The following is a 224,575-nucleotide window of genomic DNA, read 5'->3' on the forward strand; positions in this document are numbered from 1 at the left end:
AGCTTGAAAACCGGCGAGAACGCCTGTGGCAGCGAGCTTTATCGCGCAGGCGGTGGGCGAGTATGCATCAATTCATCTGATCCGGGTTGCGCAAGCAATCGCCCATATTATTGATCCGGGATCTGCAGAAACCAGGCACCCGCCAGTTTTGTCGTCTAACGTTAAATCCTCATCGGATTGAGCCCCTGTCCGCAACACCGGGCTCTTGATCAAGGAGAGACTGATGCGATCGCACCGCAACATCGAACAGACCTACCGCACCTGGTCCAGCCCCATCCTGCTGGAGTTGAAAAAGCGCGAGCACCAGATGGCGCTGGTGGAACGCCAGGCGCTTGAGCGTGTTTTGCTGGAAAGACGATTGCTGGACATGGGCAAACCGGAGGGGATGGAAAGTCGCCGCAGCGGCGGAGGCTGACCCACCGCTTTCGCGAGCAGGCTCGCTCCCACAGGGATTGGGGATGAGCACAGGTTTTCGTGCGCAACTGCAAGCCCTGTGGGAGCGACCGAACGCATTACTCAAGGTGTGGGCTGCGTACCCCGAGCATTCTTATCGCTGCCCGTCGATGGACGTGGCATCAGATGCGTGTGCCCGGTCGGGTCTGGCAGTTGCAGCACATTGCCCTGTTGCCAGGCATCGGCGCCCTGCTCGATAGGCGCCGGTTTGATCGCCGCGCGGGCGGTTTTGTTTTTCGCGGTGTCGACGCCCAGGCGTTGGTCACGTTGCTGCACCATCTGCGGATCGGCCTGGCCGTCGGTGGTGAAGCCCATCATCAATTGCGGTACGCCAAGCGGCAGTTGCTTGTCCTGATCGGTGTGCCAGGTGTGCCAGGTCTTGCCGTAGGTGTTGGCGAGTTTTTCCATCAGCCGGGTTTCAGCGACTTGCGCGATGCCCGGGGCGACCAGTTGGCCGGAGGTGACTTCGTGTGCATGGCTGTGCCAAAGCGCTTTTTCCTTGGCGGGCAGTTGGGCGAACAGGCGTTTGCTGATGATGTACTCGACGCCCATCAATTTCGCCTCGGCGCTGTTGCCGTCATAGATCACGCATTGAAAGACTTCTTCGTTGAGCACCGAACAATAGTGGTGCGCCTCCATTTGCACATCGGGGTGCCCGTTGTAGAAGTGAAAGCCGTCGAGGTAGAGGTTCAAGGCGCGAATCGGCGGTTTGTCTTGCAGCCATTGCGCGCCGGTCTCAAGCAGCTCGGTGTCGGAGGCCTTGGCTTTGCCGGGCGTCTGTACCGGCGACTCGGTGTTGCTCATCGCGCAGCCGCTCAGCGCCGTCAGCAGCACGCCCATCGATAGCCATCGTCCGTGCGGGGTTGTGCAACGCATGTCTCGCTCCTTCTTTCAGTCCGTGGGGCCGCTGGCATGGCCCTGTACTGCAACTGAAAGCGCGAACATGGCGGAGTTCGAAAAAACTGCGGGGGCTTCAGACCGGAGAAATCGTCGCGAGCAAACCGATCAGAATGGTCAGTGTCAGGAAGCCACCCAGGAAAATCGCCATCTTGTTCATCTTGCTCTCCTCAATGCCGGGTTTGCGGTGCACTAGACGCTTCAGGATGAAGGAAAATCGCGAGTGCCCGCACTGCCGGGGCATTGTGAGCGCTTGGCTGAACCGGTTACAGCGTCAGTTAAAGCGAAAAAATACGGATCAAATGCGCATCTGATCCGCATGGGCGATGGTTTGGCATTCAGCTCGGCACTGCATGATGTCCTTTCAACGAGGTTGGTCTACAGTCAGCGCGATCGACAGAACAACAACAAAAAACGGAGCCCCCATGACCGAGCTGAACCTGCAAGCCGCCGTCGCCCAATCCCTGCAGCGCTGGCACGAGATGATCCGCACCGGCAACCTGCGCGCCCTGCCCGAGCTGCTTGATGCCCGAGCCGTGTTTCGCTCACCGATGGCCCACACGCCCTACCCCGGCGCGCCGGTGGTGTCGATGATCCTCAATACCGTGTTCGAGGTCTTCGAGGATTTTCAATATCACCGCGAGCTGGCCAGTGCCGATGGGCTCAACGTGATCCTCGAATTCAGTGCCAGGGTCGGTACGAAAGAGCTCAAAGGCATCGACATGATTCGCTTCGATGAGCACGGCAAGATTGTCGAGTTTGAAGTGATGGTGCGGCCGTTGAGCGGCTTGCAGGCGCTGGGTGAAGAGATGGGCCGGCGGCTGGGGGCTTACCTGGCCAAAGCCAAGGCTTGAAGCGCAGGCACAAAAAAGCCCACTGACCGTCACCGGTGCAGTGGGCTTTGTGCGTCAGGCGTCTGTTTTAGAGGGCCATGTCGCGTGCAGCGTTGTCCTTCAGCGCCGGGGCTTTTTCAGCCGCAGCGCCGGCTGCCGGAGCAGCGGCCTGACCGATCACCGGAGGCGTCGGCAGTTCGAGGATCTTGGCGGTGTAAGCCCATTCTGCGGCCACTTTGGCCGGATCGCTGTTCAGCTGAGTGCCGTAGCTTGGGACGATCTGGTGCAGCTTGGCTTGCCATTCAGGGGAGGCGACTTTGTCTTTGAAGACTTTCTGCAGCACGCTCAGCATGATCGGTGCAGCGGTCGACGCGCCTGGCGATGCGCCCAGCAGGCCGGCAATGGAGCCGTCCTGAGCAGCAACGATTTCGGTACCCAGTTTCAGCACGCCGCCTGCAGCCTCATCACGCTTGATGATCTGCACGCGCTGGCCGGCTTGCCACAGACGCCAGTCTTCGGCTTTGGCGTTCGGGAAGTATTCCTTCAGCGCGTTCATGCGGTCTTCATCCGACAGCATCAGTTGGCCGGCAAGGTACTCGACCAGCGGATATTCCTTGATGCCGACCTTGGTCATCGGCCAGATGTTGTGCGTGGTGGTGCTGGTCAGCAGGTCCAGGTACGAACCTTCCTTGAGGAACTTGGTGCTGAAGGTCGCGAATGGGCCAAACAGGATAACGCGCTTGCCGTCCAGGACACGGGTGTCCAGGTGCGGAACCGACATCGGTGGCGAACCCACCGAGGCTTTACCGTAAGCCTTGGCCAGGTGCTGTTCAGCAATGGTCGGGTTTTCGGTCACGAGGAACGAACCACCCACCGGGAAGCCACCGTACTCCTTGGCTTCAGGAATGCCCGACTTCTGCAGCAGGTGCAGGGCACCGCCGCCAGCGCCGATGAAGACGAACTTGGCGTCGGTTTCGGTTTTAGTGCCGTCTTTGAGGTTTTTGTAGCTGACGCGCCAGGTGCCATCGGCGTTCTTGGTGATGTCCTCGACTTCGCTCGACAGTTTCAGATCGAAGTTAGGCTTGGTCTGCAGGTGCGCGGCGAACTGGCGGGTGATTTCGCCGAAGTTCATGTCGGTACCCAGCGGGCTCCAGGTGGCCGCGATTTTCTGGTTCGGGTCACGCCCTTCCATCATCAGCGGAACCCACTTCTTGATCACAGCCGGATCTTCGGAGTACTGCATACCGGCGAACAGCGGGCTCGCCTGCAGGGCTTCGTAGCGCTTTTTGAGGAACTTGATGTTGTCATCGCCCCACACGAAGCTCATGTGCGGTGTGGTGTTGATGAACGAGCGAGGGTTCTTCAGAACGCCCTGCTGAACCTGCCAGGCCCAGAACTGACGGGACACCTGGAACGCTTCGTTGATCTCGACGGCTTTCGGGATCGTTACGTTGCCTTTGTCGTCTTCCGGGGTGTAGTTCAGCTCAGCGAGTGCCGAGTGACCGGTACCGGCGTTGTTCCAGCCGTTGGAGCTTTCTTGGGCGACGCCATCGAGGCGCTCGACCATTTCCATCGACCAGCTCGGCTCCAGCTCATTGATCCACACACCCAGGGTGGTGCTCATGATGCCGCCGCCGATCAGCAGGACGTCGACTTTCTTTGCTTCGTCAGCATTGGCGGATGTCATCCCCATTGCCAAAGCCAGACCCAGCAAGGCTGTGTTCACTTTCTTAAACATCTGTTGCACCTATGATAAAACGCCTTCCGCCCGCCTCTGTTATCAGCATGCGATCCGCTTTGATGACGCTCAGGCTGGCGTCGCAGATTCCGGCACACTTCAATTTTGACGGGTGGGCACACAAGGCCGACATGCCGCATCGACCTCAGTTGATGTCCCTTCTGAACTGACTTCTTATCATTATTGGCTTCAGCTACTTGAGCGACAGGGATCCTGCCAGCGCGCCTGCGGGCACGCTGACTGAATAAGGTCAAACCAAGTTGGCGCGCAGAATATCACGTCAGGGCAAACCCGCGCGTCTGTTCCCGACTTGAAAGTCGTTTTGCACCACTAGCGCTTTATCGGCTGACAGCGGCCGAACATGACTCTGCGCCTCACGGCTTTTTCCAGCGACGACGAAGCGCCGCAAAGTGCTGACTGATCGCTGGGTACTCTGCTACGTTGTACGATGACTGATGAATACATGCCAAGTCAGTCATCAACCCATAACAACAAGGAACTACCGCAATGACCAAGACCCGACTGCTGATCGGCTTTCTCTGCGCCTTCAACGGTTACGCCATGGCCGCGCCTGCTGCGGCGGAAAAGGACGTCGCCCAGGCCGTGGACCATCTGACGCAGGCAATGCTGCACAAGGACATCGCCAAACTGAACGCCATCACCGCGCCCAACCTGACCTACGGCCATTCCAGCGGCAAGGTCCAGGACAAGCAGGAATTCATCGCCGACATCGAAACTGGCCGAAGCGCTTTCAAGACCCTGGAAATGCAGAAGCAGACCATTACCCTGTCCGGCGATACCGCGCTGGTGCGCAATCATTTTTCGGCGCAGGCATTGAAGGGGACCGAGGTGGTGCCGACCGAGATCGAGAACTTTCAGATCTGGCAAAAGCAGCAGGGCAAGTGGTTGCTGATTGGGCGACAGGCGTTCAAGTTCTGATCGTGATTATCCAGCCTGAATCAATTTCGTTCGGGCTGGCCTCATCGCGGGCAAGCCCGCTCCCACAGGGTTCTATGTTGTGAATGCAAGGGTGTTTACACCATTACTCACTGTGGGAGCGGGCTTGCCCGCGATGGGGCTTTATCAGACGCCACAATTGCAATTGATCCAACCGTTATCACAACCGAAACCGATCCACCGACTGCGCCAACTGCCCCGCCAGGCTCGACAACTCGTCCGTGGTCGTCGCGGTCTGGCCGATTACCCGGCTGTTGCCTTCCGACATCCCGGCAATCATTTCCACCTGATGGGCAATTTCGTTACTGGCCTGGCTCTGCTCGCCAATCGTGCGGGTGATGTCGTTGACCAGTTGCGTGGTGCTCAAGGTCGCGTCAAGAATTTCGCGAATCGCCCGTTCGACCTCGGCGGTTACCGCCATTCCTTTATCAACCTGCGCCACCCCAGCCTCCATGCTGCTGACCGCCTCACGCGTGCTGTTTTGAATCCGCGCGACCATCGCGGCGATTTCCTGGGTCGAGGCGCTGGTGCGCGCCGCCAGACTGCGCACCTCGTCAGCGACCACAGCGAAGCCACGCCCCTGCTCGCCGGCCCGCGCGGCTTCGATCGCGGCGTTGAGCGCCAGCAGATTGGTCTGATCGGCGATGCTTTTGATCACTTGAATGATGTTGAAGATGGCTTCCGATTCCTGGTCCAGCGTGCGAATGACCTGTGCCGACTGTTGTGCAGAGCGGGCGATATCGTCCATATCGCTGACCACCTGATGGATCACCCCGCCGCCCTCTTTCGCCAGGGTTTCGGCCTGATTGGCCATGCTCAAGGCGCGCTCGGCGTGGCGGGTGATTTCTTCGATGCTGGCGGTCATCTGGCTCGCGGCTGCGGCCATGGTGCCGGCGGCGACGCTTTGCTGCTGACTGCTGTCGGCAACCTGATGGCAGCCGTGACTGAGCTGTTCGCTCATGCCGCTGACGCCGTGGGCGTTGCGTCGAACCACCTCGATCATGTTGCGCAGGTCGCGTTGCATGGTCGCCAGCGTGCGGATCAGCACGCTGGCCTCGTCCTTGCCGGATGGTTCGGCGATCGGCTCGCTGAGGTTGCCGTGAGCGATGCTTTCGGCGATGCGACTGGCGGTTTGCAACGGCCCGGTGATGCTGCGAATCACCCAGCGACCTTGCGCCAGCAGCAACAGCAGGCTGGCTAGCAGCACCACGCCGAGGGTGATATTGGCGCTGCGGATCGCTGCTTCCGTGACCTCGGCGGTGTGCTGGGTGTTGGACTCGATCAGTTCGCTCAGCGCTGCCATCTGTTCTTCGAGCTGGCTGAACGCCGCGTTGAAGGTGCCGAGTTGCTGCTGGGCGGCTTCGGGGTTGTCCAGCGCCAGCTCGACAATCCGTTCGCCGGTGTCGATGTAGGTGTCGAGGCTCGGCTTGATCTGCTCCAGCGCCGTGCGCAATGTCGGGTTGATCGGCAGCTTCAGATTGTCGTTGAGCACCTGGTGAAAATGCCCGGCGTGCTCGGTGAGCGAATCACGTACCTGCGCCGCCGTGCTGCTGCTTTTGCCCAATCCGACCAACATCGCCGAATAGACATCGGCGCGCAGGGCGTCGTGCATCATGTCGGCTTCCATGTGATTGCGCAGCGCGCTCATGCTCACCGTGTTATCGCCGACCGCCGTGGCCATCCGCAGATTGCCGACATAACTGACCAGACTCACGATCAGCGCCGTCAGCAGGCTGGTCGCAATCAGCAACACCAAACGCAGTTTGATCGACACCGTGGAATCTCCCGTGGGCACGCTGGATTGCGCTTGTCGGATTTCAGTTAAGCCTATTTGCATGGAACTGCCGACACAGAGCGTATCGGCTGATGTCAGCGGCGACTTGAATCCGGCAAAACTTTTCGGTCGAGCGGCCAGTCACACGCTGCAGCGCCGATGGATTGCACCTTCATCGCCGGTTAACGCTGGCAGGCTATTAATCCATCGCTTCGAACATTCATGCAGCTGAAGGAAACGCTTATGAAACGCGCACTGTGGTTTGGCCTGCTCGGCACCCTGGCGATGGGCACCGCACAGGCAGCAACGGAAAAAGTCGCGATCAATCTGGTCAGCGCCGACGGCGCGCCGCAGGCGATCGGCTCGGTCAGCGTCAGCGAGACGCCTTATGGCCTGCTGTTTACGCCCGACCTGAAATCGCTGCCGGCCGGCATTCACGGGTTTCACGTGCATGAAAACGGCAGCTGCGAAGCGGGCGTGAAGGATGGGGTGAAAGGCGCGGCACTGGCAGCTGGCGGTCACTTCGATCCGGCGAAAACCGGCAAGCACCTTGGCCCCTACGCCGAGGGCCATCCGGGTGATCTGCCAGCGGTGTATGTGACGGCTGACGGTGTCGCCAATTATCCGGTGCTGGCCCCGCGCCTGAAGAAAATTTCCGAGATCAAGGGCCATGCCCTAATGATTCATGCCGGCGGCGACAACCACTCCGACATGCCCAAACCACTGGGCGGTGGCGGCGATCGCATGGCCTGCGGAGTGATCTGACCGCTTAGCGCTGCGCTCCACGACGCCAGCCTGCCAACATCAGCAAGGACAGCCCGGCGCCGAACAGCGCCAGGGCCATGTCCTTCTGCGAATCCCAGGGATCCTTCTGCGCGCCGACGAAGGCCTGTCCGGTGTCATCGCCCAGATAAGCGCCGCCGATCCACTCGATCAATTCGTACAACGCCGAAGTCGCCAGCACCACGTTCAAGGTCATCAGCACCAGCCAGGCGCCGCGCAACGGGGTCAGGCGCAGCAGCACTTCGCGAATCGGCCAGACCATCAGCAATCCGTAGCTCAAGTGCACCAGCCGATCATAGTGATTGCGCTCAAGGCCCAGAACCTTGTTGACGCTGACGCCGGTCAGCAGCGTGCTCCATTGATCGTAGGGCACCCGCGAGTAGGTGTAATGCGAGCCGACTTCATGGATGCACAGAAAGGCGAAGATCATCACCAGCGACCAGGACGACAAGCGAAACCGCCGATATGCCAGCACCAGGGCCAACACCAGCGTCACGGCCAGCACATTTTCCAGCAGCCAATCGACGCGACTTCGCGGGGAGATGCCGAGGGCGATGGCCAGCAGGACAAACCCGCCGAACAAGGCGGCTTCGATTCGCGTATCTGCGGGGCGGGCAACGTTGTCGCTGACTCTGACGAGCATTGGGTCATTCTCAACAATACAGGCAAGCGGTAGACCCTTCGCCGTTTTGCCCGGTTCCTTGCCGCTGCGTTTTCGCCGCTCACGGAACTCCCGCGCGCCGAACATCTCTGACGTTATGTAGTCCCTTCCCTTTCGCTTCGCGCCTTCGGAGGAACACCGTCATGCGCAAGTTAGTGCTCGTCTCATCTCTACTCCTTTGCCTGCCGGTCGGTTCGGCGCTGGCCCGTGTCGATGCGGGCGATGTTGCCACCTCGGCCGGTGTATCGGCTTCGCTGTACTCAACCTTCAAGGACGACAAAATGGTCATTCCGGCCCGTGACGACGTGTCTGCGTTCGTCGCCAGTGGCGGGGCCATTCGTGGGGTTTATCTTGAATCGGTGCTGCAGCAGGTGCGCCAGGACAACCCGGGGCTCAACGCCAGCGATGAAGACCTCGCCAATGCGATTCTGGTGCATTACGAAGGCCTGAAACCTTAGTTTTCAGGGAGACGGCGGCCGATGGATGGCTGCCTCACGCACATAGGCAAAACGGTCCGACGGCCTCTATGATGGAGGCCATGACGACCACCGCGCCTTTGCGCTCCCCTTGCCCACCCGGCGCCTGCGTTTGCGGGCGCGATCCGTTGCTGGACACGCCCGGCGCGGATCTACGCATCCTGCGCCTGACCCGCAACGAAGAAAAAGTCCTGCTGGCGCGTCTGGAACAACTCAAAGACCTCGACGATCTGCGTCATTTGCAAAAACGCATGTATGACCAGTTAGGTATTCGCGTTGAAGTCTCCCCAGGCTTCCACGAAGTCCGGACGATGCTCGGTATCGATATCGAGATCGACGACCTACCGGGGCTGTGCCGCAAAACCCGCAAAGCGATCCCGACGGCGATTCGCCGAGGCTTGAACAACAACCCGGCGATCGCCTTCGAACTGCTCAACGCCCACGACTTGCTGCGCGACGCCTGATCATTTTTTCATGCCGACGCGTTTGCGCATTTGCGCGGTGATGGTCTGGCGGGTTTTCTTCATGTCCGCCCACGGCTCTTCACCGACCTCGGCCAGGCGCTCATGGACGTTATGAATATTCCAGTGATTGCCGCCCTTGATCTCCGCTACTTCCTCACGAAAAACCGGTACGGACACCGGCATGCCTTCGCGCGCGCGCGCCGCGTAAGTACAAATGGTGGTCGCGCCCAGACCGTTGCGCAGGTAATCGATGAAGATCTTGCCGACGCGGTTTTTCGGCCCGGACACCGCTGAAAAACGGTCCGGCAACAGCTTGGCCATATGGCTGACGATGGCGTGACTGAAATCCTTGACCTCATCCCAGCCGTGCTTGCGGGTCAACGGAACGACCAAGTGAATACCCTTGCCGCCACTGGTTTTGAGAAACGCCTTGAGCCCCAGTTCATCAAGCACGGTCAGGGTCAGCGCCGTGGCTTCGACCATGCTTTTCCACGGCAACGCCGGGTCCGGATCGAGGTCGAGGACAAAGCGGTCGGGCTTGTCCAGGTCGCTCTGGGTAGCATTCCAGGTGTGCAGCTCGACGGTGCTCATCTGCACCGCGCCAATCAGCGCTTCGGCACTGTTGATCATCATCACCGGCTGCCCGGTGACGTCTTTGTCGAGCGTGCTGATGCCGGGAATCGCCAGGCGCTCGGCGTTCTTCTGGAAGAACAGTTCGCCAGCGATCCCGTCCGGGGCGCGGACCAGCGCCACCGGGCGATCCTTGAGGTGCGGCAGAATATATTCGGCGACGCTGGCGTAATACTCGGCAAGCTGCATTTTCGTGGTGCCGCTGACCGCGTCGATCACCCGGTCCGGGTGGGTGATACGCACTTTGCCGTTGGCCAGGTTGGCTTGCGACGGTGCGCTTTCGGTTTTGCTTGGCGCGGTTTTTTTGCTCGCAGCCTTGCTCGGAGCCTTGCTGGCAGCGGCTTTTTTCGTCGGTTTTTTCTCGGCAGTTTCACTCTCGACAGTCTTCACGGGCTTCGCTCGCTCCTCGGTGATGGCCTTGGCCGGTTTGTCGTTGCGCAGGCCATGGAACACGGCGTGGCGCACCGAGCCGTCCTTGGTCATCTCGGCAAATGCCACTTCCGCCAGCAGTTTCGGCTTGAGCCAGTGCACGCCTTTGGCCTCGAAGCCGCTGGGCGGGTTGACCACCGCCGCGCTCTTGGCCTGCAAGGGTTTGAGTTGCGCCAGAATGCTTTTCAAGGTGGTTTCGTTGAACCCGGTGCCGACCTTGCCGGCATAGCGCAATTCACCGCTGTCACTATCATGCAGGCCGAGCAACAAGGCGCCGAAGGCACTGCGCGCGCCTTTCGGATCGGTGTAGCCGACGATGACGAATTCCTGCCGGTGTTTGCATTTGAGCTTGATCCAGTCGCTGCTGCGCCGAGATACGTAAGGCGAGCCGAGGCGCTTGCCGATCAAGCCTTCCATTTGCATCTGGCAGGCACTGTTGAGCAGCGCGTCCGGGGTCTCTTCGAAGGCTTCGGAAAAGCGCAGCAACTCGCTTTTCTGCGTGCCGAGAATGGTCGCCAACGCGGCACGCCGTTCCTCGACCGCGACTTCGCGCAGATCGACACCATTGAGATAGGGCAAATCGAACAGGTAATAAACGATGTTGCCGCTGCGCCCGACTTCGAAGGCGTTCTGCAGCGCCTGAAAATCCGGCACGCCCTGCTCGTTGGCGACGATCATTTCACCGTCCAGCCAGGCCGACTCCAGACCTAATGCCGCCAAGGCTTCAGCCTGTTGCGGCAGTTTGTGCGTCCAGTCGTGGCCGTTACGCGTAAACAGTTGCACCTGATCGCCGTCGATGCGCGCCATGATCCGGTAACCATCGAACTTGATTTCGTAACTCCACTGCCCTTCCGGTGCACTGTCGACCAGTGTCGCCAGCTCGGGTTTGAGTTGCGCTGGCAACTTGGCCTTGTGTGCGCCGGTGAGTTTGCCAGTCGCCTGTTTGCGGGGCTTCGCCGGAGCTTTTTTCAGCGGCTTGGCCGGTTCGGCGGATTTTTTCGGGCTGGCGACGATCGTGCGTTCACTCAACACACTGTCCGGTTCCGCGACCAGTACGTCGTAGTCGTCCTGCGGGCGGGCGGCGTTGTCCTGATGCTTGATCAGGAACCACTGCTCCTTTTTGCCCGGCATGTGCGTGCGCACCAGATTCCACACACCGCCAAGCTTCTCGCCTTGCAACTCGAACTTGAGCCGGCCTTTGGCGTAAGCCTTTTGCGGATCGTCGAGGGGAATCCACACCCCGCGATCCCAGACGATCACATCGCCGGCGCCGTAATGTCCTTCGGGAATGCTGCCCTCGAAGGTCGCGTAATCCAGCGGGTGATCTTCGACGTGCACCGCCAGACGCTTGACCTTGGGGTCGAGCGACGGCCCTTTCGGCACCGCCCAGCTCTTGAGCGCGCCGTCGAGTTCGAGGCGAAAGTCGTAATGCAGGTGCGAAGCGTCGTGCTTCTGGATGCAGAACTGCAAGGCATGATCCTTCGCAGCCTTACGGCCGGAACGCTTGACCGCGGCCGGTTCCGAAGTCGCGGAAAAATCGCGCATGCGATTGTAGTCGTCGAGATTCCTGTTCATGGGCGCACCGATTGCAGACTGGCTCTGTTATGCAGAAGAGCGATGCGCCGTGAGAAAAATTCAATCGAGCTGAAAAAGCCCCTGACGGATGGAACGCCAAGGGCTTTGATTGTCGGGCGGTTTTGGCTTTTAGATCAGGCCTGAGCTTTGGCCTGCGCTTCGAGGTGCACCTGCAAATCGGGATTGATGTTCAGGGCGGCGGCGAGTTCGTCGAGGTAGCGGCGCTCGGCGTCCTGCTGGTCGTCTACCAGCAGGACGCTGGCCAGATACATTTCTGCCGCCACCGCTGGCTCGCCCTGCGCAGATTGCGCCACTTCGGCAGGATCCAGCGGCTTGGCGACTTCGGCGTCGAGCCATTGCTGCAGCTGCGGATCGCTGGTGTGTTTGCCGATTTCGCTGCTGATCAGGTGTTTCTCGGTTTTATCGATACGACCGTCAGCCTTGGCCGCCGCGATCAACGCGCGCAGTACCGCGTGGCTATGCTCTTCGATTTGCGGGCCGGCGAGCAGATCGGCGGTTTGCGGAATCTGTGGCGGCGCCGCACTGGCCTGGCTGCGTTGCCAGGCCTGATAAGCCTGATACGCCATCATCCCCAGCGATGCCAGTGCGGCGTAATTGGTACCGCCAGAACGAGTGCGACTGCCGCCGCCCAGCGCCCCGCCCAAAGCACCGCCCAATCCGCCACTGCCTCCGCCGAGCAAGCCACCAAGCAACCCGCCGAGCCCGCCGGATGCAGCCGCGCCAGCGCCACCGGCCTGACCGCCGCCCAAAAGTCCGCCGAGCAAACCACCGAGCCCACCCAGACCATCCCCGGCGGACGCGCCTGTGGAGGGTCGCCCCGAGGCTTGGCCCCGCAACAACTGTTCAAGCAAATCACTGGTGTTCATGACGTCATCCTCAGGCGTTAGCCGTGACTGCGTCAGGCAACGATAGACCCCGCCAGCCATAGCGCCAGCACCGTTTGGCTGACACTTGAGCGCTGGCGGCCCCGGTCGAGGAATTTTTTCACCGCCCGGCTAAGATTGATGGTGCGTGAACCTTATCCCGGCCAAACCGGTCGATAGCTGCAACCCGACCCGGTTTGCCGGCGCCCTGCTACCTGCGGGCGACCCCCGGCCAGCTGCATTTTCTGGAGAACGCTCCCGTGATATCGACCATACACATCGCCAGGCTCAAAGCATGGGGCGCCCATGGTTTTACCGCGACTGGCGTGGTCACCGCATTCCTGGCGACCCTCGCCCTGCTGGAAAACCAGCCGACCCACTGCCTGATGTGGCTGGGCGTGGCACTGATCGTCGACGGCCTCGACGGCGCGCTGGCGCGCAAGGTCAATGTTCAATCGGTGCTACCGAGCTTCGACGGCTCGATCCTCGACCTGGTGATCGATTACCTGACGTACGTATTCATCCCGGCGCTGTTCATCTATCGCTACATCCCCTTGCCCGACTACACCTTGCTGCTGACGGTATCGCTGATTCTGGTGTCGTCGCTGTTCTGCTTCTGCAACGTCAACATGAAAAGCAAAGACAACTACTTCGTCGGCTTCCCGGCCGCCTGGAACGTGGTTGCGCTGTGCCTGTACATCATCGGCCCGGGACCGTGGATCACCTTCCTCACCGTGATCGGCCTGGCATTGCTGACCGTGACCCGGATGAAATTCCTGCATCCGTTCCGCGTCCGCCGGTTCATGCCGATCAACATTGCCGTCACTGCGATATGGCTGCTGTGCAGCCTGTCGCTGGTACTCAACCACCCGCAGATCAACCCGATGGTCATGGGTGTCTGGTTGCTGATGTCGGCTTATTTCCTGGGCATCTGCATCTGGCGCACGGCGCTGGAATGGTTTGATCGGGGGCAGGTGAAGTAAGGGGCATCGCAGAAGAGATTGGCCGGCCGTTGCGCCGCCATCGCTTGCAGGCAAGCTCCCACATTTTGATCGTATGTTTTCAGTTGGAATGCCGCCAGCCTGTGGGAGCTAGCCTGCTGGCGATGGCGGCGATCGGGTAGATGCTTGAACTGAGCCTGAAAATCAAAAGCCCCTCACCCTAGCCCTCTCCCGGAGGGAGAGGGGACTGACCGGGGTGGATGCGAGAGCTGCGCCAACCTGAAATACCGAGTCGTACACGATTTCAAAGCCAACACAGATCAGCTCCCTCTCCAGGGGGAGAGGGCTGGGGTGAGGGGCGAATCCACCGCAAATCTCAAGCCAAGCGCCGCTTCTAACCACTCAACAATGAGCGCAAGCTCGAGTGCTCTTGATCTTGATCTTGCCTAACCAGCGACATCGGAAGGCTGAGCGGAGGGATTGATCCGGGCGTGGGAGCGCAGCGACCGTACGACGAAGTCGTACACAGCGGAAGTAGGTGCAGCGAAGCAAACCGTAGCCGCTGCGCCCGGATCGATCCCGCAGCGAAGGGACCCGAGCCTGCGAGGGCCGAACGTAGGAGCAAGCCTTTTTGGGTACTTTTTCGGCGTCTGGAAAAAGTGCCTCGCCGTAAGGGCGAAACCGCCAGCCGCAGCACCCGAAGCAACGGATATGCCCCCACTCAAACCAGAAAAAATCAACGCTTGCCAATCACCACCTCAAGATACTCACTCGGCACCACCAACGATCCCTCCCCCGCCCGATTCAACCGCTCAAGCAACTCCGTCAGATCCGCCTCCAGCGCCTCCCCGCCCTCCGGCGGCAACACCGCAAAAGCCTTGTGCACCGGCCCATACCAATGGCGAAAAATATCAATGAAATGCGCCGCCGAACGATAACGAAAATTGAAATGCCGGCGCGTCACCTCAACCACAAAATCCTGATCAACAAAATGCGTATGCAGCCACGCCTCCGTGCCCCAGTTCGACGGCGGTTGCGCCCCGGCCGGCGGAGGCAGATGCCGGCCAAGCACCTTGAACATCTGCCCCACGAAACCGCCCGGCGTCCAGTTGGCCAGACCAATCCGCCCGCCACGCCGACAAACCCTGCCCAACTCCGCCGCTGCCTGAGCCTGATCCGGCGCAAACATCACCCCGAACGTCGACAACACCGCGTCGTAACTCTCGTCAGCGAACGGCAACGCCTCGGCATCAGCCACTTGAAACGTCACATCCAGATGCTCGGCCCGCGCCCGATCCTGCCCGCGTTCCAACAATGCCGGAACATAGTCGGTTGAAGTCACCAGACACCCACGCCGCGCCGCCGCCAGCGTGGCATTGCCATTGCCAGCAGCGACGTCCAGCACCTGCTCATCGCACCGCAGATCGCAGGCCTCGGCGAGGTTCTCACCGACGATCTGCAGCGTGGTGCCGATCAAGGCGTAATCGCCACTGGCCCACGCCACCTTCTGGCGTTCTTTCAGGGCGGTGAGATCAATCGGGGTACTCATGCTTTGGTGCTCCGCTACACAGTGACTGAGGCATCAAACAGGGGGCGGATCCTTGGCAACGCCCTGCCAGTTTCACTATCGCGCTACTGCTGATCGGCGTCCCTGCCGATCGTCTGCCCACCCTTGAAAACCGGGGCTTTGCCGATGAATGGTGGCAATCTGTCAAGCGCCTGAAACACCTCGTTGATTGCCTGCAACGCAAGATTGGTTTTTGATGCACGTTCAATTCAGGAAAGGACTCGACCGATGTCTCTGCACCTCGTCTGGCTAGCCGATCACCTGCACCACAGCGACCGTTATGCCGAATGGATTCACAGCCATTTTTCTTACGAATACGCTCAGCAGCCGCTCGCCGAATGGCAACGCGAATTTGCCGCAGGGCAAAGCAATGGTGACTGGCCTTGCCTCGTTGCCCTCGACGATGAGCAGTTGATCGGTGGCGCCGCACTGGCTCGCGCCGATCTTGCCCTGCGGCCCGACCTCGGACCTTGGCTGGCCTGCGTGTTCGTCAGCCCTGACGCCCGGGGGCACGGGTTGGCGGAATGCTTGATTGACGGGGTTTGCCAGGAGGCAAAAAATCGCGGTTGGTCACGTCTGTACCTCCATACGCAAACCAAGCGGGACTACTACGCCAAACGCGGCTGGCAAGCACTGGAAAACTTTCAAGCCTGGGGAAACGAACAATGGCTCATGGTCCGCGACCTCTGAGCCATTGATTTCGCTGATCAGGCTGCCGGCGCTTTCGCCTCCTCCAGCAGTTGCCTGATCATCTGCTCCTGCGCCTCGTAGCGACCTTCACCGAAGTGGGTGTAACGCACCTGCCCCTTGGCGTCGATCAGGTAATGCGCCGGCCAGTACTGGTTGTCGAAGTTGCGCCAGATCGCGTAGTTGTTGTCGATTGCCACCGGGTAGGTAATGCCTAGTTTCTTTACCTGATCCTTGACGTTATCGATGATCCGCTCGTAGCCGTACTCCGGCGTATGAACTCCGATCACCACGAGGCCGTCCTTTTCGTATTTTTTCGCCCAGTCCTTCACGTAAGGCAGGGTGTGCTGGCAATTGATGCAGTCGTAGGTCCAGAAGTCCACCAGCACCACTTTGCCGCGCAGGGATTCGCTGGTCAGCTCGGGCGAGTTCAGCCATTGCACCGCGCCCGTCAATGGCGGCATCACGCCTTTGCCCTCCTCCATCGGCGAGTCAGCGCGGACCTTGGTGACGAGGTAGTCGACAACTTTCGGCACGTTCTCCAGCACGCTTTTTTCCACGCTGGCCACGCCCTCGGAGGAGGTGTTCGCCAGCAGGGTTTTATCGAAACCCGTGGCAATGACCGCCGCCGCACCCAGCACCGCGACACCGGCACCGCGACGCAACCAACCGGTAAACGGGATCGATGGTTTCAAACGGTTGACCAAGCCACGACCGGCGAAGATCAGCAGGCCCAGCGACAAGGCACTGCCGGCGCCATAAGCGAGCAACAGCAGGCTGGTCTGCGCATTCGCCCCTTGCAGCATGGCGCCAGTGAGAATCACGCCGAGGATTGGCCCGGCGCACGGCGCCCACAGCAGCCCGGTGGCGACACCAAGCATGATCGAGCCCAGCGGCCCGGCCTTGTTTTGTGCCTGCGGGTCGAGACGGTTGCCGAGTATCACAAAGGGACGCGTCAGCCAGTCGCCGATGCGCGCCGAGATCAGCGACAGGGCAAATACGCTCATCACGATCAGCGCGACGTGGCGTCCGGTGTTGCTGGCCTGAATCACCCATTCGCTGCTGACCACCGCCAGGCTGGAGATCAGCGCGAACGTCAGGGCCATGCCGCCGAGGGTGAGCAGGATCGAAGTGCGGCTACGCTGCGCACCGGCAAACAGAAACGGCACCACCGGCAGGATGCAGGGGCTGAGCACGGTCAGCAGACCGCCGAGAAACGCGATGAGGTACATGGTGAGTTACCTTTTCCATATGACGGTGATGAGCAATCAGGCGCTCTGGCTTTGCAGCCATTGACCCTGTGGCGTGCGGCTGGCGCCGTTCTCGGCAAACATCTGGCCTTGCGGTGTGCGACTGGAACCGTCCGCGGCGAACATCTGGCCCAGCGGTGTGCGACTGGAACCGTCCGCGGCGAACATCTGGCCCAGCGGTGTGCGACTGGAACCGTCCGCGGCAAACATCTGGCCCAGCGGCGTGCGACTGGAACCGTCCGCGGCGAACATCTGGCCCAGCGGTGTGCGAGCGGAGCCGTCCGCGGCGAGCAAGCCGTCGGTGCCTTGCCTGGCCACCGGGGTCAGTTGGAAACAGGTACTGCTGTGGCAGCCAGGCTGTTCAACCGCAGCGTTGGCATGGGCGGCTACGCCGGCCAGGGAGAAAGCGATGGCAGTCAGAAAGCGCGATACGTTGTTCATGATGTTTACCTTCCAGAAAGAGTGATGGATCAGTTGTCGTTGTTGCAGCCGTCAGCGAATTTGCTGTAATCGAGCACGCGGGTGGTGCCGGCCGAATCGAGGTAGGTCATACGCGCTTCGACGATGCCGCAGGCCACCGAGTTGTCCTGTTCCAGCGAGATCACTTGGTGGATATCCAGGTGGGTGCCGTAGGTGTAGGTTTGCGGGGCGGCAGCGGCTTCGGCACGGGCCGACAGAGTGCAGATGTTCAAAGCGGCAAACAGGCAGGCGGCGACTACGGATTTGTTGTTCATGGTGATATTCCTCAGGACTTTATTGGGTTTGGGCCGAGGCGTTTTGCGTCTGCCTCGATGGAACCTATTTAAAGCCCGCGAGGTATCGCGTCTGTGTCAGGAACAGGCGCGTTTCAATCGCTGTGTATCCCCGTCACCGGGCGATACACAGCGATACAAAACCGCGGAAAAATCCTGTTTTTGCGTTTCCGTGTATCTGTCGACACGGTAGATACACTGCAATACAAAGGCTGGCAGGCACGCCGATGCAGGCGCTATAGACTGCAGGGCATTCCCGTTCTGACAGAGGCTCGAACCGATGGAACATGTCGATCACATTCTCATCGTCGACGACGACCGCGAGATCCGTGAGCTGGTGGGCAACTACCTGAAGAAAAACGGTCTACGCACGACAGTCGTCGCCGATGGCCGGCAGATGCGCAGCTTCCTCGAAGCCAACACTGTCGACTTGATCGTGCTCGACATCATGATGCCCGGCGACGATGGCCTGCAGCTGTGCCGGGAATTGCGCGTGGGCAAACACAAGGCCACGCCGGTGTTGATGCTGACCGCGCGCAACGATGAAACCGACCGCATCATCGGCCTGGAAATGGGTGCCGATGACTACCTGACCAAACCCTTCGCCGCACGCGAACTGCTGGCGCGGATCAACGCGGTGCTGCGCCGCACGCGGATGCTGCCGCCAAATCTGGTGGTTACCGAAGCTGGCCGCCTGCTCGCCTTTGGCCGTTGGCAACTGGACACCTCGGCCCGGCATCTGCTCGACACCGACGGCACCATGGTCGCCCTCAGCGGCGCCGAGTATCGTTTGCTGCGGGTGTTCCTCGATCATCCGCAACGGGTGCTCAGCCGCGATCAATTGCTCAACCTGACCCAGGGCCGCGATGCCGACTTGTTCGACCGTTCCATTGATTTGCTGGTCAGCCGTTTGCGCCAGCGTCTGCTCGATGACGCGCGCGAACCGGCTTATATCAAGACCGTGCGCAGCGAGGGCTACGTGTTTTCATTGCCGGTGGAGATTCTCGGGGCACCGGCGTGACCCTCAACGTGCACTGGCCACGCACCCTCGCGTCGCGCCTGTCGCTGATTTTCCTGATCGGCCTGATCCTCGCCCAGGCGCTGTCGTTCGGCGCGCAGTATTACGAGCGCTACGAAAGCGCGAAGAACACCATGCTGGGCAATCTGCAAACCGACGTTTCCACTTCTGTTGCGATCCTCGATCGCCTGCCTGCCGAAGAACGTCCGGCGTGGCTCACCCGTCTGGCGCGCCAGAATTACGGTTACCTGCTGAGCGAGGGCGATCCGGGCACGCCGATCGATGCCCGTGATGTGCCAGTGGCGGTGACTTCGATCACCGAAGCCATCGGTGAGCGCTATCCGCTGACCTTCACCGACATACCCGGGCCACGCCAACACTTTCAGGGCCACCTGCGTCTGAGCGACGGCAGCCCGCTGACCATCGACGTGCGCCCGGCCATGGCCCCGCTGTCGCCGTGGTTGCCGGGGGTGCTGCTCGGCCAGTTGGCGTTGATGATCGCCTGCACCTGGCTGGCGGTGCGCATCGCGATCCGCCCGCTGACCCGCCTGGCCAACGCCGTGGAAACCCTCGACCCCAACGCTCAGCCGATCAAACTTGACGAATCAGGTCCGAACGAAGTGGTTTACGCGGCGCGTGCCTTCAACACCATGCAGGCGCGCATCGCCGCCTACCTGAAAGAACGCATGCAATTGCTGGCAGCGATTTCCCACGACCTGCAAACGCCGATCACCCGAATGAAATTGCGCGCCGAGTTCATGGACGACTGCGCCGAGAAAGACAAACTGTGCAACGACCTCAGCGAGATGGAGCATCTGGTGCGCGAAGGCGTGGCCTATGCGCGCAGCGTCCACGGGTCGACCGAAGAGAGCCGGCGCACCAACATGGATTCCTTCCTCGAAAGCCTGGTGTTCGACTATCAGGACATGGACAAGCAGGTGCAACTGGTCGGCCACAGCGCAGCGGTCATCGACACCCGCCCGCATGCCTTGCGCCGGGTGCTGGTGAACCTCACCGACAATGCCCTGAAGTTCGCTGGCGCTGCTGAAGTCCACGTTGCGGCGGACGGCGCCAGTCTGTCGATCAGCGTACTCGACCGCGGCCCAGGCATCGCCGAAGCCGAACTGGCGCAGGTGCTGCAGCCGTTTTACCGGGTGGAGAACTCGCGTAATCGCGATACCGGCGGTACTGGTCTGGGTTTGGCCATTGCTCAGCAACTGGCGATGGCGCTGGGCGGCACGCTGACCTTGAGCAACCGTGAGGGCGGCGGGCTGTGTGCGGAACTGGAGTTGCCCATCAACCAATAAGCGCACACATGATTGTAGGAGTGAGCCTGCTCGCGATAGCGGTGTGTCAGCCAATGCAATATGTCTGACCGACCGCTATCGCGAGCAGGCTCACTCCTACAATGACTTGTGTTTCATTCAGGTGATGCCAACCACCCGATCCGCATGCAGCTGTTGCAGCAACGCCAGGCCTTCGTCGACGAACGCATCACTGGTCGCTTGCTCCGCCTCCTCTGCAAGCTCCTGCAACTGCTCACGCCCCGTCAACTCTGCAAACTCGCCAACACGCTGCAACAAACGCAAAGCCAACGGGCTCAGCAGGGAAAACTTCACGCTGAAATCTGCCGTGCGCCGCACCAGTAGCAGGGTCGATTGCGCCGGTGGCGAATCGGGCTGGTTGTTTGGGTCGAGTTCATGCACCGGCCATACATACGCCAACGGCCAGGCTAGCGCCGAAACCTGCAACGGGCGATGCAGCAACAGGGCCGGATCCGTCAGCGGCAACGCGGGCGCATCGGACTGCTGCAGAACCATCTCGACCCATTCGTAATGCGCCAGCTCCAACAGAAACGCCGGCGACTGCCCGTCCTGCAACACCTGCGGTTGCGCCGCCAGATAGTCGATAAATTCCCCGGCGATCTCGCCGAACTTTGGTGTCTGCGCACGCCAGTCGCGCAGAAAGCCACGCACCAGCAAGCGCCAGCGTGGTTCGCCGATGATCCGGATCAATACCGGAAAGGTTCCGCTCAACAATACCGAGACGTTGTTGAACACCAGATCACGATAAACCTCGACGCGCGCCGCGTTCATGTCGGCGGGTGGTGTCTGCTGTTCGGGGTCACGCAGGTAGCGGGTCAGCGCCTGTTGTTGCTGTTGCAGGTTATCCATGAGGGCCTCCTCCTGCTTGCAGGTGGCGAATGGTCTGCAATTCGGCCACCAGTTCGGCAAAGGCTGGAAAATTGAAATCCCGCTCCAGCAAAGTCGGCTGCGCACCGAATCGCGCATAGGCCTGCGCCAACAATGCCCATACCACAGGTTTGACCGAGGCACCGTGGGTGTCGATTTTCAGGCTGTCGGACTCATCGAAATGCCCGGCGACATGCATGCCCACCACCCGCCCCGGCTCGATACCCGCAAGAAACGCCTGCGGATCGAAGCCGTGATTGACCGAATTGACGTAAACGTTATTCACGTCCAGCAGCAGCTCGCAATCGGCCTCGCGCAGCACAGCGTTGGTGAACGTCACTTCGTCCATTTCCTGGTGCGGGGCGGCGTAATAGGAGACGTTTTCTATCGCCAGACGCCGGCCGAGGATGTCCTGCGCCTGACGGATGCGCGCGGCGACGTGATACACGGCTTCTTCGGTAAAGGGCAGCGGCAGCAGGTCGTAAAGGTGACCGTCATCGCTGCAGTAGCTCAGGTGTTCGCTGTACAGCGGCACGTTGTAATGGTCGAGAAACACCCGCACTTCCTGCAGGAAACCGACATCCAGCGGCGCCGGGCCACCGAGCGACAGCGATAAGCCGTGGCAGGACAACGGATAGCGCTCGGCCAATTGCCCCAGCGCCGCGCCGTGCGCCCCGCCAACGCCAATCCAGTTTTCCGGCGCGACTTCAAGAAAGTCGAAACTGCCAGGGCGGGCGTTTCGCAGATCGTTGAGCAGGCCACGGCGCAGGCCGAGGCCGACGCTGGGTGGCAGGGATGAAAGCGGCATGTGCACGGCCTCTGTTGTGGATTTTCTCCAGTTGACGCGCTGGCTGTATCACAGCTGTGTGCAACTGAGCGCAGGTTTGCAAGCGTGTGTATCGCTCGGTGGCCGGAATACACAAAGATACAGCTCGATTGCGAATCCATTGTGGGAGCGAGCCTGCTCGCGAATGCGGTTTATCATTCAACATCTTCATTGTCTGATTCACCGCTTTCGCGAGCAGGCTCGCTCCCACAGGTTTTTTCATTGTTCACAAAGTCGGCATTACGCCCGAACGGCGGCTAGACTGTTTCATTACCCAGTCGAGGGGGACGCAGGACTTCTGTCGTGCCCTGCCCGTTTCCGCGACCACCGCCCGGTGGCGCACGCCTCGACCTTCGACGCCGCCGGACTGTGATCCTGTTTTCAGGAGCACACATGATGGACGAGGCGAAGCTCAACCAATTCATGGGCAAACTGGTCAACGACATGGGTGGCGCGGCGATGTTGGCCAATGTCATCGTCGGCGAAGAACTCGGGCTGTACCGGGCGATGGCCGACAGTCAGCCGATCAGTGCCGATGCCCTTGCCGCAAAAACCACCTGCAATCCACGGCTGGTCCGCGAATGGCTCAGCGCCCACGCGGCGTCCGGCTACATGGAGCATCAGGACGGGCAGTTCCGTCTGCCGGAAGAACAGGCGCTGGCCCTGGCTGTCGAGGACTCGCCGGTCTACGTGGCTGGCGGCCTCGGCGTCGTGGCGTCGTTTTTCCACGACAAGGACAAATTGGTCAAAGCCATGCGCGGCAATGGCGCCCTGCCCTGGGGCGACCACCATCCGTGCATGTTCAGCGGCACCGAACGTTTCTTTCGCCCGGGCTACAAGGGCCATCTGATCGCCGAATGGTTGCCGGCGCTGGACGGCGTGGTGGCCAAGCTGGAAGAAGGCGCGAAAGTCGCCGACATCGGCTGCGGTCACGGCGCCTCGACGGTGATCATGGCGCAAGCGTTTCCCAACTCGCGTTTCGTCGGCTACGACTATCACGCGCCATCCATCAGCGTCGCCACCCAGCGCGCCGAGGAAGGCGGCGTCAGCAGCCGGGCGAAGTTCTTTCAGGGTTCGGCCAAAGGCTACCCCGGCGTTGACTACGACCTGATCTGCTATTTCGATTGCCTGCACGATATGGGCGACCCGGTCGGCGCCGCGCGTCACGCCTATGCAGCGCTGAAGGATGACGGCACGGTGTTGCTGGTCGAGCCGTTCGCCAACGACACGCTGGACGATAATATCAATCCGGTCGGACGATTGTTTTATGCGGCGTCGACCTTTATCTGCACGCCGAACTCGCTGTCCCAGGAAGTCGGCCTGGGCCTCGGTGCTCAAGCAGGCGAAATGCGCCTGCGCAGGGTCTTCAATGAAGCCGGGTTCAAGCAGTTCCGCCGGGCCAGTCAGACACCGTTCAACCTGATTCTGGAGGCGCGCAAGTAACCCGCGCGGGTCGTGCTAACCTGCTGGCAACGTCTTTTCGGAGCGCTGACCATGCTCGACAGCCCGACCCGCGAACACCTCGACACCTTGCGACAACTGATGGCCGATGGCGATTTTATGGTGCTGACCGGCGCCGGCATCAGCACGCCGTCGGGCATTCCCGACTACCGCGACAGCGACGGCGTACGCCGTGGCCGGCAGCCGATGATGTATCAGGAGTTTCTTGCCGCCCCGCAATCACGCCGGCGTTATTGGGCGCGGGCGATGCTGGGCTGGCCGCGAGTGCGCCAGGCGCGGCCGAATGCGGCGCACGAGGCCTTGGCCGGTTTGCAGCGCCAAGGGTTGATCAGCAACTTGATCACGCAGAACGTCGACACCCTGCACGATCAGGCCGGCAGTCCTGATGTGATCGAACTGCACGGCAGCCTGCATCGAGTGCTGTGCCTGGACTGCGGCCAGCGCAGTGAGCGCGATGCGATTCAGCAGTTGATGGAGCAGCAAAATCCCTATCTGGCCGGCGTCGATGCGGTGCAGGCGCCTGATGGCGACACCTTGCTTGACCCCGCCTTCGAAGCACGCTTTCAGGTGCCGCACTGCCCGCATTGCGCGGGCGAACGGATGAAGCCGGACGTGGTGTTTTTCGGTGAAAACGTCGCACAACACACGGCGGCACGGGCGATGAAAGCGGCGGAAACTGCCGGGGGCATGCTGGTGGTCGGGTCTTCGTTGATGGCTTATTCGGCGTTTCGTTTGTGCCGGGTGATGGCCGATCGTGGCCGGCCGCTGATTGCGATCAACCTGGGCAAGACCCGGGCGGATGAGTTGCTGGATGTGAAGATCGAGGCTTCGTGTGAGCGGTTGTTGCCTTTGTTGGCGTTGACGCTGGGGCGATGAGCGTTGGGGACTTTCGTTCGGCTTGAAATCGGCCCCCTCACCCTAGCCCTCTCCCGAGGGAGAGGGGACCGATTGGGGGATATTCGAGTGCTTTAGCGGTATGAACGTCCCGCTGGGAATCCGCAATTGGAAAACGTACAACATGGATCCCTGATCGCGGTTTTGCAGGTCGATGTATGACGCAAGACAACTCGATCGGCCCCCTCTCCCTCCGGGAGAGGGCTGGGGTGAGGGTCAGCATCGCCTGTCATCGCAAATCTTCAGCCTTGAAAATATCAAACAACGCCTGCGCCGCCGCCGACAGCTCATTGCCCGGTTCAGTCAGCACGCCGATTGCGCGCTCCACCGAATCATTCAGCGTCAGGCACTGGGCGCCGAGCTCCTGCATCTGTTCGGCGCACAACGCCGGCACTGCGCTGACGCCCAGCCCGCTCGCCACCATCCGCCCGACCGTCGCCAACTGATGACTCTCGAATTCCACCGGCAACTTCTTGCCCCGCGCCTGCAAGTGTTCCTCCAGCATCACCCGCACCGTCGATGGCCGCTGCAAGGTGATGAACGGTTCCTGCAACAACGTTTGCCAGTCGATCTCGGTGCGCTGCGCCAAAGGTGAATCCTTCGGCACCACGGCAACGAAGCGATCCATGTACAACGGGGTAAACGTCAGCGAGGTGCTCTGCATCGGCTCGAACGCCACGCCCAGTTCAACCTGGCGGTCACGGACCATTTCCAGCACTTGCTCGTTGATCACGTCGTTTACCGTGACGTTGACGTTCGGATAACGCGCGCGAAAGGTTTTCAGGATCGGCGGCAACAGGTTGCCGGCAAACGACGGCATCGCCGCCAGCGTCACCCGCCCGCGTTGCAGGCTGAAGCGCTGGCGCATTTCGTCTTCGGCGTTGTCCCAATCGGCGATCAGACGCCGGGCCAGTGGCAGCAGCGACTCGCCTTCTGCGGTCAGTGCCACATTACGCGTATTGCGGCTGAACAGACGTCCACCCAGGCCCTCCTCCAGCGCCTTGATGGTCAGGCTCAACGCTGATTGCGACAGGTGCAAGCGCTCGCAGGCCACGGCGAAACTCAGGCTCTGGGCCACGGCGAGAAATGCACGGATCTGTTTGATGGTCATGGTCGCTGCGCTCCAGTTGTAAGCTACAAGCGTTAAGCGGCAAGCCATAACGCGACTATTGAGTTTTATCTATCAATCAACCTTAAAAATCAACTTAACAAATATATCCTGCGGCGCGACACTCCAGTCATTCGGCTAGCCAGCCGCCCGCAAATAATAAAAGAGGTGCATATGGCAGGTTTCGACAAGCGCGTGAGTTCCTATGAGGAAGCCCTGGCCGGGCTTGAGGACGGCATGACCGTCATCGCCGGCGGCTTTGGCCTGTGCGGCATTCCGGAAAACCTGATCGCCGAGATCAAGCGCAAAGGCACCCGCGACCTCACCGTGGTTTCCAACAACTGCGGCGTCGACGGCTTTGGCCTCGGCGTGCTGCTCTCCGACCGCCAGATCAGCAAAGTCATCGCCTCCTACGTTGGCGAAAACAAGCTGTTCGAAGAGCAACTGCTTAAAGGCGAAATCGAAGTCATCCTGACCCCGCAAGGCACCCTCGCCGAGAAGATGCGCGCCGGCGGTGCTGGCATTCCGGCGTTCTTCACCGCGACCGGCGTCGGCACCCCGGTCGCCGAAGGCAAGGAAGTGCGCGAGTTCAACGGGCGCAAGTACCTGATGGAAGAATCCATCACCGGCGACTTCGCCATCGTCAAAGGCTGGAAAGCCGACCACTTCGGTAACGTCGTCTACCGTCACACCGCGCAGAACTTCAACCCGCTGGCGGCGACTGCCGGCAAGATCACCGTGGTCGAAGTCGAAGAGATCGTCGAACCCGGCGAACTCGACCCCACCCAGATCCACACCCCGGGCATCTACGTCGATCGGGTCATTTGCGGCACGTTCGAAAAACGCATCGAACAGCGCACCATCCGCAAATAATTCAGGCTGACGGAGAATAAAACCATGGCACTTACCCGCGAACAAATGGCTCAGCGCGTCGCCCGCGAAATGCAGGACGGCTACTACGTGAACCTCGGTATCGGCATTCCGACCCTGGTCGCCAACTACATTCCTGAAGGCATGGAAGTCATGCTGCAGTCGGAAAACGGCCTGCTCGGCATGGGCCCTTTTCCTACCGAAGACACCATCGATGCCGACATGATCAACGCCGGCAAACAGACCGTCACCGCGCGCATCGGCGCGTCGATCTTCAACTCTGCCGAATCCTTTGCGATGATCCGCGGCGGCCACGTCGACCTGACCGTGCTCGGCGCGTTCGAAGTCGACGTCGAAGGCAACATCGCCTCCTGGATGATCCCCGGCAAACTGGTCAAGGGCATGGGCGGCGCAATGGACCTGGTGGCCGGCGCCGACAACATCATTGTGATCATGACCCACGCATCGAAGGACGGTGAGTCGAAGCTGTTGGCCAAATGCAGCCTGCCGCTGACTGGCGCCGGTTGCATCAAGCGCGTGCTGACCGACCTCGCCTACCTGGAAATCGAAAATGGCGCTTTTGTCCTCAAGGAACGCGCACCTGGCGTCAGCGTCGAGGAAATCGTCGCCAAAACCGCTGGTAAACTGATCGTCCCGGATCACGTACCGGAAATGCAGTTCGCTGCCGAGTGAGGAATTCGAAAATGCAAGACGTTGTCATTGTTGCCGCCACGCGTACTGCGATCGGCAGTTTTCAAGGCTCGCTGGCCAGCGTGTCCGCAGTCGATCTGGGCGCGGCGGTAATCCGTCAGTTGCTCGAGCAGACCGGTCTGGACGGTGCCCAGGTCGATGAAGTGATCATGGGTCAGGTGCTCACCGCCGGCGCCGGCCAGAACCCGGCGCGTCAGGCCGCGATTAAGGCCGGCCTGCCCCACGCGGTGCCGGCAATGACCCTGAACAAGGTCTGCGGCTCGGGCCTGAAAGCCTTGCACCTCGGCGCGCAGGCAATCCGTTGCGGCGACGCTGACGTGATCATCGCCGGAGGTCAGGAAAACATGAGCCTGTCCAACTATGTGATGCCGGGCGCACGCACCGGTCTGCGCATGGGCCACGCGCAAATCGTCGACACCATGATCAGCGACGGCCTGTGGGATGCGTTCAACGACTACCACATGGGCATCACCGCCGAGAACCTGGTCGATAAATACCAGATCAGCCGCGAACAGCAGGACGCTTTTGCCGCTGCGTCGCAGCAAAAAGCCGCCGCCGCCATTGAGGCCGGTCGTTTTGTTGATGAGATCACCCCGATCCTGATTCCGCAGCGCAAAGGCGATCCGCTCGCGTTCAAGGTCGACGAACAGCCACGCGGCGATACCACCGCCGAATCCCTGGCCAAACTGCGTCCGGCGTTCAAAAAGGACGGCAGCGTCACCGCCGGCAACGCTTCGTCGTTGAACGACGGCGCGGCGGCAGTGATCCTGATGAGTGCCGAAAAAGCCAAGGCCCTCGGCCTGCCGGTGCTGGCAAAAATCGCCGCTTACGCCAATGCTGGCGTTGATCCGGCAATCATGGGCATCGGCCCGGTATCGGCGACCCGCCGCTGCCTGGACAAGGCGGGCTGGAGCATCGAGCAGCTTGAGCTGATCGAGGCCAACGAAGCCTTTGCCGCACAATCGCTGGCGGTGGCCAAGGATCTGCAATGGGATCTGGACAAGGTCAACGTCAACGGCGGCGCCATCGCGCTGGGTCACCCGATCGGTGCGTCGGGCTGCCGGGTGCTGGTGACCCTGCTCCACGAAATGCTCAAGCGTGATGCGAAAAAAGGTCTGGCGACCTTGTGCATCGGCGGCGGCCAAGGCGTGGCATTGGCGCTGGAACGCGGCTGACCACGAGTTCGCGGCAGGCGGCGGATCCACGACATCCGCTGTTTGCCGGCAACAAAAAACCCGGTGCGACTTGCGTTGCACCGGGTGTTTTTTGCCTGTCCGAAACGTGTTTGGATGTTCTGGCCCCTATCGCGAGCAGGCTCACTCCTACATTGGAATTGCGAACCCGATCAAGTGTAGGAGTGAGCCTGCTCGCGATGAGGCCAGCCCAGACATTACCCATCTAAGGCTTGCGCAACAAATACGTATCCATGATCCACCCATGCTCCGCCCGCGCCGCCTTGCGCACCCTTTCGATCTCATCCGCCACGTCTGCCAGCCGGCCGCTGATCAGGAGTTCGTCCGACGTACCCAGATAGGCTCCCCAAAAAATCTCGGTCTGCGCATCGGCCATCCGCTGATACGCGTCCTCGGCATCGAGCATCACCACCAGACTGTCCGTGTCACTCACCTGCCCCGCGGCCAGACGCCGTCCGGTGGTGATTTCAATGGAGCGGCCAATCGTGTTCAGCGGCACCTTGTGCTGCGCCGCCAGCGCCTGAACGCTGGTGATGCCAGGGATCACCAGAAATTCGAAGGCGCACGCACCCGACGCCAATATCGCCTGAAGAATGCGCACCGTGCTGTCGTATAACGCCGGGTCGCCCCAGACCAGAAAACCGCCGCACTGGCCATCAGACAATTCGTCATTGATCAGCCGTTCAAACGTTCGCTGTTTGGCCCTGTTCAGCTCATCGACACTGGCCGTGTAGTCGCCAGCACCGCGCTCGCGTTCCGGGCTGTGGGCTTCGACGAACCGATAATCGCGGTCGTTGATGTATTGCGCGCAGAGTTCCCGGCGCAAATCGATCAGCTTGTCTTTGCGCGGACCTTTGTCCAGCAGAAAGAACACGTCCACCCGATTCAGCGCTTTGACCGCCTGCATCGTGATGTAGTCGGGATTTCCGGCACCAATGCCGATCACCAGCAATTGTTTCATCAGCAGGCTCCTCTCAAATCCAGGCCGGGTAGAAGCAGACGCCAGCGGCCGCTGAAGCGCAATTCGACGGTCGACAACGGTTCGACATCGATGTCATGAAACGCCGACCCGCGCATGACTTCGGTCAGGGCTGCGCGAATGACAAATGGATGAGTCACCGCCAACACATGACCCGCAGTCGCTTGCACACTGCCCAGCCATCCCGCCACCCGCTCACAGAGTTGTGCTACCGATTCCCCGCCATGCGGCGTGGCATGGGTGTCGCGCAGCCAGCTGTTCAGGGCTGCCTCTTCGCTGCGTTGCAGGTCCTTGATCGACACGCCGCTCCAGCGCCCCCAATCACAGTCGCGCAGCGCTTCATCGATTTGCGCATTGGCGCCAAACCATGCCGCCGTCTGGCGCGTGCGCAGCTCCGGCGCGCAGAGCAAACGCGGCGCATTATTGAAACGCGCGATCAGTGCAGTCGGCGCCAGCCCGTTGTTTTCAACAGGCTCGTTCGTAGGAAAACGCGCCAGTTTCTGTGCGACGGTTCGTGCATGGCACATCAATGTCAAACGCGTGGTCTGCACGGGAAGCGCTCCGGTCGGTCAACTGCTGCAATCAAGGGCGTGGTTCTGAATTGGCAGCAATTGTGCCGTAAACCGCGGGCTGCCGGGTGAACGCAAGAGCCTCTGTGGTCGCTTGAATGACTACCCATACGGCAAGTTCTGACGCTGGTATGGGCAATGGACTACAAGACCAGTCGACATTCGTGAAGCCCTTGTTACACGGGCGTCTCGCCCTGTTTTGGTGCCGTTTCAACACGCCGAAAAATTCGCTAGACATGTAGCGTCACTTACATAAATACTGTTTTAACGAAATATGAAGCAGATTCAACACCCCTCATCCAGCAGGAGCCCGGATGCCCCCTCTAAGAGACCTGATCACCGAGCCCGGCCTGGATCTTACGCCGTCGGAGCGTAAAGTCGTTCGCGCCTTGCTCGATCAGTACCCGCGTAATGGCCTGGGGCCGATGGCGCGGCTGGCCGAACACGCGGGTGTCAGTGATCCGACCATCGTGCGTCTGGTAAAAAAACTCGGTTTCGGCGGTTATGCCGAATTTCAGGACGCTCTGCTCAGTGACATGGACCATCGCCTGCGCTCGCCGCGCACCCTGTTGCAACCACGCGCCCAGCAACACAAGGACGACGCCTGGAGCCACTACCTGGGCGACAGCCATCGTCTGCTGGTGGAAACCCAATCGCTGACGCAACCGGAAGACGTGCGCATCCTTACCGACTGGCTGCTCGATGCGCGGCATCAGGTGTACTGCTTCGGCGGACGCTTCAGCAGCCTGATGGCCACCTATCTGCTCAATCACTTGCGGCTGTTGCGCCCCGGCTGCTTTGCGCTGGAGGACAACGCGCAACTGCCCGATCGGCTGTTCGATCTGCAACGTCAGGACGTGGTGCTGCTGTTCGACTATCGCCGCTACCAGACCCAGGCGTTGCGCGTCGCCAGTGCGGCGAAAAACAACAACGCCCGGGTGGTGCTGTTCACCGACATCTATGCCTCGCCGCTGCGCGAGCTGGCTGACCTGATCATCAGCGCTCCGGTCGAATCGGCCTCGCCGTTCGACACCATGGTCCCGGCGCTGGCGCAGGTCGAGGCGCTGATCGCCTGCCTGACGTTACGCACTGAAAATCTGGCCGATCGCCTGGAAGGCATCGATGCCCTGCGCAACGACTTCAACACCCACTTGCTGGAGGATAAATAAGGATGTTCAGCCTTCCCCACCGCTCGCCGCGGGACTTGCCGTTTGCCAGCGACCACACCGCACTGCTGCTGGTGGACATGCAGCGTGCCTGGCTCGAACCACAGTTCGATGCTCACCTGACGGGGCCTGACGCCGAGTATTTCCTCAGCCGCGCACGCACCCAGGTGGTGCCCAACCAACAACGCTTGCTCGCGGGGTTTCGGCAGGCCCGGCAGAACGTCCTGCACACGATCATCGAAAGCCTGACCGCCGACGGCCGCGACCGCTCGCTCGATCACAAACTCTCGGACATGCACCTGCCCAAAGGCAGCGCGCAGGCGCAGATCATTGCTGAACTGACCCCGGCGGAAAACGAAATCGTCCTGCCGAAGACCTCTTCCGGCGTGTTCAACTCGACCAACATCGACTACGTCCTGCGCAACCTCGAAACCCGCCATTTGATCATCGCCGGCATCGTCACCGACCAATGCGTCGACATGGCCGTGCGCGACGCTGCTGACCGCGGTTATCTGGTCACGCTGGTGGAAGATGCCTGCGCCACCTACAGCGCCGAACGCCATCACGCCTGCCTCAACGCGATCAAGGGTTACTGCTGGATCACCGACACCGACACCGTGCTCGGCCGCTTGCAGGAAATGCAGGCATGAGCGCGCGCCTGACACCGCTGCCGCTGACCACGCTGGTCACCACGGACCTGATCGGCATCACCCGTGGCCGCTCGTTTCCTACCGATGAACTGGAGCATTACCAAGCCACCGGATGCGGCTGGGTGCCGGCCAACAGCGCGTTGACGCCACAGGACATCATCGCCTCGACCAATCCATGGGGTGCGTACGGTGACTTGCGGCTGATTGCCGATTTGAGCAGCCGCGTCACCGTCAGCAATGGCCCGGACGCCAATGCCCCGGCCCTGGATTTCCTCCACGGCGATATTCGCGAGACCGACGGCCGCCCGTGGGGCGCCTGCCCGCGCACGTTGCTGCGCGACGAAATCGAGCGTTATCGCGACGAGCTGGGCCTGCAGGTCAACGCGGCGTTCGAACACGAATTCAACCTGCACGCCGGGGTTGCCGAGCATCTGGCTTTCTCGCTCCAGGCCCAGCGTCAGGGCGCCGAGTTTGGCGGCTGGCTGCTCAGCGCGTTGCGCGCCGGTGGCGTCGAGCCGGAGATGTTTCTGCCTGAATACGGCAAGCACCAATACGAAATCACCTGTCGCCCGGCCCTCGGCGTGGCGGCAGCCGATCGTGCAGTGAACGTGCGCGAGATCAGCCGCGAGATCGCCCGGCAAATGGGTCTGGACCTGAGCTTCGCGCCGAAAACCAAAGCTGACGCGGTGTGCAACGGCGTGCACCTGCATGTCAGCCTGCTCGATCTGGCAGGCCAGCCGATGCTGTACGACGCCGGCACCAGTAACGGCCTGTCGAGCATTGGCCAACACTGGGCGGCGGGGATCCTGCATTATTTGCCGGCGCTGTGTGCGTTTACCGCGCCGACGCCGGTGTCTTACCAGCGCTTGCAGCCGCATCACTGGAGCGCGTCCTATGCGTGTCTGGGTCAGCAAAACCGCGAAGCAGCGCTGCGCATCTGCCCGACCGTCAGCCTTGGCGGCAAGTCCGTCGCCCAGCAGTTCAATGTGGAATTCCGCGCGATGGACGCCACCGCTTCGCCGCATCTGGCCATGGCCGCATTGCTGATTGCCGGACGGCTGGGCATCGAACAGCGTCTGGCGCTGAACGCGATCACCGATGAAATTCCCGATTCACTCAACGACGAGCAACGCAAGGCCCGGGGCATTGTCGCCCTGCCCGCCTCGCTGGCGCAGGCGCTGGAATGCCTGCGCAACAGCCCCGCGTTCACCGAGTGGCTGCCCAAGCCATTGCTCGACACCTATTACGCCCTGAAAACCGAGGAACTGGCGCTGACGGAACAGCTCTCGCCCGCTGACTTGTGTGAGCACTATGCACGCCTGTACTGAATCCACCGAGCACGGGTTGTACACCCGCCCGGCTTACAACCTGATCCGCGAGGATTCGCCACACCCGTTGATTCTGGTGTGCGAACACGCCAGCCGCTACATTCCCGCTGCCCTGAACAATCTGGGCCTGGACGAGGCCGCGGCGCAGGAACATATCGCCTGGGACATCGGCGCCCTGCAACTGGCCGAACAGCTTTCCGAACAACTTGGCGCGACCTTGCTGAGCGCCAACTATTCGCGGCTGCTGATCGACCTGAACCGGCCCCGGCATGCCGCGGACAGCATTCCGGCGCAAAGCGAGATCTATCAGGTGCCGGGCAATCGCGAACTTGATGAAGTCACTCGTGAGTACCGTCGGCAGATGCTGTTCAAGCCCTTTCACGCGCGTTTGCAAACGTTGATCGACGAACGCATCGCCCACGGGCAACCTGTACGCGTGGTCGGGATTCACAGTTTCACCCCGGTGTATTACGGCCAGCCACGAACGCTGGAAGCCGGCGTGCTGTTCGGCCAGGCCAAAGCCTATGCCCAACGCCTGCTCGACGGTCTCGAAGCGCATCCGCTGAAAGTGGCCGGCAATCAGCCATACCGCATCGACCCGCTGGGCGACATGACCGTACCGGTGCATGGCGACGCTCGTGGTCTCGACTCGGTGCTGATCGAGGTGCGCAACGACCTGCTGCGCAGCCCCGCAGCCGTGTCGCGCTGGGCCGGTTACCTCGCGCCCTTGCTGTAATCGATATGGCAGTAACGAAACACCGCTGACGCTGTAAACGACGGACCGAAAACGACTACAACGACCGATTGGCTGACAAGGAGGTAGGCTTCATGGAAATTGAACAATTCGGCTACAAACAAGAGTTGAAACGTAGCCTGACGCTGACCGACCTGGTGGTGTACGGGATGATCTTCATGATCCCCATCGCCCCGTTCGGTGTGTATGGCTACGTCAACGCCGAGGCGCCGGGCATGGTGCCGCTGGCCTACATCATCGGCATGGTGGCGATGCTGTTCACCGCGCTGAGCTACGGCAGCATGGCCAAGGCCTTTCCGATCGCCGGCTCGGTGTATTCCTATGCGCAACGCGGGCTGAATCAACACGTCGGTTTCATCGCCGGCTGGCTGATGCTGCTCGACTACCTGCTGATTCCGCCGCTGCTCTACGTGTACGCGGCCATGGCGTTAAACCATTTGTATCCGGACATTCCGAAAGTCGGCTTCATTCTGGCATTCCTGGTCAGCGCGACGTTCGTCAACCTGCGCGGAATCACCTTTACCGCACGGATGAACATCGTCTTCCTGCTAGCACAACTGGTGGTGCTGGGGATTTTCCTGATCTACGCCTGGAATGCCCTGCACAACGGCGGCGGCAACGGCGAGCTGACGCTGGCGCCGCTGTATCACCCGGAAACCTTCAATTTCGCCCTGCTGATGCAAGCGGTATCGATTGCCGTGCTGTCGTTCCTCGGCTTTGACGCAATCTCTACCCTCGCCGAAGAAATCAAGGGCGATCCGGGCAAGAGCGTCGGCAAAGCGGCGCTGCTGACCCTGCTGGTGATGGGGGTGATTTTCGTCGTGCAAACCTGGATTGCCACCGATCTGGCGGCGGGCATGGGTTTCAAATCCGCCGACACCGCGTTCTATGAAATTGCCGAAATCGCCGCCGGCAGCTGGCTGGCGACCCTGACCGCAGTCGCCACGGCGCTGGCCTGGGGCGTGGCGGTGGCAATCACCTCGCAAGCCGCCGTATCGCGTCTGCTGTTCGGCATGGCCCGCGATGGCAAGTTGCCTAAAGTGCTGGCCAAGGTGCACCCGAAACACAACACGCCGTACCTGAGCATTTACCTGGTGGCCGTGCTGTCGCTGGTGATCTGCTACCTGTTCATCAATTCGGTCGACACCCTGACCTCGCTGGTCAACTTCGGCGCACTGAGCGGTTTCATGCTGCTGCACCTGACCGTGATCAACTACTACTGGCGTCGGCGGAAATCCGGTCAGATCGTGCGACATCTGCTCTGCCCGGTGGTCGGTTTCATCATCGTCGCGGCCATCATGTACAACATGGGCGTCGATGCGCAGAAACTCGGCCTGATCTGGATTGCCCTGGGTCTGGTGTACCTGTTCTTCCTAAACAAATTCGGGGCCAGCACCGCGCTGCCGGACCCGAGCAACGGCTGACAAGAAAAAGAGCAGCGTCTGACAACGAATCAGGCGACTGCCGATTTATTGCGTGGAAACCGACAGTGATAGTCAGGTTCGGCGCCATCGCCGAACCTTTTGATACAGGAGTACATCCATGCTGGTCTTACGCCCGGTCGAGCAGACTGACCTGCCCCAGCTTCAACAATTGGCCCGCGACAGCCTGCTGGGCGTAACCTCGTTGCCGGACGACAGCGAACGCCTGCACGAGAAAATCGCCGCGTCCATCACCTCGTTTGCCAGCCCTGCGGCAGCGCATGGCCCGGAGAGTTATTGCTTCGTGCTCGAAGACCTCGACAGCCAGCGCTTGCGCGGCTGCTCGGAAATTCTCGCTACCGCCGGCTATGACGAGCCGTTTTACAGCCTGCGCAACCGCCATTTCACCAGCGCGTCGCGGGAGCTGAACATCGAACACGGCGTGCCGGCGCTGTCGCTGTGCCACGATCTCAACGACCATACGCTGCTGCGCGGCTTCCACATCGACGCGGCGCTGGTGCGTACGCCGTTTTCCGAGTTGCTGTCACGGGCGCGTCTGCTGTTCATCGCCGCCCACGCGCCGCGCTTTGCCGAAGCGGTGATCACCGAAATCGTCGGTTACAGCGACGAGGACGGGCATTCGCCGTTCTGGGACGCGCTGGGCAAGCACTTCTTCGACCTGCCCTACGCCGAGGCCGAACGCTTGTGTGGCCTGCAGAGCCGAAGGTTTCTCGCCGAACTGATGCCGCAATACCCGATCTACGTGCCCATGCTGCCGCCCGCGGCGCAGGACTGCATCGGTCGCGTCCATCCGGATGGTCAGGAGGCGTTCGATATTCTTGAACGCGAAGGCTTCGAGACCAACAGCTACATCGATCTGTTCGATGCCGGCCCGACCCTTTACGCGCGCACGGCCAACATTCGATCGGTCACCCATAGCCAGATCGCCCGCGTGCGGCAAGAGGCGCACATCGATGCGCGTGGCCGTTTTCTACTGAGCAACGACGCGCTGCACGGTTTCCGCGCCATCGTCGCCGAGCTGGATTACCACCCCGATCAACCGCTGGCTGTCACCGCCGCCATGTGCGCGGCGCTGAACGTGACCGATGGCAGCCCGATTCGGCTGATTGCCCTGTGAACCCCACCCGGATCCACCACCAACGACAACGCCCGAACAGGCGCGCAGAAGGAGTGACAGGATGATTGTCCGCCCGGTGAAAGTCAGCGATCTGCCCGCCCTGATGGCCTTGGTGCAACAGGCTGGCCCGGGGTTCACCACCCTGCCGGCCAATGAAGAGCGCCTGACTCATCGCGTGCGCTGGGCGCAACGGGCGTTTGCCGAACAGGTGGAACGCGCCGATGCCGACTATCTGTTTGTCCTAGAAGACGACGAGATGCGCGTGGTCGGCGTCAGTGCGATGGCCGGGGCGGTCGGCCTGCGCGAGCCCTGGTACAACTATCGGGTCGGTATAACGGTGAGTTCGGCGCCGGACCTCGGTATCCAGCGGCAGATCCCGACACTGTTCCTCAACAACGAACTGACTGGCCAGTCCGAGCTGTGCTCGCTGTTTCTGAGCCATGACCAGCGCCACGGTAGCAACGGTCGCCTGCTCTCGCTCGGGCGTTTGCTGTTTGCTGCGGAATTCCCCCATCTGTTCGGTGAAAAGATGATTGCCGAACTGCGCGGCAGCGCCGATGAACAAGGCTGTTCGCCGTTCTGGGACAGTCTCGGTCGGCATTTCTTCCAGATGGACTTCAGCCATGCCGACCACTTGTCCGGGCTTGGCAACAAAGCCTTCATCGCTGAACTGATGCCGCGCCAGCCGCTGTACACCTGCATGCTCACTGAAGCAGCCCAGGCCGCCATCGGTCAGGCGCACCCGAACACCGAGCCGGCGCTGAAAATCCTCCAGGCTGAGGGTTTCGCCCACAAGGGCTACATCGACATCTTCGACGGTGGCCCGGTGATCGAAGCACCGCTGCGCAATATCCGCACCGTGCGCGACAGTGCGGAGCTGACCTTGAGCCTCGGTAGCCCGGACGAACAGGCACCGTTGTGGCTGATTCACAACCGTCGGCTGGAGAACTGCCGCATCACCGTGGCCCGTGCGCGCCGGGTCGGCAGCAGCCTGGTGATCGACCGACTCACGGCCAAACGACTGCAACTGCAACCGGGCAATTCGGTACGGGCGGTCACGCTGCCAAATCAACAGCAACAGGCGGTGGCAGCCTGACCGTCGCCACCGTCAGGGTAAATCCTTTCAGCAAACAGCAGGTCAACGCTGCGGCTGGTGCAAATTCGTCATGATCATTGACCCATTCGCGTGATAGCCTTTTCATTCTTCGGCGTTGACACATTTGTTCAAGCCGTTCCATTCCTTGGTATTGGTGGAACTCGAATGACCAGGCTTTCTCATCAAGATTTGCGCCGTAACTTCCGTCAGTTGCTGGCCTCCGACACCTGCTACCACACGGCCTCGGTGTTTGATCCGATGTCCGCGCGCATTGCTGCCGATCTCGGTTTTGAAGTGGGGATTCTCGGCGGTTCCGTGGCCTCGTTGCAGGTCCTCGGCGCCCCGGACTTTGCCCTGATCACCCTCAGCGAGTTCGCCGAACAAGCCACCCGCATCGGCCGCGTTGCCCAATTGCCAGTGATCGCCGATGCCGACCACGGCTACGGCAACGCCCTGAATGTGATGCGCACCATCGTTGAACTGGAACGAGCCGGCGTCGCTGCGCTGACCATCGAAGACACCTTGTTGCCGGCGCAATTCGGCCGTAAATCCACCGACCTGATCACCGTCGCCGAAGGCGTCGGCAAGATCCGCGCGGCGCTGGAAGCCCGGGTCGACACGGAAATGGCCATTATCGCCCGCACCAATGCCGGCATTCTGCCGAACCAGGAAATCATCAGCCGCACCCGCCAATACCAAGCGGCTGGCGCCGATGGCATCTGCATGGTCGGTGTACAAGACTTCGATCAGCTCGAGCAGATTGCCGAGCACCTCACCGTACCGCTGATGCTGGTGACCTACGGCAACCCGGCGCTGCGCGACGACAAACGCCTGGCCGAACTCGGCGTGCGCGTGACCATCGACGGGCATGGCGCTTACTTTGCGGCGATCAAAGCGACTTACGACAGCCTGCGCGAGCAACGGCAGATCTTCACTCAGGCCGCCGATCTCAGCGCGACAGAATTGACCCACACCTATACCCAACCGGAGGAATACATCCTCTGGGCCAAGGAGTACATGAGCGTCAAGGAGTGATGTCCGAAACAAAAGCCCCTCACCGCATCAATGATCGTTCCCACGCTCTGCGTGGGAATGCAGCCCGGGACGCTCTGCGTCCCAGCCCAAAGCCGAACGCGGAGCGTCCGTAGAGGCATTCCCACGCAGAGCGTGGGAACGATCACCTTTATCGTGGCTTCGACAGCTCCATGATCATCCGCGACAACAAATAAATCCGCGGCGCCACGCTCGCCACTTCGGCGTATTCCTCCGGCGTATGGATATTGCCGCCAACAATGCCAAAACCATCCAGCGTCGGCGTGCCGACCCCGGCAGACAAACTCGCATCCGCCGCGCCACCACTGCCCTCCTCGGTCAGTTTGCGGCCGATCTCGCCGTAGATGCCTTGGGCCATGGCCATCAGGCGATCCGACTCCGCCGTTTGCGGCATCGGCGGCAAGCCACGTTGCAAGGAAGTCTTCACTTCAGTCTCAGGAATCAACTTGTCCTGAGAGACCCGTGCCAGGTCCTTTTCGATCCGGTCGAACTCTTCAGGTACCGCCGCGCGTACGTCAGCCTTGGCCGTGGCTTGATCGGGAATCACGTTGGTGCGGTCACCGGCCTTGAGCACGGTGAAGTTGATGGTGGTCTTCTTCGCCTCATCGCCAAGCTTGCCCAGTTGCAGAATCTGGTGCGCTGCTTCCATGGCGGCGTTGCGCCCCAGTTCCGGCGCGACACCGGCATGCGCGGCTTTGCCCTTGACCTCCACCAGCGCCGTTGCGCTGCCCTTGCGCCACACCACCAGGCCATCGGCCGGGCGGCCCGGCTCGAGGTTGAGGGTCACGTCGTGCTGTCTGGCGGTTTTCTTGATCAGGTCGGTGGCGACGTCCGAACCGGTTTCTTCGCTGGCGTCGAGCAGGAAGGTGATTTGCGCGTAGTCCTTGAAATCAAGGTTCTTCAGCACTTTCAGCGCATAAATCCCGGCGACGATACCGCCCTTGTCGTCCATCACTCCCGGCCCGTAGGCGCGGCCGTCCTTGATGTGAAATGGCCGCTCGGCCGCCGAGCCTTCCTTGAAAACGGTGTCCATGTGCGCCATCAGCAGGATTTTTGCCTTGCCGGTGCCTTTCAGCGTCGCCAGTACATGGCTGGACTTATCTGGCGTGTTCGGCACCAGCTCGATCGTCGCGCCGAGCTTTTTCAGCTCATCGATAGCAATCTCGCTGACTTGCTTGAGGCCAGGTTCGTAACCGGAACCGGAGTCGATATTGACCAGCCGCTCAAGCAGCTTCAGCGCTTCGGGCTGGTACTGCTCGGCATCGGCGAGCACTTGTTTATGCGGTTCGGCGAAGGCGCCGGTGGCAGCGAGGGTCAGAGACAGGCCGAGGCTGGCGGCCAGCAGGGAGCGAGGAAATGAGAACGTCATGAAGCGGTCCTTGTTTCGCGTACGGGGGCCTTTAACCGTACCCGACATCGGCGCGAGGCTCTACACCGGATGCGACACTGACCTAACCAACAACACAACACCCTGTAGGAGTGAGCCTGCTCGCGATAACGGTGGGTCAGCCGACTACGATGTCACCTGACACGACGCCATCGCGAGCAGGCTCACTCCTACAAAGGTTTTGTGGAGGGCAATCAGACCGAATCGAGCACCGGCTGGCGAGGCTGCTCGTCGCAATTGCAGATCACCCGATTACGCCCGCTCGCCTTGGCTTCGTATAACGCCTGATCGGCCTCATTGAGCCAGCGGGTGGCGTCGGCATGCGCCGGATCGTAAGCCGCCAGGCCAATGCTCAAACTGACCTTCAGCGCCGGATTCTGCTCATAGCCAAGAATTGCGAAACGCTCGCGCAACGCTTCCATGGCCTGGGCGGCGTTGAACAGCGGCAACTCGGGCAGGATCACGCAGAACTCGTCGCCGCCATAGCGTCCGGCCACATCCGTCGCGCGCAGGTTGTGCTTGAGCAATTTGCTCAACTGGCGCAACACGATATCGCCGGCGACATGGCCGTAGGTGTCGTTGATCGTCTTGAAATGATCGATGTCGATCAACGCAATCGCCGCGCCCTGCTGCTGCCGTCTGCAGCGCTGAAAGGCAATTTCCAGTTGATCTTTCCAGGCGCCGTGGTTAAGCAGCCCGGTCAGGCTGTCGGTGCGGCTCAGGGCGAGCAGTTCGCGTTTATGCCGGCCGAGATTGTAGGCCTGACGAAAGCAGATCCAGCCCAGTGCCAACGGGTACAACAGCAGTAACGGGAAACACGCGTACATCTGCGCAGGCGAGGTTTGCGGGATGAATGCCGGGGCAAATACCGCCAGGCCGACGAACACCCCAAGCAATTGCGCAGCAGAACCTGCCAACAGAAAGCGTGCACCGCCGATCGCGACGTTGTTCATCGCCATCATCGAAATGGTCACCGCCGTGGGCAATGGATTGAAATGCATCGCGGCGACCCAGAAACCACCGAGAAACGCATCGATCAACAGATTTCGGTGTTCAGCATGATAGGGAACACGCGAGCGGCGCGCCCATTGAAACGCCAGATGTGGCCAGACCAGGCCGTTGAAGAACATCAGTGCCCAGACCCACAGCGGCGGATCGAGCGCATACATCGTCACGGACACACACAGCAGCCCAAGCAATAGCCCGAGGATTCGCGACGTATAGAGCCTCCTGGCGACTGAAAGTCCCTTTCCTCCCGCATTTCCCATAAGGACCTCGATCACGCACTCCGCTGTGCGGATGTGATGGGAGTCTATCAGGGCGACGTTAATTCGCCATCACCGGTCAGCGGGCTGAATGGCGCGACATCAGGGGCGCGCACACGGCAAATATTTGGCTATACATGAAAGGAGCAAAATGGAAAAAAGACTATAAGAAGGAGGCCCATGCGCACCTACCAAGTGTTGATCATCGGCAGCGGTTTTGGCGGCCAGTGTGCGGCGGTCAACCTGCTCAAGGCCGGCATCGACGATTTTCGCCTGCTGGAGCGCAGGGACTTCTTCGGCGGCACCTGGTGCCAGAACACCTACCCCGGCGCAGCGGTGGACGTGCCGTCGCCGCTGTATTCGCTGTCGTTCGCGCCCTACCGCTGGTCACAGATGTTCGCCGGGCAGGCCGAACTGCGACGCTACACCGAGCATGTCATTGACGCGTTCCATTTGCGTGACCGCGTTGAGCTGCAGACCAATGTCGAGCGCGTCGAATGGGACGAGTCGGCAAAACGCTGGTCCGTCCACACCAGCCGCCAAGGCACCTGGTACGCACAATTCCTGATCAATGCCAGCGGACCGCTAAGCCAGCCGGTAATCCCACATTTCCCGGGCCGGGATCGCTTCAAGGGCAAGACTTTTCATACAAACAACTGGGACCACAGCTACGACTATCGCGGCAAACGTGTGGCCATCGTCGGCAGCGGTGCCAGCGCGGTCCAGGTGATTCCAGCGATTGCGCCGCAAGTGGAACATTTGCACGTATTCCAGCGCACACCACATTGGGTTCTGCCCCGCGCCGATCGCCGCTTCGGACCGATTCAACGCTGGCTGCTCGGTCGTAAACCCGCCTACAAACTGCTGCGCTGGCTGATCTACTGGCAGTTCGAAACCCGCGTGATCGCCTTCAAGTATTCGAAACCGGCGATCCACATGGTGCAGCAGCACGCCCTGCGCTTTCTCATACGACAGGTGCCGGACCCGCAGTTACGGGAAAAACTCATTCCGGACTTCACCATCGGCTGCAAACGCGTGCTGGTCTCCAGTACTTACTACCCGACGCTGAGCCGCGCGAACGTCACCTTGCACAGCCGCGAACAAGGCATCGCTTCCATCGACGAAACCGGGATCAACACCACAGACGGCCAGCATGTCGACGCGGATCTGATTGTCTGGTCGACCGGTTACGACGCCACCGACGGGGTGATTTCCTACCCGGTCAGCGGAAAAAACGCCGTGCAGCTCAGCGATGTCTGGGCCGAATATCCGCGCGCCTATCTGGGCACAAGCCTGCCGGACTTTCCCAACCTGTTTATCGTCACCGGACCGAACACCGGCATCGGCCATACCTCGGCGCTGTTCATCATCGAATCGCAGATGAACTACATCATTGACTGCATCCGCACCGTGCGCGATCAAGGGTTGCGCAGCATCGAAGTGCGCCGCGACGCAGAACGTACCTACACTGCAATGATCCATCGGGAAATGCAGCGCACGGTGTGGAAGTCCGGTGGTTGCCACAGTTGGTATCAAAGCAAGAGCGGTCATGTGATCGCCATGTTTCCCGGCTTCAGTTTCAGCTACTACCGTTTGACCCGGGCGCTGAAACCCGCCGACCACATTCTGTCCTGAACACGTAAAAGGAAGACGTCGATGCTTTTGCTGTTTGTCGCCCTCGCGGTTTTCGTGGCCTGGAGCTGGTTGAGTTACCCGGCGGTCGGGCACTGGCTGTATGACCTCAGCATGGCCATCGAGGCCAGGTTGTATAAATTGCACAAGATCGAAGTGCCGATCGCCGAAATGACGGTGTCGACCTGGCAGGGCGGGCCGTACGAAGCGGCCAGTGCGATCCTGATGCTGCACGGTTTCAGTGCCGACAAGAATCTGTGGCTGCGTTTCTCCCGGCACTTTGTGCGGCAGTATCGAGTGATCATTCCGGACTTGCCCGGCCACGGTGAAACCGGCTTCAAGGCCGGTGGCGGTTTTGATATTCCGCTGCAGGCCAAGCGCATGATCCAGTTGCTCGACGTCTGTGGCGTGGAAAAGGTGCATGTGATCGGCAACTCGATGGGCGGCTATCTGGCAGCGTGGCTGGCGGCAACCTGTCCCGAGCGAATCGCCTCGCTGGCGCTGATCGATCCGGCGGGCGTCACCGCGCCGCAGGCCAGCGACATGGAGCGGCATCTGGCGCGCGGGTACAACCCGTTTCTGGTCAATTCCCGCGAAGAGTTTCGCTATCTATACGCAATGACCATGGCCTCGCCGCCCTGGGTGCCGAAGGTTGTGCTCGACGCCATCGCTCAGCGTTACGTGCAGCAACGCGACGAATTGGAAGAAATCTTCCGTGACTTCCACGCCAGTCCGCCGATGGAACCGAAACTGGCAGAAATTCGCTGCCCGGCGCTGTTGCTGTGGGGACGCAAGGATCGCTTGATCGACGTCAGCAGCGTGCCGGTCTGGAGCAAGGGCATCGCGAATTTGCGTGTGGAGGTCTGGGACCACGTCGGGCACATGCCGATGGTCGAGCAGCCGACGCATAGCGCACGCCTGTATCAGGAGTTTCTTGGAAGCCAGCGATGACAACTTCCCCTGATCGTCCTGATCCTGATCGTTCCCAGAGACATCCCCACGCGCGAGCGTGGGAACCATCAGCGGCGGGGCCTGGAGCTGAGATGAACATCCTTTACGACGAGCGCCTCGACGGCCCGCTGCCGCAGGTGAACAAGGCCGAACTGCTCACGGCGCTGCAACGGGCCGTGCCTGACCTCGATCTGCTGTGGCGCGAGGAGGAACTGAAACCTTACGAATGCGACGGCCTCTCCGCCTATCGCACCACGCCGATGCTGGTCGCCCTGCCCCGGCGTCTCGATCAGGTGCAGAGCCTGCTCAAACTTTGCCACGCACAGAACGTCCCGGTGGTCGCGCGCGGTGCCGGCACCGGTTTGTCTGGCGGCGCCTTGCCGCTGGCACAGGGCGTGCTATTGGTGATGGCGCGGTTCAACAATATTCTGCATATCGACCCCGCCGCCCGCACCGCGCGGGTCCAGCCGGGGGTGCGCAATCTGGCGATCTCTCAGGCCGCCGCGCCGTTTGGCCTGTACTACGCGCCGGATCCATCCTCGCAGATCGCCTGTTCGATTGGCGGTAACGTCGCCGAAAACGCTGGCGGCGTGCATTGCCTCAAGTACGGTCTGACCGTGCACAACCTGCTGAAAATCGAAGTGCTGACCATCGAAGGCGAACGCCTGACCCTGGGCTCCGACGCGCTGGATTCGGCAGGTTTCGATTTGCTCGCGCTGTTCACCGGCTCCGAAGGCCTGCTGGGGATCATCACCGAAGTCACGGTCAGGTTGCTGCCCAGACCGCAAGTGGCGAAAGTCCTGCTGGCGAGTTTCGATTCGGTGGAAAAGGCTGGCCGCGCGGTAGCCGAAATCATCGCGGCGGGGATCATTCCCGGTGGCCTGGAAATGATGGACAACCTGGCCATCCGCGCCGCCGAAGACTTCATCCACGCCGGTTACCCGGTCGATGCCGAGGCCATTCTGCTGTGCGAACTCGATGGCGTCGAAGCCGATGTGCATGACGATTGCCAGCGTGTGCTCGAGGTCATGCTCGCCGCGGGGGCGACTGAGGTTCGTCAGGCGCAGGACGAAGCCGAGCGCGTGCGTTTCTGGGCCGGGCGCAAGAATGCCTTCCCGGCGATTGGCCGTTTGTCGCCGGACTATTACTGCATGGACGGCACCATTCCGCGCCGTGAATTGCCCGGTGTCCTGCAAGGCATCGCAACGCTTGCCGAAGAGTACGGTTTGCGCGTTGCCAACGTGTTTCATGCCGGCGACGGCAACATGCACCCGCTGATCCTGTTCGACGCCAACCAAGCGGGCGAACTGCAGCGCGCGGAAGCCTTGGGCGGCAAGATCCTCGAACTGTGCGTGCAGGTCGGCGGCAGCATCACCGGCGAACACGGGGTTGGCCGGGAGAAAATCAATCAAATGTGCGCGCAATTCAACAGTGACGAACTGAGCCTGTTCCATGCAGTAAAAGCGGCGTTCGACCCGCAAGGCCTGCTCAATCCCGGCAAGAACATCCCGACGCTGCACCGCTGCGCCGAATTTGGTGCCATGCACATTCACGCCGGGCAACTGCCATTCCCCGAGCTGGAGCGTTTCTGATGGCCGATTTCGACGGCGCCAGCGCCCTGCTCGATCAGGTCAACGCCGCGCGCGCCAATCGCACACCGTTGAAAATCCAGGGTGGCAACAGCAAGGCGTTTCTCGGCCGCGAGGTGGCGGGCGAAATACTCGACACACGCGCCCACCGCGGCATCGTGCGCTACGAACCGACCGAACTGGTGATCACCGCGCGCGCGGGGACGCCGTTATCAGAGCTGCTTTCAGCATTGGACAGCGCCGGGCAGATGCTGCCGTGCGAACCGCCGGCATTCGCCGACAGCGCCACCGTCGGCGGCATGATCGCTACCGGTTTATCGGGCCCGCGTCGGCCGTGGTCAGGCTCGGTGCGCGACTTCGTGCTCGGCACGCGGGTCATCACCGGCCTCGGTCAGCACTTGCGTTTTGGCGGCGAAGTGATGAAAAACGTCGCCGGCTACGACCTGTCGCGGCTGATGGCCGGCAGTTTTGGTTGCCTTGGCGTGCTCACTGAAGTTTCGCTGAAGGTCCTGCCCAAACCGCGCCAGTGCCTGAGCATTCGCCTGGATATCGACTGCGCTCGCGCGTTGAGCAAACTCGCCGAGTGGGGTCAGCAACCGCTGCCGATCAGTGCCGCGTGTCACGATGGCGAAAATCTGTACCTGCGCCTCGAGGGCGGCGAGGGTTCGGTGACCGCGGCGCATCAACGCCTGGGTGGCGAGCCGTTGGACTCGATTTTATGGCGTGATCTGAATGAGCATCGCCTGGCCTTTTTCGATGAAGGCCTGCCGCTATGGCGTCTGTCGCTGCCGAACAATCTCGGCCCGCTGGAACTGCCCGGCGAGCAATTGATCGACTGGGCCGGCGCGCAACGCTGGTTGAAGTCCGCCAGCGCCGACATTCATGCGCTCGCCCAGTCGCTGGGCGGCCATGCCACCTGTTTCCGCCACGGTGCCAGTGACACACCGTTCCAGCCGTTGCCGCCGACGCTGCTGCGCTATCACCGCCAGCTCAAGGCGCAACTCGATCCGCAAGGGCTGTTCAATCCCGGGCGGATGTACGCGGAGTTCTAGCCATGCAAACCACCCTCAGCGAACAAGCGCGACAGCTGCCCCGGGCCGCCGAGGCGGAAAAGATTCTGCGCACCTGCGTGCATTGCGGTTTTTGCAACGCGACCTGCCCGACCTATCAACTGCTCGGCGATGAACTCGACGGCCCGCGTGGGCGCATCTATCTGATCAAGCAAGTGCTCGAAGGCGCACCTGCGACCGCGCAGACGCAACTGCATCTGGATCGTTGCCTGTCCTGCCGCAATTGCGAAACCACCTGCCCGTCCGGCGTCGACTATCACAACCTGCTCGACATTGGCCGTGCGGTGGTCGATCAGGCCGTGCCGCGTACACCGGCTCAGCGGCTGTTGCGTAAGGGCCTGCGGGCGTTGGCGCCGAATCCACGCGTGTTCAAAAGCTTGTTGCGGGTAGGCGCGACGTTTCGCCCGCTGTTGCCGCGCTTGCTGGAAAGCAAACTGCCGCACGCGGTGTCAGGCAACGATTCGCGCCCTGCTCCTCGACATGCACGCCGCGTGTTGCTGCTTGAAGGTTGCGTGCAACCGGGGTTGTCGCCGAATACCAACGATGCGACGGCGCGAGTGCTGGATCGACTCGGCATCAGTGTCACCCCGGTTGCGGAGGCCGGTTGTTGCGGCGCGCTGGATTATCACCTCGACGCCCAAGCCAAAGGCCTCGATCGCGCCCGGCACAATATCGATGCGTGGTGGCCGCATTTGCAGAGCGGCGCCGAAGCGATCGTGCAAACGGCCAGCGGCTGCGGCGCCTTCATCAAGGACTACGGGCATTTGCTGGAAAACGATCCGGCTTACGCGGCCAAGGCTCGATACATCAGCGAGCGGACGCTGGATCTGGTGCAGATCCTTGCGCAGGAACCGCTGGAACAGGTGTGCGCTGCCAGCGAACAACGAATCGCCGTGCATTGCCCGTGCACCTTGCAGCACGCGCTGAAACTCGGCGGCGCGGTGGAGTCAGTGTTGACCCGTCTCGGATTCAATCTCACTGCCGTACCGGACGGCCATTTGTGTTGCGGCTCGGCGGGCACCTATTCACTGACGCAGCCGCTGCTGGCCCGGCAACTGCGCGACAACCGCCTCAACGCGCTGGAGAGCGGCCGGCCACAGTTGATCGTCACCTCCAACGTCGGTTGCCAAAGCCATCTGGCCAGCGCTGGGCGTACCCGCGTGTTGCACTGGATCGAGCTGGTGGATCAGTCGTTGGCAGAATGAAGTTCGTAGGATTCTTCGTTTGCCCGCGTGGGCGAAGGCTGCGATCTTTTCCGCCATCCATTCCGTGACCGTGGCAGGAATTTTTTTCATGACCGTGCAGCCGTTTGTCAGCCCCGACCTGATCCGCCAGCGCTTCTCCAAAGCGATGTCCGACATGTACCGCGCAGAAGTGCCGCTGTACGGCACGCTGATGGAATTGGTGGAACAGACCAACCGTGACGTGCTGGCTCGCCAACCGGACATCGCCCGGCAACTGCACAGCAGCGGTGAAATCGAACGCCTGGACATGGAGCGCCACGGCGCCATCCGCGTCGGCACCGCTACCGAACTGGCCACCCTCGCCCGCCTGTTTGCGGTGATGGGCATGCAGCCGGTGGGCTATTACGACCTGACGCCGGCGGGTGTGCCGGTGCATTCCACGGCGTTTCGCGCAGTGCATGAAGACGCTTTGCAGGTCAGCCCGTTTCGCGTGTTCACCTCGCTGCTGCGCCTGGAGCTGATTGAGGATCCCGGCGTGCGCGCCTTTGCCGAATCGGTGCTGGCTCGGCGATCTATTTTTACCCCGCAAGCATTGCGCCTGATCGCCCACGCTGAAACCGCGGGCGGGCTCAACGAAAGCGAGGCCGAGGCATTCGTCTTACAGGCACTGGAAACCTTTCGCTGGCATCACAGCGCCACCGTCAGCGCCGCGCAATACCAGACGCTGAGCGCGCAGCACCGTTTGATCGCCGATGTCGTCGCCTTCAAAGGTCCGCACATTAACCACCTGACCCCGCGTACGCTGGACATCGACCGCGTGCAGGAACAGATGCCGGCCCATGGCATCACCCCCAAAGCGGTGATCGAGGGCCCACCGCGCCGGCAATGTCCGATCCTGCTGCGCCAGACCAGTTTCAAAGCACTGGACGAGCCAATCGCCTTCACCGACCAGCAGCAGACCCGCGGCAGCCACAGCGCGCGCTTCGGCGAAATCGAACAACGCGGCGCCGCACTGACGCCCACAGGCCGCGCGCTGTACGACCGTTTGCTGAATGCAGCGCGGGATGAACTGGGCGAGTTTCCCAATGAAGGCAACGCCGCACGCTACAACGCGCTGATGACTCAACACTTTGGCGAATTCCCTGACAGCGCCGAGGGCATGCGCGAACAAGGGCTGGCGTACTTTCGCTATTTCGCTACGGAAAAAGGCATGGCGGCGAGTGGTCTCGGTGAGTCGTCGCTGGAAGATTTGTTGCGTGAGGGCCATGTGAAAGCCGAGCCACTGGTGTACGAAGATTTCCTGCCGGTCAGTGCCGCGGGGATTTTTCAGTCAAACCTCGGCGACGCGGCGCAGACGCACTATGGCGAACACTCCAATCGCCAAGCTTTCGAGCAGGCGCTCGGGCGCCCGACCATTGACGAACTGGGCTTGTATGCCGCGACGCAACAGCGCTCGATCGAGGAATGCGCCGCGGTGTTGCGGATCAAATTGCGCTGAGCTCTGGATTCACACAAATCACTCCTACAGGTCTCGCGGCGAACACAGACTTTGCGGCAAACCACAAATCCACTGTGGGAGCCAGCCTGCTGGCGATGGCGGTGTGTCAGCCACTGATGATTCGGAACCCGATGATTTGTCGGAACCGACGCCATCGCGAGCAGGCTCGCTCCCACAGGTTTTTGCGGTGAACTCAGACTTTGCGGCAAACCACAAAACCATTGTGGGAGCCAGCCTGCTGGCGATGGCGGTGTGTCAGCCACTGATGATTTATCGGAACCGACGCCATCGCGAGCAAGCTCGCTCCCACAGGTTTTTGCGGCGAACACAGACTTTGCGGCAAACCACAAATCCATTGTGGGAGCCAGCCTGCTGGCGATGGCGGTGTGTCAGTCGCCAATGATTTGCCTGGGCTGATGCCTTCGCGAGCAGGCTCACTCCTACAGGTCTCGCGGCGAACACAGACTCTGCGGTAGGCCACAATTCCACTGTGAGCGAGCCTGCTCGTGATCGCGGTGTGTCAGTCATCAATTATTTGCCTGAACTGACGCCTTCGCGAGCAGGCTCGCTCCTACACGTTTCCGCAGTGAACGCGAGCTCTGGGGCATCTCACAAACTGACGGGCACCGCCCCACCCGCAAATTAAGCTTCACCTAAGCTTCCCTCGCTAGCATCGCGCCTCATGAATCCTGTCGTCATGAGCCGTGAATGAATCCTACCGACATGCAAGCCTTTGATTTACCCAGCCAGCCGCCAGCGAATTACAGCCTCGTTCTGGTCAATTACAAAACCCCGGATATCACCCGGATGTGCCTTGAGCTGCTGCGCGAGCACGTTCAAGCGCAGCGTATTGCGGTGTGGGTGGTGGATAACGATTCGGCGGATGCCAGCCTCGATTATTTGCGCTCGCTGGACTGGATCAATTTGATCGAGCGCCCATCGCCGGGCAAGGAAGCGGGGCATATTGCGCATGGCAAGGCGCTGGATCTGGCTTTGGAGAAAGTTGAAACCGACTATTTGTTTCTGCTGCATACCGACACTTTCGTCTACGACAAGGAAATATTTGCGATGATGATGCGCGAGTGCGCCAAGTCGCCGGATATGGCGGCAGTGGGTTGTGTCGAACAACTCAATCGCGGGTGGCTGCGCGATACGTGGCGTTTAACTTCGCGATTCTGCAAGCACCATGTTCGTCGGGTAAAACTGCATCTGGGCATTCGCTCAAAACAGCCGCGACCTTATAAAGAAACGCATTTGAAAAGCTTCTGCACACTGTGGAATGCGCGTCTAATGAAATCGTTGGGACTGCACTTCTGCATGGACGAGCAAGTTCCGGGTTATGCCGTGCAAGATCGAATGAGTGGTTTGGGCTATGGCATCAAATTCCTCTCGCCGCGCAAGATCTTCAGCTATCTGGATCACATTCAGGCCGGCACCGTCGCTGCGGCAGGTATCTACGGGGAAAACCACCGGCGGACAAAGATGTATCAGGCCACGCTGAAGCGCTTCCAGGGACAGCAAGGCAAAACGGATATTCGAGCCTCGGCGTAATTCGAAGCAACAAAAAAAGGGCGACTTGTCAGTCGCCCTTTTTTGTTGCGTAAAATTGTATACAGCTCCCCAAAGAGGTGTCCGCCCAGTGTAATGGCCTGGCAATCCATGCACCGGTAAAGAGCCCTGACACTGGGCGAACCGAGAGGATTTTAATTGAAGATGGCGGATATGTCGTCAGGCTTAAACATGAAATTTTTGTACTGGTAAGTTAAAAAGTGTGTCTCGTCGATATTTACCGGGAAACTTCCTACAGCCGGTTTTTTATATGACTGTTCTCATACATAAAGCTGTACAAGAACAATCACCTTGTAGAGTTAATACTCAACTATCGTGTTGACTGGTCACTTTCAGGATATCGGTGTAGGTGACAATAACGCTCTGCCCTACTTTCAAATCCTTGAGTTTCGCTTGAATTTCCGGCTTTTTCACATCAAGCGTCTTCGATTGTCCGGACGGGTTCTGGAGGGTGACCTGATTGGACTTCAAATCAATTTTGCTGATTTTCAGCTGCACCTGTACCTGCCGGTAAGCTTCGCCACCGGGGTTATCGCTGCCCGGCGCCTTGCGCAGTTCGCCGGTGCGCTCGGTGGTGCCGGGCAGACCTTTATCCACATCGGTGTCGAGATAAGCGGCGACCGAGCGCTGCACCTCGATCTTCACCAGATCGCCGACCTTGAGATTGGCAAGGTTCTTCGCCTTGTCGGTGAGCTGTACGTGGACCTTCGCGCCTTCGGGCCCTTCAAGCACAACCTGGTGATTGGCAGCGTCAACTGCGAGCACTTTGGTGGTAACGGTATCGGCCTCAACGACGGCGGATAACGGAATATTGGCAGCCCAGGCGCCGAAACTGGTGGCAGACAGGAGCGTTGCGAGAGTGATGGCCTTGGCCAGTGCGTCGAGCTTCATATGCATGACTTTCCCTGTGATGAAATGGCGACGCCCGCCGCCAAATCGACTTCAGCGGCGGGCGTGCCAGTGAGCATAGACGCTGTTCAGGGCTTGACTTGCGTTTGTGGCCCACGCGTGTGCGGCTTCGCGGTCTCCTGAGCAGTGGATTCGCCGCTCGGTGTACCTTTGCTGCTCGGCCGCTGCTTGGGATCGGTCGGCCGCAGGGCATCATTGTCACGCTCGGTTTCACCGGCCGGGCGCGGCTCATCGGGATTGTCGTTCTGGCTGACGGTAGTGTTCATGGGGCGAGTCCTCAAGCTTCGGGGTCGTCGAGTTCGCGGGCGACATTCACCGCGGGTGAGTCCTTGTGCAGATCATCGGCCTTGGCACGCAGGAGCTGCCACTGTTCCAGGTCGATGGCACCCTGACCGAGCAAATCATCGGCGATGCGCTGCAGATCGAGATAGTGAGCGTCGGGAGAGTCCTGCCAATAGGCGCGGTCGTCGAACAGGCGTTGCCAAGTGTCCAGGTCTGGGAGTTGCAAGTCGTCGCTCATGGGAGAGTCCGGAAAATTTGCGGGTTTCTGGGTAGAGCGGCGGGTGGCGGGGAGAGTTCCGGGCGGTTCGTCTGGGCGCGGATCGGGATTGCTGGATGAGACTTGAAACAGCCTGAAAATCAAAAGCCCCTCATCGGAACGCCGCCCGCCTATCCCTCTCCCGGAGGGAGAGGGGACTGACCGTGGTGATTGGGCGAGGTGCGCCGGCCTGAAATACCGAGTTGTGCACGATTTTCAAAGCCAAAGCAGATCGGCTCCCTCTCCAGGGGGAGAGGGCTGGGCGGGCGGCGTTCCGATGAGGGGCAAATCCACCGCAAATCCCAAGCCATGCGACGCTTCTAACCACTCAACAATGAGCGTTAGCTCGCGTGCCCTTGATCTTGATCTTGCCTAACCGGCGACATCGGAAGGCTGAGTGGAGGGATCGATCCGGGCGTGGGAGCGCAGCGACCGTCTGGCGCAGCCAGACACAGCGGAAGGAGGTGCAGCGAAGCAAACCGTAGCCGCTGCGCCCGGATCGATCCCGCAGCGAAGGGACCCGAGCTTGCGAGGGCCGAACGCAGGAGCAAGCGTTTTGGGTTACCTTTTTGGCGTTTGAAAAAGGTGACCCGCCGTCAGGGCGGAACCCTAAGTAGCCGTTACCGCAGCAACGAATATGTACCCAAAACTCAGCGCCTGAAAGAAAGCCATCGCGAGCAGGCTCACTCCTACAGGGGTATCGGGCTGCCCGCAAGAAAATCGCACCCGCTCAATACCCGGTCATCTCCAGATACCCCCGACCAGCATGACTCCCGCCAATCCCCACCGGTCCCTCCCAATAAGGGATACGCAAATCCATCCACGCGTCACGATTAAGCGCATCGACGCTGATATCGAGGTGCTTGTCCGGAATGCGCACCAACCACTTCACCGGCATCGACCGCCCGGCGACCTCGGCCGTGTCCTGCGGCACAAGGCTGATCTGCTCACGACGCAACGTCTGAATCTGCCCATCCGCAGCAATCCACGTACCGGTCAGATAAGCCGCCCCCTCCTTCTGCCGCATCCGGTAAAGCATCACATGCTCACCGCTGTCCAGATGCAGGGAAAACCAGTCCCAACCGGTCTGATTCGCGGTCAGCGGCTGGCTGCTCCATTCCCGGTCCAGCCACGCCGGCCCGCTGACCGTATAAGTCTGACCATCGATCTGCAACGTTCCGCTGGCCTGAAAAAACGGCTGACTGTAGTAATACGACGCCTGACCCTGCTCGGACTTCTGGCTGAAACCCTTGTCACCCTGCAACACCAGCGACCGACTGGACGTCAGCCGCAGGTCATAAGCGAAATTTTTATCGCGAGCGCGAAGCAGCATGTCGCTCAACGGATCGGCAGCCTTGCTGGCAAACATCCAGTCATCAATCCACGCCTCGAACGGCGCCAGGCGCACACCGGCCTGCCCTACGCCACCGCGCGCATAGCGCTCGGCGGCGTGGTGCACCGTACTCGACGTCACCGCCGCATGCCCCAGCCACACCGTCTGGTTGCCCCACCCTGCCTGCTCTGCCTCAGGTTTCAAGGCGCTGCGAAACAAGGTCCACTGCACGCCGAAATCGTTGCCGTGCTGATCCTTGAGGTTCGCCGTGACATACCACCATTCGATGCGAAAGCCATCGTGGGCGCCGTGATCCGCCGGAAAACTGAACACCCGCCCCGGCACCACCGGAGTAAACGCCTGCGCCTGCGCGCCCATGCCGGCAAAGCCCTTCTGTTCCGGCGCGGACTGATCGCAAGCGGTGAGCAACAGCGCGGCCAGCACCGCGACGAGCTTAATCTTCATGAGCAAAGGTCCTCAGCAGATCCGCCGGTTGCGTGCGGTACAGCGAATACAGCGGCCACGCGGAAGCAAGCAAGGTCGCCAGCAGCGCCAACCCCATCAGTTGCAGCAGTTGCCATGGAAACACGCGCAACGGCAGGCGCCAGCCGAACGCCTGCACGTTGATCACCGCGTCGAGGCACCACGCCAGCGCAATGCCCAGCGGCAACGCCAGGATCAGCGTCAACACCGCCAGCAGCCAGGTCTGGCCGAGATTGAGCAGCATCAACTGCCGCCGCGTGACGCCCAGCGCCCACAACGGCGCGAGCTGGCCGAGACGGCTTTGGCTCTGCGTCAGCAGGCTGATGAACAACGCGACGCCCGCGACCGCCAGGGTCAGGCTGTTCAACGCCGCCGTCGCAGCGAAGGTGCGTTCGAAAACCTGCACCGACCAGCCCTTGAGTCGGGCCTGATCAATAATGCGGCTGTCGTCCAGTTGAAAGCGCGCCTGCAAGGCACTCAGGAACGCAGGAATGTGCGGCGGGTCAATGCGCAAATTGAAACGGTTCGGCGTCAGTTGCGGCCAGCCGCGCAGCAGATGATTGCTGTTGACCAGCAAGTGGCCCTTGGGATTGCCGTAATCGGCGTAGATGCCGACGATACGCGGCGACCATGTGCCATTCGGCGCGGCAATCGTCAGTTGATCGCCCGCGCGCACCTTGAGCCGGCGCGCCAGTTGCTCGCTGAGCATCACCGCATCGTCCGTCGCCAGATGCGCCCACGGGTCGCTGCCACTGCTGTCGAGCAGCGGCCAGTGCTGGCGATAATGCGGATGATCGACGATGCCGAACAGCTCCGCCGGCCAGCCTTGCAGCGTCACCGTGACCTCCCAGTTGGGCAGCACCGCGCGAACATTCGGCTGCTGCTTGAGCCAACTGTACATTTCCAGTGACTGGGCCGGATTGCTCGGATTGATGTACAGCTCGGCGCTCAGGCGTTGTTCGAGCCAGTCATTGAAGGTCTGGCGAAACCCGGCGGTCATGCTCCCCGCGCCGATGTTGGCGGCGAGCGCCAGCAGCAGCGCCATCAGCGCCAGACTCAATGCTGGCAATTGCTGCCGGCAATCAGCGAGAAACCACTGCCCCAGCACCGAACGACTGCGCCCCAGCAACGGCGTCAACAGCGCACTGAGCAATACCGGCAAGGCCAGCGCCGCGCCGAGCAACAGCCCGGCCATCAAGACGAAGCCACTGCTCAGGCTGTCGCCCCAGATCAGCGCCGCCAGCGCAATCGCCAGCAAGCCCGCCGCCAACCACCCCTGCCGACGCAACCAGCGGGAGTATTGTTCGTGCCAGGCCTGCGGATCGGCGACCGCCAGCAATGGCAGACGCGCTGCCCGCAACAGGCTGCTGGCGCCAGCGAGCAAAGCGCCGAGCAGGCTCAAACCGATGCCGCTGAACCACCACCACGGGCTCAGACGCAACTGCCCCGCCACCTCCGCGCCGTATAGACCGCGCAGGCTGGCGGCGACATCCGGCAGCAACACGCTGGCCAACCAGTAGCCGCTGATCACGCCAAATACGCCGCCGAGCAATGCCAGCACACCAAGCTCGACGATCAGACAGGTGATCAGCATTCGCGCACTGACCCCGCAAGCGCGCAACGTGCGCAGCAGGCCACGACGCTGTTCAAGCGCCAGACCGATGGCCGCGTGCACGATGAACAAACCGACCACGAACGACAGAAAGCCCAAGGCATCGAGATTAAGGTGAAAGCTCTCGGTCAGCCGCGCGAGATTGTTTTCTTCGCCACTGCTTTTGAGTTGCAACTGGCCCTTGAACGACGCCGGCAACTCAGCATGAAAATCCTTCGGCAACAGCAGTCGTGACAGCTGCCCCGGTTGTTCCAGCACGGTTTGCGCCACACCGATGTCGACCAGCAACACACCGGGCGCCATGTCGTTCTGCACCACCAGCGGCGGCAGAACCTGCCCGTTGACTGCCTGAGGCGTAGCGCCTTCGCGCAGTTTCAGCGCTTGCAAGGTATCGGCGGAAATCCACGTGCTGCCCGGTGGCGTGAAGAATTCGACAACCCGTTCAATCGGCATGGCCTGCCCGGCCACAGCTGAGTCAGACGGCAATGACACCGGTTCGATGCCCATCAATTGCAGACGCTGGCCTTCGTGACCTTTGAGCACCAAGCGACCCTGCAACAGCGGCGACACCGGCCAGCCCTGGCGGCGCAAATCCACGAACCATTGTTGGGTAAACGTCGCCCCGCCGGGTGTACTCAGGCTGGCCTGCGGTTCGCCGCCGATCAATTGACTGGCCCGCGCGTAGCTGTCGCGCGCCTGACTGTTCAGCGCTTCGACACCAGTCAGCAGACTGGTCGCCAGCCACAACCCGGTCAGCACACTGAAAAACTGCACCGGATGACGCCGCCAATGACTGAGCAGCGCGCGCAACGTCTGCCGGAAAACCATCACGTCAGGCGCCCGCTGGACAGCACCACTTGCTGCGCCAGACGCGCCGCGACCCGTGGGCTGTGAGTGACCATCAACAAGGTTGTCGGCGTGTCATCGAGCAGTTCCAGCAACAGCCGCAGCACCTCATCGCTGGTGGCTTCATCGAGGCTGCCGGTGGGTTCGTCGGCCAGCAGTAATTTCGGCTGCGACGCCAGCGCCCGGCCCAGCGCGACCCGCTGCTGTTGACCACCGGAAAGTTGTTCGGGATAACGCTTGAGCAAATCACCCAGGCCCAGACGCTGGACCAGATGCGCCTGCCAGCGCGGCTCATGGCGCCCAGCCAGCCGCGCCTGAAACGCCAGATTGTCCTCGACGCGCAAACTGCCGATCAGGTTGAACTGCTGGAACACCAGACCGATTTCCGTACGTCGCCAGTTAGCCAGTTGCGCCTCGCTCATCGACTCCAGCCGATGCTCACCGCTGTGAATACTGCCACGGTCGACCTTGTCGAGGCCGGCGACCAGATGCAGCAATGTGCTCTTGCCGCTGCCCGATTCGCCCATCAGCGCCAGACTGCTGCCAGCCGCCAGCGTCAGGTCGACGCCCTGCAACACCGGCAGCGAACCTTGTGGCGTGGGGTAACTTTTGTGGACGTTGCGAACCTCGAGCATGGCGGAACCTGATCAATGAGCCTGGGCCAAGGATAGCGGCATGGACCGGTTTTGTGCGCATTGATAAACCTGGAGAGGGTTGCCCCGCTTGTTATTGGCGTCGCTCGGGATGGCCTCATCGCTTGCAGGCAAGCTCCCACATTTTGATTGTATTGTTTCAGTTGGAATGCGGTGGACCGGTGGCAGCCAGCCTGCTGGCGATGGTGGCGGTACAGGCAAATGCTTGACTCAGTCCTGAAAATCAAAAGCCCCTCACCCTAGCCCTCTCCCGGGGGGAGAGGGAACTGATCGTGGTGGATGTGAGAGAGACGCCGACCTGCAATACCGAGTCGTACGCAAAATTTGAAACGCTCACAAATCGGCTCCCTCTCCAGGGGGAGAGGGCTGGGCGGGCGGCGTTCCGATGAGGGGCAAATCCACCGCAAATCCAAATCCATGCGACGCTTCTCACCACTCAATAGGCCGAGTGTCAGCTCGCCTGCTTTTGATCTTGCTTTTGATCCACCGGCGACGTCGGAAGGCTGAGCGGATCGATCCCGCAGCGAAGGAACCCGAGCCTGCGAGGGCCGTACGTAGGAGCAAGCCTTTTGGGTTACCTTTTTGGCGTTTGAAAAAGGTGACCCGCCGTAAGAGCGGAACCCTAAGCCGCCGTTACCGCAGCAACGGATATGTACCCAATAAAACCCTCATAACCGCAAACAATAAAGCCACCCCAGCCAACCCAAAACTCACTGCCCAACCGCCACACTGGCAGGCGCCTGCGCCGGGGTGACGATGCTGCCCAGATCAATATGTTTCCACTCAGGCTTGGCCCCCAACCGCGCATTGAACCGATAGTTGAAAGTGAAGTCATCGGCGGTCGGCACACTCAGCGGTTTGCCATACACCGCCTCGACGCCCGCGAGGTCATACCCCATCAACTGCAGCAGGGTCGGGAAGATGTTGTAGTGGCTGGAGCGATCCTTGTTCGCCGCCAGTTGCGCCGACCAGTCCAGGGTCTTCAGCGCCCTGCCGGAAATCACCACCAGCGGCACCAGGCCCTCCTCCTCCACCGGATCGCCGCCGCAATGGGTGTTCAAGCCAGGATTGCCACGTTCGTGCAGATCCTGGCCATGATCGGAGGTATAGATCAGCAGCGCATTGTCGAGCTTCGCCTGGGCAAACACTCGGGCAAAGAACTCACCGACATTCCACAGCACCGTGTTCTTGTAGGCGTTGCGGTACAGCACCCAGTCGTCCGGCTGACCGTTGAAACCGGCGCGCTCACCGGTGTCGGCGACTTCGGTGAACTGCCCGCGAGGCAAGGTCGGCCGGTAAGCCATGAAGGCGTCAGGGTATTTGTCATGCACCGGAAAATGCGCGCCGACCTTGTTGATCACCACCAGCTCTGGCGTGTCATCGTTGAGCAGTTCGATCAACTTCGCCGCCGCCGCCATGTCGCGGTCGCGCACGCTGGTCTGGTCGAATTGCACGAACAGATCGATGTCGTTTTTTTCACTCGCGGTCATCAGGTTCTGCAGGTTGCCGCCGGTGCGTTGACCGTCGATATACACCGTGCGCAGCCCGGCATTCTTCGCGTACTGCCAGATCGACGGCAGCGTGCTGTTGATGCGCATGTAATCGCTGCGGGTGCCGCCGTAGCGCAGGGTGACATTGGTGTCGGCGCTGCAATTGGCGATGGAAGCGGCGTAGCCGTAATTGAAAATGTTAACCCCGGCCGGTGCCTGCTTGAGGTTGCTGTGCACGCCGAACGGCGCATTGATGTCCAGGTAATTGCCGGAAATGCTTTCATCGATGATCAGCACAATGTCGTGACCAACGCCAGGCGCGCTGCGCGCAAGGGTGACCGGCTCACGCGGGCCGACGCTGTTGTGCAGCGCCTCGTAGGCAAACAGGTTCAGGTAGGCCAGCGGCGTGTACAGGATCGGCAAGCCGCGGGCGCCCTCGCCCGCACGCAGAAACAGCAGCGCACTGAGCATCAGCACGCCCGCGAACGGCGCCGTCACTCGCCACGCGTTCGGTATGACCAGCGCATGCCGTGGCTTGAGCCCGATGCCGAACAGCAGCAATAACCCGCCGAGCACGCTTCGCAGGATCGCCTCGCGATATTGATACGCCGCTTCCTGAATGAAGCCACCGGAATAGATCAGCGAGACGAAATCGCTGTACCTCAGGTAGTCAGCGGTGACGCGGGTATACACATCAAAAAAAACCGCCGAAACAAACATCGTCAATGCGAATGCATGACGGACGAGTGCTTGTCGTATATAGGCCGTTAAATACAACGCAACCGTCAGCGCCAAAAACATCGCGCCAAAAAAAAGCACATTCAAACTCCACCCGATAGCATTTAACCGATCAAAGTAATAACCGGTAAAAAGCAGCAACCAAGCGATTAACAGCAGTTCTTTGGTAAATCGGAACATGGCGATACCGGTCGTAAAAAACGGCTAGGAGTCAAAGGATTGTCAGCCAGAAGCTGACACTAGCACCCGGATATAAAAGCGCAAGAAATGACTGATAGGCGGATTTAGTGTCAAAAAAACGGTGACTCAAATCTGACACAGGCGATGCGCTACAGGCCTTTAAAACAGCGGCTTACGACCGTTTATCGCTTATTTGAAATCTGAACAAATCTGCACTAACGCAACAATTTCAATCGCAGCAATGACTTGATGGCCAATCGCCAAAAAGTACTTAAGTGTTATACCACTGCAACATGTCATTTTGCTGACACGTTTTTCAAACGCTGCGCTATACCCCTCTAACAGTCTCTTTCCGTAGTTAACTTTTGGTTTTATCGAGGGTGCGCAGATGGACGTGAGCGTATTTGGCACGGGCTATGTTGGACTTATACAAGCCGCCGCTCTTGCAGATGTGGGTCATCGGGTTTTATGCATTGATATTGACCCCAACAAGATCAGACAACTGCAACAAGCAGTACCGCCGATCAGCGAGCCTGGGTTATCGGCCACCCTGGAAGAAAACATCAAGGCTGGGCGCCTGCTGTTCAGCACCCAGGCCAGCGATGCGGTGGCACACGCCGAGCTGATTTTCATTGCCGTCGGCACCCCGGCTGACGAAGACGGTTCGGCCGATCTCAGCCACGTGCTCAACGTCGCTCGGCAGATTGCCGGTTTCATGGAGGCCGATCGCACCCTGATCATCAAGTCGACGGTGCCGGTGGGCACGGCGGATCAGGTCCTGGCCGCGGCCAATAGCGAGTTGCTGCGCCGCGGCAAGACCGAGCTGACGGTGCACGTGGTGTCCAATCCTGAGTTTCTCAAGGAAGGCAGTGCCCTCGCCGACTGCATGCGCCCCGACCGGATCATCGTCGGCACCCGCGATGACGCGGCCCGCGAACAGATGAGCGAGCTGTACGCGCCGTTCTGCCGCAACCACGAAAAACTGATGTTCATGGACAACCGCAGCGCCGAGCTGACCAAGTACGCGGCCAATGCGATGCTCGCCACGCGCATCAGTTTCATGAACGAGCTGGCTAACCTCACCGAACTGCTCGGCGCCGACATTGAAGCCGTGCGCAAAGGCATCGGCTCCGATCCACGCATCGGCTATCACTTTATTTATCCCGGTTGCGGTTTTGGCGGTTCGTGTTTTCCCAAAGACCTGCGCGCCCTGCTGCACACCGCCGAACACAACGGCATGCCGCTGAAACTGCTGCGCAGCGTCACCGACGTCAACGACAGCCAGCGGCATATCCTGTTCAGCAAACTCAAAGCGCAATTTCCTCAAGGCCTGGCCGGCAAGTCGATCGCGGTCTGGGGCCTGGCGTTCAAGCCCAACACCGATGACATGCGCGAGGCGCCGAGCCGTTACCTGATGGATGCACTGTGGGCCGAGGGTGCCAGCGTGCAGGCTTACGATCCGGAAGCAATGTCCGAGTGCCGCCGCCTCTATGGCTATCGCAACGACCTGCATCTGTGTGCCACCCGTGACGACACCCTGGAAGATGCCGACGCGCTGGTGATCTGCACCGAGTGGAAAAACTTCCGTGTGGTCGACTTCGAACTGCTCGCCGAGAAGCTGCGTTCGAAGGTGATCATCGACGGGCGCAACCTGTACAACCCGGAACAGGTGGCGGCTGCCGGTCTGCATTACAGCGGCATCGGTCTGCGCCACATCGCTCCTGAAGGGCTGCGGCCATGAAGGTGCTGGTCACCGGCGCGGCCGGTTTTATCGGAGCCCATTGCGTGCTGCGCCTGCTGCGCGACGGGCACACAGTGGTTGGCCTGGACAACTTCAACCACTACTACGATCCGCAGCTCAAACAGGATCGCGTGCAGTGGGTGCGCGAAGAAGTTGGCGATTTCCAACTGGCCACGGTCGATCTGGCGCACGCCTCGGCCATTGATGCACTGTTTGCCCGCGAGCAGCCACAAGTGGTGATTCATCTGGCGGCGCAGGCTGGCGTGCGTTATTCGCTGGACAACCCACGGGCCTATCTGGACAGCAACCTCAACGGTTTTCTGAACATTCTGGAGAGCTGCCGGCATCACCCGGTCGAGCATCTGATCTACGCCTCGTCGAGTTCGGTGTACGGCGCCAACCAGCACACGCCCTACTCGGTCAAGGACGGCGTCAATCATCCTCTGTCGCTGTATGCCGCAACCAAGAAAGCCAACGAGCTGATGGCGCACAGCTACAGCCATCTGTTCGGCATTCCCTGCACTGGCTTGCGCTTTTTCACCGTGTACGGCCCCTGGGGCCGGCCGGACATGTCGCCGATCCAGTTCGCCCGGGCGATCAGCGAAGGCACACCGCTGAAGTTGTTCAACTACGGCGAGCATCAGCGCGACTTCACCTACATCGACGACATCATCGAGAGCATCGCGCGCCTCATCGATCAGCCCCCGCAGGCCAATCCGCAGTGGGATCGCGAACAGCCCGACCCGGCCAGCAGCATGGCGCCGTGGCGGCTGTTCAACATCGGCGGGCAGCAGCCGGTCGCGCTGAAAACCTACCTGGCCCTGATGGAAAAACACCTCGGCCAACAAGCCATTGTCGAGCTGCTGCCGCTGCAACCGGGCGACGTGCTCAACACCTGCGCCGAGGCCAGCGATCTGGCCCAGGCCACCGGGTTCCAGCCCCGCATCGAGCTGGACGAAGGGCTGGGGCGATTCATCGCCTGGTTTCGCGGCTACTACCCCAATGCCCGTGCGCCGCTTGCGGCTGAATGAATGCGGAGGACCTCATGACTGGACATGAAAAAAGTGTGGCGATTGCGCAGATGCGCCCTGACAAGCGCGTCGACCCTGAACATCGCATGCGCCTCGACGCAGCGATCCACCGCCAGGGTCGCGGCTGGCTCAGCGGCCGTGACGGCGGTCGACCGTGGCAATTGTCGCGGACCAATCGAGTGGTCGCGTGCTTCGGCGCGCTGCTGATTCTGCTGTTGATCTCGCCGCTGCTGCTGGGCCTGGCGCTGGCGATCAAGTTCACCAGCCCCGGCCCGGTGATATTCGTGCAAAAGCGCACCGGTTATCGCGGTCGCAAGTTCGGCATGTACAAATTCCGCACCATGGTCAGCAACGCCGAAGAACTCAAGGAATCGCTACGCCACCTGAACAAACACGGGGCCGACGCCATCGATTTCAAGATCGACAAGGACCCGCGCGTCACCGGCATCGGCGCATTCTTGCGGCGCACCAGCCTCGACGAGCTGCCCAACCTGATCAACGTGGTGACCGGTGACATGCGCCTGGTCGGCCCTCGCCCGACCTCGTTCAACGCCTATCGCTACAAGGACAATCACCTCGCGCGTCTGAGCATCTACCCCGGCATGACCGGTCTGTGGCAGATCTCCGGACGCAGCAATATCGACTTCGACCAGCGCGTTGAGTTGGACCTCAGCTACATCGCCGAGCAGAGCCTTCTGCTTGATCTGAAGATTCTGTTGAAAACCCCCTTCAAAGTATTCAGCGGCCACGGAGCAAGCTAATGGACGGTTCAACCAATACAAGCCTGAGCATCGCCAATCCCAGCGAATCGAACCTGACGTCGACCGTGCTGGATCTCGATCTGCGGATCCTGTTGCTGACCGCCGCCAACCCCGGCGCCGGCACCACCACCAGTGCGATGGCGCTCGCCAGCCAACTGGCGCAAATGAGCAGCGGCCAGGTGCTGCTGGTCGATGCCAGCCAGTCGGCGAGCAACCTCACCCAGCAGTTGAACCTGAGCAAGGAACGCGGCCTGCGCGATTTGCTGTTCAGCTCGGGCAACCCGCCGCTGTTGCAGGACTGCGTGGTGCACACCTCCAGCCTGCCCTTCCATGTGCTGCCCAACGGCCGGCCGATCCGCACGCTGGAGCACCTGACCGCCGAACGCCTGAGCCCGTTGCTCGACCAGTTGGGCAGTCAGTACCGCTTTGTGGTGATCGATGGCGACGCGGTGTATTCCGCCGCCGACACGCTGGTCATCAGTACGCAAGTGGATGGCGTGGTGTTTGTCGTCCGCGCCGAAGACACCCGCTGGGAAGTCGCCCAGGCCGCCGTGCAACGCCTGACCCAGGCCGGAGCGAAAGTGGTCGGTAGCGTGTTCAACCGGCGCAAGTACTACATGCCCAAATGGCTTTACAAAAACCTGTAAGCGAACGCGAAGGATGACGCCATGAACGCCAAAATGCTTGTCCTGCTGATGCTGCCGCTTGCGGGCTGCTCCAGCACTTCCGAGACCCGCAACATGCCGGTGAATATCCTCACCGCCACCCCGGCCAATGCCCAGGCCACCGACATGCCGCGTGTCGAGCAGACCCTGCGCCCGAAAGACGTGCTCGATGTGATTTTCCACATCAGCACCAGCGGCTCGGATGCTTACCGGGTGCAGTCGGGTGACCAGATCGGCCTGAACTTCACCGCCGCAAGCCAGCTTAACGGCACGCAACTGGTGCTGCCCGACGGCACCATCGAACTGCCGGGCGCCAACACTTCGGTGAAAATCGCCGGGCTGACCAGCGAAGAAGCGCGGCAGGAAATCCAGCGCGCGTATGAGCGCAAGCAATTGTTCCAGCCCAACCGCAATCAGCTCGCGGTGCAGATTCTCAGCCCGCTGAGCAACGAGCAGAACCTCAAAAGCGCGTTGAACCACCCGGCCACCGGCATGAGTCGCGAGATCACCGTCGGCACCGACGGCTATGCGAGTTTCCCGGAAATCGGCGCCGTGCCGCTGCAAGGCATGACGATCAATCAGCTGGAAACCTTTCTCAACCAGAGATACGCGCAACTACCGGGGCGGATGACCGTCGACGTGCTGCTCAAGTCCACCGCCGGCAACGAGATCTACGTGCTCGGCGAAGTCGCGCAGCCAGGCTCCTACCCCATCCGGCGACCGGTGTCGGTACTCGAGGCGCTGACGCTGGCGCGAGGCACCAACGTCAAGGCGCGGCTCGATTCGGTCGTGATCATGCGGCGCAACGGCAATCAAGTGCAGGCGATGAATTACGACGTCGAAAAGGCCTTGTCTGGCGACGCCCCACAAATCGCCTATCTGCAGCCGGACGACATGCTCTACGTGCCAAAAACCAAACTGGCCAGCGCCGGCGAACTCGCCCGCCAACTGGCCGATGTGGTGCTGTTCCAGGGCGTCGGTTTCAGCTTCGGCTACCGCGTCGACAACAAAGGCAGTGACAACTGACTCTCAGGTGACCGACATGAATCCAAAAGAAAATTACCTGCACGAGTTCTTCAGGATTTTCTTCGCCAACAAGCAACTGGTGAAGCGCATCTTCCTGACCTTTGCAGTGATCGCCCTGCTCCTGCCATTGCTGCTCAAACAGAGCTTCGATATCACCGCGCAGGTGATCGTGCAGTCGAAAAAACTCTCTCAGGGCGATGCGACCACCTCGCTGACCCAGGACAACGCCACCTTCATTCCGCCATCGCTGGCGGACATGGAAACCGAGAGCAATATCCTCCGTTCGCCGGCGCTGATCCGTCAGACCATCAGCGAACTGCGCGACAAGGGCCAGTACAACCCGCCGCCGGGGATGCTCAGCAAGCTGGCCGGCGAGCCGTTCAAGCGTTACGTCAGCACGCCACTGCGCGAGTACGTGATCAATCCGCTGCGTGATGCACTGGGCATGGAAACCGATCCGGTGCGCGACACGGCGCTGGACGGCTTGACCCAGGAAGCCATCGACAATCTGAAGATCGAAACCCTGCCGGGTTCCAATGTCATCTCGATCGTCTACAGCTTCCCTGATCCTGCCCAAGGCACCACGTTCGTGGCCGCGTTGTTGCAAAACTATCTGGTCGATCGTCAGGCGTTGCAATCGATCGAGCTGCCGCACTCGTTCTACGAGACCAAGAAGCATCAATATCAGGTGCGGCTCGATGGCCTGGAAGGCGCGAGGCTGGGCCTGCTGGAGAGCGTCGGTTCGTCCGATCCGAAAGAAGAAATCACCTTCCGCCTCAACGCGATCAACACCGAAGAGCAGGCACTCAACCTGTATCGCGATCGCTTGCTGCAAAGCCAGCGCTGGCTCGATTACCTGAAAACCAGCCTGGCCGCCGCCAACACCAACAAGCTCAATGACTACACCTTTCCGTTCACCTTCACCACGACGGTGGACAACATTGCCTTCGAGGACCGCGAGATCAGGCAAATGGGCGAGGCGCTGACCACTCAGGTCAGCCGCTACATGAATGACCTGGCGGTATTCCAGCCGGGCAGCGAGCCGATGTTGCTGGCCCGCGAGCAGATTGCCCGCACGCGTCAGCAGTTCCTCAAAGTGGTCAACAACCGCATCCAGGAACGTACGATTGACCTGTCGGTGGTCAGCCAGGTCATCGAGCAGAAAACCGCGCGCATTGCCGAGTTCAAGAATCGCATCCATCAATTGCAGCAGACCCAAAGCAAGCTGCGCCAGATGGACACCGAGATCGGCGCGTTGCACGCGGCGTTTTCTACCTATGCGCAACGCTTTGCCGAAAGCAGCACGACCCGCGCGCTGGATAACGACTTGTCCAACGCTCGTGTCCTCAGTCCGCCGTATGAACCGACCGAGGCGGCTTTTCCCAAGCCGATGCTGATCATCCCGTTCGGGCTGTTCACCGGTCTGTTGCTGGCAATCGCGTTCGTCTACGTACGTGAGTTCTTCGACCATCGCTTCAAGCATCCGGCGCAAATCAGTCACGAACTGGGCCTGCCGGTGCTGTTGGTGCTCAACGAAGAAACGCCACAGGCGGGCAATCCGCACAAGAACTGGACCATGCCGAGCCTGGTTCACTGGGTGCGCAATTGAACGCGGTGTCCACCCCTTACGTCGCGCTGCCGATCATTCATTTGCTCAGCAGCGGCGGCTTCTACGGGGCCGAGCGAATGTTGCTGGATCATTGCCTGGCGACGCCGGGGCAGCATCAGGTGCTGTTTCTCGACGCGCCGCCAGAGCTGATCGCGCGCTTTCGTGAGGCTGGGGTGGACGCTTGCTACTGCACCGGGCTGGGCGAATTGTTGCGGCACCTGCGGCAGCGCCGGGGCGACAAGCCGTTGCTCAACACGCACAACTTCAAAGGGCTGTTGTTCGGCTGGGTTGGCGCAACGCTGTTGCGCCTGCCGCTGGTGATTACTCAGCACGGGTTCACGCCGCGCAGTCGCAAGCAGAAGTTCTACACCTGGCTGAGCCTGCAACTGTGCCGCACCGCAGCGGTGAAACGGGTGGTTTGCGTGGCGCAAAGCATCGCCGCGCTGCACCTCGAGGCCCGCGTGCGGGCGGAGAAACTACAGGTGATTCCCAACGGTTTACCAGCGGCGCCAGCCATGCCGCCGGTGGCAGATCGGCAACGCTGGCTGGCCGGTTACGTCGGTCGGTTGAGCAGTGAAAAGGGCCCGGATCTGTTTCTCGATGCGCTGATTCCCTTGTGTCATCAGCACCCGCAACTGGACGCCGTGATGCTCGGTGACGGCCCGGAACGGGAGAGCTTGCAGGCGCGCATCAACGCTGCCGGTTTGCCGCGGCGGATTCGCCTGCCGGGCTATCAAACGGCGATGCAAGGCTGGTGGCAACAACTCGATGCGCTGGTGATCAGTTCGCGCACCGAGGGCACGCCGATGATTCTGCTTGAAGCGATGCAGGCCGGCGTGCCGGTGGTGGCGTTCGCGGTCGGCGGTATTCCCGATGTCTTGCAGCACGGCGTCAACGGGCTACTCGCGCCGCCAACCGATACCGCCGCCCTCACCCGCCAGCTCGACACCTTGCTGGCCGAACCGAAACTGGCCGCGCAGCTGCGCGACAACGCCAGACGCACACAACAGGAGCGCTACGACCTCAAGGCCCTGGCCGAACGCTGGTCGCAGCTGTACATCCACACGGCATGGGAGGCACGCGCATGATTTTCCCGCTCTCGATCGTCAGTCTGTTCGCACTGGTCAGCCTGGGTTTGCTGGCCAGTCCCTGGCCCTATCTCGCACCGGGGGCCGTCATTGGTCTGGTCGGTTTTACCGTCCTGTACCGCAAACCGACCTGGGGTCTGCTGGGCATTGCCGCGCTGGTACCGTTCGAAGGTTTCTTCAAGGACAGTTCAGTGTCGGGCAGCAAGTTGCTCGGTGCTTCGCTGGCGGTGATCGTGATGCTGCAACTGGCGCTGCATCAGATTCCATCGCAGCGCCTGCGCAGCAATCTGTGGCGCTACCTGATCGGCTTTATGGCGCTGTATATGCTGAGCCTGTTCGCCACCGACAACCTGGGCATGTCACAAAGTCATCTGCGTGAACTGAGCGTGGGCCTGCTGCTGTTTGTGATTACCTTATTGATCGGCCGTGAATTGAATCTGGACCTGTTCGCCCGACTGGTCACCCTCAGCGTCAGCACGACCTGCGCCATGGCGATGTTTTCCAGCAGATTCCAGGACAAGGGCCGCGCCGCCGGCCTGCTCGAAGACCCGAACGCCTTTGCGTTGCTGATCGCCTTCGCCGTGCCGCTGGGCCTGCTGCTGGTGATACGCAGCCCGAACCTGCTGCACCGTTTGTTCTGGGGAGGCTGCTGCCTCTTGCTGTTGGGCGGCATGACCAAAACCGAGTCGCGCTCAGGCCTGGTGGTGCTGGCCTTGAGCCTGGCAATCGGTGTCTGGCATTACCGCCAGCAGTTGACACGCATTCGTCCGCGGCACTTCGGCTTCGCCATGCTCGGCGCCGCGATCATTCTGCCCTTGGCGATCTACGCGATGCCGGCCGGTTATCTGGCACGCATCCAGTCGCTGAGTATCCTCAGCGCCGGGGCCAAGGCCCAGGACGAATCCCTCGGCCGTCGCGCCTCGTACATTGTCGTCGGCAGCCAGATCATCCGCGAGCATCCGCTGCTCGGCTCCGGCCCCGGCACCTTTCCGTTGCACTACGCAACCACCGGTTATGCCAAGGCGTTTTCGGCCAACCGCAAGATCGGCGACCTGTATCGGCGGGCGCACAACACGTATCTGGAGATTTTCAGCGAACTGGGTATTCCCGCCGGCCTGCTGTTTGTCGGCATGCTCGTGCAGGGCTTCTACAACCTGATCCGCGCACGGGGCGCGTGGCTTGAGCGGCGCGAGCGGCAGCACGCGGATCTGGTCACCCACCTGGGCATGAGTTTTCTGTCGTTGACGTTGTTCCTGATGTTCCTCAGCGCGCCGAACCTGAAATACCTGTGGATCATGCTGGCGCTGACCTGGGTACTGCGCGTGAAAGCCGAGCAGGCAGCGCTGCCGGAGGCCAGAACATGAGCCGGATCAGCATTGTCATGCCGATGTTCAACGAGGCCCGGCACATCGGCCGCACCTTGCTGGCCGCGCGCAAAGCGGCGAATGCCGCCGACATCGACTGTGAACTGATCGTGGTCGACAACGGCTCCATCGACGACGGACCACAGATCGCCCGCGCATTCGGCGCACGAGTTCTGGTGCTGCCCGGCCTGCTGATCGGCGCCTTGCGCAACCGTGGCGCAGCAGTTGCCAGCGGCGACTGGCTGGCGTTCATCGACGCCGATATCGAAATGCCCGAAGACTGGCTCAAGCAAATGTTCGCCCTGGCCGCGAGCGACCAGGGCGACGTCTTCGGCCTGGACCTGCACACCCCTGCCGCCGCGCCATGGTTCGCCGCCGCCTGGCAGCGCCGCTCTTTGTCTGCATCGGGCCGCGCCACTCGCAGCGTGCACTGGCTGCCCAGTGCCAACCTGCTGATGCGCAAGCAGTGGTTCGACAATGCCGGCGGTTTCAACGAAACCCTGCGCACCGGTGAGGACAAGGAATACACCCTGCGTCTGCACGGACACGGTGCGCGCCTGCTGTCGGTCAGTAGCAGCGTCGCCCTGCACTGGGGCTATGAAATGACCTGGCGCGAATGGGTCGGCAAGGAACTGTGGCGTCAGGGCAGTCATCTGCAATTGCTCCGCGCCCATGGCATGAGCCTGCGCCTGCTGCGTTTTCCGTTGCTGTCAGGGCTGGTGTGGTTGCTCGATGCGTTGGCGATCCTCGCGTTGCTCACGGGCTACGCGAATCAGGCGTTGCTGCTGCTGATGCTGGGCCTGCTACCGAGTCTGCTGCTCAGCGTGCGGCAAAGCATTCGCCAGCAAAACCTCGGCCTGACGTTGCAACTCTGGGGCCTGCACTGGGTGCGTCTGCACCTGGCCAGCGCGGCATTGATTCTCGGTCTGTGTCATTGGAACGCCAGGAGGCCCGCCCGTGGCTGAACTCATTTTTTGCCTGTGCCTGTTGCTGCCGGTGTACGCGTACATCGGCTATCCGCTGCTGCTGACCTTGCTGGCGCCGCTGTTCCCGGCCTGGCGGCATGCCCCGGCGCCGCCGCTGAACATCAGCATCGTCATTGCCGCGCACAATGAGGCGCGGCATATCGAGCACAAGTTGCGCACGCTGCTGGCCCAGGATTATCAGCCGGCCACGCTGCAGATCATTCTCGCCAGCGACGGTTCGACCGATGACACCGTGGCCTGCGCGCACAAAGTGACTGATCCGCGCATTACCGTGCTCGACCTGCCGCGCCAGGGCAAAGCCGCCACGCTCAATGCGGGGGTTGCCGTGAGCAACGGCGACATTCTGGTGTTTACCGACGCCGATAACCAATGGTCGCGCGACACCCTCGGCCACTTGCTCGCGCCGTTGAACGATCCACAAGTCGGGGCCTGTGCAGGGCATATGGTGATCCCGGTCACCGGTGGCGGCCTGAGCATCGGCGACAGCCTCTATCGGCATTACGAAGGCTGGTTGCGCCGGGTCGAGAATCGCACCGGCTGCATGGTCTCCGCCGACGGCGCGCTGCTTGCGCTGCGCCGCGAGTTGTTCCAGCCCGTGCCGGCCGAGGTCAACGATGATTTCTTCATCAGTACCTGCGCACCGGTGGCGCGCAAACGCATTGTCTACGTGCCCGAGGCCCAGGTGATCGACCAGGGTGTCGACGAAGCGGACAAGCAATGGCGTCGCCGCCAGCGGGTCACGGTCGGTGGCCTGCAGAGCCTGGCGCAACGCCGCGAACTGCTCAACCCGTTCAAGCACGGCCTGTATTCCATCGCTTTGATCAGCCACAAACTGATCCGGCGACTGGCGCCGGTGCTGTTGCTGCCGCTGCTGCTGAGCAATTTCTGGCTGTGGAACGAACACGGTTTCTATCGCCTGAGTCTGGTCGCGCAACTGATCGGTTACTCGATTGCCATCGCCGGCCTGCTGGATTCGCAACACCGTTTGCCGAAACCGTTCCGCCTCGCGGCATTCCTGCTGGTGACGCTGGCCGGCATGAGCGCCGGCCTGTGGCAGTTCCTGCGCGGGCAACGGTACGCGCAGTGGAACCCTGACCAGAATCGTTGAGAGGACGCACGCCATGGCGATCAAACAATTGCTCAAACGCACCAGCGGCTGGCTTTATCTCAACTCGTCAGTGGGGCGTAACCAGTTGCACGGGGCCGGGGTCATCCTGATGCTCCACCGGGTGCTGGGCAACGACCGTGCCGCCAACCTGCCGCACCGCAATGAACTGTGCGTTGGTCCGCAGGCGTTCGAACATTTGCTGATATGGCTGCGCAAGCATTTCGATTGCGTGCCGCTGATGGAATTGCTGCAGCCCAACGCCCTGCGCACCGAGCGCCCGCGTGTAGCGCTGACCTTCGATGATGGCTGGCGTGACAACGCGGTCAATGCCTATCCGCTGCTGCAAAAACAGCAGGTGCCGGCGAGCATTTTTCTCTCCACCGATTTCATTGGCAGCCGGCAACGCTTCTGGTGGGAAAGCGTCGGGGAAACGCTGTGGGGCAGTCATGGCGAAAAGGCCCGCATGCACCTGATCGAGCACCTGCGCATCACCGGTCATCCGTTACCGGTGCTGCTCGACGATATCGACGTCGACCGGCGCAGCGTGGCGCTGCTGCATTATTTGCAAGGGTTGAAGAGCCTCGATCCGCAGGAACTTGAACGTCTTACCAACGAGTGTCCGCCGGATTCCTTGCCGCAAGCGCTGGACTGGCATCAGGTGCGCGCCATGGAAGCCTCCGGCCTGGTGCGTTTCGGCCCGCACGGCGCCAGTCACTCGATCCTCACCGGGCTGGACGACGTGCGTCTGCACGAAGAAATCAGCCGCAGCCGTGGCGCCTTGCAAAACGGCTGCAATCGGCCATTGCCGGTGTATTGCTACCCCAACGGCGACAACGACGAGCGCGTGCGTGAGCAGGTTGCCAATCACGACTATCCGTTTGCCCTGGGCACCACCACAGGACTCTATCGCGGCGCCGGCGATCCGCTGAACCTGCCACGCTTCGGCGTCAGCCAGCGCACCGCGCGCAATCCGGAACTGTTGTCGTTACGGATCTTTCGCGGGGCACGGCCATGAGTCGCGGCAGCTACCTCAAGCACCTCGCCCTGAGCATGGGCACCAAACTGGCGATGATCGCCTTGCGCCTGCTGCGCAACGTGTTGCTGGCGCGGATTCTCGGGCCGAGTGAGCGCGGTTTGTTCGCCCTGCTCAGCACCCTGCCGGATCTGATCAGTGCGGCCACCAGCGGCGGCCTGAATTCGGCGGTCGGTTATCAAGCGGCCAATCAGCGGCCGATGGGCTTGTTGCTCGCTCAGGTGTTGGTGTTCGGCTGTCTGCTGGCGGGGCTGCTGACGTTGCTGGTGGTGGCGCTGGCGCGAGAATTCGGCAGCGAACTGGATGTCACGATGCAACTTGGGTTGCTCGCGTGGCTGTTGTTGCTGGCGGTGCCGCTGACGGTACTCAAAAGCGGCCTGCTGACCTTGCACAACGCCTCGGGTGGTGTGGTCGCGTTCAACGTCCTGCGCCTGATCGAATCGCTGGCGCCGTTGCTGTTGTTTGTCGCGCTGTTCTGGATGTGGAAAGAGGCCGCACTCGAAGCCGCGCTGATCAGTTGGCTGGCCGGCATCAGTCTGGTGGTGCTGGTGGGCTGGATGTGGCTCAAACGCGCACAGCCAACTCAGTTGCAATGGGATCGTGCGAGCCAGAACGAGCTGCTGCGATTCAGTGCGCGCAGCCATCCGGATCTGCTGTTCCAACAGGTCATTCTGCGCTCCGATTACTTGTTTATCGGGGCCCTTCTGGGCAGCACCGCGCTCGGCCATTACGCCATGGCCAGCGCCGCCGCCGAACTGCTGCTGATCGTTCCGGAAACCGTCACCACACCGCTGATGAAGCGTCTGCTGCAACAGGACAAAGGCATGGACAAGGTCACGCCGCTGGCGCTGCGCCTGACCGCCACGGTGATGCTCGGCGCCTGCATTACCATGGCGCTGATCGGCGAGTGGCTGATCGTCACCTTGTTTGGTGTCGCTTACCAACCGGCCTACCCGGCGTTGCTGGCATTGCTCCCGGGGCTGTTGGGCCTGTGCTACGCCAGCATTCTGCGCCTGGACCTGATCGGCAAAAATCGCCCCGCCACCGTGTCGCTGATGATGGGGGTGGGTGCGTTACTCAATCTGGCATTGAATCTGTTGCTGATTCCGAGCTACGGCATCGTCGGCGCAGCAGCAGCGTCCTCGATTGCCTATCTGGCAGTGACCCTGGCGATGCTCGTGCTGTATTGCAAGCTCAGCGGCGTGGCGTTCCGGCACACGCTGTTCATCCTGCCCGCTGACATCAGCCCGATGTGGCTGATGTTGCAACGCCGGAAAGCCGCATGAAGCGCCTGGCCCTGTTGCTCGGACTCGGCATGTCGCTGAACGGCTTCGCTGCGCCGATGCAGTGGAGCGACATCCGCGACGGCAGTCTGTATCTGCAAGCCGATCGCCCGGACACCGTCACCGTGAGCTGGGTTCCGGCATGGCAGGCCGAGGCCAATGAAGAGCATATCTACCTGCTCGACGGCTACGGCCGATTGCAAGGTGACCGGTTCATCAAGGCCAGTGAGGTGCGCGGTTCACAGCGCTGGCCGCTGGTGCCGGGAGCGGCCAGCTACCGTCTGGAGATTCCCGGCTACAGCTTTCGCAGTTACCGCGTCGAACATGACGACCAGACCGTGGCGCTGTTCAGTCCGGCCAAGGTGCACTTCAGTGTCGAAACGCGCAGTGGCGCTGAGCTGTTTTTCCAGGTCGCACCGGGCGAACGTGCGGTGCTGAACGGCAAGTACCATGGCGGCGTCAACGCACTGCAGGCACAGCGCGTGGACGACGGCCAACAGCTGTCACTGCCCCTCAAGCGTCACCCCGCCTATTGGCAATTCGATCAAATCGCCTTGCCGGTCAGCGACCAGGTCCAGGTCTGGCGCTTGCGCCTGCAAGGCAGCGGCAAAGCGGCGTTCTGGCTCGACGGCACGGCCAACCTGTTTGCGCAAAACCCCCAGCAGCTCCAGCCATTGCGTGAAGATCCGGGCCAGGTACGACTGACCCTGCACGATAAAGTCCTTGGGCGCACGCCGGATCTGGGCATAGCCCTGCCCAATCTCATGCCGCCCGCCACCAGTTACGCCGCACTGGATGCGTTGAAACCGACCGCAGCGAGTTATTACAGCTACGTTGACGTTGTTTCGAAAAAGGCCGGTTTCGAAGACCCGGTTCGTCAGCTCTATCAGTCTCGTTTCGGCATCCGTCAGGACATCACCCTGCTCGCCGGCACCGGGCGTCAGGCCAATCTGCGTGCCGACGTGCAAAGCAGCAACGGTCTTGACGCGTGGCTCGCCGCTACACGCGCACTGGGTGGTCAAGGCACGCATTACATCGGCTTCGCCGACGAGCCGAATCTCAACTATTCGAGCTACGAAGATTACCGGGCGATCTTTGTCAGCATGGCCCGCCAGGTGCGCAGCGACCCAGCCAATGCCAAGGCCGGCGTGCGCATCGCCATGCCCGCCACTTCACGCTTGGTCAACGGGCCGTTCACGCGCAACGCGGCGAGCAAACGCGGCATCGACTGGGCCCGCCGAATGCTCAGCGAATCCGCCGATCAGGTCGACGCATTGGCCTGGCACGAATGGATGATTCGCGACCTGCTGGCAACCCGGGTCTACCGCGACAGCGTGCGCCGCGCCGCCGATCTGGTCGGCCTCGACGCAAACGGTCAGCCGCGCAAGGCCTTGCTGCTCGATCAGACCAACCTGTCCAGCGGCTCGAGCCTGAGCCCGTACGATCAGGAAACTCACTACGCCGCGCTGTGGTGGGCCTCGGTTGTCATCAACGCTTCTCAGGATGGTCTGCTGAGCATGCTCAACTGGTTTCAGGCAGCCGATGAACCGCCCTACGCCAAGGGCATGGCGCGCGTGTCGGGCGACGGTCGCTTCGAGCTGAAACCGGTAGGCCTTGCCCAGCAATTCATCGCTCGGCATTGGCTGCCGCAAGTGCTGCAACTGGATAACGACGCCTTTGAAGTGGACGTGCTGGCGATGGCCGGCGACGCGCAGCGCACTGTGCTCGGGGTGAACAAAGGCACACGCCTGCAACGTGTTGACCTGAGCGGCGCCCAGTGCCCGCTGAACCACGGCGTCCTGCGCTTTTTCGGCACCGACAATCGCAGCCGCGACGCAGCGTTTGCCTGCGAAAACGGCCGCGTGCGTTTCGAGTTACCGGGGCAAACCCTGTTTGCCCTGAACTGGAGCGCGTCATGAACCGCCCTTCCGCCCTGCGAGCGTCATTGCTGCGCGTGGCACCTTCAGCAGGAGATGAAACCATGGATACCTTGAAAAAACTCAGCGGACATATCCGGCGCAAAGGTCTGCGAGCGACCTTGACGAAGATCCGCAGAATGTACATTTTCGCCCATCAGCAATTGCTGTGGATGGAGCGCGATCTGGTCAGTCCGGTGCCGCCGTACAGCCTCAAGCCTTACCCGCCGCTGCGCGTAATGAACATAACCGCAGACAACGCCAGCGCCTTCACCCGTTACTTCGGCGACCGGGTCGGGGTCATGGCCGAGCTGGCCGATGAAGGTCACACCGGGCATATGCATGTCGACGAGCACGGCGATGCCGTGGCGTTTATCTGGGGTACGCCGCGCGATTATTTTGATCGGCATTACTACGGTTGCCGGTTCCCGGTGAAGCCCGGCGAGTTTTTCGAATTTGGTGGGGAAATGGCCCGCGCCTACTGGGGCACGGCATTGTCCGTCGATGTGCAAGTGCGCCTGTGGCAGGCCATGGCCGTGCAAGGATGCAGCAAAGTGGTCGATGTCTGTGACTCGAGCAACATCCCGGCGCTCAAGCTGCACCTGCGCATGGGCTATACCGAACAACAGCGGATCATGAATATCTACACGCTGTTCGGCCGCTGGCGTTTCTACCGCGAAACCCGCTACAGCGGCTCACGCCTGGCGGCGCTGCGCAAACCTTCCCGTCCACCTGTCGAAGCAACGGCGGCCTGAACCCATGGCGATGCGATTCGAATGGCGCACCTCCCTGTGCGCAGCGGACTTCCCGGCGAACGCCTACGAAGCACTGCGCCTGCACGTAGCCGACCATACGCCGTTCAATAACCTTGGCTGGTTGTGCGCGGCCGAGCAGGCCCTGGCCGAGGATCAGCGCCTGCACATTCTGCTCGGCTGGGACGCAGACACATTGCGCCTGTGCCTGCCGCTGGTGGCCAGCCGCGAACGCTTCGCTGGGGTGCCCTTTCGCGTCTTGCATCACCTGGGTTATCCGCTGGCCGATCGGCTCGCGCTGCTGTCGTTGCTCGGCGCCGAGGACATGCGCGAGGCGCTGGGGCTGATCCGTCAGCGCCTGCCCCATGCGCTGCTGCAACTCAATGAACTGTCGGAACCGGCCGGTGAAGAAAGTGCACTCACCCAGTGGATGGCGCGCAGCTCCACTGCCGAACGGCGCCTGAGTTGCCGGGTGCCGGTGCACCTGATCAGCGAAGCTGACCGTCAGGAAGTTTCCGGCGACCCGCGCTACAAACTGCGGCGGGCGCGCAAACGGATTGCCGCGTGCGGCGCCCAGGTACGGCGAATCACCCCCGATGCGCTGTCGATGCCCACGGTTTTACAGGCATTGCAGGCAGTCGAGTCGGTCAGCTGGAAAGGTGACGAAGGTGTCGGGATCTTCGCCACCGAACACAGTCGTCAGTGGATAAACAGCGCGTTCACCGCCCTCGCCGCTCAGGGCCTGGTGCGGGTCGTGACGCTGGAGCTGGACGGTCGCTGCATCAGCTATCGGCTGGGCCTGCTCGAGCAGGGCCGACTCTACGACTACAACCTTGCGTTCTTGCCGCAGCATGCCGATCTGGGCAGCGGCCGCGTGCTGCTGGAGGAATGGATTCGTTGGGGCCTGGACGAACAATGGCACTGGATCGATGCGTCGCGGGTCAGCCTGGAGAACTCCAGCCATCAATTGCACGAGCGCATGACCGGACAACTCGAACACTGGCGCTGGAGCTTCTACTCATGGCGCCCCAGTGGCTTGCTGCTGGGCCTTGCGCTACGTCTTTGGTACTGCGTCAAACCGGCCTTGCAAAAAAGACGCGCACAGCGTGCGGGCAACCCGGCGGCAACAGATACATCTGCAACTCAACCGGCAACATCATCCCCCACACCTGGGCTAGCGCCTCGGAGAGCATCATGAACGTCATCGAAGAACTGCTTCTGCGCATCAAACAAAAAGGCCTGCGCCGCACCCTTGGCGCGCTGGGGAAACGTTACATATTCGCTCATCGTAAATTGCTCTGGATGGAGCGCGATCTGGTCACGCCGATTGCCCCGAACAAACTGCGCCCCTGTGAAGGTTTGCGCAGGGTCGACATCACCGAGGAAAACGCCAAGGCCTTCAGCAAGTACTTTGGCGACCGCGTGCAGACCATGGCCGAACTGGCCGCTGAAGGACATACGGGGCACATGTACCTGGACCAGGACGATCACACCGTCGGTTTCGTCTGGGCCAGCGCACGCGACTATTACGACCGCCACTTCTATCGCTGCACGTTCCCGGTCCAGCCCGGTGAATACTTCCAGTTCGGTGCCGAAATTACCCGGCACTATTTTGGCAGTAGCCTGACCGTCGATGCACAGGTCGCACTCTGGCAAGTCATGGCGGCCCGCGGCTTCAAGAAAGTCGTGGATATCTGCGACAGCGCCAATATTCAAGCCCTGAAAATGCACATGCGCCTGGGTTATCAGGAACAAGGGCGGATCACCCACGTCTACGACCTGTTCGGGCACTGGCGCTTCACCCGCCAAACGCGCTACAGCGAGTCAAGACTGGAAGCACTGCGCAAGCCGGAAAGACCGGTAGTGAGCGCGGCGGCACAGGCGTAATTCACCCCGCAAGCGGCGGCCATGGGGCCGCCATCGCTTGCAGGCAAGCTCCTGCATGTTGATTGCATTTGTTCAGTTGGAGCGACTTCAACTTGGGGGAGCCAGCCTGCTGGCGATGGCGCAGGTCAGGCAATGCTTGAACTCAGCCTGAAAATCAAAAGCCCCTCATCGGAACGCCGCCCGCCTAGCCCTCTCCCAGAGGGAGAGGGGACTGACCGGGGTGGATGAAAGAGATGCGCCAACGCGCAACACCGAGTCGAACTCAGGTTTTGAACGGCCCACAAATCGGCTCCCTCTCCAGGGGGAGAGGGCTGGGGTGAGGGGCAGCCACACCACCAATCCAAAGCCGAACAACCGCTTCTAACCACTCAACAATGAGCGTTAGCTCGAGTGCTCTTGATCTTGATCCACCGGCGACGTCGGAAGGCTGAGTGGAAGGATCGATCCGGGCGTGGGAGCGCAGCGACCGTCTGGCGAAGCCAGACACAGCGGAAGTAGGTGCAGCGAAGCAAACCGTAGCCGCTGCGCCCGGATCGATCCCGCAGCGAAGGGACCCGAGCCTGCGAGGGCCGAACGTAGGAGCAAGCGTTTTTTGCTTACTTTTTTTGGCGTTTGAAAAAAAGTGAGTCGCCGTCAGGCGAAACCGCCAGCCGCAGCACCCGAAGCAACGGATATGTACCCAAAACCAAAAAACTCAGCACCTGAAAGAAAGCCATCGCCACCAGGCTGGCTCCCACAGTGCAACCGAGTACATCCACAACGATGGCTCGACCATCAGGCCCGCTGGTGATGAGGCCGGTAGCCATACCCGCTGCTCCCACAAGCCATAGCTTCATTGCCTACATTCACCGACGAATTCTCCAACCTGCAGTAAAGACCTGACTGACTGCTTATCCGTATCTACTTGGATACAGTCAGGTAATGACTTATCTTATCCAGCAAACCGCAACCTTCCAGGCCTGGCACCGCTCGATCCGAGATCTTCAGGCCAAAGTGGCCATCGCTCGGCGTATCGATCGGGCGTCAACAGGCAATCTCGGCGATGCAAAATCGGTGGGTGACGGTGTATCTGAAATGCGCTTGGATATCGGTCCAGGCTACCGGGTGTATTTCACGATACGCAACGGTGCAGTGATCATATTGCTGGCCGGAGGCGACAAATCTTCACAAAGCGCAGACATCCGCCGCGCACAAAAAATGGCCAAGGAGGTATGACCATGAGTCAGGCTTTAACCAATTTCGACATGGCATCACTGCTGGACAGCGACGAAGCCATCAGCGAATACCTGTCTCAGGTACTCGCTGACGGAGATAACGAAGAGTTCCTTCGCGCGATCGGCCATGTGCTCAAGGCCCGTGGAATGACGCAGATAGCCAAAAGCTCAGGCATGGGCCGCGAGAGTCTGTACAAGGCGTTCGCGCCGGGTGCAAAACCGCGCTTCGATACAGTTCTGAAAGTGATTCATGCCCTCGGCATGGACCTTTGCGCACAACCGGGGCATGTGATCAATCACTCGGCTTCCTGAGTTCTGATGCGACCATAGATCTCTTGGCGAGCACACTCCCACATTGGTCTCGCGTACCGCGACTGTCCTTTGTGGGAGCCTGTTCGCGAAGAGGCCCGTCGTCGCAATAAAGGTGCTCAGACCTTGCTCGCCACCAAGGTAAAACACATCGGCATCTGCGCCGTCTGGTTCATATAGCGGTCATACACCTCTTCCCGATTCGAATGCGCATATTCCCTGAAGTGCGCGACATTCAACCCCGCCCCGATCACCCCGCTGAATATCGCGCCAAGGGTGTGCACGAACCAGTACGACTTTGCCGCCTGCTGTTCAACCTTGCCGACGTAGACAATCGGCTCTTTCTGCACAAACGGCTCGGCGCGAAAGTACGAGCTGGCGAGGCGATAAGGGTCCTCGCCAGCAGGATCGACCATTTCCAGAAACGGATGGGTCTCGTAGATCACCAGCTTGCCACCCGGTTTGAGCACCTGTGCGACATGACGAAAAAACTCGCCAAGGTCGGGCATCCAGTTGAGCACGCCAATGGTGATCAGGGCGACGTCAAACCGGTTATGCAATGACGCAGGCAAATGATGGATATCGCTTTCGACAAACTCGGCAGGATGCGGTGAGCGAGCATTCAGCGCGCGGGCCTGTTCGAGGAAGGCTGCCGACTGATCGACGCCGACCACACTGCGCGCACCCAGGGCAAACAGCGACAGGCTTTCCCGACCGTTGTTGCAGCCCAGTTGAATCACGTCCTTGCCGTCGACTTCCAGCAAACCGCTCAGGGTTTCGTCGAGACAGGAAAAATCCGCCTGCACGACGTCGCTGAGCAAGGCCTGCCAGTCCGGTGAATTCTGATGGTGATGAGCGGAATCATTCCAGGCCTGTCGATTACTCTCGATGGCGGTTTTGGGATTGGGCACTTCCATGGCGCACTCCGGATAGGGCTCGTGATCGAGCGGCATGAGTCTAGACCAGACCCGGAGTGGCGGTTGTTGCAATGTTGTAAATGCGAATTCGGCGACGGGCTATCGTTCTTCGCGGGTGTGCCAAAGGCGCAGCAGGTAGATAGTCGGACCGATAATCTCATAGCGCATGTCGTAGTGCCCTACCAGAATCCTTCGCACATCTCGCGGTTCAAACTCTTCCAGACGCTCGCCCAAGCGCGGATTGGCCAATAGCATTGCAGAAGCAGCAGTCAGCTGTTGCACAGTACGTGCAGCGGCAGGTTGATTGACTGCTGCCAAGAACTCGTAAAGCCTGGTCAAATCGGAAAGTCCTTTGCTCGTCCACTTCAACTCCATATTAAAGTGGTGCCTTGAGCGGAGCATCAGAACTCAAGCTGTCCGCCCAAGCCTGCACCGATTGATGATCGATGACGCGCCCGGCGTCCACATCAGCCAACGCTTCGCGCGTCAAACGGCTGCGTTCTTCTTCTTGATCAATCCAGGCGCTCAGGGCTTGTTTCACGATCCAGTTGCGCGAGCGTTCAAGACGCTCGGCCATCAGGTCGACCTTCTCGGCCAACTGCACCGGAACGTGGGCAGTAACGGATCGGGTTTTCATTGTCGCGGCCATGTGAGTGTCTCCTGATGATTGAGGGCAGCGAGAGTCATAAGCCAACAGAATAGTGACCTGTGATTGAGCTTGCCTACTCTCGCAACAAACTGAATCAAAGTTAATCACAACACACCATCTTCTGCTATCAAGCCCGACGGAACGTCAAGGGGCAGAAAAGCTTTCTTTCCAGATCAAAGATTCACATGGCTCTGGTTCAACCGCTCACGCAAAAACTCCACCAGCGCCTGCACCGGCCTCGATGCCTGCCGATGCTGCGGATAAACCGCCGACAACGTCAGTGGCTCGGGGCGCAGATCGTCCAGCACCGGCACCAGTCGTCCATCCTTCAACGCCGCGCCGACGATGAATGTCGGCAGATAAGTAATACCCATCCCCTGCACCGCCGCATCGCGCAGCAATTCACCATTATTCACGCGCATGCGCCCGGCGACGTTAATCAATACCGGTTTGCCCTGCCCTTCGTTGAATCGCCATTGCACCGAGCGCCCGTGACCATACGGCAAGCAATCATGGCCGTGCAGGTCTTCAGGCTTGAGTGGCGTACCGCGTTCGGCCAAATAGGCCGGGCTTGCGCAATACACTCGTTCGATGGACGCGATGCGCCGGGCGATCAGCGTCGAGTCCTCCAGCGTGCCAATGCGTAGGGCCAGGTCGTAGCCCTCGCCCAGCAAGTCCACCGGGCGATCGCTCAGGTCCACTTCCACCGTCACTTCGCGATAGCGCTGCAGAAACAGCGGCAGCAGGCAACCCAGATGCGCCACGGCAAACGACAGCGGCGCGCTCAGGCGGATCGTCCCGCGCGGCTCCGCCGTTTCCCCGGCGATGCCCTGCTCGACTTGCTCGACTTCGCTCAGCAAGCGCAAGGCCGCTTCGTAATAACTCTGCCCCAGCGGGGTGACATCGAGGCGCCGGGTCGAGCGGTTCAATAAACGCACGCCAAGCCGCTCTTCCAACTGCATCAAACGACGGCTGACGAACTGCTTGGACAGGCCCAACTGATCAGCCGCTGAGGTGAAGCTGCCGGAGTCCATGACCTGGCAAAAAATACGCATGTCTTCGAACGGGTTCATTGTCACTCTCTGGTGGACAGTTAAACGCTTTATAGCTGCTTTTTCACTTTTCAGCAGCCCATTAATCTGTGCTCACGGTGTTGCTGAGGCCAGAAACCCAGCGCCACAGCAGCCCGCAACTCAGGCAAAAAATCAAAAAACATTCAAAAGGATTTCCACCCATGAGCATCGTCAAGAAAACCCTCGCCGCATCCTTCCTCGCCCTGTCCATCGGCAATGCGTTCGCCGCTGAAAGTACCGGGGTCGAACACAACACCCAGGCCTTCCTCGATGCCCTCGCCGCTGGCGGCGGCAAGCCGCTGGAACAGTTGAGCCCGAAAGACGCCCGTGCGGTGCTGACCGGTGCCCAGGCGTCGGTGAAAGTGGATCTGTCGGGGATTGAAGTCAGCGACAAGGCGATCAAGGTCGACGGCCAGACGATCAACCTGAAAGTAGTGCGCCCGGCCAAGGTCAAGGGCGAGTTGCCGGTGTTCATGTTCTTCCACGGTGGCGGCTGGGTGCTCGGCGACTTCCCGACGCACCAACGGCTGATTCGTGATCTGGTGGTCGGCTCTGGGGCTGTTGCGGTGTACGTCGATTACACGCCGTCGCCGGAAGCGCAGTACCCGACCGCGATCAACCAGGCCTACGCCGCAACGAAATGGGTCGCCGAGCACGGCAAGGAAATTGGCGTCGACGGCATGCGCCTCGCCGTGGCCGGCAACAGCGTCGGCGGCAACATGGCCGCGGTGGTGGCGTTGATGGCCAAGGAACAAAAAGCCCCGGCGCTGCGCTTCCAGTTGCTGATGTGGCCGGTGACCAATGCGCAGTTTAACGACGGTTCGTACCAGCAATTTGCCGAGGGGCATTTCCTCACCAAAGGCATGATGCAGTGGTTCTGGGACAACTACACCATCAACCCGGCCGAGCGTGCGCAGATCCACGCCTCGCCGCTCAACGCCAGCCGCGAACAGCTCAAAGGCTTGCCGGCAGCGCTGGTGCAGACCGCCGAATTCGACGTCCTGCGCGATGAAGGCGAAGGCTATGCGCGGCACCTGGATGCGGCCGGCGTGGCGGTGACCTCGGTGCGCTACAACGGGATGATCCATGACTTCGGCCTGCTCAACCCACTGAGCCAGATTCCCGAAGTGCAGGCAGCGGTACGGCAAGCGGCCGCCGAACTGAAAACCCACCTCAACTGAGCCCAGGCCCGGCGCCCTAAAAGCGCCGGGCTTTTTGTGTGAGTAACGCCCATGACTTTCCTTCTCGCTCACCTGCTCTCCTGGAGCGCCGTGCTGTTGTTGCTCGACGCCGCGCTGTGGCACTTCGCGCCCTACAAGCATCGCGCGCCGAAAGTCGGTGTGCGGCTGGTGCTGTTCCTGGCCTTTAGCGCGCTGGTGATCAACGCCGGTGTCAGCCCGTTGCAGGCGCCGCAATTTGCCGATGACCCGGTGGCGCAATTGGGCGCGACGGCGCTGGGCATTCTCTGGTGGCTGTACGCCGCGCGGGTGCTGACCGAAGTCATCGGCCTGGCCCTGATGCGTCGCATCGGCCACAGCGGCCGTCTGTTGCAGGACGTGATCGGCGCGCTGGTGTTTCTCGTCGCCATCGTCGCCGCCGCCGGTTATGTGCTGGAGCTGCCGGTGAAAGGTCTGCTGGCGACGTCGGGCGTGGTCGCCATCGTTGTTGGTCTGGCGCTGCAAAGCACGCTGGCCGATGTGTTTTCCGGGATCGTGCTGAACACCACCAAGCCGTATCAGGTGGACGATTTCGTGATGATCGACGGCGTCGAAGGCAAGGTGTTCGACATCGACTGGCGCGCCACCCATCTGCTGACCAGTGCCGGGACCATGGCGGTGGTGCCGAACTCGGTGGCGGCCAAGGCGAAGATCGTCAACCTCAGCCGCCCGAACAACATGCATGGCGTGTCGATCAGCATCAAAGTGCCTAACCATATCCGCCCACGCCGGGTGCTCGATGCGCTGGATCGCACGCTGCAAGGCAGCAGTTCGCTGTTGCTCAGCCCGGCACCAAAAGCCGTGCTGAAGGAGGCCGGCGAAACCATGTCGGAGTACGTCGCCAGCGGTTTCATCGCCGAGCTGGGCAAGAAAAGCGAAGTGCGCAATCAACTGTTCGACCTCGCCCACCGGCATCTCGAAGCCGCCGGCATTTCGCGTCATCCCGATGGCGTGATCGAACCCTCGAGCCGCGCCCGCGCGTTGCTCGACGAGGTGAAGATCTTCCGTTCGCTGAGCAGTGACGAGCGTGATCGCCTCGCCGAATCGATGGTCGCCGAGCAATACACGGCGGGTCAGGTGGTTCTCGACCTGGATGAAGTGCCGGACAGCCTGTTCGTGATTGCCACAGGCGTGGTCAGCGCGACTGTGCCGGATGGCGACAACAAGGTCGAAGCCGGGCGTATGGGTCCGAGTGAGGTGATGGGTGAACAGAGCATCCTCGCCGACACGCCGTCGCAGGCGACGTTCACGGCGCTGACGTCGAGCATCGTTTATCGACTCGACAAGCAGTTGACCCGTGAGTGCATGGGCAAACGCAGTGAGGTGGGTCGGGCCTTGAACAAGTTGCAGGCGGTGCGTCAGCAGAACAGTCGCCTCGCGTTGATGGCCAAACCGGTGGCGGTGAAGAAGGGAGGGTTTTTGGGGTGGTTGCAGAAGCGCTGAAGATCAAGATCAAAAGCCTCCCCCCTCATCGGAACGCCGCCCGCCCAGCCCTCTCCCCCAAGGGGGCGAGGGGGAAAGGGAGCCGATCTTCAAGCCTTGCAACACCGGAGATCGACTCGATATTGGAGGTCGGAGTATCTCGAAAGAGCCCCTCGGTCAGTCCCCTCTCCCTCTGGGAGAGGGGTAGGCGGGCGGCGTTCCGATGAGGGGCTTTTCAGACTCGCACCCAATTACTGAGCAGTAAACTTGGTATAGCTGTTGATCAGGTTGCGATAGTTAGGCAGACGCTCCGACAGCAGGTGCGCCAGACCTTCCATGTCGTTGCGCCAGTCACCCTGCAGCTCGCACGCCACCGAGAACCAGTTCAACAGGTGAGCACCGGCAGCCGACATACGCGCCCACGCCGCTTGCTGCACGGTGGTGTTGAAAGTGCCCGACGAGTCGGTCACCACGAACACTTCGAAACCTTCGGCAATGGCCGACAGGGTCGGGAACGCTACGCAGACGTCGGTCACCACACCAGCAATGATCAGTTGCTTGCGGCCGGTAGCCTTGATCGCCTTGACGAAGTCTTCGTTGTCCCAAGCGTTGATCTGGCCTGGACGCTGGATGAACGGTGCGTCCGGGAACTGCTCGCGCAGTTCAGGCACGATCGGGCCGTTGGGACCTGCATCGAAGCTGGTGGTGAGGATGGTTGGCAGTTTGAAGAACTTGGCGATGTCGCCCAGCGCCAGCACGTTGTTCTTGAACTCGTTCGGGGTGAAATCCTGGACCAGCGAGATCAGACCGGTCTGGTGATCGACCAGCAGCACGACGGCATCATCTTTGTTCAGACGCTTGTAAGGAACGCTCATGGCAAAACTCCTGGATGGATGGTTGTTGCGTGAAGCGCCGGCCGGGATGACCGGCGCTTTTTTCGAAATCAGAAGGCGAAGCAGGAACAGCCGAACGCGCCCCAGAAACCGGCGAAGTCGCTGACCGGCGCGTTCGACATCCGCGCCTTTTCATGGCTGTGGGTGTGCACCGCGCACGGCCCGCTGCACTGGTGAACCTGCGCCTGCAACGGCGAGTTCGGGCGCCAGTGGCCCGGCACCTTGACCACCGGCGACCAGTCCGGCAGCACCGGAATCGAGCGCGGGCCGAGGTCTTCGAAATCGCCGGCGGCGTAGACGATCTTGCCGCCGACCACGGTCATCACCGACTCGATCCACTTGATGGCCTCTTCTTCGACGCTGAAGAAATCCGCGCTCAGTGCCGCCAGATCCGCCAGTTGCCCGACGCGAATCTGGCCCTTCTTGCCCTGCTCCGAGGAGAACCAGGCGCTGCCGTGGGTGAACAGCTCCAGCGCGGTGCTGCGTGGCAGACCTTCTTCGTACAGAGCCAGACCGCCGACGGTGCGACCGCTGACCATCCAGTACAGCGAAGTCCACGGGTTGTAGCTCGACACGCGCGTGGCGTCGGTACCGGCGCCCACCGGCACGCCTTCAGCGAGCATGCGCTTGATCGGCGGCGTCGCTTCGGCGGCTTGTTTGCCATAGCGATCAACGAAGTATTCGCCCTGGAACGCCATGCGATCCTGAATCGCAATGCCGCCGCCCAGCGCTTTGACTCGCTCGATGTTCTGCGGGGTGATGGTTTCGGCGTGGTCGAAGAACCACGGCAGACCGTTGAACGGAATGTCACGATTGACCTTCTCGAACACGTCGAGCATGCGGCTGATCGATTCGTTGTACGTGGCGTGCAGGCGGAACGGCCAGCGCTGTTCGACCAGATGACGAACCACCGGCTCCAGCTCTTGTTCCATGGTCTGCGGCAGGTCCGGACGCGGTTCGAGGAAGTCTTCGAAGTCGGCCGCCGAGAACACCAGCATTTCGCCGGCGCCGTTGTGGCGCAGGAAGTCGTCGCCCTGGTGTAACTTGACGCTGCCGGTCCAGTTCTGGAAATCGGTCAGTTCTTCTTTCGGCTTCTGGGTGAACAGGTTGTAGGCGATGCGCACGGTCAACTGGTCTTCTTTGGCCAGTTGCTCGATCACCTGATAATCGTCCGGGTAGTTCTGGAAACCACCGCCGGCGTCGATCGCGCTGGTCAGGCCGAGGCGATTGAGTTCGCGCATGAACTGCCGGGTCGAGTTGACCTGATATTCCAGCGGCAGCTTCGGCCCCTTGGCCAGCGTCGAGTAGAGAATCATCGCGTTCGGCCGCGCAACCAGCATGCCGGTCGGGTTGCCGTTGCTGTCGCGCACGATCTCGCCGCCCGGCGGGTTCGGTGTGTCGCGGGTGTAACCGGCGACGCGCAATGCCGCGCGGTTGAGCAAGGCACGATCGTACAGGTGCAGGATGAACACCGGGGTGTCCGGCGCCGCCTGGTTGATTTCTTCGAGGGTCGGCATGCGCTTTTCGGCGAACTGGAATTCGTTCCAGCCACCGACCACGCGCACCCATTGCGGGGTCGGCGTGCGATCGGCCTGATCCTTGAGCATGCGCAGCGCGTCGGCGAGCGACGGCACACCTTCCCAGCGCAGTTCGAGGTTGTAGTTCAAACCGCCACGGATCAAGTGCAGGTGCGAGTCATTGAGGCCAGGAATGACGCAGCGGCCCTTCATGTCGACCACTTGCGTGGCGCTGCCCTTGAGGGCCATGGCTTCGGCGTCGTTACCGACGGCGACGAAGCGGCCGTCCTTGATCGCCACGGCGCTGGCGAGCGGTTTTTCGCGGTCAACCGTATGAAATTGGCCATTGAACAGAATCAGATCGGCGTTCATCGCAGTTCCTCAAGCAAAAGTAAAAAGAAGCAAACCCCGCTCAACGCGGCGAGGTTTCTTGGGAATCGAGGTGCTCATGGGCCTGACTGGCTTCCAGCCACGGCGTGAACAAACGGGTCACCGGTGGCATCACCACGTACACCACCGAGAGGACGATGGTCAGGGTGATAAAAAAGGTGGCGACCACGTAGTTGGAAAGGAGTGGATGCAACGCCAGCAACGGTCCCCAGATCAGAGGCACCAGCAAGGTGTGCGGCAGAATGACCAGCAATGACACCACGGCTTGTTTCCAGCGCGGCGGTGGCGAAGCGGCGTCAGCCAATGGCGAGAACCAGAACTCGTTGACCGGCGCCACTTCGGTCTGATCGCCGTCAGCCAGCATCGGCGCGGCTTCGGCGACCAGCGCCTGACGCTCGGACGATTCCAGCCAACCTTGCATCGCTTCGGTGCTGCTGAAGCGCAGCACGCAGGTATAGAAGTCGAGGCGCCCACGCTTGCCGCGCACCACGTCGACGCCCAGATGCCCTTCGCGCTGCCCCGCCACTCGGACAATATTGCGCAGCCAGGCTTCATACGCCGACTCGAAACCGGCCTTGACCCGGTGCTTGATGATCAACGTGACGGTCTCATCGGCCCCCGGTGTGAGTTGATTCAGGGCTTCAGGCATAACGCAGTACTCCGGGCAAACGAACATTGATCGCCAGCCGACCCGGCCCGGCAATGAACACAGTGGTAAAGAGGATCAACAGCAACCAGCCGAACTGCCCTTCAGCCACACTCCATTGCGGATGCACGACCAGCAACGCAACGAGCAGCACGAAGAGAATAGGCAAGCAGGCCAACCGCGCCAGAACACCGGCGACGATCAGCAGCGGACAGAGGACTTCAGCGAAAATCGCCAGGCTCAGCGTGAGGTGTGCACCGAGGTGGAACGGGTCTTCGATCAGTTGCAGTTGCGCGGTGAAGTCGAGCAGCTTGGGCAAGCCGTGCACCCACAACAGAAACAACCCGCCACTGACCCGCAGGAACAGCAAACCGATGGCTTGCGCCCGTTCATCCCTCGAAATATTCATGACCCTACCCTTTGAATGTCATTGACGAGAATCATGCCAAGGCAAGGGCGGAAGAAATTGGATGGGTGTGCTTAGTTGGTTTTCAGAGCATGGATGGTGTGCAGACAGCGAGGAAAAAATGCAGGTGAAGGCTTACAGGGAATGTGTAATACCCGTGCGGAACGGGTCGGCTGTCAAGCCGCTATCGCTTGCAGGCAAGCTCCTACATGAACCGAGCCCACCCGGAGGCCGAGTGCCAGCTCGCCTGCTTTTGATGTTGACCTTGATCCAACGGCTCAGCCTGAAAATCAAAAGCCCCTCACCCTAGCCCTCTCCCAGAGGGAGAGGGGACTGACCGGGGTGCCTGGAAAAGCTACGCCGACGTGAAATACCGAGTCGTACTCAGGTTTTGAACGGCTCAAAAATCGGCTCCCTCTCCTGGGGGAGAGGGTTGGGGTGAGGGGCGAATCCACCGCAAATCCCAAGCCATGCGACGCTTTTCACCACTCAATAGGCCGAGTGTCAGCTCGCCTGCTTTTGATCTTGATCCACCGGCGACATCGGAAGGCTGAGCGAAGGGATCGATCCGGGCGTGGGAGCGCAGCGACCGTCTGGCGCAGCCAGACACAGCGGAAGTAGGTGCAGCGAAGCAAACCGTAGCCGCTGCGCCCGGATCGATTCCGCAGCGAAGGGACCCGAGCCTGCGAGGGCCGGACGTAGGAGCAAGCGTTTTTTGCTTACTTTTTTTGGCGCTTGTAAAAAAGTAAGTCGCCGTCAGGCGAAACCGCCAGCCGCAGCACCCGCAGCAACGGATATGCCCCCCTTCATCCAGAACCACAAAAACTCAGCCAAGCGGCGCCGCCATGAACTGACTGATCCGCGACCGCAGCCACTTCTCCGCCGGGTCATTGTCATGCACCCCGCTCCAGGCCATCGACAACTGCGCCGCATCGATCGGAAACGGCGGATCTTCAGCACGCAACGCACAACCCTCAACCAAGGCGCAGGCAGCATAATCCGGCACAGTGGCAATCATCTCGGTGCCAGCCAACAAGGCGCGCAAACCACTGAACTGCGGCACTCCCAGAACCACCCGGCGACAGCGGCCAATCTTCGCCAGGTCCAGATCGATATTGCCGCTCAGGTCACCCGAGAACGACACCATCGCATGCGGACGCGCGCAATATTCGTCCAGCGTCAGCGGCCCCGGACGGTCATCGCCGCGTAGCACCTTGCAGGGAATGTCACGCAGCTTCTTGCGCTTGGCATTGGCCGGCAGATCGGTGGTGTAGCTGACGCCCACGGAGATTTCCCCCGAGGCCAGCAGCGCTGGCATCAGCAGATAGTTCGCACGGCGCACCACCACGACAATCCCCGGCGCTTCCTGCTGAAGCTGACGCAGCAGCGGCGGAAACAGGCCGAATTCGGCGTCATCCGACAGGCCAATGCGAAACACGTCGCAACTGCTCGCTGGCTCGAATTCCTTGGCCCGGCTGACCGCCCCGGAAATCACATCCATCGCCGGTTGCAGTTCCTTGAGAATTGCCAGCGCCCGCGCAGTCGGCTCCATGCCGCGCCCATTGCGCAACAGCAATGGATCGTCGAACAGGTCACGCAAACGGCCGAGCGCCGCGCTGACAGCGGGCTGGCCCATGAACAGTTTTTCGGCGACGCGGGTCAGGTTCTTCTCGAACATCAGCGCCTCGAAAATCACCAGCAGGTTCATGTCGACGCGACGCAGGTCGTTACGGTTCATGGGCAGGTCGTCCTTATCAATGTCAGCCGCTCAAGCGGGTCGGCGCTACGCACTTTACTCGATCAACGGTACTTTGGCCGCGCGTTTGTACGGGCCGTATTCCACCGGCACCCATTGGAAATGTTTGCCTTCGGCAGTGATGTGGCCGATCCCGGGGAACGGCAGGTGCGCGGCGGTGACCCACGTCTTGCTCGCCGCCGCCGCGCTGAACACCGCCTGCCGGCTATTGATCGCCTGCTGGCTGTTGACGTCGAAGCCGATCGACACTTCCGGATGCAGGAATTGTACCGCGAGGTTGTGCACCAGATCGCCCATGAACACGATGCTCTGCTTCTGCGAGGTAAAACGATAGGTGGTGCTGCCTGGCGTATGCCCGGCTTCGAGCGTGGCTTCGACCACGCCCGGCAATGGCGACTCGCCTGCGCTGAAGGTCTTGAAACGCCCGGCAGCGACGTAAGCGGCAGTGGATTGCTGGGCGATCTCGAAGAATTCTTTGGCGCCGGCCGGGGCCTTGGCCAGTGCGGCCGGGTCGAGCCAGTAATCGGCTTCGGCCTTGGCCGCGTACACCGTGGCGTTGCTGAACAGCGCCTGCTTCTGTCCATCGACCAGACCGCAGACATGATCCAGGTGCAGGTGCGTCAGCAGAATCGTATCGACCTGTTCCGGTTTATAGCCGGCCGCCTGCATGTTGTTCAGCAGTTGGCCAGCGGTGGCGCCGATGCACTGGCCGGCGCCGCTGTCGACCAGAATCAGTTGTTTGCCGGTATTGACCAGAAAGGCGTTGAACGCGGTCTGCACGCCCGGCGTTTCAATCGAACGGCGCGCGAGCAGCGCACGAATCTGGCTCTGACTCATGCCTTGCAGCAGCTTGGGCGACAAGTCGTTGTAGCCGTCGAACAACGCCGTGACTTCGTAATCGCCCACCGCCAGACGGAAATAACCCGGCGCCTGGATGCCCACTTGTGGTGCTTGCGCCATCGCGCAGGACATCGCCAGTGCGAGCGTCATGGTCGTCGCGGCTTTGAACATGCTTTTCATCGAATTCTCCTGAACCTGACCGACTGCGGCGGCCCTGTCGGTTCGCCACGCTTGCCCGGATCGTGGCGCAAAACGCCCGGCGCAGACTTGCAAGGATGTGCTGAGTTCCGGTCGATGCGCGGCAATTAACAACGATTAACTCGTCAGCTCGAAGCCCGCGCTGAACAATGCCGTCACTCGCACAGCGTTGTTTTTTGACCTGACGGGATGCGCCTTTCGTGCATTCCCCATCGACACGGACCTTGGCCATGGCTCAATTGCAACCCACCGTCGCCCTCGCCCCTGCCCGCCAACCGGATACACCTGCCATTGGCGGGCTCAGTCCGCAACGCGAGCGGCTGGTCAAACAACTGATCCTCGAACGCCTCGGTGACAGCCTGGAAGTGGCCGAACTGGCCCGCGCCTGCTCACTGTCACGCAGTCATTTTTCCCGCGCCTTCAAGTGCAGCACCGGGCTTTCGCCGCAGGACTGGATTCGTACCCAGCGCATCGCCCGCGCCAAGTTGCTGATCCAGCACACCGACCTGAGCCTGACGCATATAAGCCTGGAATGCGGCTTCTGCGATCAGGCGCATTTCTGTCACATGTTCACCCGTAGCGAAGGGATCAACCCGTTCGCCTGGCGCTGCCAGATCATGCGCGAACCGCGGTCGCCGCGTTCGCAGCCCGGCATGTTCTGATCGAGGCGCCCGTTGCACCCATGCGCAAACCTGAGGATCATGCCCAGACACCCGAACCAGAGAGCCCGCACCTGCGTGCGCGACCGTTCGGTACCGTCCGCCGCAGCGCCGCAGGAGTGAGCTGTTGAGTCTTTCCCCGAATCAGGCCATCGGTTTCGGCCCCTATCGGATTCATCCCGGACAACGCCGCGTATTCGAAGGCGAGCAACCGTTGCGTCTGGGTCGACGGGCGATGGACATTCTGCTGATTTTGCTGGCGCAGGCCGGCGAAGTGGTGAGCAAGCAGGAACTGATGGCCGGGGTCTGGCCGGACAGTGTGGTCGAAGAAATCAATTTGCGCGTGCACATGGCGGCATTGCGCAAGGCGCTCGGTGACGGTCAGGCCGGCCAGCGCTACATCGTCACGGTGGCGCAGCGAGGCTACAGTTTTGTCGCGCCGCTCCTGCTGCATTCCATGGAGGAGCGCCCTTTGGACGATGCCGGCGGTCGCCACAATCTGCCCTTGCGGCGCACGCGCATGATCGGCCGCCAGCCACTGGTCGACAGCCTGATGAACGAGCTGCCGCGTCGACGCTGCATCACCCTGGTCGGCCCTGGCGGAATCGGCAAGACCACCGTCGCGCTGCGGGTCGCCGAGCAGTTGATCGGCTTTTACCGCGACGGTATTCGCCTGGTGGATCTGGCGCCGCTCAACGACCCTGCGCTGATCGGCTCGCACCTCGCCACCCTGCTTGATCTGGTGCTGCCCGAAGGCGACTCGCTGGCGGCGCTGGTCGACGCGCTGCAACCACGGCAGATGCTGTTGCTGCTCGACAACTGTGAACACCTGATCGACGCCGTCGCGACCCTCAGCGAAAGCATTCTGCGCGGTGCCCCGAAAGTGCACATTCTTGCCACCAGCCGCGAAAGCCTGCGGGCCGAAGGCGAGTGTGTCCAGCGCCTGGACGCGCTCGCCTACCCGTCGATGAGTACGATGCTCAGTCGCGAACAGGTACTCGAATTCTCGGCACTGCAACTGTTCATCGAGCGAGCCACGGCCGCCCAGGAAAATTTCGAACTGAGCGACGCTCAGCTGCCGCAGGTGATCGAAATCTGCCACCGACTGGACGGGATGCCGCTGGCGCTGGAACTGGCGGCCGCGCAGGTTGCCGAGCTCGGCCTCGACGGTCTGCTCAGGCAGTTGCAGGGTCGCCTGCCGGCTTTGAGCAAAGGCCGACAAAGCAGTCATGAACGCCACCTCACGCTGCGCGCTACGCTGGACTGGAGTTTCAATCTGCTGGAGCGTTGCGAACAGACGTGCCTGCGGCGTCTGGCTGTTTTTCGCGGCGGTTTTACCCTGGAGTCGGCGGCGGCTGTGATCGTTGGCGAGCAGATCAACCCCAGCGTGGTATTCGTCTCGATCACCCAATTGGTGGCCAAATCCTTGCTCAGCGTCGAGGTCGGCGATGAACAGGTGTTCTATCGCTTGCTCGACACCACCCGCCGCTATGCGCTGGAAAAACTCGAACAGGCCGCGGAATTCGATGACACGCGTGATCGTCACGCCGAGCGCTGCCTGGCGCTGATGCAGCAGGCGAAAAGCGAGTGGGAACATACCCCGACGGCGCTGTGGATCGAACGCTACGCCCGTGGGCTCGAAGATTTGCGCGCGGCGCTGGAGTGGAGCCTGCACGGGGTCGGCTCCGGGGGGTTGGGGATTCGTCTGGCGGCGGCCTCGGCGCCGTTGTGGCAAGAATTGTCGTTGCTCAAGGAATATGGCGGCTATGTGCGCCGGGCGCTAAGCCTGTTCGATGAGCGGAACGAGCCTTGCCCGCGGCTGCAAATCACGCTGAAACTGGCCCTGGGCAGTGCCTGCTACCACACCTGGGGCGGCACCGCCGAAACCATCGACGCCTTTGCCCAGGCGCAGCAACTGGCGCAGGCGCACAACGACGTTGCTGGCCAGTTGCGTGCGGTGTCCGGGCACATGGCGGTCAACCTCAGTTGCGGGCATTACCGCCTCGCGCTGGCGCAGAGCGAGCAGTTCGACCGCCTCGGCCTGCACGGCGATCCGTTGCTGTCACTGAGCACGCACCGCTTGCGCGTACTGGCGCTGCATTACGCCGGCGACCAGCCGCAGGCGCGCACCCATGCCGAACAGGTCTTGCAGCGCATGGCGCACAGCGGCAACGTCAACCGTTTCACCCACGGATTTGGCGTGCAATACGACCAGAGCGTGGCCTCGTTGACGGTGCTGGCGCGGGTCTTGTGGATGCAAGGTTTGCCCGAGCAGGCGTGGCGCGCGGCGCGCCAGGCGCTGGACATCGCCGTGCAGATCGATCACGGCACCTCGATCTGTTACACCCTGGCATTGGCCAGTTGTCCGATCGCTCATTACAACGGCGATCAACAAAACGCCCGCATGCTGCTGCGTCTGCTGTTGGAGCAATCGCAGAAGCATTCGGTGCTGTTGTTCAATCATTGGGGTCGGCATTACGCACAGGTCATTGATGCAGAGTCCAGCGACCTGGCGCCGACGGAGAGCGGCGGGTTGATCGGTGAAATCATGGTCACGCTGGATCCGCGTTTTGTCGACGATGCCTTGCTGCAGCGAGCGCTGAGTGGCGAGGCGGGATGGAGCACGGCAGAAATTTTGCGGGCGCAGGCGTTGGAAGATTCTGGATACGCCACTGATCCCTGTGGGAGCTGGCCTGCCAGCGATGGCGTCCTGTCAGACAACGCCAATATCAAGCAAGCCGAACACCTCCTGCAACAAGCCCTGACCACCGCCCGCACCCAAGGCGCCCTCGCCTGGGAACTGCGCAGCGCCACATCACTGGCGCAACTCTGGCAAAGCCAGTCGCGCGGTCATCAAGCACTGAATCTGCTGCGTCCTGTCATTGAGCGGTTCAATGAAGGCCATGCGACCCCGGACTTGCGCAAAGCGCGCGGGCTTATCGAAGCCTTAAGTGAGGGCATGCACGCCTGAGACGCGGCGTAACTGATTAATGTAGCGCGCATACCGACGCTCAAGCTCGACCCCTTCCCCGCTGCGTTCAAGCTGCTCGCGCGCATAACGTCGAGTGGTGTTGAGCATGCGGTATCGGCAAGCGCTGCCGCTACCCTCCTCCGTCAGCAGCGATTTGTGCACCAGGCTTGTGATGATCGCGGCGAGGCGCGACGAGGCCAGTTGCGTGCAACTGACCACCGCCAGCGCCGCCTCCAGCGTGAAAGGCATTTTGAATACCGATAAGCGCTGCAATACGCGCTGCTCCGGTTCACTCAAGCGCTGATAGCTGCAGTCCAGCGCAGCCTGCATCGACTGATGGCGCGGCACGGCGGTGCGCCGACCCTGGCTGAGCACTTGCAGCCCATTGGCCACGTGCATGTGCAACCCGACCAGACCCAGCGCATCGATCTGCGCCGCCGCCAGTTCGATGGCCAGCGGCAAGCCGTCGAGTTGTCGGCAAATTTCGCGTAGCGGCTGCACATCCTGAGTGCGCAGCTGGAAATCATGCTGGCGCGCCCGTGCGCGACTGACGAACAACTGCACCGCCGCGCAGCCCATGGCCTCGGCGACATCGTCGACTGCGACAGGCTTTGGCAGGTTCAAGGGTGGCAGTTGTTTGAGGACTTCACCGCTGACCTGCAAGGGCTCACGGCTGGTAACCAGAAAGGACACACGTGGCGCCACGCCTGACAGGGTTTCGACCAGTGCCTTGCAGGCCGCATGCTGATGCTCGGCGTTGTCGAGCACCAGCAAGGCATGACGTTCGCACAGCCCGGCCAGATCGCTGCCGAGCCGGTCCAGACAATGCTCCAGCAATGCGCTGTCGTCGCTGATCTGCGCGAGATCGACGTGCCAGACGCCATGGCGAAAATACTGCACCAACAGTTCCGCTACCCGTAGGGCCACGGTGGACTTGCCCACGCCGGTCGGGCCGGTGATGGTCAGCAGGCGACACGCTGGCAGGTGTCGCATCAGACTGCCCACCAGCGCATCGCGGCCGATCACCGGGGTCAGGCGCGCGGGCAAGTTGTGCGGTGGTGGCGCATTGGCAGGTGTCTGCGGCGCTGCACTGTCGCGATGCACCGGGGCAATGAAACTGTAGCCGCACTGCGGCAAGTTAACGATGTAACGCTGACCGTTGCCACCGTCGCCCAGTGCGCGGCGCAGTGCCGCGATGTGCACTCGCAAGTTGATTTCCTCGACCACCGACGTCGGCCACACCTGGGCGATCAATTGCGCCTTGGTGACCACCCGACCGGCCCGCTCGACCAACACCTGCAAAATGTCCAGCGCACGACTGCCCACGCGCACTGGCTGATCCCCGTTGAGGACCAGTCGTTGTCGCACATGAAAGGTGTAAGGGCCGAAACGCAGCACTGACGCCGGGTTGAAATCATCGAGGCTGTTCATGCCAACCATCTTGGCAGCGTTCGATGACGCGACAACGGCGACACGGGGCGCAATACGGACATACCGAGGCGCCAGACGGACAGAAACGCTCTAGCTGAACTGCTCGCGGTACTGCGCCGGGGTCAGGCCGAGCTTTTCGGCGAACAGCGAACGCATGTGCCGGACGCTGCCGAAGCCGCTTTTGTAGGCCACGGTCTTGAGCGGCAACTCGCTGGTTTCCAACAGATTTCGTGCACAGTCGACGCGGGCGCTTTGCAGAAACTCCATCGGCGTCATGTTGATTTCCCGGGCGAACACCCGGGCGAAATGCCGCGCACTCATATTGGCAATAGCCGCCATGCGCTCGACCGTGAATGTTTCGTCGAGGTGTTCGAGTACGTAGCTCTGCGCGCGGGTGATCGGCGTCTCCTGCGGAGCCACGGCCGCCATCAACGGGCTGAATTGCGCCTGTCCGCCCTGACGCTTCATCACCACCAGCAGAACTTTGGCGACATCCTGGGCGAGTTTCTTGCCGTGATCGCGGGCCACCACGGCCAATGCCATATCAATGCCTGCGGTCACACCGCCGGAGGTGATCAGGTTGCGGTCTTCGATATAGATCTGATCGGTGGCGACGTCCGCCTTGGGAAACGCCCGGATCAGCCGCTCGGTGTAATTCCAGTGCGTGGTCACCTGATAGCCATCAAGCAGACCGGCATGCCCCAATACAAACGCACCGGTGCAAATCGAACCGTAATACTCGGCCCGCTGCACGGCGCCTTTGAGCCAGGCGAACAAGGCAGGAAACTGCTGGTTGTAGGCGCCAGGGCCGCCGGGCACAAGCAACAGGTCATAGCGCTCGGTGTCTTCGTCGATTGTCCGATCAGCCTGGACCATCACCCCGTTGGACGCCCGCAGCGCGCCGGGCTCGGTTCCCAGGGTGACCAATTGATAGTGCGCGTCGGGCTTGAGGTAGCGGTTGGCAACCGCAAAAACCTCCAGCGGCCCGGCCATGTCGAGCAGGAGAAAGTCGGGAAACAGCACCATTGCCACGGTTTTCATGGGAGCACGTCACTTCAATCGAGAACATGAGACAGGCCGGACATTATGACCAAGCGAGGCATTGCAGGCGCGAAAAATTGTGTGAGCGGCCTCGCACAACTGTCAACCTGACCGAGACAGTCTTTCAGTTTTCACCTACTTATTGGATTTCACGGTTAACAGTAACCTTCTCCTCACTCGGACGAATTCACGTCCCGCCAGGAGATTTTAATCATGCTGACTCTTCGCAAAGCCTCCGATCGTGGCCTCGCCAATCATGGCTGGTTGAAGTCGTTTCACACCTTTTCCTTCGCCAGCTATCGCAACCCTCGTGAACAGGGTTTCTCCGACCTGCTGGTGATCAATGATGACCGCGTTGCTGCCGGCAAAGGTTTCGGCCAGCACCCGCACCGCGACATGGAGATCTTTTCCTACGTGCTGGAAGGTGCACTGGAACACAAGGACACACTGGGTACCGGCTCGGTCATCCGCCCGGGCGACGTGCAACTGATGAGCGCCGGCAGCGGCGTGGCGCACAGCGAGTTCAACCATTCGGCCACCAGGCCTGTGCATTTTCTGCAGATCTGGATCGTGCCGGAAGTCAGCGGTGCCAAACCGCGTTATCAACAGGAGCATTTCAGCGCGCAGAGAAAACGCGGTCGCCTGCAATTGATCATCTCGCCAGACGGCAAGGACGGCTCGCTGAAAGTTCGCCAGGACGCACGTGTGTTCGCCGGGCTGTTCGACGGCGAAGAAAGCGCCACGCTGAAACTGCCGGCCGACCGTTACGCGTATGTGCATGTGGCACGCGGCAGTGTTGAACTCAATGGCCAGCCATTGCAGGAAGGCGATGGTGTGCGGGTTCGCGAAGAACAATTGCTGACCTTGAGCAACGGTGTCGATGCCGAGGTGCTGGTATTTGACTTGCGGCCGCAGGAGCTGCCGCAGATGCCATGACGCGGTATTTCAACGCTCAACAGAACGGCCTTCCTATGAAGGCCGTTTTTCATTCAGGTGATTTGCTCCATGGCAGCGAGGGCGGCATGGGTACGGTAAATTCCTTGCCGGCCTGAATCGCCGCCAGCGTCGTCTGGACCGCCGCATAGGCGTTGGCCTGATTGGCATAACAGGCACCGACGACGATTGCGACCAGCCCCACCAACTGTACGGCGGCCGCTGCCCAGACATTGGCTTTCGTCGTGCTTGCCTGCCTGATGGCTTCTTTCGATTCCTGTGCAATGTTCTGGATTGCAGAGGACATCAATTCGAAGCGTTTATCCCGCTCCGACTGCGCCCTGTCCATCTCTGACCGAATCCGGGAGTCTGTCTTGTCCCGCTCCGCCTGAGCCGCCAGGAATGCATCAATACGCATCGATACGCCTTCCATCCGCGCATCCATTCTCGCTTCTATGGTCTCGATCCTGGCATCGAAATCTTCGCGGCTTATGCTGCTCATGGTGTGCGTATTCCGGCTGTCATTGAATGGATCACTGTCTGAGTATTGCCTCAATTCCCTGGCTTTCAATTCGTCACCTTTGGCGGTTACCGAGACCTTCCGTGGTCGATCGTTTCAGTGCGAGCCCTGCGACTCTCACCAGACTGGGGAAACGATAAAGCCGTTACCCCATACCAACAAGCCGGCCGATTCGGCCACGTTTGTAGGCTTTTTCGTCAGCCGATGTAGCCTCCTCCAAGCAGCCTTGAGCTCACTCATTTTCCTGCGAAAACGCTTCGACAATCTGCTCGATCACCGCCCTCACCCGCGCCGTGTGGCGCAAATCCGCATGGGTCACCAGCCACACGTCGTACGGCAGCGGTCGTGTACGTTGCGGCCACAGTCGGATCAGGCCATCGCGTTCGCCCATGTACACCGGGATTTCTCCTACACCCAGACCCGCCGCAATCGAGCGGCGCACCAGCAGGCTGGAGCTGAGGGCGGCGACGATTCGCCCGCGACCCAACGGTTCGGAGACCAGCGTCAGGTCTTTCTTGCTTTGCAGATAGGGCTGATAGACCACCAGATCATGGCCTTCGAACGCCGTGTCTGGTTGCGGTGAGCCATTGGCGTCGATGTAAGCCTGCGAAGCGAACAGGCCCACCGGCCAGCGGGCAATGCGTCGGGCGATCAGGTCTGGATTATCTGGCCGGGTGTTGCGCACGGCGATATCGGCTTCGCGTTTGGCCAGGCTGAGGATCTGCGTGGACGCATCCAGTTGCACGCGCACGTCCGGGTGCCGGGCATGCAAGCGCGCCATGGCCGGGATCAGGAAATCAATGGCCAGCGAATCGGTGGTGCTGACCCGCACGGTGCCGGTCAGACGATCGTCCAGACCTTCGATTTGTCGCTGCAGATCCAGCGCTGACTGCTCCATTTTCTCCACACTCCTGAGCGCCGCTTCGCCGACCGCCGTCAATGCGTAACCGTCGGATGTGCGCAGGAACAGCGTCGCCCCCAAGGTCTTTTCCAACGCGGTGACACGCCGCCCGACGGTCGCCTGATCAACGCCCAGCACCCGTGCCGCGCCCCGCAGCGTCGACTCACGGCAAACCGCCAGGAACACCCGCGCATCATCCCAATTCATGTTCTCTCCAATGATGCAAATTCGCATCAGTGCGCCGCTTAATCGCTGCGTTATCGCAGCAACGATAGCGGATATGCTCAGCGCTATAAACCTTTGATGAGATCGCTGTCATGCGTACTTCAACCTCCTCCGGCATCTGGATGCCGATCTTCGCCGGACTCTGTGCCAGCCTGGTCAGCATTGGCCTGGCGCGCTTCGCTTACACCCCGTTGATCCCTTCGCTGATTGAAGCGCGCTGGTTCAGCGCCAATGATGTGGTCTACCTCGGTGCGGCCAATCTGGTCGGCTACCTGATCGGCGCGCTGCTCGGTCGGCCGACGGCGCGCCAACTCGGCAATAAAAATGCCCTGCGGCTGATGATGCTGGTGGTGACGACGGCGTTTTTTGCCTGTGCATTCCCATTGTCGGTGAGCTGGTTCTTCGGCTGGCGGCTGCTGTCGGGCATTGCCGGTGGCGCAATCATGGTGCTGGTGGCTGCAACCGTTCTGCCGCATGTGCCGGCAGCGCGCAAAGGATTGGCCAGCGGTGCGATCTTCCTCGGTATCGGCCTCGGCATCGCTGGTTCCGGGACGTTGGTACCGCCGCTGTTGAGCTTGGGCTTGCAGGCAACGTGGCTCGGCCTTGGCGCTTTGGCGCTGGTGCTGAGCGCACTGAGCTGGTTCGGCTGGCCGGACGACTTTGCCCATCTGCCAATGACACATGAAGCGACGGGCGCAGAGCCAACACCGCGCGCTGTGTATCTGTTGTTCGCCCAGTACGCGTTCATGGCCGCAGGGCTGGTGCCGGCGATGGTGTTTCTGGTTGATTACGTCGCACGTGGCCTCGGTGCCGGCGCGCACACCGGTGCGCTGATCTGGGTAATGTACGGTCTCGGCGCGATTGTCGGGCCAGTGAGTTATGGTTTTCTTGCCGATCACCTTGGCGCGCGCTCTGGCATTCGTTTGGTGCTGGTGGTGCAAGCCGTTGCCCTCGGTCTGCTGACGGTCTCTCACGCGTTTCTGGCACTGGCGTTGCTGGCGGTGATTCTTGGTTCTTTCCCGCCGGGGATCGTGCCGCTGGCGCTGGCACGGGTGCATGAGCTGGTGCCGGAGCATCATGGTCAGCAGATCGCCTGGAGCCGCGCCACGGTGTCTTTCGCCACATTTCAAGCCTTGGCCGGGTTTGCTTATTCGGCGCTGTTCAATGCCAGTGGCGGTCAGCACACGTTGTTGTTCATGTTCGCCGCAGGCGCGATCGTTATAGCGCTGCTGCTGGAATATGCCGTGATGTGGCTGCCCGCCGCGGCTGAACCACGCCGTTGCACAAATTGAGGGGAATCATTGCCCACCCGGCAAGCTCCCATTACAGAACGTATGCCTACAGGAGTCGACATGTCCCTGCCCAATCAAATGACCCGTATCGAAATCACCGAGCCCGGCGGGCCCGAAGTCTTGCAGCCCAAGCGCCTGCCGCTGTCGGTCGCTGCCGCCGGCGAAGTGCTGATTCGCGTGCACGCCGCCGGCATCAATCGCCCGGACGCCTTGCAGCGTGCTGGCAAATACCCGATGAAGCCCGGCATGAACCCGATTCCAGGGCTGGAAGTTGCCGGCGAAGTCGTCGCGCTTGGTGAAGGTGTCAAGCAGTTCGCCATCGGTGACCGCGTCTGCGCGCTGACCAATGGTGGCGGCTATGCCGAATACTGTGCGGTTCCAGCCGGCCAGACTCTGCCGATTCCCGCGGGTCTCGACTGGGTGCATGCTGCCGCCATTCCGGAAACCTTCTTCACTGTCTGGGCCAACCTGTTCGGTCTTGGCGGCGCGAGCCGCGGGCAGCGTGTGCTGATTCACGGCGGCACCAGCGGCATCGGCACTACCGCGCTGATGCTGTGCCGAGAGTTCGGTATTGAAGCATTTGCCACCGCCGGCAGCCCGGACAAGTGCGCAGCGATTCGCGATCTCGGCGCCGAAGCGATCAACTATCGCGATGAAGATTTCGCGGCAGTCATCGCCGAAAAAACCGCAGGCCAGGGCGTCAATGTAATCCTCGACATCATGGGCGGCTCGTACCTCAATGCTAACGTCAGCGCCCTGGCGATGGACGGCCGACTGGTCATGCTTGGTTTCCTCGGCGGCGCGCGCGCCAATGACTTTGACCTGCTGGCAATGATGGCCAAACGCGCGGTGATCACCGGCTCCCTCTTGCGCGCCCGCACCGCTGCCGAAAAAGCCGCCATTGCCGATCAACTGCGCGAACATGTCTGGCCAGCGCTGGCTGCCGGGCGCTGCCTGCCATTGATCGATAAGGTCTACCCACTGACCGACGCGGCGAAGGCCCACGCCCACATGGAGGCAGGTGACCATATCGGTAAGATCGTGCTGCAGGTGAGTTAAGCCTCGCAGCATCTTGTAATCAATGCAGCCGGACAGCGGTCGAAAAAATCACGCGCAGACCTGAGCATCTGGTAAAAGGCGTTCTTTGTCTGCGCTCAGGTGAAACGTTTAATGTTCCGGTCCTTCATGACGCGTCTGCGCCGTCGCCGCCTGGCGTTCGCCTGCATGGCCGCGCTGCTCATCGGCGTGCCGACCAGTTGTGCCGTGCTCGAACACACCGAGCGCACCCTGTTGTTTCGCATCGAACCGGGCAATGCTGGCTGGTATCGCGGCTTGCCCGGCAGCGTGCAGGAACTCGACCTGCAACCGAAAAGCTTCAAGGCCGGACAAAACATCCATGCCTGGTGGTGGCCGGCGGAGAAAGCCGATGCGCCGGCGATTCTTTATCTGCACGGGGTCCGTTGGAACCTCACCGGGCAGCTGTTCCGCATAGAACAATTGCGCGCGGCGGGCTATTCGGTGCTGGCCATCGACTACCGTGGCTTTGGTCAGAGCAAGGGTGATTTACCGTCGGAAAGCAGTGTTTATGAAGACGCTCGCGTTGCGTGGGAGCGCTTCCAACTGCTGCAACCGGACCCGGACAAACGCCTGATCTATGGTCACTCTCTGGGCGGCGCGGTAGCGATTGATCTGGCCGCGGAACTCGGCCAGCAGGCTGCTCGCAGTCACTCCCCCTTACCCGTGCGCGGTCTGGTCATTGAGTCGACCTTCACGTCGCTGGCCGACGTGGCTGCCGCCGTTGCCAATACCTCGCTACCTGTGCGCTGGCTGTTGTCACAGAAATTCGATTCCATCGACAAGATTGCCGACATTCACATGCCACTGCTGGTGGTGCATGGCCAGGCCGATGCCTTCGTACCGCCGCGCTTCAGCGAGCAATTGTTCAATGCCGCTGAGCAGCCCAAACGCCTGCTGCTGGTGCCCGGCGCGACGCACAACAACAGCATGGCGCTCGGTGGCCAGGGCTATCGCAAGGCACTCGATGCGTTGATGCAGACCAAACCATCGCCGCGGGTTGCCGGGCCGGCAGTGGCCAAGGGCTCTCGCGATTCATGAGCTGTCCGGCAACCTATGCACACTGCCATCAGCGCCGTGCCAGTTCGTGGCGTACGCACTGTTCGTAATAGGTCTGCTTGACCGCCGCGGGTTTCAGCTTCGAACTGCTGTTATAGGTTTGCTCGGTAATGCCCATCGCGGTCATGCGCATCCAGGGCTGCTGAAACCGCCGAACCTGCAATTGTTTGCGTGCGCCGTACAACGAGACTCCGGATAGTTTTGACCGCTGCGCGCCGGCAGCAATGTCCGAGCCCCACGTGCAGGCAAATCGATGGCTCTTGCTCAGCTCTTTTGCCTGCACGCCCGAGACGATCAAAGCCAGGGAAAGCGTCGCAACGGTTATCACAATCGTCCGCATATAGCCGACCTAACCTTCTGAAAAAAGGCGATTTTGCCGGGACAGATCAAGTCCGGGGGCCAGCAATTTGCCTTCCTGCGAAGGCTAACCTTTAAACCGAATACATCCCGAGCTCTGCCGCTTGTCCAGTCCCTCGCACCTTTGGCGGGCTGGCTTATCCATAACAGTACATTCCGCCCTGCAGAAGGCTCATGCAATGAACAGGAAAATCGCCGCCTTATCGTTCGCCAGTCTGTTTCTGATCGTCCCGCTTCATGCATCGTCAGCCGAAACAACAGCGGGTGCCGCCACCCCCGCCACCGCCCTGCCGGGTGTCAATCATGCAGAAAGCTCCCGCGACCATGACGAGAAGGCTAACAAGAAAGGCGAAGAGTCATCAGGTGCCAACGCAGGGTCACAGCCTCATGAGACGCAGAATGATGCCGCCACGTCTAGCGACTCCAAAGATCTGGAGAAAAAGCCCACCCAGTAATATCCATCGGACAACTCGAAGACCATCGGTTTGTGCTCAGGAATCCAAAAATAACAAAGGCCAATGTCATCGACATTGGCCTTTGTATTTCAGTCCCGAAAAAACCGGTTCGTCATTGCTTGGTGCACTGAGCGCCCAGCCCCATTCCCATGGAACCCAGCGCAACCATCGGGCCGCTCGGAAGTTCGCACTTGTATTCGCCGCCATCGGTTTGAGCGGTGTAGTAGGTTGTATTGAAGTCGTTGCGGATGTTGGAAACCTTGATAACGGGTTTGCCAATGGTGGTCTGCGCTCGATCCTTCAGATCACTTTCTCCCGGTTTGACGGTCTGGCATCCAGAGACCGTGAGCGCGAATGTTGCGAGTAAAACGAGAACCGGGACAGTCCTTGATGAGTTCATTGCAGATCGACCTTTTTAATTTTATGCCGGAAAATTTTGACAGCGAGCTGTCAGGCGATAGGACTTTAAAGTCGAGCCGGGACAGGGGCAATTAGGGCGGATGTGCTAATGGCTCAAAGCTAGCGTCATTCCCGATGCGGTTTTGCAACTGCGTTCGGGGGGCGTAAAAATATTTGAGCGACCTCAATCACTAAGCTAGAAAAAATGAATTAGCCACCTGATCCCTCGGTCAAGAATTATGAACGCAGTAAATCTGACGAGGTGACAGTAATGACTATCCAGGCAGAGACACTCGCAAAACTGACCAAAGCGCTCCAAGAGCGAGGCATGAATAGGGTTTCAGACATCCATTTCACCCGCGCGCCTTACCGATACAACCATCGCTGGATCTGTATCGTGGAGTGAATGTGCTGAATGCCCGCGGCTGGAGCGAAGTATCCAGCGCGGGCGCCACGGTGGTCCGCGCAGACAACGAAAGAAACGCATGGTGACGAGTTCGTCGGCTGTTTCAGAGCTTGTCCATAAGTCGACGGCATTAAAAAAACCCGGCACGGTGGCCGGGTCTTGTGAATGATATGGATCATGGCGCCTTTTTCGCGCCGCCGTTATCCCGGCCTGTCTGAGCATCCTGGTCAGAACCGGGATTCCCGGGTGGCGGGTTCCAGTCCTCTGGTCGCTCGTCGGCACCCTGCTTTGGCTCAGAGACAGCCTGTTCCAGGCCAGAATCATGGCCCTCGCCAGAGTCCGGCGTTTGCTCGCTAGGTCCCGGATACGGAGCTTCAGGGCCGTTGTTGTCGTCAATCATCATTTTTCTCCCGTCAGTGGCGCAGGGACTGCGCTGACTACTGAGAGACGATCCGACGCCAGGGAGTGCAATTCGCTCGACGAGCGGAAATTAAAAAGCCCGTATAACAAGGAGGCCCGCGACGGCCATCACCTATTACGCTGCAGCCAACCTGTCAGCATGAACACCAGACCAGGTATCAACAGGCCCGTCGCGACATAGGCAAAGGTTCCGCTGGCGAGAAGACCAGTAAGACCGAAAACGAAGCCGCAAATCGCCAGCGGCAGTCCCACGATAAACATTGGCTGCTTGAAAGCCTTTTCCATTACTCGATTCCATTCTGAGATTTTTCTCAAACCACGGGGGCCTGCAAATGATGGCGGGCGAGAAATTCCATCAGCCGTGCGCAAGATTCCGATTCATGGCTGGAGTAGTGCCCGCGGTTGTCCTGCTGCAAGCGTAGCCGAAGAAGATCCCAATCGAGAAGCCCCCGCAAATCTACCGCCCATGAAAAAGCCCAACTGGTTAGAGTTGGGCTAAGTCATTAAAAATATGGTCGGGACGGAGTGATTCGAACACTCGACCCCTAGCACCCCATGCTGGGGACTGTAGCCACGCAAGCAACTGATTTGTATGGATAATACCCTGTTTTACGGCTAGCAAAACATCCGACTTTTTGTGCTTATGCAAACGAAAGCACGCGGCCTCCATAGGAGGTTTTGCGCACCCTAATCCGGCGTCCTGCCGACAAACACCAATCCAGAATCCTACAGCTCGTCGCCTCACCCTCGCCCACTTACCGCGCCTCGATTACTGTATATACAAACAGTACCCGTAAGGCATTGCCGTGGACCACCTCATAGAAGACACCGACGATTGGCTCGGTAACCCGACCCCGCTCGAAACCTGCCGACACCAGCTCAGGATGTACGAAAACGAATTCGAAGCGCTCACTCTCAAGCTGCAGCGGGCACTTGAGAATATTCAGGGTCTGGTCAAAGACAACGACGCACTGAGGCAGGAAACGGTTTCGCTCCGCACTAAGCTGGCAACAGCTGAGTCAGTGGCGGCCGACGAGCGCCGGCGTGCCACTGATATCGAGACCAGAACCAACTGGGAGCTCATGGCGAAGAACAAGCACATCTCTCACCTGGCGACACAAATCCAAATCCTGAAGGGCGATAACCCTTATAAATCGACTTTTCCCCATCAGCGGGACATTTCCTGAACGTACGCTTGGCACCCCTGCAGCGCGATCAGTCCGCGATCACCGGTGTCGGTGATGGCGATAATTCGTTGAGCATGCGCCGGGTCAAGTCGGGCTCGTACGGATGCATGATCCACGCCGCCGGCGCCGGTGGCTTTTGGCACGTTACAGCCACCGGCTGAATCCGCGTCGATGAGGACTGACAGCCGCAGATCAGCAGTGGCAAGGCGATCGCGCAGGCGATCCTGGTCACGTTGGGCATCGCTCAATTTCCTGTAATGGGTTTGCTCACTGGCCGCCAGTCGCTGCTCGAGCGCCAGGCGCTTGTCTTGCTCTGCCTTCTGCGCATCGGCGCCGGCCAGCGCCAACAGGTTCAACGTCTCGCCGTGCTGCTTGTCCTGCTCGGCGAGCTGCCGGCCGTAGCGCCAGTCCTGAAACTGCCAGGCGCTGCCGAAGCCGGCGAGCACCAGCACCAGCACGCCGATCGTTTTCCACGGAATGACCATCACGGCACATCCTTGAAGAACAAGTGGCCACCCAACTTGAGTGTCTGCTTCGCCTTCGCTGACCAGGCCGGCGCCTTGATGCTGGTGGCGTAGTAGTGAGTGGCGCCGTTGGTTGGGTCCGGTACCTTGCCGTCGATCACCTGGTCAGCAGCGATCCGGCACTGCGCCAGTTCGCGGAAAGGGATCTGCTTCACGTCGATCAGGAACTGATAATTCGGGTCGGTCTTGTTCCAGCAGCTGAACTGGTACGGCTTCTGGCACACACCGGCATACCCCTCACCCCACCATGACTTCTCCTTCCCATCGAACACGCGGTTGCGGATCGCCCAGGCTACGGCGATCTGGCCGGCAGTTCCTTCGCCGCGAGCCTCCCCCCAGATAGTCCGTGCGAGCACGTTGCGGTCTTTTTCTGTAGTGGACATCACTTTCTCCAGGCAATAAAAAACCGCCCACTCGGGCGGTTTCAGTAATTCATTCGATTCAGGCCGGGTCGACCCCTCGGCGATCGGGCCTTGGATTTACGGCATCGTAAACTTGCATAATCCCTTTCTGACATGGCTTTTCTACAAGTCGCCAGATAATGTAGGCAGCAACTATCGAGGCACCGGAAAAAATAGAGAACCGTATACTCTGGTCAAGATCAGGTAATAGGTTTTTCTCTAAAACTAACCTGAAAATTATTTGATGTATCAAATACAGGGAAAAGCTGATTTCTCCAAGCAGCACTAAAGGCCGCCAAGAAAGAGCTTTTGAAATCATTCCTTTTTCCAAGTAGAAGCAGCAAATTACGGCCGCAAATAACAATGCAAGGGATGTGTGCTTTACGAATTCAAAAACTGCCGGGCTAGACTTTCCGATATAGGGTCTCAGCCACAACGCTACTATCGGTGACAGAAAGACAACCGCGAGTACAGCGCATATCTCAATAAAAGATCCGGACTTAAAGCCAATATTTCTATCACGTACTCCAACCATCAATTGATGGCAAATGATGCCCAACATGAATTCCTGAATCCTTCCAACAGGGCTAATGTAAATTATACCGTGACTGGTCAATGACTGCTGGCTTTCCGCAGCATAGTAAGTAACCCCAAAATAGTCCAAAAAAAATGATAGACCCAGCCCGACCGCCACAAACGCTGTGTATTTCACCCACGGCCTTGATGGCAGCCACATCAGCAGCAGCGGAAATAATGCGTAGAAAAACATTTCAGTAGAAATGCTCCACGACACGCTATTAAACGAAAAATAATATTCAGGAATAGGAATCATAGAATGAATAAGAAATAAGTTGGACAAAAAAACAACTATCCACTTAAAGGACTCGAGCAATGTGGCCTGATACGGAATCAAAAAAAGCAACAGTAAGGCGCAAACGACGTGGGCTGGCCATAACCTGGCAACCCTAGATACGTAAAACCGCGACAGCTCCATGCGCCCAGACACTTTCGAGTGAGCATGCGACAGGATGAACCCTGATAGAACAAAGAAAAAACCAACACCACCAGCCAATGGGACAGTGTTGAAAAACCCGTCCGGTATGAATATTCCTTGCGAGTGATGAAGCAGGATTGCAAGCGCTGCAAAAAACCTAAGCGATGTCAGTCCTTTAATTTGCTTTGTGATCATTTGCAGCACGCCTAAAGATTTTGCGGCTGATGCTACCACGCAGCTGTACCTGGCGGGAATCAGTCCATTACCCCTTACCTGGCTCCGGTGGTAAGGTCGGGTATGCTGGCCAATCAATTGATGACGGATAGCCAGACTGCTGATCGATTTTGTTCAGCGCCAGCTTATATCCAGCGAATGTCTTGAACTTTGCCTCGTCTTCCTCATCGAGCAAGCCAGCTAGGTAGGCGTCGGCCATTCCGATGGTTGCCTCATTGGAAATAGCGAGCAACGTGTCGCGTTGAGCTAGCGCCTCATAAATGAGTTCGGCTTCAGACTTTTGGTGAGGCACCGGCGCGCTCAGCGACCAGCTCCCAGAAGACTCAACTGCTAGCCAACCCACCGCAGGACTTTTTTCAAAGTCACTAACATCCACCCACACCATATCGGGGTGGAACATTTCAGAAATATCTCCATCCGTGGAGAACAGTTCTTGAACTTCACCTTCGCAAATTCGTGCGTAGCTTCTCATTTAAATTTTTCCTAATGGGTCATATACCATTGAACAAGTGGGTTGATCATAGTGAAGAGATTGTCGGCCTTATACTGGTAAAGCGCGTCAGTTGGGTGTACCCCGTCTGACAGCAGTTCTGTCCAGTTTGGGAGCCCGGTTTGAATCCACTGATGATGGTCGGCCAGCGTCAGGCCCTTGGATTTCGCAAGCTGACGTATGACGAGAGCTATTTGCGATAGCCTCGCGTACTGCGGGGTGTTGATCGGGTTTGGAGTCTCGACCAGCACCGTCTTCCCATGCTCTTGGGCGATCCTGATTAACTCCGAGAAATAGAAGCTCACGTCGTTATCTGTCTCCCAACCCGAATACGCATCGTTTATTCCGTAGTTGATCGTCACGATATGCGCCGGAGAGACACTCATGGCGTGCTCCCAAGTTTCCAGCGCAGGCGATGCCCCGATACAGCGCTGTGGCGCTGTCAACCCGGGGATCCCCTTATTGTTGACGACGACGATGGCACCATATTTACGCTGTAGAGCCGACGGGACATTGTTTGTTGATATCACATAAGCACCATTGAGCTTGGTGCCACCCTGTGTCGTAGAGTCACCATGCATATCCACTATGACGGGATTGGCTGGCATCATGCATATTCCCACACAACGACAATACCAGGCGCGCCCGCCCCACCGGTTAATGCACTGGAACTCGCTGTATTGCCCGTGCCGCCACCACCGGAACCCGGTGATGCAGCTGCAACACCCGCCACCCCAGCAACCCCAGGCGCGGCTCCGGCGCCAAAGAGCGATGCGCCTCCACGACCAGGCTGAAGGCTTGTTGGGCCGAAGCAAATGCTCAAGTCGGAACCTTGGCCGACAAAATTTCTAATATTTCCGCCGCTTGGACCGTTACTGTTTCCCGCCAGCGCCACGAAAGATCCTGGTGATGGACCAGATGTGTTACCACCCTTTCCGCCTGGGCAGCTTACAAAACCACCAAAAGAAGAAGACCCGCCCGGATTGCCCGCTGCGCCTGAAACTCCAGTTCCGCCTGCCCCAACAACGATAGACACACCGGCAAATCCCGAGGTGATGAACGATTGTGCGTATGCACCGGCGCCACCTGCGGAACCAAGAGAACCATTGCCGGCAGTCGTTGCAGGAGCGCCAGCGCCAGCACCGCCAGCCCCACAGCACTCAGCAATAATCCTCGCGGTACCCGCTGACGGCGTGTAAGTGAAGGTTCCGGCAGTAGCAAAAACGCGAACGTTGATCAGGCGACCAGTTGCGAGTTTCCGGATTGCCTCCACCAACTGCGTGTTGTTCAGTTCTGCGGGCGTAAGCCCTGCAGCGGTGATGACGTTTAGGATTTCGTCGGTGACGGCGTTGCCCCACTGCGACGGAATCAAAGAGCCCGGCGTCCCCGTCAGAGGGTTTTCATCTACAAACTTTCCGCCCACCAGTCCAATGCTGGGAACGCTAATCGGATAATCCACAGGTCTACCTCTCAGTCATAATTGATGTGCACGACAGTGTGCGCAGGTGCAGGCCGGCGAATGGTGCATTCAAGCGGATCGCCCGGGTTGGTGCCGAACCGCTCTCCCCAGTAGCTCACACCGAACCGCCGCCCTTGTCGCTGGCGGCCGCCGGTGTTCAGCGTCCACATGAACTGCGCGCGCCATGTACCAAAATGAGCCGCGCCAAAACGAGAACGCCCCATCCGTGGCGCTCTGAGCTCAGTGATCGTTGCGTCTGGATAGCCTTGGCTTACGGCAATCTCGATGAAATACCCCCTACTCTGCCCACCGACTTCTACGAGCCTGCGCCGTACGGCCAAGCGGCGATCTTCGAAAGCGGGGTTTGGCCCGAGACAAGGATCTGGCAGATTCATCACCCGTTCCCAATCGGGCACCAGTTCGCTCACGCTGGCTGGGTCCATTTCATTCAGCAAGTCGACAGCTCGCGCATCGAGGCGGGAAAATTCGACGGCAACCCCCGTCAGCACCAATTCAATTTCAGGCACCAGTTCGGGATCCCAAGCAGGCCCGGCGGGTAACAAACCGAGGAGCTGGCGGCGGTATTGATCGGCGGTTCTGGCTACAGCCATGTGATGGCTCCGAAGGTAAGCAACTCATTGGCGGCGGCAACAACATCGGACGACGGCACAGTCAGCGCGTGATCCGTTTCTCCAGCGGCGCCACTGATCGCCTCACGAATGTGACTGATCAGCAGTTCTTCACCGAGCCCGGCTTCGCGCTCATGCAGATCCTTTAGGCTTGCGGTGATAGCGGCGCGCACCGCTGTTGTGTCGGGAACTGGGTGGATGCTGTAGAGCACGGGCTTCAGCGTCGGTGCAAGAACGTAGAGTTCGGCTGTTACAGGTCGCAACGGCTCGATGTAATCCTTGATTTCCTGAAGCTGAGCCAGGTTCGGAAGTGGCACTGGATCGTTGTCGCGCATTACAAAGAGCCCAACTGTGCCAGGCCCCATGTAGTTGCCCCGGCACCAGGCTCTGGTTACACCGGGAAACTCCAAGGCCCAGGTCTCGTAATCGTCAGCCGATCCACCGTGAGGGATGACCCGGTACGACCGGATGACCCGCGCGCGTAGGGATTCGACGCTTTCCTTTTCAATACCACCGGACAATCCGGGAGCAATGACAGTAAACGTGTTGGTTACACCGGCGACCGGTTGAACCAGTGTCAGCTGAAGGCCTGCATCAGCGTTGCCGAGCGCCCCAGGCTCGACGGCTTCGATCGTGGTCGTGTTGAGCCCCGCTACCGTAGTGACGCCAGCAGTCACGCGATACATGCGCCCATCACTCGCTTGCAACACAACATCGACATCCAGTACAGCACCTGCGGCGGCACTGAAGCTGACACCGCCTTCTGCAGGCTGAGCATTGTTGCGCGGACGATTAAGGCGTAGCGCGGCAATGCGCTCGAGCGTTTCCTCGTCGGCTTTGTCTGGCAGGATTTGGTCGGCGATCCAGTCGAGATAGCCGTAAATCCCGTAGGCCGTGCCGCTCAAGGTCCGCGCCAGCACCTGCGCATCGGAGCGGCGCAGCGCTTCGCTCGCAAGATCGCTTTGGGTGCGGCTGATGAGCACCGGCAGTGAAGGTGTGTCAAACGGCATAAATCACCTGCCAGGAAGAGATGGGTTTGATTTCGATGCGATCGCCACCGGGCATCGTGAGGATGACCGTCAGGTTCAGCCGGCTGATGTCGGCCTTCTCACTGGTGATCTCGATTGCGATCACGTGTCCGTCATCGAGGAGCCAGCGCAGGGCTTCGTTAGCGTAGAACTCCGCGTCTCGCTGTGTGGCATCTGTCAGCTTGACCCGGCGCAACAGCCATAGGCGCGAACCAATGCGGTCGTCGGCAATATCCGGGTAACTGTCGCCCCACCAGCCGAACAGTTCTTCATCATCCACGGGGTCATCGGTCAGCGCTCGGCGCCAGGTGAAGAGGCTGATCAGCACCGCGCGGGTCAGGGTTGCCTCACGATCATCAGAAAATATCATCAGCCCCCCGCCGCGGGTGGCCCGCTGTTGCCGCTGCCCGCCTGGACATTGGTGTGGACGTGCTCGATCTGGCTGACGCCGCCGGCTACCTGGTCACCGGTAGAGATGATTTGCCCGGTCTGGTTGATGACTGGCGTGTCAAAGTTCACCGACGTTGTCGCCTTGATGTTCAGCGTGGAGGTTTCGATATCGATGATTCGGCCGCGCTTGAAGTGGATCTTGTCGCCCTCATCCGTGTAGATGGCCACCTCCCCCGGCTTCAGTTCCTTGATGCGGTAACGGCGATCTGACGCAACCACGACCACCGCATGAGAACGATCACCGTTGAGGAACATTGTCAGCACCTCGGCGCCCGGCAGGGGATTGCTGGTCAACCCGTATGGCTCGAAGTGTTCGACGTTGTCTTTCAATTCGCCGGCTGTCAGCCTCACCTGCAGCGCCTGCATCATCTTCCCGGCCGCCGCGAGCACAACCGTGCCGCGCGCCATCATACTTTTCAGGCTCATTTTTTCGGCTCGTAGTCTGCGGGGATGAGGTATTCGAAGTTGTCGGCCTTGCCGCCCTTCTTCAGCTTGCGGTCTTTGTGCGGGTCGTGCGGTTCAGGCTCGAAGCCGTCGGGCGGGCCGACCTCCAACTTGGTGATCTCTCCGCTGTCGGTGAGCGTGTAAGTAACCCGTGCGATGAGCATGATTCGGTCGAAGCCCACAATTGGATCGATGACGCGCACCAGCGAGTTGTGTTTCCACAGCGCGCCGTTCGACTGACGCCAGCCTTGCACCGTGTAGTTGGTGGTGAGCGCCTTGCCCATTCGGGTACCGCGCTCCCAGTTCGCCCGGGCCTGCGCCAGCTCGTTGGTCATCTGGCCGGATTCCTGAATGATCATGACCCGCTTACGACCCACGCGCGGATCCGCCAAAACAGCCGACACCTCTGCAGCCTGCTCGCCGAACTCTTCGTCGGTGCCGCTCTTCTGACCGAGCACCTGGTATTCGGAAAACACCGCCGAGAAGTCCAGCGCGGCGTCACCGGTCAGGATGTTGTTGCCGACTTCCAGCGCATCGAACGCCCTGACCTCGCTGCCGGGCTTGGCCAGCACGGCTAGGCCCTTGGCGTCGTCGCTGGAGAAAACACGGAACAGCGTCAGCAGGCGGTCGATGGATTCAAAAACTGTTTCGCCCGGTTCGATCGTGTGGTCTGAAAGCTTTGCCCCTTCCGGGATCTCGCTGCGGACACGCACGCCGTAAGGGGCCGCCAGCGCCCTGACGATAGAAAGGACGCTTTGGTTGTTCCACTGCCCCGGCTTATTGATGGCCGCGCAGTCCACCAGATCGGCGGTGAGTGAGCGCCCGCTGACGCTGGTGGTGATTTGCTGATGGTCGTAGCTGATCGGTGTGGCGAACACCCAGCCAGTCAGCACGAGGTCGTCGCCGATCCTGACCTGGCATTTGGCACCCTGCTTGATCGGCAAAGGCAACGGCTGCCCGGGCCACTTCCATGTAATGTTCAGGGTGAACGACCTCGCCTGATCCTCAAGCCCGGCGGTGATCTCTACCGATTTCCAGCCGAAGTAATCCAGACCGTCAACCGTGAGGCTGACAGCGTTGACGTCTTCCATGGGTTACCTCTGGGCGATTTTGATCGGGCGCGACGGGACGAAACCGGGGTGACGCAGGCGGTTGCGCTGCACCACTTCGGATTCCCGAGTGGCATCACCGAAACGACGGTAGGCCAGCACCAGAGCCGACAGCGTTTCAGGCGGTGTGATCTCCACTAGGCGCACGCCCGACTCCGCAACGGCGGTCAGGTGTTTGACGATGGTCTGTCGAAGGGTGTTGAGCACCATGTAGTGCTCGGGATCCGCCTTCAACGACGCTTGAAAAATTGCCTCGTTGAGGTTGTCGCGCAACTCGATCACATCATCAGCTACCGGTACCTCCGGGCGCACGATCGGCTGCACTGCCTGCTGCTCGACCGATGCCACCGTGGCCGTCGAAACAGGCTGCGTGGCGACAGGCATTTCACTGATGATGAGGGCGACCTGCACCAGCAAAGCGTCCTGCACCAGGTTGGCAGTGGCTTGTGATGCAGCCGCCGCGTCGACACCACCCGAATCGCTGACGGTATTGATGCTGGCCACGGCTTCAGTTTGCTGCGTGGCGGTGGCCACTGAGTTCCGGTAGCTCGAACCGGAGTCATCACCCAGGTAATCGTCGACTGAAAACTCGCTGAAGTAGCCGGAGAACAGCGACGACAGCGAATCTGGCGCGTTCATCAGTGACTGCGCGAAGCCGGTCAGGTTGGTGAAGGCGCCAATAATGGTTGAGAACTGCTGTTGAATTACCGTGTACACGCCCGAAAGGCTGTTGCGCAGTCGGGCCAATCCCAGACGGGCCTGATCCACCTTCGCCATCGCGAATTTGTACCGGGCCAGCGCGGAGTCCAGCAGGCTATCGGAGGCCTTCAACACCTGCTGCTGGGTGTTCACCTTCGCTGTCGGAAACTTCAGCGGGATGTCCGGATAGAACGTCACGGCGAAGGCCGCCATACCGCCCTGCTTGAAGTCGTGCGTCAGCTCGGCTTCACCGGCCTTGACCTGCATGCGTCCGAGCCAAGGGTGCACCAGCTCGCCGGCGCCCGGAGTCTGCACGGCCTCCATGAATTTATCGCGGCGCTCGAAGCAGTCGTCACCGATGATCCAGCAGACCAGACGGTGAACCTGCGCCTGTTTGCCCATTTGCTCAGCGTAAGGCTCGTCGCGTTGCGGAAACTCGTGCAGCTGCACTTTCATGCCGACCGGAACCGAAGCCTGAGGAATCAAGAAACTGATTCCCCGGAACGAGGCCGGCAGCATTTGATCACGCCATGTCTGATCCATTTATGGCCTCATCACACCCACGGTGCGGGTGCCTACGTTGGGCTTGATGTTCAGCCCAGGCTGATTGGTTTGTGGCTTGTCGACCTGAAGGCCAGGTGGCGGATTCTCGAAGCGCATCACCAACTCGCCCTGCAGCTTTGGCTGACTGGCGGCCATGGCGTTCTGAACCAGCGAATCACCCTGCGGTGACCAACGCTCACCCTCAGGCCGCGGGCGCAGCATCGTGCCGTCGCCGTTACCAGCCCGCGCGGGAGCCACCTGCATGGTCAGGTTGTTGACGGCATTGGTTGCGCTATTCACCGCACCGTCCATGCCGGCATCGCCCACCAGGCCGAATGCGCCCATGATCGATTTCACCCAACCGCTGATCTTGTCCCATGCATCCTTGAACCACTGGAGCGCAGGTTCCCAGTTTGCAATCAGCGCACCGGCGGCCATGGCGATCAGGCTGGCAATCAAAATGAACGGGTTGGCTTTCGCCACCAAGTTGAATATCCGGGTCGCCACCGTTGCCGCCAGCACTGCCCCCCTCACCACGACCAGCGTCGCGCTGAAGATTTTTCCGGCGACCGTTGCGGCCAGCATGGCGACACGCATCGCAAGGAACCCAGCGGCCGCGCCCATCAGGCTTTTCGCCAGAACAGGGCTGGTCTGGGTGAACTTGTCCCACGCCAACTGCGCACGCTGGGCGACAGCCTTGATCAGGTTCCAGAGCGCCGAGAAGAACGGCGCGACCTTCTGCCAGTTCGCGATGAGCAGTCCGGCCGTCAGAGCAAGGGCACGGATGATAAAACCGACTGGCGATATTTTTACTGCAGTGTCGAACAACTTCATTGCAACAACGCTGCCGAGCACCGCCAACTTGAGCGCGACGAACGCAATGCCTGCTCCAAGGATGCCTTTTATCAGTCCGGGATTCGCGGCGGCGAACTCCGAAATCTGGCTAACGATCGGCCCCATCAGCGTCATGATTTCGTTGAGCGGCGGCAGCAGTGCATTGCCGATCTCAATGCCGAGGCGGGTGACCCGATTACGCATCAGTTGCAGCGCGTTCGCCGTGGTCGCCGAACGGGCCTCATATTCCTTGCTCATCGAGCCAGCGAACTTGGTGCTTGCCGAAACGTCGCCGAAGCTCTTCTTCAGCATGTCCAGATTTGTCAGAAGCGGAGCAATAGCCGCGATTGATTCAGATCCGAATAGCTGAGTCAGCAGACCGGCCTGTTTCTCCGGTGCGACTTTCGATACCCGTTCGAGCACATCGAGCATCGTACCCTGAGCATCTTTTTGCATGCCTTCGGAAACTTTCTTCACGTCCAGGCGCAGCGCCTTGAACGCTTGAGTTTGCTCCTTGGTAGCAGCCTTGCCCTTGGTCAGCGCCAGCATGAAGTTCTTCAAGCCGGTGGCCGCGACTTCGCTCGGCACCCCAACCCCGGCAAGCGTGGCGCCCATCGCGGCTATTTGCCCGGACGCCAAGCCTGCGATTTTACCCAGAGGGCCAATGCGGGTGACGATATCGGCAATCTGCGCCGCAGAGGATGGTCCAGTGTTGCTGAGGTAGTTGATCTGGTCAGCCAGTTTTACAACCTCTGGCTGAGTGAGTTTGAACGACGTTCGCCACTTGGCCATCATCTCACCGGACTGCTCGGCGGTCTGGTCAAAAGCGATACCCATCTTCACGGCGTCTTCCGCGAACTGGCGCAACTCGCCAGCAGCGAAGCCAGCCTGCCCACCGGCGGCGACGATAGCGGCGATGCCGCTGGCCGCCATCGGCATTTTCTCGGACAGATCGAGCACGTCCTTGCCCATGGCCTTGAACTGCTCAGGCGTGGCGAAATCGACCACCTTCTTCACATCGGCCATGGATGATTCGAATTCTATCGCCGCCTTGGTTCCCGCCACGAACGGGGCAGCGAATGCCCCGCCCTGCAACACATCTTGGAAACTGATTTTGCCGAGTCCCGAGCTTTCCATTTGCTTGCGAAAGCCCGCGACCTTTTTCCGGATGCCGCCCAGCATCGGCGACAGCTTGTCGACGCCGGTGATCAACGCCTTTAGCTGGAATTTATCCGCCATCACTGCACCTGCTGGAGTCTATTGATTCGTTGCGCGTGCTCCATGGATTCGCGGAGCACGTCGAGCGGGCGAGCCAACATCAGTTCCGGATCCGTTTTCCAGAACCACGCCAGGTCATAAGCAACGGCGATCAGGTCGTGGATGGAGTCGACGCCGCACTCATGAAAAAACTGGCCACCGCCCAGCTCAGCGAGTTCAGGTCCGCCAGATCCAGCTGGTTGACCGAGGACGGCGGGATGCCGGCGCAGACGGCGATGTATTTCGCGGCCACGTCCATGTCCAAGCTGACTTCTTCGTTTTTATCGATCTTGTACGGCAGCGCCTTTATGGCCCGCACTTCCTGCACCGTCGGACGGCGCATGGTCAGCTCCGTCAGCGGCTCGCCATGAGCCTCGATCGCTACCTGCAACTTCACCGAACTACTCATTGCCAGCTCCCATTTACGCCATCGAATTGCAACTCAAGTGTGCCGTCGTCGCCTTTAAAAGAAGGCTCATCGACGAGGAATGCCCCCGACAGCACGTAGACTCGGCCGTTGTTGAATTCACAAGTCACCGTCATGTCCCGACCGTTTTCCAGTTTTTTAATCGGAAAGCCCTGCGGCATCAGCGCGGTCATCTTCAGGTAAGGCGCGAGCTCTTCTTCCTTGTAAAAACCGGGATAGACTGACTCGCGTTTTACCTTCATCAATGGCGCTTCTGCGCCACCCGTGATGGTCAGCTGCTCACCGTCTACTTTGACGTACGCGGTGCCGGCTACTTTTTCGCCCATGGTCTTTGTCTCCAGAATGAAAAAGCCCGCACTGGGCGGGCTGGTTGTTCAGTTGAGCGTTACGCCGCTTCGTCGTACTGGAGGCGGAACTGGTTGAGCAGCGCGAAGATGCGCAGGCCGTTGATGTAATCCGGCGGGAACAACACGTTGACCCGGCTCGGGTCGTTCAGATCGCGTTCCACGACCAAGTGCTCCGCGAACAGATCAGCGTTTTCCACGTGACCTTCAAGCTCGAGCTTGGCGTACTGGGCAATGATTTCGCCGCGGATGGTCGCCGGGGTGACGATCGGTTGGCCGGCGCCGAAGCGGGTGCCGTCGCTCGCCAGCTTGTGCCGGCCGTACTTGCTGGTGATGACGCTACGCATGCGGCGCACGATGAACGCCGATTGGTGCATGGTCTCGCTGTCCAGGTACGAGTTGTCGGCCTGGCCATAGGCGTTTTTCTGATAGGTGGTGATCGAGCGCTGGATGCGCACGTAACCGCCTTCGTAGTACGCAGTGGCAATGCCGTAGTTCAGCAGCGACTGGCGTTCGGTCAGGGTGAAGCGGTCACTGGCCGGTGCCGGATCGATACCAGGCATGCTGCCGCTCTGCGTTGGACGGCTGGCATCGGCAGAGATGAACACCGCCGTGCGAGCCGCAAGCGATGCCGCGACCACCCATACCGGTTGCGGCACACCGGGCTCTACGCCCTGAATGGTCATGTGTTGATCGTTGCGCACCTGCCCGGCAGCGACCAGCGTGCCGATGGTGCCGCGCTTGGCGGTGTAGACATGACCGAACAACTGTTTCGCCCAGCTCCAGCGGCCAGTGTTGTCGTCCATCGCATCCTTCCAGGCATTCAGCGTGGTCGTGTCCGACCAAGGCTGGCACAGGAATTCGAAGGGTTCATCACCCAACGCGGCGATCGCATCGACGACATCCGGCGCGCCGGCGCCCGCGGTCATTGCAGTGGTGACCACAGTCAAGCCTGCCGGCGTGGATTCGCCGTTGGACTTGCCGAGGCGGTTCATCTGAATGCTGATGTCGTTGCCGCTTTCGCCGGTCCATTTGCAGGTCAGCGTCACCACGCCAGCAGCGGCCGCCGCGGTGACGGGCAGGTCTGGTGTGGCGTTGATCTTCACGGCCAAGGCAGCGGCCGCGATCGTCGGGGTTGCCGCCGATGCCACCACCGACTGGACGCGCACGCCGCCGATGTACAGGTTCAGGAGCCCGGCCTCGGTAGCAGCGCCGGTGATGGTGATGGTTGCCGAAGCGGATTCGCCGGTTTCATTCTGGAGCGGCAGACACCAGACCTCGCCAATCGGATCGACCTTGCGCCAGGTCTCGTACATCGCAGCGAGCATCGAGCCTTGGCCGGCAATGCTCTTGGCGATCGCGAGGCTGGAGACCAGCACCAGCTTGCCGATGCTTTCGCTCTCGGCGTCGTCATTGACTTGCGCGACGATGAGGCGGCGCATCACGCTCGAAGCGCTGTTTGCCGCCGAACTATCCATCTCCGCATAGAACAGCGGCACACGGATATCGGCGGGGATGTTGCTGAATCCGATGGCCATTATTTGCCTTCCTCGATCAGCGCCGTTTTAACGGCTTTGGTGGATGGGGCTTCAACCGTTTTGGTTCTGACGTCACCGTCAGCCAGACGACGACGCCACCAGGCGTTGTCGGGGACTTCCCGACCTTCAACGGGCAACAGGTCGCCAGCCTCCGGATCGGGCACAGAGCGGCCAGCGGCCGGCACCACAGTGATGCGCTTGGTCATGGTGTTACGTCTCCAGTGAATGCAACTTCAATGCGCCCGTCAGGGCCAGGTCGTTTCAGGTTGGGGTCTGCTGGGTCAATGCAGTCCATGTTGATGGTCGCGCCAGTAAGCCCGGGCAAGCCGTCGAGCTTCCACTCCTGCCATGTCTCCGGCGGCTGGTCGGAGCGATTGCGGCCGAGCTGGAATTCGGAGAAAAAGGTGAACTGGTAAACCACCCGCGCCCGGCTGATATGCAGCAAGGCGCCCTTCCCGTATTCGATTTGCGTGTATTCGGGTCCCGGAATCCAACCAACAAGAGCGCGCCAGAGCTCAGCGCGAATGTCGTGCAGCAGATCGTTGTCGGCCTGTCCGCGCTCATCCGATGTCTTCAGCACGATCACCACATTGAACTGGTCGGTGACGTCCTGAATGATCATGTTCTGTGCTTTGCTCGGCGTCGCAGCATCGGCCGTGGCGATCACATAAGCGGCCGGCAATTCAAGCTGGGCGCTGTCGACGACGGCGTCCCAGTCGATACCGCCCGCAATTCGCTCGGCAAAGGTCGGGCACGTCAGCCGTAGATGGGCAACGATAGGATTCAATTTCATGCGGGTGTCCGGGGCAGCGATCAGCCCAGCGCGTTTGCGAATGCGGCAGAGAGGATCGATTGAACTTGCGAAGCCGAGTCCTGCAGAGCGTCGGCCATGTAGTTGTCGCGCGGCTTGATGCGCCATTCGCCGGCGGCGCGCTCAGCCATCGCAGCAGCCCGCTCGCCTCGCGCGCGACGGTTGGATTTTCCTTTCCCCTGGCCCGGCGCAAGCTTGCCCAGTTTTCGGCCCTTCTTCACACCGTAGTGCAGATACGCCGGATAAAACTCTTCCATCGCCGACGTTTTGGTCGGAGAGATGCGCACTAAAAATCCCGATCGGGAAACCTTGTAGGTCACGGACTCGACCGTAGCGCCGGTGCGGTTCACCGGGTATCCATCCTGCCCTTTGCCCAGCACCAGGTTCATCTGGGCTCGTTGCACCACCAGCAAACCGACCTTGCGCATCCCGGCGCGAATCTTCCGTTTATCGAAGGCGTCACGCTGGAAGTTGTCGAAGCCTTCGACGTGCAGGTAGCCATCGATTGATGCTGAGTTAGCCATAGATGCCTCCACCTGAGTTGATCAGGCCGAGCTCTTCGACCTCAAGCAATGTGAAACGCCGGGTACCGTTCATATCGGCGGATCGCTTCACTCGATAAATCGGGCTCCCAGCAACCACCTCATAAGTGTCTATCAGACCGGGCGTCTGTGTTACGTGGACGATTTCGTGAGCTTCGGTTACGCCTTTTACGAGCCTGAACCAAATTCGGTGCGTGACCTTGTTGTCAGTCTGAACGCCTTCGGCATAAACGGCCGTGCCCACCGGTTGGATTTTTCCCCATCGAGCTTTTAAGACTGAGAAAATCGGGTCCAATCCCATATTGGCGGAAGGCAGATCAGTTCTACGCCGAATCGCCAGACGTCGATTTAACTCACCGGCAGCAGGTTCTCGGTATGCAGCCATGACACACCCTCTCAGAAGCGCTTTCGGTACCAGAGCAGGCGCTCATAGGCGAGTGGCACCTCGGAAGCGGATACACCGTTCGACCCGATCATCACGGCCTCTCGGTTCGAGTACCAATGACCGACCAACAAGAGCACAGCCTGCCGGACGTCTTTAGTCAGACCCATTTGCTCGGGCAGTAGCGGCTCGCCGTCGACGAGTTCTCTGTCGCAGTGCTGCTCAACATGCGCCAGTGCGCCGTCGATATATCCCTGGATCAGGAAATCCTCATCATCGTGGTCGACGCGCAAATGCTGCTTCACCAGGGATAGATCGATCATCACTTGTTCTCGTTGGGCTTGGCTTGCTTGGTGCTGGCCGGCTTCACTGCTTCAGCCAAACCTTTGCCGATGAGAGCATGGGCATACTCTTCGTCTGCCAGATCGAGGACGGCTCCCGCCGTGACATGGCCGTTCTGAGTTTTGACTTTTTCGGGGTCGCCTTCGAAACCCCAGAGCACTTTAATTTCCATGATATTTACCAGGTAGTGGGGCCAGTAGGCCCCGGATGACGAGAAAGGTTATTCGGTCACCGCGAAGCGGCCTTTCACGAAGGCGTACTTCTTACGAACCGCCAGACCAAGACGCTCTTCAACCAGGATGGCGCGCTGGTTTTTGATGAAGTCGTCGTTGATCATGCCGACCTTGATGGTGAAGACCATGCGGTCGTAGATGCGAGCACCCTGCTGGAACGAACCAGTCAGAAATTCACCGCCGGTCGTTGCACCATCGCCTTCGTCCATGCTGTCGGAAGCAACCACTGGACGCCCCCACAAGATCGGGGTAGACAGACCTTGCAAATTCGCGAAGAGATAGCGGTTCTCGCCATCCTTCTGCAGCTCGATATTCATCCAATCGAGATCGGACATCACCACCGCATCCGCTGGCAGCTTGGATTGTTTGCGCGCCTGGTAGATCGCTCGGCGCACGGTATCAATCGCCGTGTCGGTGACCTTGGTGAGGGCGGTGTCGAACGCAGTGGCCTGGGTCATGATGCCGTTCAGGTTGTTACCGATGCCATCGCCTTTCAGCAACTGACCTTCGCGCTTCAGCTGGAGGTCATAACGCAGCAGTTCCTGGATGTAGCTGTAGAGTTGAGGGACGTCGTCGAGCGCTTCGTCGGTGACCGGCATCCATACGGCGATTTTCTTGATGATGTCGGTGACTTGTTCGAAGGTCACGTTGCTGGTTGGCTTGGCCGCGCCCTCAGCAACCATGCCTGCGCCCAGCGTGTGCAACAGCTCGCGGAAGTAAGTGAACGACTGACCGGTGACCGGAGTCGTCGGAATCAGGTCACGAATAAGCAGGTTCTGGCGTGGAGCGCCCTGAATCACCGTGTCGTACTGTGGGGCAACCAAGCCGGCGCTGGTGACTTTGGTTTCAGCCATGCTGGCCATGTCGGACTTGGTCACTTCCATCTCGGCGAAGCTTTGGCTTTTCTGAGCCAGTGCCTGGTACTTGTCATTACCCTTGACGAAGTCGATGAAGCTTTTCTTCTCAGGGTTCTGATTGCGCAGCTTCACACCTTTTTCTTCGAGCTTTTGTACCTGCTCGATGACGCGCTCGATCTCGCCCTTTTGGTTTTCGATCTGCTTTTTCAGGTCAGCAGATGCGCTGCTGCCCTTTTCAAGCTCTTCAGACACTGCGTCGTACTTTACTTGTAGTGTGCCGAAGCCTTCCTTGAGCTGCTTTTCGAGGGCTTCGCGAATTTCTTTAACATCAGCGGTCATGGCTGAACTCCAAATTGATTTGTGAACAGGTTGGATATTTCTTTCAGCTCATCCACGATCGCCGTGGCCGCCGTTCCACCATCACGGTGTACTGCGGAGTAGCCGAGCGAAGCGACCGCAGCCGCCTCCTTCTGAGAGAGCCCCATGCGGTCGCGCAAAGCGTTCTCAAAAAGCCTGATGTCCGACTTCACGTCGGTGACTTGTGCCTGCGGGTTCATCCCGAAAGGCACCAGGGAAGCTTCCCAGAGCTCCGCCTGCTTGATGATGCGGATGCTTCGGCCCTCGCGCTCTTCGTAAGCCGCGAGGATCGTGTTGAATCCGATGGACATGCTGTCGAGCGTGCCTTCTTTCATCAGTTCATAGGCATCACGGGCATAGCTGACCGCCAGATTGACCTTACCTTTTAGATAAAGCCCGTGGCTGTCCTGGGTAAAGTCTGCCGATCCTACAAGACGGGTAAGGTCGTGAAAAAGCGCCAGTTTCAATCGACCGGCTCGCGTAGTTTTCACCTTTGTGAACGCGCCCGGGAGGATCACGTCGTCACCCAGGTCGACGTTATTGAACACAGCCGCATAACCCTCGAAGTTGCCGGCCTCATCGCTGGCCTTCACTTCGAAGGGGACTTCAATTTTGCTGAACATTCTTCTGCATCTCCCACCGGGTGACCCGGTCGTATTCTTCGCCAGCCAGCGGAGGAAGGTTTTCTTTGCGACGAACCTCGTTGATGCACATCCAGCCAGAGCCGCCGGACCCACCGAGGGCTGCCTGGTAGTAGGTGGCCCGCCCTGCACTATCCGCCCGCAGCAAGCCCTCTACGACAAACTCCACAAACTGGGGCTTGTCGCGAAAAAGCTTGTCGTTGATTTCGTCTTCAATGGCATCGAGGTAAGGCTTGAGCCCGAACGTAACGAACCCACTGGTCTGCTGTTCCAGGTTCGACCCCATGATGGAAGTCTTCCCGGCGCGATTGGCCAGGTAGAGAGGAACGCCGTAGCAACCCGCGATCGCTTCTTCTTGAAACTGCTGAGACTCAATGAACTGACTGTCTTTCTGGCTCAACCCTGCAGGAACAATCTTCGGGCCGCCCTGAAGAATGCCCATGGAGCCAATGTCATTCACGTCGCCTTTGCGCACATCCGGAAATTTTTCCATGATCTGCGCTTGCTGGGTCTTCGTCAGAAACTGGTCGTAGATGACATAGCCGCCGGTGAACCCACCTTTGCGCATGAACATTGCCGACCAGTTTTGCGCTGTCTTCGACAAACCCATCGACTCGGCCATGTACTCGACCGGCGAGAGTCCAATGATCCCGTCGACGCTGAAGAGCTTGAAGTGCAGCATGTTCTCCGGTGATACCGGAAAACGCTTGCCGCCGACTGTCGCCCAGTAGAGCAAATCGTCCGATGTGTCGACTTCGACGTCATCAGCGCTGACCGGGATCAGGCCGATCCAATCACCGTTATCGGCCCTTTCGATGATGTTGTAACCGTTGCCACGCAACGCCATATTCACAACGGCGCACTTCAGAAAATTCAGCTTCGTCATGTGCGGGTTCGGCTTGCGCAACAATCGAGCTTGTCGGGTTTTTGTATCAGCCAATACCCGGCCAGCCGGTGTATCTTCGAATATTTTCAGTGGCAGACCAGCAGCTGACTCACTCAAGATTTTCACGCAGGACCACACGATTGGAATCGTAAGGGCGGTTTTGGCTGTGATGGTCACCCCTGATTTGGTGCGCTTCCCGCCGGCCAGCATTTCTACTTCGATGTATTCTCCGGTCGCAGGGTCGTTGTAGCCGAACATGCGCCATGTCAGCGGGTTGTACCAACGAGATGCCATATTCAGCCTATGAGTTCGAGCCGATGAGTCCGAAGAATCCGTCGGAGAGGTAATTGTCGAGGCCGCCCTGGGCCTGCGGGTTCAGCGAGATGAGCGATACGGCGTTGAAGGTCGCCATCAACGGGTCGATTTTGGCGAAGCCCGATGCTTGCTTGGTTATGAGAATCGAGTTGCCGCGAGGCTCTACTCGAGCATTGCCACAGCACCAGTTCATCAACGGTTGACCACCGTGCACCAAACCGCCTTCCGCGAGCCTGCGCTCAGTCGTTTTGATGGCACCGCCGAGCTTCCAGCCCTGAGAAATGCCGATCACCTTTTCCTCTGGCACCTCTGCCGCCACCAGTGCGTCGAGGATCGCGCCAACGCCAGCCGGGTCGACCCCTACCTTGTCCAATAGGCCTGCCATTTCGATGCGGGCGACCAGCTCTGCCACTTCCGTCACATCGTCACCAATGGCTTTGACCAACGTGAGATGCCCATCGCGGGCAAAGTCATGGAACCTGGCTGCCTCGCTTTTGCGGCGAATAAGTACGGATGGATGTGCCCAAGCATGGGTCCACAACAGCCACTCCCTCGTTTCGCGATCACGGCCGATGGCGGCAAAGCCAAGCAAGTCATCCAGCCCGCCCCCATCGATTCCAACATCAATGACTTCGCTGCGATCGAGCAAGTACTCGAAGCTCACTCCAGCCGGTCGCGCTTGCGCCTCCCAGAACTCGGCGCCGGCCCAGCGATCCGAGCGCAGAGCCAAACCGATCTCAACGTTCAAGTGCTTCGCAAGGAAGCCCCGCATTGACTCTTCGCCGTCTTCATTCGCCTTCTGGAATTCACGAAGCAGAAACTCGGTGTCGACCGAGGCGCCCATGTTCGGGTTGGTGACAAAGAAATTGGCGGGATCCCGGTGTTTGTTTGCCTTGATCATTTCCTCCGGAAATTCATAGATCACCGGAAGAAAGCGTTTGTCATTGATGCGCCCATCCCGAACGCCGCGGGCATAGTTCAGCTTCTGCCGAAATACGCCAGCGGGAGGCTCATCGGATTGGGTGGAAAGAAATATGGTGAAACCTTCAGGCCGTGACGCCAGGCCGCCGCAGGCTTCGCGCAGCATGTTTTCGGCGTTGGGCCGCTTGCCGAACAACCACAACTCATCGATCAGAACACCAGTGGCTTTCTTGCCGCCGACCGTATCGCTGTCGGCGGCTACTACTTTCAGCGTGGCGCCAGTCAAGCGATGCGTGATGGTCCGTGTGTGGTCCTGCACCTGGAGCAGTTCCGACAGTTCGTCGTCGCTGTTCACCATGTCCCGAGCAGGGAAGAAACTGTTGTTGGCGATCTCAATCGTCGGCGCCAGGATCAGGAACTCTGCCGAATGACGCCAGTTGCGGATCAGCGCGGTGAGCATGATTCCGGCGGCGGTCGTCGACTTGGTGTTCTTCTTCGAGATCAGAAGGAAGAATTCGGTGATCAGCCGTCGGCCTTGCTCCGGATCGTACGAGCCGAACACTGAACCAACGAAATCGATGATCCAGTCGCGAGAGACTTCGCCCATCGTCGGCTTGCCGGCCATGTCCGCAACACGAAGCTGCTTGAAAACCTCCATCGCTTCTGTGCGTTCCGTAGGAAACAGTGGAGCAACCGGCACCAGCGACTCGCTCGCCAAGATGCGCTTTTCCCAATCAGGGCAAGCTGTTGTCCATTCCATTTCACTTCACCGCACGGAGCGGTGGCGCGCCTGTGCCGAAGCGACCGGCACCGGCCTGCTTCGCGGCGTCCTGCTTGTCCTGTTTTTTACCGACATCACCCTTTCGCTGGTGCATAAAGGGCATCAATGCCTTCGCAGCATCCACCCGAAGCTTGGCTTCACTGCCGAAGTCGTTCATCACGGCGAGCAGAAAGTCTTTTGGGTCGCTGTGCCGCATCGCTTGGGCGAGATCAAAGCCAGCTTCAGTAGCCTCTTCGAATGCCTCACCGACGTCGTCGATGGGGGCAGAACGAGGCGGTCTGGCTTTAACAATTTTGTTAACGCTCGGCGCAGCAAGTGCGGCCATCACGTCTGGGTGTTTTGCCAACCGTGAACCGGCGACCGATGCGCTGTCGACCGCATATCCCGCGGCGATGGCTGCATTTTTATTGGACGCACCTCCCCTAACAGCATTCACAAATGCCTGCTGTTTGGGTGTTAACGCCATTAACAAAAAACCTATGAGAGGAAAAAAATCTGTCCGTGCGGGGGCGAGTGGTCTAGAAGAAATCTACCGACCAGAATTTCACCCCCCCCCGGTGGGGCAGTGACGTGCCGCACCGTAACGGTGCGCCAACCGGGAAGTTGGCGTGCTTCATCGCTACCATCGAGGCAACAACGCTTCTTCCCGCTTCTTCACCACGTCGTGGCAGGTCTTGCACAGGGACTGCCAGTTGGTCTGGTCCCAGAACAGCACCATGTCGCCACGGTGTGGGATCTTGTGGTCGACGACGCTTGCGCCAGTGACTCGACCTTCACGGTCGCAGTACACACACAAAGGGTTCTCATTAAGGAACGCGAGGCGCGCTTGCTGCCACTCGTAGGTGTAGCCACGCTGGTTGGATGTTCGCTTATCAGCCCGCCATGAATCAGGCTCAGCTGTTGCCACTCGATCACTCTGCGTTTTAACGCGAGTCGCAAGGGTCTTTAGGCGAGCCATTAAGACCTCCAACTATCAAGTGCGCGTTAGGGTGTTTGCCGTTCAACGGCTTCGTTGACCTTCTCCGCTGCCTTGCTCGCTGTATCGGCCGCTTGGACTGCTGAGTTCGACGCTTCCTGCACCTTTACCGCTGCATCCTGCGTCTTCTCGGCCAGGCTATTGAGGCGGACGTCGCGCTTGCCCAGCGCCGCATCGTAGGCGGCGCGAACTTCGGCGAGCTGCTTGGTCTGCTCACTGCTTGCTGACCACACGCCGGCTTGGTAACCCAGGATCAGGCCGCCGGCGAGCAGCAGCGCTGCGATCACCCAAATCTCTGCTCGGCGCCACCAGCGGCGAGCGATGAATTCCATTGCGCATCTGTCCATCAGCTGATGCCTCCCAGCTTGGTACGCAGGCGGGCGATCTCTTCGCTCTGCGAGGTTACCGTTGCGGTGAGCTGTGCGACCTGGCTGGTTAGGGCTTCAATCTTCCCTTCCATCCGCCCGACTGCGGCGGCGAGCTCGTTGCGCTCCTTGGCGAACTGGTCAGCGCGAGCTTCAGCCTCCTTTCGCGCAACACGCTCGGAGTCCAGCAGCTCATTCAGTCGGCGAAGCGTGAAGATATCGGCGTTATCCATCGCCCTGTCGGCAGCATCCTTCGACAGGAATTTACGCAACCACAGGAATCCTGCCAGCAACACGGTTCCAGTACCGCCAAGCCAGGTGGCTGTGCCTGGGCCGAGGTCAGTAGGATCCATCCGATACTCCAGAAACGAAAAAGCCCCGCACGGTGGCGGGGCTCAGAATTGTTAGTCGTCTCTCATAACGCGCAAGATCGACATGATGGGGTTAATTTACGGCCAACTGGCCATCATGGTCAAGCGGCATCTACAAAGATTTGTTCGCGGTCGAAAATCTCGGTGGCATGGATCACCGCAGTCTCTTCCAGCTGCTCAAGTCGCTTGTGAATTCCACCACGCCAGTTACGACGGGTGCGCTCTGGCGAGCCGGCCAGATCCCAGGTGTTCATGTCGTAGAACTCGGACGGCAGCACAATCATGTCGGTTGAACGCTTGCCCGACTGGACACCCTTCAGTTTCGGAATCGCCCAGGCCGTGAGCGCTTTGTAAATGAACAGCTCCGGTGCCGGAGACGTCATTCGCGATACCAGCCGACCAATCGCGGCGACCTTGTTGGCCTTGTGAGTCGAATACTTGGCGACCAGAACATCCCACTGCGCGGGAGCGAGCTGGCGGTGCAGGAGCGCATACAAGCAGCAGTCGTAATCGAACTTGTCGCGGGGTGATAGAGAGCTGCCATTGCCGCCCTGACGCAGATCGGCATCGATCAGCTTCTGCCAGGACTGCTTGGTGCTGTTATCGATGTTATCGGCAGCCAGTACGCGTACCAAGGTGCTCATCACGTCTTTATAAATGCCCATCGATCAATCCCCCGTGTAGTTCGATCCACCGGCACCGCGGCGGTTGTTCTGTTCGTACTGCTGATGCGCACCACCGACGGCACGGTTGAATTTGGCGATCTCACCGAGCGCTTCCCGCAGCCGTGCGTTGAGCACCTGCACGACGTCGATGAGCGGCAAGGTCTTCAGCGTCTCACCACACACCCAGCCCGAGGCGTGACAGTTCTCGCAGGTCATTTGATGAAAGACGCCGGTGTAAATGCCGGTACCGCGGCAAACGTTGCACTCAACGATGAATTTCAACTTTCGCCGGAAGTCTGGGCCGTGCGACTTCTTCATACGGACACCATCAGGCGGCGGTGAATCTCTACGACGTCAATTCCGGCGTTCGGCGCATCATGGATAGCCAGCTCGAACCCATCTTTCATGGTGATCACAACGCGCAAACTGGGAATCTCAACGATCTTGATTGCCGCGATCAGCTTGGGATTTACAGCGAGGCCGGTGGCCGCATTGAGCAAAATCATCATTTTTAAACCTCGCCTATGGTTGTTTCTTGAATGGCCTTGCAGGCCTTATGGTCTGTGGCTTGCAGCGAATTACCGGAATCTTCAAATCTAAAGCCGGTCAATCCATGAATCGCTGCAAAGCCTTTCTGATCTAGATGCGCATGCCAATGCTCGAGTGCATCGCGCTTGCGGCTCATCACGTCCGACTGGATGTAAACCTTCACGTTGTGGCCCATCGCGTGGTTGATCAGCAGCTCACCAATCAAGTGGTCGATGCCAAGGTCTGCCCAGCCAGTGCGGGCCACCTTGCGCAGGTCGTGACTGGTCCACTCGCCCTGCCCCAGCCGACGAAACACGGCGCAGCCCTGAGCCTCGCCCAGCGCCTTGCCGTTGCGCGCCGGGAACAGGCACTGGCCCTCATAGCCTCGGGCGAACTGGCCTTCGCGGTACCGGGTCAACAGCGTGCACACTTGCTCGGTCAGGGGCAGGTGATGCTCGACGCCGGTCTTGGTGTGCTCGGCCGGGATGAACCATTCGCGTTCGGCTAGGCTGATGTGCGACCAGCGCGCCATCCGGGTTTCGCCGATGCGCGTGCCGTGGCAGAGCATCATCAGCGCGAGCATCGAATCCATCGGCGCCTTGTCCATGACCTCGGCCAACTGCGTGAGCAGACCTTCCAGCTGGACACCGCGCAGCCGGGACGGCTTGATTCCGACCTTCGCCTTGGAAAAGTCGTTGAACCGGATCGTCGCCATGGGGTTGGACGTGATCATCGCCAGCTTGGCGGCCTGCCGGAATGCCAGGGCCAGCAACTGGAAGGCAGAGCGCACGTAGTCGATGGACACCGTCTCCTGCAGCGGCCACATCAACAAGGTGTCGAGCGCAGCCTTGTCGATGCCGATCAGCGGCAGTTCGCCAAGGCGCGGTTTGAGGTGGCACTTGATGATTGAGGCACCGGTGTTCTTGCGTTTGGTCGACAGATTGCGATCGCGCGACATGCGGTCAGCGAACCAGTCCAGCAGTTCACCCACGGTGCTCCACTTCGACAGGCTCGCACCTTCGCCGGCCGCCAGACGCAGCCGTAACGACGGCAGCGCCGCGACGACCTGTTTATGCGTCAGTTCGGGGAAGGTGCCGATCTGATTCCACTCACCTTTCAGCACCAGGTACCACGAGCCACCGGTGCGAGCCTTGTTAAAGCGCAGGTACAGGCCCTTGTTTTCGAGGTCTCGCACGTCCTGCACGGTGCCGGCGGCCTGCCGCTTGATCTCGGCTTCGGTGATCTTCACAGCGGCAGTGCTCATGCGGCCACCACAGTAGGAGCGAGTCGAAGGTAGGCGCGGATCTGCTCCATCGCGTCGAAGTGCCCACGGCACACGATGGCGAGATAGCCCTGCTCGTTCAGCTTGCGTAGCCGCTCCTGCTGACTCGGCGACACCGGGGCGTCGTTCGGCGGCGTGGCCTTGAATTCGATATAGAGACCGAAGTAGCCACCGCGAGCCATGTTCAGCACCAGATCCGGGATACCGGCCTTGACGCCTTGGGCTTTTAGCTTGGCAGCGACCGCCTTCACTCGGTGCCCGCCGTTCGGGACGTGGTAGATCAGATCGAACACAGCCGGCAAGCAGAGCTCAAGCTCACGCATGAGACCTGCCTGTTCCAACCCTTCCCGGTCGACTGGCTTGGCTCGGACGGCTTTCGCTTTGAACAACCTCATGGCAGCAGGCTTCATACGCGCTCACCACGCACCATGCGGGCACGTCGAGTCATCCGAAGAATTCCCCACAAGCAGGCGACGAACAAAATTAGCAACGAACCAAAAAAGATGTGGAGCAGATTGTTTTCCAGAAAGGCGATCATGCGGCCCCCTTCACGGTGAGAATTCCTGCCCTGATCAGGGCTTCGTGGGTTTCGGCGATCGCGCGCGGCACATCCTGCCAATCGATCTCGCCGGCGGCGCGGCCATCGATCACGTCATGGCAGGCGCTGCACGCGTACACCGCCACGGTGTCGAAGCCCTTCATCCCCATGCCCTTCTGCCCGCAAGGCAGATGCGCGAGCACGGTAGTTTCCGGGTTGTGGTTGCAGATGCCCGGCATCCGCAACGTGCAGTCTTGGCCGTTCGCCGAGGCGCGGAGTTTCTTCGAGCTCACTCGCATGCCGGACTCCCTGTGATGACATCGACGACTTCGTAGGTTCCTGGCCACATCCAAGCGCCGTAGCGCTTCGCCATGGCCGAATCGGCGAACAAAGCCAGCGCGTGATCAGGTGGCGAGCTCAAATCGACCTTGAACGAGCAGCAGAACACCGCCCAGCGGTACGTCTCAATCTCAGGTACGGCAAGACGGCGATCAGGCATGACGAGCACCACTCGAACGCATGGCACGCAGTTCAGCGAGCGCTCTGTTACCGATCTCAGGAGTCCGGCGCCCTTCAACTCGCTCTGGCAGAGCCAAGGGCATTTTCTGCAACGGCAGCCCCTCGATGAGGCGGCGAACGGTGATGGTGTAATTGCGCTCGAATAGCTTTAGGCTGAGCGATTCTTCAAGCTTGTTCAGGCTTTCAAAACCGCACTCTTTCGCCGTATGCCAGACCGCGTCGTGACTCCACCGCGCACGGCCAGCCATGCAGGGATGGGCGTTGCGGCATGCTTCCCTATGTGCGGCGGCCAGCGTTGGCAGGCCAAGCATCTCGGCAGTCGGTGTGCACCAAGCGATGAACACGCCAGGAGCGGGGATAAAATCCCGGCCGGACTGGCGAGCGCCCATCAGACCGAACTGCAACTGATCAAGGCTGCGTAATCCCGCCTCCAGAAAGGCCTGCAGCCACTCTTTTTTTGCCGATTTGTAGGCCGCCATGTCAGGCCACGCCTGCTTCCAGGCTGGGAAGATCGCCCGCAACTGGCGGAACAAACCGTTGATAACAATGGCCGTTTCACGATTGAGTTCTGCCTGAATCTCTTGTGGCAGCTGATGCTCCTTCGCGATGTACTGCCCCGACTGAACCTTCGCCCAGAGACCGGTAGTTACGACTGCAACGCTCTTCATTGTGCCGCCCCCTGCTCAATCCAGTCAGTGGCATCATCATCAAAGTCCTGAGGTGCTTGGCGTGGTGCGAATGGCTTGACGTTGGAAGACCTATTCAGGTCGTTGCGCACCCACTTGACCAGCATGCTGACCCACTCGGCCTCGGTGTTGACTTGGCCTTTCGGCTCGTAGTGGCCAGTGAAGGCGTTCAAGACCTGGTCGGTGAAGAGATCCAGCGACACGCCCTGATGCAGCGCGTAGGTCTTGAGGATCTTCGGATCTGGCGTCCAGTTCAGGGTCATTTCGCTAGGCATGCGAGGGTCGACCGACTCACGCGCAGAGAGAGGTTCTTTATTCTTCTCTACATCTTCTTTAGGTAACGCACCGCTAACGCTGGCAGCGTTACCTTTTGCGTTACTGGCTTTGTGGTTTGCAACGCGCTTTGCCGTAAGAAGCCTGTTTTTAGCGGTCTTGCCGTTATGCCGGTCAAAATGCGGGAGACTGATTACGCCATCAGCCTCGATCATCCAGTCAACGAGCTTCATGAATTCGCAGAAATCGTTAACGCCCACCAAACGATCAAGTAACTTTTTGCTAACGCTAGGAGCGTTACCGTTTTCTGTCTGCTGATCAAACCAACCCCAGACGCGCATCAGTTTCCCGACTACCGCGTCAGGGTCGATATTGGCGAAATCAGCGATCTGGCAAACCTCGGGTTTGTCCAGGGTGGTAAGTTCGAATTTGATCCAGTCGCCGGCCATTACGCGGCCTCCTGCAGAAGTTCAGCAAGGCGCGTGAGGCCTTTGGGGGTGACCATTGGGTCGAACGCGGCTCGCTCAATGCCGGTTTCAGGGTCTGGCTTGAGCGCAGTCACTTTGTGAGTCATGTGTCCGGAGGTAATACGGGGTTGATAGGCAACCCAGCGCTTGCAGCCATGCCGCCGGAATATCCAGCGGTGCTGTTCCATCCAAGAGAAAAGCCGGGCCGGTGCAAGGCCAAGTTGCTTGGCCGCGTCGGTGATGCAGATCGCCCCACCAGCAGCTGCTAGTCGAGTGATCGCAGCAACCTTTGGTGCTTGTTTTTCAATAATGCGCTGAAGCTCCCCGTTCTTGTCAGCCAGATCGGCGGCGAGCCGCAACGCTTCCGGTAGGCTTTGGGGAATTGCGACGTGTCGCGACACGTTTTCGAGTTCAGTCAAACGTGTCACGACACGATGACGAAGCGGAATGCTGTAGCCGGTCAGCAGGGTCTCCGTAAGCACGCGATCAAGGTGAAATTCAGCGGTGTAATCCCGCCCGTCCTTGACCTCATGGAGATGGCGCAGATCTGCGCCATCATCGGCCAGCGCTTTGCGCATCACCCGGATGTCACGAATGACATCCTTGTGCTGCTTGCCAGTAAGATCAGCAATCTCCCGGCTGGACATGCTGACCGTATTGCTTGGAGCGACGATCGTGTTCATAATGGTCCCTCAAGTTTTATTGCTGTTGAAAGAACCGCCCTGCCAGGCGGTTTTTTTATGCCTGCAATTCAGGCGGACTTGATTGAAGCCTTGAACTGAGCAAGTGCTTCCTCTGCGTCAGCGATCTCTTTCATGATCCGAGCGCGCTCGACTTGATCGATCCGGCCGTCAGCCATGGCCGCATGTGTTTCAACTGTCAGCTCTGCAAACTCCAGCGTGGCGCGACCAAGCGCCTTGTGGACGTCGATTGCCGCCGGCTGTGCAGTCTTCGAAATCGCGTAGCCAAATTCCCCAGCAAGCGCAGCCAGAGGTCGCATGTCGCCGGTGTGGAGCAGCAATGCGTAGAGATGCTTCACGTTGAACCAAGCGCCGTCGTATTCGGCGTTGCTCCGCTGAAGCAGACTGATCGAAGGCATACCCATAAGCGTCGCCAAGCTTTTGGTTTCGGCCTCTTGAACCGCAATGTGGCAAGCCTTCAGAAAGTCCTGCATCCGTAAAACCTCGAATTTGTTTATGTGGCTGCGTGCCATCAGTCGTTGCAAAATGTTTCTCGTCGGGATTAAGCGGACTGCTTGACCGGCTGAGACGGTTCGTCTTCAAGCTTCGCGATCAACGCTCCACCAGATTCCTTCTCGAGAACGCACTGCATCGGGTAGGAGAAACCACCCGCTGTACGGCACTGCGATACCCGGCTACCGGTTACGCGTAGCGCTTCGCCAATCGCGCGGCCGGTGCGGTAATGCTTCAGGGCTTCGTCGTAGGTCATGGATTGACTCCTGTGTCTTCGGCGAGTTTAGAGTTCTTAACACTACAAGGCAAGTTATCTAAACAATGAAATGTTTAGAATCCTAAATATGGAATTTAAAGACCGACTCGCGGCGCGAATGAGGGAGCTCAACCTCAACGCTACCGACCTCAGCAAACAGACCGGCGTCTCTAAGGCGACCGTCAGCTTTTGGGTGAGTGGAACAAATGGTGCGAAGGGCAAAAATTTGCTTGCCCTCGCCAGGGTGCTTGAGTGCTCCCCAGACTGGCTTTCAGATGGCACCGGTTCGCCTGGTGCCAGTACTGATGGGCAGCAGTCCGTGAGCGCTTCGACTACGGATCTGGTCGCGCAAATGCTCGCCTCTAACGCCGGTAAAAAGCTTTCGGCGAAGGCGCGGGAAACAATGCTGGCGGCGGCAGAAGAAGCAGATCACGCCGTAGAAACGAACTCATCCTACTTGCCTGCGAACTATTCCAGCCTCAAACCCAAGCAAGAAGAGATCCTGATTCCGCAATATGACGTTCGCGGCGCAATGGGTCATGGCCAAGTGCCGACTGAGTACAATGAGGCAGTCCGCAATCTTGTCGTGAGGGAGGAAATCCTTCGTGAAAAGGGCGTTACGTACACGTCGACGACAGCTCTAGCCATGGTCACTGGTTGGGGGCAATCGATGGAGGGAACCATCAATGACAAGGACTTGGTAGTTGTAGATCGGGGAATAAAGGAGTTCGTCGGCGAGGGAATCTATCTACTGACCTGGCACCAAGAGCTGTACATCAAGCGGGTCATGCGCCTGGATGAGGACCATTACCGGCTGATCTCTGATAACCAGCACTATGAGAACCAGACGGCACGCATTGACGACGTGGTGATTCACGCGAAGGTCTTGCTCGTTTGGAATGCCCGCAAGGTCTGATTGCCCGTCGACCGCTTGAAAGAAGCCCGCATATGCGGGCTTTTTGCTGCTCAGAACGGCGCTGGCTCATCCATCAGCGTGAGCTCTTCACGCTCCTGAACTTGTGGATCGTCTTCGGACGAAGCCTCCCAGCGCAGCGTTACCGACCCATCGTCGTTGAACGTCATTTCGATACCGTCGGTTTCGGATATCAGCGACATCACCTCATCCCATTCCATGTCGCCATCGCTGTCCAATTTGTGGATCGTTACCCACCGCTGCTCTTGGGCAATTGGGTGATTGATCATTGCTGAGACGCGCAAACCAAGGCGCTCTAAACCACTCACTACGTGTTTGACTGCAGGCTTCGACTTGGACATTGGCGCTCTCCTATTGCTGTATGGATGTACAGTTTTTCAGCAGCATACCTCAGCAAATTCCACCACGTAAGTGCTGGCAAAACGATCTCGACGAACAGCTCGCTCGCCCCATCAGTTAAGTTTTCTAAAATAAAAGTTGACGATTTCTGTTTAGTTTTCTAAATTGAAGTCACCGCCGGATAACCACCGGCCACGACAAGGCAGCGATGAATCGGCCTAAACGATTCAGAGGGATGGCAACTGTCCCAGGGTGCGCAGCGTAAAGCCCCGAATCAGTTATCCGGCGGACGGTGTCGCGGTCGGAAGAAAAATCAATTTGGCCTGATGACGGCCGCCAGCAGCGGGTCATCAGGTGGCCAACATCACTTCTGCACCTTGGCGACAGGGTGCAGCGGGATGTAACCCAACCCCAGAGGAATCACCCATGTTCGGTATCGGTAAAAAGCTGTTCGGCGCCAAGCGCGCAGTCAAGAAACTGGAAAATCGTGACCTGATGCAAGCCATCGTCGGCGGCTGCCTACTGGTTGCGGCATCGGATGGCGAGATCAGCAAAAACGAAGCGGCGCAGATCGACATCCAGATCCGCGCAAACAAGGCCCTTGAGCACTTCGGCTCCGAAATCACCAGCACCGTCAACCTGTTCACCGAACAGTTGCAGGCGGGTTTCCGTCTCGGTCGCATGAACATCCTGCGCGAGATTCGCGACATCAAAAACAACCCGGCGGACGCCGAAGAAGTCTTCGTGAACATGCTCACGGTGGCCGAAGGCGACGGCAACATCAGCGCCGAAGAGATGAAGGTGCTCGCCGAGATCGGCAATGAGCTCGGCCTGCGCCTGAAAGACTTCGGTATCGAAGCGTGAGCAAGCGGCTGCGCCAGGCCTTGATCATCCTTGGGGTGCTCTTGGTCGCAGGGCTTCTCATCAGCAGCATCTTCAAGCGCGGCGTCTGCTCCTACTACGGCTACCAAACCGATCGCGAAACCAAGTACGCACCATTCGTAGGCTGCATGGTGAAAGCGTCCGGTAACTGGGTGCTGCGTAGCGAGATGAGAGCCATCCAATAGGCATCACTTCTGCCCATTCACTGAGTGGGCAGCGGGATGCGGACGCCAACCCAGCAGACGCTGGACACCTGCATCAGGCGCTCGGTGTCAGGAACCGACGGCGCGGGGTGCGTCGATAAATCAGCCTCTTCGATTTACCCGGAACGGAGGATTGGCAGCCATGTAAACGATGATCAAAGCCCTCCAGCAGGAGGCAGTTTCACTCTTCGCGTAGGGAGGTCTACTCGAAGACAAAGCCCGGGGCGACTCGGGCTTTTTTACGCCCGCCTTTATCCGTCAGCACTCTCCCCTGCGCCCAACGGCAACCAGCAGGCGGCACAGAGTGCTGACGTATACACGCAACCCACACTGAGGCATCAGCCATGCACCCATCATTTCAAGAGCGCATCGACGAACTCGGTGTGCTGCTCCAGAAAACCCACGCCGCGCGGCTCGAGTTCTTCAAGCGCGTTGACCTGGTCATGCCACCAAAGAAGGTCCGCTTCCAAGTGTCCGGCGAGAGCGGCGGGATGTATCGGGTCATCGACCTGAGCAGCGGCAAGACTCGCGCCTTCCGTGAAACCTTCAAGGCCGCGTACGACATCGCAATGCAGTTCGAAGAGAAGGCCAACCGGCCGGTGGGAGGTGTCCAATGATCGGCCAGCCAATGCCTGATCCGCGCGACGCGATCACCGCCAACCTGAACCGCGCGCTCGAAGATTTCTTCGGCGCCGGCAAACACATCAAGCAGATCCCCGCCGGCGTCAGCGCCAATGCGCCAGTGCTCGGTACCACGCCTCACGCCAAGAAGCTGCGGGCCCTGCGTGACAAAGACGCGCCGAAGGTGAAAGCCATGGCCGAAGCCGGCAAGACCGCGTCCATGGCCGCAACCGCGCTCGACATGCGCATCAGCCGCGTGAAGCTGATCGCCCAGGAGAACGGATTCACGTTCGCCGAAAAATGAAGCGCATCAGCAGACAGGTGCAGCAGCGCCGCAAACAGACCTGGCTGGACTTGCCGGCCAGCGGAATTCAAGAGGTAGGCCATGGCCGAGGAAAAGGAACTGACGGAGGAAGCCAAGAAGCAGCGCAGGAAGCGCGAGAAGGCAGCAGCAAAGGACGCTGCATTGGGCGTCGAGAAGTTTACGGTTGAAGTGGCCGGCGTGTTCAAGGCAGACCTCAAGCGGGTCATGGCAGCGCACGGCATCAACAACCAGCAGGAGGTTTACCAGCTGCTGCTGATGAACCTGATCGCCGCTGACTTCGATGCCCAAGCCAAGATGCTGCGTTGTGTCACGACACCTTTTATTGTTACTGAAAAGGTGTCGCGACTGATTGAGGCGGCAGGCATCAAGTCGCTGGCCGACGATCCGCCAGAGCCTGACGACGAGGTAGTTACCCCTCTTTAGCGCCCTTCCCTAGCACGATATCTAGCCAGGATTTTGCCCAGTCTTGAGCAGCCGCCAAGGCTTCCTCTCGTGTTTTCCAAGGACCGCGCAAACGATGGAATCTCGTCTCTTCCGTATCCTCCGGAAGAACCCCGTCGATATCGACCTGGGCCACATGATCCGCGCCATTTTCTAAAAGATAAGTGAACCTGACCGGGATATTTCGATAGCGAAAGGCGTTGGTGGGACCGTCTTGACCATATGGTTCGAACATCTGCTACCTCCTTGAGCCGGCCCCATGCCGGTCACCCGTAATACCCCACCCCAAACCAAATTGCCACCACCGGTCACGGAGGGCGGCGCCTGACTGGAGATAATCCATGGACCACAACTGCGAATACGTGAGGCAGCACTATCAGGTGCCCGCCGAAGTCGGCCGTCGCGTCATCGCCTACGGGAAGCCCGGCGTCATCCTGGCAGACCGCGGCCATTACATCGGCGTGGTGCTGGACGAAGACCCGAAGAAGCGCATCGGCAATTACCACCCCACCCACGAAATGCAGTACGGCGAAATGGCCGAGACGTTGCCTCTGAAAGAGTGGCTGGTCCTGCCATTCAAGCATGACTGGGATGATCTCGACTGGAGCCGCGAGGCCCGCGAAGATTTGGTCAGAGTCTGGGCCGCTACTCGAAGCCAGGCCAAGTACAAGGCCTACGAGCGGCTTCAGGATTACTGCCACAGCATCAAGGCGATGCTTCACTTCAAAGTCCGGCGCGCCTGACCGGCCACGGGCCGAACACAAATACCCCACTTATACGAATCACGCCAGCCGGCGAGGATCCCCTATGCCTATTCACAACATCGTCAGCATGAGCGGCGGTAAGGACAGCACAGCTACGCTGCTGGTCGCCCGAGAGCTGGAGGCGCCGAACCTCAGCGCAGTGGTAGCTGACACCGGGCATGAGCATCCGGAAACGTACGACTACCTCCACTACCTGGCCGAAGCCACTGGTGTTCCCATCCGGTGGGTGAAGGCAGACTTCTCCAGGCAGATCGCCGGCAAGCGCAAATTCATCGAAACGAAATGGCGCGAAAAAGGTGTGGCGGAATCCGTGGTGCTTGGAGCTCTGGAAGTCCTGCACCCAACCGGCAACCCATTCCTGGACCTGTGCCTGTGGAAAGGCCGATTTCCCAGCACCAAAGCCCGCTTCTGCACCGACGAGCTGAAGCGCAACCCAATCATCGAGCAGGTATACCTGCCACTCATGGACGGCGAGAACATGCTGCTGTCCTGGCAGGGTGTTCGGGCCGATGAATCGCCGGCCCGCAAGTACCTACCAGAGTGCGATGAGGTTGGAGGCGGTCTGTTCAACTACCGGCCCATCTTGAAGTGGACGGTTGATTCGGTCTTCGAGGCTCACCGCGCCGCCGGCATAAAGCCGAACCCGCTGTACTTGCAGGGCTGCAACCGCGTTGGGTGCATGCCATGCATCATGTGCGCGAAGGACGAACTGCGGCAGATTGCGGCCAGGTGGCCAGAGGAAGTTGACCGAGTGCGGGAGTGGGAGCGACTGGTGAGCATCGCCAGTAAGCGCGGCGCAGCCACATTCTTCGCCACCGTTACCGACCCCACCGTCCGATCGGATGACAAGGTCAGCGCCGTCACGCACGGCATTGACCGAATCGTCGACTGGAGCAACACCGCCCGCGGCGGCCGCCAGTTCGACATGGTCGACCTGATCGCTCGCACCGACAGTCAAAACAGTTGTTCATCCGCGTACGGTCTTTGCGAGTAATCGACTGCCTGCTCACCTATTCTGAGGGGGCATTTCTTTAACGCTCTCCGCTGGATGGGCGCCACTTTGATCTGGCTGAGGATCGATAATTTTTAGAAGACGGGGGCCTACAATTGCGAGAATTTCTTTGGTGCTTTCGAACTCCGAAACTGAAAGCTCTATTGATAAACTAATGAGGTTTTTGCTGTTGTTGATGGCTTTGTCTTTCTCTTTCATTGCGGGCTCAGCGGCTTTAATTCTATCTGCCAGCGATCCATTATCGAGTTCTACAATCTTTAGCGCTGCATCAGACATCGCCTCAGCTTGCCGCTGCTGATTCGCCAACAGAATGTCAATGAGCTTGAACTGATTAGCCAGATAATTTTGAACCAGGGCTCTTTCTGACTCCTCTCTAGTAAGGTGCAACTGCTGATCTTGGCGCTGAAGGGATTCCATCTGCTGCTGACTCAAATTGATGAATTCCTGCTTTTGAGTCTCCAATAACTCCCTCTGCAAGTACACCGTTTTAAGTACGGCTGCCAGCGTTAGAAAGGAGATCATCGGCCCTAATACGCCTCCCATATAACTGCCGAACGCCGACCAATCACCGGACACCGTTGAAAAGCCGCCTCCGAATTGGAGGCGGTACGCAAAAAAAGCGGCGTACACGGTTGCCAGAGCTACCAAAGTCAACAGAAACCAAAAGCTGAAAATTACCCTACTTAGTCTTTTCGTGTAGTCCATCACTGCCTCCCTTTTGGCGCGGATGATACCGGCAACGAACCTATATGCCCATCGCCTAAACAAGCGCGTTCGCCAGCGTTCGACGGCGCAGATTTCCGCTCCTCCCCACCACCCCCCACCACCCTCCACCGCCCGGGCATGCCCCGGCATAGGACGCCCCATGCCCACAGAAAACATTATCGATTGCCCGGCCCTGCACAAGCGCAGCAAAAGCTACCCGTTCGGCGACCGCGTGCCGCGCACGGTGAAGATGTTCACGACCGCCGTGGCTGATCCGATGCCGGGAATTGGGTCCGCACTCTTGCGGGGTGATGGCCCGATCTGCCCTGAAGGTGAAATCTTTCCCGTATGGACCAACAGCCACGGCGCGGTGGCGGCTGTGCTGCCAGATGGCAGGCGCCTTGGCCTTCGCCCGGCAGAGTTCGAGGTCGACACCTGGCACGAACTATCGCCGGCGCCAGCGGGGTCAGGGGTAACGCTTCACGCCGACCGCGCCAACCGCCTGTACCTGGCCGGCCCGATGACTGGCTTCGAAGACTTCAATTTCCCCGCCTTCAACAAGATGGCCGCCGAGCTGCGCGCCCGTGGCTACGTCGTCGAGAATCCGGCAGAACACGGCGTCGTCGACGGTGCCGACTGGGCCGACTACATGGCCTACGACCTGACCCGCCTCGGTCTCTGCGGGCAAGTGGCGGTGCTGCCCGGCTGGGAGAACTCGAAAGGCGCCCGGCTCGAAGTGCACATTGCCCGCGAGCTCGGCATGAAGGTTGTGAATGCCCATGATCTGGTATCGATGGAGATTGCATGATGCGCAACATACAAACGCGTGAAGGGTATGAGTTCTGGGACAAAATCTGCGCAGTCCAAAGCTATGCATTCCTGCTGTCGCCCGACGGGCGCCGCGTCGTGAAGACGCCTGATATCGGCGACTGGATCGACAAGCATGAAGCGCAGGTGATCGTTGATCATGCTCAGGAAGAGTTCAACGTGATGAAAGCAGAGCGTGACGCCCTGCAGCAGCGCCTGAACGCAGCGGATCAGCGGATTGATGAGCTGGAACAAGACAAGGCCCGGCTGGACGCGCTGGATTCTAATTGCTGGGACGTCCGCTTCAACAGCAGCCCGAACGGCGACGCCGGCGACAGCAGCTTCAACATCGAGGTCGTCGGCCACTGGATGGATAAGCCGTTCGAGCGCGTCATCGGCGAGAACTACAACGAGGACCTTCGCGCTGCCATCGATCAAGCGATGAAGGCACCAGCTTATCCGCCTGCTCGCCCTGAATATCCTGAGCCGGAATCCGGCATGGATGATGACTGGCATATGAACCCATGCAAGCAAGGTCACCGCGATGTCGGCGCGGCCGGCGGTGTGGCGGCGTGCAACCAGTGCGACGAGAAGATCGAAGCTGCCACCACGCAAGAAGCCTTCGAGCGCTGGAACGCGAGCCACCCGGTACCGCAGGAATGAAGCGCTTCATCCGCCGCAAGTTCGAAGCCTGGCTGATCCTGCTGGCCGCGAAGATCCTCGAAGGCCGGAACGTCCACCGCTGCAAGGTTGTTTCTCGCCGTGACAACAATGACATGCAGTACATGGCGGAAAAGCTCGAAGACATCGCCGAACGCATCAGCACCAAATACCAGTAACCCCTCCCCCTTCAAAGTCAGCCGCTATAGCGGCAAGGACGAGCTCGCCCATGGAAACGATAAAACTGATTCAGCCGGCACCCGTCGTGCGAGACGAAGACGGCATGTTCCAACACCCCGACTTGCCTGATTTTGATGAGGGCGACGGCGAGAAATGCAAAGCCTGGATCGCCGATCAAGGCCTGCAAGTGAAGATGGTCGAGCTCGAGTACCACAGCGACCAAGCGATATCCGACCGCTACTTCGACGCAGGCGATTCGGATTGCAGCTACTGGGATCCGGATAAACCCGACGGCGAAGGCTGGTTCTGCCTGTCGATACACGACACCGACAACGGCCCGGTCTGCTGGTGGGCACGCCGTGAGGTGACGCCATGAGCCGCAGCGGATACAGCGACGATTGCGGCGGATGGGACCTGATCCGCTGGCGTGGCGCCGTGAAGGCGGCGCTGAGCGGGAAGCGCGGCCAGGCGTTTCTGATCGAACTGCGGGACGCAATGGATGCGATGCCGGACAAGCGACTGGTCACAGACACGCTCGAGTCCGACGGCCAGTTCTGCACTCTCGGCGTGCTCGGTGCCAAGCGCGGTCTCGACATGGCGGGCGTCGACTCGCATTGCCGAGAAAGCGTTTCGCATGCCTTCGGAATCGCCGAGGCCATGGCTGCGGAGATTGTTTTCGAGAACGACGAACGCGACGGTGAGTATGAGCTGCAAGCCGACGGCCGCTACAAGTTCATTCGCGAAACACCGGAGCGGCGCTGGCAGCGAATGCGCAAATGGGTCGACTCCCACATCAAGGAAGCGCAGCCATGATCATCAAGTGCTTACTCGGCCGCACCCTCTTCTTCTGGCTTCCATTGGTACTGACCATAAAGGCGGTGATCGGATGAAAGTAACCGACTCAGAAATCCTGCGCGCCATCTGGCGAGCCCAGGTAAAACGAACCGCGAAGGGCGTTATCGTCAATTATATCGGTGGCGGCAAAGGGCTAACCGGTGATCGCGATATCGACCGCCATCATGCGCAGTACCTGAGCATGATCAGCCGCGGTGGCCTTGGAATCGAACTGAGCAAAGGGCAGCTTGCGAGACGCATCAAGTCCTTGGTGGGCACGGGATGCCTGCAATGGAATGGTCGGCCGGGGAACGCTTACGAGTTCAAAGCCCCGGCAGCCACCGAGATGTTCCACTTCGCGCGTAACTGGTGGGCAGATCGCGGCGTGCCGGCCGGGTTCGACCGAGAACAAAATCGCATGCGCACGATCAGGCTCAGCGATTACGAGGTATTGGTCGGCCAGCTCGAGGAAGAGCTGATGCGGTTATTCGGCGATCGAGAGGTGACGCCATGATCGCCCTCGCCTGGTTCGCCTACGTGTATTGCTACAAGGGGCCGCGGTGATGAGCGGAATGATCGGCGCCCGCGCAGCGCAGCCCAAACACAAGAGCGTCGAGTGGTACACGCCAGCGTGGATCTTCGAGCGGCTCGGCCTGCAGTTTGAACTCGACCCCTCCAGCCCGCACGACTATGTGACGGCTGTACCTGCAAAAACGAAATACACGATCTTCGATGACGGTCTCTCGAAAGAATGGGCCGGCCGCGTCTGGATGAATCCCCCATACGGCCCCGACACCGGCTTCTGGATGCGGCGCCTGATCGCTCACGGCGACGGTATTGCTCTGGTGTTCAGCCGAACGGACGCCGAATGGTTCCAGGAAGCAATGGCCACCGCCTCGGCAACCCTGCTGATCAGAGGTCGGATCGCATTCGTGCCGGGACACGAAAACAGCCACAAGAAAGGCCGTTCTGGTGCTGGCAGCGCCATGTTTGCTTTCGGCGATGAATGTGCGATCGCGCTTCAAAGTTTGGCTGATCTCGGCATTCTGGTACCGCGCATCGCCGCCTGAGACGTTCCCGATGCAACCCCTCCCCCAACTCAACAGCCTGCCGGTGTACGGCGGGCGGAGCTATGTCATGACCGCATTGATTCGATTTCACGAAGCAGCAAGCGAAGCGCTCGAGAAGATCGCCCGGCGCCTCCCGGCCGATGCAAAAATTTGCTTGGTCATTCACACCCCAGAAAAGCCCGAGTCGGACATCGTGCTCAAAGATCCTTCTGCCTCTCTCGACGAGGTCGTTTCAACCCTGCGTCGACGCGGCCTGAGCATCGACGGGGACAACGCCTACAAGCGCGACCTGCTGGACTGCGTCGTCGGCGCCTTGGCACAAGGAGCACAGAACAGGAATCCGCCGCCGACCGGACACTGGGCCCAGCGCTTCTGGGATATCGGCCGTGAGGAGCGCGGACTGCACGAAGAAATGACCGCCGCGCTCGTTGAGGCGCGCCAAGTACTCGCCGTGGCACTCAAGGCCGGAGCGCCCGACTGGTTCGACACAGACGAAAAGGTGGCGCAGCACGCCACTGTGCAGCGGATCGACGCAGTCTTGGCCAAGGCCAGCGCATAACCATCACCACCTTCTGCCGCCACGCGCGGCATGGAGCATCACATGAAAAAAGAGCTGATCAAGATCAGTGAATTCCAGCGCCGGCGCTGGGGTGAGAACGGAACACCACCTTGCCCCCAGGCGATCCGCAACTACATCCGCAACGGTCAGGTGCCCGGCGAGCAAATCGGCAAACTCTGGTACGTTGACTGGACAGCCTTCAGCCGGTCGGATGGCAATGACTTGGTCGCGATGGTATTGAAAGGAGCTGCATGATGGTCCCACGGCCGCGCAACAAGGCGAACAAGAGCCTCCCGCAGAACTTGTACTTCGATCCGCGGCGCTCGACCTATCGCTACCGCCGGCCCACCGACGGTAAATGGTTCCAGTTCGGCGGCGACCGGATCAAAGCGATCGATGCCGCTAAGCAATTGAATCTGGAGTTCATGCGCGGCGCTGACCTGGTCGGCGCCGTCATGGGCAGTACATCGGAATCGTTCGCCGGCTTCCTGGACGCATACGAACGCGACGTGCTGCCGCCGAGGGAGCTGGCAAAAGGAACCTTGGGCCTTTACGCCGTTCACTTCCGCCGCTTCCGGAAACAGTTCGAAGGCAAAGCCGTCGATCAGATCACGATCCGCATGCTGGCGGAGATGCTAGACGCCCTCACCCCGCGCACTGCCAACCAATGCCGCGCGCTGCTGATCGACATCTTCAACCACGCAGCGGCCAAGGGCCTGTGCCCGGATAACCCGGCCGCCAGCACCATCAACCGAATCGAGAAAAAGCAACGCAAGCGACACACCGTCGAGGGGCTGAAGGCCATCCGGGAGAAGTCACCGTTCTGGCTGCAGAATGCAATCGACCTCGCGCTCATTACTGCGCAGCGCCGGACGGACATCCTGAATATGCGTTTCGACGGTGTTCGGGAAGGTTTTTTGTATGTGGTTCAGCAGAAGACGGCCAAGGCCAGCGACGCGGCGTGGATCCGGTTCAAAGTGACCGAAGAACTTCAAGCGGTCATCAGCCGTTGCCGGGATGACATCGTCTCACCGTACCTGATCCACCGACGGCCCGATCGCAAAAAGCAGAAGCAGGCGCAGACGAAAGACCACTGGACTCAGGTCGAAGAACGATATTTGACGCGAGCCTTCAAGGAGGCCCGGGAAGCGGCGGGTTGTTACAAGGGATGGAAGGAAGAGGAGATGCCGGGCTTCCATGAAGTGCGAGCGCTGTCGCTGCACCTGTATCAGAAAGCCGGGAAGGACGGTCAGAAGATCGCCGGCCACGCCAGCGAGACCATGACGAAGAACTACCAGAAGGACCATGCCGAGATCGTCTGGTCAGAGGCAATTCCTGATCTGAATATCAGCGAAATCACCGGGTAGTTTTGCGCAAGTTTTGCGCGGGTTTTGCGCAGGCACAAAAAAGCCGATCCATCTGATCGGCTTAAGTGTCTGATTCTAACCAGGAATAATGGTCGGGACGGAGTGATTCGAACACTCGACCCCTAGCACCCCATGCTAGTGCGCTACCGGACTGCGCTACGCCCCGACTGATGTTGTATCTCGTTCTTCACCTCGAAGAACACTCAAGAATATAGCGCAAGCGTTTGAAAACTGGAAGTATTCAAACGCTGCTTTTTTATTTCTTGAGTACTACCAGTACGTCTTCCAGCTCGGCAATCATCTGCCGGATCATCTGCTTGTACTGGGTTGTGTCGTCTTTGGCTTCGTCGCCGGACAGACGCAGGCGTGCGCCGCCGATGGTGAAACCCTGATCGTAAAGGAGCGCGCGGATCTGCCGGATCATCAGCACGTCCTGGCGCTGATAATACCGGCGGTTTCCGCGGCGTTTGACGGGGTTGAGCTGAGGAAACTCCTGCTCCCAGTAGCGCAGCACGTGTGGCTTTACGGCACACAGCTCGCTGACTTCACCAATGGTGAAGTAGCGTTTGCCCGGGATGACGGGTAGTTCGTCGTTATGACTTGGTTCCAGCATAAGCCTCAACTCGGGCCTTCAACTTCTGCCCTGGACGAAAGGTGACCACACGGCGAGCCGTGATCGGGATTTCTTCCCCCGTTTTCGGGTTGCGGCCAGGCCGCTGGCGTTTGTCCCGAAGGTCGAAATTGCCGAAACCGGACAATTTGACCTGCTCGTTGTCTTCAAGAGCGTGCCTGATTTCCTCGAAAAACAGTTCTACCAATTCCTTGGCTTCCCGCTTGTTCAGGCCCAGCTCTTCATACAGACGTTCCGCCATCTCAGCTTTCGTCAAAGCCCCCATACGTCACTTCCTTAACGTGGCGTTCAACCTTTGTTCGAGCGAGGTGAGGATATTTTGCGTCGTCGAATTCACCTCATCGTCATTAAGAGTGCGCGATGGATGCTGCCAGGTCAAGCCAACGGCGAGGCTTTTTCTATCAGGATCAATGCCTTTACCCTGATACACGTCAAACAGCCTGAGATCTGTGAGCCATTCGCCTGCATTTTCACGGATTACGTCCAGTACAGCCGAGGCGGCGACGTCTTTATGTGCGATCAGTGCAAGGTCACGGCGCACTTCAGGAAAGCGCGACAACTCGTGGAATTTCGGCATTTTACCGAGTGCCACTTCAGCCAGAACCAGCTCGAAAACGAAGACCGGACGATCCAGGCCTAGCGCTTTCGACAATTCTGGGTGAATCGCACCGATGAAACCGACCTCACGGCCTTCACGTTCGATGCGCGCGGTTTGGCCCGGGTGCAGCGCCGGGTGTTTGCCCGGAGCAAAGGTGAACGAGTCCAGCGCACCGGCGAAGCCCAGCACCGCTTCCACGTCAGCCTTGACGTCGAAGAAATCCACGGTATCGCGACCCTGTGCCCAGCCTTCCGGCAGGCGGCTGCCACAAACGACACCCGACAACATCGGCTCTTGCTTCAGACCGTCGAGTTGACCAACGAAACGCAGACCGCTTTCGAACAGGCGCACGCGATCCTGTTGACGATTGAGGTTGTGCTGCAGCGCTTTGACCAGGCCCGGCCACAGCGACGAACGCATGGCGGCCATGTCATTGGAAATCGGATTGGCCAGCAACAAAGGCTCAACGCCCGGATTGAACAGTTCGAACTGACGCGGATCGATGAAGCTGTACGTGATCGCTTCCTGATAGCCACGAGCAACCAGCAGACGACGCAGCTCCGGCAGATCGCTACGCGCTTCTGCCTTGGCTTGCGGTGCCAGACGTGCTTGCGGGTAACGAACCGGCAGACGGTTGTAGCCGTAAAGACGGGCCAGCTCTTCGATCAGATCGACTTCCAGGCTGATATCGAAGCGATGGCTTGGCACTTCAACGCGCCACTGCCCTGCCCCATCGGCGGTAATCTTCAGACCCAGCCCGCTGAGCAGGCTTTCGACCTGAGCCGAATCCATTTCCATGCCGAGCATTTGCGCGATGCGCTGGGAACGCAGGGTGATCGGAGCGATCGACGGCAGGTGCTGCTCGCTGACGGTCTCGATGATCGGGCCGGCTTCGCCACCGGTAATGTCCAGCAGCAGGCCAGTGGCGCGCTCCATGGCTTCACGGGCCAGTTGCCAGTCAACGCCACGCTCGTAGCGGTGCGAGGCGTCGGTGTGCAGGCCGTAGGAACGAGCTTTGCCTGCAACAGCGATCTGGTCGAAGAAAGCACTTTCCAGAAAAACGTCGCGTGTAGTAGAGGAAACACCGCTGTGCTCACCGCCCATCACACCGGCAATAGCCAGCGCACGGCTATGGTCAGCGATCACCAGCGTATCGCTACGCAGGCTGACTTCCTGACCGTCGAGCAGCACCAGCTTCTCACCCTCTACCGCCATGCGCACGCGGATACCGCCATTGATTTCGGCGAGATCGAATGCGTGCAGCGGCTGACCCAGCTCAAGCATCACGTAGTTGGTGATGTCGACGGCAGCGTCGATGCTGCGCACGTCGGCGCGACGCAGGCGCTCAACCATCCACAGCGGTGTCGGCTTGGACAGGTCGACGTTACGGATCACACGACCCAGATAACGCGGGCATGCGGCGGGCGCCAGTACTTCGACCGAGCGGACTTCGTTATGTGTGGCAGGAACGGCGGCTACTACCGGACGCGTTACCGGCGCGGCGTACAGCGCACCGACCTCACGGGCCAGACCGGCCAGCGACAGGCAGTCGCCACGGTTCGGGGTCAGGTCGACCTCGATGCTCACGTCTTCCAGGTCCAGGTAAACCCGGAAATCTTCGCCCACCGGCGCATCGGCCGGCAGCTCCATCAGACCGTCGTTGCCTTCGCCAATCTGCAGCTCGGCTTGCGAGCACAGCATGCCGTTGGACTCGACGCCGCGCAGCTTGGCTTTCTTGATCTTGAAATCACCCGGCAGCTCGGCGCCAATCATGGCGAACGGAATCTTCAGGCCCGGACGCACGTTCGGCGCACCGCATACGACCTGGAAGGTTTCCGCGCCATTGCTGACCTGGCACACACGCAATTTGTCGGCGTCAGGGTGCTGCTCGGTGCTCAGCACCTCACCGACCACCACACCGCTGAATACACCGGCGGCCGGGGTCACGCTGTCGACCTCCAGACCGGCCATCGACAGACGGGCAACCAGCTCGTCGCGATCTACCTGCGGGCTAACCCAGCCACGCAGCCATTGTTCACTGAATTTCATCCTGCTCTCCTAAGAATTCGTTACGACTAGCGAAATTGCGCGAGGAACCGCAAGTCGTTGTCGAAGAACAGACGCAAGTCGTTCACGCCGTAACGGAGCATGGCCAGACGCTCGACGCCCATGCCGAAAGCAAAGCCGGAGAACTCTTCCGGATCGATGCCGGACATGCGCAGCACGTTCGGGTGAACCATGCCGCAGCCCATCACTTCCAGCCAGCCGGTCTGCTTGCAGACGCGGCAGCCTTTACCGCTGCACATCACGCATTCCATGTCGACTTCAGCGGATGGCTCGGTGAACGGGAAGTACGAAGGACGGAAACGTACGGCCAGCTCTTTCTCGAAGAACACCCGCAGGAATTCTTCGATGGTGCCTTTGAGATCGGCAAAATTGATGTCGCGATCGACCAGCAGGCCTTCGACCTGGTGGAACATCGGCGAGTGGGTGATATCAGAGTCGCTGCGATACACACGGCCCGGGCAGACGATGCGGATTGGCGGCTGCTTCGATTCCATGGTGCGGACCTGTACCGGCGAGGTATGGGTGCGCAGCAGCATGTTGGCATTGAAATAGAAGGTGTCATGCATCGACCGGGCCGGGTGGTGGCCTGGGATGTTGAGCGCTTCGAAGTTGTGATAGTCGTCTTCGACCTCGGGGCCTTCGGCGATGCCGTAGCCGATACGGGTGAAGAACTGCTCGACACGCTCCAGCGTGCGAGTCACCGGATGCAGACCACCGGAGGTCTGGCCACGCCCCGGCAATGTCACGTCGATGGATTCGGCGGACAGTTTGGCAGCCAGTTCGGCTTCTTCAAACAGAGCCATGCGCGCATTGAGAACGCCTGTAACACGCTCCTTGGCAACGTTGATCAGGGCGCCGACTTGCGGACGCTCTTCTGCCGGCAGATTCCCCAGGGTCTTCATCACCTGAGTCAATTCGCCCTTTTTGCCAAGGTATTGAACCCGGATTTGCTCCAGGGCATTGATATCTTCAGCGCTTTGCACAGCCTCTAGTGCTTGAGCGACCAGCGCATCCAGGTTTTCCATGTACAGACTCCAGATACAAAATAGGGGAAGAGCTTGAAGGCTCTTCCCCTATTTATGACGTTTAACACCTGACCCCACAAAGGTGAGGCCGGGTGACTGTCGGGGGTACTTAAGCCAAGGTGGCTTTAGCTTTCTCGACAATCGCAGCAAACGCCGCTTTTTCGTTCACTGCCAGATCAGCCAGAACCTTACGGTCGATCTCGATGGACGCTTTTTTCAGGCCAGCGATGAAACGGCTGTAGGACAGACCGTTAACACGAGCACCAGCGTTGATACGAGCGATCCACAGAGCGCGGAACTGACGTTTTTTCTGACGACGGTCACGGTAGGCGTACTGGCCTGCCTTGATTACCGCTTGCTTGGCAACACGGAATACGCGGGAGCGTGCGCCGTAGTAGCCTTTAGCAAGTTTCAGAATTTTTTTGTGACGCTTACGGGCAATGACGCCACGCTTTACACGAGCCATGAGTTACTTCCTCTATTCTTGACTAAATTAACGAAGGCGCAGCATGCGCTCGACTTTTGCCACGTCAGACGGATGCAGCAAGCTGCTACCGCGCAGTTGACGCTTACGCTTGGTCGACATTTTAGTCAGGATGTGGCTCTTGAAAGCGTGCTTGTGCTTGATGCCGTTAGCAGTTTTCAGAAACCGCTTGGCAGCACCACTTTTGGTTTTCATTTTTGGCATGTTCGGATACTCCGCATTCAGTTGATAAACATAATCAGAAGGCCTGCCGTGCCCTGTTGATTACTTCTTCTTTTTCGGGGCGATGACCATGATCAGCTGGCGTCCTTCCATCTTAGGATGCTGTTCGACCGAACCGTACTCGAGCAGGTCTTGTTCAACCCGCTTGAGGAGTTCCATCCCCAGCTCCTGGTGGGCCATCTCACGGCCGCGGAATCGCAAGGATACCTTGGCCCTGTCCCCGTCACTCAGGAAACGTACCAGGTTGCGCAGTTTTACCTGGTAATCCCCTTCCTCCGTCCCTGGACGAAACTTGATTTCTTTAACCTGAATCTGCTTCTGGTTCTTCTTCGCCGCGGCAATCTGCTTCTTCTTTTCGAAGATCGATTTGCCGTAGTCCATCACCCGGCAAACCGGCGGGACTGCGTCTGCGGAGATTTCCACCAGATCAAGCTTTGCTTCTTCAGCGATACGAAGCGCTTCATCAATCGAGACGATGCCAATCTGCTCGCCATCAGCGCCAATTAACCGAACCTCGCGTGCCGAGATATTCTCGTTGATCGGGGCTTTCGGTGCAGCTCGTTTATCTTGTCTCATTTCACGCTTAATAATAATTACTCCGAATCTGGGCGACCACGCCGGGAAACCGCTTGCGCGAGAAACTCAGCGAACCGGGCGACGGGCATCGAGCCCAGGTCAGCACCTTCACGAGTACGCACAGCGACAGTCTGCATCTCGACTTCCTTATCTCCGATAACCAAAAGATAGGGAACCTTGAGCAAAGTATGCTCGCGGATTTTAAAGCCGATCTTTTCATTTCTCAAGTCGGACTTGGCACGAAATCCGCTTTCGTTGAGAGTTTTTTCAACCTCTGCAACAAAATCTGCCTGTTTATCAGTGATATTCATGATCACCGCCTGCGTTGGCGCCAGCCAGGCAGGGAACGCACCTTCGTAGTGCTCGATCAGAATCCCGACGAAACGCTCGAAGGAACCGAGGATCGCGCGGTGCAGCATCACCGGGTGTTTGCGGCTGTTGTCTTCGGAGACGTATTCAGCGCCCAAACGGACAGGCAGGTTAAAATCGAGCTGCAAGGTACCACATTGCCAGACGCGACCGAGGCAATCTTTTAGCGAGAACTCGATCTTCGGACCGTAGAACGCGCCCTCGCCCGGCTGCAGATCGTACGGCAGGCCCGCAGAATCGAGGGCTGCAGCCAGTGCGGCTTCAGCGCGATCCCACAGCTCGTCGGAACCGACGCGTTTTTCCGGACGAGTGGACAGCTTCATCTCGACGTCGGTGAAGCCGAAGTCGCGATAAACGTCCATGGTCAGTTTGATGAACGCGGCGGACTCAGCCTGCATCTGCTCTTCGGTGCAGAAAATGTGGGCGTCATCCTGAGTGAACGCACGCACACGCATGATGCCGTGCAGCGCACCCGATGGCTCGTTGCGGTGGCAGGCACCGAATTCGGCCAGACGCATCGGCAGTTCGCGGTAGCTCTTCAGACCCTGATTGAAAACCTGCACGTGGCACGGGCAGTTCATCGGCTTGATTGCGTAGTCGCGGCTTTCCGACTCGGTGGTGAACATGTTGTCGGCGTAGTTGGCCCAGTGTCCGGATTTCTCCCACAGGCTGCGGTCAACGACTTGCGGCGTTTTGATCTCAAGGTAGCCGTTGTCGCGCTGTACCTTGCGCATGTACTGCTCAAGTACCTGATACAAAGTCCAGCCGTTCGGATGCCAGAAGACCATGCCGGGCGCTTCTTCCTGGGTGTGGAACAGGCCCAGACGCTTGCCGATCTTGCGGTGATCACGCTTTTCGGCTTCTTCGATGCGCTGAATGTAAGCCGCCAGTTGCTTCTTGTCGGCCCAGGCAGTGCCGTAAACGCGCTGCAATTGCTCGTTCTTGGCGTCGCCGCGCCAATAGGCACCGGACAGCTTGGTCAGCTTGAAGGATTTCAGGAAACGCGTGTTCGGCACGTGCGGACCGCGGCACATGTCGACGTATTCTTCGTGATAGTACAGGCCCATGGCCTGCTCATTCGGCATGTCCTCGACCAGGCGCAGCTTGTAGTCTTCGCCGCGGGCCTTGAACACTTCGATCACTTCGGCGCGCGGAGTGACTTTCTTGATCACGTCGTAATCTTTCTCGATCAGCTGCTGCATGCGCTGTTCGATGGCGGCCATGTCGTCCGGAGTAAAAGGACGCTCGAAGGCGATGTCGTAATAGAAGCCTTCGTCGATGACCGGCCCGATGACCATTTTTGCGGTCGGGTACAGCTGCTTGACCGCATGGCCAACCAGGTGCGCGCAAGAGTGGCGAATGATCTCCAGCCCCTCTTCATCCTTTGGCGTGATGATTTGCAGGGTCGCGTCGCTGCTGATGAGGTCGCTGGCGTCGACCAGTTGCCCATTGACCTTGCCGGCCAGGGTCGCCTTGGCCAGACCGGCACCAATGGATGCGGCGACCTCGGCTACGGAAACCGGGTGATCGAATGAACGTTGACTGCCGTCGGGAAGAGTAATAGTTGGCATGGCGCCTCCTCTCCTAGTGGTGACCCCTACCAAAGGTCACGTGGGTTGGGATGAGCCAGTACAAGATCCGGTCCAGGCCATTCAATGACGAACGCCTGCCTTACAGCGGCAGGAGCCTTGCGGCCAACCGGAAAACCGAACCAGAGTGACTGGGATTCAAATCAGAATATTCGCACGCTGACCGCGGCCGGGACTGAAGGTCGTCGGCGCCTGAAAACGCATGAGACCGGCATCCTAGCACAGATGAGCGGTCGCTTACGTGCTGATTTGGCAGAAGGCAAACCGTCCGTTTTTGTGCCAGAGTGCTGAACTAGATCGGCCCTTCAGCCCTCAGATAACAAGACATTGACCCACAAGGAGCATCCTCGCATGCGTCTGAACACCTTATTCGCCGTCGTCGCCCCTCTTGCTCTGCTGCTGCCGCTGAGCGCTCACGCCGACTGGCCGAAGGGCGAGCGTGAAAAATACATGGCGCAGTGCACCCAGGCGGCGATGCCGCAAATTGGCGCTGCTGCAGCCAAATCCCATTGCGCCTGTGGCGCTGATGCCATCAAGTCTTATCCGGCCAGTGATATTCAGTCATTGATGGACAACAAGGCCACCCCTGAACTGCAACAGAAAGCCCTCGGCCAGATCGCCAAATGCAAGGCAAATCCACCAGCGAAAAAATGAGAAAACCGCGCTTTCTGATCGGCTGAAAGCTGGAAAAAAGTGCTGGAAATGAAGCTTTTCAGACGATTTATGCAGGTTTTACAGGTTTTTTTATCGTCTTTACCTTTCGCTGCAAGCCTTTCAAACCGGGGCTTTCAGCAGAAACAGGTGGTAAAGAAAACACGACTGATTGGCAAACAGCACGTCCGGGGGGCTCCCAAAGCGAACATTTCGACTATGATACCCGGGTGTGCCCAGTTGGCCTGAGCAGCACAGTACTACTGAAAATATATGTTTCTTGGAGATACACCATGTCTAATCGCCAAACCGGCACCGTTAAATGGTTCAACGATGAAAAAGGCTTCGGCTTCATCACTCCTCAAGGTGGCGGTGACGACCTGTTCGTACACTTCAAAGCTATCGAATCCGACGGTTTCAAAAGCCTGAAAGAAGGCCAGACCGTCTCTTTCGTGGCTGAGAAAGGCCAAAAGGGTATGCAAGCTGCACAAGTTCGCCCAGAGTAATTTCCCGGCGCACTAAAAAAACCCCGTCCATGTGACGGGGTTTTTTGTGGCAGCAACAAAGTGGTTTGCGATCAGCCGCAGTTGACGCGGGTAACTACCAGATTGTTGTCGGTGTTGAGATTCAGCCGATCGGAACGGTATTCCAGGGTGATCATGTCGGTCGGCTTGAGGAACCGCGCATTTTGCGCACCGGCCTTGGCGCGCGCCTGCTCCAGGAGCTCCGGCGAAGCCTTCTTGCCGACGGTAAACTGCGCTGCCGTTGCTTCACAGCGGCTGTGACCGGTGTCGGTCGCCACACTATCCTTTGCCGACTCGCTGGAGCTCGTGCTGCAACCGGCCAACAGCGCAGCGGCGATGAGTGCACCCAGTGTCGCGAACTTCAAAGGCATGAAGCCTCCTTGATTTCAAAATGGTTAAGCTGAGATCGTGCGACCGCCAATCCGGCGTTTGGTTTCGCAAGCGAAGCCGTCACCCTGGCCGCACAATCGGAAAAACGCCGAGTGTGCCTGAGCGCACCAGCATTCTCAGCCCGCAATCGTGACTGAATATTAACGACGCTTAATAGACGTCGATGTAGTCATAAGGCGGATTCGGCCAGTTGTCCTTGAGCGCGTTGTAGATCTGCATGACCCAGACCTCATCGCTGGCCGCCACATTGCCGACATAACCGGACCCCTTCGCCCACGTCTCGAGGCGAAACAGCAGACCGTCGACATCCTGACCACCCGTGACCGTCGACAGGTAGGCGATACCGCCCTTGGTCACGCGCAATTGGGTGTGCACGTCATCACTGGCCGAGGCCAACAACTGGCGCACAGCCTCTACCGTCAGGCCGCCGGGAGTATTCAAATCGATTTGCACAGCACAGCCTCTGGATCGCTGGAAAAGACCAAGTGTCGCATAGCGCCCCGCTCATGCCTAAGTCGCAGTGCCAAGCGCACGACAAAATGGTTAACTCGACGTTCGGACTATCCACTCTTCGAGCGCCCCATGAACACCATCAACATCGACGCCGACATCAAAGCCAAATGGGCAGACGGACACAGCTCTTACAGCCCGGGCACCGCCGAGGAGCTTGCGTTGATTGGCATTGATCTGCTGGTCAAGGCGCTGGGCACCGAAGCAGCCCAGCAATTCATCAAGCAAGTGTTCGAGCGCTACCCTGTCGAGGTCACCGCGCAGGAACTGACTGAGAAAGGATAAAAAAACCCGCAGACTGGCACCTGCGGGCGGGTCGTTTATTTCAAGCGCTTGAGACGCTCGGTCAGCAGATCGAAGAAACCCTGGGCATCGCCATTCTCGACCCAGAATGCATTCTTCGGCGCCTTCAGGCCGTCGTACCAATCGACAATGGTCTGACCAAACGTCGGACCTTCACGACTGTCGACCACCACGTTGACCGCGCGGCCGGTGAACAGCTCGGGCTTGAGCAGATACGCGACGACGGTGGCGTCATGCACCGGGCCACCCGGAATGCCGTAGTGCTCCATATCGCCTTTGATGTATTCGTTAAGGATGTCGCCGACGATCTTGCTCGCATTGTTATTGAGCGCAGCGATCTGCTTCAGGCGGGCGTCACTGGTGAGGATCTTGTGGGTCACGTCCAGCGGCAGATACGTCAGCTTCACCCCGCTTTTGAGCACCACTTCCGCCGCTTGCGGGTCAGCGAACAGGTTGAATTCGGCTACAGGCGTGATGTTGCCGCCATTGAAATGCGCGCCGCCCATGATCACTACTTCCTTGATGCCCTGAACGATCTCCGGCTCCTGGATCAGCGCCAGCGCGAGGTTGGTCTGCGGACCGAGCATGGCGATGGTGATGCTGTGCGGCTTGGCCTTTTTCAGGGTGTCGATCAGGTAGTTGACCGCATTGCCTTCAGCCAGGCCCTTTTTCGGCTCGTGTACAGTGACGCCCGACAGGCCTTCCTTGCCATGGATGTTTTCGGCATAGATCGGCGTGCGCATCAGCGGCTTCGGCGCACCGGCGTACACCGGTACATCTTCGCGCCCTGCCCATTCGCGAGCCAGTCGGGCATTGCGCGAGGTTTTGTCCAGACGCACGTTGCCGGCCACGGTGGTCAGCGCGCGGATATGCAGCTCGTCCGGCGAGGCCAGCGCGAACAGCAAGGCGACCACGTCGTCAGCGCCGGGATCGGTGTCGATGATCAGATCGATTTTCTCCGCCGCCTGGGCGCCGGTGGCAGTGATAACGGACAAAAGCAGCAGACTCCGGAGCAATTGGTGCAGTTTCTGAGCATAACGTTGCATGGCGCATTCCTTGTGCAGATGAAATCAAAAAATCAGAATGTAACTCCCGCGACCAGCACGATGTTGCAGTACGGCTGGCATTCGCCCGTACGAACAATCGCTCGCGCCTGTCGGCTGAGTACCTTGAATTGCTCATGACCGAGCAGATCGCGACGGCCCAGAGCCCCCTCCTCGTTCAACGTTTCGAGCGCACTCAAGGCGCTCGGTTGTTTATCGAAGATTTCCTTGGCGATTGCGTGGCTTTCCACCTGCATCTCGCTGAGCACCACGTTGAGGGTGCTGATGAAATCCGGCACGCCGTGGGTCAGTGCCAGGTCGATCAGCTCGACACCCGGCGGCACGGGCAGCCCGGCATCGCCAATCACCACCATGTCGCCATGGCCGAGCGATGCGATCAGTCGCGACAATGCGATGTTGAGCAAAGGTGTTTTTTTCATACCGGTACAAAAGCCTTTACGTCGGACAAAGTAGGAATGGACGGTTGCGCGCCCGCGCGGGTGACTGACAGCGCGGCGGCGATCTGTCCGTAGCGAATGGCTGAAGCTTCGGATTGGCCATTCGCCAGTGCCGCGGCGAAACCACCGACAAACGTGTCCCCCGCCGCCGTGGTATCGACAGCCTGCACTTTCGGCGCAGGGAAATGCTCGAAGCCCTGACCATTGGCAAACAGCGAACCCTGCGCCCCGAGTGTGACGATGACCTTGCCGGCGCCCATGGCGATCAACCGGGTGGCCGCACTTTCTGCGGCCTGCAGCGAGTCCACCGGCATGCCGCTCAGTGCGGCCGCCTCGCTCTCGTTCGGAATCAGGTAATCGATTGCCGCAAACCAGTCTGCCGGCAGCGGACGACTGGCTGGCGCCGGATTGAGGATGACAATCTTGCCGAGGGCGCGTGCGCGCTTGAGCGCATGCCCTACGGTGGCGTCCGGAATTTCCAGTTGGCAGATAATCACGTCTGCCGCTTGCAGCACCGCGTCAAACCGGTCGATAACGGCTGGCGTCATGGCACCGTTGGCACCGGCGACGATGACGATGGCGTTCTGGCTGTTGTCATCGACCACAATCAGCGCCACTCCGCTGGAACCGTCAACACTACTCACGGCCTGGCAGTCGATCTGCTCGGCCAGCAGCGCATCACGCAACTGCACACCGTAATCGTCGTTGCCGACACAGCCGACCATCGCCACCTGCGCGCCGAGCCGTGCAGCAGCCACTGCCTGATTGGCGCCCTTGCCGCCGGACACCGTGGCAAACGAATGGCCGATCAGGGTTTCACCGCCGACGGGCAGCCGAGGCGCGCGGGTCACCAGATCCATATTCAGGCTGCCAATTACCACTACATTTGCGGGCATACATCATTACTCATCAATTCGGTTTCAGCGGTATTCGGTGAACACGCCGGACAGCGGTGCGGTCGATTCACGCAAGACAATACTTGGGGTAACGATGCGTTGATCGGTGCCCAGATTCGGCGTGGCGATCCTGCGCAGCAGCACCTCGGCGGCCATCTCACCGAGTTGCAGGATCGACTGCCCCACCGTGGTCAGCGCCGGGTACACGTAACGGCTCATCTGAATGTCATCGAAGCCGATGACCGACAACTCGCCAGGTACCCGCACGTTGCGTTCTGCTGCCGCGCGCAACACACCGATGCCGATCATGTCGTTACCGGCAAAAATCGCGCTCGGCGGATTGTTTTCCAGCAGCTTCGCCGCGGCGTTGTAGCCGCCCGTACTGGTAAAGTCACTTTCCAGCATGCGTTCCTGCCGCACCGCGATATCCGCCTCTGCCAACGCTCGGCAATAGCCGGCCTGACGCATCTGCGCAACACTGGTGCTCGCCGGGCCGCCGATAGTAGCGATGTCGCGATGACCCAATTCCAGCAGATGACGGGTTGCGAGGTACGCACCGTATTCGTGATCGATACGCACCAGATCGGCATCAACGCCTTCAAGACCACGGTCGACAATGACCATGGGCGTTTTCACCCCCGCCAGCCCCTGCGCCAGGGCGCTGTCACCGCCGGCAGACGCGAAGATCAGACCGTCGATGCGCTTTTCCAGCAACACACGCAAATAGCTGCGCTGCTTGTCAGGATTGTCATCGGAGTTGCAGAGAATCACGCAATAGCCGTTACGCTCGCAATAGTCCTCGATCCCGCGCGCCAGCTCGGCGAAGTAAGGGTTGAGACTGTTCGGCACCAACAGGCCAATGGTTGCCGTGGTCTTGGCTTTGAGCGACCGCGCCACCGCGCTCGGCACATAGTCGAGGCTCTGGATTGCCGCTTCGACTTTCAAGCGCACTTCCTTGCTGACCGGCCGGGTGTTGTTCACCACATGCGACACGGTCGTGTAGGAAATGCCTGCGAGCGCTGCCACATCCTTGATCGTTGCCATATATTAGCCCCGCCGACTGGCGCGCTGACTGCGGTAAGTGTCGAGCACCACCGCGATCACGATGACGGCGCCGGTGATGATGCGTTTGGTTGGCTCGGTCGCGCCGATCTGTGCCAGCCCCGCCGCCAATACCGAGATGATCAACACGCCGAAAAACGTACTGATGACCGAACCGCGCCCGCCCATCAGGCTGGTGCCGCCGATCACCACTGCGGCGATCACCTGCAGCTCAAGACCGGAGCCGGCATTCGGGTCAGCCGCTTCCAGACGGGAAATCTGAAACAGCGCCGCGATACCCGCCAGCAGGCCCATCAGGCTGAATACCAGAATCTTGTAGGGTTTCGGATTGATCCCCGCGAGCCGTACCGCCTCTTCATTGGTACCGATGCCGATCAGGTAGCGACCGAATACGGTGCGCGTCAGCACGGCCTGGGCGATGAAAATCACCAGCAAGGCAATGATGAACGACGGCGAAATACCGAAGGCGATCGGGTTCGACAGCCAGGCAAACGAATCACCGATGTAGGCAGTACGCGAGCCGGTCATCTGATACGCCAGACCACGGGCCATCTCCAGCACACCGAGCGACACGATAAAGGAAGGAATCCGCCAGGCCACCGTGATGGAACCGGTAACGGTGCCGGCAAGTGCCGCTACCGCCATACCAAGCAACGCCGACGGCAACACGCCCCAGCCCCAGCCGAGAATCGCCACGCTGACGGTCGAAGCCGCCAATGCCAGCACCGAACCGACCGAGAGGTCGATGCCGCCGATGATCAATACGAACGTCATGCCGACCGCCAGCACCATCAGATCGGGGATCTGGTTGGCCAGCGTGCTGAAGGTGTTATAGGACAGAAAGTGGCTGCTCAAGACCGAGAACAGCGCAATCATCGCCAGCAAGGCACCGGCCAGGCCCAGATAGGTGCCCAGGCCATAGAAGTTGCCACTACGTTTGCCGGCAGGAGATGCAGTTTTCATGGGAGATCCCTAGGCGCCGCTTCATTGAGCAACGCATCACGTTTTTGGTAGCCGGCGAAAGCGGCGGCAAGCAAGTCATCCTGGGTCCAGCTGTCGCGCTCGAAGGTATCGATCAGACGCCCTGCCGAGAGCACGCCGATGCGGTCGCAGATCAGCATCAGCTCGCGCAGGTCACTGGACACCACCACCAGCGCTTTGCCCTGCCGCGTCAGCTCACCGAGCAAGGCATAAATGTCGAACTTGGCGCCGACGTCGATGCCCCGGGTCGGCTCGTCGAACAGCAACACCGAACAGTCACGCTCCAGCCAGCGGCCGATGACAACCTTTTGCTGATTGCCCCCGGACAGCTCGGACACCAGTTGTGTCGGGCTCGAACTGCGGATGCGCATGGCGTCGATCTGACGCTGCGCCAAAGAGATTTCATCGCCATTGTTGACGAAACCACCGCTGGAAATTTCCGGCATGTTGCCCAGCGCAATGTTGGCGCTGATCGACTGACTGAGCAGCAGCCCCTCGCCTTTACGGTCCTCGGTGATCAATGCAATGCCATGCCGCACTGCATCGACTGGCGAGCGCACACTGACTGCCTTCGCTGGCGAGCCGAGCGCGATGGTGCCACTGTCGGCTGCGTCCGCGCCGAAGATCAGCCGTAGCAGTTCGGTACGCCCTGCCCCGATCAGTCCGGAAATCCCGAAGATTTCCCCGGCACGCACTTCGAACGAGACATCACGGACTTTGTCACCGCGAGTCAGTCCGTTGATCGTCAAGGCCGGCGCGCCTATCTTGCGCGGACCCATGTCGATGTGTTCGCCCAATGCGCGACCGACCATCAGCGTGACCAGTTGCTCGCTGTTGTAATTGGCCATCGGCTCGACGCAAACCAGATTGCCGTCCCGCAACACGGCAATGCGCTGCGCGACGCGGGCGAGTTCTTCGAGACGGTGGGAAATGTAGATGATCGAGACGCCGCGCGCCTGCAATCGGGTGATCTGCTCAAAGAGCATTTCGACTTCGCGGGCCGTGAGCATCGCGGTCGGCTCGTCAAGAATCAGCACATGGCAATCGCCAATCAGGTTGCGGGCGATTTCGACCATTTGCTGATGGCCGATACCCAGCTCGCCGACCAGCGTATCCGGATCGATCGCATCAAGACCGACCTGCGCCATGGCCTCAATAGCCGCTTTGCGCAGTTGCTTGCGGCTGATCCAGCCGCCGTTGCTCGGCAAATTGTCGAGAAACAGGTTTTCCGCCACCGACAGGGTCGGTAACAGATTGAGTTCTTGCATGACCATGCGCACACCAAGCTCTTCGGCCTGGGTGCGACTGCCCGGGCGATAGTCCTTGCCGTGGAATTGCATCTGGCCGGTGGTCGGCGTAACGAGACCGCCGATGATCTTCGACAGGGTGCTTTTGCCGGCGCCATTCTCGCCGGTCAGCGCCAGCACTTCACCGCGCATCAGCGTCAGATCGATGCCGGCAAGCACCGGTTGCGCATAGGTCTTACCGATACCGCTGACCGAGAGGACAGCGTTCGGGGCGGAAACTGACATAGATAACTCTCCGTGCGCTCGCCCGGACGGACGAGCGCCATTGTGTCGCCAGAAGCTTACTGAGTGACCAGCTCGACCGGTGTTTCAATCACGCCGTTGGCACCGCTGTCGACTTTCTCGCCCTTGATGATCTTCAGCGCAGTCTCGATGCCGAACACCGCCTGTTTGGCGGCGAACTGGTCAGCCGTGGCCAGCACGCGACCGTCCTTGAGCATCGGCTTGATCGCATTGATGTTGTCGTAACCGACGACCTTCACCTGACCCGCCTTGCCGGCAGCACGGACGGCGGAAACGGCGCCGACTGCCATGCTGTCGTTGCCGGTCAGCAACGCTTTGACGTTCGGGTATTCACTGAGAATCGAAGCGGCGACCTTGTTGCCCTTGTCGATTTCCCAGTCACCGGATTGCAGGGAAACGATCTTGATCTGCGCAGCCTCCATCGCATCCTTGAAGCCAGCCGTACGTTGCTGGGCATTGGTGGTCGTGGACACACCTTCAATGATGCCGACTTCGTCACCGGCCTTGAGCTGCTTGGCCAGGTATTCACCGACCAGGCGCGCACCTTTACGGTTGTCGGGTCCTACGAAAGGGACGCTGATGTTTTTGCTTTTGACGATTGCCGGATCAAGCTGATTGTCGATATTGATCACGGTAATACCGGCATCGACGGCCTTCTTGATCACCGGCACCATGGCTTTGGAGTCCGAGGGTGCGATAACCAGCGCATCGACCTTGGCGAGGATCATCTGCTCGACAATCTTCGTCTGGCCTGCGGTATCGGTTTCGTCCTTGATGCCGTTGGAGATCAGGTCGAAATCGGCGGAGTGTTCTTTCTGGTAGGCCTTGGCGCCGTCTTCCATGGTCAGGAAGAACTCGTTGGCCAGGGATTTCATGACCAGGGCGACTTTGGGTTTTTCAGCGGATTCGGCGAACGCCGAGGAGACAGGTAGCGCGGCGGCTGTGGCAGCCAGCATAGCGACAGCAAGAAGACGTCCAGCGAATGGCAGCTTCATGGGTTCACTCCGATCTTATGATTATTGTGAGCAACGCTTGCGCTGGCGTAAGCTACATCGCTTGCAGACGGGGCGACAGCACCGGAGGTAAGCGACGCAAACGTTTGCGTAGACCGAACTATGCGAATCCCGCCGACATTTGTCAACAATCAGAAATCGTCATTTATTGTAGGGCGAATCCGCCGATTCGCCCCTTCTGCGTCAAACCGTGGTGTTCACCACATTGCCGCTGGTTGAACCCTGAGACATTTCCTTGACCAGCGCAGCGGCGACTTCCGTCATTGCGGCGCTGGTCTGCGCGATCTGCCCTTGAATCGACATCACCGCCTGGGACTTGGCTTCGGGTGTCGGGTAGCTCTTGGCCTGGGCGGCGGCCAACTGCTGCTGTTGCTCTTGAAGCTGCTTTTGCAATTCCTGCATGCGCTTGAGGAGCATTTTCACGGTGGTGTTGAGGTTGCTGCTGCCTTCGGTTTTGCTCTCCTCGGGCGCGGCGCCACCGGTCCTGACCTGATTACTCTTGTCTTTTTCAACGCCCAGGGCCTCGGTAGAAGCGTCCTTGCCCGCGTCGTTCAACGTGTTGATCGTTGCTGCGGTTTTACCGCCAATGGTGACAGCACCCGGATTTGCAAAGCCGACCGTCAGTGACATGTGTATCCCCAGATTTCAGATTCCTTGAACACCCATCGGCGCCTGGCCGAATTTCTTTAGCAGAAAATCGAAAATCGGCCAGCCGACGGGCTCGACAGCGCTCGTAGTCTTTTTCGGAGAGCCGAACGCGAAAGCTCTCTTTGTTCGGGAAACCGGATAAACCCACGCGCCCAACTTTTACTTACACCTGAAATCTTGATGTAAATCATCAGGTTAAGCATTTTGGCGGGGCACAGTACGGCTGGTACAGATCCTGCTCCCTTCATCGCACCCCGGGCATCCAGATCGGCTTGGGGCGCATCTAGATGAACCTGCATCAGCACCGTCTCACTACTAGAGAGAAAAATAATGAAATCTGCTTTCAACACTTTGGTTCCGGGCGCATTGGCCCTCCTCCTGCTCCTGCCCACCGCCCTTCAGGCCAAAGAAGCCGAAACCCAGACCAAGCTGGCCAACGTCGTGGTCCTCGCTACCGGCGGCACGATTGCCGGTGCCGGCGCCAGCGCCGCCAACAGTGCTACCTATCAGGCCGCGAAGGTCGGTGTCGAGCAACTGATTGCCGGCATTCCCGAACTGAGCAAGCTGGCCAACGTACGTGGCGAACAAGTCATGCAGATCGCCTCGGAAAGCATCACCAACGAAAACCTGCTGCAACTGGGCCGCCGCGTCGCCGAACTGGCCGACAGCAAGGATGTCGATGGCATCGTTATCACTCATGGCACCGACACTCTGGAAGAAACCGCTTACTTCCTGAACCTGGTGGAGAAAACCGACAAGCCAATCATCGTGGTCGGCTCGATGCGTCCGGGTACCGCCATGTCCGCCGATGGCATGCTCAACCTGTATAACGCCGTGGCCGTGGCCAGCAGCAAAGAAGCGCACGGCAAAGGCGTACTGGTGACCATGAACGATGAAATCCAGTCCGGTCGCGACGTCAGCAAAATGATCAACATCAAGACCGAGGCGTTCAAAAGTGCCTGGGGCCCGTTGGGCATGGTCGTTGAAGGCAAGTCCTACTGGTTCCGCTTGCCGGCCAAGCGTCACACCATGGATTCTGAATTCGACATCAAGAACATCAAGAGCCTGCCTGACGTAGAAATTGCCTATTCCTACGGCAACGTCAGCGATACTGCCTACAAGGCGCTCGCGCAGTCCGGCGCCAAGGCGATCATTCACGCCGGCACCGGCAACGGTTCGGTGTCCTCGCGCGTCGTCCCGGCCCTGCAAGCGCTGCGCAAGGATGGCGTACAGATCATTCGCTCGTCCCACGTCAACGCTGGCGGCTTCGTTCTGCGCAACGCCGAACAACCTGACGACAAGTACGACTGGGTCGTTGCTCACGACCTGAACCCGCAGAAAGCCCGGATCCTGGCGATGGTCGCGCTGACCAAGACCAACGACAGCAAAGAGCTGCAACGGATGTTCTGGGAATATTGAGTGCTCTCCGCCCGGTCCATTCGTGATCGGGCAATTCACGCATCACCCGTCTGCCAAAGCGGGTGATGCGCTGCTTACTGCCATCGCGCACTTTTCGCACAAAAAAATCGATTCCTCCCACACCAAAATCGGAAAACCACTGTCAGAGGATTTTCTTGAATTTTAAGCAGTTGCGAAAACGCTTACAGTTAAATACTGTATGCACGTACAGCTTAATAAGGATAACCTCGTGGCCACCTCCCCTGATGCTCCTGACGCTTACGAACGCATGGGTATGCGCGTTCAGAAAATCATCAATTCCCCCACCGCCCAAAAAGCCAAAGCCGCCCTGATCTTCCGCCTGCCAGACGAGCCGATGGACGACTGGGAGCGCCTGCTTGAGGAAATCGACGAGAACGACAATGTCACCCTCGCTTATCGCGACGACGGTGGCGTACAGATTTTTTGGGTTGTACCGAAGGAAGATTGATTCAATGAGTGTCCGCTGTTTTGCGTTTCTGTTGCTGCTTGTCGCCATGGGTGCTCAGGCCGGCGCCCCCCGAACTTTTTCCGAAGCCAAGAAGGCGGCCTGGAAACTCTATGCGCCCCAGTCCACGGAGTTTTATTGCGGGTGCAAATACACCGGTAACCGGGTTGATCTGAAAGCCTGCGGCTACGTCCCGCGCAAGAGCGCCAAGCGCGCCTCACGCATCGAGTGGGAGCACATTGTGCCGGCCTGGCAAATCGGCCATCAGCGCCAATGCTGGCAGACCGGTGGACGCAAGAATTGCACACGCTACGACCCGGTCTACCAGAAAGCCGAGGCCGATCTGCACAACCTGGTCCCGAGCATTGGCGAGGTGAATGGTGACCGCAGCAACTTCAGCTTCGGCTGGTTGCCGGTGCAATCGGGCCAATACGGCTCGTGCCTGACTCAAGTCGATTTCAAGGCAAAGAAGGTCATGCCCCGCCCTTCGATCCGCGGCATGATCGCCCGGACGTACTTCTACATGAGCAAGCAGTACGGCTTGCGCCTGTCGAAACAGGATCGAAAATTGTATGAGGCGTGGGACAAGACCTATCCGGTGCAAGACTGGGAGCTTCAGCGCAATCAGAGCGTGGCGTGTGTGATGGGACGCGGCAACGAATTCGTCGGCCCGGTGAACATGAAAGCCTGCGGCTGAATCAGCGGACAAAAGAAAGCCTCGAATGTCATGTTCGAGGCTTTTTTATTGGCTAATTAGCCGCCTTGTTGTGTCGCCAGTAACCCATCAGATTGAGCGACTCACGCGGCAGACCGCAGTCCTTGATCAGATATTTGCGCAAGCTCATCACCGCTGCAGACTCTCCGGCGATCCAGCCGTAAAATCCATCCGGGGCGGTATCAGCGATCTCCCAAAGAATGTCTTTTTCGATATCAACATCAGCCAGCTCAGGTGATTGGGCAACCGAGGCCGCATGGACTGGCAAAACAGCTGTCCGCACGGCTTGCACCATCAAGGTTCCAGCGACCGACTCGCTCGCTTGGTCGCGAATCAGCCACTGCACCGACAACTCCGGCCAATCGGGAACGGCAAGCATGTCCTGCAGGCTGTCCACTTCGAAAAACGCCTGGACATGCGGCGGCGCCGAAGACCTCGCCAACTGATCCAGTATGCCCATCGCGGCCGGCAGCGCTGTCGCATCGGCAACCAGCAACAATTGCTTAAGGGTTTGCGGCGGCTTCCACTCAAAACCGCCCGCCTCCTTCGCCGAGTATTGCCGGTCAGGTGCAAGGATCTGCATCGCATCGCCTGGCTGCGAATGCAGTGCCCAGCGCGACGCCGGACCGGTCTCGCCGTGCAGGACAAAATCGATATCGACTTCGCCCTGCCCGGCGCGCAAGTGGCGAATGGTGTAGGTGCGCATCGCCGGGCGTCGATCCGCGAGCATCGCGCGAAACCGAGCGTACCAGCCGTCCTCCTGCGCGAGCTTCGCGTGCGAACCATTGGCCGCCGGGAAAAACAGTTTCACCCGCTGATCCGGCGCCCAGGTAGCCATCTCAGCCACTGACGGACCCGCCAATGTGATGCGCATCAGGTGCGGGCTCAACCGGGTCTTGCGATGCAGGGTTGTATCAAACAGCTTGTACGGGTTGGCGGAGGCCATGGGAGCTCCTTCTGGAAATCATCAGCGACTGCAAAGGAACGAGTCGCGCGTGACAGCCTTTAGGCTGATCCGCCAAGTGGATGGGTCATGGCGCGATCGGGTGCTCGATCAGCACCGATTCGATGTTCTGTTTTTTCGCCTTGACCAGCGCCGCGTCCACCTGCACCTTCCGTGCTTCGGCCTCGGCTTTGGAATTGAACGGGCCAATCAGAATTCGCGTTTTGCCGCCGCTGTCCTTGATGACCGTCGGCACGAAAGCATGCTCGATCAACCAGCCACTCAGATCACTGACCGCCTGCGGCGTTTCTCCACGCACCTCGAGATCCCATTGCGGAGCAGCGGCGACTGCCGGCGCTGCAACGGCAGTTTTCGGCGTCGGCAGATCACCTTGCTTGCCCTCTCCACAGCCCGCCAGTACCAGTGCTGCGATTACCCAGACCAATTTGCGCACAACGCTTTCCTCGAAAATCCCAAAGCCGCGATCTTATCATTCATAAATCTTCGCGAGCCCCGCAAAATGGGCACAAAACAACGAGATTGATGCTTGCAGCCTCTGTATAGTTACGCCCTGGGAATTAATGCCGCTTCTGCGCGTCAGAAAGAGGCACCCAAACCGTGAGACTTCGCACTAATCTATACGTACCACCGACCTCTGCACTGTCTGAATCAGGTGCCCTACAAAGCAATCAAGGAGAAGACCATGCTGATACTCACCCGCAAAGTCGGTGAAAGCATAAACATTGGCGACGACATCACTATCACCATTCTGGGCGTTAGCGGCCAACAGGTTCGCATTGGCATCAACGCACCAAAAAACGTGGCCGTGCACCGTGAAGAGATTTACCAGCGCATCCAGGCTGGCCTGACCGCTCCGGACAAGCCACAAACGCCTTGAGTCGCATCGCAGTCAGTAGCCAGTCCGTTTACCTCGTGGAATGACTGGCTAGAGCTTTACGCGCCGTTTTGCCATCCGCTTCCCACATCGCTGGGCACGGCGCCTGACACGCAAGTCCCGCCTTCACTTCAACACGCCATTCCTCCCGTTGCCCGCCAGATACTACCTGCCATCTCAAAGACTGGCTGTCGGACGTTTCCGACAGAGCACAGGGAATTCGCACCGCTAAACAAATGTCACGCCACGCGCCATTCCGGTCGCTGCGATCATCATCAACATCAATAACAACGCCTCGACATGGCTGATCCGGGCGTACAGCCCGGCCCGCCCTGTCGCGAGCGCTTCGCCGCGCGCCAAGGCGCTCCGCTCGGCACAATCGTGACGCGCGTAACACGTCGAATCGAATCGTCAGCAAAAGAAAAAAGCCAAATCGCAGGCAAAAAAAATCCCAAGCAGCTGATGGAAGCTTGGGATTTAAAAATGCATAAACCGTGGTGGTGAACGCGGGGCGGATATTACTGAAACCCACCTGCTGCCACAACCGTTTTCTGATAACCGGTTGGTCCAATAGCACTGTAACCCCTTCAATATCCACATTATTTTAGTGGATGCTGGACTAACGTACCTGAAAGCGAACGGTCTGTGCAGGAAATGGTCCTGTGACAAAGGTCCGCGAGGAAGGCTACGCTAATGACGCTGGCAAGAACCTTGGTTGATACGATGCCAGGGCAGGCTCGGCAACGCAGAAGCAATCTGGAGATTTGAACGTATGGAAATGAGTGAGACTGTTCTCAAAGCATCCCTGAGTGCAGAAGAACGCTCGGCGATTGCCGAAATCGAAGCAACAACGAATATCTTGCAGCTTGTAACGCGCTTGACCGGAACACGCTTCGCCGGGATCGCAAAATTCACCGAAACCGAATGGATAGTTTGCTCGGCGTACGATCCGATCGAGCTTGGTATCAACGTCGGCGATACCCTGGATCTGGAGACCACGCTTTGCAGCGAGTTCCGGCGAGACCCCAAGGTGCTTTTCCTGCCGAAAATCAGTGACGACGGTCGGCTGTGCTCACGTCCAGTCGTGAAGCAATTTGCGATCGAGAGCTATGCAGGGGCGCCTGTTTTTCTGCCGGATGGAAGATTGTGGGGAGCATTGTGCGCGTTGGATTCAAGGGCTGTGCTGTTCGATAACCCGGACCTTGCCGACACACTGACACTGTTCGCAAGGCTCATAGGCTGTATTTTCTTCACAAATCTGGCGGTGGAAGAAAGCGGACGCAGCGAACCGCAGAGCGCCTGACCGCACACGCTTGGAAGCCCTTTCATTTTGGTTGGTCACCAAGCGGATTTGGCAAATCCCAGACAACAAAAAAGGGCTCACCTTTCGGTGAGCCCTTCTAGACCGCCCAGCAGAGCGGATTTTGTTTGGTAGGCGCGATTGGACTCGAACCAACGACCCCCACCATGTCAAGGTGGTGCTCTAACCAACTGAGCTACGTGCCTGCTGTGAGGCGGCATTCTACGGAATTCCGGAGGGGTGTCAACACCTTTTTTTCACCTAACCCTATGAATATGCAAAATATTTAATTTGCCCCCGGCAACGCGGTTTTTCCGGTGGCTGGCGGAGGTTTTTCAACTCGGGTAGGATCAGCGCACTCGTAAAATATATTAAACAGAGGCGGCAGGATGGCGAACACCCCTTACCCAGAGTCTTATTACGCTGCGTCGGCCAACGCCGCGCCGTCACGTCCGGCGCTGCAGGATGATGTGGAGACGGATGTCTGTGTGATTGGCGCCGGGTACACCGGGCTGTCCTCGGCACTGTTTCTGCTGGAGAACGGTTTTCGCGTGACCGTGCTGGAAGCGGCCAGGGTCGGCTTCGGCGCCTCGGGGCGCAATGGCGGGCAGATCGTCAACAGTTACAGCCGGGACATTGACGTGATCGAACGCAGTGTCGGCCCGAAGCAAGCGCAATTGCTTGGGCAGATGGCCTTCGAGGGCGGCCGGATCATTCGCGAGCGTGTCGCCAAATACAATATTCAATGCGATTTGAAGGACGGTGGCGTGTTCGCCGCCCTCACGCCCAAGCAGATGGGCCATCTGGAATCGCAGAAGCGCCTCTGGGAGCGCTTCGGCCATTCGCAACTTGAGCTGCTCGATCAGCGCCGTATTCACGAAGTCGTCGGTTGTGAGCAATACGTCGGCGGCATGCTCGACATGAGCGGCGGGCATATCCATCCGCTGAACCTGGCGCTCGGCGAAGCGGCGGCGGTTGAATCTCTCGGCGGCACTGTCTATGAACAGTCGCCGGCGGTGCGTATCGAACGCGGTGCCAACCCGGTTGTGCATACGCCGCAAGGCAAGGTCAGGGCCAAATTCATCATCGTGGCGGGCAATGCCTACCTCGGCAATCTGGTACCGGAGCTGGCAGCCAAATCGATGCCGTGCGGCACTCAGGTGATCACCACCGAGCCATTGGGCGATGAGTTGGCCAAAGCACTGCTGCCGCAGGATTACTGCGTCGAAGACTGCAACTACCTGCTCGACTACTACCGCCTGACGAGAGACAAGCGCCTGATCTTCGGCGGCGGTGTGGTGTATGGCGCGCGCGACCCGGCCAATATCGAGGCGATCATCCGTCCGAAAATGCTCAAGGCTTTTCCGCAGCTCAAGGACGTGAAGATTGACTACGCCTGGACCGGAAACTTCCTGCTGACGCTGTCGCGTTTGCCACAGGTGGGTCGTCTTGGCGACAACATCTATTACTCGCAAGGTTGCAGCGGCCATGGCGTCACGTACACACACCTGGCGGGCAAGGTGTTGGCCGAAGCGTTGCGCGGTCAGGCCGAGCGTTTCGATGCGTTCGCCGATCTGCCGCACTACCCGTTCCCGGGCGGACAGTTGCTGCGCACACCGTTCGCCGCACTCGGCGCTTGGTATTACGGACTGCGCGATAAATTCGGGATGTAAAAAAAGGGGCCGCTGAACAGCGGCCCCTTTTTCATCAACGTAGACTCAGAGCTGGTCCCGAGGAATCCCGCTACGAATCCGCACGATATCCGCCAGTACCGCCAAGGCGATTTCTGCCGGCGTCTTGCTGCCGAGATTGAGACCGATCGGCGCATGTATCCGCGCCAGCTCGCCCTCCCCCAGACCGCCAATCCGACGCAAACGCTCGAAGCGCTTTTGCGAAGTCTGCAGTGAACCCATCACACCGATGTAGAAGGCTTCGGTGCGCACCGCTTCCATCATCGCCAGATCGTCGATGCGTGGATCGTGAGTCAGCGCCACCACCGCGGTGTCACGATGACAGCCGCCGTCAGCAATGAACACCGACGGCAACTGCCGGCGAATTTCCACGCCTTCGAGTATGACTCCCTCAAGCACTTCATCACGCGGATCGCAGAGAATCACCTCGAAGCCCAGACCTACGGCGAACTCGGCGCACGCCTGCGCGACGCTGGAGTAGCCAGCGAGCAACAAGCGCTGCGCCGCGCCGATACGAATGCGCACCCGATCAATCTCACGCTCGATCCGCGCGCCCTGCTCGCGATCAACGAACAGACCACGCGCACCATTGGCCAGATCGACCTCACGAATCAGACGACGCTGACCAAGCAGCGCCGATTCCAGTTCGCGCAGATGCGCCTGCACCTCGCAGCCGGCATCGAGTTTTTCCACCAGCACATCAAGAATGCCGCCACAGGGCAGACTGACCCGCGAGCGCGGATCGTCACCCTCGCCGTAGCGCACAACGTTGGCAGCATCATGAAACGCACCCTCGGCGACGCGCTGGAGAAAATCCTCCTCGACGCAACCACCGGACAGCGATCCGATCCACTGCCCGCCGTCGTTCACCGCCAACAGCGAACCCGGCGCGCGCGGTGCCGAGCCATAGGTGGCCAGCACCGTGCACAGCCAGATACGCTGCCCGGCCAGTGACCACTCCAACGCCCGGCGCACCACTTGCAGATCGAGATGCTGCATATCAGTGCGCCTTGTGCTCGATCGACGATGCGTCGGCTTGCAACTTGTGCACCTCGCTCACCACCAGCTCCGCCGATTGCCCGCCCCAGCCTTGACGCAGGTAGTTGAGCAGATCGGTCAGTTGCTCAGGACTGAGCTTGTCGGCGAAACCCGGCATCGGTTGCATGTGCTCGAACCCGGAGAATTTCTGTTCGCCGATGCCGTCCTCGATCACCCGCAGCAGGTTACGCGGATCTTCCAGACGCAACGTGGTGTTGCCGCGCATGGCCACCGCAATGTGCGGCTTGCCTTCGCCACCCGCCGCGTGGCAACCGGCGCAGACGTTCAGGTATTCCTGACGGCCACGCTGGGCGCTGGCGCCGAGCTGCGCGACCGGCACTTCAACCAGCGCCTTGGCTGCCGGCGGTTGCTCGCCCAGCAGGAAAGTCGCCATGGCCGCCAGATCCGCATCCTTGAGACCCTGGGTGCTGTTATGAAACACCGGGAACATCTCGTTGAACATCGTGCCCTGCGCACTCATGCCGTGTTTAAGAAACGTCGCCAGATCCTGCTGGTTCCAGCCGCGCGCAGCCAGATCGGTGGCGAGCAGGCTCGGCGCCAGGTAGCCGTTGAGGATGCCGCCAGTCAGACGCTTGTCCAATTGCATCGCTCCCGGCAGACCGCGCGGGGTGTGGCATTCGCCGCAGTGGCCGAGCACTTCGACCATGTACTGGCCGCGCTTCCACGCTTCGCTTTTGCCTTCGGCTGGTTCCAGCTTCAGAGCGCTGCCATAGAGCATGTTCCAGCCCATCAGGCCCGGGCGCACGTTAAACGGGAAGCTCAGGCTGGTGACCGGCGCGGCGCGCTCGATCGGCTCGATGGTTTTCAGGTAGGCATGAATCGCGTCGGAGTCTGCACGCGGCATCAAGTGATACGAGGTGTACGGCATCGCCGGATACAGGTTCGCCCCGTCGCGCCGCTTGCCTGCGGTCAGCGCAGCAAAGAACTCGTCATCGCTATACAAACCGATACCGTACTTTTTGCTCGGAGTGATGTTGGTGCCGTAGATCGTGCCGAACGGCGAGACGATCGGCAGTCCACCGGCAAATGGCGCACCACCGGCGGCGGTGTGGCAGGCCATGCAGTCGGCAGCGCGGGCGAGGTATTCGCCGCGTTTGACTTGCTCATCGGCATGAGCGAACAACGCTGGCGCGGCAAGGCCGACCGCCAGCGTCAGGCGGGTCAGTAAACGCTTCATGTTTAACCCTCCTTGACCAGGCCGAGATCGGTCAGCACGTTGCGGGTGGCGTTGTAATAACGCACGTACCCGGTGCAACGGCAGACGTGATGGCCGAGGCTGTCCTCGATGACTCTTTCCAGCTGGCTTTTGACGATTGGCTGACGCTGCAGCTTCTCCACCAGCACCGTCGCGGCGTTGACGAAGCCTGGCGCGCAGTAGCTGCACTGGAAGGCGAACTCATCGACGAAACGTTGCTGGATCGGATTCAACTCAGTGACCTGCCCGTGCTCGTCACGCTTGGCGTGGGATTCGATGGTGCGGACCTTTTTGCCCTCGAAGTAATGCGCACCCGTGATGCAGGTGCGCACTTCTTCGCTGGTGCCGTCCGGGTTGTCGACGATCACCACGCAGGCGTGACAGATGCCTTGGCCACAGCCCAGACGCGAACCGGTGAGGTTTTTGTATTCGTGCAGATAGTCGATCATCGGCAGGTCATCAGGGATGTCCACCGGGCCGACGGATTGACCATTGAGGGTCAGTTGAAGCGGACGGTTAGCCATTGAGGGCCTCCTTGATGCGCGCAGCAGTGATGGGCAGGTCGCGAACACGTTTACCGATGGCGTGCGCCACGGCGTTACCGATGGCACCGACAATCGGGATCATCACCACCTCGGCGATGCCTTTGGACGGGTCGCTCGGCGACAGCGGCGGCAGAATCTCCGCGGTCTGCTTCCACACCGCAACGTGACGGGCCATCGGCAAGCGATAGCGGTTGAAGTTCCAGTCACCCTCCCCTGGCCCGCCTTCGTACAGCGGCATTTCTTCCATTAAGGCGTGCCCGATGCCCATGGCGATACCGCCTTCGAGCTGGCCCTTGACCAGTTCTTCGACCAGCACGCGGCCGCACTCGACCCACGAATGGTGGTTGAGCACTTCAACTTCTGCAGAACCCTTGTTGACCTTCAGCTCGACCAGCGTGGCGACCGGGCTGTAGTAAGTCACTGCCGCGTTGTTCAGTTGCACCACCGGGTAGTTGATGTTCTGCCGATCGAGCAAATGGAAACCGGCGCTGTTCATCTGCGCTTTTTTCGCTTGCGGCGCGCCATCACCGTACTTCACCGCCAGACCGTCAAGCGGCAGGCGCTCGCGTACACCGTCGATGCTGTATTCAGCCTCGGCCCAGCTCCAGCGGTTGAAACCGTGCACGGTGGCAGCGGTGACCAGACCGCGTTCATGAGCACGCTTGGCCAGTTCTTCGAAGCTCAGCGGCTGCATGCCGTTGGCGGTCAGTTTGCCGTCGACCCAGTGCGCATCTTCGCGCCGCACCACGTAAGGGTTGGCCTGGCCGCCATACGGGCCCTGACGCCAGATCTCCAGCGCCGCCGGCCACAATCCGTGATTGAACAGCACGCGCGCCGCTTCCCGGGTGGCGTGGCTGAAGTAGTAAGCCGAGTTGGTCGCCGACGATGCCGAAGCCAATTTGCCGACCCAACGCGGGTTGCGCAGCAGGTTGTTCTGCTCGGCCTGGCTCATGATGTAAGGGTTGCCACTGGTGATCAGCTGCATTTCCTTCCATTCGGTTTCGCCGGTCTTCACTTCATGAGCCGGGCTGCCGAGGAAATCGGCCACCACCAGCGCCTGCGAGGTGGACATGCCGGTGCCGATTTCGATGCCGATGTGACGCAGACTGATGCGCCCGTCAGCACTGAACTCGATGCTGGCCATCGGCGCTTCGGAACCGGTGCCGAAGTCTTTCTGGCAAATGGCAAAACCGACGCCATACCAGTTGTCCGGGTCGGCCGCTTCGCGCTGCTGCTTGATCGCCTCGCGGTTTTTCCAGACTTCGTGCACCGCGGCCTTGTCGAGAATTTCGTGCAGGCGCAGTGCACCGGCAGGAATCGCGCCCTGGGTGTTTTTCATGCCCGAACGCAGGGCGTTCTTGCGGCGCAGATCGATCGCGTCGACACCGAGGCGATCGGCGATTTCATCGACCATCATTTCGGTCGACGCCATGCTCTGCAGCGTGCCGTAACCGCGCATCGAACCCGCTTCCACCGCACGCGAGTGGTACGCGGTGACCTGCAGATCGTTCTGCGGCATGTAGTAGATCGACTGCGCCGCTGTTGCACCGACCGCCGCCACCGATGGGCTGTAGTTGACCCGACCGCCACCGTCGACGCTCATTTCAGCGCGGAAAATCTTGAAGGTGTAGTCGTTCTTGTCCACGGCCAACTGGTAGCGGATGTCGAACGGGTGACGCTTGATGCCGCTCTGAAATTGCTCGTAGCGGTCGTTGGCCAGACGCACCGGCACCCCAGCGCCATACAGCGCAGCGAGAGCTGCGTAGTAGACGAAAATGTTGTGGTCCTTGGAGCCGTACCCGACGGTGTAACCCGGGTGCATGTTCAGATTGGCGAGGCCAAAGCGCGACGGCGCGATCATTTTCGCGGTCTCGGTCGCCACTTCCAATGGGCACTGAGTGGCCACGACGAAGTGCAGGGTCTTGGTCTGCGGATCGTACCAGCCGTTGCCGTTGTCCGGTTCCAGCGCGGCCGGCTCGATCGACGGCGTCTTGTAGCGCTCGTCGAACACCAGCCAGTTGTCCGGCGGCGTATCGATCTCTTTCTTCATGCGCTCGGCGTAGAACAGGCCGCGCTCGGTCAGGTTGCCGTGCAGGTTCGGCTGGGAATTCCACACCGGGCGGCGGTTTTTCAGCATCGGGAACAGGATCGAGTCCTTGAGGCTGGCAAATTCGTCTTCATCCGCCGAGGTCGGGCCGCCGACACGTACGTAGCGGAAGCTGCCGTAGGGATCGCCTTCGTAGAACGGCACTTTGTCGCCATAACGAATCGCTTTGTCGTTGAATTTGAGCTGGTTCTTGGCCTGACGGAAACGCTCGAAATCGTTCCAGACCAGGATCGCCACCGGGTGGCCGATGAACATCGGTACCTTGCCTTCCGGCAGCAATGGATCAGGGGCGTGCTCTTCCGGGAAGACGATGCCGTCCTTGTCCAGGTCAGCGGCGGTGACGATACGGTCCGGCTGCAACTCGGTGCCGAGCCAGGACAGGTCGAAGCCGTTGTAGATTCGGTCAGCCTTGATGGTTTTCAACAACATGGCGTGGCCCTGCTGCTGCGGCCAGCCCGGCATGTCTTTGGATCGAATGTCGCGGGCAAACACTTTGCTGCCGCAGACCTTGGACAAGGCATCGTTACGCTGACGCGCCTTGCCATTGTTACCGAGCCACTGCTCGGACGGCACGGTGACGCTGTTTTCCATCAAGGCAGCCAGCGCCTGACTGCTGAGCGGCGTGAGCGTGACGCTCACGCCCGCCACCAGCCCGCCCTGGAGGAACGAGCGCCGGGATATTTCACGGTTGGACATGGATCATCCTCTGGGCGGTTATATATCCGCCCTTGTGGTTATCTACTGGGGATCTCGAGTCTTGCAGAAGCCCTTTCTGGCGAAGCAAAGAGCTGTGTTGACAGTGCAAAGCTGACCGAAAGGTTAACTTTAAAGGTTTCCGAGGCCGCAGCAAACAACCAGACACAAAAAAGCTGACTAAATAATCAAAAAATCAATGCGGCGTGGTACCGCAGCAACTGATTTGAAAATCGAATCCTGTAGGAGTGAGCCTGCTCGCGATTGCGATTCTTCAGTCACAAAGTTGTCGACTGGACTACCGCGATCGCGAGCAGGCTCACTCCTACAAGGGATTTGCGCTGGATTCAGGAGGGAAGATCAAATTTCAGACACAAAAAACCCCGGCCTTTCGACCAGGGTCTTTGCTATCGATTCCGAATCAACCGTTGGCTGACTTCGGTGCTTCAAGGCGTTCAGTGGGCCCTGGAGCAGATATGGCGCAGCGGACGGGACTCGAACCCGCGACCCCCGGCGTGACAGGCCGGTATTCTAACCGACTGAACTACCGCTGCGTATCGCTTTGAGCTTGCGCTCAAGTAACTCGTTTTGACTGCAGGCTTCGGTGCCTGACAATCACGAACCAGATGAATCTGACTCGTAAAATATGGCGCAGCGGACGGGACTCGAACCCGCGACCCCCGGCGTGACAGGCCGGTATTCTAACCGACTGAACTACCGCTGCGCGTCGGTGCAGGCACTTTCAGCCTACGTTCTTGCTTGCGCAAGTTTCTCGGGAGTGGTGGGTGATGACGGGATCGAACCGCCGACATTCTGCTTGTAAGGCAGACGCTCTCCCAGCTGAGCTAATCACCCGTTTGCATCTCCGAGGCCGCGAAATTTACGCAGGTAGCGAACCTAAGTCAATAGCAGGATTGGAGTTTTTTTCAAAAACAGCTTTTAGCTGCAAGCTATCAGCCGCAAGAAAAAGCATGAACACCCACAGCAGGTACACCACCATGCTTCAACTTGCAGCTTGAAGCTAGAAGCTGCCTCTCGCTACGTGTAGACCATTTTCTTGGTCATGCCGCCATCGACGACGAATTCCTGCCCGGTGACGAACCCGGCATTCCTCGACAGCAGCCACGCCACCATCGCCGCGACGTCTTCGACCGTGCCTACCCTGCCCGCCGGATGCTGGGCATGATCGGCATCCGCCAAGGGTTCGGCGCGCCGCGCAGAGGCGTCGCGTGCGTCGATCCAGCCGGGGCTGACGGCGTTGACGCGAATCTCTGGCCCGAGGCTGATCGCCAACGCGTGAGTCAGCGCCAGCAGCCCGCCCTTGCTCGCCGCGTACGCCTCGCTATCGGCCTCGGACTGGCGGGCGCGGGTCGAGGCCAGATTAACGATCGAACCGTTGTGCGCGCGCAGGTAAGGTGCACAGTGCTTGGCCAACAGCATCGGCCCGCTGAGGTTCACCGCCAGCACGCGATTCCAGTACGCCAGGTCAAGGCTTTCCAAGGTGATATTGTGCGGGTCAGCCACAGCGGCGTTGCACACCAGCGCATCGAGCCGGCCAAACTGCCCCAGCACCTCAGCGACGCCCAAGGCGACCTGACTTTCGTCGGCGACATCCATGGCGATGAACCAGGCATTTTCACCCAGCACCTTCGCCACCTTCGAGCCCCGCGCGCGATCAAGATCGGTCAGCACCACTTGCCAGCCTTCGCTGATCAGCCAGGCCGAAATCCCCAGACCGATGCCCCGCGCGGCACCCGTGACCAGCGCAACGCGGCCATGGGTGCCTGCGGTCGGCGTAGGCAACTCGATCACAACGCAGCCAGACCGCGCGCCAGATCGGCCTGCAGGTCAGCCACATCTTCCAGACCGACCGCAATGCGGATCAGGCTGTCACGAATACCCGCCGCTTCGCGCTCCTGCGGCGCCAGACGGCCGTGGGAGGTGGTACTCGGATGGGTAATGGTGGTCTTGCTGTCGCCCAGGTTGGCAGTGATCGAGATCAGTCGAGTCGCGTCGATAAAGCGCCAGGCGCCCTCCTTGCCCCCCTTGACCTCAAAACTCACCACCGCACCGAAAGCCCTCTGCTGACGCTGCGCCAGTTCGTGCTGCGGATGGCTCTTGAGACCGGCGTAATGGACCTTCTCGATGCCTTCCTGCCGCTCCAGCCACTCGGCCAGCTCCTGCGCATTGGCGCAATGCGCTTTCATGCGCAGGTTGAGGGTTTCCAGGCCCTTGAGGAAAATCCACGCATTGAACGGGCTCAGCGTCGGCCCGGCAGTACGCAGAAAGCCGACCACTTCTTTCATCTGCTCGCTGCGGCCAGCGACCACACCGCCCATGCAACGACCCTGGCCGTCGATGAACTTGGTCGCCGAGTGCACAACAATATCGGCGCCCATCTTCAGCGGCTGCTGCAACGCCGGGGTGCAGAAGCAGTTGTCGACCACCAGCATCGCGCCCTTGCCGTGAGCAATTTCCGCCAGCGCGGCGATATCGACCAGCTCTGCCAGCGGATTGGACGGCGACTCGACAAACAGTAGTTTGGTGTTGGACTTGATCGCCGCATCCCACGCCGACAGATCGGCGAGGGGCACGTAATCGACTTGCACACCGAAACGCTTGAAGTACTTCTCGAACAGGCTGATGGTCGAACCAAATACGCTACGCGAAACCAGCACGTGATCGCCAGCGCTGCACAGGCTCATGACCACTGCCATGATCGCGGCCATGCCGGTGGCGGTCGCAACGGCCTGCTCGGCACCTTCCAGCGCAGCAATGCGCTCTTCGAATGCGCGCACGGTCGGGTTGGTATAACGCGAATACACGTTGCCCGGCACTTCACCGGCAAACCGCGCAGCCGCATCGGCAGCAGTACGGAACACGTAGCTGGAGGTGAAGAACATCGGATCGCCGTGTTCGCCTTCCGGCGTACGGTGCTGACCGGCGCGTACGGCCAGAGTATCGAACGCTACGCCTTCGAGGTCGCTGTCCAGCCGACCGGCATCCCATTCCTGACTCATGCTGTCACTCCTTGCCCTGTTCTCGAAAATTGAATATCAGATACAAAACCGGCCCCTCAGGGCCGGTAGAAACTCAGTTGTTGTACAGATCGATGATCGCACTGACCGCCTGGGTCTTGACCTTCGAGGCATCATTGCGTGCCTGCTCGATCTTGTTCAGGTAGGCCTCGTCGACGTCGCCGGTGACGTACTTGCCGTCAAACACCGCACAATCGAACTGCTCGATCTTGATCTTGCCGCCACCGACCGCTTCGATCAAGTCCGGCAGGTCTTGGTAGATCAGCCAGTCAGCGCCGATCAGATCGGCCACATCCTGAGTGGAACGATTATGGGCGATCAGTTCGTGCGCGCTCGGCATGTCGATGCCGTAGACGTTCGGGAAGCGTACCGCCGGCGCCGCCGAGCAGAAGTAGACGTTTTTCGCGCCGGCTTCGCGGGCCATCTGGATGATCTGCTTGCAGGTGGTGCCACGCACGATCGAGTCGTCGACCAGCATCACGTTCTTGCCGCGGAATTCCAGCTCGATGGCGTTGAGTTTCTGACGCACCGACTTCTTGCGTGCCGCTTGGCCTGGCATGATGAAGGTCCGGCCGATGTAGCGGTTCTTGACGAAACCTTCGCGGAATTTCACACCCAGGTGGTTGGCCAGTTCCAGTGCCGCGGTGCGGCTGGTATCAGGAATCGGGATGACCACGTCGATATCGTGCTCCGGACGCTCGCGCTGAATCTTCTCGGCGAGCTTCTCACCCATGCGCAGACGCGCCTTGTAGACCGACACGCCGTCGATGATCGAGTCCGGGCGCGCCAGATAGACGTGTTCGAAGATGCACGGGGTCAGCGACGGGTTGGTCGCGCACTGACGGGTGTGCAGCTTGCCGTCTTCGGTGATGTACACCGCTTCGCCTGGGGCGAGGTCGCGAATCAGGGTGAAACCGAGCACGTCCAGCGAAACGCTTTCCGAAGCGATCATGTACTCGACGCCTTCGTCGGTGTGACGCTGGCCGAACACAATCGGACGGATGCCGTGCGGATCGCGGAAACCGACGATGCCGTAACCGGTAACCATCGCCACGACCGCGTAACCCCCGACGCAACGGTTATGCACGTCAGTCACGGCGGCAAACACGTCTTCTTCGGTCGGTTGCAGCTTGCCGCGCTGGGCCAGCTCGTGGGCGAACACGTTGAGCAGCACTTCCGAGTCGGAACTGGTGTTGACGTGACGCAGATCGGATTCGTAGATCTCTTTGGCCAACTGCTCGACGTTGGTCAGGTTGCCGTTGTGCGCCAAAGTGATGCCGTAAGGCGAGTTGACGTAGAACGGCTGGGCTTCGGCCGAAGTCGAACTGCCCGCCGTCGGGTAACGGACATGGCCGATACCCATGTGGCCGACCAGACGCTGCATGTGACGCTGCTGAAACACGTCACGCACCAGGCCATTGTCCTTGCGCAGGAACAACCGGCCATCATGGCTGGTCACGATACCGGCAGCGTCCTGGCCGCGGTGCTGGAGCACGGTTAGCGCGTCATACAGCGCCTGATTGACGTTCGACTTACCGACGATACCGACGATGCCACACATGCGACGCAACCCCTACTTAATGGATCTGAACTGAACAACACTCACTGAGGCGTTTTCGCCGTCGGCAAGAGCTGCTCCTTGAACGGAATATCAGCGGGTACGCTGATTCCGCTGGCAAGCCACTGACTGCTCCACCCGAGAATCAGGTTTTTGGACCAGTCGGCGACCAATAGAAACTTGGGTACGAGCTGTGATTCTTTCCACCACCCGTCCTGCTGTACCGGCCCCAGGCTCAACAGCCCGACCGCCACGACCACCAGCAACACGCCACGCGCTGCGCCGAAGGCCATGCCGAGGAATCGATCGGTCCCGGACAACCCGGTGACGCGAACCAACTCGCCGATAAGATAATTGATCATTGCGCCCACGATCAGTGTGGCGACAAACATGATGGCACAGCCCGCGATCACGCGAGCCGATGGGGTTTCGATGTATCCGGCGAGGTACTCGGACAATGAGCCACCGAACATCCAGGCGACGGCTCCTGCGATGATCCAGGTCACCAGCGATAATGCTTCCTTGACGAAGCCGCGGCTCAGACTGATCAAAGCGGAGATGGCGATGATTGCAACGATCGCCCAGTCAACCCAGGTAAATGGCACAGTGCAGCCTACAGACGGATAAGGCGGCGCATTTTAGCAGAGCGCATGCCTCTCGGTAAGCTGCGATTTCCTGTGCTTTTCAATCGAGGCGATAGTTTTTAACCGCGCTCGGGCTGGAAACGCACAACAAAGCCCTTGAGGTTCTGCTGACGGCTGAGCAGATCGCGCAGACGATCGGCTTCGGCACGCTCGATCAGCGGACCGACGAACACCCGATTCTTGCCGTCGGCAGAACGAATGTAGGCGTTATAGCCCTGGCTGCGCAGATTTTTCTGCAGGCTCTCGGCGCTGGCGCGGCTCGACAGACTGGCCAGTTGCACCGACCAGCTCACCGACAGACCGTTGGCATCGACGCGACTTTGCGCCGGATCAGGCTTGGTCGACGATGACGTGATCGGCTGCGCCGGTGCCGGAATCGGCTTGGACACCGCAGGCGGCGCTGCGGGCTTGGCGATGGCGATAGGTGCAGTGGGTGCTGGCGCTGGTGCGGCGGGCGCCGCTGGAGCTGCCGGCGCCGTGTCTGCGGCGACTTCTTCGTCGGTTGGCACGGGTTCTTGCGGCAAGGCTTGCGGCTCCGGCACGGCTACAGGCTCCATTTGCACCTGCGGCACGACCGGCGCTTGCGGCGCGGCGGGCGCATCGACAGTCACCTGCCGCTGCTCGTCCTGACGGGAAAACAGCATCGGCAGGAAAATCACCGCCAGCGCCACCAGCACCAGCGCGCCAACCATGCGCTGCTTGTACGCTTTATCCAGCAAAGCCATTTGCCGCTTCCTCCGTGGAGCGCCGGGACAGCCATTCAAGGGCCTCGGCGACACAATAAAATGAGCCGAACAACAGAATCTCGTCGTCAGCGGTCGCGAGCGCGCACTGCCCTTCCAAAGCGGCGGCGACACTGGTGTAAGACGTGACCGAGGCGCCAAGCCCCTGCAACGCTGCGTGCAATTCGGCTACCGGGCGCGAGCGCGGCGAATCCAGCGGCGCCACCGCCCAGTGCTGGACACTAGCATTCAATTCGCCGACAACACCATCCAGATCCTTGTCGGCCAGCAGACCGAACACCGCCAGACGCTTGCCGAGCGGCGGGCGCGAAGCCAAACGACGCGCCAGGTACTCGGCGGCATGCGGATTGTGGCCGACATCGAGCAACAGGCTCAGACGCTTGCCGTTCCACTCGAAGGTCCGCCGATCGAGGCGCCCGACCACGCGCGTTGCCTGCAACGCGGCCACGATCTGCTGCGCATCCCAGGGCAACCCAAGCAACAGGTACGCCTGCAACGCCAGCGCGGCGTTTTCCATCGGCAGTTCGAGCAGCGGTAAATCGCGCAGCTCAACCACTTGTCCCCGCGCATCGGTCCCGCGCCACTGCCAGTGCTGATCAGTGATGCCGAGATCGAAGTCACGCCCACGCAAAAAGAACGGGCACGCCAGTTCTCGCGCCTTGGCGAGCAGCGGTTGCGGAGGATTGAGATCGCCACACAGGGCAGGCTTGCCCCGGCGGAAGATGCCGGCCTTTTCGAAGGCCACGGATTCGCGGGTGTCACCGAGATAGTCAGCGTGATCGACGCCAATACTGGTCACCAGTGCGATGTCGGCATCGACCACGTTGACCGTGTCCAGCCGCCCCCCCAGGCCAACTTCCAGCACCACCGCGTCCAGCCCGGCTTGTTGAAACAGCCAGAACGCCGCCAGCGTGCCCATTTCGAAGTAAGTCAGGGAAGTGTCGCCGCGTCCGGCCTCGACGGCGGCAAAGGCCTGGCACAACTGTGCATCGGTGGCTTCGACGCCATTGAGCTGCACCCGCTCGTTGTAACGCAGCAAGTGCGGAGAATTGTAGACACCAACGTTCAGGCCCTGCGCACGCAGCAATGACGCCACGAATGCGCAGGTCGAACCCTTGCCGTTGGTGCCGGTGACCGTGATCACCCGAGGCGCCGGCTGGCCCAGCCCCATGCGGGACGCTACCTGTTGCGAACGCTCCAGCCCCATGTCGATGGCCGATGGATGCAACTGCTCAAGGTAGGCGAGCCATTCGCCAAGGGTGCGCTCGGTCATAGGCCGGCAGGGACCGGCGGCACGACGACCGGCTCGACCGGCGCAGCGACGAATTTCGGCGTCGGCTTGCCAGTCATTTGCGCCAGCAGGTTGCCCAGACGCGGACGCAGTTCCTGACGATGGATGATCATGTCGATCGCGCCGTGCTCCAGCAGGAACTCGCTGCGCTGGAAGCCTTCCGGCAGTTTTTCCCGCACGGTCTGTTCGATAACGCGCGGGCCGGCGAAGCCGATCAGGGCTTTCGGCTCACCGACAATGACGTCGCCGAGCATCGCCAGACTGGCGGAAACACCGCCGTAGACCGGGTCGGTCAGCACCGAGATGAACGGAATGCCTTCTTCGCGCAGCCGCGCCAGTACGGCCGAAGTCTTGGCCATCTGCATCAGCGAGATCAGCGCTTCCTGCATGCGCGCACCGCCGGAAGCGGCGAAGCAGATCATCGGGCAACGGTTTTCCAGCGCGTAGTTGGCTGCACGGACAAAGCGCTCACCGACGATGGCGCCCATCGAACCGCCCATGAAATTGAATTCAAAAGCCGAAACCACCACCGGCATGCCCAGCAACGTGCCGCTGACCGAGATCAGCGCATCTTTCTCGCCGGTCTGCTTCTGCGCCGCGGTCAGGCGGTCCTTGTACTTCTTGCCGTCGCGGAATTTCAGACGGTCAACCGGCTCCAGATCGGCGCCCAGTTCATTGCGACCTTCTGCATCGAGGAAAATGTCGATGCGCGCGCGTGCGCCGATGCGCATGTGGTGGTTGCACTTTGGGCAAACATCCAGGGTCTTTTCCAGCTCCGGACGGTACAGCACAGCCTCGCACGAAGGGCATTTGTGCCACAGACCTTCAGGCACCGAGCTCTTCTTGACCTCCGAGCGCATGATCGAAGGGATCAGTTTGTCTACTAACCAGTTGCTCATGCTTTCTTTCTCCAGTACCGGCGGCCCGAACGCTCTGGTTCGCAGCCCCGCGTATGCCCTTGAGCTAAATTCATGTGTGTGGCGATGATTGCCGCTAGCCACGATCAGCGCGAAACATGACCTGCGTGCAAATCGACAACCCTCAGCCGCGCCCGCTGTGTGCAGGTGCATTGATGGACGGCGGCAGACTGCCAGCCGTCACATCCTTATGGTGCTTTGCGTACCGCCTCGATGAAGGCTCGAATCTTTGCGTGTTCCTTGATGCCCTTGCTCAGCTCCACCCCGCCGCTGACGTCCACCGCGTACGGTTTTACTCGCGCAACCGCGTCGGCAATGTTCTCGGGAGTCAGCCCGCCCGCCAGAATCAACGGCTTGCTCAAATGCTGCGGAATCAGTGACCAGTCGAAGGCTTCCCCGGTTCCGCCGGGCACGCCTTCAACGTAAGTGTCGAGCAGCACGCCGCTGGCGCCCGGATAAGCGTCACAAGCCGCGGCAACGTCATCGCCCGCCTTGACGCGCAATGCCTTGATATACGGACGATGCCAGCCTTCACAGTCCTCGGCGGCTTCGTCGCCATGAAACTGCAGCAGGTCCAGCGGCACCGCATCGAGGATTTCGCCGAGTTCGCAACGGCTGGCATTGACAAACAGGCCGACCGTGGTAACGAATGGAGGCAGCGCCTGGATGATCGCCCGGGCCTGCTGCACGCTGACTGCCCGCGGGCTCTTGGCGTAGAACACCAGGCCGATCGCGTCGGCGCCGGCTGCAACCGCGGCGAGCGCATCTTCGATGCGGGTAATCCCGCAGATCTTGCTGCGAACGGCTGACATGTGGAAACACTCCGAGGCTAAAACCGGGAAAGTCCCGGATGGTAACAAAAGCGTTCAAAGGCGTCAGCCGTCAAGTTCGGAGAAACCCGTAAGGAAATGTGGCCCGATGAAACGTTCCGGCAGCGGGAATTCATCGTGGTATTCGACTTGCACCAGGTACAAGCCGTAAGGATGCGCGGTCACCCCGCCGGAGCGCCGCTCGCGGCTTTCCAGCACTTCCTTCATCCACTCGACCGGGCGCTCGCCAGCACCGATGGTCATCAGCACACCGGCTATATTGCGCACCATGTGGTGCAAAAAGGCATTGGCGCGGATATCCAGCACGATCATTTTGCCGTGCCGGGTCACGCGTAGGTGATGCATCTTCTTGATCGGTGACTTGGCCTGGCACTGGCCGGCACGAAACGCACTGAAATCGTGAGTACCAATCAGGCACTGCGCGGCCTCAGCCATCCGCTCGACGTCCAGCGGACGGTGATTCCAGGTGATTTCTTCGTTGAGATGCGCCGGGCGGATCTGGTCGTTGTAGATCACATACCGATAACGCCGGGCGATTGCCTTGAAGCGCGCGTGAAAATGCGCCGGCATCACCCGCGCCCAACTGACGCTGATGTCATGGGGCAGATTGATGTTGGCGCCCATGACCCAGGCCTTCAGCGAGCGATCGACCTGAGTGTCGAAATGCACCACTTGCCCGCAGGCATGCACGCCGGCGTCAGTACGCCCGGCGCATTGCAGGGAAATCGGCGAGTTGGCAACTTTCGACAAAGCCTTTTCGAGTTCTTCCTGCACCGTCGCGACACCCGTCAGCTGCCGCTGCCAGCCGCTGTAGCGCGAGCCTTTGTACTCGACGCCCAGCGCGACGCGGTAAAAGCCGTCGGGGGCCATTTCGGCGACCGGGTTATCTATGTTTGCCAAGGTGGGACAGCCTGCTGTGTTTGCAAAGGCGGGCATTATAAGGCGGTGGTTCAGGGATGCCAGAGTTCTCTATCACCATCAAGGGCCCCATCGCGAGCAGGCTCACTCCTACAGGGAAACGCATTCCAAATGTAGGAGTGAGCCTGCTCGCGATAGCAATAGCCCTGACAACAGATGTTCGGGCACAAACAAAAACGGCAGCCTCAATGGCTGCCGCTTTGGCTTCAACGTAGAACCTACGCCAGGTTAGAAAGCATCTCCTTGGCCTCGCCACGCTGCGTTTCATTACCTTCGGTCAGCACTTCATTGAGGATGTCGCGTGCCCCGTCGGCGTCGCCCATGTCGATGTAGGCCTGAGCCAGATCAAGCTTGGTCGCCGCTTCGTCAGTACCGGCGAGGAAGTCGAAATCGTCTTCGCCCAGATCGTCACCCAGCGCCGCGTCGGCTTCGGTGAAGGTCGGCTCGGCAATGCTTTGCGACAGGCGATCGAGTTCGGCGTTGACATCGTCCAGCTCGGTGGTGAACGCGTTCGACTCGGTGGCCGGGTTGCTGTCCATTTCATCAGCCAGCGACAGATCGAAATCGGCCGGTAGCTCAAGATCGTCCTGCGGCAAGTCGGCCACCACCGGCGCCTCGACTGGCGGTAGATCCTTCACGCCCTCGTCCAGATCAAGCAGGAACTCGTCTTCAGCCAAAGTCGCTGGCGACGGCTCGGCACCGAGATCCATATCAAGATCGAAATCCGACAGGTCGTCGAGGTTCTCTTTCGCTTCGGTCTGCTGTTGCAGCACCGACTCGAAACTCAGGTCATCGTCGGCCGGAAACGCGTCCAGCTCGACCGGTGCTTCAGGCTCGACCACTGGCGCCGGCTCAACCGGGGTGATGTTGTCGAGATCGTCCAGGCTCAGGTCGAAGGCGCTGTCCAGGTCATCTTCAGCCGGCGCAGGCGCTTCAGGCTCGTCCAGCAGCAGGTCCTTGACGTATTGCGCGTCCAGCTCGGCAGCGACCGCCGCCGCAGCCAGACCACCTGCAGCCACCAGGGCCATCGCTGGGAAGCGGCTTTTCAGCGCTTCAACTTTGGCGAAGTTGTCGCCGTTGGCCACCAGTTGCCGCTCCTGCGCGACGAACGCGTCACGATCGCCCTGCTGACCGTAGACTTCCATCAGCTTCAGGCGCAGGTCACTGCGCTCCGGCTCGAGGCCGACGCCCTCCTCCAGCAGCGCGGCGGCCTGATTCAGGCGCCCGGCATTGATATGCGACTGGGCCTTGTCGAGGACGTCATCGGAGCGATCCGCGGCCGGCGCGACCAGCGGCGCGGCAATCGGCTCGGCCATGACCACTGGCGCCACGATCGGTGCCGGAGTCGGTGCAGGCGCTGGTGCCGGGGTATTGAGCTTGACGCTCGCCGCCGGAGTTTCCAGACCTTCGAAGCTGCTTTCCGGCAGATCCTGTTCGGCGGAGAATTCTTGCTCTTCGGCCAGCGCACGGGCCATGCGCACATGCTTCTCGGCTTCCTGCTGGGCTTTGCGGCGACGGGCCAGCAACAACAGCAGAAGCAGCAGCACCACGGCACCACCACCGATCAGCCCGAGCAGGATCGGATTGGTCAGCAGTTCATTGAAGGTTTTGTCGTCATCAGCGGCCGGGGTGGTTTCGACAACCGGCTCGACCACTGGATCAACTGGCGTCTCCGCCGGTGGCGCGATGGCCGATTCCGGGGTGGGCGATGCCGAGGCTGCGTCAGCCGGAGTGGCTGGCGGTGTCGCCGCCAATTCAGCGGTGATTGCCGGTACCGGCGGTACTGCACCATTAGCCCCAGGCGCAGTGCCGGGAGCAGCAACAGCGCCATCGGCCTGCATCTTCGCCAGTTGATTGTTCTTCAGCTCGATCAGCTTTTGCAGCTTGTCCAGTTGGCTTTGCAGATCGGCCATGCGGCTTTTCAGTTCCTCGTTGTCACGACGGGTCGTGTCGAGGTTTTCCTGAGTGATTGCCAGTTTGTTGCTCAGCGCCTGAGCGTCGCCGGCCGGGCCCTTGCGGCCAGCCTTGGCGCTTTCGGCGGAGACCAGGCTCAGGTTGTCCTGCGCATTCGGCGCAGCACCGGTATTGCCGCGACCGCGATTGGTCGCATCAAGCTGCTGCTGACCGCTACCCGGCTTGGCCACATAACGCCGACCCTGACGCCAGGCTTCGTTCTGCGCCGCGACTTCAGCGATGGCTGCGGACTGCGGCAACGCCGTGCTTTGTACAGGATCTGGCAGACGCAATACCTGACCGGTTTTCAGGCGGTTGATGTTGCCGCCGATAAACGCATCCGGGTTCAGGGCTTGAATGGCCAGCATGGTTTGTTGCACCGAACCGCCATTGCGCGCCTTCGCGGCGATTTCCCAGAGGGTATCGCGCGGCGTGGTGGTGTATTGCCCGCGGTGAGTGGCGCCCGTAGTCGGTGCGGCAATGGTCTGCGACGGCGCCGGTTGGGCTGCGGCGTCAGCGGTCTGCGGCGAGAACTTCGATGGGTCCAGCAGTACGCTGTAATCGCGCAGCAAGCGGCCGTTCGGCCACATTACCTGCACGAGGAATTTCACCATCGGTTCCGACAGCGGCTTGCTTGAAGTCACCCGCAAGACGCTTTTGCCGCTGGCGTTGAGCACCGGGGTGAACGTCAGATCATTGAGGAAAGCCTGGCGGTCAACGCCGGCCTTGGCGAAATCTTCAGGAGACGCCAGGCTCGGCACCACTTCTGCCGCGGTGAGATCCTTGACATCAAGCAGCTCGATTTCGGCCACCAGCGGCTGGTTCAGGGTCGACTTCAGGGTCAGCTCCCCGAGCCCGAGGGCATGCGCCATACCGGAGGACAGCGCCGAGGCGGCCGCTATTGCTAACACCAGTTTGCGAACTTGAACCATAGCCTCATCCTTTGTTTGAACGTTCCTCGGCCAGCGAGAAGCTTTTGAATAGCGCTGCCGTAAGGCATTGCGCGAGACGACAACAGATGTCGCGCGCGATCATTTCTTTGATGCCCCGAAAAATCCCAGAGGGCTGACACGTCATCGACGTTTCGGATCAAGCATAGCGCTGACCTAGAATCAGTCGACAAATTGTTGCCAAGTATCTTTTACAGCAGGTCTTTTATCAACAATTCAGCCACCTGCACAGCATTGAGCGCTGCACCTTTGCGTACGTTATCTGACGTCAGCCACAGATTTAGTTCCGCCGGATCGCCGACACCGAGGCGCACGCGACCGACATACACCACATCCTGCCCCACCGCGTCGCCGACGGCGGTCGGGTAATCGCCAGCCTCGACCAGCTCGATGCCCGGCGCCGCTTCCAGCGCAGCGTTAACCTTTTCCAGGTCGACAGCCCGTGCTGAATGCAAGGTCACGCTAAAGCTATCGCCAAAAAACACTGGGGCTTGAACGCAAGTTGCGGAAATCTTCAGCGAAGGCCGCGCGAGCACCTGACGCAACTCACGCACCAGACGCTTTTCCAGCAGCGTGTGGCCCTGCGCATCAGGCGTACCAACCTGAGCCAGCAGGTTGAAGGCCATCTGCCGATCGAAGAAGGTCGGCTCAAGCGGACGCATGTTCAACAGCTCGGCGGTCTGCCGCGCCAGCTCGGCCACGGCTTCGCGACCCTGCGCGGAAACTGCCAGATTGCCAGTGACGTTGACGTATTGCAGATCGAGCAGATCAAGCAAGGGCGCCAGCACCACGGCAAGCGACGTCGCCGAAGGGCTTGGGCTGCTGACCTGGAACGGCGCGCTCAGCGTGGCGAGCAATTCGGCATTGGCTTCCGGCACCACTTGCGGCGCCTGATCAGCCGGCAAGGCGCCAGACAGGTCGATCAACGAACAACCAGCGGCATGCGCACGGGCCGCGTAGCTCAGAGAGACCGCTGCGCCAGCGGCGAAAAACACCAGTTTGACCTTGCTGAAATCAAACTCGTCGACTTCACGCACGCGGACGTTCTTATTGCGAAACAGCACCGAGCTGCCAGCCGATTCGCTGCTGGCCAGCAGGTGCAGATTGCCGACGGGAAAGTCGCGCTCTTCAAGGATTTGCACGAGGGTTTCGCCGACAGTACCGGTGGCGCCGATCACGGCAATATCTAGGGTCTGGGTCATGCTGCGAGCCTCTGGTGAAACGGGGGGAGCGGCACTTTACCGGGTGACTGGCGTGCAGGCAATTTCTGCCAGCGATCGCTCAGGTAAATGCCTGACTCAGTCCGAAAATCAAAAGCCCCTCACCCTAACCCTCTCCCGGAGGGAGAGGGGACTGACCGTGGTGGTTGGGCTAGATACGGAAATCTGAAATACCGAGTCGAACGCGAATTTCGAATCCAACCAAAATCGGCTCCCTCTTCTCGGGGAGCGGGCTGGGTGGGCGGCGTTCCGATGAGTGGCGAATCCACCGAAAATTTCAAGCCATGCGGCGCTTCTAACCACTCAACAATGAGCGTTAGCTCGAGTGCCCTTGATCTTGATCTTGCCTAACCAGCGACATCGGAAGGCTGAGCGGAGGGATTGATCCGGGCGTGGGAGCGCAGCGACCGTCTGGCGCAGCCAGACACAGCGGACGTACGTGCAGCGAAGCAAACCGTAGCCGCTGCGCCCGGAGCGATTCCGGAGCGAAGGAACCCGAGCCTGCGAGGGCCGAACGCAGGAGCAAGCCTTTTGGGTTACCTTTTTGGCGTTTGAAAAAGGTGACCCGCCGTCAGGGCGGAACCCTAAGTAGCCGTTACCGCAGCAACGGATATGTACTCCTCCAACCACCCGAAAAAAACCCGCACCTCTTTCAAAGCGCGGGCTTCTTCATCACATTAACCAATCAGCGCTCAAGCAAAATCCGCAGCATGCGACGCAACGGTTCCGCCGCACCCCACAACAACTGATCGCCCACGGTAAACGCGCCGACAAACTGCGAACCCATGTTCAGCTTGCGCAGACGACCCACCGGAACATTCAGGGTGCCGGTGACCTTGGTCGGACTCAGCTCCTGCATGCTGATCTCACGGTTGTTCGGCACCAGCTTGACCCAAGGGTTGTGCTGGCTGATCAGCCCTTCGATATCAGCGATCGGCACGTCCTTGTTGAGCTTGATGGTCAGCGCCTGACTGTGGCAGCGCATGGCGCCGATGCGCACGCAGATACCGTCGACCGGGATCGGGCTCTTGAAGCGACCGAGAATCTTGTTGGTCTCGGCCTGGGCCTTCCACTCTTCGCGGCTCTGACCGTTCGGAAGTTCCTTGTCGATCCACGGGATCAGGCTGCCGGCCAGCGGAACGCCGAAGTTCTCGGTTGGATACGCTTCGCTGCGCATGGCATCGGCCACGCGGCGGTCGATGTCGAGGATCGCGCTGGCCGGGTCGGCCAGTTGATCGGCGACAGCGGCGTGGGTCGCGCCCATCTGCTTGATCAGTTCACGCATGTTCTGCGCGCCGGCCCCGGAGGCCGCCTGATAAGTCATGGCGCTCATCCATTCCACCAGACCGGCTTCAAACAGACCGCCCAGGCCCATCAGCATCAAGCTGACGGTGCAGTTGCCACCGATGTAGTTCCTGGTGCCGGCATCGAGTTGCTGATCGATGACCTTGCGGTTGACCGGGTCGAGAATGATCACCGCGTCATCGTTCATGCGCAGGCTTGAGGCTGCGTCGATCCAGTAACCCTGCCAGCCGGCTTCGCGCAGCTTGGGGAATACTTCGCTGGTGTAGTCGCCGCCCTGGCAGGTCAGGATCACGTCGAGGGTCTTCAGCTCGTCAATGCTGTAAGCGTCCTTGAGCGGAGCAATGTCCTTGCCCACGGACGGGCCTTGGCCACCGACATTGGAAGTGGTGAAAAACACCGGCTCGATTAGATCGAAATCCTGCTCTTCCAGCATCCGCTGCATGAGCACGGAACCGACCATCCCGCGCCAACCGATCAGACCTACACGTTTCATCGCAACTACACCTTCTTGAAAAGTGGGCCGCTGCTTTGTATTGAATTTCGCAGCGGGCCCGAGAGATTACAGATTCCGCAGCGCGGCGACTACTGCGTCGCCCATTTGCTGCGTACCGACTTTGGTACAACCGGCCGAATGGATATCGCCGGTGCGCAAGCCTTGATCGAGCACGACGCTGACGGCTTTTTCGATGGCATCAGCGGCATCGTGCAGATTGAAGCTGTAACGCAGCATCATCGATACCGAGAGGATGGTCGCCAGCGGGTTGGCGATGCCTTGGCCGGCGATGTCCGGTGCGGAGCCGTGGCAAGGCTCGTACATGCCCTTGTTGCTGGAGTCCAGCGAGGCCGAAGGCAGCATGCCGATGGAGCCAGTGAGCATCGACGCTTCGTCGGAGAGAATGTCGCCGAACATATTGTCGGTGACGATCACATCGAACTGCTTCGGTGCGCGCACCAGTTGCATGGCGGCGTTGTCGACGTACATGTGGCTCAGCTCGACTTCTGGATAGTCTTTGGCCACTTGCTCGACCACTTCGCGCCACAATTGGCTGGACGCCAGCACGTTGGCCTTGTCCACCGAGCACAACTTTTTGCCACGGACCATGGCCATGTCGAAACCGACGCGGGCGATGCGGCGGATTTCGCTTTCGCTGTATGGCAGGGTGTCGTAGGACTGACGCTCGCCGTTGTCCAGCGTACGGGTGCCGCGCGGCGCACCGAAGTAGATGCCGCCGGTCAATTCACGAACGATCAGGATGTCCAGACCGGCAACGATCTCCGGCTTCAGGCTCGAAGCGTCAGCCAGTTGCGGGTACAGGATGGCCGGACGCAGGTTGCCGAACAGGCCCAGTTGCGCTCGGATTTTCAGCAGACCGCGCTCAGGACGAATATCGCGCTCGATGGTGTCCCATTTCGGGCCACCGACGGCGCCGAGCAGCACGGCATCGGCAGCGCGGGCGCGGTCGAGGGTTTCGTCGGCCAATGGCACGCCGTGCTTGTCGATGGCCGCACCACCGATCACGTCATGGCTCAGCTCGAAGCCCAGGCTGTACTTGTCGTTGGCCAGTTCCAGCACCTTGACCGCTTCGGCCATGATTTCCGGACCAATACCGTCACCTGGGAGAATCAGAATCTGCTTGCTCATGCTTTCCTCATGTCTTCAATCGGTGCGCCTTCACCGGCGCGCCCGGAAAAATGCTTATCGCTCGGCCATCAATACGATCACATCGGTACTGAAGGAGCCATCGGCCTCAATTTCGAAATATTCGCGCACTTCGTTGCCCATCGATTGCTGCAACTGAACAATCGCCGCACGCATCACCTCGGGGGTGCGCATGCGCTCTACCCAACTGGCGTACTCCAGGCGCAGGCGCTGACGCGTGGTACTGCGCACATGCAACCCGGCCTCACTGACCTGGCGCAGCCATTCGGCGGCGGAATAATCGCGCACATGGCTGGTGTCACGCAGCACTTCGACGCTTTGCAGGTAAGTGTCGAACAGTGGGCTGCCCGGTGACAACACGTCCACGAAAGCTGCGACACCGCCCGGCTTCAGCACCCGACGCACTTCGCGCAGGGCCACACCGAGATCGCTCCAGTGATGCGCCGAATAACGGCTGAACACAAAATCGAACTCGCCATCGGCAAACGGCAGACGCTCGGCGGCACCGTTGACCGTGGAAATATTGCCCATGCCGCGCTCGGCCGCCGCGGCGGTGACCACGTCGAGCATCTGCTGCGACAGGTCATAGGCCACCACTTCGCTGACCAGCGGTGCGACATGAAAACTCACATGACCGGCACCGCAACCCAGATCGAGCACCCGCGCCCCGCCCTGCCCGGCCAGCTCGGCTTGCAACAGGGCGAATTCGCTGCCCTGCGCGTGAACGGCGCTGCTCAGGTAAGCGGCGGCCTGTTCGCCGAATTGCTTCTGGACGACCTGGGTGTGTTGGGCGGTGCTGGTCATGGTCACATCCTGTTCAGTCTTGTGTTGCTTTGGAGGGCCCTATCGCTGGCAAGCCAGCTCCCACAGGTTTTGTGAACAGCGCAAAACCCTGTGGGAGCTGGCTTGCCAGCGATGGGGCCGGCCCTGACTACATCATCTCGAATTCTGCTCAGGCGTCGCTAAACAACCACGGCTGACTCACCCGGTGCTTCGCTTCGAACGTGGCAATCGCATCGCCGTCCTGCAGGGTCAGGCCGATATCATCCAGACCGTTCAACAGGCAATGCTTGCGAAACGCATCGATCTCGAAGCGGTACACCTTGCCATCAGGGCGGGTCACGGTTTGAGCTTGCAGGTCGACCTGCAATTGATAACCCGGCTCGGCCTCAACCTGCTTAAACAATTCATCGACTTCAGCATCGTTGAGGATGATCGGCAGCAAGCCGTTCTTGAAGCTGTTGTTGAAGAAGATATCGGCGTAGCTCGGCGCAATGATGCTGCGGAAACCGTATTCTTCCAGCGCCCATGGCGCGTGCTCACGGCTGGAGCCGCAACCGAAGTTCTCGCGGGCGAGCAACACGCTGGCGCCTTGATAACGCTCGGCGTTGAGCACGAAATCCTTGTTCAAGGGGCGCTTGGAGTTGTCCTGATACGGCTGGCCAACGTCGAGATAACGCCACTCGTCGAACAGGTTCGGACCAAAACCGGTGCGTTTGATCGACTTCAGGAACTGTTTGGGAATGATCTGATCGGTGTCGACGTTGGCACGATCCAGAGGCGCGACAAGACCAGTGTGCTGGGTAAAAGCTTTCATGCTGCGCTCCTTTTAGATCAATTCACGAACGTCGATGAAACGACCGTTCACCGCTGCGGCAGCGGCCATGGCCGGACTGACCAGGTGGGTACGGCCACCGGCGCCCTGACGGCCTTCGAAGTTGCGGTTGGACGTCGAGGCGCAATGCTCGCCGGACTCCAAACGGTCCGGGTTCATCGCCAGGCACATTGAGCAACCCGGCTCACGCCATTCGAAACCGGCTTCGAGGAAGATCTTGTCCAGACCTTCGGCTTCCGCTTGCGCCTTGACCAGACCCGAGCCCGGCACGACGATCGCCTGCTTGATGGTCGACGCAACCTTGCGGCCTTTGGCGATCACCGCCGCGGCGCGCAAGTCTTCGATCCGCGAGTTGGTGCATGAACCGATGAACACGCGGTCGAGCTGAATGTCGGTAATCGCCTGATTGGCGGTCAAGCCCATGTATTTCAGGGCGCGGACGATCGAGTCGCGCTTGACCAGATCCATCTCCTTGGCCGGGTCCGGGACGTTCTGATCAACGGCCAAAACCATTTCCGGCGAAGTGCCCCAGCTGACTTGCGGCTTGATCTGCGCGGCGTCGAGCTCAACCACGGTGTCGAACTGCGCGTCGGCGTCGGAAACCAGGTCTTTCCAGGCTTCGACGGCCATGTCCCACTGGGCGCCTTTCGGAGCAAACGGACGGCCCTTCACGTAATCGATGGTCTTCTGATCCGCCGCCACCAGCCCCACGCGGGCGCCAGCTTCAATGGACATGTTGCAAATGGTCATGCGGCCTTCGACGGACAGATCGCGGATCGCGCTGCCGGCGAATTCGATGGCATGGCCGTTACCGCCGGCGGTGCCGATCTTGCCGATCACCGCGAGGACGATGTCCTTGGCGGTCACGCCGAACGGCAATTGCCCTTCGACGCGCACCAGCATGTTTTTCATTTTCTTGGCAACCAGGCACTGAGTGGCGAGCACGTGCTCGACCTCGGAAGTGCCGATGCCGTGAGCCAACGCGCCGAAGGCGCCGTGGGTCGAGGTGTGTGAGTCGCCGCAGACCACGGTCATGCCCGGCAAGGTCGCGCCCTGCTCCGGGCTGATGACGTGGACGATGCCTTGGCGCACGTCATTCATCTTGAACTCGACGATGCCGTATTCATCACAGTTGTCATCGAGGGTCTGCACCTGCAAACGCGAGACCTGGTCGGCAATGGCTGCGATGCCGCCCTTGCGTTCCGGAGTGGTCGGTACGTTGTGGTCCGGGGTCGCGATGTTGGCATCGATGCGCCACGGCTTGCGCCCGGCCAGACGCAGGCCTTCGAAGGCTTGCGGCGAGGTCACTTCGTGAATGATGTGACGGTCGATGTAGATCAGCGCAGAGCCATCGTCGCGCTGCTTGACCAAATGCGAATCCCAGAGCTTGTCGTACAGCGTTTTGCCGGCCATCAGACGGTTCCTCATCAGCTTGTTTCTATGCCCTGGGCTTATCAATAACCCTTTGGCTTGTGAGGCCGATCCTATGGGGTTAGATTAAATAACTCAAATTCATATTTTTTATGCTTTGGATAACCGACTGGAATACTGAATGGATCTGGCCAACCTGAATGCTTTTATTGCCATCGCCGAGACCGGCAGCTTCTCCGGCGCCGGCGAACGCCTGCACCTGACTCAACCGGCGATCAGCAAGCGCATCGCCGGTCTGGAGCAACAACTGAAGGTGCGCCTGTTCGACCGTCTGGGCCGTGAAGTCGGCCTGACCGAGGCTGGCCGCGCCCTGCTGCCGCGGGCTTACCAGATTTTAAACGTGCTGGATGACACCCGCCGCGCCCTGACCAACCTGACCGGCGAAGTCAGCGGTCGTCTGACGCTGGCCACCAGTCATCACATCGGTCTGCATCGATTACCACCCTTATTAAGGGAGTTCACCCGCCGCTACCCACAGGTCGCGCTGGATATTCAGTTCCTCGATTCGGAAGTGGCCTACGAAGAGATTCTTCACGGCCGCGCTGAACTGGCAGTCATCACCTTGGCGCCGGAGCCTCACGCGCTGGTCAAGGCCACACCGGTGTGGGACGACCCACTGGATTTCGTGGTCGCCCCGGAGCATTCGCTGATCAATAACGGCGCCGTCAGTCTGATCGACATTGCCGGCCATCCGGCAGTATTCCCCGGCGGCAACACCTTTACCCACCACATCGTCCAGCGTTTATTCGAGGCCCAAGGCCTGACGCCAAACATCGCCATGAGCACCAACTATCTGGAAACCATCAAAATGATGGTCTCGATCGGCCTCGCCTGGAGCGTGTTGCCACGCACCATGCTCGATGAGCAAGTGGCGAGCATCGCATTACCGGGCATACAGCTCAGTCGCCAGCTAGGCTATATCCTGCACACCGAACGGACGCTCTCGAACGCGGCAAGAGCCTTCATGGCCTTGCTGGATGCACAAATCGATCTGCCAGGGACTTGAGGCCGACTTGTGCTACTCCTGTAGAGCCGCGATTGCTGTGCCTAACGCCACCATCCGCTCAAGGCCTGTCCACAATGCCGAAATCTGTTCACCGAACGCCGCCGATGCCGCGAATACAGGCGATTGACCCGCGCCACTCCGAGCAGAGCTGGGAAAGCGCGCCGCAATTGCTGGCGGCGCTCAACGGCGCCCGGCTCGGTGCCTGGTATTGGGACATCGAGCGCGGGCAGATCAGTTGGTCGCGCGGCACCCAGGCGTTGTTCGGCTTCGATCCCCGGCAGCCGCTGCCCGAAGACCTGGAATATCTGGATTTGCTGCCACCGGAAGACCGGGCAAAAACCGTTCGCGCCTTTCATGCGGTGATCGCCGGCGCGCCGCTGGAGCAGGCGATGCACCACCGCATCCGCTGGCCCGACGGCAGCCTGCACTGGCTGGAGATCAATGGCAGCCTGCTGCCGGACAAAAACGGCCGTCCCCGAATGATCGGGGTGATTCGCGAAATCACCCACCAGCGTCAACGTGAACAGGCGCTGAGCAGCTCGGAGAAACGTTTCGCCACACTTTTCCACCTGTGCCCCAACATGGTGCTGCTGACCCGCCAGGAAGACGGCCTGATCAGCGAAGCCAACCAGTATTTTGAAAGTCTGTTCGGCTGGCCGGTGCTGAACGCCATTGGTCGGACCACCCTTGAACTTGGCCTGTGGGTGCACCCCGAGCAGCGCGCCGAACTGGTGAAAAAAACCAAGGCCAAAGGCGAACTGACCAGCATGGAAGTGCAGTTTCGCGCCAGCAACGGCCAGGTGCATGACGGCATTCTCAGTGCGCAGAAAGTCGAACTCGAAGGTCAGCCGTACCTGCTCAGCACCTTCCTCGACACCACCGAACGCAAAGCCGCCGAACTGGCCTTGAAAGACAGCCAGGAACGCCTCGACCTGGCGCTGGATTCGGCGCAGCTCGGTACCTGGGACTGGCACATCCCCAGCGGCATGCTCTACGGCTCGGCGCGCGCCGCACAATTGCACGGGCTCGACCCGATACCGTTTCATGAATCATTCGAGGCGTTTTTCGAGGGCGTGCCGGGCGAAGAACGCGACAGCATGCGCGATGCCTACCGCAGTCTGCGCGAAGGCCCGGCGGGCAACTATCAACTGACCTATCGTGTGCAATTGCCGGACGGCAGCTCGCGCTATCTGGAAAGTCGCGCGCGCCTGTATCGCGATGACAACGGCACACCGCTGCGCATGGCCGGCACTCTGCTGGACATTACCGACCAGGTCGAACGCGAACAGCGACTGGTGGCCTCGGAAGAGAAATTCGCCACGCTGTTTCAGGTCAGCCCGGACCCGATCTGCGTCACCCGCCAGGAAACCGGCCAGTTCATCGAGATCAACTCCAGTTTCACCCAGACGTTCGGCTGGAACGCCGTTGACGTGATTGGCCACACCGCCGAGGAAATCGGCCTGTGGGACGCCTCGGCAAAAAGCCTGCAACGCATTGAGCGGGTGATCCGCGAGCAGGGCTTGAGCAATGTCGCGATCATCGTCCAGCACAAGGATGGCCAGTCTCTGACGTGTGTGATTTCCAGTCGGCAGATCAGCGTTGGCGATCAGCCGTGCATCGTCACCACGTTGCGCGACATCACCCAACAACAACGCTCGGAAGCGGCGCTGAAGGCCAGCGAAGAGAAGTTTGCCAAGGCGTTTCACTCCAGCCCCGACGCGATCACCATCACCGAGCGTGATACCGGGCGTTATCTGGAAGTCAACGACGGCTTCTGCCGCTTGACGGGCTATCGCGCCGAGGAAGTGGTGGGCAAAACCGTGTATCAGGTCGGCATTTGGGCCGAGGAAAAGCAGCGTTCGGCGCTGTTGGCTGAATTGCAGATCAAGGGCCGCGTGCACCATCAGGAAATGCTCGGGCGCAACAAGCGCGGGGAGATACTGACTGTCGAGGTCTCGGTCGAGCCGATCACCCTCAACGAAACCGCCTGCCTGCTGCTGACCGCGCGAGACGTCAGCCTGCTGAAGAACGCCGAAGCGCAGATCCGCCATCTGGCCTATCACGACCCGCTGACCAACCTGCCCAACCGCGCCTTGCTGATGGATCGGTTGAGCCAGCAGATAGCCCTGCTCAAGCGTCACAACCTGCGTGGCGCCCTGCTGTTTCTCGATCTTGACCACTTCAAGCACATCAATGACTCGCTCGGCCATCCGGTCGGCGACACCGTGCTGAAGATCATCACCGCGCGGCTCGAAGCCAGTGTTCGCATGGAAGACACCGTGGCACGCCTGGGTGGCGACGAATTCGTCGTGCTGCTCAGCGGACTCGAAGGCTCGCGCAGTGACGTCAGCGAGCAGGTGCGCGCGCTGGCCGACACCATTCGCGAATTGCTGTCCGAGCCGATGTTTCTCGACGGCCAGCGCCTGCAAGTGACGCCGAGCATCGGCGTGGCGCTGATTCCCGATCACGGCTCGACGCCGACCGACCTGCTCAAACGCGCCGACATCGCCCTGTATCGGGCCAAGGATTCGGGGCGCAACACCACGCAGATGTATCACAACACCATGCAGAAAGCCGCGAGCGAACGGCTGCGCATGGAGACCGATCTGCGTCTGGCGCTGTCACGCGGCGAATTCAATGTGCACTTTCAGCCGCAGGTCGATGCACGCGACAACCGCATCATCGGCGCCGAAGCCCTGGTGCGCTGGAACCATCCGCAGCTGGGCGCGCAATCGCCTGCCGAGTTCATCAAGGTTCTGGAGGACAGCGGGCTGATTCTCGAAGTCGGCACCTGGATCCTCGACGAAGCCTGCAATGCCTTCAAGCAACTGATCGCGCTGCGCCTGGTCAACCCGCTCGCTTTCAGCCTGTGCGTGAACATCAGCCCACGGCAGTTCCGTCAGAACGATTTCGTCGAGCGCATCGAACACAGCATGAGCAGCCACGGCCTCCCCTGCTCGCTGCTGAAACTGGAAATCACCGAAGGCATCGTCATCCAGAACCTGGAAGACACCATCGGCAAGATGCGCCGCTTGAAAAAGCTCGGCGTCAGTTTTGCCATGGACGATTTCGGCACCGGTTATTCATCGCTCACTTATCTGAAACGCCTGCCGGTGGACACGCTGAAAATCGATCAGTCATTCATCCGCGACGCGACCACCGACCCGAACGACGCCGAGATCATCCGCGCGATTGTCGCGATGGCACGCAGCCTGGAGCTGGAGGTGATTGCCGAAGGCGTGGAGACGCCGGAGCAGTTGGCGTTTTTGCAGGGGCTGGGCTGTCATTTGTATCAGGGGTATCTGCACAGTCGACCGGTGGCACTGAGCGATTTAAAGGTGCTGCTGGAATGACGCGCACAAAAAAGGGCGCCATTGGCGCCCTTTTCGTTACTCGGCGTTATTGCAGCGCCGGCTGCTGCGCACCATTGATTGGAATGCGCTTGGCTTTCGCCTCTTCAGGGACCACGCGCAGCAGGTCGATGCTCAGCAGGCCGTTGCTCAGGTCCGCGGCCTTGATCTCGATGTGATCGGCCAGACGGAACGACAGCTTGAACGCACGCTGGGCGATGCCCTGATGCAGGAAGGTCACACCTTCGTTGGCGTCACGCTTGCCACCACTGATGGTCAGCACACCTTTCTCGACCTGCAGTTCCAGGTCTTCTTCCCGGAAACCGGCGGCGGCAACGACGATACGGTATTGGTCATCACCGTGTTTCTCGACGTTGTAAGGTGGGTAGCTGCTGCCTGGCTCGTTGCGCAGGGCGGTTTCGAACAGGTCGTTGAAACGGTCGAAACCTACCGAGGAACGGAACAGTGGCGCGAGGGAAAATGCAGTACTCATGATTCAAATCTCCTGAAAACAATCAGCAAGTTTTTGTGTCTCCGCGACCCGAATTCGGCATCGCGTAACCCTTAGATAGGGACCGCTGTCTGGTTTTCAAGAGATTATTTTCAGATTTTTTATGCGGCCTCGACCAACGGCAGACCGAGCAGACGCGAGACCTGATCGGGCTCGGTTTCGCGGCGCAACACCGTGAACAGCTCGGTGGCTTGCGGGTAGTTGCGCGTCAACATCGCCAGCCATTGCTTCAAGCGCCCCGGCGATTGACGCGCGGTCATCTGCGCTTTGGCTTGCAGCCAGAAATCCTGAATCAACGGCATCAGCTCCGCCCAGGTCATCTCGACCACCTCTTCGCCGGCGCGAGCCGCAGCGATCTGCCGGGCCAGATCCGGACGCGACACCAGTCCACGACCGAGCATGATGTCTTCGACGCCGCTGATCTCGCGGCAACGCCGCCAGTCTTCGACGCTCCAGATATCACCGTTGGCGAATACCGGCACCTTGACCACGTCCTGCACCCGCGGAATCCACTCCCAGTGCGCCGGCGGCTTGTAGCCGTCCATTTTGGTCCGCGCGTGAACCACGATGTGCTCGGCGCCACCCTCGGCCAGCGCCGTGGCGCAGACCAGCGAACCGTCAGGGCTGTCAAAGCCCAGGCGCATTTTCGCAGTGACCGGAATGTGCGCGGGCACGGCACGGCGGACGTGCTCGACGATCTGGTTAAGCAGTTCCGGTTCTTTCAGCAACACCGCGCCGCCCCGGGACTTGTTCACAGTCTTGGCCGGGCAACCAAAGTTGAGGTCGATCACTTCGGAGCCAAGTTCGCAGGCCAGCGCTGCGTTTTCCGCCAGGCACACCGGATCGGAACCGAGCAATTGCACGCGCAACGGCACACCGGCTGCGGTGCGTGCACCATTGAGCAGCTCAGGGCCGAACTTGTGGAAATAGGCCGGTGTGAGCAACTGATCGTTGACTCGAATGAATTCGGTCACGCACCAGTCGATGCCGCCAACGCGGGTCAGCACGTCACGCAGGATGTCGTCGACCAACCCCTCCATGGGCGCCAGAGCAATTTGCATGGGAAAACACTACTTGAAAGAAAAAACGTGCGGCAGTTTACTGGATTACGCGCGAAACCGCAGAACAACACAGATCCCTTGTAGGAGTGAGCCTGCTCGCGATAGCGGTGGGTCAGTTACACCTATGTTACAGACACACCGCTATCGCGAGCAGGCTCACTCCTACAGTTTAGATTTGCGGTGTTGCCGGGATCTGAATCGCCGCGCCATAGCCTTCGATGAATTCCGCCGGCATGCGCTTGGGCTTGCCCGTCGACAATTCGATGCAGACAAACGTGGTCTGCGCCCGCAATAGGGTGGCGTTGTCGCTCGGGCGTTTCAGCTGGAAATGCCGGGTCATTTTCAGGCGCTGGTCCCAATCGACGATCCAGGTCGCCAATTGCAGTTCGTCGCCCTCGTAGGCAGCGGCGAGATAATCGATTTCGTGGCGCACTACGGCCATCGCCCGATCCAGTCGCCGGTACTCGACCAGGTCCAGACCCAGGCGCTGCGAGTGGCGCCAGGCGCAGCGCTCAAGCCAGGTCACATAAACCGCGTTGTTGGCGTGGCCCAGCCCGTCGATATCCTCGGCGCCTACTTGCAGATCAATGGTAAACGGCGTTGCCCGATCCCAGCCCATGCCCCACTCCCGGTCGATGTATTGAACCTGGGCAGTGTAACGGATGGCTATGCCGATTGGCGCGTCTGAAGGCTGCGCCCGGCCAGCAGTGATAACACGCCATCAATCACCCGAGGGTCGGCCAGCACGCGCTGATGCCCGCCGCTTTCGAGGCGCAGCAAGCGGCTGTCGAACCAGGCCTCGTGGATCAACTGCGACTCTTTTACCGAAACAAAATTGTCGTCCTCGGCATGCACGATCAAGCCCGGCATATCCAGTTGATAGCGCGCCACATCAAGGGTGGCGGCGCGCATGCCGACGTCCTGTTCGACTTGGCGTATGAACGCCGATCGCGCTCGCGGCGGCATTCCGACCATGCGCGCAAAACCACGCAGCACGCCGAGAATACGTGCCGGTGCGGCAATGCTGACGAGGGTTTCGGTGCGCAGGCCCATTTGCACAGCGAGCATTGCGCTGGCGCCACCCATCGAATGGCCGATGACGGCTTGCAGCGGTGGCAGCTCAGCCGCTGCCTCAAGCATGGCTCGGGCAAACAGCGCCACATTGGCTTCGCGCCCCGGCGAACGACCATGGGCTGGGCCATCCAGTGCGACAACGGTATAACCGGCATCGACCAGCGCCGTGGTCAACGCGGCGAACTGGGTTGGCCGCCCTTCCCAACCATGCATCAGCAGCACGGCCGGGCCCTGGCCCCAGCGCAACGCGGAGAGGCCAAAGCGCAAGGTGATGCGCTCGGCACTGGCCAGCATCGGCAGTTCCCAGTCTCGCAGAGGCAGCGTGCGCGGCGTCATGAACACCAGACGCATCTTGCTCGCCACCCGTTTCGGTGCAATCCAGCCCAAGGTGCCGTTAACGCCACGAACCCACTTCAACGCGTTCATCGCTCTCTCCTCAGGCAGGATGCCTTCAAGTCAACGCACCGCCGACTTGGCGGCGCGCAGCAATCGATCGGATAAATCACCAGGGCCGAGCGCGCGTGCCAGCGCCAGACCGCCCACCATCAACGCCACGTCAGCCAGGGCCTTGTCGGTGTCTTCGGGGCTGGCCGCCAGTTGCGCGACCATCAGCTCCAGGTGCTCGTTCAGCGCCAGGCGGAACGACTCCGGCAAACGACCCAATTCACCGATCGAAGCGGGAATCGGGCACGCCGCCTCGCTGGAATCACGGTGTTTGCGCGACAGGTAGAACGCGGCAACCAGGGCGCGACGCTCTTCGCCGGTCAACTCGGCATCCATGTCGGCAATCAGGTCGCGACGCCGACCCAGCAATTGCTTGAACGCTTCGAGCATCATCGCGTCCTTGCTTTCGAAGTGCGCGTAGAAGCCGCCGACGGTCAGGCCGGCCGCGCCCATCACTTCGCCCACGCTGGGGTCTGCCGGGCCGCGCTGGATCAGTGCAGCGCTGGCAGCCTTGAGGATGCGTTCGCGGGTTTGAGCTTTTTTATCGTTCATCGTTGCCTCCGAATATTACGACTAGAATATTATTCGCATAATAATATTCCGCAAGTCAAGGATATGACCGCTGGTCTGAAGCACAGTGTAAGGAAAAAGGAGAGTTGGCCAAACGCCAGACAAACAAAAGGGCCATTCAATAATTGAATGACCCTTATAAAATCCCGCAGAGCGGGTAATCGTGGCGTCCCCTAGGGGACTCGAACCCCTGTTACCGCCGTGAAAGGGCGGTGTCCTAGGCCACTAGACGAAGGGGACACAAACCCTTCTATACAACTGATCAGTGCTGAGTGCTGATCGATTCAAGGTCGGTGTGGCCAGACCTCGAATTGTAAAATTGGTGGAGCTAAGCGGGATCGAACCGCTGACCTCCTGCATGCCATGCAGGCGCTCTCCCAGCTGAGCTATAGCCCCGGATTTTTCGCCTCGCGGCGGAGCGACGTTTTGCAACATCACTTCTGTAAAACTGGCGTCCCCTAGGGGACTCGAACCCCTGTTACCGCCGTGAAAGGGCGGTGTCCTAGGCCACTAGACGAAGGGGACGCAAACCCTTCTGTACAACTGATCAACGCTGAGTGTTGATCGCTTCAAGGCCGGTGTGGCCAGGCCTTGAAGTGTAAATTGGTGGAGCTAGACGGGATCGAACCGTCGACCTCTTGCATGCCATGCAAGCGCTCTCCCAGCTGAGCTATAGCCCCTCATCGTTGATGTCATCGCTGAGGACGGGGCGAATCTTAAGGGCGTATCGAAACCCTGTCAAACTTATTTTTGAAAAATTTCAAAATTTTTCGTCGGGATAACAATCACTTACCGCCCTCCCCCCCGTAAATCAGGGAGAAGCGCCGAAGGCCGGATCAAAAGATCGCGGCCTTCGGCTGCCGTCACACTGGGTCAGACCCGCTCAAGCAATGGCGCCCAGCAGCTTTTCCCACTCCTTGTTTTCTTTCTTCGATACGCCGCCCAGCAGGTCGATCGCCTGGCGCAGACGGAAACGGGTCAGGTCCGGCCCGAGAATTTCCATCGCATCGAGCACCGACACCGAACTGGCCTGGCCGGTGATCGCCGCGAACATCAGCGGCATCGCATCGCGCAGCTTCAGCTCAAGGGATTCGACCACCGCCTGAATCGTCGCGGTGATGCTGTCCTTTTCCCACTGACGCAGGCTTTCGAGTTTCCACAGGATCAACTGCATCAACTGACGCACCTGATCGCCGGAGAGCTTTTTCGATTCGAACAGTTTGGCGTCCGGATTGACCCCCCCGGCAAAGAAGAACCCGGCCAATGGCGCCACTTGGCTGAAGGTCTCGACGCGGCCCTGAACGTGCGGCGCGATTTTCATCATGTATTCGGAGTTGAACGCCCACTTCTGCACGCGTGCGGCAAACTCTTCCACCGGCAGATCACGCAGCCACTGGCCGTTGAGCCACGACAACTTCTCAATGTCGAAAATCGGACCGCCGAGGGACACGCGCTTCAGGTCGAAGTTGTCGACCATGTCCTGCAGCGAGAATTTTTCACGCTCGTCCGGCATCGACCAGCCCATGCGCCCCAGGTAGTTGAGCATCGCCTCAGGCATGAAGCCCATGCGCTCGTAGAACGTCACCGAAGTCGGGTTCTTGCGCTTGGACAGCTTGCTCTTGTCCGGGTTACGCAGCAGCGGCATGTAGCACAGCTCTGGCTGTTCCCAGCCGAAGTACTCGTAAAGCAGGATCAGTTTCGGCGCCGATGGCAGCCATTCTTCGCCGCGCAACACGTGGGTGATGCCCATCAGGTGATCGTCGACCACGTTGGCGAGGAAGTACGTCGGCAGGCCGTCGGTCTTCATCAGCACTTGCATATCCATGCGATTCCCACGGGATTTCGACATCGCCACGCAGCATGTCCGGCACCACGCACACGCCTTCGCTCGGGACTTTCATGCGGATCACGTGAGGCTCGCCAGCGGCCAGACGTGCCGCGACTTCTTCTTTCGACAGCAGCAGCGCGCGGCCGTCATAGCGTGGCGTTTCACCGCGAGCCATTTGTTCGGCGCGCATCTGGTCGAGTTCTTCGGCGGTGCAGAAGCACGGGAAGGCATGACCCATGTCGACCAGTTGCTGGCAATACTTCTGATAGATATCGCCGCGCTCGCTCTGCCGGTACGGGCCGTGCGGGCCGCCGACGTCCGGGCCTTCGCTCCAGTCGATACCCAACCAGCGCAGGGCGTCGAAGATCTGCTGTTCGGACTCGCGGGTCGAACGCAACTGGTCGGTGTCTTCGATGCGCAGGATGAACTCACCGCCATGCTGCTTGGCAAAGCAGTAGTTGAACAATGCGATGTAAGCGGTACCTACGTGGGGGTCCCCGGTAGGCGATGGCGCGATGCGAGTGCGGACGGTGGTCATGGCATGTCTCGAAAAGAATGAAAAGCAGAACAATCAAGCGGCGAATGGTAACAGGCGACACCCGCCCGGCTCCAGCAGGCAGGTTTTTTAAGGCAGACTTGCGGTCGCACTGACACCGAGTCGCCCCAATCGCTAGCAGGGCTAGCTCCCACAGGTTTTGTGGCGAGCGCGATTCCTGTGTTGATCGTTCCCACGCTCTGCGTGGGCACGATCCCTTATACCGTAAGCAATCGCTCACGCAATTTGGCAATCTCGTCGCGCATCTGCGCCGCCGCTTCAAACTCCAGGTCCCGCGCCAATTGGTACATCTTTTCTTCCAGCGCACGAATGCGTTTGGTGATTTCGCTTGGCGAGCGCAGTTCGGCTTCGTACTTGGCGTTTTCTTCGGCAGCCTTGGCCATGCCTTTGCGTTTCTTGCTGCGCGAGCCCGGCACGGTGGCGCCTTCCATGATGTCGGCAACGTCCTTGATCACGCCCTTCGGAGTGATACCGTTCTCAAGGTTGAAAGCGATCTGCTTCTCACGGCGGCGTTCGGTTTCGCCAATCGCCCTTTCCATCGAACCAGTCATGCGATCGGCATACAGAATGGCCCGGCCATTGAGGTTACGCGCCGCACGGCCGATGGTCTGGATCAGCGAACGCTCGGAACGCAGGAACCCTTCCTTGTCGGCATCGAGGATCGCCACCAGCGAGACTTCCGGCATGTCCAGGCCTTCGCGCAACAGGTTGATGCCGACCAGCACATCAAACACGCCAAGGCGCAAGTCGCGGATGATCTCGACGCGTTCGACGGTGTCGATGTCAGAGTGCAGATAGCGCACGCGCACACCGTGGTCGGCGAGGTAATCGGTGAGGTCTTCGGCCATACGCTTGGTCAGCGTGGTCACCAGCACCCGCTCTTCCACCGCTACGCGCTTGGTGATTTCCGAGAGCAGGTCATCGACCTGGGTCAGCGCCGGGCGCACTTCGACCTGCGGGTCGACCAGACCGGTCGGGCGCACCACTTGCTCGACCACGCGCCCGGCGTGTTCGGCCTCGTAATTGCCCGGCGTCGCCGAGACGAAAATGGTCTGCGGGCTGACCCCTTCCCACTCGTCGAAACGCATCGGCCGGTTATCCAGCGCCGAAGGCAGGCGGAAGCCGTATTCGACCAGCGTCTCTTTACGCGAGCGGTCGCCCTTATACATCGCGCCGACCTGCGGCACGCTGACGTGCGATTCATCGATGACCAGCAAGGCGTCGGCCGGCAGGTAATCGTAAAGCGTCGGCGGCGCGGCACCGGCCGGGCGCCCGGACAGGTAGCGCGAGTAGTTTTCGATGCCGTTGCAGTAACCCAGCTCGAGAATCATCTCCAGATCGAAGCGCGTGCGCTGCTCCAGACGCTGGGCTTCCACCAGTTTATTGTTGCTGCGCAGGTACTCAAGACGTTCCTGCAATTCGACCTTGATGCCTTCGATGGCGTCGAGCAGGGTTTCGCGCGGCGTCACGTAGTGGCTCTTCGGGTAAAAAGTGAACCGCGGCATCTTGCGAATGACTTCGCCGGTCAGCGGATCGAACGCGGAAATGCTTTCGACCTCGTCATCGAACAGCTCGATGCGGATCGCTTCCAGATCGGATTCCGCCGGAAAAATATCGATCACATCGCCGCGCACGCGGAATGTCGCCCGGGCGAAGTCCATGTCGTTGCGCGTGTATTGCAGATCGGCCAACCGGCGCAGCAGCGCGCGCTGATCGAGTTTGTCGCCGCGATCGACGTGCAACACCATCTTCAAATAGGTTTCCGGACTGCCCAGACCGTAGATGCACGACACCGTGGTGACGATGATCGCGTCTTTGCGCTCGAGCAGCGCTTTGGTCGCGGAGAGGCGCATCTGCTCGATGTGGTCGTTGATCGACGCGTCCTTCTCGATGAAGGTGTCGGACGACGGCACGTAGGCTTCCGGCTGGTAATAATCGTAGTAAGAGACGAAATACTCGACCGCGTTGTTCGGGAAGAATGCCTTGAATTCGCCGTACAACTGCGCCGCCAGGGTCTTGTTCGGCGCCAGCACCAGCGTCGGGCGCTGCACCTGGGAAATCACATTGGCGATGCTGAAGGTCTTGCCCGAGCCGGTCACACCGAGCAGCGTCTGGTGCGCCAGCCCGGCTTCGATGCCTTCGACCATCTGGCGAATCGCTTCCGGCTGATCGCCGGCAGGCTCGAAGCGGGTGACTAGCTGGAATTCGGACATACACACCTCTGGGATCGCGGCATCGCGCACCAGGCGCAGCACCACGGGGACGACCGCAAACGACCGACGTCGCGCAAGAAAATAGCTGGATTGTGCTCAATGTGGTGGCGATTGCCCGCGCTTTCAAGGCAAACGTCCTACATCTGTTAAAGACTCTGACACGCGCAGGCGACTAACGGTCAAGAAATAATCGGAAAAACTTCGCGCAAAAGCCGATTCGCCTGTCGCCATTGCCGAGTAATGGCCTCTATACTAGCTCCCCGTTTGTGCACCGCTCTAGTGCATCCGGCTGGAGCGCGACACGTCCCTCCATATCCCATTCAGAGCCGCCGCAATAATGAGCCTGTTCTCCGCTGTCGAAATGGCACCCCGCGATCCAATCCTGGGCCTCAACGAAGCATTCAACGCCGATACCCGGACCACCAAGGTCAACCTGGGCGTGGGTGTCTACTGCAACGAAGAGGGGCGAATTCCACTGCTGCGCGCGGTGATCGAAGCCGAGTCGATTCGCGTCGCGCAACACGCTTCGCGCGGTTACCTGCCGATCGATGGCATCGCCGCCTACGACCAGGCCGTGCAAAAGCTGCTGTTCGGTAACGACTCGCCGCTGATCAACGCTGGCCGTGTCATCACCACCCAGGCGGTCGGCGGTACCGGCGCCCTGAAAATCGGCGCTGACTTCCTCAAGCAACTGCTGCCGAACGCCGTCGTGGCAATCAGCGATCCGAGCTGGGAAAACCACCGTGCGCTGTTCGAAACCGCCGGGTTCCCGGTGCAGAACTACCGTTACTACGACGCCGCCACGCACGACGTGAACCGCGCCGGCATGCTCGAAGACCTCAACGCCCTGCCGAACGGCTCGATTATTGTCCTGCACGCTTGCTGCCACAACCCGACCGGCGTCGACCTGAGCCCGGCGGACTGGAACAACGTACTGCAAGCGGTCAAAGCCAAAGGCCACGTGCCGTTCCTCGACATGGCCTACCAGGGTTTTGGCGACGGCATCGACGAAGACGCCGCTGCGGTGCGCCTGTTCGCCGAGTCCGGCCTGACCTTCTTCGTTTCCAGCTCGTTCTCCAAGTCGTTCTCGCTGTACGGCGAGCGCGTTGGCGCGCTGTCGATCATCAGCGAATCGAAGGAAGAAAGCGCGCGCGTGCTGTCGCAAGTCAAACGCGTGATCCGCACCAACTACTCCAACCCGCCGACCCATGGTGCGAGCATCGTCGCCGCCGTGCTGAACAGCCCTGAGCTGCGCGCCCAGTGGGAAGCCGAGCTGGCGGAAATGCGTCTGCGCATTCGCGGCATGCGCACGCAAATGGTCGATCTGCTGGCAGAAAAAGCGCCGGGCCGCGATTTCAGCTTCGTCGGTCGTCAGCGCGGCATGTTCTCCTACTCGGGCCTGACCACTGAACAGGTTCATCGCCTGCGCAACGAGTTCGGCATCTACGCCCTGGACACTGGCCGCATCTGCGTGGCGGCGTTGAACCAGAGCAACATCAAGGCTGTGACGGATGCGATTGTTCAGGTCATCTGACTTCGCAGCTTGATGAAAAACGGGAAGCCTTGGGGCTTCCCGTTTTTTATTTGTCTTTGAAAACGCCCCGTAACCTCTAGACTGCACACAATTCCAACTGTAGGAGTGAGCCTGCTCGCGATAGCGTTTTGTCAGCCTGAATATGTATGACTGACACACCGCTATCGCGAGCAGGCTCACTCCTACAGGGTTTTGTGTACATTCGAGAGCTTTGCGAGAACCCACATGAAAAACGACAACCTGCGTGCCGACCGTGACGATCTGGATGATTTCATCCCGCGCGCCTCGGCCAAACGCGAAAAGAGCCTGGTGCTGCAAGTCGCCACCGGGGTATTCCTCGGCGGCCTGGCCCTGTGGCTGGTGCAACTGGCGGCAACGGCGGCGTATGCCAAGCTGATGCTCGGCACGATTACCTTCGGCAGTTAAGCCAGTTCAGCCGAGCGCTGAGCGGCGGCATCGTCGTAAATCACATACAGCGATTCGGCCACCTGGCTCTTGATGGTCTTGCTGCTTTCGAGCCCGAGGACGAACCCTTCGGCCTTGCCGCCGGCGCGGTTCAATTCTTCGGCAGTACTGGCCCCGGCGATTGCATCGAAGAGTTTTTCCGCGTGCGGGCCGATCCCTTTGGGCAGGCTGATCTGTGCAGTGCTCATGCGAGCACCTCGATATTGCTAGTGAGTTTAGACATGACGCGTACCTTTGCGGCGAATGGCCGGCAGCGCGTGTGACCACTTCCGGGCGGTCATGGTAGACCGCTGAGGCTTTTCTGGTAACCGCCAATCACTGACAAATCACCGTCCGTCCCGAAGATTCCTGCAATTTTGCATCAGGCGCTTGACTAGTCTTTTTAAATCAGTAACATACGCACCAATTCCGCAATAGCTCAGTTGGTAGAGCAAATGACTGTTAATCATTGGGTCCCTGGTTCGAGTCCAGGTTGTGGAGCCAAATAGCAAAGCCCCTGAATCGAAAGATTCAGGGGCTTTTTTGTGGGCGCTCGAAAAGCCCCAATGAAAAGGGCCGATCTGTCCATGACAGATCGGCCCTTTTCTATTCAGTCGCAGCCGTCAAACGTGTTCGCTGCTCTTGATCTGCACTTTCGCTGCGCCGTGCCCATGATCATGTTCGTCAGGCTCGATCACCGGCACTTCCTTGCCATCGCAATCGTGCAGCTTGCCGTCGCTGAAGTAGTCACCTTCGCGCAGCGCGGCCAGATCGCGGTAGCGCAAGGTGCGCTCCTCCGCTGCAGCGAACACCGATTGCTGATCCGAGTTACCGGCGGTGAAGTGGTTGAACGCGAGGTTGAGCAGGATCGCCATGATCGCCGACGAACTGATACCGGAATGGAAAATCGTCGCGAACCAGCTCGGGAACTGATCGTAGAAACTCGGCGCGGCAATCGGGATCATGCCGAAACCAATCGAAGTAGCGACAATGATCAGGTTGACGTTGTTGCGGTAATCCACCTTGGACAATGTGCGAATGCCACTCGCAGCCACCGTGCCGAACAGCACGATACCGGCACCGCCGAGTACCGAAGTCGGCACTGCGGCAATGACCCGCCCCATGAACGGCAACAGGCCGAGGATCACCAGGAACAGACCGCCCGTGGCCACCACGTAACGGCTCTTGATGCCGGTCACCGCCACCAGGCCAACGTTCTGCGCAAAGGCGCTTTGGGTGAACGAGCCGAAGATCGGCGCAAACATGCTCGACAGCATATCCGCGCGCAAGCCATTGCCCAGGCGCTTGGAGTCGACCTTGGTGCCGATAATCTCACCCACCGCCAGAATGTCCGCCGAGGTCTCCACCAGCGTCACCATGACCACGATGCACATCGACAGGATCGCCGCGAAGTGGAAGGTCGGCATGCCGAAGTGAAACGGCGTCGGGAAGCCGAACATCGGCCCGGTGGTAACGCTGGAGAAATCCGCCATGCCGAGGAACACCGCCAGCACCGTGCCGATCACCATGGCCAACAGGATCGACAGGCGCGAAATGGTCGCACTGCCGACCTTGCTCAGCAGCAACACGAGCACCAACGTAACTGCCGCCAAACCAATGTTCTGCATGCTGCCGAAGTCCGGCGCATGACTGTTGCCACCCATCGCCCAGCGTGCGGCCACCGGCATCAGCGTCAGGCCGATGGTGGTGATCACGATGCCGGTGACCAGCGGCGGAAAGAACTTGGTAATGCGCGAGAACACCGGGGTGATCAACAAGCCTATCAAGGACGCCGCAATCACCGCGCCGAGCACCGACTGAAAGCCGCCCTCCCCGCCACTGCTGACAATCGCGACCATGGTCGCCACGCCGGAAAACGACACGCCCTGCACCAGCGGCAACTGACAGCCAAAAAACGGCAAACCCAGGGTTTGCAGCAGCGTCGCCAGCCCCCCCGCAAACAATGAAGCAGCAATCAACAAACCGATGTCCGCCGGCGACAGGCCGGCCGCCTGGCCGATGATCAGCGGCACCGCAACGATACCGCCGTACATGGTCAGCACATGTTGCAGGCCGTAAGCCATATTCGCGCCGACCCCGAGATTTTCGTCCTCGGGCCGTGGGTGTGAAACATGGGGCGTTTTCATGGTGGGGGGTTCCCTGGTTTTTGTTATGCGCACACTGTATTCAATACCCGTGACAAATGTCCATAGAGTTGTATACAACTTGTCAGTCACATAATGGTTAGTTAGCCACCCAACCTTCTAGCCTGCGGCTTCTGCCTCACAAATCCGGCAACACATCCTCGACAGCGTCCATGCACATGCCCACTAGGCTGAAGTGTTCATGGCGACCAGCGGTACGGTCGCATCCTTTCTTATACATATAAAGCATGCATAATGAAGTCATTCAAAATTCAGTACGACAAAAGCAAGAACGCAGCCAACAAACTCAAGCACAAAGGCATCAGCCTCGCCGAGGTCGAACCCGTCTTGCACGACGAACGCGCACTGACGCTTGAGGACAACGATCATGACGAACAACGCTGGATCAGCCTTGGGCTCGATGCAAAGGGGTGCGTGCTGGTCGTTGCGTACAGCTACCGAGAAGTGAATGTCGTTCGAATCATTTCCGCACGCCTCGCCACACCGAGCGAACGACGTGCCTGTTTTCAGGAGGCTTGAACCATGCAAGACGAATATAATTTTTACGCGGGCAAACGCGGTGCAGTGGCGCCCAACAAAGGCAAGACCCGCATCACGATCATGCTGGATGACGCGGTAATCGAAGCGGCGCGTACGACCGCGGACCATGAGGGGTTCGGCTATCAGACGGTCATCAACAACACGCTGCGCCACGCCTTGCTCGACACTGCCCGCCAGCAACAGCCGGATGATTCGGGCGTTAGTGGACAATTCAAAAAAGGCATTACGGCCAGCGATCTGAAGAGTCTGGAAAGGAAGCTTTCGGCCGCGATCGGCGAAATCCGCCGCGTGCTCGAACCGGACGTCAAACCTTAGGCAGCGACAGGCGCAATCACCCGCGCCAGTGCCTGGCGAATACGCGGCAAATCACCCACATCAAGGCCAAACTCGCGTTGCAGCACGTCGATCAACTCGTCAACTTCGGTCAGCTCGCGCCGCTCGCTTTGTGCGTTCATGCGATGGATAGCAAAGCTGCCGTTGTTCAGCGTCTTGCGCCAGCCATCGCCAGTACGCGCGACCATCAACCGCTGAGTGAACGGTGACTGCGGGTGCGTCGAGACGTACCAGTTGCCGACGGTGTAATCGATGTCCTCCTGACGTTGCAGGTCGAACAGGTACATGGGCCGCCACTCACCGGCCACGTTGGCGCGGAGCATGTAGCCGTCGGGCTGGTGTTCGAGGCGATAGGGTTCGTGCGGGGTCGCTTGTTCGGCTTCGGTGTCGAGCCGCAACGGTGCGGTAGGCACCATGCCGCCGAAGCCGACGTCCGTGATGTAGCGCTCGGCGCCGATTGTCACCAGGCTCAAACGATGGGTGCGTGCCGTCCAACTGCCTTCGGGCTGATTCATCACCACGCGCCCGCTGATCGCCCGAGCTTCGAAGCCCAGCTCCAGCAACAGCGCGAAGAACAAGTGATTGAGTTCGTAGCAATAACCACCGCGACCACCGAGCAAGACTTTCTCTTCAATCGAGGGTAGGTCGATCAGCACTGGCGCGCCGGTGATGGTCGCCAGATTCTCGAAAGGAAACACGCCGGTATGGCGTAATTGCAACTGGCGCAGCGTCTTCAGCGTCGCGGGCGGCGCTGAATCGAACCCCAGGCGTTGCAGGTACCGTTGCAGATTCTTCAGGCGTGGCGCGCTCATTGCTCGGTCCTTTTGCAGGGAGGCCGCAGATCACTGCGTTGCTGCTCGCCATGTATACGGATCGGGCGCACGTTTCGACAATTGATTTCGCCAATCGCCATCAGCGCTTCTTGCGCGAGCCAATACGGATCCACGTGGGCGCATGGTCGCTGGCATGCGGCTCGTTGCGCACCCAGGCGTCTACCCCTGCGTCATGCAAATACGGACTCAGCGCCGGGTTGAGCAGCAGGTGATCGATGCGCAGGCCGGAGTTGGTCTGCCAATGCTGGCGGAAATAGTCCCAGAACGTATAAATGCGCTCCTCGGGATACAGATGACGCAGCGAATCGGTCCAGCCCTGATCGAGCAGCCGTTGGTAGCACTCGCGACTCTCCGGTTGCAGCAAGGCATCCTTGAGCCATGAGCGGGTATTGTAGATGTCCATGTCGGTGGGCACGACGTTGTAATCGCCGGCCAGCACCACCGGATGATCGCCGTTTTGCAGGTCTTTGGCGTAGGTGATCAGCCGTTCGAACCATGCCAGTTTGTAATCGAATTTCGGCCCCGGTTGCGGGTTGCCGTTGGGCAGATACAGGCAGCCGACCAGCACGCCGTGCACCGCTGCTTCGATGTAGCGGCTCTGCGTGTCATCCGCGTCACCGGGCAGCCCGCGGCGACTCTCCAGCGGTTGCGCATCGCGAGCCAGAATCGCCACGCCATTCCACGACGCCTGGCCCTGCCAGATCGCGCCGTAACCGGCCGCTTCCAGCTCGGCGGCGGGAAAGGCGCTGTCCACCGATTTGAGCTCTTGCAGGCAGACGATGTCGGGCTGCTCGCGCTTGAGCCATTCCAGCAGATTCGGCAGCCGCGCGCGCATGCCGTTGACGTTGAAGGTGGCGATCCGCAGGTTTTTCATCGTCTGCAACTCCGGCCAGTGGGTATGCCAATAGTGACCCCGAGAGCGCCGCGCAGGTTGCATTCGATAACAGCGGTGACCTCAGGCGCGATTGCGCAGCCATTGCAGAAAACCGCGTTTTGGCGCGACCACAGGGACTTCCTCGGTCAGTGCTTGCGCCTTGTGCAGGCGGAAATCGAGCAAGGCCTGCATCGCGTCGTGGATATCGTGACGGGCGTCCAGGCACGGTTTCAGGTAGGATTTTTCGATGCGGTACAAGGCGCAGAAAGTCTTCGCCGAGAAGTCCGCCGGCAGCGCGGTGTCGGACAGGATCCCCGCCTCGCCGATCACCTCGCCCGGCCCCATGCGCCCGGATTCGAACGTGGTGCCGTGGCGCTTCAATGTTACCGAGACCACGCCGGACTCGATGATGAACAAATGATCGCTGACCTCCCCGCCCGCCAGAATGATCTCGCCGGCGCGGAAGATCTGCAGGTTCATGTTCTGGCTGAAGGTGTCCTTCTCCTCCTCGCGCAGGGTCGAGAAGATCGGCGAACTGTCGAGCAACGCCCGCTGCCGCGACAATTGTGGCGCGGCGCTGGTTTCATTGCTCGACAGCAGATTGACCCCGGACGCCTGCAAATGCCGGTACGCCAGGTCGAACAGCTGATTACGCACGACACGCTTCTCGCCCATCGACGCGACGAAACCGCTGATCTCGTACTCCGCGCCAGCGCTGGCAGCGCTTTTAAGCGCCACGCTCGGCGCCGGGGTGTCGAGCAATTGCCGACAGCCCTGCATCGCCCGTTCCAGCGCCTCGATCACCGCACTGGGTCGCGCATGCGGGCTGACCTGCAAGCTGACCGCGACGCCGAACATATTGCTTGGCCGGCTGAAGTTGATGATCTTGGCCTTCGCCGCCAACGAGTTGGGAATCACCGCCATGCTGCCCTGGCTGGTCTGCAGACGCGTGGCGCGCCAATCGATATCGGTCACCCGGCCCTCGGTGCCGTCGATGGAAATCCAGTCATCGAGTTGGTAAGGCTTGGTGGTGTTAAGGACGATCCCCGAGAACACGTCGCTGAGCGTGCTCTGCAACGCCAGACCGACAATGATCGCCAGCGCGCCAGAAGTCGCCAGCACACCTTTGACCGGCAGATCGAGCACATAGGCCAGCGCCGCAATGATCGCGACCAGAAAAATCACCGCCCCGAGCAGATCCTGCAACAGCCGCCCGGTATGCCCGACCCGCTGCATCATCACCGCACCGATCAACACCGTCAGCGTCCGCGCACCAAACAGCCACCAACCAATCTGCAACCCCGTCGCCGCCAGATGCAACGGCACATTCTCCGCCCACGGCGCCGGCTCCATCGGATTGAGCCCTTCGTTGAACAGCAACACACTGAACAACGCAAAAATCAGCACCCGCACCAACAGCTTCCACTCACTGCCACGGGAACTGATCAACCGCCACAGACCAAGATCGAGCAAGATCAGGATAAACGCGCTAAACAGCGGATGTTCGGTCAGCAGAGACAGCATCAAACAACTCCGACGAAGGTCAATCGCGAGAAGATCGCACAGATTGGCACAGTGTAGGAGCAAATGATTTTGGTGCGGCTTTGATCTTGGTTCAGCGGTGATGTCAGGAGGTTGAGTGATGCTTGAAGTCAGCTGAAAATCAAAAGCCCCTCACCCTAGCCCTCTCCCGGAGGGAGAGGGAACTGACCGGGGTGGATGCGGGAGTTACGCCGACCTGAAATACCGAGTCGAACACAAATTATGAAACGCCCACAAATCGGCTCCCTCTCCCTCGGGAGAGGGCTGGGGTGAGGGGTAGCCACACCACAAATTAAAAGCCAACGACCGCTTCTAACCACTCAACAATGAGCGTTAGCTCGAGTGCTTTTGATCTTGCGTCACCGGCGACGTCGGAAGGCTGAGTGGAGGGATCAATCCGGGCGTAGGAGCGCAGCGACCGTCTGGCGCAGCCAGACACAGCGGACGTAGGTGCAGCGAAGCAAACCGTAGCCGCTGCGCCCGGATCGATCCCGCAGCGAAGGGACCCGAGCCTGCGAGGGCCGAACGCAGGAGCAAGCGTTTTGGGTTACCTTTTTGGCGTTTGAAAAAGGTGACCCGCCGTAAGGGCGGAACCCTAAGCAGCCGTTACCGCAGCAACGGATATGTACCCCAAAAAAAGGCTCATCTCAACCCCGCATCCGCCCAAACCGCCCCGACTGAAAATCAACAAACGCCTGATGAATCTCCGCCTCCGAATTCATCACAAACGGACCATGCCCGACAATCGGCTCATCGATCGGCTCGCCGCTGAGCAACAACACTACCGCATCCTCAGCCGCCTCAAGCGACACCGCCCGCCCCGCGCGCTCGAACAATACCAACTGCCCGACAGCCGCCGACTCCCCCGCATTGACCCGCACCGAACCTCGCAACACCACCAACGCCGTATTACGCCCTTCATGCAAATCAAGCGTCAGCAACCTGCCAGCGTTCAGCCGCAAATCCCACACATCAATCGGCGTAAACGTGCGCGACGGCCCTTTATGCCCCTCGAACTCACCCGCAATCAAACGCAGGCTGCCAGCGTCATCCTTGAGCGCGATGTGCGGAATGTCACTGTCGAGAATGGTCTGATACCCCGGCGCAGCCATCTTGTCCTTGGCGGGCAAGTTGACCCACAACTGCACCATCTCCAGTTTGCCACCGGTTCTGGCGAAGTTTTCCGAGTGAAACTCTTCATGCAGAATCCCCGACGCAGCCGTCATCCACTGCACATCGCCGGGGCCGATCAGCCCGCCACTGCCGGTCGAGTCGCGGTGCTGCACTTCGCCGTCGTAAACGATCGTCACGGTTTCGAAACCGCGATGCGGATGCTGGCCCACGCCGCGTTGTTCCGTGGTCGGCGTGAATTCGGCCGGGCCGGCATGATCGAGCAGCAGGAACGGGCTGATGTGTTTGCCCAGGTTGTCGTAGGAAAACAGCGTGCGCACCGGAAAACCATCGCCGACCCAATGGCCGCGCGGGCTGGTGTAGATACCGATAAGGTTTTTCATGGGGTCTCCAATCTGGATAAAAGCATTGGATTAATCCTAACCGCCTGACCAATATCGGACTAGAGGGCGAAAACCGGCTTCAGCGTTCCATCAGAGGAACAGTGGTTTGCCAACAGAATTTGCAGCGCTGCAATCGCCAGCAGGCTGGCTCCCACAAAAACCAAAGCGCCGCTATCAGGTCAGCAGGTGTTTCGCGAGGCTGTCCATCGCATCGCGCAACGCCTCGATTACCGTGTTCGGCAGCGGCGTTTGCCCGTCAGCGCAAGCCAGTTCCAGGTCGACACAGGCCGCCACCACCCGCGCCGCGCCGACCATCTGCGCGCCACCCTTGATGTGATGCGCCAGCTCGCGTAACCCGGCGCGGTCGCGGTCATCCTGCAACACCGCCAGCAGTTGCCGGTCCAGGCGCAAGCTGTGCAGCACTTCCTCGCGCAGGCGTTCGATCAGGTCACGATCATCACCGGCCATTTGCTCCAGCGTACTGAGGTCGATTTCCGCCAGCGCAGAGGTTGCAACCTGCTCCGCCGGCATGTCGCAATGGCTGGCGGCGGCCAATGCCTGGGCCAGATCGTGCAAGCGAATCGGCTTGAACAGGCAATCGTCCATGCCGGCGGCCAGACAGCGAGCGCGTTCCTCGGCCTGTGCATTGGCGGTGAAACCCAGCAGCAGGCACGGTGTGCGTTCGGCCAGCGATTCTTGCTCACGAATCGCCTGTGCGAGCTGATAGCCGTTGCGCCGCGGCATGTTGCAATCGGTAATCACCACGTCGAATGCCTGCGTCCGCCAGCGCTGCAGGGCGTCGTCGCCGTCGCCGTTGTCGGTGTCGACCGTCCGATGGCCGAGTTCACTCAGTTGCCAACACAACAGCAAACGGTTGACCGGATGATCATCGACCACCAGCACATTCAGCGAACGCACCGCCGTGACAACCGCAACGGGAGCCGACGCGGCTTGCGCGAGCGCCGCCAGCAGCGGCAGTTCGAGACTGACCTCAACCTGGGTGCCTTCACTGGGCACGCTGTCCAGTCGCAACGTGCCGCCCATCATCTCGCACAGGTTGCGGCTGATCACCAGGCCCAGCCCGGAACCGCTGCGCGCCGATTGCGCATGGTTGCTCGCCTGCACGAACGGGCTGAACAACCGTTGGCGATCCTCATGACTGATGCCCACGCCGCTGTCCTCGATCAACACCTTCACCGCCAAGCGCTCGGCCGTTGCGGCGCTTACTGTCAAATGCAGACTGACTTCGCCCTCATCAGTGAACTTGATGGCGTTGCTCAGCAGGTTTGACAGCACCTGCTTGAAACGTGTCGGGTCGATCAATACGTCGACGTCGCTGCGGGTATCGAGTTGCAGATGCCAGAGCAAGTGTTTCTGCCGCGCCAGCCCCTCGAAGACCCGGCACACCGAGAGCACCAGTTCACGCAGGTTGGCGCGTTCAGGCGCGAGGGACAGATGCCCGGTCTCGATCCGCGCGATGTCGAGAATGTCGCCGATCAGCGCCAGCAATTGTTGCCCGGCGTTGGACGCCACCTGAATCGCCAGACGATCGGTCACGCCCTCCTCCGCGCGCTTCAAGGCCAGTTCGAGCATGCCGATCAAGGCGTTCATCGGCGTGCGGATTTCATGGCTCATGGTCGCCAGAAACGTGGTCTTGGCGCGATTGGCATCGTCCGCCGCATCCTTGGCGTCCTGCAGTTGCTGCAGCCAATGCTGACGGCGGCGCAACTGGCGGCGCTGCCAGACGATCCAGCCCAGCGCCAGCGCCAACAGCAACGCCGCTGCCGCAAAACCGAGGAGTATTTCGTGGCGATGGCGCAGCCAGTAACTGTCATCGACCACCACCTCGTGGCTCCAGCGCTCGACCAGTTCATCCATCTGCTGCGGGGCGATGCTCAGCAGTGCCTTGTTCAGGATCGAGTGCAGCGCCGGCATGTGCGGTGCGGTCGCCAAGGCAATGCGCGCCGGTTGATCACCGACCGTGCCGGTAATACGCAGGCGTTCGCGGTGATGGCGGGCAATCAGAAACCGCGCCACCACCAACGAACTCACCGTGACGTCGACCTGGCGCTTGAGGATCATCGCCATGCCGTCGGCCGGGCTCGCGGTTTCGACCAGGCGCAAGCGCGGCACACGGGCCACCAGATAACTGCGCAACGGATGGCCGCGGTAGATTGCCAGACGCTTGCCCGCCAGTTCGTCCAGCGGGAGCGGCCCCTGCCAGGTGCTTGCGCTGACCAGCACGAACGGATTGTTCAGGTAGGCGCGGGTGAATTGCAGCTCGGTTTCGCGCTCGCTACTGGGCGTCACCACCGGCAACAGGTCCAGCTCGCCGGCCTTGAGCTGTTCGATCTGACGGTCCAGCGAGGTTCCGCGCACGATCTCGAAGTTGAGCCCGCTGCGCTGGCTGATCAGGCTCAGCAATTGCGCCGTGAGCCCGCTGAAACGGCCGTCGGCATCGAAAAACGTCAGCGGCGCGAAATCTTCGATGGCGCCGACTCGCACGACCGGGTGCTCGTCGAGCCAGGCCTGCTCGCTGGCGCTGAGTTGCACTCGTGACTGCTCCGCCATTTCCGCCAGACCGGCGCTCCAGCGCTGTTCGATGCGTTGCCGGCGCTCCATGGGAATGGCCGCCAGCGCCAGATCGACGATGCGTTTGAGCCGCGCATCGCTGCGCAGCAAGGCGAAGCCGAACGCATTGGCGTCCAGGCCCGACGGCCCGGCCAGTTGCAGGTCGTTGCGATAATTGGTGTTGATCAGGTAGTTGGCGCTGATGAAATCACCGAGGTACACGTCGTCTGCGCCGAACGCCACCGCACCGAGTGCGTCCATCGCCGACGGGTAACGCTGCACATGGGCCAGCGGATAAAAGCCTTGCACGGCCGCCAGCGGTAGATAGTCCTCGACGATCGCCAGACGTTTGTCGGCCAGATCGGTCGGTATCTGTTCGTCGAGGCGAGTCACCAGCATCGGTTGATCTTCGGCGTACGGCCGGGACAACACAAAGGCCGGATCGGCGATTTCAAAGCTGTTGGAGGTGCCGAGCAGATCGACCTCGCCACGCTTGAGCGCAGCCATCACCGCCTCACGGTCGGCAAACCGGCGCACCTCGATGCGGATGCCGAGCAACTGCGCCAGCAGATCGGCGTAATCAGCGGTCAGCCCTTCGAGTTCATGCTGGTTACGGGTCAATTCGAATGGCGGGTAATCCGGCCCGGAAATGCCCATGCGCAACAGCGGGTGCTGACGCAGCCATTGCCGGTCCTGAGCGTCGAGGCGCAACTGGACATTTTCCAGGCCGGTCCGGGTCAGCACTTCCAGCACCTGCGGTGGTTCACTCGCCGCGCACAGCGCGCTCAGGCTCAGCCACAGCCCGACGATCCAGCCTCCCTGGCGCATGGTCGCGTGCTCAGATGACGTGATTGCGCTTGGCGAAATCGCGCAAGTGCACCGCTGAGTTGACCCCGAGTTTTTTCATCAACCGGGTCTTGTAAGTGCTGACGGTCTTGTGGCTCAGGTGCATGTCCTCGGCGATCGACTTGTTGGACTTGCCCTGGCCCAATTGCTCGAGAATGCTCAGCTCACGGTTGGAAAGCTGATCGATCATTTCCTTCTCGGTGGTCTGCACCGCGTTCAGCACGCTGGCGTTATCCGACAGCGCGGCGAAATAGGTGTAGCCCGACATCAATGCCTGAATGGCTTTGTGCAACTGCTGCAACTGATTGGTCTTGGTCACATACGCCATGGCCCCGGCGCGCAGGCAGCGCTCCTGATAAAACAACGGATCGTGAGTACTGAATACCAGCACGCGGCAGTCCAGATCGTTGGCCTTGATCCGTGCCAGCACCTCCAGCCCGCCGAGCGCCGGCAGGTTGATGTCGAGGATCACCAGTTGCGGCTGATGTTCACGAATCAGTGCCAGCACCTCGTTGCCCTGAGAAGCCTCGTAAATCAGTTTGAATCCTTCAGCTTGCAATACGATCCGGATGGCGGCGCGCACCACCGGATGATCGTCGACGATCAGCGCTGACTTCATGGCCACTCCCAGTGCATAGCCCGACGAACAGCCCACCGGTGTGGGCGAATCCGGACTCAGTGGCTGCGCCGGGACTGTTACACGGAACGACGGGCAAATCACCTGTCAGGTCTGACAGTTGTGCACATTGATGTTTTATGCATGGGCTGCCCTGCGCACCGCCGCAAATGGCGGCCGGGCCAACGCCTCGGCGCGGGTGGCGGGCGCATCGATCAGCGCCATCAACTGTTTGATCGACGGCAGGCCTGGCAGGGCCAGCGGACTGATCTGTACGTTGTCCTGGGCGAACCCGGCAGCGCACTGCAACGGCGCCGTGCGTTCGTTGTAAATCAAGGCCTGTCGCACCTGTGGGTTATCGAGGAAAAAACCCAGCAGGTCGAGCGAACCGGCCAGATCGGCATTGATGACCACCGCATCGAACGGCTCGCAGCCGTAGTCGACCAGCGTCAACAGCTCGGCGAGGCTTTGCGCCGGCGCCACGCGGTAATAATCGAGGCTGTTGAACAGGCGCTCGATTTTCATCCGGTGAAAATGCTGGGTGTCGGCGATCAGGATGCGCAGGGCTTTGTTGATCATGGTCATTCTCCCGCTGTCAGGGTTTCTGGGTGGGCAAGCCTACGCAATCGCCCATGCCGGGCTCTGTAGGACTTTTCCTAAAAAATCGGCCATTCATCCGAGGCTGTGCCGGCGCGGCGCTTTTGCAGCCCAGTGCCAGGGTGCTGCTGATGGCGGCGCGGCAACGCGGTACCTCGGGCGGGCCTGAAATCAAAAGCCCTTCACCCTAGCCCTCTCCCAGAGGGAGAGGGGACCGACCGAGGTGAATGCGAGAGATACGCCGACATCCGATACCGAGTCGAACGCAAATGCCAAATCCAACCAAAATCGGCTCCCTCTCCAGGGGGAGAGGGCTGGGCGGGCGGCGTTCCGATGAGGGAAAATCCACCACAAATCCCAAGCCAACCACCCGCTTCTAACCACTCAACGATGAGCGTTAGCTCGAGTGCTTTTGATCTTGCCTAACCGGCGACAT

At 60.1% G+C, this 224,575-nt stretch carries 233 protein-coding genes, 10 tRNA genes and 3 pseudogenes; 92 read left to right on the top strand and 154 right to left on the bottom strand.

The features are described 5' to 3' along the window. The first annotated feature begins 223 nt into the window (after positions 1–223). Positions 224–415, top strand: coding sequence for a hypothetical protein (locus J3P93_RS16880; RefSeq protein ID WP_434589829.1), 192 nt, complete (start codon positions 224–226; stop codon positions 413–415). Positions 416–516: 101 nt separating this feature from the next. Here J3P93_RS16880 and J3P93_RS16885 read toward each other — a convergent pair whose 3' ends face one another. After that, positions 517–1,329, bottom strand: coding sequence for an OBAP family protein (locus J3P93_RS16885; protein WP_434589832.1), 813 nt, complete (start codon positions 1,327–1,329; stop codon positions 517–519). A 446-nt stretch (positions 1,330–1,775) separates the two neighbouring features. Between J3P93_RS16885 and J3P93_RS16890 the strand changes: the two genes are divergently transcribed. Further along, positions 1,776–2,204 (top strand): nuclear transport factor 2 family protein, encoded by a 429-nt coding sequence (locus tag J3P93_RS16890; protein WP_434589835.1) that lies wholly within the window; start codon positions 1,776–1,778, stop codon positions 2,202–2,204. Between the two features lie 67 nt (positions 2,205–2,271). Here J3P93_RS16890 and mqo read toward each other — a convergent pair whose 3' ends face one another. Beyond that, positions 2,272–3,921, bottom strand: a complete 1,650-nt coding sequence (mqo, locus tag J3P93_RS16895) for a malate dehydrogenase (quinone) (RefSeq protein WP_203421612.1) — start codon at positions 3,919–3,921, stop codon at positions 2,272–2,274. Positions 3,922–4,428: 507 nt separating this feature from the next. On the opposite strand from mqo, the gene J3P93_RS16900 reads away from it, so the two are divergent. After that, the gene (locus tag J3P93_RS16900) at positions 4,429–4,860 is read left to right on the top strand and encodes a nuclear transport factor 2 family protein (protein WP_434589838.1); all 432 of its coding nucleotides are present in this window, start codon (positions 4,429–4,431) and stop codon (positions 4,858–4,860) included. 178 nt (positions 4,861–5,038) lie between these two features. Here the strand turns inward: J3P93_RS16900 and J3P93_RS16905 are convergent, their stop codons facing one another. Both J3P93_RS16905 and J3P93_RS16910 read right to left on the bottom strand, forming a co-directional pair. After that, positions 5,039–5,902, bottom strand: a complete 864-nt coding sequence (locus J3P93_RS16905) for a methyl-accepting chemotaxis protein (RefSeq protein WP_434598418.1) — start codon at positions 5,900–5,902, stop codon at positions 5,039–5,041. A 42-nt stretch (positions 5,903–5,944) separates the two neighbouring features. Then, positions 5,945–6,715, bottom strand: a pseudogene (locus tag J3P93_RS16910) (MCP four helix bundle domain-containing protein); the annotation flags it as partial. A gap of 180 nt (positions 6,716–6,895) precedes the next feature. On the opposite strand from J3P93_RS16910, the gene sodC reads away from it, so the two are divergent. Next, positions 6,896–7,417, top strand: a complete 522-nt coding sequence (gene sodC / locus J3P93_RS16915) for a superoxide dismutase [Cu-Zn] SodC (RefSeq protein ID WP_434589841.1) — start codon at positions 6,896–6,898, stop codon at positions 7,415–7,417. Positions 7,418–7,421: 4 nt separating this feature from the next. Here the strand turns inward: sodC and J3P93_RS16920 are convergent, their stop codons facing one another. Beyond that, positions 7,422–8,078, bottom strand: a complete 657-nt coding sequence (locus J3P93_RS16920; protein WP_434589844.1) for a DUF2238 domain-containing protein — start codon at positions 8,076–8,078, stop codon at positions 7,422–7,424. 161 nt (positions 8,079–8,239) lie between these two features. Here J3P93_RS16920 and J3P93_RS16925 point away from each other — a divergent pair, with 161 nt between their 5' ends. Both J3P93_RS16925 and J3P93_RS16930 read left to right on the top strand, forming a co-directional pair. Further along, entirely contained in the window at positions 8,240–8,554 is a 315-nt protein-coding gene (locus J3P93_RS16925) for a DUF2388 domain-containing protein (protein WP_090282773.1), read from the top strand. An 80-nt stretch (positions 8,555–8,634) separates the two neighbouring features. Next, the gene (locus J3P93_RS16930; protein WP_434589846.1) at positions 8,635–9,036 is read left to right on the top strand and encodes a hypothetical protein; all 402 of its coding nucleotides are present in this window, start codon (positions 8,635–8,637) and stop codon (positions 9,034–9,036) included. On the opposite strand, the gene ligD is transcribed toward J3P93_RS16930, so the two are convergent. Together ligD and J3P93_RS16940 are read right to left on the bottom strand one after the other, a co-directional pair. Further along, on the bottom strand, positions 9,037–11,670 hold the full coding sequence (ligD, locus tag J3P93_RS16935; protein WP_434589848.1) for a DNA ligase D: 2,634 nt from the start codon (positions 11,668–11,670) through the stop codon (positions 9,037–9,039). Positions 11,671–11,804: 134 nt separating this feature from the next. Continuing rightward, positions 11,805–12,557, bottom strand: a complete 753-nt coding sequence (locus J3P93_RS16940; RefSeq protein ID WP_434589850.1) for a tellurite resistance TerB family protein — start codon at positions 12,555–12,557, stop codon at positions 11,805–11,807. 257 nt (positions 12,558–12,814) lie between these two features. Between J3P93_RS16940 and pcsA the strand changes: the two genes are divergently transcribed. Then, the gene (pcsA, locus tag J3P93_RS16945) at positions 12,815–13,537 is read left to right on the top strand and encodes a phosphatidylcholine synthase (RefSeq protein WP_208937882.1); all 723 of its coding nucleotides are present in this window, start codon (positions 12,815–12,817) and stop codon (positions 13,535–13,537) included. Positions 13,538–14,231: 694 nt separating this feature from the next. Here the strand turns inward: pcsA and J3P93_RS16950 are convergent. Continuing rightward, on the bottom strand, positions 14,232–15,044 hold the full coding sequence (locus tag J3P93_RS16950) for a class I SAM-dependent methyltransferase (protein WP_434589853.1): 813 nt from the start codon (positions 15,042–15,044) through the stop codon (positions 14,232–14,234). A gap of 246 nt (positions 15,045–15,290) precedes the next feature. On the opposite strand from J3P93_RS16950, the gene J3P93_RS16955 reads away from it, so the two are divergent. Then, positions 15,291–15,752 (top strand): GNAT family N-acetyltransferase, encoded by a 462-nt coding sequence (locus J3P93_RS16955; protein ID WP_434589857.1) that lies wholly within the window; start codon positions 15,291–15,293, stop codon positions 15,750–15,752. 17 nt (positions 15,753–15,769) lie between these two features. Here the strand turns inward: J3P93_RS16955 and J3P93_RS16960 are convergent, their stop codons facing one another. The 3 genes from J3P93_RS16960 to J3P93_RS16970 are packed head-to-tail and all read right to left on the bottom strand — an operon-like array spanning position 15,770 to position 17,733. Next, positions 15,770–16,981 (bottom strand): cytochrome c biogenesis protein DipZ, encoded by a 1,212-nt coding sequence (locus J3P93_RS16960; RefSeq protein WP_434589860.1) that lies wholly within the window; start codon positions 16,979–16,981, stop codon positions 15,770–15,772. A gap of 36 nt (positions 16,982–17,017) precedes the next feature. Beyond that, on the bottom strand, positions 17,018–17,440 hold the full coding sequence (locus J3P93_RS16965; protein ID WP_434589863.1) for a hypothetical protein: 423 nt from the start codon (positions 17,438–17,440) through the stop codon (positions 17,018–17,020). 29 nt (positions 17,441–17,469) lie between these two features. After that, a complete protein-coding gene (locus tag J3P93_RS16970; RefSeq protein WP_203421600.1) occupies positions 17,470–17,733 on the bottom strand; it encodes a DUF2790 domain-containing protein in 264 nt (87 codons plus the stop codon). A 298-nt stretch (positions 17,734–18,031) separates the two neighbouring features. Between J3P93_RS16970 and J3P93_RS16975 the strand changes: the two genes are divergently transcribed. Together J3P93_RS16975 and J3P93_RS16980 are read left to right on the top strand one after the other, a co-directional pair. Beyond that, a complete protein-coding gene (locus tag J3P93_RS16975) occupies positions 18,032–18,772 on the top strand; it encodes a response regulator (protein ID WP_090282763.1) in 741 nt (246 codons plus the stop codon). Beyond that, positions 18,769–20,076, top strand: coding sequence for an ATP-binding protein (locus J3P93_RS16980; protein WP_434589866.1), 1,308 nt, complete (start codon positions 18,769–18,771; stop codon positions 20,074–20,076). Before J3P93_RS16975 ends, J3P93_RS16980 begins: the two co-directional genes overlap by 4 nt. Positions 20,077–20,193: 117 nt before the next feature. On the opposite strand, the gene J3P93_RS16985 is transcribed toward J3P93_RS16980, so the two are convergent. Next, positions 20,194–20,943, bottom strand: coding sequence for an HvfC family RiPP maturation protein (locus J3P93_RS16985; protein ID WP_434589869.1), 750 nt, complete (start codon positions 20,941–20,943; stop codon positions 20,194–20,196). Continuing rightward, a complete protein-coding gene (locus J3P93_RS16990) occupies positions 20,936–21,769 on the bottom strand; it encodes an HvfB family MNIO-type RiPP peptide maturase (protein ID WP_434589872.1) in 834 nt (277 codons plus the stop codon). The genes J3P93_RS16985 and J3P93_RS16990 overlap by 8 nt, the downstream gene beginning before the upstream one ends. A gap of 414 nt (positions 21,770–22,183) precedes the next feature. Here J3P93_RS16990 and J3P93_RS16995 point away from each other — a divergent pair, with 414 nt between their 5' ends. After that, positions 22,184–23,230: a class I SAM-dependent methyltransferase gene (locus J3P93_RS16995; protein WP_434598420.1), complete on the top strand. Its 1,047-nt coding sequence runs from the start codon at positions 22,184–22,186 to the stop codon at positions 23,228–23,230. A gap of 51 nt (positions 23,231–23,281) precedes the next feature. Next, positions 23,282–24,124 carry an NAD-dependent protein deacetylase gene (locus J3P93_RS17000; protein ID WP_434589875.1) on the top strand — a complete coding sequence of 281 codons (843 nt, stop codon included), beginning with the start codon at positions 23,282–23,284 and terminating at the stop codon, positions 24,122–24,124. 247 nt (positions 24,125–24,371) lie between these two features. On the opposite strand, the gene J3P93_RS17005 is transcribed toward J3P93_RS17000, so the two are convergent. Beyond that, entirely contained in the window at positions 24,372–25,253 is an 882-nt protein-coding gene (locus J3P93_RS17005) for a LysR substrate-binding domain-containing protein (protein ID WP_434589878.1), read from the bottom strand. A gap of 171 nt (positions 25,254–25,424) precedes the next feature. Here J3P93_RS17005 and J3P93_RS17010 point away from each other — a divergent pair, with 171 nt between their 5' ends. Genes J3P93_RS17010 through J3P93_RS17020 form a run of 3 tightly spaced genes read left to right on the top strand, consistent with a single transcriptional unit; the run spans position 25,425 to position 28,006 of the window. Further along, on the top strand, positions 25,425–26,123 hold the full coding sequence (locus tag J3P93_RS17010; protein ID WP_090282756.1) for a CoA transferase subunit A: 699 nt from the start codon (positions 25,425–25,427) through the stop codon (positions 26,121–26,123). A gap of 24 nt (positions 26,124–26,147) precedes the next feature. Further along, positions 26,148–26,813: a CoA transferase subunit B gene (locus J3P93_RS17015; RefSeq protein WP_434589882.1), complete on the top strand. Its 666-nt coding sequence runs from the start codon at positions 26,148–26,150 to the stop codon at positions 26,811–26,813. Between the two features lie 11 nt (positions 26,814–26,824). Continuing rightward, positions 26,825–28,006: an acetyl-CoA C-acetyltransferase gene (locus J3P93_RS17020; protein ID WP_434589885.1), complete on the top strand. Its 1,182-nt coding sequence runs from the start codon at positions 26,825–26,827 to the stop codon at positions 28,004–28,006. A gap of 223 nt (positions 28,007–28,229) precedes the next feature. Here J3P93_RS17020 and cobF read toward each other — a convergent pair whose 3' ends face one another. Continuing rightward, complete coding sequence (gene cobF / locus J3P93_RS17025; protein ID WP_434589888.1) at positions 28,230–28,985, bottom strand: precorrin-6A synthase (deacetylating); 756 nt, start codon at positions 28,983–28,985, stop codon at positions 28,230–28,232. Next, entirely contained in the window at positions 28,985–29,554 is a 570-nt protein-coding gene (locus J3P93_RS17030; RefSeq protein ID WP_434589890.1) for a histidine phosphatase family protein, read from the bottom strand. The genes cobF and J3P93_RS17030 overlap by 1 nt, the downstream gene beginning before the upstream one ends. Positions 29,555–29,886: 332 nt before the next feature. Between J3P93_RS17030 and J3P93_RS17035 the strand changes: the two genes are divergently transcribed. The 8 genes from J3P93_RS17035 to J3P93_RS17070 all read left to right on the top strand — a co-directional run bounded on the left by J3P93_RS17035 (position 29,887) and on the right by J3P93_RS17070 (position 38,160). Continuing rightward, the gene (locus tag J3P93_RS17035; protein ID WP_206415931.1) at positions 29,887–30,741 is read left to right on the top strand and encodes a MurR/RpiR family transcriptional regulator; all 855 of its coding nucleotides are present in this window, start codon (positions 29,887–29,889) and stop codon (positions 30,739–30,741) included. 2 nt (positions 30,742–30,743) lie between these two features. Continuing rightward, on the top strand, positions 30,744–31,388 hold the full coding sequence (locus J3P93_RS17040) for an isochorismatase family cysteine hydrolase (RefSeq protein ID WP_434589893.1): 645 nt from the start codon (positions 30,744–30,746) through the stop codon (positions 31,386–31,388). Continuing rightward, positions 31,385–32,716 (top strand): glutamine synthetase, encoded by a 1,332-nt coding sequence (locus J3P93_RS17045; RefSeq protein ID WP_434589896.1) that lies wholly within the window; start codon positions 31,385–31,387, stop codon positions 32,714–32,716. Before J3P93_RS17040 ends, J3P93_RS17045 begins: the two co-directional genes overlap by 4 nt. Continuing rightward, a complete protein-coding gene (locus J3P93_RS17050; RefSeq protein ID WP_434589898.1) occupies positions 32,700–33,452 on the top strand; it encodes an N-formylglutamate amidohydrolase in 753 nt (250 codons plus the stop codon). The genes J3P93_RS17045 and J3P93_RS17050 overlap by 17 nt, the downstream gene beginning before the upstream one ends. Before the next feature lie 92 nt (positions 33,453–33,544). Then, positions 33,545–34,894, top strand: a complete 1,350-nt coding sequence (locus J3P93_RS17055; protein WP_434589901.1) for an APC family permease — start codon at positions 33,545–33,547, stop codon at positions 34,892–34,894. Between the two features lie 118 nt (positions 34,895–35,012). After that, positions 35,013–36,029 carry an arginine N-succinyltransferase gene (locus J3P93_RS17060; RefSeq protein ID WP_434589903.1) on the top strand — a complete coding sequence of 339 codons (1,017 nt, stop codon included), beginning with the start codon at positions 35,013–35,015 and terminating at the stop codon, positions 36,027–36,029. 61 nt (positions 36,030–36,090) lie between these two features. Further along, on the top strand, positions 36,091–37,125 hold the full coding sequence (gene astA, locus J3P93_RS17065) for an arginine N-succinyltransferase (protein WP_434589906.1): 1,035 nt from the start codon (positions 36,091–36,093) through the stop codon (positions 37,123–37,125). 165 nt (positions 37,126–37,290) lie between these two features. Beyond that, positions 37,291–38,160 carry an isocitrate lyase/PEP mutase family protein gene (locus J3P93_RS17070; protein ID WP_024012471.1) on the top strand — a complete coding sequence of 290 codons (870 nt, stop codon included), beginning with the start codon at positions 37,291–37,293 and terminating at the stop codon, positions 38,158–38,160. Positions 38,161–38,308: 148 nt separating this feature from the next. Here J3P93_RS17070 and J3P93_RS17075 read toward each other — a convergent pair whose 3' ends face one another. Continuing rightward, on the bottom strand, positions 38,309–39,547 hold the full coding sequence (locus tag J3P93_RS17075) for a M20/M25/M40 family metallo-hydrolase (RefSeq protein ID WP_434589909.1): 1,239 nt from the start codon (positions 39,545–39,547) through the stop codon (positions 38,309–38,311). A 212-nt stretch (positions 39,548–39,759) separates the two neighbouring features. After that, positions 39,760–40,833, bottom strand: coding sequence for a diguanylate cyclase (locus J3P93_RS17080; RefSeq protein WP_434589912.1), 1,074 nt, complete (start codon positions 40,831–40,833; stop codon positions 39,760–39,762). Positions 40,834–41,010: 177 nt separating this feature from the next. Between J3P93_RS17080 and J3P93_RS17085 the strand changes: the two genes are divergently transcribed. The 7 genes from J3P93_RS17085 (at position 41,011) to J3P93_RS17115 (ending at position 50,305) form a co-directional block, all read left to right on the top strand. After that, positions 41,011–42,465 carry a flavin-containing monooxygenase gene (locus J3P93_RS17085; RefSeq protein WP_434589914.1) on the top strand — a complete coding sequence of 485 codons (1,455 nt, stop codon included), beginning with the start codon at positions 41,011–41,013 and terminating at the stop codon, positions 42,463–42,465. A gap of 21 nt (positions 42,466–42,486) precedes the next feature. Then, positions 42,487–43,413, top strand: coding sequence for an alpha/beta fold hydrolase (locus tag J3P93_RS17090; protein WP_434589917.1), 927 nt, complete (start codon positions 42,487–42,489; stop codon positions 43,411–43,413). A gap of 92 nt (positions 43,414–43,505) precedes the next feature. Continuing rightward, entirely contained in the window at positions 43,506–45,005 is a 1,500-nt protein-coding gene (gene glcD, locus J3P93_RS17095; RefSeq protein ID WP_434589920.1) for a glycolate oxidase subunit GlcD, read from the top strand. Continuing rightward, on the top strand, positions 45,005–46,054 hold the full coding sequence (gene glcE / locus J3P93_RS17100; RefSeq protein ID WP_434589923.1) for a glycolate oxidase subunit GlcE: 1,050 nt from the start codon (positions 45,005–45,007) through the stop codon (positions 46,052–46,054). The genes glcD and glcE overlap by 1 nt, the downstream gene beginning before the upstream one ends. Before the next feature lie 2 nt (positions 46,055–46,056). Beyond that, the gene (glcF, locus tag J3P93_RS17105; protein WP_434589926.1) at positions 46,057–47,277 is read left to right on the top strand and encodes a glycolate oxidase subunit GlcF; all 1,221 of its coding nucleotides are present in this window, start codon (positions 46,057–46,059) and stop codon (positions 47,275–47,277) included. Positions 47,278–47,365: 88 nt separating this feature from the next. Beyond that, positions 47,366–48,754, top strand: coding sequence for a 2-oxoadipate dioxygenase/decarboxylase HglS (hglS, locus tag J3P93_RS17110; protein ID WP_434589929.1), 1,389 nt, complete (start codon positions 47,366–47,368; stop codon positions 48,752–48,754). A 723-nt stretch (positions 48,755–49,477) separates the two neighbouring features. Beyond that, positions 49,478–50,305: a glycosyltransferase gene (locus J3P93_RS17115; protein WP_434598422.1), complete on the top strand. Its 828-nt coding sequence runs from the start codon at positions 49,478–49,480 to the stop codon at positions 50,303–50,305. 324 nt (positions 50,306–50,629) lie between these two features. Here the strand turns inward: J3P93_RS17115 and J3P93_RS17120 are convergent, their stop codons facing one another. From J3P93_RS17120 to J3P93_RS17150, 7 genes are all read right to left on the bottom strand, one after another. Further along, complete coding sequence (locus tag J3P93_RS17120) at positions 50,630–51,214, bottom strand: hypothetical protein (protein WP_434598424.1); 585 nt, start codon at positions 51,212–51,214, stop codon at positions 50,630–50,632. Positions 51,215–51,300: 86 nt separating this feature from the next. After that, positions 51,301–51,498, bottom strand: a complete 198-nt coding sequence (locus tag J3P93_RS17125) for a hypothetical protein (RefSeq protein WP_203421576.1) — start codon at positions 51,496–51,498, stop codon at positions 51,301–51,303. 11 nt (positions 51,499–51,509) lie between these two features. Beyond that, on the bottom strand, positions 51,510–51,752 hold the full coding sequence (locus J3P93_RS17130) for a hypothetical protein (protein WP_434589932.1): 243 nt from the start codon (positions 51,750–51,752) through the stop codon (positions 51,510–51,512). Between the two features lie 748 nt (positions 51,753–52,500). Then, on the bottom strand, positions 52,501–53,568 hold the full coding sequence (locus J3P93_RS17135) for a lipocalin-like domain-containing protein (protein ID WP_434589934.1): 1,068 nt from the start codon (positions 53,566–53,568) through the stop codon (positions 52,501–52,503). After that, the gene (locus tag J3P93_RS17140; RefSeq protein ID WP_434589937.1) at positions 53,558–56,029 is read right to left on the bottom strand and encodes an FtsX-like permease family protein; all 2,472 of its coding nucleotides are present in this window, start codon (positions 56,027–56,029) and stop codon (positions 53,558–53,560) included. The genes J3P93_RS17135 and J3P93_RS17140 overlap by 11 nt, the downstream gene beginning before the upstream one ends. Then, the gene (locus J3P93_RS17145; RefSeq protein ID WP_093102652.1) at positions 56,026–56,679 is read right to left on the bottom strand and encodes an ABC transporter ATP-binding protein; all 654 of its coding nucleotides are present in this window, start codon (positions 56,677–56,679) and stop codon (positions 56,026–56,028) included. Before J3P93_RS17145 ends, J3P93_RS17140 begins: the two co-directional genes overlap by 4 nt. Positions 56,680–57,407: 728 nt before the next feature. Beyond that, positions 57,408–59,105: a sulfatase-like hydrolase/transferase gene (locus tag J3P93_RS17150; protein ID WP_434589941.1), complete on the bottom strand. Its 1,698-nt coding sequence runs from the start codon at positions 59,103–59,105 to the stop codon at positions 57,408–57,410. 388 nt (positions 59,106–59,493) lie between these two features. On the opposite strand from J3P93_RS17150, the gene J3P93_RS17155 reads away from it, so the two are divergent. From J3P93_RS17155 to J3P93_RS17230, 16 genes are all read left to right on the top strand, one after another. Continuing rightward, positions 59,494–60,846, top strand: a complete 1,353-nt coding sequence (locus J3P93_RS17155; RefSeq protein WP_434589944.1) for a UDP-glucose dehydrogenase family protein — start codon at positions 59,494–59,496, stop codon at positions 60,844–60,846. Further along, a complete protein-coding gene (locus tag J3P93_RS17160; protein WP_434589947.1) occupies positions 60,843–61,877 on the top strand; it encodes an NAD-dependent epimerase in 1,035 nt (344 codons plus the stop codon). Before J3P93_RS17155 ends, J3P93_RS17160 begins: the two co-directional genes overlap by 4 nt. Positions 61,878–61,891: 14 nt before the next feature. Continuing rightward, entirely contained in the window at positions 61,892–62,638 is a 747-nt protein-coding gene (locus J3P93_RS17165; protein ID WP_434589950.1) for a sugar transferase, read from the top strand. After that, positions 62,638–63,285 (top strand): CpsD/CapB family tyrosine-protein kinase, encoded by a 648-nt coding sequence (locus J3P93_RS17170; RefSeq protein WP_090282723.1) that lies wholly within the window; start codon positions 62,638–62,640, stop codon positions 63,283–63,285. The genes J3P93_RS17165 and J3P93_RS17170 overlap by 1 nt, the downstream gene beginning before the upstream one ends. A gap of 21 nt (positions 63,286–63,306) precedes the next feature. Then, positions 63,307–64,329, top strand: coding sequence for a polysaccharide biosynthesis/export family protein (locus J3P93_RS17175; protein ID WP_434589952.1), 1,023 nt, complete (start codon positions 63,307–63,309; stop codon positions 64,327–64,329). Positions 64,330–64,345: 16 nt separating this feature from the next. Continuing rightward, positions 64,346–65,938 (top strand): GumC family protein, encoded by a 1,593-nt coding sequence (locus J3P93_RS17180; protein ID WP_434589955.1) that lies wholly within the window; start codon positions 64,346–64,348, stop codon positions 65,936–65,938. Continuing rightward, a complete protein-coding gene (locus tag J3P93_RS17185; protein WP_434589956.1) occupies positions 65,935–67,026 on the top strand; it encodes a glycosyltransferase family 4 protein in 1,092 nt (363 codons plus the stop codon). Before J3P93_RS17180 ends, J3P93_RS17185 begins: the two co-directional genes overlap by 4 nt. Next, the gene (locus J3P93_RS17190; protein ID WP_434589960.1) at positions 67,023–68,390 is read left to right on the top strand and encodes an O-antigen ligase family protein; all 1,368 of its coding nucleotides are present in this window, start codon (positions 67,023–67,025) and stop codon (positions 68,388–68,390) included. The genes J3P93_RS17185 and J3P93_RS17190 overlap by 4 nt, the downstream gene beginning before the upstream one ends. Next, positions 68,387–69,355, top strand: a complete 969-nt coding sequence (locus tag J3P93_RS17195) for a glycosyltransferase (RefSeq protein WP_434589962.1) — start codon at positions 68,387–68,389, stop codon at positions 69,353–69,355. The genes J3P93_RS17190 and J3P93_RS17195 overlap by 4 nt, the downstream gene beginning before the upstream one ends. After that, entirely contained in the window at positions 69,348–70,484 is a 1,137-nt protein-coding gene (locus J3P93_RS17200) for a glycosyltransferase (RefSeq protein ID WP_434589964.1), read from the top strand. The genes J3P93_RS17195 and J3P93_RS17200 overlap by 8 nt, the downstream gene beginning before the upstream one ends. A 13-nt stretch (positions 70,485–70,497) precedes the next feature. After that, complete coding sequence (locus J3P93_RS17205; protein WP_434589965.1) at positions 70,498–71,499, top strand: polysaccharide deacetylase family protein; 1,002 nt, start codon at positions 70,498–70,500, stop codon at positions 71,497–71,499. Further along, positions 71,496–72,803 (top strand): oligosaccharide flippase family protein, encoded by a 1,308-nt coding sequence (locus J3P93_RS17210; RefSeq protein WP_434589967.1) that lies wholly within the window; start codon positions 71,496–71,498, stop codon positions 72,801–72,803. The genes J3P93_RS17205 and J3P93_RS17210 overlap by 4 nt, the downstream gene beginning before the upstream one ends. Further along, positions 72,800–74,719, top strand: coding sequence for a hypothetical protein (locus J3P93_RS17215; protein ID WP_434589970.1), 1,920 nt, complete (start codon positions 72,800–72,802; stop codon positions 74,717–74,719). Before J3P93_RS17210 ends, J3P93_RS17215 begins: the two co-directional genes overlap by 4 nt. A 62-nt stretch (positions 74,720–74,781) precedes the next feature. After that, the gene (locus tag J3P93_RS17220; RefSeq protein WP_434598426.1) at positions 74,782–75,471 is read left to right on the top strand and encodes an N-acetyltransferase; all 690 of its coding nucleotides are present in this window, start codon (positions 74,782–74,784) and stop codon (positions 75,469–75,471) included. Between the two features lie 4 nt (positions 75,472–75,475). Next, positions 75,476–76,666 (top strand): GNAT family N-acetyltransferase, encoded by a 1,191-nt coding sequence (locus tag J3P93_RS17225; RefSeq protein ID WP_434589972.1) that lies wholly within the window; start codon positions 75,476–75,478, stop codon positions 76,664–76,666. Then, a complete protein-coding gene (locus tag J3P93_RS17230; RefSeq protein ID WP_434589974.1) occupies positions 76,663–77,355 on the top strand; it encodes an N-acetyltransferase in 693 nt (230 codons plus the stop codon). The genes J3P93_RS17225 and J3P93_RS17230 overlap by 4 nt, the downstream gene beginning before the upstream one ends. Positions 77,356–77,951: 596 nt before the next feature. Here J3P93_RS17230 and J3P93_RS17235 read toward each other — a convergent pair. Next, the gene (locus tag J3P93_RS17235; RefSeq protein WP_434589975.1) at positions 77,952–78,161 is read right to left on the bottom strand and encodes a hypothetical protein; all 210 of its coding nucleotides are present in this window, start codon (positions 78,159–78,161) and stop codon (positions 77,952–77,954) included. A 115-nt stretch (positions 78,162–78,276) separates the two neighbouring features. Here J3P93_RS17235 and J3P93_RS17240 point away from each other — a divergent pair, with 115 nt between their 5' ends. Next, positions 78,277–78,570 (top strand): type II toxin-antitoxin system RelE/ParE family toxin, encoded by a 294-nt coding sequence (locus J3P93_RS17240; RefSeq protein ID WP_434589978.1) that lies wholly within the window; start codon positions 78,277–78,279, stop codon positions 78,568–78,570. Between the two features lie 2 nt (positions 78,571–78,572). Beyond that, a complete protein-coding gene (locus J3P93_RS17245) occupies positions 78,573–78,881 on the top strand; it encodes an addiction module antidote protein (protein WP_203421557.1) in 309 nt (102 codons plus the stop codon). Between the two features lie 116 nt (positions 78,882–78,997). Here the strand turns inward: J3P93_RS17245 and J3P93_RS17250 are convergent, their stop codons facing one another. The 4 genes from J3P93_RS17250 to J3P93_RS17265 form a co-directional block, all read right to left on the bottom strand. Then, positions 78,998–79,795 (bottom strand): class I SAM-dependent methyltransferase, encoded by a 798-nt coding sequence (locus tag J3P93_RS17250; RefSeq protein ID WP_434589982.1) that lies wholly within the window; start codon positions 79,793–79,795, stop codon positions 78,998–79,000. Between the two features lie 99 nt (positions 79,796–79,894). Continuing rightward, the gene (locus J3P93_RS17255) at positions 79,895–80,170 is read right to left on the bottom strand and encodes a type II toxin-antitoxin system RelE/ParE family toxin (protein ID WP_434589984.1); all 276 of its coding nucleotides are present in this window, start codon (positions 80,168–80,170) and stop codon (positions 79,895–79,897) included. 1 nt (position 80,171) lies between these two features. Further along, a complete protein-coding gene (locus J3P93_RS17260) occupies positions 80,172–80,444 on the bottom strand; it encodes a CopG family ribbon-helix-helix protein (RefSeq protein ID WP_090282708.1) in 273 nt (90 codons plus the stop codon). Between the two features lie 173 nt (positions 80,445–80,617). After that, complete coding sequence (locus J3P93_RS17265) at positions 80,618–81,517, bottom strand: LysR family transcriptional regulator (RefSeq protein ID WP_434589986.1); 900 nt, start codon at positions 81,515–81,517, stop codon at positions 80,618–80,620. Between the two features lie 161 nt (positions 81,518–81,678). Between J3P93_RS17265 and J3P93_RS17270 the strand changes: the two genes are divergently transcribed. Both J3P93_RS17270 and J3P93_RS17275 read left to right on the top strand, forming a co-directional pair. Continuing rightward, a complete protein-coding gene (locus J3P93_RS17270; protein ID WP_434589988.1) occupies positions 81,679–82,698 on the top strand; it encodes an alpha/beta hydrolase in 1,020 nt (339 codons plus the stop codon). A gap of 51 nt (positions 82,699–82,749) precedes the next feature. After that, a complete protein-coding gene (locus tag J3P93_RS17275) occupies positions 82,750–84,177 on the top strand; it encodes a mechanosensitive ion channel domain-containing protein (RefSeq protein WP_434589991.1) in 1,428 nt (475 codons plus the stop codon). A 230-nt stretch (positions 84,178–84,407) separates the two neighbouring features. Here J3P93_RS17275 and ycaC read toward each other — a convergent pair whose 3' ends face one another. The 6 genes from ycaC to J3P93_RS17305 form a co-directional block, all read right to left on the bottom strand. Further along, positions 84,408–85,031 (bottom strand): isochorismate family cysteine hydrolase YcaC, encoded by a 624-nt coding sequence (ycaC, locus tag J3P93_RS17280; RefSeq protein WP_090282704.1) that lies wholly within the window; start codon positions 85,029–85,031, stop codon positions 84,408–84,410. A gap of 68 nt (positions 85,032–85,099) precedes the next feature. Further along, positions 85,100–86,938 (bottom strand): amidohydrolase, encoded by a 1,839-nt coding sequence (locus J3P93_RS17285; protein ID WP_208937974.1) that lies wholly within the window; start codon positions 86,936–86,938, stop codon positions 85,100–85,102. Positions 86,939–86,978: 40 nt separating this feature from the next. Next, the gene (locus J3P93_RS17290; RefSeq protein ID WP_434589996.1) at positions 86,979–87,605 is read right to left on the bottom strand and encodes an antibiotic biosynthesis monooxygenase; all 627 of its coding nucleotides are present in this window, start codon (positions 87,603–87,605) and stop codon (positions 86,979–86,981) included. Continuing rightward, positions 87,598–88,011 carry a DoxX family protein gene (locus J3P93_RS17295; protein ID WP_434589998.1) on the bottom strand — a complete coding sequence of 138 codons (414 nt, stop codon included), beginning with the start codon at positions 88,009–88,011 and terminating at the stop codon, positions 87,598–87,600. Before J3P93_RS17295 ends, J3P93_RS17290 begins: the two co-directional genes overlap by 8 nt. A gap of 823 nt (positions 88,012–88,834) precedes the next feature. Next, positions 88,835–89,746 carry a LysR substrate-binding domain-containing protein gene (locus J3P93_RS17300; protein ID WP_434590000.1) on the bottom strand — a complete coding sequence of 304 codons (912 nt, stop codon included), beginning with the start codon at positions 89,744–89,746 and terminating at the stop codon, positions 88,835–88,837. 54 nt (positions 89,747–89,800) lie between these two features. Then, positions 89,801–90,784 (bottom strand): MBL fold metallo-hydrolase, encoded by a 984-nt coding sequence (locus tag J3P93_RS17305; RefSeq protein ID WP_434590003.1) that lies wholly within the window; start codon positions 90,782–90,784, stop codon positions 89,801–89,803. Positions 90,785–91,032: 248 nt separating this feature from the next. Here J3P93_RS17305 and J3P93_RS17310 point away from each other — a divergent pair, with 248 nt between their 5' ends. After that, entirely contained in the window at positions 91,033–91,464 is a 432-nt protein-coding gene (locus J3P93_RS17310; RefSeq protein WP_090282697.1) for a helix-turn-helix domain-containing protein, read from the top strand. 124 nt (positions 91,465–91,588) lie between these two features. After that, the gene (locus J3P93_RS17315) at positions 91,589–94,432 is read left to right on the top strand and encodes an ATP-binding protein (RefSeq protein WP_434590006.1); all 2,844 of its coding nucleotides are present in this window, start codon (positions 91,589–91,591) and stop codon (positions 94,430–94,432) included. Here the strand turns inward: J3P93_RS17315 and J3P93_RS17320 are convergent. Continuing rightward, positions 94,409–95,863, bottom strand: a complete 1,455-nt coding sequence (locus J3P93_RS17320; protein ID WP_434590009.1) for an ATP-binding protein — start codon at positions 95,861–95,863, stop codon at positions 94,409–94,411. The genes J3P93_RS17315 and J3P93_RS17320 overlap by 24 nt on opposite strands. Before the next feature lie 90 nt (positions 95,864–95,953). Then, on the bottom strand, positions 95,954–96,904 hold the full coding sequence (locus J3P93_RS17325) for a GlxA family transcriptional regulator (protein WP_434590011.1): 951 nt from the start codon (positions 96,902–96,904) through the stop codon (positions 95,954–95,956). 213 nt (positions 96,905–97,117) lie between these two features. On the opposite strand from J3P93_RS17325, the gene J3P93_RS17330 reads away from it, so the two are divergent. Next, positions 97,118–97,840: a pirin family protein gene (locus J3P93_RS17330; protein ID WP_203421544.1), complete on the top strand. Its 723-nt coding sequence runs from the start codon at positions 97,118–97,120 to the stop codon at positions 97,838–97,840. A gap of 49 nt (positions 97,841–97,889) precedes the next feature. Here J3P93_RS17330 and J3P93_RS17335 read toward each other — a convergent pair whose 3' ends face one another. Together J3P93_RS17335 and J3P93_RS17340 are read right to left on the bottom strand one after the other, a co-directional pair. Then, on the bottom strand, positions 97,890–98,339 hold the full coding sequence (locus J3P93_RS17335) for a hypothetical protein (protein ID WP_434590013.1): 450 nt from the start codon (positions 98,337–98,339) through the stop codon (positions 97,890–97,892). A gap of 250 nt (positions 98,340–98,589) precedes the next feature. After that, a complete protein-coding gene (locus J3P93_RS17340) occupies positions 98,590–99,465 on the bottom strand; it encodes a LysR family transcriptional regulator (RefSeq protein ID WP_434590015.1) in 876 nt (291 codons plus the stop codon). Positions 99,466–99,575: 110 nt separating this feature from the next. Between J3P93_RS17340 and J3P93_RS17345 the strand changes: the two genes are divergently transcribed. The 3 genes from J3P93_RS17345 (at position 99,576) to J3P93_RS17355 (ending at position 102,890) form a co-directional block, all read left to right on the top strand. Beyond that, entirely contained in the window at positions 99,576–100,775 is a 1,200-nt protein-coding gene (locus tag J3P93_RS17345) for a YbfB/YjiJ family MFS transporter (protein WP_434590017.1), read from the top strand. Between the two features lie 60 nt (positions 100,776–100,835). Then, a complete protein-coding gene (locus J3P93_RS17350; protein WP_434590019.1) occupies positions 100,836–101,834 on the top strand; it encodes an NAD(P)H-quinone oxidoreductase in 999 nt (332 codons plus the stop codon). Positions 101,835–101,945: 111 nt separating this feature from the next. Continuing rightward, positions 101,946–102,890, top strand: coding sequence for an alpha/beta hydrolase (locus tag J3P93_RS17355; protein WP_434590020.1), 945 nt, complete (start codon positions 101,946–101,948; stop codon positions 102,888–102,890). A gap of 28 nt (positions 102,891–102,918) precedes the next feature. Here J3P93_RS17355 and J3P93_RS17360 read toward each other — a convergent pair whose 3' ends face one another. Then, positions 102,919–103,248: a hypothetical protein gene (locus J3P93_RS17360; protein WP_206415804.1), complete on the bottom strand. Its 330-nt coding sequence runs from the start codon at positions 103,246–103,248 to the stop codon at positions 102,919–102,921. Positions 103,249–103,444: 196 nt separating this feature from the next. On the opposite strand from J3P93_RS17360, the gene J3P93_RS17365 reads away from it, so the two are divergent. Then, entirely contained in the window at positions 103,445–103,720 is a 276-nt protein-coding gene (locus tag J3P93_RS17365) for a hypothetical protein (RefSeq protein ID WP_434590023.1), read from the top strand. A gap of 112 nt (positions 103,721–103,832) precedes the next feature. Here the strand turns inward: J3P93_RS17365 and J3P93_RS17370 are convergent, their stop codons facing one another. Then, complete coding sequence (locus J3P93_RS17370; protein WP_434590025.1) at positions 103,833–104,120, bottom strand: hypothetical protein; 288 nt, start codon at positions 104,118–104,120, stop codon at positions 103,833–103,835. Positions 104,121–105,053: 933 nt separating this feature from the next. Beyond that, a complete protein-coding gene (locus J3P93_RS17375) occupies positions 105,054–105,230 on the bottom strand; it encodes a hypothetical protein (RefSeq protein ID WP_434590028.1) in 177 nt (58 codons plus the stop codon). 521 nt (positions 105,231–105,751) lie between these two features. Between J3P93_RS17375 and J3P93_RS17380 the strand changes: the two genes are divergently transcribed. Further along, positions 105,752–106,132: a hypothetical protein gene (locus J3P93_RS17380; protein WP_434590030.1), complete on the top strand. Its 381-nt coding sequence runs from the start codon at positions 105,752–105,754 to the stop codon at positions 106,130–106,132. On the opposite strand, the gene J3P93_RS17385 is transcribed toward J3P93_RS17380, so the two are convergent. The 42 genes from J3P93_RS17385 to J3P93_RS17590 all read right to left on the bottom strand — a co-directional run bounded on the left by J3P93_RS17385 (position 106,114) and on the right by J3P93_RS17590 (position 134,723). Then, positions 106,114–106,617: a lysis system i-spanin subunit Rz gene (locus tag J3P93_RS17385; protein WP_434590032.1), complete on the bottom strand. Its 504-nt coding sequence runs from the start codon at positions 106,615–106,617 to the stop codon at positions 106,114–106,116. The two genes, J3P93_RS17380 and J3P93_RS17385, sit on opposite strands and share 19 nt — an antisense overlap. Then, a complete protein-coding gene (locus J3P93_RS17390) occupies positions 106,617–107,039 on the bottom strand; it encodes a cell wall hydrolase (RefSeq protein WP_434590035.1) in 423 nt (140 codons plus the stop codon). The genes J3P93_RS17385 and J3P93_RS17390 overlap by 1 nt, the downstream gene beginning before the upstream one ends. Before the next feature lie 58 nt (positions 107,040–107,097). Continuing rightward, complete coding sequence (locus tag J3P93_RS17395) at positions 107,098–108,285, bottom strand: acyltransferase family protein (protein ID WP_434590038.1); 1,188 nt, start codon at positions 108,283–108,285, stop codon at positions 107,098–107,100. 28 nt (positions 108,286–108,313) lie between these two features. Then, positions 108,314–108,757, bottom strand: coding sequence for a tail fiber assembly protein (locus J3P93_RS17400; protein WP_434590041.1), 444 nt, complete (start codon positions 108,755–108,757; stop codon positions 108,314–108,316). A gap of 11 nt (positions 108,758–108,768) precedes the next feature. Further along, the gene (locus J3P93_RS17405; RefSeq protein WP_434590044.1) at positions 108,769–109,386 is read right to left on the bottom strand and encodes an SGNH/GDSL hydrolase family protein; all 618 of its coding nucleotides are present in this window, start codon (positions 109,384–109,386) and stop codon (positions 108,769–108,771) included. Beyond that, positions 109,383–110,234 (bottom strand): hypothetical protein, encoded by an 852-nt coding sequence (locus J3P93_RS17410; protein WP_434590047.1) that lies wholly within the window; start codon positions 110,232–110,234, stop codon positions 109,383–109,385. Before J3P93_RS17410 ends, J3P93_RS17405 begins: the two co-directional genes overlap by 4 nt. Before the next feature lie 11 nt (positions 110,235–110,245). Further along, the gene (locus tag J3P93_RS17415) at positions 110,246–110,845 is read right to left on the bottom strand and encodes a YmfQ family protein (RefSeq protein WP_434590050.1); all 600 of its coding nucleotides are present in this window, start codon (positions 110,843–110,845) and stop codon (positions 110,246–110,248) included. Then, positions 110,836–111,873: a baseplate J/gp47 family protein gene (locus tag J3P93_RS17420; protein WP_434590053.1), complete on the bottom strand. Its 1,038-nt coding sequence runs from the start codon at positions 111,871–111,873 to the stop codon at positions 110,836–110,838. The genes J3P93_RS17415 and J3P93_RS17420 overlap by 10 nt, the downstream gene beginning before the upstream one ends. Then, positions 111,863–112,261 (bottom strand): phage GP46 family protein, encoded by a 399-nt coding sequence (locus J3P93_RS17425; RefSeq protein ID WP_434590056.1) that lies wholly within the window; start codon positions 112,259–112,261, stop codon positions 111,863–111,865. The genes J3P93_RS17420 and J3P93_RS17425 overlap by 11 nt, the downstream gene beginning before the upstream one ends. Further along, positions 112,261–112,767: a phage baseplate assembly protein V gene (locus J3P93_RS17430; RefSeq protein ID WP_434590059.1), complete on the bottom strand. Its 507-nt coding sequence runs from the start codon at positions 112,765–112,767 to the stop codon at positions 112,261–112,263. The genes J3P93_RS17425 and J3P93_RS17430 overlap by 1 nt, the downstream gene beginning before the upstream one ends. Next, positions 112,764–113,876 (bottom strand): phage baseplate assembly protein, encoded by a 1,113-nt coding sequence (locus J3P93_RS17435; RefSeq protein ID WP_434590062.1) that lies wholly within the window; start codon positions 113,874–113,876, stop codon positions 112,764–112,766. Before J3P93_RS17435 ends, J3P93_RS17430 begins: the two co-directional genes overlap by 4 nt. 3 nt (positions 113,877–113,879) lie before the next feature. Next, on the bottom strand, positions 113,880–115,136 hold the full coding sequence (locus J3P93_RS17440; protein ID WP_434590064.1) for a DNA circularization protein: 1,257 nt from the start codon (positions 115,134–115,136) through the stop codon (positions 113,880–113,882). Further along, complete coding sequence (locus J3P93_RS17445) at positions 115,137–117,209, bottom strand: phage tail tape measure protein (protein ID WP_434590067.1); 2,073 nt, start codon at positions 117,207–117,209, stop codon at positions 115,137–115,139. Positions 117,210–117,339: 130 nt separating this feature from the next. Beyond that, the gene (locus J3P93_RS17450) at positions 117,340–117,636 is read right to left on the bottom strand and encodes a phage tail assembly protein (protein WP_434590070.1); all 297 of its coding nucleotides are present in this window, start codon (positions 117,634–117,636) and stop codon (positions 117,340–117,342) included. Then, positions 117,633–117,980 (bottom strand): phage tail tube protein, encoded by a 348-nt coding sequence (locus J3P93_RS17455; protein ID WP_434590073.1) that lies wholly within the window; start codon positions 117,978–117,980, stop codon positions 117,633–117,635. The genes J3P93_RS17450 and J3P93_RS17455 overlap by 4 nt, the downstream gene beginning before the upstream one ends. Before the next feature lie 59 nt (positions 117,981–118,039). Continuing rightward, positions 118,040–119,536 (bottom strand): phage tail sheath subtilisin-like domain-containing protein, encoded by a 1,497-nt coding sequence (locus tag J3P93_RS17460; RefSeq protein WP_434590075.1) that lies wholly within the window; start codon positions 119,534–119,536, stop codon positions 118,040–118,042. After that, on the bottom strand, positions 119,536–119,742 hold the full coding sequence (locus tag J3P93_RS17465; RefSeq protein ID WP_151550817.1) for a DUF2635 domain-containing protein: 207 nt from the start codon (positions 119,740–119,742) through the stop codon (positions 119,536–119,538). The genes J3P93_RS17460 and J3P93_RS17465 overlap by 1 nt, the downstream gene beginning before the upstream one ends. Then, on the bottom strand, positions 119,739–120,329 hold the full coding sequence (locus J3P93_RS17470; protein WP_434590080.1) for a phage tail terminator protein: 591 nt from the start codon (positions 120,327–120,329) through the stop codon (positions 119,739–119,741). Before J3P93_RS17470 ends, J3P93_RS17465 begins: the two co-directional genes overlap by 4 nt. Positions 120,330–120,349: 20 nt before the next feature. Further along, entirely contained in the window at positions 120,350–120,871 is a 522-nt protein-coding gene (locus tag J3P93_RS17475; protein ID WP_434590083.1) for a hypothetical protein, read from the bottom strand. Further along, positions 120,864–121,274 (bottom strand): head-tail adaptor protein, encoded by a 411-nt coding sequence (locus J3P93_RS17480; protein WP_434590086.1) that lies wholly within the window; start codon positions 121,272–121,274, stop codon positions 120,864–120,866. The genes J3P93_RS17475 and J3P93_RS17480 overlap by 8 nt, the downstream gene beginning before the upstream one ends. Positions 121,275–121,285: 11 nt before the next feature. Next, the gene (locus tag J3P93_RS17485) at positions 121,286–121,594 is read right to left on the bottom strand and encodes a head-tail connector protein (RefSeq protein WP_434590089.1); all 309 of its coding nucleotides are present in this window, start codon (positions 121,592–121,594) and stop codon (positions 121,286–121,288) included. Next, positions 121,594–121,785 (bottom strand): hypothetical protein, encoded by a 192-nt coding sequence (locus J3P93_RS17490; RefSeq protein ID WP_434590092.1) that lies wholly within the window; start codon positions 121,783–121,785, stop codon positions 121,594–121,596. The genes J3P93_RS17485 and J3P93_RS17490 overlap by 1 nt, the downstream gene beginning before the upstream one ends. Before the next feature lie 48 nt (positions 121,786–121,833). Further along, complete coding sequence (locus J3P93_RS17495) at positions 121,834–123,042, bottom strand: phage major capsid protein (RefSeq protein ID WP_434590095.1); 1,209 nt, start codon at positions 123,040–123,042, stop codon at positions 121,834–121,836. Further along, positions 123,039–123,683: an HK97 family phage prohead protease gene (locus J3P93_RS17500; RefSeq protein WP_434590098.1), complete on the bottom strand. Its 645-nt coding sequence runs from the start codon at positions 123,681–123,683 to the stop codon at positions 123,039–123,041. The genes J3P93_RS17495 and J3P93_RS17500 overlap by 4 nt, the downstream gene beginning before the upstream one ends. Then, complete coding sequence (locus J3P93_RS17505) at positions 123,667–124,881, bottom strand: phage portal protein (RefSeq protein ID WP_434590101.1); 1,215 nt, start codon at positions 124,879–124,881, stop codon at positions 123,667–123,669. Before J3P93_RS17505 ends, J3P93_RS17500 begins: the two co-directional genes overlap by 17 nt. A gap of 7 nt (positions 124,882–124,888) precedes the next feature. After that, positions 124,889–126,583, bottom strand: a complete 1,695-nt coding sequence (locus J3P93_RS17510; protein ID WP_401232052.1) for a terminase large subunit — start codon at positions 126,581–126,583, stop codon at positions 124,889–124,891. Position 126,584: 1 nt separating this feature from the next. Then, complete coding sequence (locus tag J3P93_RS17515; RefSeq protein WP_434590105.1) at positions 126,585–127,070, bottom strand: terminase small subunit; 486 nt, start codon at positions 127,068–127,070, stop codon at positions 126,585–126,587. Between the two features lie 153 nt (positions 127,071–127,223). Next, entirely contained in the window at positions 127,224–127,562 is a 339-nt protein-coding gene (locus J3P93_RS17520; RefSeq protein WP_434590108.1) for an HNH endonuclease, read from the bottom strand. 26 nt (positions 127,563–127,588) lie between these two features. Then, positions 127,589–127,927: a hypothetical protein gene (locus J3P93_RS17525; RefSeq protein WP_076565716.1), complete on the bottom strand. Its 339-nt coding sequence runs from the start codon at positions 127,925–127,927 to the stop codon at positions 127,589–127,591. After that, entirely contained in the window at positions 127,927–128,298 is a 372-nt protein-coding gene (locus J3P93_RS17530; protein ID WP_434590111.1) for a chemotaxis protein, read from the bottom strand. Before J3P93_RS17530 ends, J3P93_RS17525 begins: the two co-directional genes overlap by 1 nt. A 119-nt stretch (positions 128,299–128,417) precedes the next feature. Continuing rightward, a complete protein-coding gene (locus J3P93_RS17535; RefSeq protein ID WP_434590114.1) occupies positions 128,418–128,981 on the bottom strand; it encodes a hypothetical protein in 564 nt (187 codons plus the stop codon). A gap of 3 nt (positions 128,982–128,984) precedes the next feature. After that, complete coding sequence (locus tag J3P93_RS17540; protein WP_434590117.1) at positions 128,985–129,299, bottom strand: hypothetical protein; 315 nt, start codon at positions 129,297–129,299, stop codon at positions 128,985–128,987. After that, positions 129,296–129,490 carry a hypothetical protein gene (locus J3P93_RS17545; protein ID WP_434590120.1) on the bottom strand — a complete coding sequence of 65 codons (195 nt, stop codon included), beginning with the start codon at positions 129,488–129,490 and terminating at the stop codon, positions 129,296–129,298. Before J3P93_RS17545 ends, J3P93_RS17540 begins: the two co-directional genes overlap by 4 nt. Before the next feature lie 2 nt (positions 129,491–129,492). After that, positions 129,493–130,773: a tyrosine-type recombinase/integrase gene (locus tag J3P93_RS17550; protein WP_434590123.1), complete on the bottom strand. Its 1,281-nt coding sequence runs from the start codon at positions 130,771–130,773 to the stop codon at positions 129,493–129,495. Continuing rightward, positions 130,770–131,201, bottom strand: a complete 432-nt coding sequence (locus J3P93_RS17555) for a VRR-NUC domain-containing protein (protein ID WP_434590126.1) — start codon at positions 131,199–131,201, stop codon at positions 130,770–130,772. The genes J3P93_RS17550 and J3P93_RS17555 overlap by 4 nt, the downstream gene beginning before the upstream one ends. Positions 131,202–131,325: 124 nt before the next feature. Next, on the bottom strand, positions 131,326–131,628 hold the full coding sequence (locus tag J3P93_RS17560) for a nuclease domain-containing protein (RefSeq protein ID WP_434590129.1): 303 nt from the start codon (positions 131,626–131,628) through the stop codon (positions 131,326–131,328). Next, positions 131,619–131,828: a hypothetical protein gene (locus J3P93_RS17565; RefSeq protein ID WP_434590132.1), complete on the bottom strand. Its 210-nt coding sequence runs from the start codon at positions 131,826–131,828 to the stop codon at positions 131,619–131,621. Before J3P93_RS17565 ends, J3P93_RS17560 begins: the two co-directional genes overlap by 10 nt. Next, entirely contained in the window at positions 131,821–132,516 is a 696-nt protein-coding gene (locus J3P93_RS17570; RefSeq protein ID WP_434590135.1) for a replication protein P, read from the bottom strand. The genes J3P93_RS17565 and J3P93_RS17570 overlap by 8 nt, the downstream gene beginning before the upstream one ends. Next, the gene (locus tag J3P93_RS17575; protein ID WP_434590138.1) at positions 132,513–133,256 is read right to left on the bottom strand and encodes a DnaT-like ssDNA-binding domain-containing protein; all 744 of its coding nucleotides are present in this window, start codon (positions 133,254–133,256) and stop codon (positions 132,513–132,515) included. Before J3P93_RS17575 ends, J3P93_RS17570 begins: the two co-directional genes overlap by 4 nt. Next, on the bottom strand, positions 133,256–133,957 hold the full coding sequence (locus J3P93_RS17580; RefSeq protein WP_434590141.1) for a phage antirepressor KilAC domain-containing protein: 702 nt from the start codon (positions 133,955–133,957) through the stop codon (positions 133,256–133,258). Before J3P93_RS17580 ends, J3P93_RS17575 begins: the two co-directional genes overlap by 1 nt. 68 nt (positions 133,958–134,025) lie before the next feature. Continuing rightward, complete coding sequence (locus J3P93_RS17585; RefSeq protein ID WP_434590144.1) at positions 134,026–134,499, bottom strand: phage regulatory CII family protein; 474 nt, start codon at positions 134,497–134,499, stop codon at positions 134,026–134,028. A gap of 17 nt (positions 134,500–134,516) precedes the next feature. Further along, the gene (locus J3P93_RS17590) at positions 134,517–134,723 is read right to left on the bottom strand and encodes a hypothetical protein (protein WP_122881533.1); all 207 of its coding nucleotides are present in this window, start codon (positions 134,721–134,723) and stop codon (positions 134,517–134,519) included. A gap of 88 nt (positions 134,724–134,811) precedes the next feature. Here J3P93_RS17590 and J3P93_RS17595 point away from each other — a divergent pair, with 88 nt between their 5' ends. Further along, a complete protein-coding gene (locus tag J3P93_RS17595; protein WP_434590148.1) occupies positions 134,812–135,639 on the top strand; it encodes a S24 family peptidase in 828 nt (275 codons plus the stop codon). A 50-nt stretch (positions 135,640–135,689) separates the two neighbouring features. On the opposite strand, the gene J3P93_RS17600 is transcribed toward J3P93_RS17595, so the two are convergent. Further along, positions 135,690–135,998 (bottom strand): DUF1654 domain-containing protein, encoded by a 309-nt coding sequence (locus J3P93_RS17600; protein ID WP_434590151.1) that lies wholly within the window; start codon positions 135,996–135,998, stop codon positions 135,690–135,692. A gap of 424 nt (positions 135,999–136,422) precedes the next feature. On the opposite strand from J3P93_RS17600, the gene J3P93_RS17605 reads away from it, so the two are divergent. From J3P93_RS17605 to J3P93_RS17620, 4 genes are all read left to right on the top strand, one after another. After that, complete coding sequence (locus tag J3P93_RS17605) at positions 136,423–136,860, top strand: tellurite resistance TerB family protein (protein WP_434590154.1); 438 nt, start codon at positions 136,423–136,425, stop codon at positions 136,858–136,860. 565 nt (positions 136,861–137,425) lie between these two features. Continuing rightward, a complete protein-coding gene (locus J3P93_RS17610; RefSeq protein WP_434590157.1) occupies positions 137,426–137,698 on the top strand; it encodes a hypothetical protein in 273 nt (90 codons plus the stop codon). Then, entirely contained in the window at positions 137,695–138,006 is a 312-nt protein-coding gene (locus tag J3P93_RS17615) for a hypothetical protein (protein ID WP_434590160.1), read from the top strand. The genes J3P93_RS17610 and J3P93_RS17615 overlap by 4 nt, the downstream gene beginning before the upstream one ends. A gap of 81 nt (positions 138,007–138,087) precedes the next feature. Further along, on the top strand, positions 138,088–138,450 hold the full coding sequence (locus tag J3P93_RS17620) for a hypothetical protein (RefSeq protein WP_434590163.1): 363 nt from the start codon (positions 138,088–138,090) through the stop codon (positions 138,448–138,450). Here J3P93_RS17620 and J3P93_RS17625 read toward each other — a convergent pair. Next, the gene (locus tag J3P93_RS17625) at positions 138,437–138,703 is read right to left on the bottom strand and encodes a hypothetical protein (protein ID WP_434590166.1); all 267 of its coding nucleotides are present in this window, start codon (positions 138,701–138,703) and stop codon (positions 138,437–138,439) included. The two genes, J3P93_RS17620 and J3P93_RS17625, sit on opposite strands and share 14 nt — an antisense overlap. 106 nt (positions 138,704–138,809) lie before the next feature. Here J3P93_RS17625 and J3P93_RS17630 point away from each other — a divergent pair, with 106 nt between their 5' ends. Together J3P93_RS17630 and J3P93_RS17635 are read left to right on the top strand one after the other, a co-directional pair. Next, the gene (locus J3P93_RS17630; protein WP_434590169.1) at positions 138,810–139,211 is read left to right on the top strand and encodes a hypothetical protein; all 402 of its coding nucleotides are present in this window, start codon (positions 138,810–138,812) and stop codon (positions 139,209–139,211) included. Between the two features lie 64 nt (positions 139,212–139,275). After that, positions 139,276–140,226, top strand: coding sequence for a phosphoadenosine phosphosulfate reductase family protein (locus J3P93_RS17635; protein ID WP_434590172.1), 951 nt, complete (start codon positions 139,276–139,278; stop codon positions 140,224–140,226). Positions 140,227–140,238: 12 nt separating this feature from the next. Here the strand turns inward: J3P93_RS17635 and J3P93_RS17640 are convergent, their stop codons facing one another. Then, positions 140,239–140,949 (bottom strand): hypothetical protein, encoded by a 711-nt coding sequence (locus J3P93_RS17640; RefSeq protein ID WP_434590175.1) that lies wholly within the window; start codon positions 140,947–140,949, stop codon positions 140,239–140,241. 160 nt (positions 140,950–141,109) lie between these two features. Between J3P93_RS17640 and J3P93_RS17645 the strand changes: the two genes are divergently transcribed. The 10 genes from J3P93_RS17645 (at position 141,110) to J3P93_RS17690 (ending at position 146,426) form a co-directional block, all read left to right on the top strand. Beyond that, entirely contained in the window at positions 141,110–141,757 is a 648-nt protein-coding gene (locus tag J3P93_RS17645) for a DUF4406 domain-containing protein (protein WP_434590178.1), read from the top strand. Further along, positions 141,754–142,419: a hypothetical protein gene (locus tag J3P93_RS17650; protein WP_434590181.1), complete on the top strand. Its 666-nt coding sequence runs from the start codon at positions 141,754–141,756 to the stop codon at positions 142,417–142,419. The genes J3P93_RS17645 and J3P93_RS17650 overlap by 4 nt, the downstream gene beginning before the upstream one ends. Further along, the gene (locus J3P93_RS17655) at positions 142,416–142,595 is read left to right on the top strand and encodes a hypothetical protein (protein ID WP_434590184.1); all 180 of its coding nucleotides are present in this window, start codon (positions 142,416–142,418) and stop codon (positions 142,593–142,595) included. The genes J3P93_RS17650 and J3P93_RS17655 overlap by 4 nt, the downstream gene beginning before the upstream one ends. Before the next feature lie 50 nt (positions 142,596–142,645). Next, complete coding sequence (locus J3P93_RS17660) at positions 142,646–142,972, top strand: hypothetical protein (protein ID WP_434590187.1); 327 nt, start codon at positions 142,646–142,648, stop codon at positions 142,970–142,972. Further along, a complete protein-coding gene (locus tag J3P93_RS17665) occupies positions 142,969–143,409 on the top strand; it encodes a hypothetical protein (protein ID WP_434590190.1) in 441 nt (146 codons plus the stop codon). The genes J3P93_RS17660 and J3P93_RS17665 overlap by 4 nt, the downstream gene beginning before the upstream one ends. A gap of 73 nt (positions 143,410–143,482) precedes the next feature. Further along, entirely contained in the window at positions 143,483–143,944 is a 462-nt protein-coding gene (locus tag J3P93_RS17670) for a hypothetical protein (RefSeq protein WP_434590193.1), read from the top strand. 49 nt (positions 143,945–143,993) lie between these two features. Then, positions 143,994–144,500, top strand: coding sequence for a DNA N-6-adenine-methyltransferase (locus J3P93_RS17675; protein ID WP_434590196.1), 507 nt, complete (start codon positions 143,994–143,996; stop codon positions 144,498–144,500). 67 nt (positions 144,501–144,567) lie between these two features. After that, positions 144,568–145,059 (top strand): hypothetical protein, encoded by a 492-nt coding sequence (locus tag J3P93_RS17680; protein ID WP_434590199.1) that lies wholly within the window; start codon positions 144,568–144,570, stop codon positions 145,057–145,059. A 42-nt stretch (positions 145,060–145,101) separates the two neighbouring features. Beyond that, entirely contained in the window at positions 145,102–145,314 is a 213-nt protein-coding gene (locus tag J3P93_RS17685; protein WP_083368497.1) for a hypothetical protein, read from the top strand. Continuing rightward, positions 145,314–146,426, top strand: coding sequence for a tyrosine-type recombinase/integrase (locus J3P93_RS17690; RefSeq protein WP_434598428.1), 1,113 nt, complete (start codon positions 145,314–145,316; stop codon positions 146,424–146,426). The genes J3P93_RS17685 and J3P93_RS17690 overlap by 1 nt, the downstream gene beginning before the upstream one ends. Before the next feature lie 89 nt (positions 146,427–146,515). Here J3P93_RS17690 and J3P93_RS17695 read toward each other — a convergent pair. From J3P93_RS17695 to thrS, 9 genes are all read right to left on the bottom strand, one after another. Continuing rightward, positions 146,516–146,592, bottom strand: a tRNA-Pro gene (locus tag J3P93_RS17695). Positions 146,593–146,682: 90 nt separating this feature from the next. Further along, positions 146,683–147,039, bottom strand: a complete 357-nt coding sequence (locus J3P93_RS17700) for a MerR family transcriptional regulator (protein WP_003179985.1) — start codon at positions 147,037–147,039, stop codon at positions 146,683–146,685. Next, positions 147,020–147,322 carry an integration host factor subunit alpha gene (gene ihfA / locus J3P93_RS17705; protein WP_002553164.1) on the bottom strand — a complete coding sequence of 101 codons (303 nt, stop codon included), beginning with the start codon at positions 147,320–147,322 and terminating at the stop codon, positions 147,020–147,022. Before ihfA ends, J3P93_RS17700 begins: the two co-directional genes overlap by 20 nt. 3 nt (positions 147,323–147,325) lie before the next feature. Continuing rightward, positions 147,326–149,704 (bottom strand): phenylalanine--tRNA ligase subunit beta, encoded by a 2,379-nt coding sequence (pheT, locus tag J3P93_RS17710; protein ID WP_434590203.1) that lies wholly within the window; start codon positions 149,702–149,704, stop codon positions 147,326–147,328. A 26-nt stretch (positions 149,705–149,730) separates the two neighbouring features. After that, positions 149,731–150,747, bottom strand: coding sequence for a phenylalanine--tRNA ligase subunit alpha (gene pheS / locus J3P93_RS17715; protein WP_090282682.1), 1,017 nt, complete (start codon positions 150,745–150,747; stop codon positions 149,731–149,733). 109 nt (positions 150,748–150,856) lie between these two features. Then, on the bottom strand, positions 150,857–151,213 hold the full coding sequence (gene rplT / locus J3P93_RS17720; protein WP_002553161.1) for a 50S ribosomal protein L20: 357 nt from the start codon (positions 151,211–151,213) through the stop codon (positions 150,857–150,859). 27 nt (positions 151,214–151,240) lie between these two features. Continuing rightward, positions 151,241–151,435 (bottom strand): 50S ribosomal protein L35, encoded by a 195-nt coding sequence (rpmI, locus tag J3P93_RS17725; protein ID WP_002553160.1) that lies wholly within the window; start codon positions 151,433–151,435, stop codon positions 151,241–151,243. 60 nt (positions 151,436–151,495) lie between these two features. Beyond that, positions 151,496–152,047 carry a translation initiation factor IF-3 gene (gene infC / locus J3P93_RS17730; RefSeq protein ID WP_169432615.1) on the bottom strand — a complete coding sequence of 184 codons (552 nt, stop codon included), beginning with the start codon at positions 152,045–152,047 and terminating at the stop codon, positions 151,496–151,498. Further along, complete coding sequence (thrS, locus tag J3P93_RS17735) at positions 152,047–153,969, bottom strand: threonine--tRNA ligase (RefSeq protein ID WP_203421522.1); 1,923 nt, start codon at positions 153,967–153,969, stop codon at positions 152,047–152,049. The genes infC and thrS overlap by 1 nt, the downstream gene beginning before the upstream one ends. A gap of 369 nt (positions 153,970–154,338) precedes the next feature. Here thrS and J3P93_RS17740 point away from each other — a divergent pair, with 369 nt between their 5' ends. Together J3P93_RS17740 and J3P93_RS17745 are read left to right on the top strand one after the other, a co-directional pair. Further along, positions 154,339–154,641: a hypothetical protein gene (locus J3P93_RS17740; protein ID WP_434590208.1), complete on the top strand. Its 303-nt coding sequence runs from the start codon at positions 154,339–154,341 to the stop codon at positions 154,639–154,641. Positions 154,642–154,931: 290 nt separating this feature from the next. After that, positions 154,932–155,144, top strand: a complete 213-nt coding sequence (locus J3P93_RS17745) for a cold-shock protein (protein WP_003179963.1) — start codon at positions 154,932–154,934, stop codon at positions 155,142–155,144. 71 nt (positions 155,145–155,215) lie between these two features. On the opposite strand, the gene J3P93_RS17750 is transcribed toward J3P93_RS17745, so the two are convergent. Next, a complete protein-coding gene (locus tag J3P93_RS17750; protein WP_434590211.1) occupies positions 155,216–155,533 on the bottom strand; it encodes an I78 family peptidase inhibitor in 318 nt (105 codons plus the stop codon). A 169-nt stretch (positions 155,534–155,702) separates the two neighbouring features. Continuing rightward, positions 155,703–156,005: a hypothetical protein gene (locus J3P93_RS17755; protein ID WP_434590214.1), complete on the bottom strand. Its 303-nt coding sequence runs from the start codon at positions 156,003–156,005 to the stop codon at positions 155,703–155,705. A 129-nt stretch (positions 156,006–156,134) separates the two neighbouring features. On the opposite strand from J3P93_RS17755, the gene J3P93_RS17760 reads away from it, so the two are divergent. Continuing rightward, on the top strand, positions 156,135–156,347 hold the full coding sequence (locus J3P93_RS17760; protein WP_434590217.1) for a hypothetical protein: 213 nt from the start codon (positions 156,135–156,137) through the stop codon (positions 156,345–156,347). Between the two features lie 35 nt (positions 156,348–156,382). On the opposite strand, the gene J3P93_RS17765 is transcribed toward J3P93_RS17760, so the two are convergent. From J3P93_RS17765 to J3P93_RS17800, 8 genes are all read right to left on the bottom strand, one after another. Then, a complete protein-coding gene (locus J3P93_RS17765; protein ID WP_434590220.1) occupies positions 156,383–157,411 on the bottom strand; it encodes a nucleoside hydrolase in 1,029 nt (342 codons plus the stop codon). A 32-nt stretch (positions 157,412–157,443) separates the two neighbouring features. Next, positions 157,444–157,848: a D-ribose pyranase gene (rbsD, locus tag J3P93_RS17770; RefSeq protein WP_206415796.1), complete on the bottom strand. Its 405-nt coding sequence runs from the start codon at positions 157,846–157,848 to the stop codon at positions 157,444–157,446. Further along, positions 157,845–158,762, bottom strand: a complete 918-nt coding sequence (gene rbsK / locus J3P93_RS17775; protein WP_434590224.1) for a ribokinase — start codon at positions 158,760–158,762, stop codon at positions 157,845–157,847. Before rbsK ends, rbsD begins: the two co-directional genes overlap by 4 nt. A gap of 24 nt (positions 158,763–158,786) precedes the next feature. Continuing rightward, positions 158,787–159,806, bottom strand: a complete 1,020-nt coding sequence (locus J3P93_RS17780) for a LacI family DNA-binding transcriptional regulator (RefSeq protein ID WP_434590227.1) — start codon at positions 159,804–159,806, stop codon at positions 158,787–158,789. 3 nt (positions 159,807–159,809) lie between these two features. Next, on the bottom strand, positions 159,810–160,787 hold the full coding sequence (locus J3P93_RS17785) for an ABC transporter permease (RefSeq protein ID WP_123448673.1): 978 nt from the start codon (positions 160,785–160,787) through the stop codon (positions 159,810–159,812). After that, positions 160,784–162,337, bottom strand: coding sequence for a sugar ABC transporter ATP-binding protein (locus J3P93_RS17790; protein ID WP_434590231.1), 1,554 nt, complete (start codon positions 162,335–162,337; stop codon positions 160,784–160,786). The genes J3P93_RS17785 and J3P93_RS17790 overlap by 4 nt, the downstream gene beginning before the upstream one ends. Before the next feature lie 56 nt (positions 162,338–162,393). After that, positions 162,394–163,350 carry a sugar ABC transporter substrate-binding protein gene (locus J3P93_RS17795; protein ID WP_434590234.1) on the bottom strand — a complete coding sequence of 319 codons (957 nt, stop codon included), beginning with the start codon at positions 163,348–163,350 and terminating at the stop codon, positions 162,394–162,396. A 201-nt stretch (positions 163,351–163,551) separates the two neighbouring features. Further along, positions 163,552–163,998, bottom strand: a complete 447-nt coding sequence (locus tag J3P93_RS17800) for a hypothetical protein (protein ID WP_434590237.1) — start codon at positions 163,996–163,998, stop codon at positions 163,552–163,554. A gap of 348 nt (positions 163,999–164,346) precedes the next feature. Between J3P93_RS17800 and J3P93_RS17805 the strand changes: the two genes are divergently transcribed. The 3 genes from J3P93_RS17805 to J3P93_RS17815 all read left to right on the top strand — a co-directional run bounded on the left by J3P93_RS17805 (position 164,347) and on the right by J3P93_RS17815 (position 166,598). Next, complete coding sequence (locus J3P93_RS17805) at positions 164,347–165,435, top strand: asparaginase (RefSeq protein ID WP_093102799.1); 1,089 nt, start codon at positions 164,347–164,349, stop codon at positions 165,433–165,435. Positions 165,436–165,634: 199 nt separating this feature from the next. Next, entirely contained in the window at positions 165,635–165,904 is a 270-nt protein-coding gene (locus tag J3P93_RS17810) for a DUF1654 domain-containing protein (RefSeq protein WP_090282667.1), read from the top strand. A gap of 4 nt (positions 165,905–165,908) precedes the next feature. After that, complete coding sequence (locus J3P93_RS17815; RefSeq protein WP_434590241.1) at positions 165,909–166,598, top strand: endonuclease; 690 nt, start codon at positions 165,909–165,911, stop codon at positions 166,596–166,598. A 52-nt stretch (positions 166,599–166,650) separates the two neighbouring features. Here J3P93_RS17815 and J3P93_RS17820 read toward each other — a convergent pair whose 3' ends face one another. Together J3P93_RS17820 and J3P93_RS17825 are read right to left on the bottom strand one after the other, a co-directional pair. Continuing rightward, positions 166,651–167,562 (bottom strand): siderophore-interacting protein, encoded by a 912-nt coding sequence (locus tag J3P93_RS17820; protein ID WP_434590244.1) that lies wholly within the window; start codon positions 167,560–167,562, stop codon positions 166,651–166,653. Positions 167,563–167,647: 85 nt separating this feature from the next. Next, entirely contained in the window at positions 167,648–168,013 is a 366-nt protein-coding gene (locus J3P93_RS17825) for an SPOR domain-containing protein (RefSeq protein ID WP_434590247.1), read from the bottom strand. A 249-nt stretch (positions 168,014–168,262) separates the two neighbouring features. Here J3P93_RS17825 and csrA point away from each other — a divergent pair, with 249 nt between their 5' ends. Continuing rightward, entirely contained in the window at positions 168,263–168,457 is a 195-nt protein-coding gene (csrA, locus tag J3P93_RS17830; RefSeq protein ID WP_003179932.1) for a carbon storage regulator CsrA, read from the top strand. Positions 168,458–168,682: 225 nt separating this feature from the next. On the opposite strand, the pseudogene J3P93_RS17835 reads toward csrA, so the two are convergent. Next, positions 168,683–168,823: pseudogene (locus tag J3P93_RS17835) on the bottom strand (DUF2214 family protein); the annotation flags it as partial. On the opposite strand from J3P93_RS17835, the gene J3P93_RS17840 reads away from it, so the two are divergent. Then, complete coding sequence (locus J3P93_RS17840) at positions 168,755–168,958, top strand: hypothetical protein (RefSeq protein ID WP_434590250.1); 204 nt, start codon at positions 168,755–168,757, stop codon at positions 168,956–168,958. The pseudogene J3P93_RS17835 and the gene J3P93_RS17840 sit on opposite strands and share 69 nt — an antisense overlap. Before the next feature lie 268 nt (positions 168,959–169,226). Next, entirely contained in the window at positions 169,227–169,757 is a 531-nt protein-coding gene (locus J3P93_RS17845; protein ID WP_434590253.1) for a GAF domain-containing protein, read from the top strand. A gap of 126 nt (positions 169,758–169,883) precedes the next feature. Here the strand turns inward: J3P93_RS17845 and J3P93_RS17850 are convergent. Beyond that, positions 169,884–169,960, bottom strand: a tRNA-Val gene (locus J3P93_RS17850). 183 nt (positions 169,961–170,143) lie between these two features. On the opposite strand from J3P93_RS17850, the gene J3P93_RS17855 reads away from it, so the two are divergent. After that, positions 170,144–171,427 carry an NAD(P)/FAD-dependent oxidoreductase gene (locus J3P93_RS17855; RefSeq protein WP_434590256.1) on the top strand — a complete coding sequence of 428 codons (1,284 nt, stop codon included), beginning with the start codon at positions 170,144–170,146 and terminating at the stop codon, positions 171,425–171,427. Between the two features lie 45 nt (positions 171,428–171,472). Here J3P93_RS17855 and J3P93_RS17860 read toward each other — a convergent pair whose 3' ends face one another. From J3P93_RS17860 to leuC, 23 genes are all read right to left on the bottom strand, one after another. Further along, positions 171,473–172,444: an XdhC family protein gene (locus tag J3P93_RS17860; RefSeq protein WP_434590259.1), complete on the bottom strand. Its 972-nt coding sequence runs from the start codon at positions 172,442–172,444 to the stop codon at positions 171,473–171,475. 1 nt (position 172,445) lies between these two features. After that, a complete protein-coding gene (locus J3P93_RS17865) occupies positions 172,446–173,681 on the bottom strand; it encodes a c-type cytochrome (RefSeq protein ID WP_434590262.1) in 1,236 nt (411 codons plus the stop codon). 2 nt (positions 173,682–173,683) lie between these two features. Further along, positions 173,684–174,223, bottom strand: coding sequence for a (2Fe-2S)-binding protein (locus J3P93_RS17870; protein ID WP_434590265.1), 540 nt, complete (start codon positions 174,221–174,223; stop codon positions 173,684–173,686). After that, a complete protein-coding gene (locus J3P93_RS17875; protein WP_434590268.1) occupies positions 174,216–177,047 on the bottom strand; it encodes a xanthine dehydrogenase family protein molybdopterin-binding subunit in 2,832 nt (943 codons plus the stop codon). Before J3P93_RS17875 ends, J3P93_RS17870 begins: the two co-directional genes overlap by 8 nt. A gap of 474 nt (positions 177,048–177,521) precedes the next feature. Beyond that, positions 177,522–177,598: transfer RNA gene (locus J3P93_RS17880), tRNA-Asp, on the bottom strand. Between the two features lie 93 nt (positions 177,599–177,691). Further along, positions 177,692–177,768, bottom strand: a tRNA-Asp gene (locus J3P93_RS17885). A 55-nt stretch (positions 177,769–177,823) separates the two neighbouring features. Further along, positions 177,824–177,899, bottom strand: a tRNA-Val gene (locus J3P93_RS17890). Between the two features lie 183 nt (positions 177,900–178,082). Further along, on the bottom strand, positions 178,083–178,856 hold the full coding sequence (locus J3P93_RS17895) for an SDR family oxidoreductase (RefSeq protein WP_434590270.1): 774 nt from the start codon (positions 178,854–178,856) through the stop codon (positions 178,083–178,085). Beyond that, positions 178,853–180,064 (bottom strand): O-succinylhomoserine sulfhydrylase, encoded by a 1,212-nt coding sequence (locus tag J3P93_RS17900; RefSeq protein WP_434590273.1) that lies wholly within the window; start codon positions 180,062–180,064, stop codon positions 178,853–178,855. The genes J3P93_RS17895 and J3P93_RS17900 overlap by 4 nt, the downstream gene beginning before the upstream one ends. A 73-nt stretch (positions 180,065–180,137) precedes the next feature. Further along, the gene (gene purF, locus J3P93_RS17905; RefSeq protein ID WP_090282656.1) at positions 180,138–181,643 is read right to left on the bottom strand and encodes an amidophosphoribosyltransferase; all 1,506 of its coding nucleotides are present in this window, start codon (positions 181,641–181,643) and stop codon (positions 180,138–180,140) included. Positions 181,644–181,684: 41 nt separating this feature from the next. After that, on the bottom strand, positions 181,685–182,245 hold the full coding sequence (locus tag J3P93_RS17910; RefSeq protein ID WP_203421500.1) for a CvpA family protein: 561 nt from the start codon (positions 182,243–182,245) through the stop codon (positions 181,685–181,687). 98 nt (positions 182,246–182,343) lie between these two features. Continuing rightward, positions 182,344–183,009, bottom strand: coding sequence for an SPOR domain-containing protein (locus tag J3P93_RS17915; protein WP_434590277.1), 666 nt, complete (start codon positions 183,007–183,009; stop codon positions 182,344–182,346). After that, positions 182,993–184,300 carry a bifunctional tetrahydrofolate synthase/dihydrofolate synthase gene (gene folC, locus J3P93_RS17920; RefSeq protein WP_434590280.1) on the bottom strand — a complete coding sequence of 436 codons (1,308 nt, stop codon included), beginning with the start codon at positions 184,298–184,300 and terminating at the stop codon, positions 182,993–182,995. Before folC ends, J3P93_RS17915 begins: the two co-directional genes overlap by 17 nt. Continuing rightward, positions 184,297–185,217: an acetyl-CoA carboxylase, carboxyltransferase subunit beta gene (accD, locus tag J3P93_RS17925; protein WP_434590283.1), complete on the bottom strand. Its 921-nt coding sequence runs from the start codon at positions 185,215–185,217 to the stop codon at positions 184,297–184,299. Before accD ends, folC begins: the two co-directional genes overlap by 4 nt. Before the next feature lie 206 nt (positions 185,218–185,423). Further along, the gene (locus tag J3P93_RS17930) at positions 185,424–186,047 is read right to left on the bottom strand and encodes a phosphoribosylanthranilate isomerase (RefSeq protein WP_434590286.1); all 624 of its coding nucleotides are present in this window, start codon (positions 186,045–186,047) and stop codon (positions 185,424–185,426) included. Positions 186,048–186,110: 63 nt separating this feature from the next. After that, positions 186,111–186,935, bottom strand: coding sequence for a tRNA pseudouridine(38-40) synthase TruA (gene truA / locus J3P93_RS17935; RefSeq protein ID WP_434598430.1), 825 nt, complete (start codon positions 186,933–186,935; stop codon positions 186,111–186,113). A gap of 266 nt (positions 186,936–187,201) precedes the next feature. Further along, complete coding sequence (locus tag J3P93_RS17940; RefSeq protein WP_434590289.1) at positions 187,202–189,868, bottom strand: FimV/HubP family polar landmark protein; 2,667 nt, start codon at positions 189,866–189,868, stop codon at positions 187,202–187,204. Positions 189,869–190,077: 209 nt separating this feature from the next. After that, entirely contained in the window at positions 190,078–191,088 is a 1,011-nt protein-coding gene (locus J3P93_RS17945; protein WP_434590291.1) for an aspartate-semialdehyde dehydrogenase, read from the bottom strand. Between the two features lie 703 nt (positions 191,089–191,791). Then, positions 191,792–192,904: an aspartate-semialdehyde dehydrogenase gene (asd, locus tag J3P93_RS17950; protein ID WP_090282647.1), complete on the bottom strand. Its 1,113-nt coding sequence runs from the start codon at positions 192,902–192,904 to the stop codon at positions 191,792–191,794. Positions 192,905–192,970: 66 nt separating this feature from the next. Beyond that, entirely contained in the window at positions 192,971–194,053 is a 1,083-nt protein-coding gene (leuB, locus tag J3P93_RS17955; protein WP_434590292.1) for a 3-isopropylmalate dehydrogenase, read from the bottom strand. Positions 194,054–194,107: 54 nt separating this feature from the next. Then, positions 194,108–194,875, bottom strand: coding sequence for a class I SAM-dependent methyltransferase (locus tag J3P93_RS17960; RefSeq protein ID WP_203421483.1), 768 nt, complete (start codon positions 194,873–194,875; stop codon positions 194,108–194,110). Positions 194,876–195,023: 148 nt separating this feature from the next. Next, complete coding sequence (gene leuD / locus J3P93_RS17965) at positions 195,024–195,668, bottom strand: 3-isopropylmalate dehydratase small subunit (RefSeq protein WP_434590296.1); 645 nt, start codon at positions 195,666–195,668, stop codon at positions 195,024–195,026. Between the two features lie 12 nt (positions 195,669–195,680). Beyond that, positions 195,681–197,099 carry a 3-isopropylmalate dehydratase large subunit gene (leuC, locus tag J3P93_RS17970; protein WP_206415782.1) on the bottom strand — a complete coding sequence of 473 codons (1,419 nt, stop codon included), beginning with the start codon at positions 197,097–197,099 and terminating at the stop codon, positions 195,681–195,683. A 139-nt stretch (positions 197,100–197,238) separates the two neighbouring features. Between leuC and J3P93_RS17975 the strand changes: the two genes are divergently transcribed. Further along, the gene (locus tag J3P93_RS17975) at positions 197,239–198,123 is read left to right on the top strand and encodes a LysR family transcriptional regulator (protein ID WP_090282642.1); all 885 of its coding nucleotides are present in this window, start codon (positions 197,239–197,241) and stop codon (positions 198,121–198,123) included. Between the two features lie 74 nt (positions 198,124–198,197). Further along, positions 198,198–201,476 (top strand): PAS domain S-box protein, encoded by a 3,279-nt coding sequence (locus J3P93_RS17980; RefSeq protein ID WP_434590300.1) that lies wholly within the window; start codon positions 198,198–198,200, stop codon positions 201,474–201,476. A 46-nt stretch (positions 201,477–201,522) separates the two neighbouring features. Here the strand turns inward: J3P93_RS17980 and J3P93_RS17985 are convergent, their stop codons facing one another. The 11 genes and pseudogenes from J3P93_RS17985 to uvrB form a co-directional block, all read right to left on the bottom strand. Further along, positions 201,523–201,966 (bottom strand): Hsp20 family protein, encoded by a 444-nt coding sequence (locus tag J3P93_RS17985; protein WP_090282640.1) that lies wholly within the window; start codon positions 201,964–201,966, stop codon positions 201,523–201,525. 119 nt (positions 201,967–202,085) lie between these two features. Further along, positions 202,086–203,045 carry a tRNA dihydrouridine synthase gene (locus J3P93_RS17990; RefSeq protein WP_090282639.1) on the bottom strand — a complete coding sequence of 320 codons (960 nt, stop codon included), beginning with the start codon at positions 203,043–203,045 and terminating at the stop codon, positions 202,086–202,088. A gap of 169 nt (positions 203,046–203,214) precedes the next feature. Further along, a complete protein-coding gene (locus tag J3P93_RS17995) occupies positions 203,215–203,664 on the bottom strand; it encodes an acyl-CoA thioesterase (protein WP_434590305.1) in 450 nt (149 codons plus the stop codon). A gap of 47 nt (positions 203,665–203,711) precedes the next feature. Next, the gene (locus tag J3P93_RS18000; protein WP_434590308.1) at positions 203,712–204,545 is read right to left on the bottom strand and encodes an alpha/beta fold hydrolase; all 834 of its coding nucleotides are present in this window, start codon (positions 204,543–204,545) and stop codon (positions 203,712–203,714) included. 30 nt (positions 204,546–204,575) lie between these two features. Further along, positions 204,576–205,115, bottom strand: coding sequence for a TetR/AcrR family transcriptional regulator (locus J3P93_RS18005; RefSeq protein WP_093102857.1), 540 nt, complete (start codon positions 205,113–205,115; stop codon positions 204,576–204,578). Between the two features lie 182 nt (positions 205,116–205,297). Continuing rightward, positions 205,298–205,373: transfer RNA gene (locus tag J3P93_RS18010), tRNA-Glu, on the bottom strand. Positions 205,374–205,453: 80 nt separating this feature from the next. Next, positions 205,454–205,529, bottom strand: a tRNA-Ala gene (locus J3P93_RS18015). Positions 205,530–205,582: 53 nt separating this feature from the next. After that, positions 205,583–205,658: transfer RNA gene (locus J3P93_RS18020), tRNA-Glu, on the bottom strand. Positions 205,659–205,737: 79 nt separating this feature from the next. Then, a tRNA-Ala gene (locus tag J3P93_RS18025) sits at positions 205,738–205,813 on the bottom strand. Between the two features lie 203 nt (positions 205,814–206,016). Next, positions 206,017–207,499 (bottom strand): annotated as a pseudogene (gene gltX, locus J3P93_RS18030) (glutamate--tRNA ligase). A 215-nt stretch (positions 207,500–207,714) separates the two neighbouring features. Next, complete coding sequence (gene uvrB / locus J3P93_RS18035) at positions 207,715–209,730, bottom strand: excinuclease ABC subunit UvrB (protein WP_434590311.1); 2,016 nt, start codon at positions 209,728–209,730, stop codon at positions 207,715–207,717. 337 nt (positions 209,731–210,067) lie between these two features. Between uvrB and J3P93_RS18040 the strand changes: the two genes are divergently transcribed. Together J3P93_RS18040 and J3P93_RS18045 are read left to right on the top strand one after the other, a co-directional pair. Beyond that, entirely contained in the window at positions 210,068–211,264 is a 1,197-nt protein-coding gene (locus J3P93_RS18040) for an amino acid aminotransferase (RefSeq protein WP_434590314.1), read from the top strand. A 225-nt stretch (positions 211,265–211,489) separates the two neighbouring features. Next, a complete protein-coding gene (locus J3P93_RS18045) occupies positions 211,490–211,690 on the top strand; it encodes a hypothetical protein (RefSeq protein ID WP_090282632.1) in 201 nt (66 codons plus the stop codon). Here the strand turns inward: J3P93_RS18045 and J3P93_RS18050 are convergent. Then, positions 211,687–211,917, bottom strand: a complete 231-nt coding sequence (locus tag J3P93_RS18050; RefSeq protein ID WP_258449807.1) for a hypothetical protein — start codon at positions 211,915–211,917, stop codon at positions 211,687–211,689. The two genes, J3P93_RS18045 and J3P93_RS18050, sit on opposite strands and share 4 nt — an antisense overlap. Positions 211,918–212,136: 219 nt before the next feature. Between J3P93_RS18050 and J3P93_RS18055 the strand changes: the two genes are divergently transcribed. Further along, positions 212,137–212,212, top strand: a tRNA-Asn gene (locus J3P93_RS18055). A 119-nt stretch (positions 212,213–212,331) separates the two neighbouring features. Here J3P93_RS18055 and J3P93_RS18060 read toward each other — a convergent pair. Next, complete coding sequence (locus J3P93_RS18060; RefSeq protein WP_394597770.1) at positions 212,332–213,855, bottom strand: nucleobase:cation symporter-2 family protein; 1,524 nt, start codon at positions 213,853–213,855, stop codon at positions 212,332–212,334. A gap of 252 nt (positions 213,856–214,107) precedes the next feature. Between J3P93_RS18060 and J3P93_RS18065 the strand changes: the two genes are divergently transcribed. Continuing rightward, positions 214,108–214,392 carry a BrnT family toxin gene (locus tag J3P93_RS18065; protein WP_434590318.1) on the top strand — a complete coding sequence of 95 codons (285 nt, stop codon included), beginning with the start codon at positions 214,108–214,110 and terminating at the stop codon, positions 214,390–214,392. 3 nt (positions 214,393–214,395) lie between these two features. After that, complete coding sequence (locus J3P93_RS18070) at positions 214,396–214,728, top strand: BrnA antitoxin family protein (RefSeq protein ID WP_434590321.1); 333 nt, start codon at positions 214,396–214,398, stop codon at positions 214,726–214,728. Here the strand turns inward: J3P93_RS18070 and J3P93_RS18075 are convergent. The 7 genes from J3P93_RS18075 to J3P93_RS18105 form a co-directional block, all read right to left on the bottom strand. Continuing rightward, positions 214,725–215,558, bottom strand: coding sequence for an arylamine N-acetyltransferase family protein (locus J3P93_RS18075; RefSeq protein ID WP_434590324.1), 834 nt, complete (start codon positions 215,556–215,558; stop codon positions 214,725–214,727). The two genes, J3P93_RS18070 and J3P93_RS18075, sit on opposite strands and share 4 nt — an antisense overlap. Positions 215,559–215,658: 100 nt before the next feature. Continuing rightward, positions 215,659–216,453, bottom strand: a complete 795-nt coding sequence (gene xth, locus J3P93_RS18080) for an exodeoxyribonuclease III (RefSeq protein ID WP_434590327.1) — start codon at positions 216,451–216,453, stop codon at positions 215,659–215,661. A gap of 81 nt (positions 216,454–216,534) precedes the next feature. Then, positions 216,535–217,977: a mechanosensitive ion channel domain-containing protein gene (locus tag J3P93_RS18085; protein ID WP_434590330.1), complete on the bottom strand. Its 1,443-nt coding sequence runs from the start codon at positions 217,975–217,977 to the stop codon at positions 216,535–216,537. A 665-nt stretch (positions 217,978–218,642) separates the two neighbouring features. Beyond that, complete coding sequence (locus J3P93_RS18090; RefSeq protein ID WP_434590333.1) at positions 218,643–219,509, bottom strand: pirin family protein; 867 nt, start codon at positions 219,507–219,509, stop codon at positions 218,643–218,645. A 174-nt stretch (positions 219,510–219,683) separates the two neighbouring features. Next, positions 219,684–222,908, bottom strand: a complete 3,225-nt coding sequence (locus tag J3P93_RS18095) for a transporter substrate-binding domain-containing protein (protein ID WP_434590336.1) — start codon at positions 222,906–222,908, stop codon at positions 219,684–219,686. A 10-nt stretch (positions 222,909–222,918) separates the two neighbouring features. Beyond that, positions 222,919–223,545 carry a response regulator gene (locus J3P93_RS18100; protein ID WP_434590339.1) on the bottom strand — a complete coding sequence of 209 codons (627 nt, stop codon included), beginning with the start codon at positions 223,543–223,545 and terminating at the stop codon, positions 222,919–222,921. Between the two features lie 135 nt (positions 223,546–223,680). Then, positions 223,681–224,121 (bottom strand): chemotaxis protein CheY, encoded by a 441-nt coding sequence (locus tag J3P93_RS18105; RefSeq protein WP_434590342.1) that lies wholly within the window; start codon positions 224,119–224,121, stop codon positions 223,681–223,683. Positions 224,122–224,575: the final 454 nt, after the last annotated feature.

It is taken from the genome of Pseudomonas sp. R3-57, assembly GCF_051132065.1.
Lineage (GTDB): Bacteria > Pseudomonadota > Gammaproteobacteria > Pseudomonadales > Pseudomonadaceae > Aquipseudomonas.

Bases quoted from the DNA above. Each gene is read 5' to 3' on its own strand.
- J3P93_RS16880 (WP_434589829.1), top strand. From the start codon at position 224: ATGCGATCGCACCGCAACATCGAACAGACCTACCGCACCTGGTCCAGC.
- J3P93_RS16885 (WP_434589832.1), bottom strand. From the start codon at position 1,329: ATGCGTTGCACAACCCCGCACGGACGATGGCTATCGATGGGCGTGCTG.
- J3P93_RS16890 (WP_434589835.1), top strand. From the start codon at position 1,776: ATGACCGAGCTGAACCTGCAAGCCGCCGTCGCCCAATCCCTGCAGCGC.
- mqo (WP_203421612.1), bottom strand. From the start codon at position 3,921: ATGTTTAAGAAAGTGAACACAGCCTTGCTGGGTCTGGCTTTGGCAATG.
- J3P93_RS16900 (WP_434589838.1), top strand. From the start codon at position 4,429: ATGACCAAGACCCGACTGCTGATCGGCTTTCTCTGCGCCTTCAACGGT.
- J3P93_RS16905 (WP_434598418.1), bottom strand. From the start codon at position 5,902: ATGCAACGCGACCTGCGCAACATGATCGAGGTGGTTCGACGCAACGCC.
- sodC (WP_434589841.1), top strand. From the start codon at position 6,896: ATGAAACGCGCACTGTGGTTTGGCCTGCTCGGCACCCTGGCGATGGGC.
- J3P93_RS16920 (WP_434589844.1), bottom strand. From the start codon at position 8,078: ATGCTCGTCAGAGTCAGCGACAACGTTGCCCGCCCCGCAGATACGCGA.
- J3P93_RS16925 (WP_090282773.1), top strand. From the start codon at position 8,240: ATGCGCAAGTTAGTGCTCGTCTCATCTCTACTCCTTTGCCTGCCGGTC.
- J3P93_RS16930 (WP_434589846.1), top strand. From the start codon at position 8,635: ATGACGACCACCGCGCCTTTGCGCTCCCCTTGCCCACCCGGCGCCTGC.
- ligD (WP_434589848.1), bottom strand. From the start codon at position 11,670: ATGAACAGGAATCTCGACGACTACAATCGCATGCGCGATTTTTCCGCG.
- J3P93_RS16940 (WP_434589850.1), bottom strand. From the start codon at position 12,557: ATGAACACCAGTGATTTGCTTGAACAGTTGTTGCGGGGCCAAGCCTCG.
- J3P93_RS16950 (WP_434589853.1), bottom strand. From the start codon at position 15,044: ATGAGTACCCCGATTGATCTCACCGCCCTGAAAGAACGCCAGAAGGTG.
- J3P93_RS16955 (WP_434589857.1), top strand. From the start codon at position 15,291: ATGTCTCTGCACCTCGTCTGGCTAGCCGATCACCTGCACCACAGCGAC.
- J3P93_RS16960 (WP_434589860.1), bottom strand. From the start codon at position 16,981: ATGTACCTCATCGCGTTTCTCGGCGGTCTGCTGACCGTGCTCAGCCCC.
- J3P93_RS16965 (WP_434589863.1), bottom strand. From the start codon at position 17,440: ATGAACAACGTATCGCGCTTTCTGACTGCCATCGCTTTCTCCCTGGCC.
- J3P93_RS16970 (WP_203421600.1), bottom strand. From the start codon at position 17,733: ATGAACAACAAATCCGTAGTCGCCGCCTGCCTGTTTGCCGCTTTGAAC.
- J3P93_RS16975 (WP_090282763.1), top strand. From the start codon at position 18,032: ATGGAACATGTCGATCACATTCTCATCGTCGACGACGACCGCGAGATC.
- J3P93_RS16985 (WP_434589869.1), bottom strand. From the start codon at position 20,943: ATGGATAACCTGCAACAGCAACAACAGGCGCTGACCCGCTACCTGCGT.
- J3P93_RS16990 (WP_434589872.1), bottom strand. From the start codon at position 21,769: ATGCCGCTTTCATCCCTGCCACCCAGCGTCGGCCTCGGCCTGCGCCGT.
- J3P93_RS16995 (WP_434598420.1), top strand. From the start codon at position 22,184: ATGGACGAGGCGAAGCTCAACCAATTCATGGGCAAACTGGTCAACGAC.
- J3P93_RS17000 (WP_434589875.1), top strand. From the start codon at position 23,282: ATGCTCGACAGCCCGACCCGCGAACACCTCGACACCTTGCGACAACTG.
- J3P93_RS17005 (WP_434589878.1), bottom strand. From the start codon at position 25,253: ATGACCATCAAACAGATCCGTGCATTTCTCGCCGTGGCCCAGAGCCTG.
- J3P93_RS17010 (WP_090282756.1), top strand. From the start codon at position 25,425: ATGGCAGGTTTCGACAAGCGCGTGAGTTCCTATGAGGAAGCCCTGGCC.
- J3P93_RS17015 (WP_434589882.1), top strand. From the start codon at position 26,148: ATGGCACTTACCCGCGAACAAATGGCTCAGCGCGTCGCCCGCGAAATG.
- J3P93_RS17020 (WP_434589885.1), top strand. From the start codon at position 26,825: ATGCAAGACGTTGTCATTGTTGCCGCCACGCGTACTGCGATCGGCAGT.
- cobF (WP_434589888.1), bottom strand. From the start codon at position 28,985: ATGAAACAATTGCTGGTGATCGGCATTGGTGCCGGAAATCCCGACTAC.
- J3P93_RS17035 (WP_206415931.1), top strand. From the start codon at position 29,887: ATGCCCCCTCTAAGAGACCTGATCACCGAGCCCGGCCTGGATCTTACG.
- J3P93_RS17040 (WP_434589893.1), top strand. From the start codon at position 30,744: ATGTTCAGCCTTCCCCACCGCTCGCCGCGGGACTTGCCGTTTGCCAGC.
- J3P93_RS17045 (WP_434589896.1), top strand. From the start codon at position 31,385: ATGAGCGCGCGCCTGACACCGCTGCCGCTGACCACGCTGGTCACCACG.
- J3P93_RS17050 (WP_434589898.1), top strand. From the start codon at position 32,700: ATGCACGCCTGTACTGAATCCACCGAGCACGGGTTGTACACCCGCCCG.
- J3P93_RS17055 (WP_434589901.1), top strand. From the start codon at position 33,545: ATGGAAATTGAACAATTCGGCTACAAACAAGAGTTGAAACGTAGCCTG.
- J3P93_RS17060 (WP_434589903.1), top strand. From the start codon at position 35,013: ATGCTGGTCTTACGCCCGGTCGAGCAGACTGACCTGCCCCAGCTTCAA.
- astA (WP_434589906.1), top strand. From the start codon at position 36,091: ATGATTGTCCGCCCGGTGAAAGTCAGCGATCTGCCCGCCCTGATGGCC.
- J3P93_RS17070 (WP_024012471.1), top strand. From the start codon at position 37,291: ATGACCAGGCTTTCTCATCAAGATTTGCGCCGTAACTTCCGTCAGTTG.
- J3P93_RS17075 (WP_434589909.1), bottom strand. From the start codon at position 39,547: ATGACGTTCTCATTTCCTCGCTCCCTGCTGGCCGCCAGCCTCGGCCTG.
- J3P93_RS17080 (WP_434589912.1), bottom strand. From the start codon at position 40,833: ATGGGAAATGCGGGAGGAAAGGGACTTTCAGTCGCCAGGAGGCTCTAT.
- J3P93_RS17085 (WP_434589914.1), top strand. From the start codon at position 41,011: ATGCGCACCTACCAAGTGTTGATCATCGGCAGCGGTTTTGGCGGCCAG.
- J3P93_RS17090 (WP_434589917.1), top strand. From the start codon at position 42,487: ATGCTTTTGCTGTTTGTCGCCCTCGCGGTTTTCGTGGCCTGGAGCTGG.
- glcD (WP_434589920.1), top strand. From the start codon at position 43,506: ATGAACATCCTTTACGACGAGCGCCTCGACGGCCCGCTGCCGCAGGTG.
- glcE (WP_434589923.1), top strand. From the start codon at position 45,005: ATGGCCGATTTCGACGGCGCCAGCGCCCTGCTCGATCAGGTCAACGCC.
- glcF (WP_434589926.1), top strand. From the start codon at position 46,057: ATGCAAACCACCCTCAGCGAACAAGCGCGACAGCTGCCCCGGGCCGCC.
- hglS (WP_434589929.1), top strand. From the start codon at position 47,366: ATGACCGTGCAGCCGTTTGTCAGCCCCGACCTGATCCGCCAGCGCTTC.
- J3P93_RS17115 (WP_434598422.1), top strand. From the start codon at position 49,478: ATGCAAGCCTTTGATTTACCCAGCCAGCCGCCAGCGAATTACAGCCTC.
- J3P93_RS17120 (WP_434598424.1), bottom strand. From the start codon at position 51,214: ATGAAGCTCGACGCACTGGCCAAGGCCATCACTCTCGCAACGCTCCTG.
- J3P93_RS17125 (WP_203421576.1), bottom strand. From the start codon at position 51,498: ATGAACACTACCGTCAGCCAGAACGACAATCCCGATGAGCCGCGCCCG.
- J3P93_RS17130 (WP_434589932.1), bottom strand. From the start codon at position 51,752: ATGAGCGACGACTTGCAACTCCCAGACCTGGACACTTGGCAACGCCTG.
- J3P93_RS17135 (WP_434589934.1), bottom strand. From the start codon at position 53,568: ATGAAGATTAAGCTCGTCGCGGTGCTGGCCGCGCTGTTGCTCACCGCT.
- J3P93_RS17145 (WP_093102652.1), bottom strand. From the start codon at position 56,679: ATGCTCGAGGTTCGCAACGTCCACAAAAGTTACCCCACGCCACAAGGT.
- J3P93_RS17150 (WP_434589941.1), bottom strand. From the start codon at position 59,105: ATGTTCCGATTTACCAAAGAACTGCTGTTAATCGCTTGGTTGCTGCTT.
- J3P93_RS17155 (WP_434589944.1), top strand. From the start codon at position 59,494: ATGGACGTGAGCGTATTTGGCACGGGCTATGTTGGACTTATACAAGCC.
- J3P93_RS17160 (WP_434589947.1), top strand. From the start codon at position 60,843: ATGAAGGTGCTGGTCACCGGCGCGGCCGGTTTTATCGGAGCCCATTGC.
- J3P93_RS17165 (WP_434589950.1), top strand. From the start codon at position 61,892: ATGACTGGACATGAAAAAAGTGTGGCGATTGCGCAGATGCGCCCTGAC.
- J3P93_RS17170 (WP_090282723.1), top strand. From the start codon at position 62,638: ATGGACGGTTCAACCAATACAAGCCTGAGCATCGCCAATCCCAGCGAA.
- J3P93_RS17175 (WP_434589952.1), top strand. From the start codon at position 63,307: ATGAACGCCAAAATGCTTGTCCTGCTGATGCTGCCGCTTGCGGGCTGC.
- J3P93_RS17180 (WP_434589955.1), top strand. From the start codon at position 64,346: ATGAATCCAAAAGAAAATTACCTGCACGAGTTCTTCAGGATTTTCTTC.
- J3P93_RS17190 (WP_434589960.1), top strand. From the start codon at position 67,023: ATGATTTTCCCGCTCTCGATCGTCAGTCTGTTCGCACTGGTCAGCCTG.
- J3P93_RS17195 (WP_434589962.1), top strand. From the start codon at position 68,387: ATGAGCCGGATCAGCATTGTCATGCCGATGTTCAACGAGGCCCGGCAC.
- J3P93_RS17205 (WP_434589965.1), top strand. From the start codon at position 70,498: ATGGCGATCAAACAATTGCTCAAACGCACCAGCGGCTGGCTTTATCTC.
- J3P93_RS17210 (WP_434589967.1), top strand. From the start codon at position 71,496: ATGAGTCGCGGCAGCTACCTCAAGCACCTCGCCCTGAGCATGGGCACC.
- J3P93_RS17215 (WP_434589970.1), top strand. From the start codon at position 72,800: ATGAAGCGCCTGGCCCTGTTGCTCGGACTCGGCATGTCGCTGAACGGC.
- J3P93_RS17220 (WP_434598426.1), top strand. From the start codon at position 74,782: ATGGATACCTTGAAAAAACTCAGCGGACATATCCGGCGCAAAGGTCTG.
- J3P93_RS17225 (WP_434589972.1), top strand. From the start codon at position 75,476: ATGGCGATGCGATTCGAATGGCGCACCTCCCTGTGCGCAGCGGACTTC.
- J3P93_RS17230 (WP_434589974.1), top strand. From the start codon at position 76,663: ATGAACGTCATCGAAGAACTGCTTCTGCGCATCAAACAAAAAGGCCTG.
- J3P93_RS17235 (WP_434589975.1), bottom strand. From the start codon at position 78,161: ATGGCTACCGGCCTCATCACCAGCGGGCCTGATGGTCGAGCCATCGTT.
- J3P93_RS17240 (WP_434589978.1), top strand. From the start codon at position 78,277: ATGACTTATCTTATCCAGCAAACCGCAACCTTCCAGGCCTGGCACCGC.
- J3P93_RS17245 (WP_203421557.1), top strand. From the start codon at position 78,573: ATGAGTCAGGCTTTAACCAATTTCGACATGGCATCACTGCTGGACAGC.
- J3P93_RS17250 (WP_434589982.1), bottom strand. From the start codon at position 79,795: ATGGAAGTGCCCAATCCCAAAACCGCCATCGAGAGTAATCGACAGGCC.
- J3P93_RS17255 (WP_434589984.1), bottom strand. From the start codon at position 80,170: ATGGAGTTGAAGTGGACGAGCAAAGGACTTTCCGATTTGACCAGGCTT.
- J3P93_RS17260 (WP_090282708.1), bottom strand. From the start codon at position 80,444: ATGGCCGCGACAATGAAAACCCGATCCGTTACTGCCCACGTTCCGGTG.
- J3P93_RS17265 (WP_434589986.1), bottom strand. From the start codon at position 81,517: ATGAACCCGTTCGAAGACATGCGTATTTTTTGCCAGGTCATGGACTCC.
- J3P93_RS17270 (WP_434589988.1), top strand. From the start codon at position 81,679: ATGAGCATCGTCAAGAAAACCCTCGCCGCATCCTTCCTCGCCCTGTCC.
- J3P93_RS17275 (WP_434589991.1), top strand. From the start codon at position 82,750: ATGACTTTCCTTCTCGCTCACCTGCTCTCCTGGAGCGCCGTGCTGTTG.
- ycaC (WP_090282704.1), bottom strand. From the start codon at position 85,031: ATGAGCGTTCCTTACAAGCGTCTGAACAAAGATGATGCCGTCGTGCTG.
- J3P93_RS17285 (WP_208937974.1), bottom strand. From the start codon at position 86,938: ATGAACGCCGATCTGATTCTGTTCAATGGCCAATTTCATACGGTTGAC.
- J3P93_RS17290 (WP_434589996.1), bottom strand. From the start codon at position 87,605: ATGCCTGAAGCCCTGAATCAACTCACACCGGGGGCCGATGAGACCGTC.
- J3P93_RS17295 (WP_434589998.1), bottom strand. From the start codon at position 88,011: ATGAATATTTCGAGGGATGAACGGGCGCAAGCCATCGGTTTGCTGTTC.
- J3P93_RS17300 (WP_434590000.1), bottom strand. From the start codon at position 89,746: ATGAACCGTAACGACCTGCGTCGCGTCGACATGAACCTGCTGGTGATT.
- J3P93_RS17305 (WP_434590003.1), bottom strand. From the start codon at position 90,784: ATGAAAAGCATGTTCAAAGCCGCGACGACCATGACGCTCGCACTGGCG.
- J3P93_RS17310 (WP_090282697.1), top strand. From the start codon at position 91,033: ATGGCTCAATTGCAACCCACCGTCGCCCTCGCCCCTGCCCGCCAACCG.
- J3P93_RS17320 (WP_434590009.1), bottom strand. From the start codon at position 95,863: ATGAACAGCCTCGATGATTTCAACCCGGCGTCAGTGCTGCGTTTCGGC.
- J3P93_RS17325 (WP_434590011.1), bottom strand. From the start codon at position 96,904: ATGAAAACCGTGGCAATGGTGCTGTTTCCCGACTTTCTCCTGCTCGAC.
- J3P93_RS17330 (WP_203421544.1), top strand. From the start codon at position 97,118: ATGCTGACTCTTCGCAAAGCCTCCGATCGTGGCCTCGCCAATCATGGC.
- J3P93_RS17335 (WP_434590013.1), bottom strand. From the start codon at position 98,339: ATGAGCAGCATAAGCCGCGAAGATTTCGATGCCAGGATCGAGACCATA.
- J3P93_RS17340 (WP_434590015.1), bottom strand. From the start codon at position 99,465: ATGAATTGGGATGATGCGCGGGTGTTCCTGGCGGTTTGCCGTGAGTCG.
- J3P93_RS17345 (WP_434590017.1), top strand. From the start codon at position 99,576: ATGCGTACTTCAACCTCCTCCGGCATCTGGATGCCGATCTTCGCCGGA.
- J3P93_RS17350 (WP_434590019.1), top strand. From the start codon at position 100,836: ATGTCCCTGCCCAATCAAATGACCCGTATCGAAATCACCGAGCCCGGC.
- J3P93_RS17355 (WP_434590020.1), top strand. From the start codon at position 101,946: ATGTTCCGGTCCTTCATGACGCGTCTGCGCCGTCGCCGCCTGGCGTTC.
- J3P93_RS17360 (WP_206415804.1), bottom strand. From the start codon at position 103,248: ATGCGGACGATTGTGATAACCGTTGCGACGCTTTCCCTGGCTTTGATC.
- J3P93_RS17365 (WP_434590023.1), top strand. From the start codon at position 103,445: ATGAACAGGAAAATCGCCGCCTTATCGTTCGCCAGTCTGTTTCTGATC.
- J3P93_RS17370 (WP_434590025.1), bottom strand. From the start codon at position 104,120: ATGAACTCATCAAGGACTGTCCCGGTTCTCGTTTTACTCGCAACATTC.
- J3P93_RS17375 (WP_434590028.1), bottom strand. From the start codon at position 105,230: ATGGAAAAGGCTTTCAAGCAGCCAATGTTTATCGTGGGACTGCCGCTG.
- J3P93_RS17385 (WP_434590032.1), bottom strand. From the start codon at position 106,617: ATGGTCATTCCGTGGAAAACGATCGGCGTGCTGGTGCTGGTGCTCGCC.
- J3P93_RS17390 (WP_434590035.1), bottom strand. From the start codon at position 107,039: ATGTCCACTACAGAAAAAGACCGCAACGTGCTCGCACGGACTATCTGG.
- J3P93_RS17400 (WP_434590041.1), bottom strand. From the start codon at position 108,757: ATGAGAAGCTACGCACGAATTTGCGAAGGTGAAGTTCAAGAACTGTTC.
- J3P93_RS17405 (WP_434590044.1), bottom strand. From the start codon at position 109,386: ATGATGCCAGCCAATCCCGTCATAGTGGATATGCATGGTGACTCTACG.
- J3P93_RS17415 (WP_434590050.1), bottom strand. From the start codon at position 110,845: ATGGCTGTAGCCAGAACCGCCGATCAATACCGCCGCCAGCTCCTCGGT.
- J3P93_RS17420 (WP_434590053.1), bottom strand. From the start codon at position 111,873: ATGCCGTTTGACACACCTTCACTGCCGGTGCTCATCAGCCGCACCCAA.
- J3P93_RS17425 (WP_434590056.1), bottom strand. From the start codon at position 112,261: ATGATATTTTCTGATGATCGTGAGGCAACCCTGACCCGCGCGGTGCTG.
- J3P93_RS17430 (WP_434590059.1), bottom strand. From the start codon at position 112,767: ATGAGCCTGAAAAGTATGATGGCGCGCGGCACGGTTGTGCTCGCGGCG.
- J3P93_RS17435 (WP_434590062.1), bottom strand. From the start codon at position 113,876: ATGGAAGACGTCAACGCTGTCAGCCTCACGGTTGACGGTCTGGATTAC.
- J3P93_RS17440 (WP_434590064.1), bottom strand. From the start codon at position 115,136: ATGGATCAGACATGGCGTGATCAAATGCTGCCGGCCTCGTTCCGGGGA.
- J3P93_RS17445 (WP_434590067.1), bottom strand. From the start codon at position 117,209: ATGGCGGATAAATTCCAGCTAAAGGCGTTGATCACCGGCGTCGACAAG.
- J3P93_RS17450 (WP_434590070.1), bottom strand. From the start codon at position 117,636: ATGAGTAGTTCGGTGAAGTTGCAGGTAGCGATCGAGGCTCATGGCGAG.
- J3P93_RS17455 (WP_434590073.1), bottom strand. From the start codon at position 117,980: ATGGGCGAAAAAGTAGCCGGCACCGCGTACGTCAAAGTAGACGGTGAG.
- J3P93_RS17460 (WP_434590075.1), bottom strand. From the start codon at position 119,536: ATGGCCATCGGATTCAGCAACATCCCCGCCGATATCCGTGTGCCGCTG.
- J3P93_RS17465 (WP_151550817.1), bottom strand. From the start codon at position 119,742: ATGACCAAGCGCATCACTGTGGTGCCGGCCGCTGGCCGCTCTGTGCCC.
- J3P93_RS17470 (WP_434590080.1), bottom strand. From the start codon at position 120,329: ATGAAATTGAATCCTATCGTTGCCCATCTACGGCTGACGTGCCCGACC.
- J3P93_RS17475 (WP_434590083.1), bottom strand. From the start codon at position 120,871: ATGGCTAACTCAGCATCAATCGATGGCTACCTGCACGTCGAAGGCTTC.
- J3P93_RS17480 (WP_434590086.1), bottom strand. From the start codon at position 121,274: ATGGCTGCATACCGAGAACCTGCTGCCGGTGAGTTAAATCGACGTCTG.
- J3P93_RS17485 (WP_434590089.1), bottom strand. From the start codon at position 121,594: ATGATCGATCTATCCCTGGTGAAGCAGCATTTGCGCGTCGACCACGAT.
- J3P93_RS17490 (WP_434590092.1), bottom strand. From the start codon at position 121,785: ATGGAAATTAAAGTGCTCTGGGGTTTCGAAGGCGACCCCGAAAAAGTC.
- J3P93_RS17495 (WP_434590095.1), bottom strand. From the start codon at position 123,042: ATGACCGCTGATGTTAAAGAAATTCGCGAAGCCCTCGAAAAGCAGCTC.
- J3P93_RS17500 (WP_434590098.1), bottom strand. From the start codon at position 123,683: ATGTTCAGCAAAATTGAAGTCCCCTTCGAAGTGAAGGCCAGCGATGAG.
- J3P93_RS17505 (WP_434590101.1), bottom strand. From the start codon at position 124,881: ATGGCATCTCGTTGGTACAACCCGCTGACATGGCGCATGTTCGGCTAC.
- J3P93_RS17510 (WP_401232052.1), bottom strand. From the start codon at position 126,583: ATGGAATGGACAACAGCTTGCCCTGATTGGGAAAAGCGCATCTTGGCG.
- J3P93_RS17515 (WP_434590105.1), bottom strand. From the start codon at position 127,070: ATGGCGTTAACACCCAAACAGCAGGCATTTGTGAATGCTGTTAGGGGA.
- J3P93_RS17520 (WP_434590108.1), bottom strand. From the start codon at position 127,562: ATGGCTCGCCTAAAGACCCTTGCGACTCGCGTTAAAACGCAGAGTGAT.
- J3P93_RS17525 (WP_076565716.1), bottom strand. From the start codon at position 127,927: ATGGACAGATGCGCAATGGAATTCATCGCTCGCCGCTGGTGGCGCCGA.
- J3P93_RS17530 (WP_434590111.1), bottom strand. From the start codon at position 128,298: ATGGATCCTACTGACCTCGGCCCAGGCACAGCCACCTGGCTTGGCGGT.
- J3P93_RS17535 (WP_434590114.1), bottom strand. From the start codon at position 128,981: ATGGGCATTTATAAAGACGTGATGAGCACCTTGGTACGCGTACTGGCT.
- J3P93_RS17540 (WP_434590117.1), bottom strand. From the start codon at position 129,299: ATGAAGAAGTCGCACGGCCCAGACTTCCGGCGAAAGTTGAAATTCATC.
- J3P93_RS17545 (WP_434590120.1), bottom strand. From the start codon at position 129,490: ATGATGATTTTGCTCAATGCGGCCACCGGCCTCGCTGTAAATCCCAAG.
- J3P93_RS17550 (WP_434590123.1), bottom strand. From the start codon at position 130,773: ATGAGCACTGCCGCTGTGAAGATCACCGAAGCCGAGATCAAGCGGCAG.
- J3P93_RS17555 (WP_434590126.1), bottom strand. From the start codon at position 131,201: ATGAAGCCTGCTGCCATGAGGTTGTTCAAAGCGAAAGCCGTCCGAGCC.
- J3P93_RS17560 (WP_434590129.1), bottom strand. From the start codon at position 131,628: ATGCGAGTGAGCTCGAAGAAACTCCGCGCCTCGGCGAACGGCCAAGAC.
- J3P93_RS17565 (WP_434590132.1), bottom strand. From the start codon at position 131,828: ATGCCTGATCGCCGTCTTGCCGTACCTGAGATTGAGACGTACCGCTGG.
- J3P93_RS17570 (WP_434590135.1), bottom strand. From the start codon at position 132,516: ATGAAGAGCGTTGCAGTCGTAACTACCGGTCTCTGGGCGAAGGTTCAG.
- J3P93_RS17575 (WP_434590138.1), bottom strand. From the start codon at position 133,256: ATGGCCGGCGACTGGATCAAATTCGAACTTACCACCCTGGACAAACCC.
- J3P93_RS17580 (WP_434590141.1), bottom strand. From the start codon at position 133,957: ATGAACACGATCGTCGCTCCAAGCAATACGGTCAGCATGTCCAGCCGG.
- J3P93_RS17590 (WP_122881533.1), bottom strand. From the start codon at position 134,723: ATGACCTACGACGAAGCCCTGAAGCATTACCGCACCGGCCGCGCGATT.
- J3P93_RS17595 (WP_434590148.1), top strand. From the start codon at position 134,812: ATGGAATTTAAAGACCGACTCGCGGCGCGAATGAGGGAGCTCAACCTC.
- J3P93_RS17600 (WP_434590151.1), bottom strand. From the start codon at position 135,998: ATGTCCAAGTCGAAGCCTGCAGTCAAACACGTAGTGAGTGGTTTAGAG.
- J3P93_RS17605 (WP_434590154.1), top strand. From the start codon at position 136,423: ATGTTCGGTATCGGTAAAAAGCTGTTCGGCGCCAAGCGCGCAGTCAAG.
- J3P93_RS17610 (WP_434590157.1), top strand. From the start codon at position 137,426: ATGCACCCATCATTTCAAGAGCGCATCGACGAACTCGGTGTGCTGCTC.
- J3P93_RS17615 (WP_434590160.1), top strand. From the start codon at position 137,695: ATGATCGGCCAGCCAATGCCTGATCCGCGCGACGCGATCACCGCCAAC.
- J3P93_RS17620 (WP_434590163.1), top strand. From the start codon at position 138,088: ATGGCCGAGGAAAAGGAACTGACGGAGGAAGCCAAGAAGCAGCGCAGG.
- J3P93_RS17625 (WP_434590166.1), bottom strand. From the start codon at position 138,703: ATGTTCGAACCATATGGTCAAGACGGTCCCACCAACGCCTTTCGCTAT.
- J3P93_RS17630 (WP_434590169.1), top strand. From the start codon at position 138,810: ATGGACCACAACTGCGAATACGTGAGGCAGCACTATCAGGTGCCCGCC.
- J3P93_RS17635 (WP_434590172.1), top strand. From the start codon at position 139,276: ATGCCTATTCACAACATCGTCAGCATGAGCGGCGGTAAGGACAGCACA.
- J3P93_RS17640 (WP_434590175.1), bottom strand. From the start codon at position 140,949: ATGGACTACACGAAAAGACTAAGTAGGGTAATTTTCAGCTTTTGGTTT.
- J3P93_RS17645 (WP_434590178.1), top strand. From the start codon at position 141,110: ATGCCCACAGAAAACATTATCGATTGCCCGGCCCTGCACAAGCGCAGC.
- J3P93_RS17650 (WP_434590181.1), top strand. From the start codon at position 141,754: ATGATGCGCAACATACAAACGCGTGAAGGGTATGAGTTCTGGGACAAA.
- J3P93_RS17655 (WP_434590184.1), top strand. From the start codon at position 142,416: ATGAAGCGCTTCATCCGCCGCAAGTTCGAAGCCTGGCTGATCCTGCTG.
- J3P93_RS17660 (WP_434590187.1), top strand. From the start codon at position 142,646: ATGGAAACGATAAAACTGATTCAGCCGGCACCCGTCGTGCGAGACGAA.
- J3P93_RS17665 (WP_434590190.1), top strand. From the start codon at position 142,969: ATGAGCCGCAGCGGATACAGCGACGATTGCGGCGGATGGGACCTGATC.
- J3P93_RS17670 (WP_434590193.1), top strand. From the start codon at position 143,483: ATGAAAGTAACCGACTCAGAAATCCTGCGCGCCATCTGGCGAGCCCAG.
- J3P93_RS17675 (WP_434590196.1), top strand. From the start codon at position 143,994: ATGAGCGGAATGATCGGCGCCCGCGCAGCGCAGCCCAAACACAAGAGC.
- J3P93_RS17680 (WP_434590199.1), top strand. From the start codon at position 144,568: ATGACCGCATTGATTCGATTTCACGAAGCAGCAAGCGAAGCGCTCGAG.
- J3P93_RS17685 (WP_083368497.1), top strand. From the start codon at position 145,102: ATGAAAAAAGAGCTGATCAAGATCAGTGAATTCCAGCGCCGGCGCTGG.
- J3P93_RS17690 (WP_434598428.1), top strand. From the start codon at position 145,314: ATGGTCCCACGGCCGCGCAACAAGGCGAACAAGAGCCTCCCGCAGAAC.
- J3P93_RS17700 (WP_003179985.1), bottom strand. From the start codon at position 147,039: ATGCTGGAACCAAGTCATAACGACGAACTACCCGTCATCCCGGGCAAA.
- ihfA (WP_002553164.1), bottom strand. From the start codon at position 147,322: ATGGGGGCTTTGACGAAAGCTGAGATGGCGGAACGTCTGTATGAAGAG.
- pheT (WP_434590203.1), bottom strand. From the start codon at position 149,704: ATGAAATTCAGTGAACAATGGCTGCGTGGCTGGGTTAGCCCGCAGGTA.
- pheS (WP_090282682.1), bottom strand. From the start codon at position 150,747: ATGGAAAACCTGGATGCGCTGGTCGCTCAAGCACTAGAGGCTGTGCAA.
- rplT (WP_002553161.1), bottom strand. From the start codon at position 151,213: ATGGCTCGTGTAAAGCGTGGCGTCATTGCCCGTAAGCGTCACAAAAAA.
- rpmI (WP_002553160.1), bottom strand. From the start codon at position 151,435: ATGCCAAAAATGAAAACCAAAAGTGGTGCTGCCAAGCGGTTTCTGAAA.
- thrS (WP_203421522.1), bottom strand. From the start codon at position 153,969: ATGCCAACTATTACTCTTCCCGACGGCAGTCAACGTTCATTCGATCAC.
- J3P93_RS17740 (WP_434590208.1), top strand. From the start codon at position 154,339: ATGCGTCTGAACACCTTATTCGCCGTCGTCGCCCCTCTTGCTCTGCTG.
- J3P93_RS17745 (WP_003179963.1), top strand. From the start codon at position 154,932: ATGTCTAATCGCCAAACCGGCACCGTTAAATGGTTCAACGATGAAAAA.
- J3P93_RS17750 (WP_434590211.1), bottom strand. From the start codon at position 155,533: ATGCCTTTGAAGTTCGCGACACTGGGTGCACTCATCGCCGCTGCGCTG.
- J3P93_RS17760 (WP_434590217.1), top strand. From the start codon at position 156,135: ATGAACACCATCAACATCGACGCCGACATCAAAGCCAAATGGGCAGAC.
- J3P93_RS17765 (WP_434590220.1), bottom strand. From the start codon at position 157,411: ATGCAACGTTATGCTCAGAAACTGCACCAATTGCTCCGGAGTCTGCTG.
- rbsD (WP_206415796.1), bottom strand. From the start codon at position 157,848: ATGAAAAAAACACCTTTGCTCAACATCGCATTGTCGCGACTGATCGCA.
- rbsK (WP_434590224.1), bottom strand. From the start codon at position 158,762: ATGCCCGCAAATGTAGTGGTAATTGGCAGCCTGAATATGGATCTGGTG.
- J3P93_RS17780 (WP_434590227.1), bottom strand. From the start codon at position 159,806: ATGGCAACGATCAAGGATGTGGCAGCGCTCGCAGGCATTTCCTACACG.
- J3P93_RS17785 (WP_123448673.1), bottom strand. From the start codon at position 160,787: ATGAAAACTGCATCTCCTGCCGGCAAACGTAGTGGCAACTTCTATGGC.
- J3P93_RS17790 (WP_434590231.1), bottom strand. From the start codon at position 162,337: ATGTCAGTTTCCGCCCCGAACGCTGTCCTCTCGGTCAGCGGTATCGGT.
- J3P93_RS17795 (WP_434590234.1), bottom strand. From the start codon at position 163,350: ATGAAGCTGCCATTCGCTGGACGTCTTCTTGCTGTCGCTATGCTGGCT.
- J3P93_RS17800 (WP_434590237.1), bottom strand. From the start codon at position 163,998: ATGTCACTGACGGTCGGCTTTGCAAATCCGGGTGCTGTCACCATTGGC.
- J3P93_RS17805 (WP_093102799.1), top strand. From the start codon at position 164,347: ATGAAATCTGCTTTCAACACTTTGGTTCCGGGCGCATTGGCCCTCCTC.
- J3P93_RS17810 (WP_090282667.1), top strand. From the start codon at position 165,635: ATGCACGTACAGCTTAATAAGGATAACCTCGTGGCCACCTCCCCTGAT.
- J3P93_RS17815 (WP_434590241.1), top strand. From the start codon at position 165,909: ATGAGTGTCCGCTGTTTTGCGTTTCTGTTGCTGCTTGTCGCCATGGGT.
- J3P93_RS17820 (WP_434590244.1), bottom strand. From the start codon at position 167,562: ATGGCCTCCGCCAACCCGTACAAGCTGTTTGATACAACCCTGCATCGC.
- csrA (WP_003179932.1), top strand. From the start codon at position 168,263: ATGCTGATACTCACCCGCAAAGTCGGTGAAAGCATAAACATTGGCGAC.
- J3P93_RS17840 (WP_434590250.1), top strand. From the start codon at position 168,755: ATGGCTGATCCGGGCGTACAGCCCGGCCCGCCCTGTCGCGAGCGCTTC.
- J3P93_RS17845 (WP_434590253.1), top strand. From the start codon at position 169,227: ATGGAAATGAGTGAGACTGTTCTCAAAGCATCCCTGAGTGCAGAAGAA.
- J3P93_RS17855 (WP_434590256.1), top strand. From the start codon at position 170,144: ATGGCGAACACCCCTTACCCAGAGTCTTATTACGCTGCGTCGGCCAAC.
- J3P93_RS17860 (WP_434590259.1), bottom strand. From the start codon at position 172,444: ATGCAGCATCTCGATCTGCAAGTGGTGCGCCGGGCGTTGGAGTGGTCA.
- J3P93_RS17865 (WP_434590262.1), bottom strand. From the start codon at position 173,681: ATGAAGCGTTTACTGACCCGCCTGACGCTGGCGGTCGGCCTTGCCGCG.
- J3P93_RS17870 (WP_434590265.1), bottom strand. From the start codon at position 174,223: ATGGCTAACCGTCCGCTTCAACTGACCCTCAATGGTCAATCCGTCGGC.
- J3P93_RS17875 (WP_434590268.1), bottom strand. From the start codon at position 177,047: ATGTCCAACCGTGAAATATCCCGGCGCTCGTTCCTCCAGGGCGGGCTG.
- J3P93_RS17900 (WP_434590273.1), bottom strand. From the start codon at position 180,064: ATGAGTCAGGAATGGGATGCCGGTCGGCTGGACAGCGACCTCGAAGGC.
- purF (WP_090282656.1), bottom strand. From the start codon at position 181,643: ATGTGTGGCATCGTCGGTATCGTCGGTAAGTCGAACGTCAATCAGGCG.
- J3P93_RS17915 (WP_434590277.1), bottom strand. From the start codon at position 183,009: ATGGCTTTGCTGGATAAAGCGTACAAGCAGCGCATGGTTGGCGCGCTG.
- folC (WP_434590280.1), bottom strand. From the start codon at position 184,300: ATGACCGAGCGCACCCTTGGCGAATGGCTCGCCTACCTTGAGCAGTTG.
- accD (WP_434590283.1), bottom strand. From the start codon at position 185,217: ATGAGCAACTGGTTAGTAGACAAACTGATCCCTTCGATCATGCGCTCG.
- J3P93_RS17930 (WP_434590286.1), bottom strand. From the start codon at position 186,047: ATGTCAGCCGTTCGCAGCAAGATCTGCGGGATTACCCGCATCGAAGAT.
- truA (WP_434598430.1), bottom strand. From the start codon at position 186,935: ATGGCCCCCGACGGCTTTTACCGCGTCGCGCTGGGCGTCGAGTACAAA.
- J3P93_RS17940 (WP_434590289.1), bottom strand. From the start codon at position 189,868: ATGGTTCAAGTTCGCAAACTGGTGTTAGCAATAGCGGCCGCCTCGGCG.
- J3P93_RS17945 (WP_434590291.1), bottom strand. From the start codon at position 191,088: ATGACCCAGACCCTAGATATTGCCGTGATCGGCGCCACCGGTACTGTC.
- asd (WP_090282647.1), bottom strand. From the start codon at position 192,904: ATGAAACGTGTAGGTCTGATCGGTTGGCGCGGGATGGTCGGTTCCGTG.
- leuB (WP_434590292.1), bottom strand. From the start codon at position 194,053: ATGAGCAAGCAGATTCTGATTCTCCCAGGTGACGGTATTGGTCCGGAA.
- J3P93_RS17960 (WP_203421483.1), bottom strand. From the start codon at position 194,875: ATGACCAGCACCGCCCAACACACCCAGGTCGTCCAGAAGCAATTCGGC.
- leuD (WP_434590296.1), bottom strand. From the start codon at position 195,668: ATGAAAGCTTTTACCCAGCACACTGGTCTTGTCGCGCCTCTGGATCGT.
- leuC (WP_206415782.1), bottom strand. From the start codon at position 197,099: ATGGCCGGCAAAACGCTGTACGACAAGCTCTGGGATTCGCATTTGGTC.
- J3P93_RS17975 (WP_090282642.1), top strand. From the start codon at position 197,239: ATGGATCTGGCCAACCTGAATGCTTTTATTGCCATCGCCGAGACCGGC.
- J3P93_RS17980 (WP_434590300.1), top strand. From the start codon at position 198,198: ATGCCGAAATCTGTTCACCGAACGCCGCCGATGCCGCGAATACAGGCG.
- J3P93_RS17985 (WP_090282640.1), bottom strand. From the start codon at position 201,966: ATGAGTACTGCATTTTCCCTCGCGCCACTGTTCCGTTCCTCGGTAGGT.
- J3P93_RS17990 (WP_090282639.1), bottom strand. From the start codon at position 203,045: ATGCAAATTGCTCTGGCGCCCATGGAGGGGTTGGTCGACGACATCCTG.
- J3P93_RS17995 (WP_434590305.1), bottom strand. From the start codon at position 203,664: ATGGGCTGGGATCGGGCAACGCCGTTTACCATTGATCTGCAAGTAGGC.
- J3P93_RS18000 (WP_434590308.1), bottom strand. From the start codon at position 204,545: ATGAACGCGTTGAAGTGGGTTCGTGGCGTTAACGGCACCTTGGGCTGG.
- J3P93_RS18005 (WP_093102857.1), bottom strand. From the start codon at position 205,115: ATGAACGATAAAAAAGCTCAAACCCGCGAACGCATCCTCAAGGCTGCC.
- uvrB (WP_434590311.1), bottom strand. From the start codon at position 209,730: ATGTCCGAATTCCAGCTAGTCACCCGCTTCGAGCCTGCCGGCGATCAG.
- J3P93_RS18040 (WP_434590314.1), top strand. From the start codon at position 210,068: ATGAGCCTGTTCTCCGCTGTCGAAATGGCACCCCGCGATCCAATCCTG.
- J3P93_RS18045 (WP_090282632.1), top strand. From the start codon at position 211,490: ATGAAAAACGACAACCTGCGTGCCGACCGTGACGATCTGGATGATTTC.
- J3P93_RS18050 (WP_258449807.1), bottom strand. From the start codon at position 211,917: ATGAGCACTGCACAGATCAGCCTGCCCAAAGGGATCGGCCCGCACGCG.
- J3P93_RS18060 (WP_394597770.1), bottom strand. From the start codon at position 213,855: ATGAAAACGCCCCATGTTTCACACCCACGGCCCGAGGACGAAAATCTC.
- J3P93_RS18065 (WP_434590318.1), top strand. From the start codon at position 214,108: ATGAAGTCATTCAAAATTCAGTACGACAAAAGCAAGAACGCAGCCAAC.
- J3P93_RS18070 (WP_434590321.1), top strand. From the start codon at position 214,396: ATGCAAGACGAATATAATTTTTACGCGGGCAAACGCGGTGCAGTGGCG.
- J3P93_RS18075 (WP_434590324.1), bottom strand. From the start codon at position 215,558: ATGAGCGCGCCACGCCTGAAGAATCTGCAACGGTACCTGCAACGCCTG.
- xth (WP_434590327.1), bottom strand. From the start codon at position 216,453: ATGAAAAACCTGCGGATCGCCACCTTCAACGTCAACGGCATGCGCGCG.
- J3P93_RS18085 (WP_434590330.1), bottom strand. From the start codon at position 217,977: ATGCTGTCTCTGCTGACCGAACATCCGCTGTTTAGCGCGTTTATCCTG.
- J3P93_RS18090 (WP_434590333.1), bottom strand. From the start codon at position 219,509: ATGAAAAACCTTATCGGTATCTACACCAGCCCGCGCGGCCATTGGGTC.
- J3P93_RS18095 (WP_434590336.1), bottom strand. From the start codon at position 222,908: ATGCGCCAGGGAGGCTGGATCGTCGGGCTGTGGCTGAGCCTGAGCGCG.
- J3P93_RS18100 (WP_434590339.1), bottom strand. From the start codon at position 223,545: ATGAAGTCAGCGCTGATCGTCGACGATCATCCGGTGGTGCGCGCCGCC.
- J3P93_RS18105 (WP_434590342.1), bottom strand. From the start codon at position 224,121: ATGATCAACAAAGCCCTGCGCATCCTGATCGCCGACACCCAGCATTTT.